Annotated in this window: 158 protein-coding genes and 2 tRNA genes (2 of these 160 only partly in view); 139 read left to right on the top strand and 21 right to left on the bottom strand. The window is 28.7% G+C overall.

Features of this window, described 5'->3' with window-relative positions; genetic code table 4:
• The 9 genes from NMG68_RS02925 to NMG68_RS02885 form a co-directional block, all read left to right on the top strand.
• Positions 1-15 carry the final stretch of a DUF3713 domain-containing protein gene (locus NMG68_RS02925; protein WP_255034472.1) on the top strand. It extends 3,630 nt beyond the left edge of the window, so only the last 15 of its 3,645 coding nucleotides appear in the window; the start codon falls outside the window, past its left edge; the stop codon is at positions 13-15.
• A gap of 18 nt (positions 16-33) precedes the next feature.
• The gene (locus NMG68_RS02920; RefSeq protein ID WP_255034471.1) at positions 34-831 is read left to right on the top strand and encodes a DUF1600 domain-containing protein; all 798 of its coding nucleotides are present in this window, start codon (positions 34-36) and stop codon (positions 829-831) included.
• A gap of 130 nt (positions 832-961) precedes the next feature.
• A complete protein-coding gene (locus NMG68_RS02915; RefSeq protein WP_255034470.1) occupies positions 962-1,753 on the top strand; it encodes a DUF1600 domain-containing protein in 792 nt (263 codons plus the stop codon).
• A gap of 42 nt (positions 1,754-1,795) precedes the next feature.
• Positions 1,796-2,608: a DUF1600 domain-containing protein gene (locus tag NMG68_RS02910; protein ID WP_255034469.1), complete on the top strand. Its 813-nt coding sequence runs from the start codon at positions 1,796-1,798 to the stop codon at positions 2,606-2,608.
• Between the two features lie 23 nt (positions 2,609-2,631).
• Positions 2,632-4,431: a translation elongation factor 4 gene (gene lepA / locus NMG68_RS02905; RefSeq protein ID WP_255034468.1), complete on the top strand. Its 1,800-nt coding sequence runs from the start codon at positions 2,632-2,634 to the stop codon at positions 4,429-4,431.
• Entirely contained in the window at positions 4,424-5,866 is a 1,443-nt protein-coding gene (locus NMG68_RS02900) for an MFS transporter (RefSeq protein ID WP_255034467.1), read from the top strand. Before lepA ends, NMG68_RS02900 begins: the two co-directional genes overlap by 8 nt.
• An 87-nt stretch (positions 5,867-5,953) precedes the next feature.
• Complete coding sequence (locus NMG68_RS02895) at positions 5,954-13,423, top strand: EAGR box-containing protein (RefSeq protein WP_255034466.1); 7,470 nt, start codon at positions 5,954-5,956, stop codon at positions 13,421-13,423.
• Between the two features lie 31 nt (positions 13,424-13,454).
• On the top strand, positions 13,455-14,453 hold the full coding sequence (locus NMG68_RS02890; protein WP_255034465.1) for an MSC_0882 family membrane protein: 999 nt from the start codon (positions 13,455-13,457) through the stop codon (positions 14,451-14,453).
• 55 nt (positions 14,454-14,508) lie between these two features.
• Positions 14,509-15,375, top strand: coding sequence for a Cof-type HAD-IIB family hydrolase (locus tag NMG68_RS02885; protein ID WP_255034464.1), 867 nt, complete (start codon positions 14,509-14,511; stop codon positions 15,373-15,375).
• Between the two features lie 58 nt (positions 15,376-15,433).
• Here NMG68_RS02885 and NMG68_RS02880 read toward each other — a convergent pair whose 3' ends face one another.
• Together NMG68_RS02880 and trpS are read right to left on the bottom strand one after the other, a co-directional pair.
• Positions 15,434-16,288 carry a Cof-type HAD-IIB family hydrolase gene (locus NMG68_RS02880; RefSeq protein ID WP_255034463.1) on the bottom strand — a complete coding sequence of 285 codons (855 nt, stop codon included), beginning with the start codon at positions 16,286-16,288 and terminating at the stop codon, positions 15,434-15,436.
• Positions 16,288-17,334, bottom strand: a complete 1,047-nt coding sequence (gene trpS / locus NMG68_RS02875) for a tryptophan--tRNA ligase (RefSeq protein ID WP_255034462.1) — start codon at positions 17,332-17,334, stop codon at positions 16,288-16,290. The genes NMG68_RS02880 and trpS overlap by 1 nt, the downstream gene beginning before the upstream one ends.
• An 84-nt stretch (positions 17,335-17,418) precedes the next feature.
• On the opposite strand from trpS, the gene NMG68_RS02870 reads away from it, so the two are divergent.
• From NMG68_RS02870 to NMG68_RS02850, 5 genes are all read left to right on the top strand, one after another.
• Entirely contained in the window at positions 17,419-17,898 is a 480-nt protein-coding gene (locus NMG68_RS02870) for a Spx/MgsR family RNA polymerase-binding regulatory protein (protein WP_255034461.1), read from the top strand.
• Positions 17,891-18,679, top strand: coding sequence for an NAD(+) kinase (locus NMG68_RS02865; RefSeq protein ID WP_255034460.1), 789 nt, complete (start codon positions 17,891-17,893; stop codon positions 18,677-18,679). The genes NMG68_RS02870 and NMG68_RS02865 overlap by 8 nt, the downstream gene beginning before the upstream one ends.
• 109 nt (positions 18,680-18,788) lie before the next feature.
• A complete protein-coding gene (locus NMG68_RS02860; RefSeq protein WP_255034459.1) occupies positions 18,789-19,157 on the top strand; it encodes a PTS sugar transporter subunit IIA in 369 nt (122 codons plus the stop codon).
• Positions 19,158-19,272: 115 nt separating this feature from the next.
• Positions 19,273-21,018: an APC family permease gene (locus NMG68_RS02855; RefSeq protein WP_255034458.1), complete on the top strand. Its 1,746-nt coding sequence runs from the start codon at positions 19,273-19,275 to the stop codon at positions 21,016-21,018.
• Positions 21,019-21,210: 192 nt separating this feature from the next.
• The gene (locus NMG68_RS02850; RefSeq protein WP_255034457.1) at positions 21,211-22,941 is read left to right on the top strand and encodes a hypothetical protein; all 1,731 of its coding nucleotides are present in this window, start codon (positions 21,211-21,213) and stop codon (positions 22,939-22,941) included.
• A gap of 1,017 nt (positions 22,942-23,958) precedes the next feature.
• Here NMG68_RS02850 and NMG68_RS02845 read toward each other — a convergent pair.
• Both NMG68_RS02845 and NMG68_RS02840 read right to left on the bottom strand, forming a co-directional pair.
• Positions 23,959-24,597, bottom strand: coding sequence for an MscL family protein (locus NMG68_RS02845; protein WP_255034456.1), 639 nt, complete (start codon positions 24,595-24,597; stop codon positions 23,959-23,961).
• Entirely contained in the window at positions 24,597-25,796 is a 1,200-nt protein-coding gene (locus tag NMG68_RS02840) for a potassium channel family protein (protein WP_255034455.1), read from the bottom strand. The genes NMG68_RS02845 and NMG68_RS02840 overlap by 1 nt, the downstream gene beginning before the upstream one ends.
• Before the next feature lie 250 nt (positions 25,797-26,046).
• Here NMG68_RS02840 and NMG68_RS02835 point away from each other — a divergent pair, with 250 nt between their 5' ends.
• Positions 26,047-27,759 (top strand): hypothetical protein, encoded by a 1,713-nt coding sequence (locus NMG68_RS02835; protein WP_255034454.1) that lies wholly within the window; start codon positions 26,047-26,049, stop codon positions 27,757-27,759.
• Between the two features lie 134 nt (positions 27,760-27,893).
• Here the strand turns inward: NMG68_RS02835 and NMG68_RS02830 are convergent, their stop codons facing one another.
• On the bottom strand, positions 27,894-29,681 hold the full coding sequence (locus tag NMG68_RS02830; protein WP_255034453.1) for a hypothetical protein: 1,788 nt from the start codon (positions 29,679-29,681) through the stop codon (positions 27,894-27,896).
• A 283-nt stretch (positions 29,682-29,964) separates the two neighbouring features.
• Positions 29,965-31,125, bottom strand: a complete 1,161-nt coding sequence (locus tag NMG68_RS02825) for a lysylphosphatidylglycerol synthase transmembrane domain-containing protein (protein ID WP_255034452.1) — start codon at positions 31,123-31,125, stop codon at positions 29,965-29,967.
• Between the two features lie 180 nt (positions 31,126-31,305).
• Here NMG68_RS02825 and dnaK point away from each other — a divergent pair, with 180 nt between their 5' ends.
• The 13 genes from dnaK (at position 31,306) to NMG68_RS02760 (ending at position 47,959) form a co-directional block, all read left to right on the top strand.
• Positions 31,306-33,087: a molecular chaperone DnaK gene (gene dnaK, locus NMG68_RS02820; RefSeq protein WP_255034451.1), complete on the top strand. Its 1,782-nt coding sequence runs from the start codon at positions 31,306-31,308 to the stop codon at positions 33,085-33,087.
• A 132-nt stretch (positions 33,088-33,219) separates the two neighbouring features.
• Entirely contained in the window at positions 33,220-35,382 is a 2,163-nt protein-coding gene (locus tag NMG68_RS02815) for an MIP family Ig-specific serine endopeptidase (protein ID WP_255034450.1), read from the top strand.
• 297 nt (positions 35,383-35,679) lie between these two features.
• Positions 35,680-37,377: a hypothetical protein gene (locus tag NMG68_RS02810; RefSeq protein WP_255034449.1), complete on the top strand. Its 1,698-nt coding sequence runs from the start codon at positions 35,680-35,682 to the stop codon at positions 37,375-37,377.
• Between the two features lie 324 nt (positions 37,378-37,701).
• Positions 37,702-38,325, top strand: coding sequence for a 30S ribosomal protein S4 (gene rpsD / locus NMG68_RS02805; protein WP_255034448.1), 624 nt, complete (start codon positions 37,702-37,704; stop codon positions 38,323-38,325).
• A gap of 21 nt (positions 38,326-38,346) precedes the next feature.
• Positions 38,347-38,772, top strand: a complete 426-nt coding sequence (gene rpsL, locus NMG68_RS02800; protein ID WP_255034447.1) for a 30S ribosomal protein S12 — start codon at positions 38,347-38,349, stop codon at positions 38,770-38,772.
• 9 nt (positions 38,773-38,781) lie between these two features.
• Complete coding sequence (gene rpsG / locus NMG68_RS02795) at positions 38,782-39,249, top strand: 30S ribosomal protein S7 (RefSeq protein ID WP_255034446.1); 468 nt, start codon at positions 38,782-38,784, stop codon at positions 39,247-39,249.
• A 12-nt stretch (positions 39,250-39,261) separates the two neighbouring features.
• Positions 39,262-41,334, top strand: a complete 2,073-nt coding sequence (gene fusA, locus NMG68_RS02790) for an elongation factor G (RefSeq protein ID WP_255034445.1) — start codon at positions 39,262-39,264, stop codon at positions 41,332-41,334.
• A 104-nt stretch (positions 41,335-41,438) separates the two neighbouring features.
• Positions 41,439-42,530: a hypothetical protein gene (locus NMG68_RS02785; protein ID WP_255034444.1), complete on the top strand. Its 1,092-nt coding sequence runs from the start codon at positions 41,439-41,441 to the stop codon at positions 42,528-42,530.
• A 247-nt stretch (positions 42,531-42,777) separates the two neighbouring features.
• The gene (locus NMG68_RS02780; RefSeq protein ID WP_255034443.1) at positions 42,778-43,599 is read left to right on the top strand and encodes an aromatic motif membrane protein; all 822 of its coding nucleotides are present in this window, start codon (positions 42,778-42,780) and stop codon (positions 43,597-43,599) included.
• Complete coding sequence (locus NMG68_RS02775; protein ID WP_255034442.1) at positions 43,577-44,515, top strand: aromatic motif membrane protein; 939 nt, start codon at positions 43,577-43,579, stop codon at positions 44,513-44,515. The genes NMG68_RS02780 and NMG68_RS02775 overlap by 23 nt, the downstream gene beginning before the upstream one ends.
• A gap of 1 nt (position 44,516) precedes the next feature.
• A complete protein-coding gene (locus tag NMG68_RS02770; RefSeq protein WP_255034441.1) occupies positions 44,517-46,235 on the top strand; it encodes a hypothetical protein in 1,719 nt (572 codons plus the stop codon).
• 1 nt (position 46,236) lies between these two features.
• The gene (locus NMG68_RS02765) at positions 46,237-46,956 is read left to right on the top strand and encodes an ABC transporter ATP-binding protein (RefSeq protein ID WP_255034440.1); all 720 of its coding nucleotides are present in this window, start codon (positions 46,237-46,239) and stop codon (positions 46,954-46,956) included.
• A complete protein-coding gene (locus NMG68_RS02760; RefSeq protein WP_255034439.1) occupies positions 46,937-47,959 on the top strand; it encodes a hypothetical protein in 1,023 nt (340 codons plus the stop codon). Before NMG68_RS02765 ends, NMG68_RS02760 begins: the two co-directional genes overlap by 20 nt.
• Before the next feature lie 3 nt (positions 47,960-47,962).
• On the opposite strand, the gene NMG68_RS02755 is transcribed toward NMG68_RS02760, so the two are convergent.
• Positions 47,963-48,601, bottom strand: a complete 639-nt coding sequence (locus tag NMG68_RS02755) for a hypothetical protein (protein ID WP_255034438.1) — start codon at positions 48,599-48,601, stop codon at positions 47,963-47,965.
• A 78-nt stretch (positions 48,602-48,679) separates the two neighbouring features.
• Between NMG68_RS02755 and rpmB the strand changes: the two genes are divergently transcribed.
• Both rpmB and NMG68_RS02745 read left to right on the top strand, forming a co-directional pair.
• Positions 48,680-48,874 carry a 50S ribosomal protein L28 gene (gene rpmB / locus NMG68_RS02750; protein WP_255034437.1) on the top strand — a complete coding sequence of 65 codons (195 nt, stop codon included), beginning with the start codon at positions 48,680-48,682 and terminating at the stop codon, positions 48,872-48,874.
• A gap of 73 nt (positions 48,875-48,947) precedes the next feature.
• The gene (locus NMG68_RS02745; RefSeq protein ID WP_255034436.1) at positions 48,948-49,361 is read left to right on the top strand and encodes an OsmC family protein; all 414 of its coding nucleotides are present in this window, start codon (positions 48,948-48,950) and stop codon (positions 49,359-49,361) included.
• A gap of 70 nt (positions 49,362-49,431) precedes the next feature.
• Here NMG68_RS02745 and NMG68_RS02740 read toward each other — a convergent pair whose 3' ends face one another.
• Positions 49,432-50,751, bottom strand: coding sequence for a hypothetical protein (locus NMG68_RS02740; protein WP_255034435.1), 1,320 nt, complete (start codon positions 50,749-50,751; stop codon positions 49,432-49,434).
• A gap of 65 nt (positions 50,752-50,816) precedes the next feature.
• Here NMG68_RS02740 and rsmI point away from each other — a divergent pair, with 65 nt between their 5' ends.
• Both rsmI and NMG68_RS02730 read left to right on the top strand, forming a co-directional pair.
• Positions 50,817-51,641 (top strand): 16S rRNA (cytidine(1402)-2'-O)-methyltransferase, encoded by an 825-nt coding sequence (gene rsmI, locus NMG68_RS02735; protein WP_255034434.1) that lies wholly within the window; start codon positions 50,817-50,819, stop codon positions 51,639-51,641.
• Positions 51,616-52,860: an AAA family ATPase gene (locus NMG68_RS02730; protein WP_255034433.1), complete on the top strand. Its 1,245-nt coding sequence runs from the start codon at positions 51,616-51,618 to the stop codon at positions 52,858-52,860. The genes rsmI and NMG68_RS02730 overlap by 26 nt, the downstream gene beginning before the upstream one ends.
• A 31-nt stretch (positions 52,861-52,891) precedes the next feature.
• Here the strand turns inward: NMG68_RS02730 and NMG68_RS02725 are convergent, their stop codons facing one another.
• The gene (locus tag NMG68_RS02725; protein WP_255034432.1) at positions 52,892-53,581 is read right to left on the bottom strand and encodes a hypothetical protein; all 690 of its coding nucleotides are present in this window, start codon (positions 53,579-53,581) and stop codon (positions 52,892-52,894) included.
• Positions 53,582-53,610: 29 nt separating this feature from the next.
• Positions 53,611-54,477: an MG_279/MG_280 family protein gene (locus NMG68_RS02720; protein ID WP_255034431.1), complete on the bottom strand. Its 867-nt coding sequence runs from the start codon at positions 54,475-54,477 to the stop codon at positions 53,611-53,613.
• A gap of 42 nt (positions 54,478-54,519) precedes the next feature.
• On the opposite strand from NMG68_RS02720, the gene NMG68_RS02715 reads away from it, so the two are divergent.
• From NMG68_RS02715 to NMG68_RS02665, 11 genes are all read left to right on the top strand, one after another.
• Positions 54,520-56,472, top strand: coding sequence for an alpha/beta hydrolase family protein (locus NMG68_RS02715; RefSeq protein ID WP_255034430.1), 1,953 nt, complete (start codon positions 54,520-54,522; stop codon positions 56,470-56,472).
• Positions 56,473-56,576: 104 nt separating this feature from the next.
• Entirely contained in the window at positions 56,577-57,170 is a 594-nt protein-coding gene (locus NMG68_RS02710; protein WP_255034429.1) for an FMN-dependent NADH-azoreductase, read from the top strand.
• A 105-nt stretch (positions 57,171-57,275) separates the two neighbouring features.
• On the top strand, positions 57,276-58,247 hold the full coding sequence (rpsB, locus tag NMG68_RS02705; RefSeq protein WP_255034428.1) for a 30S ribosomal protein S2: 972 nt from the start codon (positions 57,276-57,278) through the stop codon (positions 58,245-58,247).
• 133 nt (positions 58,248-58,380) lie between these two features.
• Positions 58,381-60,771, top strand: coding sequence for an MG321/MPN456 family lipoprotein (locus tag NMG68_RS02700; RefSeq protein WP_255034426.1), 2,391 nt, complete (start codon positions 58,381-58,383; stop codon positions 60,769-60,771).
• A 363-nt stretch (positions 60,772-61,134) separates the two neighbouring features.
• Positions 61,135-66,645, top strand: coding sequence for a PDxFFG protein (locus tag NMG68_RS02695; RefSeq protein WP_255034425.1), 5,511 nt, complete (start codon positions 61,135-61,137; stop codon positions 66,643-66,645).
• A gap of 26 nt (positions 66,646-66,671) precedes the next feature.
• A complete protein-coding gene (locus tag NMG68_RS02690; RefSeq protein WP_255034424.1) occupies positions 66,672-69,773 on the top strand; it encodes an ABC transporter substrate-binding protein in 3,102 nt (1,033 codons plus the stop codon).
• A gap of 6 nt (positions 69,774-69,779) precedes the next feature.
• The gene (locus NMG68_RS02685; RefSeq protein WP_319023165.1) at positions 69,780-70,832 is read left to right on the top strand and encodes an ABC transporter permease; all 1,053 of its coding nucleotides are present in this window, start codon (positions 69,780-69,782) and stop codon (positions 70,830-70,832) included.
• Positions 70,833-70,862: 30 nt separating this feature from the next.
• The gene (locus tag NMG68_RS02680) at positions 70,863-71,939 is read left to right on the top strand and encodes an ABC transporter permease (protein ID WP_255034422.1); all 1,077 of its coding nucleotides are present in this window, start codon (positions 70,863-70,865) and stop codon (positions 71,937-71,939) included.
• 12 nt (positions 71,940-71,951) lie between these two features.
• Positions 71,952-73,148, top strand: a complete 1,197-nt coding sequence (locus tag NMG68_RS02675) for an ABC transporter ATP-binding protein (RefSeq protein WP_255034421.1) — start codon at positions 71,952-71,954, stop codon at positions 73,146-73,148.
• Between the two features lie 5 nt (positions 73,149-73,153).
• A complete protein-coding gene (locus tag NMG68_RS02670; protein ID WP_255034420.1) occupies positions 73,154-74,515 on the top strand; it encodes an ABC transporter ATP-binding protein in 1,362 nt (453 codons plus the stop codon).
• Between the two features lie 373 nt (positions 74,516-74,888).
• On the top strand, positions 74,889-75,413 hold the full coding sequence (locus NMG68_RS02665) for a restriction endonuclease subunit S domain-containing protein (RefSeq protein ID WP_255034419.1): 525 nt from the start codon (positions 74,889-74,891) through the stop codon (positions 75,411-75,413).
• Here NMG68_RS02665 and NMG68_RS02660 read toward each other — a convergent pair.
• Entirely contained in the window at positions 75,384-75,929 is a 546-nt protein-coding gene (locus NMG68_RS02660) for a restriction endonuclease subunit S (protein ID WP_255035043.1), read from the bottom strand. The two genes, NMG68_RS02665 and NMG68_RS02660, sit on opposite strands and share 30 nt — an antisense overlap.
• A gap of 237 nt (positions 75,930-76,166) precedes the next feature.
• Positions 76,167-76,634, bottom strand: a complete 468-nt coding sequence (locus NMG68_RS02655; RefSeq protein WP_255034418.1) for a restriction endonuclease subunit S — start codon at positions 76,632-76,634, stop codon at positions 76,167-76,169.
• Between the two features lie 597 nt (positions 76,635-77,231).
• Between NMG68_RS02655 and NMG68_RS02650 the strand changes: the two genes are divergently transcribed.
• From NMG68_RS02650 to NMG68_RS02600, 11 genes are all read left to right on the top strand, one after another.
• Positions 77,232-80,189: an MG321/MPN456 family lipoprotein gene (locus NMG68_RS02650; protein WP_255034416.1), complete on the top strand. Its 2,958-nt coding sequence runs from the start codon at positions 77,232-77,234 to the stop codon at positions 80,187-80,189.
• 139 nt (positions 80,190-80,328) lie between these two features.
• The gene (locus tag NMG68_RS02645; protein WP_255034415.1) at positions 80,329-81,537 is read left to right on the top strand and encodes an ABC transporter permease; all 1,209 of its coding nucleotides are present in this window, start codon (positions 80,329-80,331) and stop codon (positions 81,535-81,537) included.
• A 9-nt stretch (positions 81,538-81,546) separates the two neighbouring features.
• Positions 81,547-82,686, top strand: a complete 1,140-nt coding sequence (locus tag NMG68_RS02640) for an ABC transporter permease (RefSeq protein ID WP_255034414.1) — start codon at positions 81,547-81,549, stop codon at positions 82,684-82,686.
• On the top strand, positions 82,686-84,017 hold the full coding sequence (locus tag NMG68_RS02635; RefSeq protein WP_255034413.1) for an ABC transporter ATP-binding protein: 1,332 nt from the start codon (positions 82,686-82,688) through the stop codon (positions 84,015-84,017). Before NMG68_RS02640 ends, NMG68_RS02635 begins: the two co-directional genes overlap by 1 nt.
• 1 nt (position 84,018) lies before the next feature.
• A complete protein-coding gene (locus NMG68_RS02630; protein WP_255034412.1) occupies positions 84,019-86,517 on the top strand; it encodes an ATP-binding cassette domain-containing protein in 2,499 nt (832 codons plus the stop codon).
• Positions 86,496-87,050 (top strand): DUF3899 domain-containing protein, encoded by a 555-nt coding sequence (locus NMG68_RS02625; RefSeq protein WP_255034411.1) that lies wholly within the window; start codon positions 86,496-86,498, stop codon positions 87,048-87,050. Before NMG68_RS02630 ends, NMG68_RS02625 begins: the two co-directional genes overlap by 22 nt.
• A gap of 31 nt (positions 87,051-87,081) precedes the next feature.
• A tRNA-Ser gene (locus NMG68_RS02620) sits at positions 87,082-87,169 on the top strand.
• A gap of 282 nt (positions 87,170-87,451) precedes the next feature.
• Positions 87,452-88,018 carry an elongation factor P gene (efp, locus tag NMG68_RS02615; RefSeq protein WP_255034410.1) on the top strand — a complete coding sequence of 189 codons (567 nt, stop codon included), beginning with the start codon at positions 87,452-87,454 and terminating at the stop codon, positions 88,016-88,018.
• Positions 87,999-88,319 carry a hypothetical protein gene (locus tag NMG68_RS02610; RefSeq protein ID WP_255034409.1) on the top strand — a complete coding sequence of 107 codons (321 nt, stop codon included), beginning with the start codon at positions 87,999-88,001 and terminating at the stop codon, positions 88,317-88,319. The genes efp and NMG68_RS02610 overlap by 20 nt, the downstream gene beginning before the upstream one ends.
• Positions 88,319-88,711, top strand: a complete 393-nt coding sequence (locus tag NMG68_RS02605) for a transcription antitermination factor NusB (protein WP_255034408.1) — start codon at positions 88,319-88,321, stop codon at positions 88,709-88,711. Before NMG68_RS02610 ends, NMG68_RS02605 begins: the two co-directional genes overlap by 1 nt.
• A 1-nt stretch (position 88,712) precedes the next feature.
• Positions 88,713-89,381 (top strand): DUF5453 family protein, encoded by a 669-nt coding sequence (locus tag NMG68_RS02600; protein ID WP_255034407.1) that lies wholly within the window; start codon positions 88,713-88,715, stop codon positions 89,379-89,381.
• Here NMG68_RS02600 and NMG68_RS02595 read toward each other — a convergent pair.
• On the bottom strand, positions 89,378-89,788 hold the full coding sequence (locus NMG68_RS02595; RefSeq protein ID WP_255034406.1) for an HIT family protein: 411 nt from the start codon (positions 89,786-89,788) through the stop codon (positions 89,378-89,380). The genes NMG68_RS02600 and NMG68_RS02595 overlap by 4 nt on opposite strands.
• A gap of 59 nt (positions 89,789-89,847) precedes the next feature.
• Between NMG68_RS02595 and NMG68_RS02590 the strand changes: the two genes are divergently transcribed.
• The 4 genes from NMG68_RS02590 (at position 89,848) to NMG68_RS02575 (ending at position 101,408) form a co-directional block, all read left to right on the top strand.
• Complete coding sequence (locus tag NMG68_RS02590; protein ID WP_255034405.1) at positions 89,848-91,311, top strand: hypothetical protein; 1,464 nt, start codon at positions 89,848-89,850, stop codon at positions 91,309-91,311.
• 167 nt (positions 91,312-91,478) lie between these two features.
• Positions 91,479-92,867, top strand: coding sequence for a phosphopyruvate hydratase (eno, locus tag NMG68_RS02585; protein ID WP_255034403.1), 1,389 nt, complete (start codon positions 91,479-91,481; stop codon positions 92,865-92,867).
• Positions 92,868-92,946: 79 nt separating this feature from the next.
• Positions 92,947-94,311: a DEAD/DEAH box helicase gene (locus tag NMG68_RS02580; RefSeq protein ID WP_255034402.1), complete on the top strand. Its 1,365-nt coding sequence runs from the start codon at positions 92,947-92,949 to the stop codon at positions 94,309-94,311.
• Positions 94,312-94,442: 131 nt separating this feature from the next.
• Positions 94,443-101,408, top strand: a complete 6,966-nt coding sequence (locus NMG68_RS02575; RefSeq protein WP_255034401.1) for an EAGR box-containing protein — start codon at positions 94,443-94,445, stop codon at positions 101,406-101,408.
• Positions 101,409-101,546: 138 nt separating this feature from the next.
• Here NMG68_RS02575 and NMG68_RS02570 read toward each other — a convergent pair.
• A tRNA-Arg gene (locus tag NMG68_RS02570) sits at positions 101,547-101,623 on the bottom strand.
• A 28-nt stretch (positions 101,624-101,651) separates the two neighbouring features.
• Positions 101,652-102,173: a hypothetical protein gene (locus NMG68_RS02565; RefSeq protein ID WP_255034399.1), complete on the bottom strand. Its 522-nt coding sequence runs from the start codon at positions 102,171-102,173 to the stop codon at positions 101,652-101,654.
• Positions 102,174-102,202: 29 nt separating this feature from the next.
• Between NMG68_RS02565 and NMG68_RS02560 the strand changes: the two genes are divergently transcribed.
• The 10 genes from NMG68_RS02560 (at position 102,203) to NMG68_RS02515 (ending at position 114,418) form a co-directional block, all read left to right on the top strand.
• Entirely contained in the window at positions 102,203-103,054 is an 852-nt protein-coding gene (locus NMG68_RS02560) for an MPN551 family DNA-binding protein (RefSeq protein ID WP_255034398.1), read from the top strand.
• 9 nt (positions 103,055-103,063) lie between these two features.
• A complete protein-coding gene (thiI, locus tag NMG68_RS02555; protein WP_255034397.1) occupies positions 103,064-104,254 on the top strand; it encodes a tRNA uracil 4-sulfurtransferase ThiI in 1,191 nt (396 codons plus the stop codon).
• Positions 104,239-105,219: a DHH family phosphoesterase gene (locus NMG68_RS02550; RefSeq protein WP_255034395.1), complete on the top strand. Its 981-nt coding sequence runs from the start codon at positions 104,239-104,241 to the stop codon at positions 105,217-105,219. Before thiI ends, NMG68_RS02550 begins: the two co-directional genes overlap by 16 nt.
• Positions 105,203-106,027, top strand: coding sequence for a TrmH family RNA methyltransferase (locus NMG68_RS02545; RefSeq protein WP_255034394.1), 825 nt, complete (start codon positions 105,203-105,205; stop codon positions 106,025-106,027). Before NMG68_RS02550 ends, NMG68_RS02545 begins: the two co-directional genes overlap by 17 nt.
• Positions 106,006-106,992 (top strand): RluA family pseudouridine synthase, encoded by a 987-nt coding sequence (locus NMG68_RS02540; protein WP_255034393.1) that lies wholly within the window; start codon positions 106,006-106,008, stop codon positions 106,990-106,992. The genes NMG68_RS02545 and NMG68_RS02540 overlap by 22 nt, the downstream gene beginning before the upstream one ends.
• A 37-nt stretch (positions 106,993-107,029) precedes the next feature.
• Positions 107,030-107,302 (top strand): hypothetical protein, encoded by a 273-nt coding sequence (locus NMG68_RS02535; RefSeq protein WP_255034392.1) that lies wholly within the window; start codon positions 107,030-107,032, stop codon positions 107,300-107,302.
• 10 nt (positions 107,303-107,312) lie between these two features.
• Positions 107,313-109,037, top strand: a complete 1,725-nt coding sequence (locus NMG68_RS02530; protein ID WP_255034391.1) for a DAK2 domain-containing protein — start codon at positions 107,313-107,315, stop codon at positions 109,035-109,037.
• Entirely contained in the window at positions 109,037-110,023 is a 987-nt protein-coding gene (gene plsX, locus NMG68_RS02525) for a phosphate acyltransferase PlsX (protein WP_255034390.1), read from the top strand. The genes NMG68_RS02530 and plsX overlap by 1 nt, the downstream gene beginning before the upstream one ends.
• 45 nt (positions 110,024-110,068) lie before the next feature.
• Positions 110,069-112,150: a ribonuclease III gene (gene rnc / locus NMG68_RS02520; RefSeq protein ID WP_255034389.1), complete on the top strand. Its 2,082-nt coding sequence runs from the start codon at positions 110,069-110,071 to the stop codon at positions 112,148-112,150.
• A 114-nt stretch (positions 112,151-112,264) separates the two neighbouring features.
• Positions 112,265-114,418: an ATP-dependent Clp protease ATP-binding subunit gene (locus tag NMG68_RS02515; RefSeq protein ID WP_255034388.1), complete on the top strand. Its 2,154-nt coding sequence runs from the start codon at positions 112,265-112,267 to the stop codon at positions 114,416-114,418.
• Between the two features lie 40 nt (positions 114,419-114,458).
• Here NMG68_RS02515 and NMG68_RS02510 read toward each other — a convergent pair whose 3' ends face one another.
• On the bottom strand, positions 114,459-115,097 hold the full coding sequence (locus NMG68_RS02510) for a deoxynucleoside kinase (protein WP_255034386.1): 639 nt from the start codon (positions 115,095-115,097) through the stop codon (positions 114,459-114,461).
• 2 nt (positions 115,098-115,099) lie between these two features.
• Complete coding sequence (locus NMG68_RS02505) at positions 115,100-115,756, bottom strand: deoxynucleoside kinase (RefSeq protein WP_319023164.1); 657 nt, start codon at positions 115,754-115,756, stop codon at positions 115,100-115,102.
• Between the two features lie 152 nt (positions 115,757-115,908).
• Between NMG68_RS02505 and NMG68_RS02500 the strand changes: the two genes are divergently transcribed.
• The 32 genes from NMG68_RS02500 (at position 115,909) to NMG68_RS02345 (ending at position 155,690) form a co-directional block, all read left to right on the top strand.
• Positions 115,909-117,219 (top strand): CNNM domain-containing protein, encoded by a 1,311-nt coding sequence (locus tag NMG68_RS02500; RefSeq protein WP_255034385.1) that lies wholly within the window; start codon positions 115,909-115,911, stop codon positions 117,217-117,219.
• Positions 117,220-117,224: 5 nt separating this feature from the next.
• On the top strand, positions 117,225-118,991 hold the full coding sequence (locus NMG68_RS02495; RefSeq protein ID WP_255034384.1) for a TrkH family potassium uptake protein: 1,767 nt from the start codon (positions 117,225-117,227) through the stop codon (positions 118,989-118,991).
• Between the two features lie 98 nt (positions 118,992-119,089).
• Positions 119,090-120,256, top strand: a complete 1,167-nt coding sequence (locus tag NMG68_RS02490; protein ID WP_255034383.1) for an acetate kinase — start codon at positions 119,090-119,092, stop codon at positions 120,254-120,256.
• A 161-nt stretch (positions 120,257-120,417) separates the two neighbouring features.
• Positions 120,418-121,833 carry an FAD-dependent oxidoreductase gene (locus NMG68_RS02485; RefSeq protein ID WP_255034382.1) on the top strand — a complete coding sequence of 472 codons (1,416 nt, stop codon included), beginning with the start codon at positions 120,418-120,420 and terminating at the stop codon, positions 121,831-121,833.
• 59 nt (positions 121,834-121,892) lie between these two features.
• Complete coding sequence (gene pdhA, locus NMG68_RS02480; protein ID WP_255034381.1) at positions 121,893-122,972, top strand: pyruvate dehydrogenase (acetyl-transferring) E1 component subunit alpha; 1,080 nt, start codon at positions 121,893-121,895, stop codon at positions 122,970-122,972.
• Between the two features lie 24 nt (positions 122,973-122,996).
• Positions 122,997-123,974 carry an alpha-ketoacid dehydrogenase subunit beta gene (locus tag NMG68_RS02475; RefSeq protein ID WP_255034380.1) on the top strand — a complete coding sequence of 326 codons (978 nt, stop codon included), beginning with the start codon at positions 122,997-122,999 and terminating at the stop codon, positions 123,972-123,974.
• A gap of 138 nt (positions 123,975-124,112) precedes the next feature.
• Entirely contained in the window at positions 124,113-125,492 is a 1,380-nt protein-coding gene (locus tag NMG68_RS02470; RefSeq protein ID WP_255034379.1) for a dihydrolipoamide acetyltransferase family protein, read from the top strand.
• A gap of 35 nt (positions 125,493-125,527) precedes the next feature.
• Positions 125,528-126,913 (top strand): dihydrolipoyl dehydrogenase, encoded by a 1,386-nt coding sequence (gene lpdA / locus NMG68_RS02465; RefSeq protein ID WP_255034378.1) that lies wholly within the window; start codon positions 125,528-125,530, stop codon positions 126,911-126,913.
• 57 nt (positions 126,914-126,970) lie between these two features.
• Positions 126,971-127,969: a lipoate--protein ligase gene (locus NMG68_RS02460; RefSeq protein ID WP_255034377.1), complete on the top strand. Its 999-nt coding sequence runs from the start codon at positions 126,971-126,973 to the stop codon at positions 127,967-127,969.
• A gap of 37 nt (positions 127,970-128,006) precedes the next feature.
• Positions 128,007-129,008 (top strand): ATP-dependent 6-phosphofructokinase, encoded by a 1,002-nt coding sequence (locus NMG68_RS02455; protein WP_255034376.1) that lies wholly within the window; start codon positions 128,007-128,009, stop codon positions 129,006-129,008.
• 2 nt (positions 129,009-129,010) lie between these two features.
• Positions 129,011-130,537: a pyruvate kinase gene (gene pyk, locus NMG68_RS02450; RefSeq protein WP_255034375.1), complete on the top strand. Its 1,527-nt coding sequence runs from the start codon at positions 129,011-129,013 to the stop codon at positions 130,535-130,537.
• Between the two features lie 41 nt (positions 130,538-130,578).
• Positions 130,579-130,872 (top strand): co-chaperone GroES, encoded by a 294-nt coding sequence (locus NMG68_RS02445; protein WP_255034374.1) that lies wholly within the window; start codon positions 130,579-130,581, stop codon positions 130,870-130,872.
• The gene (groL, locus tag NMG68_RS02440; RefSeq protein ID WP_255034373.1) at positions 130,872-132,488 is read left to right on the top strand and encodes a chaperonin GroEL; all 1,617 of its coding nucleotides are present in this window, start codon (positions 130,872-130,874) and stop codon (positions 132,486-132,488) included. The genes NMG68_RS02445 and groL overlap by 1 nt, the downstream gene beginning before the upstream one ends.
• A 349-nt stretch (positions 132,489-132,837) precedes the next feature.
• Positions 132,838-133,302 (top strand): peptide-methionine (R)-S-oxide reductase MsrB, encoded by a 465-nt coding sequence (gene msrB, locus NMG68_RS02435; protein WP_255034372.1) that lies wholly within the window; start codon positions 132,838-132,840, stop codon positions 133,300-133,302.
• A 561-nt stretch (positions 133,303-133,863) separates the two neighbouring features.
• The gene (gene recA, locus NMG68_RS02430; RefSeq protein ID WP_255034371.1) at positions 133,864-134,910 is read left to right on the top strand and encodes a recombinase RecA; all 1,047 of its coding nucleotides are present in this window, start codon (positions 133,864-133,866) and stop codon (positions 134,908-134,910) included.
• A 19-nt stretch (positions 134,911-134,929) separates the two neighbouring features.
• Positions 134,930-136,708 (top strand): HDIG domain-containing metalloprotein, encoded by a 1,779-nt coding sequence (locus NMG68_RS02425; RefSeq protein WP_255034370.1) that lies wholly within the window; start codon positions 134,930-134,932, stop codon positions 136,706-136,708.
• 80 nt (positions 136,709-136,788) lie between these two features.
• On the top strand, positions 136,789-138,249 hold the full coding sequence (locus NMG68_RS02420; RefSeq protein ID WP_255034369.1) for a hypothetical protein: 1,461 nt from the start codon (positions 136,789-136,791) through the stop codon (positions 138,247-138,249).
• Between the two features lie 217 nt (positions 138,250-138,466).
• Positions 138,467-139,975, top strand: coding sequence for an ATP-binding cassette domain-containing protein (locus NMG68_RS02415; protein WP_255034368.1), 1,509 nt, complete (start codon positions 138,467-138,469; stop codon positions 139,973-139,975).
• Positions 139,962-140,885 carry an ABC transporter permease gene (locus NMG68_RS02410; RefSeq protein WP_255034366.1) on the top strand — a complete coding sequence of 308 codons (924 nt, stop codon included), beginning with the start codon at positions 139,962-139,964 and terminating at the stop codon, positions 140,883-140,885. The genes NMG68_RS02415 and NMG68_RS02410 overlap by 14 nt, the downstream gene beginning before the upstream one ends.
• The gene (locus NMG68_RS02405; protein ID WP_255034365.1) at positions 140,872-141,717 is read left to right on the top strand and encodes an ABC transporter permease; all 846 of its coding nucleotides are present in this window, start codon (positions 140,872-140,874) and stop codon (positions 141,715-141,717) included. The genes NMG68_RS02410 and NMG68_RS02405 overlap by 14 nt, the downstream gene beginning before the upstream one ends.
• Before the next feature lie 14 nt (positions 141,718-141,731).
• Positions 141,732-143,315, top strand: a complete 1,584-nt coding sequence (locus tag NMG68_RS02400; protein WP_255034364.1) for a type 2 periplasmic-binding domain-containing protein — start codon at positions 141,732-141,734, stop codon at positions 143,313-143,315.
• 25 nt (positions 143,316-143,340) lie between these two features.
• Positions 143,341-144,306 carry a tRNA (adenosine(37)-N6)-threonylcarbamoyltransferase complex transferase subunit TsaD gene (gene tsaD, locus NMG68_RS02395; protein ID WP_255034363.1) on the top strand — a complete coding sequence of 322 codons (966 nt, stop codon included), beginning with the start codon at positions 143,341-143,343 and terminating at the stop codon, positions 144,304-144,306.
• Between the two features lie 80 nt (positions 144,307-144,386).
• Positions 144,387-145,577 (top strand): methionine adenosyltransferase, encoded by a 1,191-nt coding sequence (gene metK / locus NMG68_RS02390; protein WP_319023167.1) that lies wholly within the window; start codon positions 144,387-144,389, stop codon positions 145,575-145,577.
• Between the two features lie 284 nt (positions 145,578-145,861).
• On the top strand, positions 145,862-146,878 hold the full coding sequence (locus tag NMG68_RS02385) for a DNA adenine methylase (RefSeq protein ID WP_255034362.1): 1,017 nt from the start codon (positions 145,862-145,864) through the stop codon (positions 146,876-146,878).
• A 34-nt stretch (positions 146,879-146,912) separates the two neighbouring features.
• Positions 146,913-147,650: a hypothetical protein gene (locus tag NMG68_RS02380; RefSeq protein ID WP_255034361.1), complete on the top strand. Its 738-nt coding sequence runs from the start codon at positions 146,913-146,915 to the stop codon at positions 147,648-147,650.
• A gap of 571 nt (positions 147,651-148,221) precedes the next feature.
• Positions 148,222-149,166, top strand: a complete 945-nt coding sequence (gene trxB, locus NMG68_RS02375; protein ID WP_255034360.1) for a thioredoxin-disulfide reductase — start codon at positions 148,222-148,224, stop codon at positions 149,164-149,166.
• A gap of 20 nt (positions 149,167-149,186) precedes the next feature.
• Positions 149,187-150,074 carry a DNA-binding protein WhiA gene (gene whiA, locus NMG68_RS02370; RefSeq protein ID WP_255034359.1) on the top strand — a complete coding sequence of 296 codons (888 nt, stop codon included), beginning with the start codon at positions 149,187-149,189 and terminating at the stop codon, positions 150,072-150,074.
• Between the two features lie 43 nt (positions 150,075-150,117).
• Positions 150,118-150,351, top strand: a complete 234-nt coding sequence (gene secG / locus NMG68_RS02365; RefSeq protein WP_255034358.1) for a preprotein translocase subunit SecG — start codon at positions 150,118-150,120, stop codon at positions 150,349-150,351.
• 37 nt (positions 150,352-150,388) lie between these two features.
• Complete coding sequence (gene rnr / locus NMG68_RS02360) at positions 150,389-152,548, top strand: ribonuclease R (protein ID WP_255034356.1); 2,160 nt, start codon at positions 150,389-150,391, stop codon at positions 152,546-152,548.
• A gap of 26 nt (positions 152,549-152,574) precedes the next feature.
• A complete protein-coding gene (gene cdaM, locus NMG68_RS02355) occupies positions 152,575-153,210 on the top strand; it encodes a diadenylate cyclase CdaM (protein WP_255034355.1) in 636 nt (211 codons plus the stop codon).
• Positions 153,211-153,664: 454 nt separating this feature from the next.
• The gene (locus NMG68_RS02350) at positions 153,665-154,759 is read left to right on the top strand and encodes a zinc-binding dehydrogenase (protein ID WP_255034354.1); all 1,095 of its coding nucleotides are present in this window, start codon (positions 153,665-153,667) and stop codon (positions 154,757-154,759) included.
• A gap of 241 nt (positions 154,760-155,000) precedes the next feature.
• Complete coding sequence (locus NMG68_RS02345) at positions 155,001-155,690, top strand: hypothetical protein (protein ID WP_255034353.1); 690 nt, start codon at positions 155,001-155,003, stop codon at positions 155,688-155,690.
• Here NMG68_RS02345 and NMG68_RS02340 read toward each other — a convergent pair whose 3' ends face one another.
• From NMG68_RS02340 to NMG68_RS03930, 3 genes are all read right to left on the bottom strand, one after another.
• Complete coding sequence (locus NMG68_RS02340; RefSeq protein ID WP_255034351.1) at positions 155,691-156,719, bottom strand: Eco57I restriction-modification methylase domain-containing protein; 1,029 nt, start codon at positions 156,717-156,719, stop codon at positions 155,691-155,693.
• A gap of 378 nt (positions 156,720-157,097) precedes the next feature.
• Complete coding sequence (locus NMG68_RS02335; RefSeq protein WP_255034350.1) at positions 157,098-158,528, bottom strand: hypothetical protein; 1,431 nt, start codon at positions 158,526-158,528, stop codon at positions 157,098-157,100.
• A 427-nt stretch (positions 158,529-158,955) separates the two neighbouring features.
• Positions 158,956-159,090: an IS3 family transposase gene (locus NMG68_RS03930; RefSeq protein WP_392391124.1), complete on the bottom strand. Its 135-nt coding sequence runs from the start codon at positions 159,088-159,090 to the stop codon at positions 158,956-158,958.
• A 1,459-nt stretch (positions 159,091-160,549) separates the two neighbouring features.
• Between NMG68_RS03930 and NMG68_RS02330 the strand changes: the two genes are divergently transcribed.
• The 39 genes from NMG68_RS02330 (at position 160,550) to NMG68_RS02140 (ending at position 229,695) form a co-directional block, all read left to right on the top strand.
• Entirely contained in the window at positions 160,550-164,782 is a 4,233-nt protein-coding gene (locus NMG68_RS02330; protein ID WP_255034349.1) for an AAA domain-containing protein, read from the top strand.
• Positions 164,769-166,874, top strand: a complete 2,106-nt coding sequence (locus tag NMG68_RS02325; protein WP_255034348.1) for a hypothetical protein — start codon at positions 164,769-164,771, stop codon at positions 166,872-166,874. Before NMG68_RS02330 ends, NMG68_RS02325 begins: the two co-directional genes overlap by 14 nt.
• Positions 166,875-166,884: 10 nt before the next feature.
• Positions 166,885-167,886 carry a hypothetical protein gene (locus NMG68_RS02320; RefSeq protein WP_255034347.1) on the top strand — a complete coding sequence of 334 codons (1,002 nt, stop codon included), beginning with the start codon at positions 166,885-166,887 and terminating at the stop codon, positions 167,884-167,886.
• A 3-nt stretch (positions 167,887-167,889) separates the two neighbouring features.
• The gene (locus NMG68_RS02315) at positions 167,890-169,785 is read left to right on the top strand and encodes an AAA family ATPase (protein WP_255034346.1); all 1,896 of its coding nucleotides are present in this window, start codon (positions 167,890-167,892) and stop codon (positions 169,783-169,785) included.
• A gap of 314 nt (positions 169,786-170,099) precedes the next feature.
• Positions 170,100-172,301 carry an IdeS/Mac family cysteine endopeptidase gene (locus NMG68_RS02310; RefSeq protein ID WP_255034345.1) on the top strand — a complete coding sequence of 734 codons (2,202 nt, stop codon included), beginning with the start codon at positions 170,100-170,102 and terminating at the stop codon, positions 172,299-172,301.
• A gap of 578 nt (positions 172,302-172,879) precedes the next feature.
• Positions 172,880-174,610, top strand: a complete 1,731-nt coding sequence (locus NMG68_RS02305; protein ID WP_255034344.1) for a lipoprotein 17-related variable surface protein — start codon at positions 172,880-172,882, stop codon at positions 174,608-174,610.
• A gap of 464 nt (positions 174,611-175,074) precedes the next feature.
• On the top strand, positions 175,075-176,925 hold the full coding sequence (locus tag NMG68_RS02300) for a hypothetical protein (protein WP_255034343.1): 1,851 nt from the start codon (positions 175,075-175,077) through the stop codon (positions 176,923-176,925).
• A gap of 200 nt (positions 176,926-177,125) precedes the next feature.
• Positions 177,126-177,830, top strand: coding sequence for a hypothetical protein (locus NMG68_RS02295; protein ID WP_255034342.1), 705 nt, complete (start codon positions 177,126-177,128; stop codon positions 177,828-177,830).
• A 255-nt stretch (positions 177,831-178,085) separates the two neighbouring features.
• Positions 178,086-178,892, top strand: a complete 807-nt coding sequence (locus NMG68_RS02290; RefSeq protein ID WP_255034341.1) for a hypothetical protein — start codon at positions 178,086-178,088, stop codon at positions 178,890-178,892.
• A gap of 383 nt (positions 178,893-179,275) precedes the next feature.
• Positions 179,276-181,078 carry a hypothetical protein gene (locus tag NMG68_RS02285; RefSeq protein ID WP_255034340.1) on the top strand — a complete coding sequence of 601 codons (1,803 nt, stop codon included), beginning with the start codon at positions 179,276-179,278 and terminating at the stop codon, positions 181,076-181,078.
• A gap of 221 nt (positions 181,079-181,299) precedes the next feature.
• Positions 181,300-183,069 (top strand): hypothetical protein, encoded by a 1,770-nt coding sequence (locus tag NMG68_RS02280; RefSeq protein WP_255034339.1) that lies wholly within the window; start codon positions 181,300-181,302, stop codon positions 183,067-183,069.
• 247 nt (positions 183,070-183,316) lie between these two features.
• The gene (locus NMG68_RS02275; RefSeq protein WP_255034338.1) at positions 183,317-185,203 is read left to right on the top strand and encodes a hypothetical protein; all 1,887 of its coding nucleotides are present in this window, start codon (positions 183,317-183,319) and stop codon (positions 185,201-185,203) included.
• Positions 185,204-185,728: 525 nt separating this feature from the next.
• Positions 185,729-187,618 carry a lipoprotein 17-related variable surface protein gene (locus tag NMG68_RS02270; protein ID WP_255034337.1) on the top strand — a complete coding sequence of 630 codons (1,890 nt, stop codon included), beginning with the start codon at positions 185,729-185,731 and terminating at the stop codon, positions 187,616-187,618.
• Between the two features lie 589 nt (positions 187,619-188,207).
• Positions 188,208-189,905 (top strand): hypothetical protein, encoded by a 1,698-nt coding sequence (locus NMG68_RS02265; RefSeq protein WP_255034336.1) that lies wholly within the window; start codon positions 188,208-188,210, stop codon positions 189,903-189,905.
• A gap of 268 nt (positions 189,906-190,173) precedes the next feature.
• Positions 190,174-192,114 carry a hypothetical protein gene (locus NMG68_RS02260; protein ID WP_255034335.1) on the top strand — a complete coding sequence of 647 codons (1,941 nt, stop codon included), beginning with the start codon at positions 190,174-190,176 and terminating at the stop codon, positions 192,112-192,114.
• A 564-nt stretch (positions 192,115-192,678) separates the two neighbouring features.
• Positions 192,679-194,595 (top strand): hypothetical protein, encoded by a 1,917-nt coding sequence (locus NMG68_RS02255; protein WP_255034334.1) that lies wholly within the window; start codon positions 192,679-192,681, stop codon positions 194,593-194,595.
• 1,416 nt (positions 194,596-196,011) lie between these two features.
• Positions 196,012-196,329 (top strand): hypothetical protein, encoded by a 318-nt coding sequence (locus tag NMG68_RS02250; RefSeq protein WP_255034333.1) that lies wholly within the window; start codon positions 196,012-196,014, stop codon positions 196,327-196,329.
• 367 nt (positions 196,330-196,696) lie between these two features.
• Positions 196,697-198,571 (top strand): hypothetical protein, encoded by a 1,875-nt coding sequence (locus tag NMG68_RS02245; protein ID WP_255034332.1) that lies wholly within the window; start codon positions 196,697-196,699, stop codon positions 198,569-198,571.
• A 282-nt stretch (positions 198,572-198,853) separates the two neighbouring features.
• Positions 198,854-200,770 (top strand): hypothetical protein, encoded by a 1,917-nt coding sequence (locus NMG68_RS02240; protein ID WP_255034331.1) that lies wholly within the window; start codon positions 198,854-198,856, stop codon positions 200,768-200,770.
• Positions 200,771-201,147: 377 nt separating this feature from the next.
• The gene (locus NMG68_RS02235) at positions 201,148-203,001 is read left to right on the top strand and encodes a lipoprotein 17-related variable surface protein (protein WP_255034330.1); all 1,854 of its coding nucleotides are present in this window, start codon (positions 201,148-201,150) and stop codon (positions 202,999-203,001) included.
• A gap of 275 nt (positions 203,002-203,276) precedes the next feature.
• Complete coding sequence (locus NMG68_RS02230; protein WP_255034329.1) at positions 203,277-205,190, top strand: hypothetical protein; 1,914 nt, start codon at positions 203,277-203,279, stop codon at positions 205,188-205,190.
• A gap of 212 nt (positions 205,191-205,402) precedes the next feature.
• Positions 205,403-207,271, top strand: a complete 1,869-nt coding sequence (locus tag NMG68_RS02225; protein ID WP_255034328.1) for a hypothetical protein — start codon at positions 205,403-205,405, stop codon at positions 207,269-207,271.
• A gap of 787 nt (positions 207,272-208,058) precedes the next feature.
• Positions 208,059-209,945 (top strand): hypothetical protein, encoded by a 1,887-nt coding sequence (locus NMG68_RS02220; RefSeq protein WP_255034327.1) that lies wholly within the window; start codon positions 208,059-208,061, stop codon positions 209,943-209,945.
• A 170-nt stretch (positions 209,946-210,115) separates the two neighbouring features.
• A complete protein-coding gene (locus tag NMG68_RS02215; protein ID WP_255034326.1) occupies positions 210,116-210,238 on the top strand; it encodes a hypothetical protein in 123 nt (40 codons plus the stop codon).
• A gap of 40 nt (positions 210,239-210,278) precedes the next feature.
• On the top strand, positions 210,279-211,073 hold the full coding sequence (locus NMG68_RS02210) for a hypothetical protein (RefSeq protein WP_255034325.1): 795 nt from the start codon (positions 210,279-210,281) through the stop codon (positions 211,071-211,073).
• 62 nt (positions 211,074-211,135) lie between these two features.
• Entirely contained in the window at positions 211,136-212,164 is a 1,029-nt protein-coding gene (locus NMG68_RS02205; RefSeq protein WP_255034324.1) for a hypothetical protein, read from the top strand.
• A 170-nt stretch (positions 212,165-212,334) separates the two neighbouring features.
• Complete coding sequence (locus tag NMG68_RS02200) at positions 212,335-212,460, top strand: hypothetical protein (RefSeq protein WP_255034323.1); 126 nt, start codon at positions 212,335-212,337, stop codon at positions 212,458-212,460.
• 39 nt (positions 212,461-212,499) lie between these two features.
• A complete protein-coding gene (locus NMG68_RS02195) occupies positions 212,500-214,368 on the top strand; it encodes a hypothetical protein (RefSeq protein ID WP_255034322.1) in 1,869 nt (622 codons plus the stop codon).
• A 168-nt stretch (positions 214,369-214,536) separates the two neighbouring features.
• Positions 214,537-214,659 (top strand): hypothetical protein, encoded by a 123-nt coding sequence (locus tag NMG68_RS02190; protein ID WP_255034321.1) that lies wholly within the window; start codon positions 214,537-214,539, stop codon positions 214,657-214,659.
• A 40-nt stretch (positions 214,660-214,699) separates the two neighbouring features.
• Entirely contained in the window at positions 214,700-216,568 is a 1,869-nt protein-coding gene (locus NMG68_RS02185) for a hypothetical protein (protein WP_255034320.1), read from the top strand.
• A gap of 143 nt (positions 216,569-216,711) precedes the next feature.
• Positions 216,712-216,834, top strand: coding sequence for a hypothetical protein (locus tag NMG68_RS02180; protein WP_255034319.1), 123 nt, complete (start codon positions 216,712-216,714; stop codon positions 216,832-216,834).
• 40 nt (positions 216,835-216,874) lie between these two features.
• Complete coding sequence (locus NMG68_RS02175; RefSeq protein ID WP_255034318.1) at positions 216,875-218,749, top strand: hypothetical protein; 1,875 nt, start codon at positions 216,875-216,877, stop codon at positions 218,747-218,749.
• Between the two features lie 336 nt (positions 218,750-219,085).
• Positions 219,086-220,960 (top strand): hypothetical protein, encoded by a 1,875-nt coding sequence (locus tag NMG68_RS02170; RefSeq protein ID WP_255034317.1) that lies wholly within the window; start codon positions 219,086-219,088, stop codon positions 220,958-220,960.
• A gap of 149 nt (positions 220,961-221,109) precedes the next feature.
• Positions 221,110-221,241, top strand: a complete 132-nt coding sequence (locus NMG68_RS02165; RefSeq protein ID WP_255034316.1) for a hypothetical protein — start codon at positions 221,110-221,112, stop codon at positions 221,239-221,241.
• 40 nt (positions 221,242-221,281) lie between these two features.
• Positions 221,282-223,171 (top strand): hypothetical protein, encoded by a 1,890-nt coding sequence (locus tag NMG68_RS02160; RefSeq protein ID WP_255034315.1) that lies wholly within the window; start codon positions 221,282-221,284, stop codon positions 223,169-223,171.
• Between the two features lie 313 nt (positions 223,172-223,484).
• Positions 223,485-225,374, top strand: coding sequence for a Vmc-like lipoprotein signal peptide domain-containing protein (locus NMG68_RS02155; RefSeq protein ID WP_255034314.1), 1,890 nt, complete (start codon positions 223,485-223,487; stop codon positions 225,372-225,374).
• Between the two features lie 315 nt (positions 225,375-225,689).
• Positions 225,690-227,528, top strand: a complete 1,839-nt coding sequence (locus NMG68_RS02150; protein ID WP_255034313.1) for a Vmc-like lipoprotein signal peptide domain-containing protein — start codon at positions 225,690-225,692, stop codon at positions 227,526-227,528.
• 127 nt (positions 227,529-227,655) lie between these two features.
• Positions 227,656-227,784: a hypothetical protein gene (locus NMG68_RS02145; RefSeq protein WP_255034312.1), complete on the top strand. Its 129-nt coding sequence runs from the start codon at positions 227,656-227,658 to the stop codon at positions 227,782-227,784.
• 48 nt (positions 227,785-227,832) lie between these two features.
• A complete protein-coding gene (locus NMG68_RS02140; RefSeq protein WP_255034311.1) occupies positions 227,833-229,695 on the top strand; it encodes a Vmc-like lipoprotein signal peptide domain-containing protein in 1,863 nt (620 codons plus the stop codon).
• Positions 229,696-230,475: 780 nt separating this feature from the next.
• Here the strand turns inward: NMG68_RS02140 and NMG68_RS02135 are convergent.
• On the bottom strand, positions 230,476-230,686 hold the end of the coding sequence (locus NMG68_RS02135) for a 1-deoxy-D-xylulose-5-phosphate synthase (protein ID WP_255034310.1). 1,535 nt of this gene lie beyond the right edge of the window; the window shows 211 of its 1,746 coding nt (coding positions 1,536-1,746); the start codon falls outside the window, past its right edge — the gene reads right to left on this strand; its stop codon occupies positions 230,476-230,478.

Here is a 230,686-nt window from a genome sequence, read left to right as displayed (position 1 = left end):
AAGAAGATAAATTAAGAAAAGTAATTAAATAAAATGACTAATTTAGATAATAAGCGTTTTTGTATTAAAAATTGATACAAAAACAAATTAAATAAATCGCAAAAAATGTTCTTTTTTGTGTTTTTATTGAATATTGTTGGCTTAGGATTTGTTATCTATTCTTTTATAGATAGTTTAATGCACAACAATATAGGTCCTGCTGAAAAAAGAGCTTTTAGAAACGGATTTACGGAAGTTGATAAATTTACGAATCAAAGTAATCTTTTATTATTAGTATTTGCATTTGTCTATGTGTTCTATCCAAAGAACAGCTTACTTAAAAATGAGAAGTTCTTAATTGCTTGTATGACATATATCCTATTTACTTTTGTGGGATATAACTTGATCTTGAATTTAACGGCTAAAGATAAAGGTTATGCAGCTTTATTAAATGAAAATAGAATAGCTGCTTTTGCTGCAAGTATTACCTTACACTTCATCAACCCTGTTGTATTTATTGTTTGTGGTTTCTTAAGATTTGTATTTAACCCTGTTGAAAAAATTAAATCTTTCAAAGCGTTTGTTATCCCTGGAATGATCTATCCGATTATTTACTTAATCTATGTGATAACTATTCCGTATGTTTATAATTCACATGCTAATGGTGAGTATTATTCAGTATACGGTGGGCCAACAAACGTTATTAAAAATCCTAAATTAGCTTGACCTATCTGTATTGGAATGATTTTTGTTTATTTCCCGATTACATTCTTTCTTATTTGATTCGGGGCAAGAAAAATCAACACAAAATACTACGTACCACCTAAGAGTACTACACCACTAGAAAACTAAACGAAATAAAGAAAAGAACGCTTATTCAAAGTTATTTTGAATTTAATCGTTCATTTTTCTTTTTTAAAAGCATTTTATAAACTTTTAAAAAGAATAAAGAGCCGCTGTTTTACCTGAAAATAAAATCTGTATGAGTTCATTGAATCCTAGAAAATTTAGTGTTAAAAATTGATATAAAAATCAATTAAATAAATCGCAAAAGATCTTTCTTTTTGTGTTTTTTACAAATATCATCGGATTTTTATTAGTACTTCATGGAATCTTTGCAGCTCTTTATAATGGTAAGGATGCATTCGTTGTAATTGGTAAATTTACGAATCAAAGTAATGTTTTGTTACTAATCTTCTCAACCATTTACATCTTTTTTCCGAAACATAGTTTTCTTAAAAATGATAAGTTTTTAATTGCTTGTATTACTTATATTTTCTTTACCTTCTTTATTTATAATACGATTAGTGCTGTTAATGCGATCGGAGCGGTTGTCTCACCAAATTCAGATCTAGCAGCTAGCCAGAAAAAGATTGGTTATGCTTTAAGCAAAAAAGGCTTTAGATTATTTGTTGATTTATACAAACACTTATTTAATCCGGTCATATTTATTATTTGCGGTTTTATTAAGTACATATACGACCCAAATATAAGGTTACAGAAATACCATCAGTATTTGATTCCGATTAGTATATATCCGATTATTTATTCAATATATACATCAACAATTCCTTTTGTTTATAAAACTAAGGATGGAACAACTTATACAGTGTATGATATAGCGACTAATACAAAAGATTATCCGCAGGTTGCTTATCCAGTAGTAGCATTCTTAATCTTGATCTGATTACCATTAACTTGTTATTTGGTATGACTAGGAGTAAATAAGATATCCAATAAATACAAACAAAATTATGTTGATAAACAAAACTAAATAAGAAAAATGATAAGAATATAAAAACTTAACAAATTAATTATGAATACATTAGATACGGAAACTAAAAGCTTTGATTATTGATTCAAATATAAACTAGATCGAACGCAAAAAATCTTCTTTTTTGTGTTCTTACTTAATTTAATTACTTTTGGGTTTATTGTTCAAAGGCTAATTGATTCATTGCAAACGAATGAAATAAGTAAGAACATGATGGTGGTTGAGAACTTTAAAAATGGTTATACCGTGATTGATAAATTTACCAACCAAAGTAATACATTATTATTAATTTTCTCGTTTTTTTATGTGTTTTTTCCAAAGCACAGCTTCTTAAAAAATGATAAGTTTTTAATTGCTTGCATTGTTTATATCTTATTCACCTTTGTTGGATATAATTTAATATTAAACGCTCTGCACGATGGATATGAAGGGATCAAAATTCCGATCAATTTTGCTAGAGGTATTTTTGTTCATCTGATCAATCCGATCGTATTTGTTGTTTGTGGTTTTGTTAAATTTGTTTATGCGCCATCGAATGGAATTAAGAAGTTTTGATCTTACTTAATCCCTGGGATGATATATCCATTAATTTATGGTATTTATATTGCGACGATTCCGCATGTTTATAACACTAAAGACAACAACACATATTCTGTATATGGTTCAGCTACAGATGTTATTAACAATCCTAAAATAGCTTGGACAGTGATCATATCAATGTTGTTTGTTTATTTTCCGACAACATACTTCATTGTTTGATGATCACATCTTAAGATTTCTAAAAAATACATTAATTTCCCGGCTAAATTAAGAAAGCGTTCTATTAAATACATTAAATTTAAAATTAGCGCATAATAAAACTAAGTCAGACTAAATATATGGATAAAAAAAACATACGTAACTTTAGCATTATTGCTCATATTGATCACGGTAAATCAACACTTTGTGACCGTTTAATTGAAATAACTGGAACAGTATCTAAAAGAGAGATGAAGGATCAACTTTTAGATAGCATGGAATTAGAAAGAGAACGTGGTATTACGATTAAACTTAATGCTGCGCAGCTTAAGTTTAATAAAAATAATGAAGATTACACTTTTCATCTGATTGACACACCAGGTCATATTGATTTTACGTATGAAGTATCTAGAAGTCTAGCGGCATGTGAAGGAGCTTTATTAGTAGTTGATGCTACTCAAGGAGTTCAGGCGCAAACATTATCTAATGTTTATTTAGCGTTAGAAAATAATTTAGAAATTATTCCTGTAATCAATAAAGTAGATTTACCATCAGCTGATGTCGAAAAAGTAAAAAATGATATTGAAACTACAATCGGGATTGATTGTTCAGACGCTCCGTTGATATCTGCTAAGACAGGATTGAATGTTGAAGATGTTATCGATGCGATTATCAAGAAAATACCGCCTCCTAAAAAAGCTGAAAACAACGATCCATTAAAAGCATTAATTTTTGATAGTTACTATGATCCGCACAAAGGTGTAGTTTGTTTTATTCGATTGTTTGACGGTCAATTAAAAGTTGGTGATGAAATCTTATTCATGGCTAATGGCGCCAAATATATTGTTACTGAAGTAGGGATTAAAAATCCTAATATGCAAAAAAAGGATTATTTAGAAGCGGGTGAAGTGGGTTATGTAGCTGCTTCAATTAAAACCATTCGCGATATTCATGTAGGGGATACGATTACCACTGTTGATAATCCTTGCGATAAACCTTTGCCAGGTTATCGTAAGATAATGCCGATGGTTTATGCTGGGTTATATCCAGTTGATACGGCTGATTACCAAAACTTAAAAGTAGCTATGGAAAAAATTGTTTTAACTGATGCTGCTTTAGAGTATGAATATGAAACATCTAACGCATTAGGTTTTGGTATTCGCTGTGGTTTTTTAGGTTTATTACATATGGATGTAATTCGCGAAAGAATTGTGCGTGAATATAACATTCCTTTAATTCTTTTAGCTCCATCAGTTATGTATGAATGTAATTTAACAAATGGCGAAACCATTAAGGTTGATAATCCTGCTAAGATGCCTGAAAGAAATAAAATCAAGGCAATGTTAGAACCTTTTGTTAAATTAACGATTTCAACACCAGATGAGTTCATTGGTTCAATAATGGAATTATGTCAAAACTTTAGAGGTGAATACCAAGAAATGAAAGAAGTAGATAGTACAAGAAAAATCTTGATCTACGAAATTCCGTTAGCTGAAATTATTTATTCGTTCTTTGATAAATTGAAATCAGTTACCAAAGGTTATGCATCATTAGACTATGAATTAATCGGTTATCGTGAATCAAATCTAGTTAAAGTTGATATTTTACTAAACTCACAAAAAGTGGATGCATTATCATTCATTAGTCATACCCAATTTGTTTATCAGAAATCGAAAAAAATCGTGGAAAAACTCAAAGATTTGATACCAAGACACTTATTCGAAATTCCAATTCAAGCAGCAGTTGGTTCAAAGATTATTTCACGTGAAACAATTAAAGCTATGCGTAAAAACGTATTAGCTAAGTGTTATGGTGGTGACGTTTCTCGTAAGAAGAAATTACTAGAACAACAAAAAGAAGGTAAAAAACGCCTTAAAGCGATTGGATCTGTTCAAATTCCTCAAGAAACATTCTCTAAATTATTGCAAGATGATGAATAATCAGTTAGATTGATTGTTAACAACAATCATTAATCAAGCAAGCATAATGGTATCAGATAAATACAAAACATCATTAATAATTAACTTATCGTTGTTTTTGATTTGTCTGATTGTAAGTGCTATCTTTTTTTGAAAAATAAAATTTGAAAATAAGGGTTATAAAAAACTCTTTATTTTTTACACGATATTTTGAATTCCGATTTTTCTAGTTAGAAGCTATCGTGGTAGTTTACATAATGACTTAATGCTTGATCGTGGTTTATTATATTTACCGCTAAGTTTATATGGTTTTGTGGGTATTTTTACTAGACCATTGTTTGACTATTTAGGAATAAAATTTAAATCACGAAAAAAGGTCATTTTTACCGCTCTTTTGTTACAATTAGTCACTTTTATTCCGATAATTATTAAGCCTAGTTTTGCAACTAATTTAATACAAGTAATTGGTGTTGGAATAGGCGCTTCATGTATTGGTTCATTCTCATTATGATTTAATGAACAACATGCTAAAGAAAAACCTTTTTTAGCGATATCAATTTTATCAATACCGCCATTATTAGCTGATTTTATAGCTTCACCGATCCAATCATTAATAAGAACTCTAGCAATTACACAAAACAAAACTGCTGATGTCGAGATTACAAAATATCTTTGATTAATTGGATTAATTGCGATTATAATAAATCTTGTTTTTTGATGATTTTTACGGGAAAATCCGCAATTTGTAGGTTTAAAAAAAGATGATCCAAAAAATATAATTGATAAATCATTTAACAAAATATATAGCTTTGTTGTAGCTATAATATTCGCTGCTATTGTGATATTTACCAAATTTGCTATATCGGATGGAATAGCTCAAATAACACTGCAGCAATTAGTAGGTAATAGCAATAGCGCTCCTTATGAAGGTTATTTATCAAATATATTCAGTGGTGCTCAACTACTTGGTGGAGTATTAATGGGTGTTATTGGAGTTAAGTATTTTGATAAGTGATTAGTAGCCATGTTTGGTTCTTTATTCTTCATTCTATACAATGTAGGGTTAATTTTATTAATCAATACTGATGCGCTAGAAACAACTAATAAAGGATATGTTTATTTAGCTATTCAATCAATTTCAGGATTTGGTTATGGAATCTTGTACAACCTATTAATAGCCCATGCTTTATCTTACGGGTTTAAAACGAATAAAATAACCCCCTTAGGCATAAATCAAACAACAAATTCAATAGCAATTACCTTTGCTAATTTTTTCACGAGTTTTATCAAAGATAAAATTTCTATAAATTTTATTAAAGCTAATACAGCTATTTCATATATACTTATAGGGATTATTTTAGTAGGTCTAACTCTTTATTTCTTTAGTAGTTGGATCGAGAATGGTAAAAAGATCAAACCAATCTTTACTAAAAAACCATTTAAATACTATATTTAAATTGAAGAAATTCACGAAACGGAATTTTTTAGTAGATTATAATAATATAAAATGTTTTGCTTATTTCAAAACTATTAGGAATTAATTGTGGCCAAAAAGACTAAAAAGAAAAATGATCTTTTCGAGGATCAAGAAGTTAATGACGAAATAAACGACGAAGATTCAGAGGCGATATTTGGTAACCTTTATGATGGTGCTGATGACGTTGTACCAGCAGCGTTAGCATACGAAAGTGGTCAATTACCAGAAGACGGTTCGATTCAAGTAGCATTTGATGCAGATAATAATGCTTACTACATTTCATACGATGCTGAAAATGAAATATTTATCGAACCTTATGAGCAGTATGAATTAGATGCTTCATCTTTATATGATGCAGAAGGTAATCCTTTTGATTTCTTTGCTAATTATTATGTAGAGCAAGAAGAAGGTTCTGAAGAAGAAAGTTCTGGTGAATACTGAGAACAATTTATTGGTGTCGAAGGATATGGTTATTATGATGAAAATAACGAATGAGTTTGATCAGGTTATTTCGATGATAACAATGAGTTCATACCAGAACAAGCTGAAGAAGCTGTAGAAGAAGAGCCAGAAGTACAAGCAGAACAAGAAGAATCAGTTGAAGAGCCACAAGCTGATGAAGTAGCAGAAGAAGAAGTTGTTGAAGAAGAACAACAATCAGAAGAACTGCAAGCTGCACCAGAAGAAGAATACCAAGAAGAAGCGGTTGAAGAAGAAGCTGCGCAAGAAGAAACTGTTGAAGCTGCGCAAGAAGAGTATCAAGAAGAAGCTGCTGAAGAAGCAGTTGAAGTGGCTGAGGAAGAATACCAAGAAGAAGCAGTTGAAGAACAAGCTGAAGAACAAGCTGGATCTGCTGAAGTTAATTGAGAAGATTACATTGGCGTTGAAGGTTATGGTTGATACGATGAAAATAATGAATGAGTTTGAGCTGGTTACTTTGATGATAACGGCGAATTCGTTCCTTATGAATACGAAGAAGAACAACCAGCTGAAGAAGCAGTTGAAGCTGCGCCAGAAGAAGAATACCAAGAAGAAGCTGTTGAAGAACAAGCTGAAGAAGATTCTGGTGAATACTGAGAACAATTCATTGGCGTTGAAGGTTATGGTTGATACGATGAAAACAACGAATGAGTATGAGCTGGTTACTTTGATGAAAATAATCAATTCATACCAAATGAATACTCTGAAGATGTAGCTGAAGAAGTACAAGCTGCACCAGAAGAATACGCAGAAGAAGCTCAAGAACAAGCTGATCAAGAAGTAGCTCAAGAAGAATACCAAGAAGAAGCAGTTGAAGAAGCTGTTGAACAACCTGCTGAAGAAGAAGCGGTTCAAGCTGAAGCTGAAGAACAAGTTGAAGAAGCGGTTGAAGAAGCAGTTGAAGAACAACCTGAAGAAGTTGAAGCGCAAGCTGATCAGGAAGCTGCTGATGAAGTAGTTGAAGAAGAAGCTAGTGAAGAATACGAAGAAGAACAAGTTGAAGCTGTTCAAGCTGATTCTGACGCATTCGAAAAGGCTCTAGCAGAAGCTGATCAATCATACGATGAAAACGCGCTAGTTCCAGTTGAAGAACACTTCGATGACCAAGCTGCTGGCGATGATGTTGTTGAAGAAGAGCCAGCTCTAGTTGAAAAAGCACTTAACTGAGAAGATTATGTTGGTGTTGAAGGATATGGATTCTACGATGAGAATAATGAATGAGTATGAACTGGTTACTTCGATGAAAATAACGTGTTCATCCCTCAAGAAGGATTCTTAGATCTATTACCTCCTCCAGGTGAAGAACAAGAACACTCTGAAGAAGATATCCAAGAATTAGAAGCTCTAATTGAAAGTGAAGAATTAGCTCAACAATTAGCTGAACAAGAACAAGATAGTTCTCGAGAAGTAGTTGAAGAACAAACTGAAGAAGCTGTTACTACAACTGAAGAACAAGCTGGTAGTGATGAAATCGTTAAAGTTGACGAACCAACTCAACCAGAAGAAGAATCAACCCAATCAGAAGTTCTTGCTACAACTGAAGAACAACCTGCTCAAGAAGTTGTTACTACAGCTGAAGAACAAGCTGGTAGTGATGAAATCGTTAAAGTTGACGAACCAACTCAACCAGAAGAAGAATTAACCCAATCAGAAGTTCCTGCTACAACTGAAGAAAAACAACCAGCAGTTGCAGATGATCAAATTGCTATCGTTGATCAACAATCTGAACAAGTTGTTCAAACTAACATCGAACAATTCATTGGTAACATTGACTTTGGTTATTATGATGAAGCTTCAGAATGAATCTGAACTGGTCAATTTGATAGCAATGGAAACTTCTATGACTTCGATGGTAATCTAGTTTATAAATCTGAAAAACCAGCTGCTGAACAAGCAGAAGTTGTTGCTGATAAACAACCATCTGAAGCAGTTTTAACCGATGAAATCAAACAAGTTTCAACTGAAGAAGTTGTTCAAACAGAACAACAAACTCAACCAGTTGAATCTCAAGAAGTTCAACCAGTTTCAACCGATGAAATCAAACCAGTTGTAGTTGAAGAAGTTCAACAACAAGTTGTTACTAATGTAGCTGTTGAAGAAGTTAAACCTCAAACTCCTGCATTTGAATTCAAACCATCTGATTTATCAGATCAAATTCCTCAAACTTCATTAGTTGTTAGTGAAGCTGACATTTTATCTGAAAACATCGTTCAAGAAGTTAATTCAGATCTATTAGACTTTAACAAAGTTGAAATCGCTGGATTATTAAATTCAGCTCAAGTACCAGTTCAAGTTGAACAACCTAAGATTCAACCAGTTTTTGAACAAGAAAAACTTGCTTTACCAGCATTTAATACACCAATCCAAATCAGCACAGCTGAACCATTAATTCAAAACGAATTAATTGATGTTAAAGTTCAAGTTGAACAACCTGCTGTTGATTATTCTAAGCGAAGTGAATCTACTGCCTTAGCAATTATCAACCCAGTAGTTGTTGAAGATCAAGCTGCTAGCGATCTAATTAGTGTTGATGCGAACAACTTTGTTCCAGAAGCTACTCAAGCTATCTTTAATCAACCTAAACCAATTCAACCAATCCAATTTGACGAAATCAAGTTATTACAACCAACTGTAATTGCTGATGTTAAATTTGACACACCACAAGCTCAAACTGCTTTAGCATTAGTTCAACCAGCACCAGCATTACTTGGATATGACAAGATTACACACATCAGTGATGATCTTAAAGTTAATGTTGATATCTCATCATTAGAATCTACTGATGAACAAATCAGAATCAATTTATCTCAAGAAGCTCTATCTGGATCTTCTAAATTTGATTTGTTTGCTAAAAAACCAGAAGTACAAAATGAATTTGTTCAACGAGTTGAACAAAAACTTGATCTACAAGTAATTGAACAACCAGTTGTGCTAGAACAACCTAAATTATCATTAGATAAACAAACTTATGCAGATGAATCAAGCGCTATTAACATTAATGTTGATGAATCTGTTTCAGTTAAAGAAAAAGCAATTCAAATCAACCCAGTAGTTAATGAAACTTCTGATTTTGATATTAACAATATCTTAAAACCAAAACAAGAAGAAAAACCTGCTGAAGTTATTACTGTTGAATTACCTAAAAATCAACCAGAAATTATTCCAAGTCTTTATGTAAGTGTAGTACATGAAGAAGCTAAACCAGTTGAACAAATTATTGACGATAGTTTAATTACGGCTGATGAAATTATTGTTCAACCAGAAGCAGTTGTTGAAGTATTTGAAACTACAGAATTAGATTCTGATAAGATTGAATTCGAAGTTGTTGAAGAACAACAAGAATTAGTTGAAGAATTAAATATTTCACCTGAACAAATTCAACAAGCAATTATTGAATCTGAAACTAAAGCAATCAATAAAGATGATGAAATTACTTTAGTTGATGATGAACCATTCTTTAACAAATTCATCGGTGATGAAAACTACGGATACTACACTGATAAAGGTGTATGAATCTGAAATGGTTACTTTGACGAAGAAGGTAACTTCGTATCTGATAAACAAGACAAGATTTCTAAAGTTGATGAATTAATTGAAGAAATGAATCAACAAGCTGAACTTGAAAAAGCGCAAGCTGAAGCTGAACCATTCTTTAACAAATTCATTGGTGATGAAAATTACGGATACTACACTGACAAAGGTGTATGAATTTGAAATGGTTACTTCGATGATGAAGGCGACTTTGTATCTGATAAACAAGACAAGATTTCAAAAGTTGATGAACTAATCGAAGAAATGAATCAACAAGCTGAACTTGAAAAAGCTCAAGTTGAAAAAGAAACTGAAACATTCTTTAACAAATTCATCGGTGATGAAAACTACGGATACTACACTGATAAAGGTGTATGAATTTGAAATGGCTATTTCGATGACGAAGGTAACTTCGTATCTGATAAACAAGACAAGATTTCAAAAGTTGATGAATTAATCGAAGAAATGAATCAACAAGCTGAACTTGAAAAAGCTCAAGCTGAAAAAGAAACTGAAACATTCTTTAACAAATTCATCGGTGATGAAAATTACGGATACTACACTGACAAAGGTGTATGAATTTGAAATGGCTATTTCGATGACGAAGGCAACTTCGTATCTGATAAACAAGACAAGATTTCGAAAGTTGATGAATTAATCGAAGAAATGAATCAACAAGCTGAACTTGAAAAAGCTCAAGCTGAAAAAGAAGCTAAAACTGAATTAAAATTAATTGAATCTAACGATCAAAAAGAAGAATCTGAAGAAGTTAAAGCAAAAGAAACTTTTGTTATTGAAAACTTTATTCAAGAACCAATTCAACTATTAAACCCTGCTAAAGAAGCTGAAAATCTATTAACTGTTTATCAAACTGAAAAAATTGATATCAATAGTCTTCGTGAAGAATTTAATAAGATCAAAGCTAGAGAAGAAAAAGAAGAATTTGATAACTTTAGCTACATCAATGATTTAGATGTAATTAATTTAGATAAAGCTTCAACTTCTAAGAAGAGTAATGTTTATGTATTCTCTGGATTCGAGAAAAAAGAAGAACAATTTGATAAGAAGAACTTAAGTTATTTAGAAGAATTAAAAATAAATGAAGTTGTTCCATTGTTAGAAGAAACTAGAGTAAGTAATTTGAGTGAATTCTTAAAACAAGATCCACAAGTTTTACTTCTAGAAGCTCACGAAGCTAAACCAGTTAATCTAAATACAAGTTTAGCGATCATTCCAGCTAAAGATGAAATTAAACTTATAACTGAAGTTCAAGTAGAATCTATCGAAAAAGAAGTTGAAGTTATTGAACAAGTTAACGCACTTCAGCCTATTGAACAGGTACAAGAACAACACGAACGTTCATCTCTAGAATCTTATGTACCTAAATTTGATGATCAAAAATCATTTGAAAGTGTTGGTTTTGCATTACCTGCATCTAAACAACCTGAAGAAAATGAAGTTCAAGAAGTTGAACTGATCGATGTAATTACTCCTATTGAACAAGATGAATTATCATCTGAAAAACGTTCTGCTTTAGATAGTTACAAACCTACATTTGAAGACTCTAAATCATTTGAAAGTGTTGGTTTTGAACTTCCTGTGGTTAAAGAAGTTGCTCAAGTTCAAGAGCAAAATAACTATGAAGAATTCGAAGAAGTTGATTCAATCGATGTAATTGCTCCGATTGAAGATGATCAAATCGAAAAAGTTCAAGAAACCGAAAGATCATTATTGAATAATTACAAACCAAGCTTTGATTCTGAAAAAGCGCTTGATAATTACGGATTTAATTTTGCTAAACAAGACTTTAGTAATGTTCAATCTGAACAAAAAGTTGAAGAATTAGCACTTAATGATGATTTAGTAACTGCTTTAGATCCAATTGAACAAGATGATATTAATATATCAACTAGAGAAGAACTTAAAGTTCAATTACAACCAAATATAGATCCAATTGATGTTATCTTAGATGAAGTTAGTGCTTTAGCTGAAGAAGACGATCAACCAATTACTAAGATTCACTCATTCAGTTCTTCTGATAACAAAAAAGTTGAAGATATCATTATTAAAACAGAAGATAATGATAACTACATTCAATTAGATGAACAAGATGAGCTTGATCAATTAATTAATCATGCAGATGATTCATTTACAAATGTCGTTGTTGAATTAGAAGAAGAATCTCAACCAATTGTTGTGAGTGACAGCCAACAAACTCAACAACAAGAAAATATAACTAATCAAATCGCTGTACCTAACGAAGAATATAAGAAGGATATTGCAGAATTGAAACAATTCTTAGAAAAACGTTCTGAAGAGTTATTCAAACAATACTTTGCTAAATTTGAAGAATTATCAAAACGTCAAATTGAATCGTTTAACAATATTAAAGATGAATTACGTTCTGAAATGGACGAAATTCGTGACGAAGTTAAAGCTAACCAATTAGCTGTAACTTCTGAAATTAGTGAAGAAATTTATCCTTCAGCTCCTAAAATTACAAGAAAACAACAACTTGCATCTGATTTCATTAATCAAACAAACGAATTTGAATTTGATAATTCGTTATCATTAATTAATGAAAACAACTATGATCTATACGAATTACTAGATCGAATCATTAATTACGAAGACGTTCAATTAACAACTAGCAATGTATTCAAATCAGAGGAATACCAAGCTAAGATTAAACAAAGTGTTAATGAAGTTAAGATGATTCTTAAAAACTCTGAAAGAGAAGCGACTAAGAATTACAACTATATCTTATCTACACTGAAAAATGAAATCAGTTTATTGCAAAAAGATCTACCATTAATCATTGCTCAAATTAATAAGATTCAAAATGATTTAAGATCTGGCGCTGTTAATAAAAATGATTATCGTTTTGCTCAAGAACAAATCCAACAATTACGAACAGAACACGCTAACAAATCTAGAGCTATCAGCTTCTACAATAAGAAGATTAGCGATCTTAAGTCAATTTATGCTCAACAAATCAGAAAAATTAAATCTGATTACAAGAGAATTAACGATTTAATTAACAATAAACAAGAAAGAAAACCGTTTATTCAACCACAACCTCAACCAAGAATGGCTTTTGATAATTCTAGATTTGCTCCTAGACAAGATGTCAAACGAAACTATGAACAGTTGTACAAAACTCAATTACAACAAAATCCATTCAGTTATGGAAATAACTACGGTAGTTTCAAACGCTTTGATTCATTAATTGATAATAATAATTATGAATACTTCATCGATCACCAACCAAGAGAATTCTTTAATGATTTAGAAAGTATTGATAATGATATCTTCAGTTCTAACGATTTAATTTATTCAAACCGCAATACATATTTAGATGAGAATTTCAAAATTAATGATTTTGAAATAACAAGCGGATTCGATGATATCGATGCTATCTATGGTATGGATAGATTAAGATTACCTGCTCTTGAAAGTGGTAATTCTATGAATGATCTAGACTTTACTAATATGTTTGATATTGATTTTGATACTGATTATTAATAAAATAATAGTTAGGTAATGAGGTAACTAAATGGACAATAATGAAACAAAAACACTGGATTTAGGTGTTCCTTCAAACCATAATAAATATGGTGATGGTTTAGCTGTACCTCAAGCAATTCAATTAGATCGACAGGCTAATAATTTTTATAATAATCATTACAATTCAGCTTCACTAGAATTATCTAATTATCAAGATCAAGCAGAATTATCTTTAGAAAGACCACAAGATAGAAAAATACCAAAGTTTTATAAAAAAGAAATATTTTTCAATTCAATTGAATTAATCTTCGGGATTTTGGTATTACTGTTTTTTGGATCAGGGCTAACGCTATTGTGTTTATACATTTACTTTAATAGTAAATCTTGACATATCTTGTGGTCGCTTATTCCGTTTGCAATTCTTGCGATATTTATTGGTTATCGAACAATAAGTAATTATGCTAATATTAAATCCGGATTAAAACACGAACATATTTTTAATAAAAACCAAATTGCTGTTAATATTAAAAGAGCTTATAAAAGCTTAAGAATCTTGCCGATTAATGTTAATTGATTGTCAGCTGGTATTTATATAACTGTGATAATAGCTATTGTAGTCACTTTAGTAACTGCTTTTGCTGTTAATTTAATTACGATCGCTAACAATACAGATAGTTTTACTCAAGAACAGATAAAAGAGGCTAAAGCGTTTGGTTATTTATATGTTTTAAAACCTCAAGCTAACTTGGATAGTTGACCACTTTATTCAATTATTGTTAATGGTTCAATTGGTATTACTACTTTAGTGTTACAAATTTACTTAATAATTAATAGTTCAGTTAGAGCTAGATCGATTGAAAATTATTATGGCAAAATGCCAATCGAAGAACAAGATATTCAAAAAGCGATTGAATCTGCTAATAAACGTAATTTTAAAATATTTTTGGTATATCTAATAGTATTAGGTTTAATAATGCTTTTAGCAAAAAAAATTATTTCAGGTTCATTGGGTATTTTAAATAAAAAGAAAGTTGTCTCAATTGGATAAATTTTGTTATCTAAATATTTAGATTAACTAAATAAACAATCAAAACGAATATATAATGTCTTATTTAGAAAATAATCAACTTAAATTAATTGGAATTGATCTTGATGGTACTTTATTATCTGTAAAAAAGAAGGTTACCAAAAAAGTAATTAATGCTTTACTTAAATTAAGAGAAAAAATTCCTGATATTGTTATAGCTATAATTACTGGTCGTTCTTCGCTAAGTGCTAAAAGAGTTGTTAAAGAATTAGAAGATGCTGGTGTAAAAATTGATTATCTTTGTTCTTCTAATGGTTCAATGCTTTATAAAATAAATGCTAATAACCAATATCAGAAACTTGATGAGAACAATATTGATCCGATTAAAGCTAAGATTATTTTTGATTACTGTTTAAAGAATAAAATTTTATTTCAAGGTTATTTAGCTAATAGTAAAAATGATAAAAATGTTGTAGTGTCAAACACTTTTTTTGGTAGATCATTTTCACTACTTAATAAAAAACACAGCTTTGTATCAAATGATTTTGTTGAATCTGAATATCATAAGATTAATTTAATAAGTTTTTCTAAAAGAAAACTAAAAAGATTTAACGAACACATTGCTGAAAATTATCCAGAAGATTTAGAGATTGCTAACATATATTCAACATTTATTGAAATAACAGCTAAAAATATCAATAAAGCATATGCGTTAAAAAGCTTATGTAAGTTAGAAAATATCGATTTAAACCAAACAGCGGTTATCGGTGATTCATTAAACGATTATTCGATGTTTAAGATAGCTAGCTATAAATTCGCAATGAAAAGAGCGAATAAAAAACTAAAACAAATTTCTACATATATAGCAAGTTCAAGGCGTAATAATCAATTTAATGAAATCATTGAAAAAACAATTGCTATTGTTGATGAAAAGAAAAAATAAAATCACGCGAATTAATTCAGCGTGATTTTATTTTGATTAATTTTAACTTTTGATTAAATTATCGTTTAATGATTTTGTGATATAGTTCATAAGCTACACCGTTGTTATCATTATTAAATTTCGTAATGTATCTAGCTAATAATTTAGCACTTGAAATCCCGTTCTTCATTGCATAACCAAATCTAGCTTTTTGCAACATTTCAATATCATTCTCACCATCACCAAAAGTGAAAATGAATTCTTTAGGAATCCCGTAATAACTACTAAGATAATCTAAAGCATTACCTTTGTTAGCATAAACAGTATTAACTTCTATAATATCACCAGAAATTGGTAAAGATCATCTTCTAACAACGAAAGTGCTAAAACATTCCTTTAATTGGAATATAACTTCATCAATGTTATTAGGGTTTTTAATTTGTAACAAAATAGTATTTGGATCTTGTCTTAAGTTAGCTAACTTATCCTTACCAAAAGAACAACTATCCATACCATCAATATGGAAACATTTCAAGAATTCTTCATATTCTTTAGGACTATTAGGTTTATTCATAATATAAGTCCCTTCATTATTTTCCACGATAATGTTATCAACTAATTTAACAATCGAGGTTTTATTTAATAAGTTGGTTACTAAAGATTTAGAAAAACTTAAATTAATTTCCTTAAAATAACGATCATTTGGATGTCAAATATACGAACCATTAAGATTAGCCATAACCGTATTCAAACCTAATTCATTGTAAATATCGATTGACGCTCTTGATGGTCTCCCTGTAGCAACACAGAAATAATGACCAAGCTTTTTTAAAGTTTTAACTGCTATAATTGTTTCTCTTGACAACTTCCCCTGACTATTTAAAAGAGTTCCATCTAAATCTGATATAACTAAAAATTTCTTATTATTAATCATTACACCACCATTCCTAGTTTTTTATAAACATTTAATAAAGTTGCTTGGGCGATTGGCAATAAATTTTCCTTACCTTTCATTAATACTTTTTTTACATCTTCATCCGAAATATTTTTAATATTAGTTTGAATAGTTCCTAATATGTTTCAGATGATTTCAAATAATTCTTCTTTAAAATCCTTATATGATTTATTGTGGTAGCGATTTATGACATCCTCTACTAACACTTCGCTTGATTTGTTAAATAACTTAGTGCGCAATTCATTATTTAAATGATCATTAATTGATGCATAATAGATACCAACTAAGTTTGAGATCTCTGGTTGAGTTTTATAATCAAAACCAACAGTATTTAAATTATCGGTTTTAGCTGATTTGATTTTATTAAAAACATCTTCTTTAGAATCATCTAAATTAATAATCCCTTTTTTAGATAAAGCTGATTTAGACATTTTTTTGCTAGGATTAGCTAGATCCATAATTCTAGCTCCTACTTTAGCGATAATTGGTTCTGGTACCTTAAACAATTCACCATACTTATTATTCATTCTTATCGCTATATTTCTAGTAAGCTCGATATGTTGCTTTTGATCATCACCAACACAAACATAATCTGCGTTGTATAACAAAATATCGGCCGCCATTAAAGTTGGATAAGTTAATAACCCTGTGGGAATCTTAATTGTTTGATTATTTTGAACAAATTTTTGTTTTTTATCTTTATATTGGGTCATTCTTTCTAATTCACCCATTGTGGTGTGACACAACAAAACATGGCCTAGTGCTGGATGTTCGTTAATATCTGATTGTAAAAATATATTATTTTTACTTACATCAAGACCGCTAGCTAAATATATTTTTACTAGATCAATTATGTTTTGTCTTCCTTGAAAACGATCAAAATCAACGGTAATTGTGTGCAAATTTGCAACAAACAAATTTAATTGGTATTGATTTTGTAAACTTAGATTTTTCGAAATTGAACCCAAGTAGTTTCCTAAATGTAATGAACCTGTTGATTGAATTCCTGAGATTATCTTATTCATTATTGTGACTATAATATTAAGATATATTATAAAAATATAATATATAAATATATTAAAAGATCGAGTAAGATAATTCTTTATACTATGTCAGATATTACAAACAACCAACAAGATAATATAGTGTTATTTATTACAGCTTCATGTATTGGCTGCACTAGAGTCAGAAGATTCTTTAAAGAAAACAATATTAACCATAAGGAAATAAATTTTTATAAGAATCCGATTGATGAAAAGTATTTTAAAGACATCTTATCATTAACTGAAAAAGGTGTGTTTGATATTATTTCGACACGATCTAAATACTTACAAAACAATAAGGTGAATATTGATGAATTAACAATAAGTCAACTTATTGATTTAGTTCATGAACATCCATCTATTCTTAAGCGTCCGATAATACTTCAATATGACAAGTCAGGTATTCCTAAGCGATTAATGATTGGGTATAACTCAACCGATATCAAGGTATTCTTAAGAGATGTTGCTGATGTTAAGGCTTATTATTTAGATGAATACTGATTTGATGAACAAAGTTCATTAAATACAAAAAAAGAAGATGAATAAAAAATATTGCCTAATTTCTTCGTTAGCTGATAAAGCAACAAGTCTAGAACCTTTAATTAAAAAAGTATTAGATAAGAAATTAATAGAAACAAAAGATCCTGAACAAGCAGATTACTTATTTATTAATGGTGGTGATGGTACTTTTATAAAACATGCCATAAAACACGATAGGCAAGGATTAAAGATCATCGGAATCAATGGTGGGACTTTAGGATTTTATACAACTTTTAATGAAAATAATTTTGAAAGCATTATTGATTGTATTGATGATTTAGAATACACCAATCTAGATTTTATTAGGTTAAGGATTGATAATGAATACTATAATGCCTTAAATGAGTTTAATATCAATTCAACCACTGCTTATGGTTATGATATTTACATAAACAATGAATTCTATCAGAAATTCAGAGGGACAGGATTACTAATTTCGACAAGAACTGGTTCTACTGGAATTAATAAGTCTGCTAATGGTGCCATCTTATTTCCTGGTATTAATGCACTACAAATCGTAGAAATGAATCCGTTACTACATTCTAGCTTTATGACAATTCAATCACCTATTATTTTGCCAATTAATGTCAAGATAAGAATTGAAATTAAAGAAAACTACTGTGATGGTGATGCTTGCCCAAGGATTATTGCTGATGGTACAGTGATTAAAAAAGGTTTAAGCTCTACATTAATAGAGTTTGATGTTATCAAATCTAAAGCTGAATTTATTTTTGCTAATGATCTCAAGAGTTTTATTCAAAGATTACAAAAAACATTTATAAGCTAGCAAATAACAATTTTTTTAAAAACCTAATTAAAAATTTTATAATCACAAAACGATTAAAAGATTAATTAATTGTTTAATTAATTACTAATTGCTTATATTAAAAAAAATAATGAACAGACATACTTGAATTTTTTTAAACATTATTACATTAGGAATTTTAAAGCTTGTAGCTACTAAGAGGGCTAAGAAGATTTCAAGTAAGGTTAATCATGAGTTAATAAAGTCAGACAAGTTACCTTTTAGTTTAAATGACTTTATTGAAATTCTAGGAAAGATTGAAAACATCAAGAGTTCAGAATCTACATTAAATATGATAAAGATTAATGTAGAAGATAAAAGCAAGGTTGATCAGGATAAGTTAAAGAACAAGTTAAAGTTCAAAGGAATTATGTGAGCTAACACTAATCTGTCATTAGTATGTGGTGATTATGCTAGCAGTTTATCTGAGCAAATTAATGCTAAGATAAAGTTGAATTAAAGTTCTTAACTAATCCTTAAATAAGAATAAAAGATTCTTATATAAAAATATACCTGGCTTAATTTAAAATAATTAAGCCATTTTTTACAAAAACAATTAAATTTAAAAACAGACAATGAATAATTTAAATACAAACGAACAAAATAATGGATTAAAAAATGCTCCGCAATCAAAAAAAATCGGATTTTTTTCAGGAATTGGGATTGCGATTGGATCATCAATTGGTGCAGGTATCTTTTTTAAAGCTCAAGCAGTTTTGCAAAATTCACAATTTTCTTTAGTGTTTGCAATATTTTGTTGGCTATTTGCTGCTTTTTCTGTGATTTCGATGGCATTAGCGTTAATCGAAATTTCAAGTGGTAGAAATGATAATTTATCAATCATTGGATGATGTCAAACATTTACCAATCGATATGTTTATAAAAGTTGTAAAAACTTTATGGTGTATATTTATGTACCTTTAACATATTTTTTTATGCCACTTTATTTTATTTCATCTATTCAAGATGGAATTAAAGCTCTTAATGATAGTTATAATGGACTAGGAACTCAAAATGACTGAGCTATTATGATGTTAGCATCTCTTGGTGTATCTAGTTATTTCATTATTGTTACTGGGCTTAGCTCAAGAGCTGGCAATGTTCAAAACATTATTATTTCATTGGTTAAATTCTTACCTCTAGCTTTTGCAATTATTCTTGGTTTTGTAATTTTTACTAAAAATAACTATCTACCTATAAACGATAAAATTTCAGCAGGTTTTCAAAAAAACGACACAACTGATTTAGCTGCTAAATATAGTTTTAACAATTTATCTCCTGGGTTTGGAATGTTTATTGCTGTAGGTGGTATTTATTTTGCGTATGATGGTTTTTATTATGCTGCTGGTATTCAATCTGAAATGAAAAAACCAGAAAAAACACCATTAGCATTATTAATAGGATTAGCTTTTGTTACTTTAGTTTATTTATTAATGGCTGTTGCTATGTCATTAGGTTCAGAAGATGGTTCACCATTTGGATTTGAATCATTCTTTAAAAAGAATAATTTAGTTCCATTATATGTTGCGTTTCAAGTAACTATTGGAGTTGGTATTTTAGGGATTATCAACGGATTGAGTTTATGAGCTAATCGTTTTATAGAAGATTTAATTAAACAAGGCGAATTACCGTTTAGTATGAAATTAATTAACAAAATTTCATCTAAAAACGCATTAGTAGGACTAAAATATAATTTAGTTATAGCAGTTCCGGTTATTATTATCGCTAGTTTGATTGGAGGATTAGGTTATATTGATAGCGGTTATTCTGATTCTGATTATGGAACAGGAGTTGGAAAAATTTATAGCTTTGCTGATTTAATGGGGAATTGAACATCAGTAATAGCTTTTGGGTATATCGTTATTACATTGTTTGGCGGTTTATCTAATCGCAAAACTAATAGGGTAAAAGTTATTAAATCTAAATTATTTATTCCTTCTTCAATCTGTGCTATTGTTACGATGTTAGTAACTGTAGGATTAACATTCTTCCAACCTTTTGCTGATTTATTCTTACTATATAACATTCCATTAACTGATGAATATAAATCAGTATATATATCAAGAATAATGACTGTAGTTGTGCTATTTATTTATTTAGCAATTATGTTTATTCCAGTTATTATTGAAGATCGAAAACTAATTAAAAAATACGGTTCAATTCAAAAAGGTGAGATTGCAAAACTAAGAATAAAAGCTAAAGTTAAAAATACCACTTTTAAAGAAGAATTATTAGATTATATTGAAACTTCAAAAATCATTAAATTAAATGACGAATTAAAAGAAGCGTTAATGGAAGTTGGTGAAAATAACTTTATTTAAAGGTTTGCAAAACTAAATAACAATTAAATTAAGAAATTAAAACATTAAGATAATGTTATTGTTTTTTCTATTTAATTATTATTAAGATATAACAAGTTAATATGAATTTATTTGATATATAAGTTTATTGATAATCTTTATTAGGATCTAATTCTAATGTTTTTTGTCATAAAAACTATGTTTATTTAAACAATGATAAAAACTAAATATCTATTAAAAATATTCGGTTTATTAACTGTTTATTCTTTCTTGGGATTAATTGCTGTTAGCTGTAGAAGTGTAAAAAGAATTGAGTATTTAGATTCTTCAAACGGATCATATAACCCTTCTAAAATGGATTTTAATGAATCTAACAATCCGTTGATTATTGGAATTAAAAAAGAATTAGACTTAGTATTAAACAATAAGCGAGCTATACTTGATTCTTATGCTGATTATTCTAAAATTCGATCAGAATTAGAAAAAGCATATACTGCAGCCGAAGTAGCTAGTAGCTCTAATAACGTATCAGTTAAGGAATTAGATGATGCTAGAAAAATTTTAGAATTTGCATTAACTAAAGCTGAACAAGATAAAGATAATTTTGACAAACAACACCAAAACTTAGTTTTTGTTTATAAAAATCTTAAGGATAACCTAAGTAATAGAATTAGAATTTTATCTTCATTAAACGAAGATAAATATTTTGGTATAAAAGACGTTCTGGAAAAATATTATTTACAAGCTCAAAAAATTATAAATGATTCAGTTGATGCAGATGATTTAACCGAAGATAAAATTAATGATATTAATTTAAAAATAACAAATATTACATCGGACTTAGACTCTAAAAAAACTAATATTGACGAATATTCTGAATTTAAAAAATTTGTTATTCAAAACCAAAATTTTAAAGGTTCATTTATAAAAAATGCTACAAACAATGAAGAAATAGTTACATATATCACTAGTATTGCTAATAATAATTGAAAATACGCTAAAAGAAAAATACAAAATGTTAACAATAATGATTTATCAAAAATCACAGATGTTAGCTGAATTTATGATTTAAGAGCTCAAAATTCTAGTAATGCTTCTTATGATTTAATTTTTGATTATTATGGTGGTAGTAATGCAACATTATGATTTCCTTATAAAACTTATTCATCAAATCAAAATATAAACAATTTAGGGTTGCAATATAAATTAAATGATAATCAAATAACTGATATATCTTCATTAATATCTAATGCAACAATTAATGAAATTAAAGTTGCTGAAATCAACCTAACAGGATTAAATTTTGGTAATAACAAAATCTCATTTAGCGTTCCTCAAAGTAAAGAAAACCCGATGATTGGTAATTTCTTTATAACTTTATCAAATGATGAAGAGTATAGAAATAAAGTTTATGACGCAATATTTGGAACAGAAAAAAATTCTTTAAATGAAAATGAGGTTGTTGTTAATTTCGTAAAAGGGTATGGTATTGCTAAAAAAGTGAATATGTATCAAACACTTTTTACCAAACGTACATCGCCAATTAATGATATGGGCGATTCAACAGATCAATATGTTCTTGGATATTTAGGAAATGTGACAGGAGCTGGTGATAATAACAATGTTAAATTTTATACTTTTTATGTAAACATACCTAAAACAGGTAGATATAATATAAGCGGAATTATTAATACCGGAGATAGGAGAGGAATTTATTTTTGAAAAGACAGATTCGAAAACAATCAAAATCATGCTAAGTTTATCAACTTAACTTCTTTTAATAATTGAGATAAATTAAAAACATTCGATAGTAACGATGGTGATGGTTCTACGTCGACAAGTTTGCAATTAACCAAAGGATTAAATAAAATTATAGTTTCAGGTGATTCTAGAAACAGAGATGCACCTAATTTAGGAAATATCAAATTTACATTGAAAGATTAGTGAATATTTTTATAAAAAACCTTAATAAACTTCTTTTTTATAAAAGAATATGATTGGTTTTTATATGGATAAGTTAAGTTAATAATTTTTTTTATAACTACTATTTGTTATCATTTGAATTTATTATTTTATTTAAAACAGTAAGTTTTACTAACTTACTATAGATTTTTATATAAATTAATTTTTAAGTATTATTAGGTTAATGGATATTAGCGTTGCAATTAGTTATGTTAAGAATTTAGACAATAAAGAAGAAATAAAAGTATACGTTGACGCTTTTAATGTTAATTCATTTTGTTTAGTTGATAAAATGGTAAAGGAATTAAAGAATAATAAGTGTTATTCGGGCTACCTTCATCTATCAAAGCGCAGTATTTATTTTTATATTTTTTTGTATAAACAATAAATTGTCTTAACCAAAATAAACTGTTGCTACCAGTTATAATAATACTTTTAATAACCATATATATATATATATATATATATATATATATATGATAGACAATAACAATTAATTGTCTTAATTTAGATATATTGTAAGAAGAATATATTTATATTAGATTTTTTCTAATTTTGATAAGCTTATGAATAAATTCGATTCAAGAGAGAGAGGTTTGTAAAATTAATACTTTTACACCTCTATAGATATCTTTTAACGATTTTAATTAATAAATAAAAGTCTATATAAGCTTTTTAACAAAATGTTTGAAAATAAATACATAAATAAAATAATTCTTAATGATTTTTCTTGACAACAAACTTGATTTAATTATTAGACTTTAAAGAATCTAAAACCAAAATAAAGTAACTAATTATTTAATATTTCTTAAAATAACTTACGATAAATCTAATGATTCTAACAATTTCTATAATTTAATATTTTAGAATCATTCATCTTTTAGTTCCTCAATTAGATCAAACACGGATTTCAACCACAACAAAAAAATAAACTCTTATAGTGAAACTAAGAGTTTATTTTTTACAAAATTGACTCAAATATAAATTAGCTATAATCAATTATTGAATCATATCGGCGTTATCAGATCAATTACTAGAATCTACAGATGCTTCTGCGTTTTTTCTTAGTAGCTTTTGTAGATTTTGGCTTTCTTCTTGATTCTGTAATTCAAACGGAATTTGAATTACAGACTTACCAAATTTAGTCGATAAAACTTCTACTTTCATATCATGCGCTTTAGCAAATACTTCAATTTGTTGTTGTATCAAAGCGTTGTTAAATTCAAGTAATTGGATGATTCTTTCTTCATTTGTTGGTTCGCTTGATTTTTTATCTTCTACTAATCCTTTAGCAATCTCTTTGCGTTTCTTGAAATCTTTAACGATTTCATTAATATAGTAGACAATAAACAAAACAGATACAAGAATTATGTTGATGATTACAAAACTGATGATAGCAGCAAAAAACTTGCCAATATAAATTCCATCAACCTGTCATTTTTGCAGGTCACTAACATTATATAGTTTAGCTATAGCTGCAATAATCACATCATTAGCTAGTGAAGCTATTACAGCATTAAAGCTAGTTCCTAGCAATAGACCTATTGCTAGCATAAAAATGTTTCCTCGCTTAACTACTTTAGTGGCATTCGCTATAGCAGACTTGGCTCTCGAGATGTGTTTTTCTTTCTGAATCATTATAACTTCATTTCAATAAATTTACACTCATCTAAAGATTTCTTATTCTTAGACGAATTATTTTCAAAATTAATAGGGATCAATTCGCATTCATCTAAAGTTTTCTCCTTAAGATTAACTTTAGATGAATCGTCTATATTTTTATCATATTTATCTTTATTTTTCTTTTTTTCTTTTTGGTTTTGTTCGGAACGTTTTTCCATTTCTGATAAAAAAGAACCAGCAATAATCCCTGAAGGAATTGCTACTATAGCAATTGCTAATAAAGAAATAAAACTAACAATAACTCTGGATATTGGAGCGTGTGGTGAGAAATCGCCATAACCTACAGTTGTAAGGGTGATTGTTGTGAAGTAAAAAGCTTCAGGGAAGCTTTGGATGTATCCGTTGGCTAATGAATTAAAATTAGCTAGATCAGTATCATCTAAGTATTTGATAGCAGCAACTACTTGTTCTTCGGTTACTTTGTTAATAGCTTCTTCATATTGACCTGATCCTTCAGTAAATGTAGATAATTTGTTAAATATATTAAATTCAGGATGGCTAGAATACTTATTACTTATATTAGCTAGAAAAATAGCATGGTTCCGCAATAAGTATACTGTCTCTTGAGATCAGATAATTATCGCAAAGAGAATAATTAAAACAATAATAATAAAGAACACTGATGTAAGTAGTTTTCTTTGATGAACAAAAACTCCAGTGATCGCTCCGAATGGTTTAAATAAACTTAGAACCATAAACAGACGAATTACTCTTACTAATCCAAGGGATTGAAAAGTAGCAAAGAGTAATTCGTTATTAGCATCAAAGTTATTAATAAAAAATTTAATTGCTTGACCAGACGATAGGAGACATAAAATAATAACAATACTATTAAAAGTAAAGATATATTTAAGTAATGACTTTAAATAAGAAATCTTAGTTTGTTTGATAACAAATTTATATGTAATAGCATGCGATATTCAATCCACTATAAAAACAAAAAAAGTAATAATCAAAGATACCTTAGCAAAAGTCGCAAAAGCATCTTTACTATTTGCTTGAGGGCTAATTACTAATGTTACGAAAGTAACTAAACAAGCAAATACGATGATTAATGCGTAAATACCTCTTAAAACCTTAATTCTCTTCGAATATTTTATTAGGTTATCATCGATTTCTGATTGCGATCAAAAAACGATTGACAATATTTTCATTAATTTATAGTGATTGATTTTAAAATTATTAATTTTCAAATCCATAAAATATATTATAAAAATATCAATTTTTATTAAAGTTGTAGTTTTAGCTTAATAATTTTAATTATTAATACTAGCATTTAGATATTTTTGATAAGATTAATATATTAATAGATGATATTAATTTTTTGTAATTAGTATATCTGAGTATTAATCGTATTAATCAAATAAGTATTAATTAAATCAAAGATTGCATATAAAAGAAAATATGAAAACCAAGAAGTTAATAAAAATAATAAGCGGTTTTTTATTTACCGTTCAAACAAGCTTATTGATCTCTTCTTGCAATAGTTCGATAAATATTACCAATCCACCGTCTAATAAAGATAGACAAGAAAACGGGGTTAATTTAAATCCAATTATTCCTTCTAATCCTGATGGTAACATTGACTCAGACAGTTCTACACCTAATCAACGATTAAGAGATTATGTTAATAGAATTGATCAATCTTTTTTTAATGTAGTTGATGCTAATTCGAAAAAAGAATTAGATAGAGTGAACACTAAACCAGATGCAGTAGTTCCTGATAATTTTTCATTATCTTTAACTAATGAGTTAGCTCAAGGATGAGATGTTAGAGTCAATATTGTAGATCGCAATAATGTTAATGGGACTATTGACATAAAAGTATCATTTTCTAAACAAGGTGAGAATGATATTAATTCTAACGATATTCAATTTTCAGGTTTTAAATCATTAGGAACAGCGATAGCTTCTAAATTACTTAAAAGAGTTAAATTAAAGGATGGATCTAATCAAGAGGTTACAGTTGTAGATGTTGGTAATACAAACTTCAATACATTAAGAGTACTTAATGAACCGGTAATTTTAAATAAATCTAATAATACGAATGTAACAATTATTGGTAATGTATCTTCTAGTGATGGTTACATACCATTATCATCTACTAAACTCGTTCAAAGTGGAAACACTGTATATACAAATGGTTTTTATGGCTCGTTCTTAAATGCTAACGCTTCAGCTTTAAATGAAATAAAACAAGAATTTAAAATTGATGATATTTACATTGATGGTCAAGCTAATTTAGAGAAACTTTATCGAGTTGGTAATCAAGATCATGGAGCAATTTATTATTATTTAACATCAAGACCGGATAAACCTTTAACAATCAAATCGATATCTCAACCAGATTTAGCAATTAAAGTTCCAGCAATAATATCTCAAAATATAATCCCAGATGATATAGATATTTCTATATCATCAGTGAATTTGGAAGGTGTTCATTTTGATAAAAACAAGCAATTATATAATCAAGCTTATATTGATGCGATTAATGGCGTAAATAATGATGCTGCTATATCTACATATTCATATGATCCTGTTAGAGATAGAATTAAAGTTCAATTAGAAAACAATAAGGATTATTTGATTAAGGCTATTAAAATTCCTTATATTCCGCCTAATAATAACGATAAGATATTCTTTAAGGTAAGATATATATTTGATGGCACAAAAATGAATACAGATATTTTTACAGCGAAGATTAGAGCAGAGAAAATTTTATCTAGAAAGAATATATATAGAAAAGTATTAACGAGTGATGAACTTACTGGAGCTAGAGCTAACTTATCAAGTTACTATGAATCGAGACGTGAAACAGTTAATAATACTTCTAGTTGATTCTGAGGGTGAGATATAGATATAAACGGTTCAGCTAATTCGGATAACGGTAGAGGAGTTAATGCTTTAGTTAATAATCCAAAAACTCCTGCTAGTCAATATCCTAACGAAATGAAAAATCTTGAATTAGATGAATCAGAACCAATTAACTCTAATTATAAAGAAACTACCAACTATTTATTATTAGGAAGAATATCATATAAACTGGCTAATGGTTATTATGGATATTATTGACCTAATAAATTAACAATTCTTCATATTCAAAGTCCTGATAGTTAGAATCACTTAATAATAGATTAAATTTTCATAAAAAAAAGCATAAAAAAAGATTGAATTTTGATAAACAAATTCAATCTTTTTATTTGTTAAAAATATTAATTGTTATTGGTTATTTTGAAAAATTTAACTAAAAATTATTTGTTTAAATCCAATTTAATATCGACCAAATCGTAATTAAAATTAATATTGTTATCGCTTGATAAATATAGACTTAAAGTTACTTTAAAATCTGCTTTGATTTTGTTTTCTTCGGTTCTAATATTAGATATTTTCTTAACATCTAGAATCATTCTTTCAACTACAATTAATATATCATTAATTCCATTTCCAGTTGTTAAAGCGCTATATCTGTTTGAATATCTTTGATCGGCAGTACCTAATTTACGATTATTAAATCAAATTTCGAAATAGTTGCTAGAATGAAAATCGTTTTCTCTGTTTTCTTCGTAATTACCACTTAAAAAAACAATGTTAGTAAGAATATTTTTTAACCTAAATTCATTTGGAACATCTATTTCAAAATTAGGATTATTAGAATTTTGTTCCTTTAAAGATTTAATTGTTTTAGCTATGTTTCGTTTTTCATTAAGTCCTGCAGTAGTAATTACAAAACTATTTTTTAGAGATTCCAAATCATTGCCTATCAACATTCTGAATCCATCTACAGTAAATTCTTGAGTTGCGGATACATAAACATCTGAATATTGGTTACTTTCAGATCTTAATTCAACGCTAAAAGTTAAAGTCCCCTTTTTATCATCAGCTACAACTCTTTTGGGAGTTATTTGTATAGGTAAATTGAATTTTTCTCCGGCTTTATTATTATTTTCAGGTAAATCAATGATATTTCTAGGTTCAAAAGTTCCGTTATTAAATTTAGCTAAATAATATGATGGATAAATAGAAGTATTATCCGTTTGCTTTTTAGTTATTGTTGTTAACAAATAATTAAGCTGATTCTGTATGTTGAATTCATTTAAAGAAAAATTATTAGAAAAACCTCTATTACTTCTGTATAAAGTTACTTGTTTTTCAGTTTTTTGATTTTTGTTTAAGACAAATGCTTTAGCTGTTATTTCTAAATCTAAGTAATATCTCCTATTTTCGTTGATTAACTTAAATTTATTTATAGTGTATCTTGAACTATCTTTAAATAAATCTTGAAGTAAAAAACTTGAGTTATTAACATCGTTTGAAATATAAAACGGATCAATAGCATCTAGTAATTGATTCATTTCATATTTAGAAACTATCTCAGGAGTTACTTTATTTTTGTAATAATAATTATTTTTCAATTGAAAAATACTAGTAACTCTACATTGAGCTAACGCTTTAAAGCCTGTAATCGCTAATTGAAAGTTGTCATTATTTTTTGTAACATTCGCTTGAAAATTACCTAAAGTATCATCATAAGAAATATTTTCAAATTTGATATTTGTATTTTTAGATAATTCATCCATTATTTGACTAGGCAAAAACGAATTATTTATATTATTGAAATCATCTATATTATGCAAATTTGTCGAAAATTTCAAACCATTATGATGAATATTTTTAAATACTTTTGGTTGGTTATTGTCGGATGATTGTGAATCATTTACTTCAGACGATTCTTCGTTATTTGAACTAGAATTTTCGTTATTTTTATCTAAATTTTCTGAACTATTTTGGTTAGTATTATCACCTTCATTAACTGAATCATTATTATTGCTATCCTGTTCTGTTTTATTTGTTTTATCTGTAGAAGGGCTAATAGAGTCATTATTTTCTTTTTTATCGTCAGACAATTTAATTTCTTCTTTTTTCTCTTCTTCTACTGCTTCTTGACTAGTTTTACAAGATGAAAGGGATAAACTGCTTGATATTGGTAAAAGTAAATTTATAAGTGATAATAAGGTTTTTTTATAAGTTTTTTTCTTCATAAACAAAAATATTATATATTTTTGATTGTTTTTAAACAAATTAAAAATAAGTTCTTATTGATAACCCTAAAAACCTATATAAATGTTATCTGCTTATTTCTGTTATAAAACATAGCAAATAATATTAGAAATACGATTAATAAATCGAATATTAAATAAGTTTAAAATTATCACTATAAGCAGTTTTATTTTGTTTTTATCAAGCACACTCTTTAATTTGATATTTACAAAAAAATACGGTAAATTTAATATATTTATAAAAATATATACAAATTTATTACGGTTAAGAACCAATTATTTTTGCTTGTTTTTCTTTAGCTAATGTTTTGAAATAAACGCTTATTTCAAATATAGCTGGAATAATGCCAATCATAGTTGGTAAATAAAACAATCCAAATCTTCACAAGAAAATGGTGTCATTAATATCAGATTGAACCAATTCGCTATTAAAGTATTCAATTAGATTAGGGTTTAATAACGATTTATTAACTAATGAAGTGAAATAAAGTTCTAGTGTAAATTGAATGGTACCCTCGCCTCCAGGGATAGGTATAAAGTTATTAGCTGTTACTGATACATTACTAAAATTAAATACATCAATAAATTTATATGCACTAGCTAATTTAGAATCTAATATCGATAAAGAAAAATACACTGAACTATATTGAAAAATGACTAAACTACCAGTAAATAGTATTTGAAAAATAACAATTCAATAACGCTTAAATTCTTTAATAAAAGCATGTTTTTGTTTAATGTATTGAATGCGTTTATCTTCATTTAATTCTTTGAGTTTTAAAAACTTTCTAATTTTGTTTACTAATTTATAAACGAACAAGTGAAATTTAACACTAAAGACAGCAGTTGCAAAAGTTGAAAAAATACAAAAATCAACAATCATTCCGCAGAATGAAAATCAGTAAGCTATCAAACCTTTATCTGATTGAACTAATAAATTATATTTAGTTGATATATAAATAAAACTTGGTCAAGTAACAATAATCTGAACAAATGATCAATAAATGGCTGTAGTACCAACAATTGTTATTGCATCAGATAACTTAACTTTATTTTTAACCAATCAATACACTTTGTATGGTTCAGCGCCGCTAGCAAAAGGAGTAACATTATTTATTAATGTACTTACCAATGCGTATACTAACCATTCATATCATTTAGCTTTAATACTATAGTTTCTAGCAATTACATACACTGTTAAAAATTGTCACAAAAATCCATAGCACATGCAACTGAATATTAAGATAATAAACAAGTTTTGTCTTTGATTCACCGGATTTTGTAATATACTAAAAACCTTTGAAAAATTTGTGTTCTTTAGAAAGATAACAGTTAATATTGCGATTAATAAAACAATACAGCTAACTGCTGTAATACCAATCCTTTTTATATTTACCTTATTTTTGTTAATATTTTCGTTCAACATTAATTGATCTTCTATGTATTACATATTATATATATTGATATATAAGAAATGCAATAAGATCGCAATAACTAAAATAAATTAGCAATCTTATTGTAAAAGTGCTAATTTTTTATTATAATCTTATACATATAACTAAAACCAAATAATTGGAATCAACTAATCGAAAGGATTAAATTAAGAATGTCTGATAATAACAACGGATTAATTATTGGTATTGACTTAGGAACAACCAACTCTTGTGTATGTGTAATGGAAGGTACACAAAAGACTGTAATTGAAAACCCTGAAGGTAAAAGAACTACTCCATCTGTAGTTTCTTACAAGAATGGTGAAATTATTGTTGGTGATGCTGCTAAACGTCAAATGCTAACAAACCCTAACACTATCGTTTCTATTAAACGTTTAATGGGTACTAGCAAAAAAGTTAAAATCAACGATAAAGGTGTAGAAAAAGAATTATCTCCAGAAGAAGTTTCTGCTAGCATCTTAAGTTATCTTAAAGATTTTGCTGAAAAGAAAACTGGGCAAAAAATTACAAGAGCTGTAATTACTGTTCCAGCTTATTTCAACGACGCAGAACGTCAAGCAACTAAAACAGCTGGTAAGATCGCTGGTTTAAACGTAGAAAGAATTATTAACGAACCTACAGCTGCTGCTTTAGCTTACGGTATTGATAAAGGTGATCGTGAAATGAAGGTTCTTGTGTATGACCTTGGGGGTGGTACATTCGACGTTTCATTACTTGATATTGCTGATGGTACTTTCGAAGTTATGGCTACTGCTGGTGATAACAGACTTGGTGGTGATGACTGAGATAACAAGATTATTGAATGAATCATTGAACAAATCAAGAAAGATCACCCATCATTAGACCTTAAGTCTGATAAGATGGCTATGCAAAGATTAAAAGAAGCTGCTGAAAGAGCTAAAATTGAATTATCAGCTCAATTAGAAGCAATCATCTCATTACCATTTATCGCAGTTACTCCTGAAGGTCCAGTTAACGCTGAATTAACTTTATCTAGATCTAAGTTCGAAGAATTCACTAAAGATTTAGTTGAAAGAACTAGAAACCCAATCGCTGACGTATTAAAAGAAGCTAAAGTTGAGCCTAGCCAAATTGATGAAATTCTTTTAGTTGGTGGTTCTACAAGAATGCCAGCTGTTCAAAAACTAGTTGAATCTATGATTCCTGGTAAATCTCCTAACCGTACAATTAACCCAGACGAAGTAGTTGCTCTAGGTGCTGCTGTACAAGGTGGGGTTTTACGTGGGGATGTTAAAGATATCTTATTATTAGACGTAACTCCTTTAACATTAGCTATTGAAACTTTAGGTGGTGTTGCTACTCCAATTATTAAGAGAAACACAACTATTCCAGTTTCAAAATCACAAATTTTCTCAACAGCTCAAGATAACCAAGAATCAGTTGACGTTTCAATCTACCAAGGTGAACGTCCAATGGCTAGAGAAAATAAATCATTAGGTACATTCTCTCTAGGAGGTATTCAACCAGCTCCTAAAGGTAAGCCGCAAATTGAAATTACTTTCAACATCGATGCTAACGGTATCTTAAACGTTAAAGCTAAAGACTTAACAACTGGTAAAGAAAACAGTATTACAATCTCTAACTCAAGTGAATTAGATGAAAACGAAATCCAAAGAATGATTCGTGATGCTGAAGCAAACAAAGAACGTGACGCTATTGTTAAACAAAGAATTGAAATGCGTTACGAAGGTGAAGGTATCGTGAATACAATCAATGAAATTCTTGGATCTAAAGAAGCTGAAGCTCTACCTGCTGAAGAAAAAGCAAGTCTTACTAAGATTGTTGACGGTATTAACAGTGCTCTTAAAACTGAAAAATGAGACGAACTTAAGACACAAATCGACGGATTCAAAAAATGACGTGATGATATGTCTAAGAAATATGGTGGCGGAGAAGGTGGAGAAAGCAAATAGTATTTGCTAACCAAACCAACTAAAACATGTAGGCAACTAAACCTACATGTTTTTTTTATTACGTTGTCAATGCAGCTATATTTCTTAACAATAATTTATAATATATAAATTAACAAAAGATTAGGAAAAATTATGCTAAGGAAAACTGGCTGATTTAAGTTATTATGTGGATTAAGTGCGGTCAGTGTTGTTGCATCATCATGTTTTGATCCAAATAAACTCTTTTTTTCAGATAAAAATAAAGTTGATGTTAATAGTATAACTAATGATGATCTAAAAATTGAATATAAAAAAGAACATTCAAAAATTTTTGCGAGTCAAATCGATCTTGATAATTATCAAGAGTATTTCGTTGTCAAATTGATTAAAAAAAATGATAACAAAGATCTTACTGATTATATAAATATTGATCTTGGCGATTTCAATGCTGATGATGAAAATGGTGTTTTATCTTTTATTGTTAGCGTATCGGTTAAAAATGGTGATCCTAAGATTAAACGATCATACAGTTTGGAAATAGATGGATTCTTGAAGAATCCAAGAAATAATAATAATAATAATAATTCATCTAATAGCGAAACAACTAATTCACCGGTAATTATTCAACCAAATCAACCTAAATTAGATAAACCAATTCAACCAGAAATTATTCCTCCAACAGAATCTAAACCAGAAATGAATAATGATCTTGGTAATGATTTATCTAGCGGTAACAATTCTGGTGATAATTTAGATAATAGCGAACCGGATTCATCTGAAACTAGTAGTCCATCTAATCGCGCGGAAGTCAAAGTATTTAGTGATAATGAAATTTATCATAAGATTTATAAACGATCTTTTTCGTTGCAATTTTATACTCGTTACAATTTTAATGATCCTAAAGATCAAATGAATAAAACGCTTTATTACGTAACTAATGGTACGGGTTGATTGTTAGATTATCAAAAGAGTGTTTTAAATCCTAATCTTTACCGATTATATGTAGCAACAAACCTACATGTAGCTCAAACATTATGAAGAGCTAATGATTTTGATAATCCAATAAACGATTTAGAAAAAATTCCAGAAACAGTTGGTTTTTCAATTGGTAAATCTGATGATGTTAGTTTTTATCCTAAACCAACACCATCATTTAATAAGCCGGCTAAATACGTAACTTTATTAGAAGATCTTCCTTTTTATAATAAAGTACCCGATAATCAAAATACTTATCGAGTAAGTTCTAATAGATTATTAACAATTCCTAGAACGATATTTGCTGCTGTTGATTTTGTTCGCGATGAACAAACTAAAAGGGATTTTTCATCGTTATGAAATAGCCAATTCAAGGGACAATTTATCAATGGAGGTCTTGGTGGGCAAAATCTTTTAGAAAGTGCTTATTCTGATAATAAACAAGACAGAGAGAGGTTGGCAGATCAATTTATTCAAAAAGGTATTGGTTTATACAAAGACTTTGCTGTTATTAGTTTTGAAGTAAATATTGCTCAAGATATTGATTCACTTAATCCAAGAGCGCTGATAGGAAGTAAATTGCTTCGTAAATATGTTTTAGATGCTGTCGATGAGCTTAACGAATCAGTAAAAGTTGCTAAAACCCCAGGTCAATACAACTTAACTAATCCAAACCTACCTTATGTTGATATAGATTATCCTTCAGTTAAAACTTCAACTGACACCGCAATTAGTCTTGATGACATACATAAAGCTTATATTGCTGGTTATCCAGGGATCGATGAATTAAATGATCAAAATAAAACAGTTAACCGATTCAAATGGGTGCAAAACAATTTAAGCAAAAATCCAGATAGTTTGTTGTCTGGAAATATCAATAAAAATCTTTTAGGTAGATTACAAACCTTTAATGGAAAGATTCAATCTTATCACAATAAGTATTACCATCAATACGGAATTACCCAAGAAGTAGAACGATCATCATTGCAAGCAGGTTCTAGTGGTAGTGTTGTTTATTCTAAGTATGGATTACCTTATGGGATTTTCTGAGGTGGGTATAATAGTGGAAGTAAAGATGGATTTGTTGCACAACAAGAACGAGGAGTTTTTGATTATTTAGCTCAATCTAAAAAAACTGAATTTAAATTCAATATTCGATTTGATGATTCAGATCAACCAATGAAATATAAGATTAATATTGAAGCGTACAATCTTATTGATGGGACAGATAAAACTAAATATCCTAACCAGACTAATTCTTATCGTGAAGCATTGAGAAAATATCTTGCCACTAAATCTCACGAAAAAACTAAAGGCACATTCTTATTCCCTCAACCATAAAATAAGTCTAACCAATCATAACCATATATAATAAGTAGATATTCTTATATATCTACTTTTTTAATTGTTTTTTATTTTCTATTCTATTATCGATATAATTTATATATGTTCATTTTGAATTATCTTGTCTTTCTAGCAGATAGAATGACAATATAGCTAATAATGAATAAATAAGAATAATAAAAGAAATTAACTGTTAAATATAGACTAAAGCATATTTTGCAAATTTTTGAAAAAATAGTGCAAAATATTAATCTGTATAAAACCTATTTATTTAAGAAAGGCTTTGTAAATAATATGAAACGATCTAAAAAATTAATTATTAGTTTAGGTGCTGTGTTGCCAATGGTTGGAACTCTTGCGCTAAGCTCTTGTGGTAAGATGGCTCAAGCAAGCAAACAATATGAATTCAAAGCTGATGCTGATTTTAGAAAAGCAGCTTTTGGAAATATTGGGACAATTAACCAAGTTAAAAATGTTGTAGAAAATTCGTTACAGATACCTGCGGATGCTCCTGCTGGCACTATGATGAGTGGTACTGCTATGGGTACAAATAATGGTGCTGGTGGTAATACTACAAGCTCTAGATCTAGTCTTGTTTTAGTTGAAGGTGATACTTCTGGTAGCGGAGGAACAGGTGGTACTGATTCATCAACAGCTCCAGCTCCTGCTACTCCTGCAGCTCAACCTGAAGCTAAACCAGCTGAACAAATGTTCATGGGTGCTTGAAAGCAATTTAGAGCAATCATCGATAAAATGACTGATGGCGAAGCTAAAAATAAAGCAAATGAAGCTATCAAAACATTTAAAGCTGATTTCAAAACTAAATTTGGTGAATTATTAAAATTTGGCGGTGATAACATGACTGCTCTAACAAATGGAAGTGCTACATTAGAACAATTGAACGCAGCTAGAGATAGTTTTGTAGCTAAATGAAAAGAAGTATTTACTGTATACAACACTTTTGGAAAAGCTCTTAACCAATCAGTTATTTTTGACACAACTAAAACTTTAAGAGAATTAGCTCAAGCTGGTGATGGACTAAAAACTTTCTACAAACTTAATAATGTAGACGTTTACAATTTCTCTAAACCTGTAGCTGGCGATTCATACAATGACTTAGCTAGATTCTTCGAAGCTTTAAACGGTTTCTTAGGAACTCAATTCAGCAACAACTCAACTCCTGAAAACGTTTTCAAACTATTCGGTAACATCATGGCTCTACTTATGGACCGTGAATTAAGAATTATTGATGGTGCTATTAACGCTGTTCAATTAACTACTCCAGCTAATAACAAAGCAGGTGTTGAAGCTAAATTATTAGCTAACTTAAACAAAGGTTCAACAATTTTAGCTAGATTCAATAAAGCTACTGAAGTTGTTAAATCTGTTAAAGATCAAACTGACATGTGAGCTGCTAACGCTATCATTAAAAAAGAAGGTAACGCTCAATCTAAGTTACAAATGGCTGTAGCTAAAGCTAATGAAGAATCTAAAAAAGTTTTATCTAAATTAAGCGATGCTATCTATGGTAACGAAGCTAACATGCCTGGATTTACTAAAAAAGGTTTATTAAACTCTGTTGATGCTTTAAGCAAACAATTAAAAGCTGCTGAATCTTACGTTTCAAGCAACTACACTAGTTTAGACAACTTTGTAAGCTTCTACAAGATGACTAACTCAACTTGAATGGATGCCGTTGGTATCTTCTTAAACACTAGACCGATTGCAGGTTTAACTAATGACGCAATCGAAAAATTAGCTCCAGCAGCAGCAGATACTGATGCTATGCTATTCACTGAAATCAAAACTCAATTAAAAGCATTGATCGCAGCTACTCCTAGCTTAACTAAAGTTGGTGACGGTCAAGACGTTAAGTCAGCATTCTACCTAAACCAAATGGTAAGAACAATTACATCTGATAACCAAGCTAGATTAGCTTCTATCGGTGAAGGCGTTGACGGTTTCAAAAACTACGCTAACATGTCTCTTTAATCGAGATCATAATTAATTAAAACCATAAATTAAACCACTAAAAAGGTTTAATTTATTATCTTATCTTAACAAGATGCATTAGTTCTAATTTTTTCAGCTAAGAAATTAAGCATTTTGTTATATAATATATAAAGCACGTTCAGCAAACTAATATTAAACTAAAACAAAGGATGCGTAATAGTTTTATATAAAAAGCTATTGGGTTCGTTACTAGGTAGGCTGATATTACCGAAAGCGTTTAACATCTTTTTATTATTTAAGAATTAGTTTTATATCTAATGTTTGTTTGCGTGTATAAATTCACATAAACAAGGATTTTCATAAATGTCACGATATACAGGCAGTATTTATCGTAAATCTAGAAGATTGAATTTCTCAATTCTTGAATCTGGAAAAGAATTTACGAATAACAAGTCAAAAAAAGGTGTTAAAGTTCCTGGACAACATGGATCTTTAATTCGTCCTAAATTATCAAACTACGGTGAACAATTACAAGAAAAGCAAAAAATGCAATTCATGTATGGTTTAAACGACCGTCAGTTTAGAAGATTATTCGCTGTATCTAAAAAGATGAGCGGGATCTTAACAATGAACCTATTTAGAACTCTAGAATCTAGACTTGATAGTTTAGTGTTCCGTATGGGTTTTGCACCAACTAGAAGAGGTGCTAGACAATTAGTTAACCATGGTCACGTATTAGTGAATGGTAAAACTTTTGATATTCCTAGTGCGATTATTCCATTAGGATCAGTAATCGAATTAAAACAAAGAGCTCACAACTTACCATTAGTTAAATTGGCTTTAGAATCTAAAGCTACAGCTCCGTTTGTTGAAGTAAATAAAAAAACATTATCAGGAACTTATGTAAGATATCCAGAACGTAATGAACTACCTGCTGATATCAATGAATCATACGTTGTTGAGTACTACAAACGTTTAGTTAAATAAGGTAGGAGATAAATACATAATATGGCAACAATTGCACAACTTATTAGAAAACCAAGAAAAAATAAAGTTAGAAAATCTAAATCTCCAGCGTTACAAGTTAATTTAAACACCCTAGAAAAAAAGATTACTGACAAATCATCTCCATTTAAAAGAGGTGTATGTACTCGTGTAGGGACAATGACTCCCAAAAAACCTAACTCAGCGTTACGTAAATATGCTAAGGTTAAATTAACAAACGGAATGGAAGTATTAGCTTATATTCCAGGTGAAGGTCATAACTTACAAGAACACTCTGTTGTGTTAATCAGAGGTGGTCGTGTAAAAGACTTACCAGGGGTAAGATATCACATTGTTCGTGGTACATTAGACACTACTGGTGTAGATAAAAGAAGACAACAACGTTCTGCATATGGTGCAAAACGTCCGAAAGCAGATAAGAAAAAATAGGTCTAAGATATGCGTAAAAATCAAGCTGAAAAAAGAAAAGTACTACCAGACCCAGTTTATAACTCAGTACTGGTTACAAGAGCGATCAACACCATTATGCTAGATGGTAAAAAAGGGATAGCTCAAAAGATTCTATATGGTTCATTTGATGTGATAGCTGAAAAAACTCAAAAAGACCCATTAGAAATATTTAATAAAGCAGTAGAAAACATCATGCCAAGACTAGAACTTAAAGTTCGTCGTATTGCTGGTGCTAACTATCAAGTACCTACTGATGTAAGTCCTGAAAGAAAAGTTACTTTAGCACTTAGATGATTAGTAACTTTCTCAAGAAAACGTCACGAAAAAACAATGTTAGAAAAAATTGCTAACGAAATTATTGATGCTTCAAACAATGTAGGTGCATCAGTTAAAAAACGTGAAGATACTCACAAAATGGCAGAAGCTAACAAAGCGTTTGCTCATATGAGAATGTAATTATAAACAATTATGGCTAGACAATATCCTTTAGAAAAATTCAGAAACTTCGGTATCATGGCTCATATTGATGCCGGTAAAACAACAACTTCTGAAAGAATTTTATTCCATTCAGGTAAGACTCACAAAATCGGTGAAACTCACGATGGTGCGTCAGTTATGGACTGAATGGCTCAAGAAAAAGAACGTGGTATTACGATTACATCAGCAGCTACTTCAGTTACTTGAAAAGATTGCCAATTAAACTTAATTGATACCCCTGGACACGTTGACTTTACTGTTGAAGTTGAACGTTCATTAAGAGTATTAGATGGTGCTGTAGCAGTATTAGATGCTCAAATGGGTGTAGAACCTCAAACTGAAACTGTTTGACGTCAAGCAAGTAGATACGAAGTGCCTAGAATTGTTTTTGTAAACAAAATGGATAAAACTGGTGCTAACTTCGAAAAATCAGTTGCTTCAATCCACTCTCGTTTAGGTGTTAAAGCGGTTCCAATTCAATTACCAATAGGTTCTGAAAGTGATTTCAACGGAATCATCGATTTAGTTGAAATGAAAGCATACTTCTTTGATGGTGGTGAAAACGAAAACTACGAAATCAAAGATATTCCTGCTGAATTCAAAGAACAAGCTGATAAAGCTTATGCTCACATGTTAGATGAAGTTGTAACATTTGATGAAGCAGTAATGGAAAAATACTTAAACGGAGAACAAGTTACAAAAGAAGAAATCAAATCTTGTATCCGTAAAGGGGTTATTTCATCTTCTTTATTCCCAGTTCTTTGTGGTACAGCATTTAAGAATAAAGGTGTTAAACCTTTATTAGATGCAGTAGTTGATTACTTACCTTCACCAGTTGATGTACCAGCTGCTAAAGGTTACAAAGGCGATGAAGAAGTTCGTATCTCAACAAGTGATGATGCTCCATTTGTTGGATTAGCTTTTAAAGTTGCTACTGACCCTTATGTTGGTAGATTAACATTCCTTAGAGTGTATTCTGGGGTGTTAACTTCAGGTTCTTATGTTTACAACACAACTAAAGATAAAAAAGAACGTGTTTCAAGAATTGTTAAGATGCACGCTCAACAACGTAATGAAATCGATGAAATCAGAGCTGGTGATATCTGTGCAATCGTAGGTCTTAAAGATACAACGACTGGAGATACAATTACATCAGAAGGACAAGAAGTTACATTAGAATCAATGTCTTTTGCTGAACCAGTAATCTCATTAGCTGTTGAACCTAAAACTAAAGCTGACCAAGAAAAAATGGGTCTATCATTATCTAAATTAGCTGAAGAAGATCCAACATTCAGAACATTTACTGATGAAGAAACAGGTCAAACAATTATTGCTGGTATGGGTGAATTACACCTTGACATCTTAGTTGACCGTTTAAGAAGAGAATTCAAAGTTGATGTTAATGTAGGTGCGCCTCAAGTAAGCTACCGTGAAACATTAAAAGCGAAAGCTGATGTTGAAGGTAAATACATTAAACAATCAGGTGGTAGAGGTCAATATGGTCACGTAGTGATTACATTTGAACCTAACCATGAAAAAGGATTTGAATTCGAAGATAAGATCGTTGGTGGTAAGATTCCTAAAGAATACATTAAGTCAGTTAAAGCAGGTTTGGAAGCTGCTATGAACAACGGACCTTTAGCTGGTTACCCAATGATCGATATTAAAGCGAGTTTATTTGATGGTTCATACCACGATGTTGACTCAAACGAAATGGCTTATAAGATTGCTGCATCAATGGCGCTTAAAGAAGCTGGTAAACGATGTCAACCCGCTTTATTAGAACCGATTATGGGAATTGAAGTAACTGTTCCTGAACAATACTTCGGTGACACTATGGGTGATATCTCTTCTAGAAGAGGGATGATTGAAGGGACTGAATCACGCGATAATATTCAAGTAATTAAAGCAAAAGTTCCTTTAAGTGAAATGTTTGGTTACGCAACAGATCTAAGATCATTCACTCAAGGTCGTGGAAACTACATTATGCAGTTCTCTCACTACGCAGAAGCTCCTAAATCAGTAGTTGAAAAAGTAATTGAAGCTAAATCTAAAAAAGCTTAGTATAACTACTAATACAAAAATAATTAAGATAAGTAAGATTTTTATTTAAAAAAGAATTTTAATTATTTAAAATAAGGATAACAGCTTTTGCTGAACAAACTATAATGGGTCAAGATTTAAATACATTAAAAAAACGTAGATTGATAGCTATTATTTTAATGGCTATCGGAGGTATTGCCTTAATATTGGGTATCGCATTCCTTGCGATATTAGCTATTCCTTCAAATGAAATTAATGTTAAGGTGATGGAAAATGGAATGGAATCTATTCAAATGATTAATGTTAGTACATTCCAATTCTTATTAAATTCTTATGAAGGATATGAATTAAGTATTGAAGGAATTTTACAAATTGTTGGTGCTGGTATAGGGTTAGTAGCAGCTATCGCTTTACTAGCCGCTGGTGGTATCTTCTTTATGAAAACAAGACGCCAAATGATTGAAGCGATCATGGCTATGCAAGCTTCTGAAGAAGAATACGAAGAACAAGCTCAAGAACAAGAAGAAGTTGCTGAAAATCAAACTGAAGAAGTTAAACCTGAACCTTTAAGCACAGAAGCATTAAACGCTCAACCTACTCAAGCAGTTCCTACTGGTAATATTCCTACAGAACAACTTAATACTCAGGCAGTTGCTGCGCAATTTGGTAACGCTCCAACAATGCAAGTTGGTAACCAACCAAACAACATGAATCCAAATCCTAATGGAATGCCTAATCAACAAATGGGTCCTGGGTTTGGTCAAATGCCTGGTGGTCCAAGACCAATGCCTAATCAACATGGTCAATTTAACCAACAACAAATGCCAGGTCAAAACCCAACTATGCAAATAGGCGGACCTAGATGAATGCCTGGTCAAGCTCCTATGCCTGGTGCACAAGGTCAAAGACCAATGCTTGGTCAAAACCCAGCAATGGGTCCAAGACCAATGCCAAATCAACCAGGTCAACAACCTAATCCTAACGCACAAGGTCCAAGACCAATGCCTAACCAACAACCAGGTCAAAATCCAACTATGCAAATAGGTGGACCTAGACCAATGCCTAACCAACAACCTGGTCAAAACCCAGCAATGGGTCCAAGACCGATGCCAAATCAACCAGGTCAACAACCTATGCAAAATGGCCCAAGACCTATGCCAGGTCAAAACCCAGCAATGGGTCCAAGACCAATGCCTAACCAAGGTCCTAAAAAATAATAATTGCCAAATGATCTACGAAAATAAACCGCATAATAGCGGTTTATTTTTTTATATACAAAACATTACGATCAAATAAATCTAATACAAATATAATAATATTTCATCAAAAATCAAATATTTGTATTGATTTAAATTTAAAAATAAAGCAGTTACAAAATGGGTAAAAATTATTTAAAAAAATTATAAAAAAGCTAAGATTTGTTATTTACAAATAATATAAATTAATTTATAATTTTTATAAATTATGTTTAAAAAAATAGTATTGGCTTCTTCTGCTTTGATCGTTCCATTAAGCTCTTGTTCTAATATAGCTAATGGTTCTAACTATCTATTAAAACAAGCGACATCAGAAGAAAAAGAGCAAGAAAAAACAAATCAATTACTAAACGAGTTTTTATTAAAAATGTATAAAACTCAGGATGTAGTTAATAAATATATTGAAGCACAAAAAAAATCAGAAGAATCAATAATAAAATCATTAGATGTTTATCTAAGATTGTATAACGGATTTAATATAGCGACTGATTCAGATTATGCTTACGGTAGGTCTATTGAAGATGTTGGATTTATCAGAGGAGTATCACTAGATATTCAAGATGCAACTGTTCAAATCTTCAGATTTATTAAAAGTGATTTTTATACTTTCTTAACGAACTACAATAAATTTAAATTTGTTGGTTATTTAGATGGTAATGATAAATTCAATAAAGATATTGAAGGATATTTTTATGAAATGAGTTTTTTAAAAACTTATCACAAGGAAAAAGGTATTGATGTTTTTTATGTTCCTAAAACTAATCAAATTATTGATTACAAAGAAATAAACAATTATCACTTCTTTAAATTTGCTGATTATTCGATAGCATCGATAAAAAATGTGGGTGATAAGTACTACATTATGCCACTAATCCATATGGTTAAGAATGATAAAAATGAAAATGTCGATGTAGATATTCAAGAATTCTATGAATATATGAATATGGAAGAACCTACTACTGAAAAGATTCAAAAATGAAATGAAAAATATGGAGTAGCAATTAGTTATGCGCTTAGGATGACTCTCTAAATTATTATCAATAGGTGTGCTAGCATCAACATTATCTACATCTTGTGTTAATTTAAATCGCGAAAATTCTGATATTTTAAAAACCCAATCAACAGCTAAAGATAATCAATTAGTTTTATCAAAAGATGAATATATTAAACAAACAGCGATACAAGAAATATTAAATCAAGTTTACCAAGAAGATGTAGATTCTAAAAATACTTATATTCAAGAACAGTTAGATACAAAATCTAATGAAATATTCGAAGAATTTCAAAACACTTTAGCTTACTATAATTTAAGCGTTGTTAGAATCTACTCTAATCCATTTGCTGATACGCCCGAAGATTTTATTACTGGAAGAAGAAAATTCATTAAATTAATTAATGATAATTGATTATTCTTTTTATACAACTATCATAAATTGCAATTTCTAGGATCTTCACCGGCATTAATTAATAGTAGTGATGAATTTAATAGAAAATACTCAGCTAAATTAAAATGAATTCTTCAAGCAGATAGTAATAAAATTAAAGATTACGCAACTAATGAAATTCCTGCTTTAGAAACTGAATATGGATCTTTTTCAAAAGTTCCACCACCTGAAAAAGATGATAAAGGAATCTATAAATATCAAAATTGACCTTATTATAGAGTCTTATTTTATCTAAGAATGAATAACGATACAATCGTTTCTTTATCAGTTAATCATTTAAAAGATTTTAAAGGTGTATATCTAAATTCAAGAATCACAACACCAGAATTTATCCAAACTAAAAAAATAAAAGATTTTAGTATAGCTGAATACGCTAAAAACTTTTACAAAGTAGATAGCAACCTTGATGCTATTTCAACTAAATATAAATCATCTTCAAGTTTCTATGAAGCGCAAAACGGAGATGCAGTGCCTTATAATCTAAATTTTATTGTTAAATAATATGCAAAATCAATACAAAACTTTTTATCGTTTCTTAAATCTATTTATATGATCTAAGAAATCGATGTACATAATTCCAATTATCGGTTTTATTGTTATCTTAATATCAGGATTAGTATTAAGTCTTGTTAATAATGCTGAACTGTTTAAAACAGTTTTAATAGCACCTATTTTATCAACATTATTATTTAATGTTTTCTATAGTACAAACAGCGCGATTACCATTTTTAAATCAATGGAATCAGAAGGTGTAGAGTTATTATTATCTTCAAAACCAATATCTAGAAAAGTTAATATTTTATCAAAAATAGGATACTTATTTATTATCGGTTTCATTAGCTCAATTATTAGTTTTGTTGCTTTTAATATTGGTTTATTAGGATCACGAAATACTTCATTTTTACCGCAATTTTTTTATAATTCTTTAATTGTTAGTTCATTTTTTGTAAGCTTTTTTTGTTTTATAACTTTTGGTTTTATAACCGCTTTAATTTCAATTAAATTAAATCGTAGAATAGCTTACTTCTTAATGCCGAGTTTATTTTTACCTTTATTTTTATTAGGTAATATGAGTGGTTATTTTTCAGATACAGCAATTAACTCTTTTTCAACAAATATGTTTAACAGTCAAAAGTTAATTCCGTTCTATAACTTTTCGACTAAAAATACTAATGATGAAATCTTTATTGTTCCAAAAAACGAAAGAAAAGGATTCATTGGAGCTGAAAAAGATGCTATTAAATTAAATTACTTAGACGCTAAAGATAATTCAATCATCTTTCGATTTATGAGTTGATTAAATGTTCCTTTACAATTTGGTTTAGCTTTTTCTGAAAATGGTGGAGATTTCTTAAACACTCGTTCAATTTATAAATCTTCATTATTAAACGACACTGTTTATTATTCTCAAAACGATAACTTAAGATATAGCTATGAATTAGAAGAAAATAAAGATTTATCAACTGGAGTTGAAGGTGGTTACTTAGTACCTAACTTACCATTAACAACTGATAATGAAATTATTTATGCTTGAGAAAATGCTAATGCTGAAACACTACTTCCGCAAGATACATTTGGATTCTCAACTATCGATAATTATGCCGGAAGAATTAAATGAGATGTCATTGAAGAAGGTTTAAAAAACAAAAACAATATTAATTTCTTTCAAGAAGTTATTACAAAAAATAATGATGGTAATTTTGAGAAATTATTAAGTGATATTCATGCAAATTTACCGGAATTATTAAAAAAATATAATGATCCATTAAATGTTAAATTTAATAAATTAAACGATCTTGAAAAACAAATTTATTTATACACTTTATTTGCATACCAACTATTCTTCTTAGAAAATGGCGCTAATAATTCACCATTGCTTGAAGATGCTAAAAAATATTTAGGTGAACAAATAAAAGTAACACTAATTAACGGTGATAAATACTTCATTGGTGGTTATTCAGATTTTAGACCAATATTAAGAACGATTAATAATCCTGACGCTGATCCAAATAATGACTCAACAACCGTTATTCAAGTTGCAAGAATGCAATTAGATCCAGTTAAGGATAAAAATCTATTTATTAAGGTTAAAGATTTTTATTCAGTTAAAAGAATAAAAGATGCGGTGCCTGCATACGGACTATACTTATTTTGAGTAGCGTTAAATCTGATTTTAATAACAAGTGTATATTTTACATACAGAAGAAGAGAGTTTAAATAATATGAATCCAATTATTGAAGTAAAGAACTTTACTAAAAAATATAAAGGTGATTTTTTAGCGGTTAATAATATATCATTCCAAGTTCAGCCAGGTCAATTTCATTGCTTCATCGGTTCAAATGGTTCTGGTAAAACAACTACTATAAAATCGATTATTAATGCTAATGTTGAATTTGATGGATCTATCTTAATTAATGGTCATCTTAATAACTCTATTTACGCTAAAAAATTAATTGGTTATATTCCAGAAACATCAATTTTTCCGACGAATTTTAATGTTGATAAGTTCTTATATGGTTTTGCATTATTGTCTGGATACTCAAAAGAAGAAGCTAAACAACGCAAAAATAAGGTTGCTAAAGATTTAAATATCGAACATTTATTAAACAAAAATCCAAACAATTTATCAAGTGGTCAAAAGAAAAAAATAATGTTAGCTCAATGTTTGATTGATGAATCACAAGTAATCATCATGGATGAGCCGACAACAAACTTAGATCCATTAGCTAGAAAAGAATTGTTGGAAATATTATCTGATTTAGTTAAAAATAAAAAAACGATCTTTATAAGTACCCATAATTTATCTGAAATGTCAAAATACGCTGATTCTGTTACAATAATTGAAAAAGGTCATTTGATCTATTCTGGTGAAACTGACAAACAAGACTTAGAAGAATTTTATATAAGCAAGCTAAAAGAATATGAAAAACAAAACAATTAAGAGAATAAGTAATGTATTAGCAGGTTTTTCGTTAGTTAGTGTGTTTTTATCTAGCTGCGGTAATCTTTCTATTCCGAAAGAACGAAAAGATTTATTATTGAATGGCATGCCTAACTTAAAAAGTGAAAGCAATCCAATTGATTTATTCTTACCAAAGATTTTTACTGATAAGGACGACATTTTTATCAGTGACTGAAAAAAACGACAAGAACCCTCTAAGGAATGATTAGAAGAATTTAAAAATAACTTAAAATTTTTCCATGCTAATCGAGAAATAATTTTGTCTAAAATGCGGGAAAAATGATATTATTTCTTATCTAATTTAAAAACATTAACTTGAGGTTATACCAAAGTAGATACAGAAATATTTGATAAAGCTAGTCGCTGTAAAGGTGTAAAATTATCAGATGATTTCTATGAAAGAAAAAAAGAATTTGTAGACAGTGAAAGTGATCTTAAAAACGATCTTAATTTTGCTAACGAAAAATACATAGAAGATGCAAGAATTCCTCTTGAAGTTACTGATTCATTCTTAACTTACTATTTCTTATTAGACGATCAGCATTTCATGCTTTTAAGTTATGATTTTTCTCCAAGTAACGGCACAGGAGCTGATGGCAGACCTGATATTAATTGAAATGTTTATCGTTTTGCTAACAAGGATAGAAAACCTAACTTTAAAGAATTTGAATGAATCAAACACGCAATTCTAGCCCATTCTGGTGACTGCACTTATGAAAAAGAAGGGTTTTCTAAATTTGATAGATTATCACGTTTAGATGGCGTTTTATTGAAATACGAACTTAAAAGTATAGATTTAGGGAATGGTATTTCAGGTACAGATGAAACTATCAAAGAAGATAAATCTCAACCTAAAGATCCTAATGATTTGGATATGATTGATTTATCTAATCCGGATGGAACTGAAAGTTTGAATAAAAACAACGAAGATTCAGATAGTTCTAGAGAAACATTAGAAAGAGAATTATCAAGTATTAGCTAAAAATTAATCAATAGCTTGTTTAGAAGAATATAAGAAGATTTCAACATCCTTTGTGTTGAAATCTTTTATTTGTATATTATTTACAACAAAAGGAGTTTTAATGATTTGGTACATACCATTATCTTCATAATCTGAATAATTAATGTGTGATGCGCTAAATCCAAATAGTTCTTTGTTGTTGTCTATTAATGCTTTTGCATTGGACAAGAATTTATTATCATTTGCAAGTAATAATAATATCTGATCAAAGCCTCTTATATCATTTTGAACTTCATCGTTTAAAATCAATGTTTCGTATTTTAATAACAAGTTCTTAAACCTTTGAATAATCGATTTTAATGAACCCTTATTTTCGTCATTATCTAGATTTTCAAAAGTGTTCATTGTTTCGATATAGTCTTGTTGGTATTTCTTATTAATATTTTCAGAGTTATCTGAATAAATAAGATAACTATTTGATTGCTCATCAATAATAATTTTTGTAGCTCTCATTAAAGCTCAACTAATAAATAGTTTCTCAACTTTTTGTTTTAATAAAAAAGGGATAATATTCTTGTTTAAATTGAATTTATCAAAGATTAAAGCTTTGATCTTATTAATGATCTTATGATCAATTTGATTAATAGACAATATTTTAAGCATAACAAGATTTTAAAATATTTTAAAAGTTATTGTTAATATGTTAAAATATACAGGTATAGTAAATAATTAAAACAAAATATGGCTCGTAGAGATGATCTAACCGGGCTTGGTCCTTTAGCGGGAAATAATCGTTCTCACGCCCTAAACATTACCAAGCGTCGTTGAAACTTAAACTTGCAAAAAGTTAAAGTAAAAACTGATCGTGGTGTGCTATCTGTTAAGGTTTCAGCTAGAACGATCAGAACATTAAGAAAACTAGATCTTTTAGCATAGTTTTTAAAAATAAAATCTATATAACAGTGTCTCTTAACACTGTTATTTTTTTATTATGTAATACTTGTTTATTATGGCAACAAAAAATTACGAAATAAAAGCAAAATTAAACTCAGATAAAACAGTTACAGGAATGACTTCTAAACACGAAATCTTAATGGATGCTACAACAACCAAAGGGATGACTCCATTAGAAGCGCTTCTTAACGGTTTATGTGGATGTGAAATTAGTGTAATCAATTATTACGGTCCTAAATTATTTGGTTTAGAACTTCAAGAATTAGAAATGGAAGTTAAAGCTTGAAGAGATCCTGAACCGGCTGATGAATACTACGGTCTTAGAAAGTTATCAATTCACTGAATTGTTAAATCAAATAAAACTCTAGAAGAATTCAAAGAAATTATTAAATATGCACATAAAACATGTCCTGTATTTAATACTTTATCTGGTAGAATTGTTTTCGAAGATACTATTACCATTAAATAAAAAAATTACCTTATTAACACAATGATTCTAATTTTTAGATTCCTTGGTAAATAGGGTAATTTTTTTATACTTATAAACTTATTTTATTCTTTCTTTTATTTTGAATATATGTATCAATTTTATTTAATGCTTTTAATAAATATTTAGCTGGTAAATAATACATAAATGGAATAACTATTACATTAAAGATAATTAAAAAACTAAACAATATATTATTCGTGTCCTGATTCGTTGCGAATCTTAATAATGTTAATGGATATCAAGCAGGTTCAACATCGATACCAAAAATTATATGTAATATTAAATAACCATATATAAACCTTGAAGTTCATCCAGCTAACTGAAATCATAAAGGGTAACAAAAACCAATATGTTTGCTAAATTTATTAAATGAATTAATAAATTTATTTTTAGTTGTTTTACTTTCTAGATTAAATCCTACACAGCTATTAATTCATAATCATGACAATAAAAATATTAAAGGCGAAGCATATCCGCTAGCTAAAGCGAAATTGTATTTATTTATTCGATTGGTTTTAAAATCTAAAATAGTTTGAGCAACTATAGCAATAGCAGTTAAAATAGATAACATCAAAACCGAGAATTTAAACTTTCAAATTCTCATATATTTCCTCATATACAATCCAAAATAAAATAAAGAGATCGTATTAATAAATGAACTATATCTATGTATTTTAGATAACCAAGGATTATCCATTCCTATAGTTGGAAATTCATTGGCTATCAGGCTAGAAATGTGCGTAAAAAAACAGTAAGAGATAAGGGTTACAATCAATAATGTATTAGCAGCAAAACCACTCTTATTCAAAAAATTAATGATTAAAAAACCGAATAAATTAAATCAAAATAAAGATACAATAAAAGAGGTTCCGATAATGTTATAGTTTTGAGTCGGAAATAATGTATACAAGAAAATGTAACCATATCATTTATAAGGATCAGTACCCCATCCTATAACTTGATCTTTTTCAATTTCTTTAAGAGCAGTTATTCCTAGTTCTAATAACTTATCATTCTTATTTTGTAAAATTACTAAAGTTATTACAAATATCAAAATAATTATAAAAGCAGCAATATAAAAATAAAAATAAAAAAGTTTATTTTTATAAATATATTGCTTAAAAGTTAAATGCTTATCTGTATATATATTAAATCCTAACGCGATAGCTGATACGCAATATCCTAATCCTATAAAAGGAAATCATATTAGGTTCAAAAAAATTTTAAAACCAACTGATAGTTGGCCGCCAATCACTAAAAATCCAATTGAAGCTAAGGAGCTAACAACTCCAATAAATATTATTGCTCTTAAGCCGTTAATATTGAATTTGTAATTAGATAGCGAATTATTGTCAATATATTTTTTCATTAATGCTTTGTTTTAAGCAACATATTGATTTTATCAATTTAATTTTAAATAATTAAAATTAAGATATGGCATTGTATTTAATCGGATTACCGATAGGGAATCTTAATGAAATTAATAATAGAGCAATATCGGTTTTAAATGATTTGCAAATTATTTTTTCTGAGCACACGGATAATTTAAAAAAAATACTTAATCTGTTAAATATTAATTTCGCTGATAAAAAAATAATCAGCTATCACAAGTTTAATGAGACATCTAGATTTGATGAAGTTAGTGAATATCTAAAAAATAATGATGTAGGTATTGTAAGCGACGCTGGTTTTCCTTGCATTAACGACCCTGGTCAAAAATTAGTTAATTATCTAAGAAATAATAATTATAACGATATCATATGTATTAATGGATCTAATGCCGCTTTATGCGCATTAGCTGCTAGCGGGTTTGATAGTTCAAGATTTTATTATGGCGGATTTTTCGGTTATAAAAAACAGGAAATTATTAACGAACTTAATGAAAGGTTAAAATATCAATCTACTTTAATTTATTATGAAGCAGTTCATCGAATCAAAAGTACATTAGAAATAATAGAAGAAAGCTTTCCTGATTTAGAAGTTTGTGTAGCTAGAGAATTAACTAAAAAATTTGAGACATTCTATTTCGGAAAAATTAGCGAAATTATCGGTAAAATTGAATATAAAGGTGAATTTGTTTTATTAATCAACAAACCATCTATTAATAAAAATCATTGCGAAATAAATGAATCAATTATTGAAGAATTAAACCTTTTAATTAAATATAATATGCGCCCTAAAGATGCTTGTAAATATTTAGCTGATAAATATAATTTAAAGAGTTCTAATTTATATGCTTTTTGTATCAAACAAAAATAAAGAACCGTTTTATTCTCCTAAATCAATAGATGATTTAATAGGGCAAAAACATTTATTTCATGAATACGGATTATTAAAGAGAATGGTTGAACTTAAGAAACCATACTCTTTATTAGTAACTGGTGAACCAGGAATAGGTAAAACTACACTTTGTAATCTATTAATAGAAGAGATGAATTTACCAAGTTATAAATTCAATTCTGCTAGTGATAGCTTAACAGAATTGAAAGAATTCATCGATAAATCTAGACAATTTGATAAATGTGTCATCATTATCGATGAGATTCATCGATTACATAGAGATAAACAAGATATATTAATTAAAGGATTGGATGCTAAGTTGTTTAATTTATTCGGTATAACAACCGAAAATCCATATTTCAGTATCAATCCGGCTATTCGTTCCAGAGTTCATACAATTAGATTAACTAATCCGACTAGCACAGAACTTTTTGAAGGTTATAAAAAGATTATTAAAAATAAAAATATAACCAATATAAACGATGATATTCTTTATAAGATATCGCATATTGTAAGTGGTGATTTAAGAAAAGGGATTAACATCATAGAATTATTGAATACATATTATAAAAATATCGAAATTACCGATGATATTTTAAAAAATGTGATTGATAATAATCTTTCATTATCTTCTTATGGAGATAAATTTCATGATTTAAAATCTGCTTTACAAAAATCAATAAGAGGATCTGATCCTGATGCCGCTGTCTATTATCTTGCGCAATTAATAGCAACTAAAGATTTAACAACAATATCAAGAAGATTAATTGCATGTGCTTACGAAGATATTGGACTAGCTAATCCAGAATTATGCTCTAGAGTTTATATAGCAACTCAAGCGGCTAAAGAAGTAGGTTTTCCAGAGGCTAATCAAATACTAAGTAGTATCGTTATTGAAATGGCTCTATCAGAAAAATCTAGTAGTGCTTACGAATCAATATCTAATGCGTTAATAGATGTATTTGGTGGTGAAGCTCATGACGTTCCTTGGCATATTAAAAAGAATGCATTTGATACTTCTAACCCTTTATATAATTTTCAAAAATACAAAAACCCTCACAATTATAAAAATCACTGAGTAGATCAGGATTATTTACCTAGAGAAGTTCGAAACAAAAAATACTATGATCAACAAGATCATAATTACAACGAAAAACTAATGAATGATTATTGATTAAAATGAAGAAAAGAAAAATAGCCTATAAAGGCTATTTTTAATCATATTCTAATTAAAAAGCGTTTTTAAGAGTGAATACACCAATATTTTGTGTTCATATTGTGTGAGGTGTTCCGCTTATAAAGTTAAAACCATAACTGATATTTAAATAGAACGCGACATTTTTATTAACTTCATCTACTTCAACGCCTCTTATACCTCATCTTAAATCATTGGTATCGTTTTCACTAAGACCTACTCTATAGTTATAAACATCTTTATTAAGACCTAAAGAATCTTTAAAAAGAAATAAGTCTTTATCATTTATTTTTACATTGTTTATAAAATTTTTTAGATCATTTTCTGTTAGCTGAATAACAACAAAACCACCATCATCAAAAAATGCACTATTAGTTAATTTATTTTTGTTACCTTTAAAAGCTTCTAGGTAATTAAAAGGTGATGGTACAATTTGACCAGATCGAGGGGGTAAAGCATTTTTTATATTATTTACATCAGTAAATTTGCTTTGCAGAGTTAATTCTAATTTTTTGAGATTAATCTTTCCGTATGAACCTGTCGCTTCGAATTTATATGTTTCCTTTTTCGTTTCTGATTTAGACTCAGAAGAATCGCTAGGATTCTTATTATCTTTCTTTTTACCAATAACAGATGAATTACTTGGTTTATTGCAAGAACCTAAAATTAGTGGAGTCATTAACAACAATATAGATGATGCGATTTTTATTTTTTTTAAATTCATATTTTGTTTTTGAGTTGTTGATAGTTATTCTATTCTTCATCTATACCTAATTCAGATTTAAGTTCAGGGTATATTCTGCAAGCTTCTGAAAAGAAGTCAGATAGTTGATCTACAGCTCTAGATCGTTTAACTACATAACCTTTAATAGATTTATAGAACATAGATCTTAGTATTAAACTTAAGATACTTAGAGCTAATAAGCCGCCGCTAACACCCATTAAACTAAGAGAAACAAGATTTAAATAATGCGTAAATTTTTCGGCGGTAGCCTCTTTATTCAGAATTACTAATTTATCAACGATGTTAGTTATTGGAGTAATGGTTTTAGATACTTCTTCTGCTAATTCAGAAATATCGATAACTTTAGCCAATCGTTTAGCTTCATCAAAACCTGATTCTACATTGCTTAATATTTTATTTGATTCAGGAATTACTGTATCAGATAAATTTCTCGCTATTCTTTGAAATTCATTCAATTTCATCATAGTTTCGTCATAATCAGATCTACTATTAGTTAATGTAAAAACATTTTCGTATTTCTTAAGTTTATTTCTGATTTCATCGATAGATGTATCGACATTAGCTATATTATGTTTAGTCTCATCAATTATTCCTTTAAAGTTATTTAAACCACCGCCAACTGTATCAACAGTATTGTTAATTTTCATAGGAATAGTTAAAATATCCTGATTGGTAACAATTTCATTTACTCTATTTAAAACATCCTTTGCTTGACTTAATAAACCATTATTACGATCTTGAAATCCTTCGTAAAATTGTGATATCTGTTCCTTAAATATATATCCTGCAGTACCCACTCCTCCAAGTACTAGAATAAAAATTAAACCAATGCTATAAATAATTCTTTTTATTGTCTTATTAAAAAAATTCAACATAATTATTAAGTAATTAAACTAATAAATTATTTCATCAGCAACATGAATGTAAAAATAAATGATCTATCTAAATACCAATTTATTAACAATGAAATATATTTGGATAAGTTAAGTATAATATTTTATCAAATTAATAAATTTAATTTAAGTAAGGATAAATACGATAAAAAAGTATGAGTTATTAATTTAACCGATAAAAAACCTAAAAGATGCAAAATTCTTGATAACTATACAATAGTCAATAAACTTAATGATGAAGAATTATTGCTTCAAAAGAAAGATAAGTTTTTTGTATACGATTACAAGAAAAACAAGATTATTAATTTCTTGAAATTAGAGAATACGGAAATTAATAAGATTAAAGTTCTTGATAAAGATACTTATCTAATGCTAATTAGAACTAATGTTAATGATAAATATGAAGTCATAAGAAGAATTCCATTTTACTCTGATGGTTCTAGTGATTTTTGTCATAACCAAGAAATCAAATTAGTTAAATATAACTTAAAAGATAAAACGATAGTGGAATTATCAGATAAAAATGAAATGGTAACAGATTTTTATCTAAATGATTCAAATCTTTATTATTCTTATCAAGAATACAATAAGGATCAAATAAATAGTCGATACAGTGGTCTAAAATGGTTTAATCTATTAAATAATGCAAAAAAATATCTAATTAGAATTGAAGATAAAAAGACTATTTATGATTTTTATTTAACCGATAAAAACCGTTTAATTGTTAGCATTAATGATTATTCTAGAATAGGGATGAATCAAAATGGGGATTGGTATAACTTAGATAATAAAGGCGAATTGACTAGAATTGAAAGTAAATACGATATTTCTTTTTGAGATTCTGTAAATGTTGATCATACTTATGGTATTAAAAAACTTAGTCATGTCGATAAAGATGTTTATAAAATATCGACATATAAAGATAAACAAGAAATATTTAAAATAAGTAATAAAGAAATATCAAAAATATCGAATTTATCCGGTAATATCTTAAGTTTTTTGAAAATTAATGATGAAAAATTTTTATTAAATTACATCACATGAAACGAAATTAATGAGTTGTATTTTTATAACCCAAAGACTAATGAATTAAATCGATTAACTAATCATAACCAAGAAATAAATAATAGTTACAAAAAACTTAGACCTATTGAGACATTTGAATTTGAAAACGATTCTTATAAACATATAGGTTATGTGATTTACCCTGAAAAATTTGATACAAATAAAAAATATCCGGTAGTTTTACAAATTCACGGAGGTCCGAAAACTGCATATTCAACATCATTCCAACATGAAATGAGAATGCTTTCATCTTGTAATGCATTTGTAATTTTTATGAATCCTAGAGGATCTGATGGTTACGGTGAAAAGTTTAGTGATATTAGATCGAAATATGGAACTGTTGATTATGAAGATTTAATTAAATTTACCGAAGAATTTAAAGAAAAATATTCTAAAAATGTTGATAAAAACAATGTAGCTGTTATGGGTGGTAGTTATGGTGGTTTTATGACTAATTGAATGATTTCGCATACAAATAAATTTAAAGTCGCAATCACTCAAAGAAGTATATATGACTGGCAAACAATGTTCTATAATTCTGACATTGCGTTAGACTTTCCAAATGACCAAATATGTAAGGGTCAATATAACGAAGAACTAGTTAAAAAACAAAGTCCTTCAACATTTATAAAAAATGTAAAAACTCCAACATTAATTATTCATTCACTTAATGACTATCGTTGCCCTATTGATCAAGCATACGGTCTTTATACAAACTTATTAGCTAATAATGTTGATACGAAATTATTACTATTTAAAAATAACTCTCATGGTCTATCAAGAAATGGAACGCCGTATTGCAGAATCGGTAGATTGTATGCTATCCAAGAATGACTACATAAACATTTAGATAATTTTGAATTAGATGAATCAAAGGAATTAAACAAGCACAGTAATAAACATATAAATTAATTAGTAGATTGCGATAAAGCAAACTGAGCAACTATTATTATAATAGTCGTATAATTTAGATATTCTTACATACATATTATTTAGAGATATTAATTAAACAAATTATGAGTAAAATACTATTTATTAATTCTTCGCCGATCGCCAATGATGCGAGTTTTTCTTATCAAATAGCTAAAGCTTTTGAAACCGAATATGCTAAATTAAATCCTTCTGATTCAATTGAATGATTAGATCTTAATGAAGAAGAAAAAGCTAGCGATACATTAACTTCTAAAAATTTTAGCGAATACTTTAAAAACGAAAATGTAGATCCTTTAATTGAACAAATTAAAAATGTTGATAAATTAGTAATAGTTGCTCCTATGACGAATTTTAACTATCCAGCAACTTTAAAAAATTGAATTGATAAAGTTTTTGTTGCTAATAAAACATTTAGTTACAAATATTCAAAAAAAGGCGGATCAGTTGGTTTAATGGATCATTTAAAAGTAATGATCATCAATACTCAAGGAGCTCCTGAAGGTTGATACGCTTTTGGTGATGTATCAGCTATGCTTAAAGGAGCTTTCGAATTTATTGGAGCAAAAGTTGATTTCATTAAAGTTTGTGGCACTAAAGTTGACTATATAAATAAGGAACCAAAAACAATTTTGGATCCTAATTTAGAACTAATTAAAGAAAAAGCGAGAAATTTTTAGTATAAGCTTTATTTTTAGTTTAAAATATATTAGGTCTATTTAATAAAATATATAAAGTAGATATAATAATTAATATTAATTAAGAAAGGTGAACATTTTTTTTAAATGTTTTTATTTGAAGATATAAATGTTGAATCAGCACAAGCTGTAAAAGCAGAAGAATCACCTGCACAATCAACAGTTCAAAATAAAGAAGAACAAGTGCCTGCAAATTCAACAGAAAAAGTTCTAGTAACTCACACAAAACTTTTAGATGTTGGTGCTTTTAACGGGGTAGCTAAACGTAAATGAAACCCTAAAATGAAGCCTTACATTATTCCTAGAAATATGTCACAATTCAGTGCACAATTCGATTTAATTAACTCTGATATTTTAAATCAAAGATTGCACGATGCTTTTAACTACTTAACAGAAGCAGCTAAAGCTAAAAAGAACATTTTATTCGTAGGAACTAAATCTAAAGGCGTTCAAGAATTAATTCAATCAATAGCTGAAAGAACTAATACTTACTACATTAATCAAAGATGATTAGGTGGTACTTTAACTAACTTTAAAACTATTGGTAATTCAATTAATCAACTTAAGAAATTGATTCATACTCGTGATAATGATTTGACTAAATATACTAAAAAAGAACAAATCATGATCATGAAAAAATTAGCTAAACTTGAAAAGTTCTTTGGCGGTATAAAAGACATGCAAGGACTTCCTCACGTTATAGTTATTGATGACCCAGTTAAAGAAAAAAATGCAGTTACTGAAGCTAGAAAATTAAAGATTCCAGTTATTGCTTTATGTAACACTAACTCTGATCCTAATATCATCACTTTACCAATTCCAGCTAATAACTACAACATTCGTTCGGTTACATTATTACTTAACTTATTAGGTGATGCTGTTGCTATTGCTAATGGTAATGCTCCTAAGTTTGCTTACAAACCGGATGAAGAAATTGACATTCCACAATTAGTTAAAAAAGAAACTAGAACAGTAGTTAACCGTGATCGTACTGGTTTTAACAAAAAACAAGTTAAAACAGAAGAAGCTAAACCAACAGAAGAAAAAACTGCTGAATAGTTTTGCTTTATAGTTTATATCTAATATAACTTCAAGCGTTAAGCTTGAAGTTTTTTATTACAAATTTTAGAAAAGCGTTATTTAACAAAAACTGCTGTTTGTTAGTTAGAATTAATAGAAGATATTAAGAATAATGAAAAATAACAAATTATTAAAAAAAACGAGAAGGTTTTTAACTATTAGCGGTTTATTATGCGCAACTATTGTTTCTTCTTGTGCTAGAAACTCGCAAGTTGATAGTCCTTATATTGATAAAAATAAAAGTTTTGTTATTAAAGATGCTTCAGGTTTAAGAGATATCCAAGTTAATTACGATACTTGACTTAAAGCATTAGATTCATATGGAGCAACTAGCACCAAACCTTTTATTGCTAACTATAAATCATTAGATGTGGGTTTTAGTTTATCGCAATCAGATTATTGAAATAATCTTAAAAATGCTATTGAAAACCTATCTAATAATAAAATTAAGTTTAATTTTAATAATCCACAATCAGCTAGAATTTCAATTCCCGACTGAAACCCGAATGGTAATTCTACTCTAGGCTCATTACGTTGATCTACAACATACCAACATATAGCTCCTTATTTAGAAGTCTATTTCTGAACGCAATATTTTAACAATTCAATTAAACCTTTATATGATTTTTTAGTATTGATTACTAAAAAAACTGATGAATATATCAATAAAAAGGGAGAATATTTCGTTGTTGTAGCTAACAACTTGAAGGAATACTTATTATCTAATAAAGTATTTAAAAATTTTACTGATAGTTTTGAACAGTCAAAACAAGATAACAATGCATTATTTAGTTTTGATAATAATAATTTTTCATTGATTCTTACAGATTGACAATTTGGATCGACTGATGAAGTTCCTTCAGAAGAGCGCTCAAAATTTTTAATTGACTTTTTAGATTCTAGATTATTGTTTTTACCTACGCATTCATTAGGTCGAGAAGAGTTTAATCGCATCTTAATTAAACCAGGTTGAGGTTATATTGATTCAATTCAATATAGAGATATAGTAGCACCAGATGATAACTCGATATTAAGAACAGCAATTAAATTTAATCCGTTTATTAATGACGGAAGATGAGCTCCACTTAATGAACAACTATTTACTGTTAGTGAATTTGGATTTGATACTACTTTATCTGGGCTTACTACAATTCAATACGAAGATGTAGCTACTAAAGCTACTGATGCTAAACAAATAGTAACACTTGAGCTTGCTAAAAAAATTAAGTTATATGATAAAGAAAACAACTTATTAAGTGTTATCTTGCGTAAAGATCAAGATAAAAACGCTTTATCAGAAGAAGAAAAAGCAGTCCTTTATGATTCTTATAATATTGATATCAGTGAACCAAAACTAAATGCGGCGGTATTCAAAGCTACTAGATATGAATTCGATATTGATACAAACTTCAAATGAAAAAACTACAAAGGTGAAGATCAATGGTCACTATCAGCTAAAGATTGGGAAAGAGGGATGGAAATTTACCATCTATCTAATAAGTTAGGTATCAATCCTAATGGTAACTACCTAAATCAAGCTAATGTTGATTTAACTAAAACAATTTCACATCCTGATGTTGAAGTGAATTCAAACGATTATGATATCGGTGATTTTACTCAAACTCAAGATGATAAATTAAATATTTATCTAACTAAACCTTACTTTAATTTATTAATCTTTATTTCTAATAACGGAGCATTCAGACCACGTCCTCATTTAGCTGATAGTGTTAAAAACTTAAGACTATCAACTCAGAAAGATAAGGATAACTCAACTCTAGGTAAGATTGTGTTAAATAGCGACAACCAAGTAGACACTAATCGATCTGATATAGCCAATATCTTTGGTGGGTATAGTAATAAGAATAATAATGCCAACCAAGCATTATTAAATAACGCTTATTATATAGGTCCTTATTATTTAAATAGTATTTCAGATAACGATATTGTTTTCAAGAAAAATGAAAACTACTTCAACATTTTACAAAATACTTTAACTAATAAAAAAGTTCCTAAGACTATTGTTCAACAATACGGCGCTACTGATCTTGTTGCGTTAGTTCAAAGCTTTAATCGAGCTGATGGTTTAAGTTTTTTAGATATCAATTCCCTAAGATCTAACACGATACATACAGTAGATACTTTTAAATATTTAAAAAATCTTAAAGTAAGCAAGGTTAAAAGAATTAACCATACAGTTTGATCGAACAAACCGTATGTAAACAATGCAGTGCAGTCTAATATTGGTGAGGTGGCTGCCAGATTTTTAGATGATTTTGACAGCGATAATGCAAGAATCTTCAGAGCTGGGTTAATTGCTTTTATTAAATGAAGAGATTTAGCTAAACTAATTCAACAAGGAGCCAATTTTTACTATTCTGTAGCTCCTTATGGAATCTTTAATTATAAAGGTACAGAATGGTATGAATTAATTTCTAAAAATGAACGTATGGGTGGTTTAGTATTACCATTATCTGAATATGGTTATAATTACAAGCCTTAAATATAAAAATCTTATAGTTAGTGTTTTTATGTTATAATAGATTTAGTAATTATGTTAAAAAACTATCAATTTCACAGTTTAGTGATTATCAATGATAATAATAGAAACAAGAAGAATATCAATAAGATGTCTTCTAAGTTTATTATTATGAACAAGATTGATAACACGAATAAAGACTCGCTGGGTAATTGATAAATAAACAATAATAAAGTTTAACGCGGTTGCTTGGTATAAGAAGAAGAGAACACACAGAAGCGACCTATACAGATTAAAGATATATAAAAATAGTGATTGCTTCAGGAAGTGGGCAATCACTATTTTTTTAACGCAGTTACAGAAAAAAGAAAAGGAAATACAAGATCAATGATAAAAAAATGATCATTAAAATCAAAATCATTACTCTTTAAAGTAGGTTTGGCACTTGGAGTAATCGCTGTTGGATCTGGTAGTATCGTTGGTGCTATGATTGGATTCGCAGAGAATTCGAATGAAAAAAACGGGACATTATCTCCGGTTAATAAATCATTATTTGATAATGATTATTCTAAGATCTACGATCAAAATGGAGTATTAAACCCAGAACTTAGAATTATTAATGGAACTAAATCTAGGGTTACGGCTAAGATATCAGAAGATGCTACCAAATTCTGATTCTTAGATAATACGAATAAAAAGTATGGCTTTGATGATTTCTTTAATGAGTATTTCAGACGTTATGGTGAACCGTTTGTTTTAGAAATTAAATATGGTTCATTTAGTTTCTTTGACGAATATGTACTAGCAGTAAGACCAAAGCAATTCTTAGAATTCTGTAACTGATTTATTACCAATGTTGCTTGAGGTCCTGATCTTTTAACGCTTGATTCATTTAGATTAGTTCCAGGTGTAGAACAAAATGGTAATGCTATTACCTTAGGGTCTCACTCAACATTACATAAAGAAGTAAGTGAAATTAAATTCTTTCCAGATGCTTTCTTTGGTTCTTTACCAATTTATTCTTCTTTATCAGGTGTTGGTAACTCAGATGATGCTTTAACTTATAGTGTTTTTGCTAGTGAAGCTAGCAAAAAGAATTTAGATCACTTTTTAAATAATATTCCGTTTGAAAGTGCTTTAAAAAATGATCTACAAACTGGATTTGGTGAAATCTATCGTCCTAGTAAGTTAAAAGATGAATCGGTTAAAGTTTATTTAGGAACTCCTACAGAAACAAAAGATCCTAGAACAATGATGGTTACATCAACCACTTACGAACAACCAGTTATTGTAAGTGCTAGTTTTAGCGAAACTGATCTAGGATCATTAAAAGAAAAATACCCATCATTAGCTAGTGTTACTTATCAAGACTTTGGTACTTATAAAATTAAAGCGATCAAAGAAGTTAAAGCTCCAAGAGGTGCTAATCAACCTTCAATTAGCTTAACTTTAAGTCAAACGAATGATCAAAATCAAGAAACAACCAAAGAAATCAAACTTGATCTAAATGATTTAACTGATAATAAATTTATTTCATATAAATCATTGTTAGCTACATATAAAGATAAGATTAATAGTTTCCTAAATTTCTATGACATTGATGCTTATAAAGATAAAGAATTTTATCTTTATAAAGATAATAAAAATATTAATCACTTCTATAAACTTTTTGTAGAAGCGATTAATGAAAATAATGAACTTAAAGAACTAATCTATCCAGTTCAACAAAAGCGCGTTAAGAAATATAAACTATTAAGTTTTGAAAAAACTACTAACGAACAAGCTAAAGAATACACTCTAAAAGCTAATTTACAAGATTTATCAACAACTCCAGCTACTAACACGTCATTAGAATTTGTCGCAAACAAAAGCAATGATTATTCACCAGCAGGATTTGATGATTTCTTAGATGCAATTGGTTATAAAGGTGGTATTAACCCAATTTCGTTATTCTATTCACCAACTGACAGTCAAGCTAAAGATGAAGAAGGTAATCCATTAACTGGATTAGATTCTAGAAGCTATCAAGTGTATGCTGAAGTATATAATGGTTTAATCAAAAAAGTTGTTAAAAAATATCCTTATCTATTAAGACAACTAGATGGACCGCACATTGAACAATCAATTGATAATTCAGGTGTTTATCAATACAAAGTAGTTGAAGGTAAGTTCAGAGGATTCACACCAAATGATCGTATCGGGATTCCGACAGTTTTATCTGCTTTAGTACCTGGATTTGATGGGTTACCAATTGACTTCTTGAAATACGTAGCGACCCACGAATATGGTCACCACTACACACTAGATCAAGGGAATGCTTATATTGATAAAAACAACCCAGTAGTCGTTGGTGGTTTATCAACTAGAGGTGGAGCTAATGACGCTTCATTCTATTCTTATGAAGCTTTAATCAATTATTTAGAAGCTAGAACTAATTTAGAAATCGTTCGTGTTAATGCGAATGGTGAAGTTACTGATACTGGTAAATTCATTAGATTCAGATTCGGAATTTTGGATGAAAATAATAAAGTAATTCGTTTTGAAACTGAAAAGATTGAAGATATCTGAGGAACTGATAAAGCTAATGATAAGATTGGTAACGTATTAAAAAATAAAAAACGTAGATTCTTACAAGACTTTGCAGGGATAGTAGAAGCAGCGAAATTACGAGGTGTTGCTTTAAGTGATCTATTCTTTGCTAACGCTTTTGACTCTGACTCGGGGACACTTAACCCATCAATTTCAGGCATTGCTAAAGCTTTCATGAAAAAACAAGAAGAAATGCAAACTCCTGAATATAAATGGGTTGAAGTAACAGCAAAATCTATTATTAGTCAATTAACTGATGGTGCTGGCAATCCGTTATTAAATAAATCAGTTTTTGTTTCGCCTGAAGACAAACTTACATTTAAAATTTACGAAACACAATCTGGTAAAAATAATGTAATTACCAAAATCAACATGTTCAACAAAGATGGAACACCAGTTATTCAAGTTCCGCTTAATGTTGAATTATCTGATGATGAATTAGCTTATGTTAATAAACAAGTAAAAATTATAACTGATTCTATAACCGCTACTATTAACAAGAGATTATCAGACAATGGTTGAGATGGTCAAGGTACGGTTTTAGGTGGAGAAATTTCATCTTCAATTACTACAGTATTTGATTCTCAAGGTGTAGAATCTTTAGTTGAAAAAATTAAAACTCGTAACGGTGCAAATGAATTAGATCCTACTAAAAACGGATTCGATGATACTCGTCAAAGTTATAGTTATTTTGCCTTGCTTCCTGGTTTAACTAATGAATTTCAATCAATTGTTCTAGGATATTTAAACATAGAAGATATTGCTGATGCTATTAAAAATGGAACTTGAAAAGGTGGCTCTGATGCATATGTAAAATCTGATGCTAATAAAATACTTGCCTTATTAAAACAAGATGCGCCTTCTAATTCAGAATTTTCTAAATTAAATAAATATGTTTTCCCTTTTGTTAGCGGCAATAGATTCTTAGGTGAAATAGCGAATGTTGATGATGGTATTTCTAAACAAATAAAAAGTGTTGCTAGAGAAAATGATTTAAAAGTAACATCTGGGCTATTTAATAAAAACTTTATATATTCATTTTTAGAAGCTGCTGGTCTTTTACGTACAACTATTAAAGGTAAAGTTGGTTTCGACACTTTCATTTCTTATGTTGAAACAAAGAAAGACAGTTCGTCAAAAAATGTTTTAGAAAAAGTTGTTGATTTAAACGGTAAAATTTCAAACGCTGGAAAGAAACAAGGAACTTCTGGCGGAGCAGCAGCTGCGCCTACAGCAGAAGAGAGAGCTGCGGCTATAGAAGAAATTCGAAAAAACCACTTCTTAACATTCAATCCATATTCTGTTTCAATCAGTGATCTAGATAAGAAACTTATCAATTCAGTAAAAACTGATAAGAAAGCTGAAATTTATCAAATAGATGCATCAGCTGCTAAAAAAACATCAATTAAATTTAATGATTTAAGTGAATTATTAGATTTCGGTTCTTTAGACTATTCTAAAGCGACTTATGATTCTACAACCAAACAATATAACTGAAATGTTGATTATGCTAAATCTAAATTTGAATTAGCTGAAATTGAAAAATTAGTTAGCACTGATACATCTGAAGAAAGCAAACCGTTAAGAGATGCGATAACTGCAGCAGGTTCTAATTCTACTGCAAAAGATCAAGCATTAGCAAACTATGCTATTTACTTATTCAGACACTCTAACTTATTCATCACTGTTAAAGACTTCTCGCCTGCTACAGATTTAGTTAAAAACCAAGCTGTATTTTCTAAATTGTATGGAATTACAATGTTGGATAGAAACTTCAACAAATACTATGTTGATGAATTAACTCCAGATTTAGATGCTGCTGTATTCTTCGATGCAGACAGATTGCAAAAATACTTTGCAAAATTCATTACTGATAACAAATTAACAGAAGTACAAGACAGACTAAGCTTACACGACTTATTACTGTTATCTGGTAACATTCTATGATACGCTAACAGAGGTAAAGTTGATTTCTTATTCTCTGACTTCTTATTCGGTGACTTCTCACCAGGGTTATCTTCAAGTGATGTAATCAACTACAACGACACAAGAATTGAACCGTTACTAAATGATAAATTTACGGACTATGTGTATTCAATTGCTGAAACATTAACTAGAGACTATGTTCAAACAACATATGTACCTAATTCAGAAGACTTTGTTAATACGCCAAGTTATCTAAAAGGTTTATCTGAAGCTATTAGTGGTCTAGATTATATTGTTGATGGTACGAAGATTGCTAAACTTAATGAAGCTAAATACGAGATTACAGATCTTGCTAGTTCATTAGAAAAATTCTTTGTAGGACCTAGATATACTAAATACTATGAAGAACTTATTATTAAACAAGTTGAACCTCTTAAAAAGATAAAAGAAGCTGTTGAAGCAGCTAAACAAGCTGAAGCTAACTTTAATAAAGTTCTAGCTGATAATAGTAACAACATGATGAACGAAGCTGTTGTTGCCGCTAAAGCTGAACAAACTAAAGCGGGTGAAGCTCTTAAAAAAGCACAAAACGACTTTAAAGATCTTAAAGCTGAATTAAGAAAGAAAATCTTTGGTGAATTTACTAAAAAAGTATTCAAAGATCGTGAATCAAGATCATCTAACTACTTTGGTAGATTCATATCTAAGAATAATGGATATTTCAAAGATCACTTTGAAAAAGAAACAATTGGTTCAACATTATATGATGATAATCGAGATCCAATTATTGATTCAAATATTAGAACCAAAGACTTCAAAGGTAATAAAGTAACTAATAGACCAGAAGCATTCTTCTTATCACAACTATATAACTATGGTGTATCTAAGAGATCGGTATCAGGTTTATTTAGAAACAAATACCTTGACGCGTTAGCTTTATATGGTTATGTTTCAAATGATCTAGCTAAGAAAATTTCTTATTTAAGATTTACTGATGAAAGAACTAACCAAGCTGTATATCTAAAAGTTAATACAAAGAAAACTAATAACATCTTCTGGTTGCAAAAACAAGGTGATGCATCAACTAAGAAAACAATAGAAGACTATGGTTATACATCATGACTAACAGATTACGCTGTTATGGGTAAATATCGTGATGCATTATTAAAACCTGGTCATTCTTACCAAATTGATTTTGTTGATAGTGATTACCAATTTGTTGAACCATTAGATTTAGGGAATGTTCAATACATTTCAGAAAATGCTAAAGCAGTAGAACAATCTCCTATTAAGATTGAAAACATGAATACAACTGATGATCAAAACAACAAAAAAATTAAAACAGTTATAAGTGTTGATTACCAATTTAACGTTAATAACTAATTATTTTTAAAGGATAATAAATAAGAATGAAGTTTAATTTAAAGAAAACGATCAAGTTAGCATTCCTTGGGGTTATACCTTTATCTTTTGTAATCAGCTCTTGTGGGAATACACAAAAACAAGACAAACCTGTTTTAAAAAATTCGCCAGAAATCAATAAAACTGATTATGATCTAGGATTGGTAACAGATCCAATCAATACACTAAACTATATTAAGTACAATTCATTAGATAAAATTGTTCCATCTTTAGTGGATTCTTATATTAAAAACGGACCAAGTAATACGCTAAAAAGAGTTTTAACTTCTAAACGTAACTATAAATTTGGTTTAATTAATATTCCACAAGACCGAACAACATCAAACTTTGATAAGTACCTAGAAACAAATAAGGAAGATCTGTTAAATGATGATGGAACTGGTGGAATTGGTTCATCATTCTATTCAATTGATGATTGAAACATTGTTGGGGGTCTAGCTGATGACTCTGGTGCTGGTAGTGACCTTAAAAACCGTGCTACTTTATACGGATTTAGAAATCCAAGAAATACCAACAACTTTATGGCGATAACTGGTTATACCAACGTTAAGAAAAACCGTTGGTCTAACGGAGATTTTGGTACTGCTCAAGATATTAGGGACTATTTAGAATACATTCTAGATTTAAATACTGGTTCCCAAAAACTTGATACGATTAGAAGATATGGTTTTAGGGGTGCTGATAAATTTATTGATGCGCAAAGAGATTACTTATCTAAATTTAATAAGACGTATAAAAACCCATTTGGTCGTAGAAAATACATCTTTAATAAAGATCTAAACCAATGAATTCAAGATCCAGAACAAACTGATTTATATCAATCTCAAACATTTGATAGTAATAATCAACCTATTGATACTAAAGAAGTAGAAGCGATTAAAACTGCTGCTAAAAACTTTGGATTCTACACAGGGCAATTATTCTTAGATTATGAAAATGATTTTATTGCTAAGAATTTAGAAAAAAACCCAGAATTTAGTCTTGATAAAGAAATTCAAGACTTCAAGATTACTACACCTGATAATAAAGAAGTAACAATTAAATTAATTAAAAACCCTTATTGTAACCCTTATCAGGTGTTTGATAAGAACTCACCAAACCTATTAGGAACAATTCAAACATTATCTAAAAACGAAAACTCATTTACTTTAATATTTGATGAAAACCAAACGCCTAATGTGAGTTATTTAGTATTTACAATTCTAGAAAGTTTATACCCAATCAATCGAAGATATGTTGAAACAGTAGGTGGTGGGATTGATAAATATGGTTCAGAACCAGATAAGTTCTTAACCAATGGACCATTTATTATTCCTAAGAATGATGGCATCTTATTAGGACCTAATGGTTATATTAATCTTGAAAAGAATAATGATTATTTTGATGCAGAGAATACGATATCAAACAAAATTAAGATTTATTTCTCACAAAACCGAAATACAAATGCATTATTCTTTGAAGATGGTTATATAGCTCAAACATATATACCGGCTAATAAAATCAACTCTTACTGAGCTGATCCTAAGATTAAGAATTTCTTGAATAAAAACCAAGGGTTTGGAACAATTGCTTATGGATTAAATCTAGATCTTGAATCTAATGCTGATAGTTATATTCAAGATCAGGACTTAAGAAACGCAATTTATTACGCAATTAACCGTGATGAGGTTTTACGATTTGTTGGTTGAGACTTCAGTTTCCCTGTAAATACTTGAACAGCATACGGACAACACAAAGCATTTGATGGTAAGAATCTAGAATTATTCTTTGAAGGACAAAAAGCGAAAGCTAAAAACGGTAAAGAATTCGATTTACAAAACTACGACTTTGTTGTACATTTATCTAAAGGGTTTAATTTTGAAAAGAGTAACCGTCACGATCTAACACACGATTTAGAAACTGCCAAATTTTATTTAGATCGTTTTAAAGCTAAACACCCTAATTTAAAACAAGTTAATCTAACATTCCTAGATAATAGTGGAGATGAACAAGTAAGAGGCGGAACTTATTTAAAACAAGCTTTAAATAGCGCTTTCAACGGTTATGTTAATATTGAAGAAAAATCATTACCAGAAAACATCTTTGCAAGTTATATCGAAAAAGGTCAATACGATATTATTTATCAAAACTATGACCGTTTTAGTGGTGGTCAACCACAAGACAGTGTGCTAACCTTTTTCAAACAAGATGGAATTGATAGCTTTACACAAAAAAATATTGGCTTTAAAGAAAACCCTGTTGGTTCATACACTTATACAGATTACTTAGCAGGATTAATTCTTGATGCATTACAAAAAACTGATCCTAATGTTTCTAGATTATCATTATTAACTCCAGATATTAATCTAATCAAAAATATTATTAATAATGATCCAAGTATTCTTACAGAATACAATCAAGCAATAACTACACCAAGCGCTTTTGAACTAAATAAATTTACGAATCAAAACCTAGCTAAGATTATCACTAAACTATCTGAAGCTAAACCAGAATATAAAGATAATCGTTATTCTGAAAAATATGTTAGCGCTTTAGTTAATTACATTATTATTGATCAATGACCAGTTGAACGCGATCAAGTGAATCAAAGGCGTAATCAAAACATTAAAAAATCAAGATTACATTATGCATTCAATTTAATGTTACCTTCATTTAAAACAGTTGATGAGATTGCAAAATTAACAGATGATACAAGAGTAAGATTAGAAATCAATACTCTTAAATCAAACGATGAAGCGATTAAAGCTAAAACGCCAAACTTCTGGAAGAAATTCATTGAACTATCATTACCAAAATTCAATGAAAGTACATTAGATTATTCTTCAAGATTATCATCATTCTTCTCAGGTAACTTTAGTGATCAAGAAATTGAAGAAAACTGAAACCTAGATTTTGTATATCAATTCATCGGATCGCTTGAAAAAGTGATTCGTGACTCAGGATTAATCATTCCGTTAATGGAAGTAGATACAAACTGGGAAGTAACTAAAGTTGGTGGTGTTGATAGTTTATACAAATTCTCATTACAATATGCTTATGATTACACTAAACCACCAAGAGAAGGGCTACCAAGAACAAGGGAGGCATAGAAGAAATTGGAAAAAATAGTTTTAGAAGATAACAGAACTTATGAAATTAATGATAATGCTGTTATCTTTAGAAAAAAACGGATTGAAGAACTTACTTTAATACAAAGACTATTAGCAATTGACTCACCAATTTTGAAAACTTCATGGAAGTTTTTCAAAATTATCTTAGAGTTCTTTGTTATTGGTTTAATCGTAATTTCAATTACGTTTTTCTTAATTAACTCCGTTCCAGGGGGTAACCCTTTAACTCAAGGGTTAGATGAAGCATCAAGAATAGCTATTGAACAACGTTATGGACTTGATCTGCCGTTATTTCAAAGATACCTAAATTATCTTAAAGGTTTATTTGTTGGTGATTTTGGAATATCATTAGCATTATTCCCAGAACAAACAATCAATAGTTTTATTTGGGATCGTTTTTATAAATCATTCTTAGTTGGGATTTTTTCAGTAGCACTTACTGTTGGTATTGGAATCCCGCTTGGAATCTGGGTTGGTAAGAACCCTGGTGGATTAGTTGATAATATCTCAACGATCTTTGTAAGTATCTTTTCATCAATACCTTCAATTATCTTTGCTTTAATTTTGGTATTCGTTGGAAGAGCTGCTAACCTACCTTATGTTTTTGATCAAAACGATATTGCTACTTATGTATTACCAGGATTAGCATTATCACTAGGAAGTATTATCGTATATATTAAATATATTCGTACCGAACTTAACCGCGAATTAAATTCAGTACATGCTAAGTTTGCTTATCTTAAAGGGGTGTCTAAAAACCGTTTTGTTTGAAAGCACGCTTTAAAACCTTCATTATTCCCGATAGCTACTTTCTTTCCAGCAGTTATCTTTGGTTCATTTATTGGTAGTATTTTCATCGAACAAATCTTCTTAATCCCAGGTTCAGGTGATACTTTATTACAAGCAATTCAAACAAAAGATTACAATGTAATCTTATTCTTAATTGTTATGTTTGCTTTACTAACAGTACTATCGTATGCGTTTAGGGATATCTTATACGAACTAATTGATCCAAGAATTAGAAGAAGAAGTAGTTAATAAATAAATTTATATAAGAACTAAATAGATATGAGTAAATATAAAGAAGATTACCAGAAACTACCTGAAAATAGTTCTGGATCTAAGATAAAAAACTATTTTAGTAGAGTAGCTAATGATATAAGAGATCGTGCTGAATTAAGTGATAATGAACATATCAATCCTAAAACAGCTCCTAATCAGATAACTCAACCATATAACTATCAAGCATGAAAGATTGTTGGTAAGATCATGGATCACCAAACCGATCTTCACATGCACGCTCAAGCTAAACCGTTTAAAGAGTTTGTTAATCGCTATTCACGTTCTTTCGCTGGAGTGTTTGGAATGGTTGCTTTGATCTTGGTGATTATCTTATCAATGCTTATCCCTTTCTTTACCCAAGATCCTAATAAAACTAATATTTCAGATCGTAATCTGTTGTTTAATTCAACAGATTCTAATGGGGTTTATCATTTCTTAGGAACGGATGATCTTGGTAGGGATTATTGAGCTAGATTGTGATGAGGATTAAGATATTCGATTGCGTTAGCATTTGTGGTTACAGTAATTGAAGTCATCATCGGTTTAACAATCGGGATTATGATGGGTCAGTTTGAATTCTTTGATAAAATCATGACTTTTATTATCAAAGTAATTTCAATTGTTCCAACAATTATTATCTTAATCTTATTAACAATTATTATTGCTCCTAGTTTTTGAGTTATTGTATTCTCTTTATCATTAACTTCATGAACAGGGATGGCTAACCAGATCAGAGCACAAGTTAAAAGAGCTAAACACTCAGAATGAGTGATGGCTTCAAGAATTCTAGGAACGCCTACTTGGAAGATCTTAAAAAATTACGTTCCCGTAATTTTACCAATCTTAATTACCCAATTAGTATTTACGATTCCTGGTGTTGTTTTATCTGAAACATCATTAGCATTCATTGGTTTAGCAATTAAAGATATTCCGACATTAGGTAATATTATTTCAGATGGACAAAAACTCTTCCCAACATATGCTAGATATGTATTCATTCCATCTGCTTTCTTGATTTTAATTACCACTAGTGTTCAATTAATTGGTGCTTCAGTGCAAGATTCACTAAGAAGACAAAGATAGGTTACTAATAATATGAGTAGTAAAAAAACTAATAAAAAAAGCCTAGGTTATCGAATTAAAGATTATTTTACTAATCTTTTTGGTTTTATCACTAACCGTAAATTTGTTTTTAATTGGGAAGAATTTACTAAGAATACTAGAACTAAGAAATTCGATAACGGTGAAGAATTAAAAGTAGTAGCCGAAATTAAAGATATCCAATTATCTTTCTTAAACCCTTCAAGACCAGGTGAGAAGAATATCGTTTTACGTGGTCCTTCAATTGAAATTTATGAAGGAAAAATCCACGCAATAATCGGAGAATCTGGTAGTGGTAAATCAGTTATTACATCATTACTTTATGGATTAACTGGAGATAATGCTGTGATTGATAGCGGGGAAGTTAAACTGTTTAATAACAATGTTGAAAACTTTTCTTTCCGCGATTGAGAAAAATCACATTACCGTGGTCGAGTGGTATCGGCTGTTTTCCAAAACCCGATGTCAACTCTTAACCCGACTATGAAAGTTGGTGCACAGATTATGGAAGGGATGTTGGTTAATAAAGTTGTTAAAAACAAAAAAGAAGCTTACGAACGCGCTGTTGAGTTTTTAAAACTAACTAAGATCTCCGACCCTGAAGCAGTTATGAAACTATACCCACATGAAATGAGTGGGGGGATGATTCAACGGGTTGTAATCGCAGCTATTGTTTCACTTGAACCTAAAATCCTGGTAATGGATGAACCGACAACAGCACTAGACCCAACTGTTCAAGCATTAGTATTAGATATCATCAAAGATCTACAAGAAAAACTAAATCTATCAATTGTTTTCATTACCCACGATTTAGGAGTGGTTGCTTCTATTAGTGATTACATTTCAATCATGTATGCTGGACAGATTATTGAAGAAGGTACTGCTAGAGAGATCTTAAAACACCCACAACACCCATATACTTGAGGTTTAATCTTAAGTATGCCAGATGTTAATAATGGCGATCGTTTAGCAACAATTAGGGGATCTGTTCCATCTAATCTAAATAATATTGTAGGTGATGCTTTTGCTGTAAGAAATGACTACGCACTAGGTATTGACTTTACTGAAGAACCGAAATTTTATTATTTATCACAAACCCACAGAGTTAAATCAGCGCTTCTAGATGAAAGAGCTGAAAAATACACCCCACCTAAACACATCTTAGAACTGTGAAACGAATTTAAGGCTTAATGATTATGAGTACAATACAATCTAAAGAAAATAAAAAACCTTATATTGAAGTAAAGAAAAAATTCTTTTTCTTTAAGAAGCGTTACGCTCGTTATAACATTAAAGGTGTAGAAGAGATGCTAAAAGTTCCTTCTGGTAAGGAAATTTTAGCATCCCTTAGAAATGTTGATATTACCTATGGTGTAGGTTCTAAAGCATTTAGAGCAGTAGTAGATATGAATCTTAATATTTATAAAGGTGAAGTATTAGGATTAGTTGGTGAATCAGGTAGTGGTAAATCAACAATAGGAAGAGCAATCATAGGTTTAGTTCCACACAGCTTTGGGCAGATTAAGATTCTTGATAAAGTTTTACCTCAAAAGATGCAAAAGGGTTTTAAGTTTGGTAAATCATTAAGAGAATATAAAGAAATTGAGAACTTTATGGTTAATAAAGTTCAGATGATCTTCCAAGACCCGGCTAACTCACTTAACCCACACGTTAATGTTGAAAGCATTGTATCTGAAGGATTAACCAACTTAAAGAATGCTAAAGAGATCTATCTATACAATGTTGATCAAGATGTAATTAGACATATCTATGAGACTTGATTAGATAAGAACACACCAGCAGTTTATCAAGCATTCTATAATGGTTATGAAGTTGAGTTAGAAAACTTAATTAATCAAAACGAACATGTTGCTTTTGAAGCGATCTATACTGGTTTTTATAACAAACTTAAAGAATTCAGTCAGTTTAAAATTCCAATGGATTACTTGCTTCAACAAAAAGAAGAAAGAATTCAATTAAGTAAGTTATCTGAACTAGAATGCAAACGCATTCTAGTGAGAAATATTCTAGCTTCAGTAGGTTTAGATGAATCTGTATTAAAGCGATACCCATTAGAATTCTCTGGTGGTCAGCAACAAAGAATTGGGATCTCTCGTGCTGTAGTTGTTAGACCTAGATTATTGATTGCTGACGAACCAATCTCAGCATTAGACGTATCAATCCAAGCACAAGTTGTTAATATCTTTAATGACTTAAAGAATAAATTTAACTTAACAATTTTATTCATTGCGCATGACTTAAGAATGGTTGAGTATATCTCTGATAGAATCGCAGTTATGAATAAAGGAAGATTACTTGAAATAGGTTTAACTAAAGAGATTATGAAAAACTCTTTACACCCTTATACTAAATCATTACTTGATGCAGTACCATCAATTAATGGAACTAAAGGAAGTTTGATTGGTTATAAATACGATCCAAGTATTCATTCATATGATAAAAACAATCAACCTGAATGACAAAAGATTAATGACAACCACTTTGTTCTAGCTACTAAAAAAGAGTTAGAAGAATGAAAACAAGGTAAATATAAATAGATAGAATCTATTATTCTGTTTTTCATTAATTATTTTTAAGAATAAGTTTGTATCAATTTATTAAATATAACGATCTTGATAAATATTTATCAAGATCGTTATTATTTTGTTTAGTAACAAATATAAACTTCAAAAGTTAATATAAGAAATTAAGTAAGTATTGTTAATTATTATGAATTTAAGATACATTTAACATAAAAGTGATTGTTAAAATTTATTAAAATATCTCGTCATTTTGGCAATTTATTGTTAATTGATAAGAAATATAAGAGTTGTTATTGTTTCTTATATAAGAACTTAATTCGGTTTCTTAATATAGAATTAAAGCAACAAAAAAGCATAAATTAAAATTATAAAATCAGCATAAAAGTTTATGAAATTAAAAGATATAGCAGAAATAGTTACCGAAAAAATAGATTATGAATCAATAAATTTAGAGAATTATGTTTCTGTTGATAATTTATTGCAAAATAAAAACGGAAAATGTAATGCTGCTCATATGCCTGCATATGGTAAATATATTAAATATAGAGTTGGCGATATATTACTAGGAAACATTAGACCTTATTTAAAAAAAATCTGGTTATCCGATACTACTGGAGCAGCAAAGCAAGATGTTATAGTTTTAAGACCGAAGAATAACATTTCTTCATGGTTTATCTACTCTTTATTATCTGATGACAATTTTTTTGAATATGTTTCTAAAGGTTCTATAGGTACGATAATGCCAATGGGTGATAAGAAACATATTTTAAATTATGAATTCTTGGTCGATATAAATAACGAAAAAATATCTAATTTAATCAAATTGATAACTACAAAAATTTTCTTAAATAGAAAGATAAACGATAATTTATTTATTGATTTCTTAATCAATCGTTGCTTGACCGTTCATTAATAGTGGTAATAGAAAATCTTTAATTTCAGATAGTTTCTCGTTTTCTTCTTTATTTTTTAAAACAATTGATCTAATATTATGCAAAATAATTTCATAAGAATTTAATGTTTCTTTATCAGGGATCATCACCATCAAAGAACTTAAATTGTTTAGACTTAACGAAGCTCTAGTTGAAGCCATACATGAATTATGTAAATAATTATAGATTGGTTTAGATTCGAAATAAGATCTAATATATTCTTTTAATGCTGGATCTTTTACATTTATTCTTGCTAACGCAACATTAAATGCTCCTTCAATTCCATATCTAACTCTTCCTGCATCACCATATTTATCCATAAGAATGTCAAATTTATCTACTATAGTTAGATTATCTTTTATAGGGATGTAAGTTTTGTGTCCATCGCTATTATAATCTCTGTTTTGTATAAATCTGACATAGCCTTCCTTCATAGAATAAATAAAATCTTTTTTAGGGGGTTGGTAACTACTTTCCCATTTTATTAAATCTGTTAATTTTTCTACTTTTCAACCTTCAGGAATATTTCTTTTAATAAATTTATTTCAAATTAATTTACCACCTGATAGTTTATAAGGTTTATTTTTCTTATTACAGAAATTTAAATTATCAAATCAATGTTTATATAAAAGCTCGATTTGCTTTTTTAAATTATCGTTTATAACAAATTATCGTTTATCTTATTATTGATATCTATTTTTTTTGATCTATATAATCTAGAATTTTCGTTATTTTTATTTGATCTTTTTTATCAACAGGAATTTTTGAATAGTTATATTAGCGATTTCAGCTCCTGAAATTTCTTTAAATGTAGTTCCTGAAGCGGACAAAATAATCTTGTTCTTATTAAAGAATAAACAATAATATAAGAAAATGTTAGATATATTATTATTTGGAATTAAATTTTTAAAACCTTGATTAGTTGATAGATTATTTTTAGTAATAGCAATATAACCTATTGGTGCTCTTGAAGAAAATAATATAGAACCTTTTGGTATTATTTTTGCTGAACAACTCTTTAATCCCTTTTCTGTTATATTCCTTTGTCCCCTTTGAATATATTTTGATTTATTTATCGATAAATCTTTGGGAGTAATTCAAGGAATTGTTCCATCTTTATAATAATCCTTATTTTGAGTAGATGGCGTACCTCCGCCCACAATCTTACATATATCACCTAATCGTTTTTTAACCCATTTCATTATTATTCCTACCTAATACGTTTTCAGCGAAAAATTGGAACATTATCTTATTTAATCATTATATATTTAAGCATAATATTTATTGCTGCATAGTCTAATGAATTTTGAATTAGTTTATCTATAGTTTTTATCTGTTTAAGAGTACATTACTTTTTGATAAAAAATCACTAGATTTTAAAAACTAAAAATATAGTTGAGCAAAGTAATTTGACTGATATTTTTTTCACTTTATTAATTAAATTATTGTGTTATAATGTTTTTGATATTATGTTAAAAACTTACCAATCACTAAACAAAAGTTTTAGAACTATTAATAGCATATTTATAAAGAAGATGTTTGACTCTTCTAATATTTACACTATTAATAATGATAAAACGAATAAAGATGTGGGTGAGTAATTTTAAATAAATTCCAAATAAATATTTATAACAGATTGCTTATCCACCAAGAATAACGGAATAATTAAGCAATCATAAATTAATATATTAATAAATACATATAAGAATAGTGATTGCTTTTAAAAAAAGTAATTGCTATTTTTGGTATCAATAACATATAATCAACTATTTAACTATAAAAATATAAAGGACTAAAAAATGAGAAACAACAAAAACAAAAGAAGTTTCCTAAAAATTGCATCAGCTCTCTCATTTGCTGTTATAACTACAAGTACATTGGCTTCTTGTGGTTCTGGTTATTCAAACGTTTCGAACAATAGCTTTGCTAAAGGTTATATATTCGATGATAACAATAATATAAAAATTAAGGCTGCTGATGGTTTAAGAGATATCCCTTTAAACAAAGAAACCTTTGTAAATGCTTTAAAAGAATTAGGGGCTACTAAAGAAAAACCTTGAACAATTATCGATAAAAACTTATCTATAACTAAGGCTTCAGATGACTATCAAACATTCTTTAATAACAAAGCTGCAGCTTTATCAAATTTATCGGATGGTTTAATTAGATATAACAACGTTTTAAGATCTGCTATTAATCCTTCTGTACAAGAACACTATGCTCAAGGTAACTCAACTTCAGGTAGTTTCTTCTGAGGTAGAGACTATGCTGCAGTTGGTACATTTATCGAATCTTGATTCACAGATGGACGTAATGCTAAAAACAGTCAATGAATCATTGAAAGATTAATTAAAATTGCTGAGAATCCAGAAGCATATAAAGCTCAATATGGAGAAAAATTCATTACTGTTTCTGCTTCATTAGCTAGAGCTATTATTGAAAGTGGATTAACTTCATTACAAGCTCCTAAGGCTAGCGTACCTGCTGGTATGGCTACTGCTGGTATGACTCCTGCTGCTATGACTCCTGCTACTATGGGTGCTGGAGCATCAAGTTCAATTAGAATAGTTGAAGGTGATGGAAGTACTGGTGGAACTGGCGGCAACGGCGGAACTGGTTCTGGAGGTGATGCGACTAGTGGAGGAACTGGTGCTGCTGATGCTTCTTCTGGTTCAATGTCTTCTGGTTCTTCTTCTACAGAAACTACTGAAAGCATGCAACCAACTACTGAAACATCAACTAGTTCAGATGATATGAAATACCTTGAATTATTCAAAGGTAAAAAGTTTGATACTGTTGTTTCGACTGATCCTACTAAACTACAAGAATACAAAGATGGTATAGCTAAATACATCGGTGAATGAACTTCAGGTGATTCTGAGCATTCACTATATATAATTTCATTCCTTGATGACCAATTCTCCTTCATCCCTTCATCATCACAAGATAATACTTCAATTAGTTATTCTCTAATTAAGAATCCTCAATGAATGATTCGTTCTAACTGAAAATCTTCTGAAACATTATACAGAGATTCAAGTGGTCCTGAAGGAGAACCATATGTATTAGAAACAACATCTAAACCTACTGATGGTAATGAACTTCCTCTTCAATCATCATTCTCATCTGGTGGTGGAAGTGGTGTTAACTATCCTGGAACTTATGTTCACTTGATTTCAGCTGAAACTACAGGTGCGATTAATTATGATAAAGCTACTAAAACTAGATCATATAACTTTGACGCTACATACAAATTAGAAGGTGCTAAAGGGTTAAAATTATATGATAAAGATGATAAATTATTAGCTGTTGTTTTAAGACCTGTTACAGGTGATAATGCTTCTAATTGACTAACAGAAACAGAAACAAAAGCAAAACAAGAAAATTCTACAGCTTATGTTTCAAAAACGGGTATAGTTGATCCTGATAAAGATAAAAACTTAGTAGATGCTTATAAAAAGGCAGTTAGATATGACTGACTAATTGATAAAAATATTAAATGAACCGACAAAACAGGAATGCCGGTTGCTAGATTATCTGCTAGAGACTTTGAAAGAGGGCTAGAAGCTTTCTGATTAGCAAGACAAACTAATTACACTAACAACGGTTACTTAATTGATCAATTAGGTATTGATCTTCAAAAAACGCTTAATGGAACCACTACTATGAATCCTGTTGGTGATTCAAATGGTAAAGTTACAGTAACTGCTGGTACTACAAAAATTACAGATCCTGCTTACGATATAGGTAAATTCACTAACGATGATGATACTTATAGAGTTTATATAAAAAATCCTTATTCATTTGGTATTCAATTCTTCTCTAACTCATTCAATAGCCCATTACCTCACTGAGATTCTAGAGTAAGAAAAATTAGATTAAATACACAAACTACTGATAGTTCTAATACAACTATTACCTCTGAATTTAAAACAGGGTCTAGATGATCTGATTCTGTTGATGGACAAATTGCTGTTAAATCAATAACTGAAAACGGTAAAACATCTATAAACATTGATAAACAAGGAACTAAATTCGATCAATTATTTGGTTATATCAATGAAACAGGTACAGCTGATAACTTAGATTATTCTCTATATTCTGGTTCTTATTACTTAGACGGATACTCAGCTAACCAATATACATTCGCATACAACAATAATTACAAAAATGCGTTTTCTGACGGATATTACCAAAATACTAAACCAGTTCAAAAAATCCTATACAACTATGGAGGTAGAACTGTTGATGTTATCTATAGCGCTTACAGAAATGATAACTCAACTCCAACAATATTGCTTCTTCCTAGAAGTAAAGTAAATGACGCTTTTGGTAAACCACAATATAGCGAATTCTTATGAGCAACTCGTGCAGCTGATCCAGTTGGTCAATCTTCATTCCTTACATGATCAGCTAACCCAAGTTCTGATAATCCTACTTACCAAGATGCTGTTACTAAAAAAATATTCAAAGAATGAAACAGTGATAACTCAAGAATCGTTCGTGCTGGTATTATTAACTTAATTAACTGACAAAAACTAATTAACATCGTTGATCAAAACACAACATTCCAAGTGACTTCTATTCCATATAGAACATTTGTTGATAGCAAAACATTCAAAGATGTTCAATTAAACGATGGATTCATCGCTGCTAGAGATAATAAATTCCCTGAAGCATTTAAAGTAAATGGCTACAGTGGTGTTTTAAGAAGACCATACACAGACTTCAAGCCGGCTGGTAAAAAAACTAGCTAATATGGTTTATATAAAAACAAACTAAAACAGTTTGTTATAATTTGTTATGGAATTTTTAATTAAAAATTAACTAAAAATAATAAGAGAATACAACTAAGTGACCCTTGGTTGTATTAATCTTATTTAATAAAGATAAATAATGCTAGCTTATATTTTAAAAAGAATAGGTTTTGCTGCATTAGCGGTTTTCATCCTTTTAACTATAACCTATTTACTAACAGGTTTATTACCATACAGACCGATAATACCAGGTCAAAATGAGTCAGAAGAAGCGTTTAACCAACGCTTAGCTGCTTTAGGTTTTAACGAACCAATTATCGTAAGATACGGAAAGTATCTTTACGGATTATTCGTAGAACATACATTAGGACCTTACTATTCAAACGGTGCTGTTAATATTGGTAAATTATTTTTCGAAAAAGTTCCTAATACCTTATTGATATCTTCTATTTCATTTGTAATATCAATTATCTTAGGTATTAGCTTTGGGGTTTTATCAGCAGTTTATCGTGGTAAGATAATCGATACGGTGTTAAACATAGTTTCAGTTATCTTTATATCAGTACCAAGCTTTGTGATTGCTGTGTTGTTACTAATTATATTTAGAAATTCAGATCTACCACTTCGCTTTGTAGCTCCTGGATCAAATGATTACACAGTCGGAAAATTCTGAGCATCATTAGTATTACCAATCCTTTCATTAACATTAGGTGGGTTTTCTAGTATGACTTACTATATGAGAAATGAAATGGTTGAAGTTTTACAACAAGACTATATAAAAACTGCTAAATCAAAAGGACTTACTAATTGTGCGATTATTTTCAAACACGCACTAAGAAATGCATCAATCCCAATTTTATCGATTATAGTTCCGTCATTACTAGGATTAATTTCATCTTCATTTGTTATCGAAACATTCTATAGTGTTCCAGGTACTGCTTCAATTCTAGTTGACGCAATCCAAAAAAATGAAGTGAATATGCTAGCATTCCAAGTTTTATTCTTCTCTTCATTATCATTCTTATTGCAAATCGTATTAGATGTTATCTACACATTAGTAGATCCAAGAATAAGGCTAGCAGAAGGTAATTCGTTTATCTTTGTTAAATGAATTGCTAACAGTATTGCTAGAAATAAAAATAAAAAACTATGAGCTATGGTTAATGAATCAAATGCTTATGTTTTGTCAGAAGATAAGGATAGTTCTTTAATAGAATCTATTAAAGAAAATAATGACTTATCTAAAACTAAAGTTTTTGTAGATAACAAGAAGTTTAATTTACCAAATAATGTTGAATACATTATTTTAAATAAGAAGATCTACATATTAGAGAAAGCGCTAGGTTAATAAGAAAAGATGACAATACAAGAATTAGGCGCAAAATATCAATTTGATAAAGAATTGTTCGAACGAGTTGATGTTAATGAACAGTTAAATAAACAAAGTCAAGTAATTGGTAAACCAAGCAACTATATAGTTGATATTATTAAGAGATTTTTTAAAAACCCAGCAGCAGCTGTATTTACGGTGTTTTTAATTATCTTGATTTTATTATCAATAATTGCTCCGATAGCTTCACCTTATGATCCGATCAATCCGATTGGAATTGATGATGTTTTTTTCAATCTACCACCAAGAATCTTTGGTTTAAATCCTACTAAGATCGCTAGAATACCAAGTGTATTCTTATATATGTATGATGGTGTAATTGTTGATCAAAAAGATGTTGGTAATGGTATAGTTCAAATTACTTATCATCCTTATGATCTAGAACAATTAAGAAATATTTATCCGATCTTTGGTACTACTCAAGGTGGTGTTGATGTTTGAACTAACTTATGAAAAGCAATTCAAACATCATTAGGTTCTGCTTTAATAGTTTCTGTATTTGCGACAATCATTGGAGTAATCTATGGTTCTATTTCTGGTAGTTTTGCTGGTAAATGAGTAGATACAGTTATGATGCGAATTGTTGAAATCATTAGCGGGTTACCAACAATAATCTTGATTATTATTCTTGCGCAAATCTTTGTTGGTTCTGATGGTAATGTTGGAGGTAATTTAAGTCTAGCTTCATTAAATGCTGCTTTAATCTCTCTATACTGAACTGGTCCAGCTAGAATTACAAGAATTTACATCGTTAAAACAAAAGACGCGGAATATATTCAAGCAGCTAGAACATTAGGTGCTAGTCAATGAAGAATCATCTTTGTTCATATGATTCCTAATATCTCAGGTAGGTTATCTGTAATGTTCGTAAACTTTATTCCGGTAGCTATCTTTGTAGACTCAGGTTTAGTATTCCTAGGATTAAAATCATCTCAAGATTTATCATTAGGAACAATCTTATCTTCGACTTACCAAAACATCTCGTCTGATTTATTACATATATCATTACCACCGATCATTATCTTCTCGTTATTTACGATTTCATTACAAATCATTGCTAACGCAATTAATGACGCAGTAGACCCAAGAATTATAGGTAGAAAATAATGCAATTAAAAAAACGTTATTTAATAACCAACGAAGATAAGAAACTAAAAGAAAACTTCATGCTTGATATAAGAAATTTAAATGTTTCTTTTAAAACCAAAGATGGTATGCTTCAAGCTGTAAGAGGTGTTAATATCTCAGCAAGAAAAGGTCAGATCATAGGTATTATTGGTGAATCTGGTAGCGGTAAATCTGTATGTGTTAAATCCTTAATTGGTTTTAATGATAATTCCAAAACTGTTGCTGATAACCTTAATCTTGATGATATTGATATCAGTAAGATTAAAAACCGAGATTGATCTAGTTTACGTGGGGAGTATGTTACTTATATTCCTCAGGATCCTTTGTTATCACTTAATCCAACTAAAAAGATTGGTGCGCAAATTAAAGAAGCATTAGTAATTGCTGAAAAAAGAAAATACCGTCAAGAAGTTTTAGAGATTAAAGAAAAGTATTTAGAAGAAAAACAAAAACTAGATCAAGAGCTAGATAAACAACCTTCTAGTAACGAACTATTAAAAAAACTTGATGGATTAAAAACTGATTATAATAATAAGCTTGATAAAGCTAAAGCTGCTTATAAAAATGAAAAGAGCGCTAAAGCTATTAAAGCTAAGATTTATCAAATCCTTGAATTCATTGGTATTAATGATATTAAAAACAAAGTTAATGCCTATCCTCATGAATTCTCAGGGGGAATGAGACAAAGAATTGTTATCGGAATCGCAATTGCTTCAAGACCTAAATTAATTATTGCAGATGAACCAACTACAGCTTTAGATGTAACAATCCAAGCTAAGGTTCTAGACTTGATTAAAAAGATTAATCAAGTTTATAAAGTTACTGTTATCTTTATCTCTCATAACATTGCTTTAGTGGCTAACTTCTGTGAGTATATTTATGTGATGTATGCTGGAAAGATTGTTGAGCAAGGTAATATTGACGATATCTTCTTAGATCCTAGACATCCATATACTTGAGCGTTAATTTCTTCAATTCCAGATGAAGGAATTGAAGGTAAATTAAAATCAATTCCAGGTTCAGCGCCAAACTTGATTTCTCCACCTAAAGGTGATGCGTTTGCTGCTAGAAATGAATATGCAACAAAACTTGATTTCAACCAACAACCTCCGTTAGTTGAAATCACTAAAACACATAAAGCAGCTACTTGATTACTTCACCCAGACGCGCCTAAGGTTCAATTACCAGATTTAGTTAAGCAAAAGATTGAAATCTATAAACAATCTTTAGCTAAACTAGAAAAACAACCAATAGAAGAAAAAACTCCAGAAGTAATATTCAACGTATTCGATACCAGGGAGAAACAATAAAATGAATCCTAAAAAAGATAATAACGAACAACAAACTTTATTAGATGTAGCTGATTTATCAGTTGTTTTCAACTCTAGAGGTTCGCATTTTACTGCTGTTAATAACGTTTCATTTAAAGTTAATAAAGGTGACTTTTTTGGAATCATTGGTGAATCTGGTAGTGGTAAATCAACAATTGGTAAAACTTTAGTTAGACTTAATAAAGCTAGCGGAGGTTCAATTAATCTTGATGGTCGATTAATTGGTAATAAAAAGATTTCAAGATCTGATAAATCTTGATTACATCAAAATGCTCAGATGATCTTTCAAGATCCAATGAGTTCGCTAAACCCAATCAAGACAGTTTTAAAGTTAGTTTCTGAGCCGATTATGATCAATAAAATGATTCATAAAAAAGCTAAAGAACTTTATAAAAAACTAACTTATATCCGTCCGTATTTTCATTATTCATTCAAGAATAAAGAGTTTTCATTAACTTATGAATATGAATCGAATTATTTTAAAAAACTAGCGCAAAACTATCATGATGGTTTTAAAGCTTTAAGTGAATTAAAGTTATCTAATAATGACTTTAATACCGGATATAAAGAAATTGTTTTCTTAATGGACGATATTTCTGAAAAAGTTCAGAGCAATATCGAGTTATCAAAAAAATACTTAACAGATTATAAGAATATTTTATATAACTTCATTAAGGATTATGATAATAAACAATACGAACAAGTAGATCTTGAATTTGATCAAGCTAAACAAGAACAAGCACAAAAAGAAAAAGTTCTGAAATACTCGCAAAAGGTATTAGATTTAAAAAAACAGAAAGAAAATAAAAAACAAGAACTTAAAGATCTTATTAATAACTTTAACGAAGTTTATTTATTTAGAAACTTTTCTGAACTTTTAAGTTGATTAACTACAGTTGAATCTGAAGTTAAGAACTTTAAACATAAGATGAGATTTGCTAATGATCCGCTTGATTATGTTTATGCTGGAATTAATTATTTCTGAAAAAAATCTGAATTAAGAATTATTAATTCAATTAAGAATGATCGTTACTTTGAAAAAGAACAATTGGATTTATTAATTGAAAAGATTAATGAATACTTTAGAAATATTTTTGAACCACTTGTAAATATCGTTATTAATTACTCAATTGAATTAAAAAAAGATATTTTAAAAACTAATATTTTTTACAAACAAGCTGATTGTTATTTTGATCTTGCTAAACAACTTCACAAAGTTATCAACAAGAAATTAGATTTATCAAGACTAGAAGAATTTAATGTTTATCTTGATGTTGTTGCGAGTAACAATAAGTTTATTGTTGAAAACAAATACATAAACAATAGTTTTGATGAATGAAAAACAACAATTAGTAATAATTTTAAAGCGATAATTACTGAAATTAACAATCACAAAGATGAATCACAAAAGATTGCTAATGAAAAAAATGTTGATGTTTATCATTTAAAAAAAGAAATCAATCAACTAGATCAAGAGATTAAGAAGAGTTATTCTGCTTATCAAAAAAATAATAAAGAAAACGAAGTTAATGAAGTTGAGTTAGCGATTAGAAATACTTTTGATAAGAAAACTAAACGTGATGTAATAATCGAAAATTACAAAAACAAATTACCAGAAGTATTATCTAAGCGCGAATACTTATCAGAAGAAGTTAAAAAACTTCGTGAAGACTACAGAAAAACTAAATTTAGATTTTCAAAATTAGTTAATGAAAAAATCCACGATTTAGCTAACCAAAACAAATGAAAAGCAAAAGATGTAAGTCTTTTAATGGGTGCGATAAAACTACGTTTAAAATCAATGGATACAGTTGATTTTGAATATAAGATTGTTCATAAAGATAAGAATATTTATCGCAATCTATTTTTAAAATTACCTAAATGATTAAATTGAATTTATTTATTCCCTTTAAGATCAATTTTAATCCGTGATAAAGTGTTTGACGCGCTTAGTCAGGTTGGTTTAAAGCCAGAACACGCATACAGATACCCACACGAATTTTCAGGTGGTCAGCGTCAAAGAATTGTGATTGCTAGAGCATTAATTACCGATCCAAAGATTGTAATCGCAGACGAACCGATTTCAGCGCTTGATGTATCAATCCAAGCTCAGATCGTTAATATTATGAAAGAGATGGTTGAAAAACATGGCGTTACCTTTTTATTCATTGCTCACGATCTATCGATGGTTAATTATGCATGTAACAATGTTATCATCATGCACAGAGGTAGAATTCTTGAGCGCGGTAGTGTTGATAAAATCTTTAAAAACCCAATCCATCCATATACTAAATCATTAATGAAAGCTTCTCCTAAGTTATCAAACATTCACCTAGATCTAGCTTCATTTGATGAAGGATTTAATTACAATAAAGATTACTCAGTTATTAACAAACCATCATACTTCAAAGTATCTGATAATCACGAAGTTTTCTGCACGAAAGAACAATTTGATTTATGGGTAAATCAAAACCGCTAAAGACAGGTTATAGCAACTATTCAAATAGTTACATTAATAAATTAAATAAAAACGATTTAACCGATCAAAAGATAAACAATACAATTAACCAAAACAACCTAAAATACTCTAAGGGTTGATTTGGTTTTTGTTTTTGTTTAATTGTCGTTATTGTAGTTTTATTTGTTTTATTATTTGTTAATCGGGGTTTTGGAGTTTCTAAAAAAACCCAAATCCTTGACGCAGTGACAATTTCAAGCGGAATCGGTTTTTTATTCCATGCAATCGGTTTTATCAATCGACAAAATATCTTTATGATGTTAAAGTTTAAATTTAAAAAACTGGGAATTTTTTTAAGTTTAAAAAAACAACGTGAAAAGAAAGATTTCTTATATGATCATGATAATGCTAGTAACTATATCAAGACGTATGAAGATTATTTAACTTACGCAAAAGAAAAGAATAAGGCTTCATTTAAAGTTTTTTACATAACTTTTCTGATATATGGAATTTTATTTTTAATTTCTATTATTCTTTCTTTCAGTTTATCTTAGAAAATGTTATAATTTCAAAGATAAAACGTTTGGGAGCATACTCAAGTGGTTAAGAGGACACCCTGCTAAGGTGTTAGATCAGCAATGGTGCGTGGGTTCGAATCCCACTGCTTCCGCCATTAAATAACTAAATCTATTAAAAAAGTAGCCCAACACTCATTAAGGGCTACTTTTCTATTTAAATTAATCTTTTAGTTATTTAATTGAATTAATTATTTAGTGCAAGGACAACCTTCGCAAGCACATTTGTCTTCACAAATGCATTTTTTAGTTGTTATGCAATCACATTTACATTCATTTTTAATTAGCATAATAATTTATTTTCCTTTCTCACTAAATTTTATATATCAAATAAAATAAATTTGTTCTGATTTCAATATATTAAAATTTCATAAACAATTATGGCATCAATTATTCACGCAAAAGACTTAAGAAGTGGTCACACAATTTTTTTAAATGACCAAATATATTTAGTTATTGAAAACTCATTTAACAAAACCGCAATGCGCGAAGGGATTGTTAAATGTAAAGTTAAAAACTTACGTACTGGAGCTATTACTACTGAAGTAATGACTGGTATGAAACTTGAACAAGCAACAATTGAAAAACAAAAGATGTCTTTTGTTTATCAAGATCAAAACAGCTTTGTTTTCATGAACAATGAAACATACGAACAAGTAGAAGTACCTAGTAAGTTACTAGAATACGAAAAGAACTTTATTAGCGAAGGCACTGAAGTATCAATTATGCGTTATGAAGACGAAATCCTTGGGGTTAATTTACCTGACCAAGTAGTAGTAGAAATCGAATACGCAGAGGATGCAGTTCAAGGTAATAGTGTTAATAACGCTTTGAAAAAAGCAACATTAATAACTGGTTATGTAATTGAAGTTCCTCAATTCATTAAATCTAAAGAAAAAGTAATCGTATCAACAATTGACGGAAAATATGTCTCAAGAGCTAACTAATACAAGAAGTCTTGTATATAACAAATTTGGTAGTATCAAGATAACTGATAAAGCCTTTTTAAAATATATTAAGAACAAAATTGATTCTTATCTTGAAAATAACAAATTGATTGAATTATTAAAAGTTGATTTGTATCACTTTTATGATGATACTAATGCTCAGATTAATATTTATGTTAAGTATCTTAAGAAGAAATACGATAACGACTTCATTAAGAATTTATCTAACCAAATTATTAATGCGATTAATGTTGAATTAGGCTTAGTATTAACTTCAATAAACTTTATTCAAAAATTCTAATGGCTAATCAAACCAATAAAAGATCACAATATCGGATTAGATATGATCGTTTAACTTTTATTTATCAAGCTTTATTATTAGACCTTAATCTAGAACAAATCTACGATAAAATTAACCAATTAGAAGATCAAGATGATCAAACGTTTTTAAATAACTGAACAGGTTATATTAATCAGATCCCATCATTGGTATCAACTCATTTAAAACAAACCTGAAGTTGAAATCGTCTTGATTATATGATCAAAGCTTTGTTTAATTTGATTATTACTGAAGCTAAAACGGTTAAAACTCAAAAAGCAATATTGATATCTCAAGCAACTAAGTTGATGCAAGAATATGGTGATCTTAGTAGTATCAATTTAATAACAGCAGTTCTTAACAAGATTTTATAAGATGAAACTACGTAAATGAAGAAATCATTACATTACTTTTTTGGCTAATATTTTTATTTTTTTGGGTTTTATTGTTAATGTTTTGATTATCAAGATCATCGATCCGATAAACAATCAAACAACATCAATCAAACCTGAATTAATGATCATTATTGCTTTAATTGGCGGTTTGATTGGAGTTAGTTTTATTGCTTTAGACATTAAATACTTTAGCAAAGACTTCCCTTATAAAAAATTCCATTACGATAAGAAATACACCAAGCTTTATATCGCAGGTATTTCAATTACACTAGCTAATTTGATGATTGGAATGTTATTAGTTGTCTTGGGCGTTTTTTATTCTAATAAAGCTGATAAACTTAATGCTAATGAGATTATTGAGAACTTTAATATAACCAAAGGGTTAATTTATGGTTCAATTGCTGTTGTAGGTTTTATCTCAATAATCGCTTTTACAATTATTCGCTTATCAAGATTTTATATTGAACTAGATCTTGAAAAAAGAAAAAATAACACTGACAATACAATCAAACCTGTTAATAGTGATGATAAACCTGTAATCATTGGTATTGATGATGGTAATGATAAAAATAAAATAGAAGATGATTCATCATCTTCTATTAAAAAAACAGATAGTACCAAACCATCAGCTGGTTTAAGTGAGCTTTAGTTTTTAATCTTTTCCATTACTTCTTTAAGATCTAAGATATTTACTTTATTAGTCTTAAAGCCAAATCCTTCTTTAGCGGCATACTTAGGTATAATATGAAGGTGATAATGAAATACTTCTTGACCAGCTATTGATCCTTCATTAGATACATAATTAAATCCATAAACATCTAAACTAGATTTTTTTAGGATCTTAATTACTTCTTGAGCTAGATCAGTTACTGCGTGCATATCTTCATTAGGTGTGCTTGAAAAATCCTTGTGATGAGCTTTGGGAATAACTAATGTATGACCATTAGACACAGGAAAAGCATCTAGAAAAGCGATTGCTAATTCATTTTCGCAAACAATATTAGCTTCAATTTCTTTGTTGATAATTTTGCAAAAAATACAATTTGATTGAGTCATTTTTAATTTTCTTTAATCTATTACTAAACAAATATTAATATAATAATAATATTAATTATATGGTTAATGATAATAATAAAGCAACATTCGAAACATTAACTAACTACATAGCTTATGTTAAAAAGGGTGATTTAAAGGTACATTGATCTTTAAATAAAAAACAATTATCCTTATCGCTAAGTAGTTTTGTTTTTCTTACTTTTACAGCATTTTTTGTATTAGTTTTAGCTTGTAATGTTTTTTATATTGTTTGATCAGCATTTAATAATACTGATATAAACAATAGTGTTGATACATCTATGATGTTAGATAAAGTTAATAATGGCTGGAGTGTCAACTTAGCTTTTTTTGTATTATCATTAACGACATTAATTTGTGAAATTGGCTTTGTTCTTAGGTGTAATTACTTATTAAATTTTAAAAAGGTCATCACGCCGATTAAATTAATTAAACGAAGTTTTAATTTTATTAATGCAATCGTTTTAATTTGTTTATCCTTGTCATTATTATTTATCGTTTCAGGTTTTGGGGTGTATGCTAATTTCAATAAACTATACAATCGCACAGTACCGACCGGAAAGTTTTTTGATGAAATTAACCAAGGAGCAATTATCAGTCAAAAAACTTTATTAAGTGCAATTCTTGGAATCTTCTTTACATTATCACCGACTTTATTATTAGCTAGCTTATTAATATACAGTGTGTTTGTTGTTCAATACCATGTATTTACTTCTTTTTATAAGATCACAAGAGCAATCAGACCGTTGGTTAAAGAATTAGTTTTACAAGAAAAACTAAAAGCTAAAGAAGATAAAAATAAGTTGACGATTCTTAATGAACAAGAAGAAGAACTTAATGAAAAAGTTGTTGAAGTTATTAAGCAAAAAGTAACTAAACCTAATGTTAAAGAGAATATTAATATTGACCAAAACAATGTTAATGATTCGATAAATAACAACCAAACAACTCAACAAACACCGCAACCTGCAACTAATCCTAATCTAGATTCTTTATTCAAAAAAATGTATGCTAACAACAGCATTAATCCTAATCCAGATACCAAATCAACTCAAGCTTATACACAAACATACCCTAATCAAAATAATATTAATCAAACTCATAATGTTAATGTTAATAATACCCAAAGTTTTAATGTTAATCCAACACCAGCACAACAAACAATAAATTCTCAAGAAGTTAATAACAACATTAACCCAACATCAAGCTTGAAAGATATTATTAAAAAAATCAATACACCAACTAAATCATTTGATGGACAAAATCAAGCTAATAATCAAACGCAATCAGTTAATTCTTCTCAACAAACAAACACTAATAATATAAACCCTGGTGATCTTTATAAGAATATCTTTAAATTCAAAACGCCGTTTGCAACACCAAACCCAAACAATAACAACCAACAAAACAACGATGATGATTTACCAGTAGGAATAGGCGTTGATAACCAACAAGAAAAAGATTCAAAACTATTAAAAGAGTTATTGAAGAATGTAAAAAAATAAAGAGCAAAATAATTCGCTCTTTATTTTTATTATTAATGTCAATTTTAAAAATAGAAGATTACAAAAACTAAAATTTTTTTTGGTTCTTTTTAATTTATTTGTTTTTGCTTTTATATTTTTATAAAATAAATATATAAAAGAATATAAAAAAAGAAGAAAATAATAAAATGGCAAAAAACAACAGTACTAGCAAAAACAAAAAATTAGAAATTAAGAGTGTTTTTGCTTACCAAGTATTTGACTCAAGAGGATTCCCGACAGTTGCTTGTGAAGTAATCCTTAACGATGGGTCTAAAGGATTAGCAATGGTTCCATCTGGAGCTTCAACAGGGGAAAAAGAAGCTTTAGAATTAAGAGATGGTGGAACTAAATACCACGGAAAAGGTGTTAGTAAAGCTGTTAACAACATTAATAAAAAAATTGCTCCAGCTATTATTGGATGTGATGCTTCATTACAAAAAGAAATCGATGAAGAAATGATTCGAATCGATGGTACTAGTACTAAATCAAAATTAGGTGCTAATGCTATCTTAGCAGTTTCAATGGCGATTTGTAGAGCTGCTGCTGAATCATTAAAATTACCTTTATACAAATACATTGCTAAAAAAGTTGCTAAAATCAAATCAGCTGAATTCATCTTACCAGTTCCAATGTTAAACGTTATTAACGGTGGAGCACATGCTGATAACACAATTGACTTCCAAGAATTTATGATTATGCCAGTAGGTGCTAAAACTATGGCTAAAGCATTACAAATTGCTAGTGAAGTTTTCCATTCATTACAAAAAATTCTTAAGTCTAAGAAATTGAATACTAACAAAGGTGACGAAGGTGGTTTTGCGCCTAACTTAAAATCAGCTGAAGAAGCTTTAGATTTAATGAGTCAAGCAGTTACTGAAGCGGGCTATACTTTAGGTAAAGATGTGGCTTTTGCTCTTGACTGTGCTGCTAGTGAATTCTACAACAGCGAAAAGAAAGCTTACGTTTTCAAAAAAGCTGTTAAAGCTGGCATCTTAACTGAAGAAAAAGGTACTAAAACTACTGAACAATTAGTTGATTACTTAGAAGAATTAACTAACAAATATCCTATTATTTCAATCGAAGATGGTTTAGATGAAAACGACTGAGATGGTATGAAATTACTTACTGAAAGAATTGGTAAGAAAGTTCAAATCGTTGGAGATGACACTTATTGTACAAATCCTGAATTAGCTGCTAAAGGTGTTTCATTATCAGCTACTAACTCAGTTTTAATTAAATTAAACCAAATCGGTACTTTAACTGAAACTATCTCAACTATTAACATTGCTAAAAAAGCTAACTGAACAGCTGTTGTATCGCACAGATCTGGTGAAACTGAAGACTCATTTATTTCAGATTTAGCTGTTGCTTTAAGCACAGGCCAAATTAAAACTGGATCTATGTCTCGTTCAGAAAGAATTGCTAAATACAACAGATTATTAGCGATCGAAATCGAATTAGACAAAGAATGTAAATACTTAGGTAATAAAACTTTCTACAACCTAACTCCAGTAAAAAATACTGCTAAGAAATAATTCTTATCAATAGATTAGATTACCAAAATAAGAAGTTTTAGTCCGAACTTCTTATTTTTTATTTTTTAAAATATAAGCTATGAACAAGATATATAATTGAAAAGATTTTATTCAAAAAACCTTAGAACAACTAAAGATTAATGAACCTACCAAAATTCAAAAAGAAGCAATACCACCAATAATTGACAATAAAAATATTATTGGTGTTGCTCCAACAGGAACTGGTAAAACATTAGCATTTTTATTACCGATCTTACAAAATTTAGATCCAGAACTAAATCTAATTCAAGCAGTTATCATTGTTCCTACAAGAGAACTTGGTAACCAAATTAAAAATGTATTAGATAAATTCATCAAAAACAACAACACAATCAAGGTTCGTTCTTTTGTTGGGGGGGCTGAATTTGATAAACAAATTATTAATATTAAAAACAACCCGCCACACATTTTAATCTCAACACCTAAACGGTTTAATGAAGCATTAAACCATAAGGTGAATTGAAATCTAACATCAACTAAATATCTTGTTTATGATGAAATTGATATGTTGATTGATCAAGGGTTTATTAATGATCTGATCAACACTCAGGAATATTTAAGTAATGCTAATAACAAGTTAGTGATTACAGCGTTTAGCGCCACTTTACACGAAGACTTAATCAATAAGATTAAACGTTTTATCAAGAATGCTACGCCTATTAATGTTTCGGGTTCGATCTGAGTTCATGAAAATATTAAACACTATTTAATTAAAAACAAGAGTCTAGATAAATTAGATTCTTTACATGCGATTATTAAGAATATTGATCCTTATCTATGTTTAATATTCGTTAATAAGATCAGTGACATAGACGAGATAAAAAACTGGTTTGAAGTTCAAAAAATTCCTTACGCAGTTTTACATGGAAAACTTGATTCAAGACAAAGAAAACAACAGTTCAACTTAATTAAGAATCAAGTTGTAAAATATGGAATCGTATCTGATCTGTCTTCTCGCGGAATGGACTTTCAGGGAGTTTCACACGTAATTTCATGAAACTTACCTAAAGATGACATCTGATACATTCACAGATCAGGAAGAACTTCAAGATCTATCTATCAAGGTGAATCATATGTTTTACACGATCCTAATGATGAACCGATCATTAAACGTCTAGAGCAAAAGAAGATTATTTTTATCCCTTTAAAAATTAATCGTGATTTAAGCTTAACAAGATACGAATTGATAAAGACTGCTAATAAGAAAACATTAGACGATAAAACTGCTCAAGAAATCAAGAAGATCTTAAATAAAGCGCCTAAAAAAGTACAACCTGGTTATAAGAAAAAAGTTAAGCAACAAATCAACAAAGTGAAAGCGAAAGCTAAACGTGAAGCGATTGAAAAGAAGGTTAAAGAACGACTAATTGCAGGTTATAAAAGAAAAAATACTAAAAAAAATTAACTTATTAGCGAAAAATACAATAAGAAATAAGCAAAAATAAATTTTTTTTATCTTAGAATATATATAAATTATGTGTTCAGCGAATTTGGTCTGAATACAATATTTATTAATTAATAACACATAATATAAATATGGCAGAAAAGAAAAAAGCAGATCAAACATCTGTTAATGCTAAAAGTGATATTCAGAATAATGAACCTGCTTCTATATCTTTAGATGGTGGAAGTAATAAAAAGAAAGTTTCTAAAAAGGGTTTAGAATCTTTAAGTTATTCTGATTATTATAAAAAATACTTAGAGTCTAAAAAAGAAGACTTCGAATTATTAGCTAAAAAAGCTTCAACTGATACGATCAAAGACAATAAAGAAATTAAAGAAGAGATCAAGGCTGAAGCGTTTTATGCTGATTCTGCTTTAGATTACACTAAAGAATTAAAAAACGAAAACTACAGTGATCATTTCAAAAAGATGGAAAATATAGACCAAAACAAGGTTGTGTTTTCAAATGAAATGAAGTATGACAGTAAAAAAGAACAAGAAGGTGAGTTTGTTGTAAGAAATCAATACCACCCAAGTTTTAATGATGTTATACCATCATCTAATAGTTATGATGATCTACCTAGTTTTAATGACCTGAATGCAGGCCCATCATACAGTAATCAGAATAAACAAATAGATAGACAAAATAATAACTTTAATGGTTTTGAACGACCAAACGCTTTTGATCGTCAAAATCAATTTGATCGTTTAAATCAACCGATTCCTTCAAGAATGTACATTCCAAGAGGATACATTCGCCCAATCAATCCGTTTTCTCGTTCACAATTTAACCCTTATTTTAATCCTTATCCGGTTCCGCCATATTATTACCAACCACATCCTGGTTTTTCGCCATACAACCAAAACCCTTATAACCAATTCAACAATCAACAAAACCCTTTTTCAACTAACCCATCTAAAAATTCAAACAAACAAGAACAAGGTAGTTACACACAACAATTAATGGATTTTGATCCGTTTGCTAGTACTGCTGAATTAGCTGTTGTTAATAATGATTACAATCCTTTAACTAACCAACTACCAGCTCACTCAAGCAATAATCAAAACGAATTAGTAGTTGCTAATAAAAAGCAACCAGAATTAAGTCATATCATTAGTTCTTTCAATAAGAGAATGAAAGAACAACTTCGTATTGTTGCTAAACAAAACGAAATGATAGAAAGATTACAAACTAAAGTAATCGAATTAACTGAAGAAAAAGTAACTGCTCTAATTGAACAGTCTAAGATTTCAACAGAAGATTTTGCGCCAACAACACAACATAATTTTGAAGCTGTTGTAACTGATACAATCGAACAAGAAGAACCAGTTGAAAAAACTGTTGAAGTAATTGGTGAAATTTTACCCGAAGTTAGTCAACCAGCTCCAATTAAAGTTGAACAACCAGTTGAACAACCGCAATCTGATATCGTTGTAGATTTATCTGAAATCGAAGTAGATGATCCAGTTGTAACCAACATTTGAGCTGTTGAACCAGATGATTTAATTGATACTGAAAAACTAGATGAAGAGCTAGCAGCTTTTGAAGAGTTTGATTCTGCAAGTGTTGAAGATGAATTAGATCTAAGTTTATTAGAAGATGAAATTATTGATTCAATCCAACCACAAATCAAATACGAAGCAACAGCTATCAATGAACCGGTTCAAAGTGAATATGTTAAACACGAAGAATTAGTTCAAGACAACGGTCTATTAGACTTAGATCTTTCAGATGATGATCAAACGCCTGAAAGTGAAGAAATCTACACTCCTAATGAATTATTAGATTTAGGAAAAGAATTAGATAAAGAACAATCTGACGGAATTAAGAATAGTATCGTTCCGACTAATGTAATTGATGAAATGTTTGGTGATCAACAAAAGAGCGATCCATCACGCAGATTCTGAGAAGGTTATGTTGGAAATTCAGATTATGGTTTCTACAACAACAAAACTTGAAACTGAAAAGGAAAATTCTCTAAATTACAAAAATGAATTCCTTTCACTCATGATGATGAAGTTCCGTTCTATGGAACTAAACACGTAATTTTATCTGCGATCAAGTCATCTGAACGTAAGAAATTCTGAAAAGAATTAATTGGTGACCCAGTTTATGGTCACTTTGAAGGTTCTTCAAAAGTTTGAATCTGACACGGTGTATTTGATCAAGAATTAAACTGAATTCCAGATCCAACACACGAATTTAAAACTGAAGAAGAAGTTTTAAGTCAAAAACAAAAACAAAGCTTCCCTAAGAAAAAAGAACCTGCTAAAAAACCTAGCGCTCCTAAAGTTCTTAAAACAACTGAAATTACTCCAGAATCAGATCTTCACAAGATCTTATTAGATGATCCAAGATACAAAAAGCACATCGGTAATGAAGAGTACGGATACTATGATAACGATGGTGTTTGAATCTGAACTGGTAGCTTTGATGATGAAGGTAACTTCAAACCTGACAAGGTTGAATTAGATATCTTATCTGATGCTACACAATCTGAATCTAACTTCTCGAGTTTATTTGAGTCTTGAAAGAAAAACAACCAAAATAATTTAGAATACGAAATTGAATCTAGAAAATTCAAAACTTCTAAAACTAATGTTGTTTATGTTGACGAACAAGAACAACCAGAAGACGATCTAGAAATCTTATTAGATCAAGATCAAGAAGAAAGTTTTGATAATGAAGATTTAGTTATTCTTGAAGATGAACTTGAAACTAAACCAACTAAGAATGAATTAATTAGATCTTCAATTTATAACAAACCAAAAGATGAAGATTTAGGTATCTTAACTTGAGATCGTTCAAAAATTCATAATGACAGAATCATTGATGCTTCAGTATTAGAAGAAAGTTCTTCATTAAAAGCTCCATTCTGATTAGAATTTGTTGGTGATGACAACTACGGTCACTACAACACTAAAGGTGATTGAGTATTTGATGGTTACTTTGATGATGAATACGAATTCGTTTCAACTAGAAGAAATCAACAAGTTGAACAAACAGAAATTAATTCAGTTTCAAAAACTTCAATCCTAGAAGAACACGGTGATCTTGATGAATACTTCAAACCTGCTAATAAAGAAGAATTCTTAACTTATACTCCTAAACCTAGAAAAATAGAAGAAACTAAGAAAGATGAACCATTCTTCAATAAGTTTATAGGGGATTCAAGATACGGATTCTATAACGATAACAATGTTTGAATTTGAAATGGTTACTTCACTGATGAAGGTGAATTCATTTCAGATTCTGCACCTAAAGTAAATAAGATTTTAGAAGAAGTTGCTAAATTAGCGTTTGAAAAAGAACAAGAAGAAAAACAACAATTATTAAGAGAAGAAGCGCAAAAAGAATACGCTGCTAGAGAAGAAGCTTTATTAAAAAACCTTGAAGCTAAGCAACAACAATTAAAAGAACAATTAGCTCAAGAATATGAAGCTAAAGAACAAGCGCTTAGAGAACTAGAAGCTAGACAACAGTTACTAAAAGAACAAACTGAAAAAGAATATGCTGCTAGAGAAGAAGCTTTATTAAAAGATCTAGAAGCTAGACAACAATTATTAAAAGAGCAAACAGCTAAAGAGTACGCTGCTAGAGAAGAAGAAGCGCTTAAAGAATTATTAGCTAAACAAGCTCAATTAAAAGAACAACTAGATCAAGAATACGAAGCAAAACAAAAAGCGCTTAAAGAACTTGAAGCTAAGCAACAAGCATTAAAAGAACAAGCGATCAAAGATCAAGAAGCTAGAGAAGAAGCTTTAAGATTAAGAGAACAAGCTCTAAATGAAAGAGTTCTTAAAGTTAAAGAACAAGCATTAAGAGTTAAAGAAGAATCATTAAGACAACAAGAAGCTAGAGAACTAGCTGCTAGAGAACTAGCTGCTAGAGAAAAAGAATTAGCTGAAAAAATTAAAAAAGCTAATGAACTTAAAGATTCTACTAAGTTCATTAAACCGAATAAAGATAACTACAAATCAATTCATCAATTTGTAGGTACTTTATCAGATATCTCAGCAGTTAAAAAAGAAGTTCAACCAGTTCAAGAAGTTCAACAAGTAGTAGAAGATCAAGTAATCCAAGAAGTTACTCCGATCGTAGTTGATCTTAATAAAGTAGAATTACCAACTTCTCAATTTGATTCACAAAGTGTTTTAGTTCAACCACAAGAACAAGAAGTTAAACAAGATATCTTTGCTAAGAAAGAATTAGATTTAACTAATGTTCAATTCAGATTAGCAGATGAATCAAGTACTCAAGAAGTTCTAAATATTGATGTTTCTAAAGTTGAATTACCAGAAGTTCAATATAAATTACAACCAACAAAAGTTGAAGTTGTTCAACCTGCTATTCAACCTACTATCTTTAATGAAGAATTAGCTTCTGAAGTAATTAATGTTCAAGTTAGCGAAATTCAACAACCAACATTTACAAACGCTCAACCAGTAGTTCAATCATACGAATGACAAACTACTCAGGAATCAAATGTTCAACAACCAACAATAGCTACTCAAGAAAGTCTTGAAGCTGAAGAAGTTAAAGTATCTCCAATTGTTGCAGATCAATTATTATCAGTTGGTATTAGTTCATTTACTCCAAAAATTCAACCAGAACCAATTCAAGAAGCTGTAACTATTACTCCAGTAGTTACTCAACCTGTTGATGATTACATAGCTCAACCTGTAATCGAAGAAAAAACAGTTGAACAAATTACTGAAGAAGTAATCGTTCAAGAACAACCAGTAGTTGAAGAATCTGTTCAAGAACAAGCTGTAGCTGAAACTGTGGCTGAAGAAGTTGTAGTTGAACAACCAATTCAAAAAGAAGTTCAAACTCAACCTGAAACTGTAGTTGAAGAAATTCAACCTGAAGAACCTGCAGTAGAAGAAGTTGTAGAAGAAGTTACTGATCAAACGCAACCAGAAGTTTCAACAACTGATGAATATGTTTTACCAGTAGAACAGGCTGAAGTTGAAGAATCTGTAGCTGAAGAAATTCCATCTGAAGAAACTGATGCGCAAGAAGAATCTGCTCAATTCTGAGAAAAATTCGTAGGCGATGAAAACTATGGTCACTACAACGAAGAACAAGAATGAGTATGAGCTGGATACTTTGATGAAAACCAACAATTCATTAAAGAAGAAGCGCAAGCTGAAGAAGTAATTTCTGAAGAAGCTGCGGTTGAAGAAACTCCAGCTGAAGAAACTGTTGAAGATGAAGTTGTAGCTGAAGAATCTTCCGCTCAAGAAGAAACTCAAGCTGAAGAAACTGTAGAAGAACAAACTGAGGTTGAAGAAGGTGAGTTCTGAGAAAAATTCGTAGGTGATGAAAACTATGGTCACTACAACGAAGAACAAGAATGAGTATGAGCTGGATACTTTGATGAAAACCAACAATTCATTAAAGAAGAAACAGAACAATCTGAAACAGAAGTAACAGAAGAATCTACATCTGAAGAAAATCCTGTTAAAGAAGAAGTTGCAGTTGAAGAAACTACCACTGAAGAAGAAACTCCAGCTGAAGAAGCTAGTGAAGAAGCAGAATACTGAGAACAATTCGTTGGTAATGAAGAATATGGTCATTACGATGAAAACGAAGAATGAGTATGAGATGGATCCTTCGATGAAGACAATAACTTCTTTAGAAATGAGGAAGAATCAGTAGAAGAAACTCCTGCTGAAGAATCAACTGATCAAGAAGTTGTAGCTGAAGAATCTGAAACTGAAGAATCAGTTAAAGAAGAAGCTGTAGCAGAAGAACAAACTCCATCTGATGAAGAAGTTGTTGAAGAAGATTCTGCTGTTGAAGAAATTAGCGAAGAAGAACAACCTGAACCTGAAATTATCGATTTCAGTAGTAATACAGAAAGTTCAGAAGAAACTGTTAGCGAAGAATCTGAAGAACAAGCTATAGCTGAAGAATTAGAAGAAGCTGTAGAAGAAGCTGCTGAAGAAGCTAGTGAAGAAGCAGAATACTGAGAACAATTCGTTGGTAATGAAGAATATGGTCATTACGATGAAAACGAAGAATGAGTATGAGATGGATACTTCGATGAAGACAATAACTTCTTTAGAAATGAGGAAGAATCAGTAGAAGAAACTCCTGCTGAAGAATCAACTGATCAAGAAGTTGTAGCTGAAGAATCAGTTAAAGAAGAAGCTGTAGCAGAAGAACAAACTTCATCTGATGAAGAAGTTGTTGAAGAAGATTCTGCTGTTGAAGAAATTAGCGAAGAAGAACAACCTGAACCTGAAATTATCGATTTCAGTAGTAATACAGAAAGTTCAGAAGAAACTGTTAGCGAAGAATCTGAAGAACAAACTATAGCTGAAGAATTAGAAGAAGCTGTAGAAGAAGCTGCTGAAGAAGCTGCTGCTCAAGAAGAAACTCCAGTTGAAGAAGAAGCTAGTGAAGAAGCAGAATACTGAGAACAATTCGTTGGTAATGAAGAATATGGTCATTACGATGAAAACGAAGAATGAGTATGAGATGGATACTTCGATGACGACAATAACTTCATTAAAGAAGAAACTGTTGAAGAATCAGTAGAAGAAGTTGTTGAAGATGTAGTAGAAGAAGAACCTGCTGAAGAAGAAGTTTCAGAAGAAGCAGAAGCTGATGAAGCTAGCGATGAAGAAACTGAAGTTGCTGAACAAGAAGAAATCGAAGAAGTTGAAGTAGAAGGTGAAAACTATATCTACGCAGATGAAAACGGTGAAATCAACTTTGATGATTACATTGGTAACGAAAACTTTGGTTACTATCTAGAAGATGGTGAATGAGAATGATACGAAGGTGACTTTGATGAAAATGGTAACTGATTCGTATATGTTCAAGGCGAAGCTGAAGAAGTTAATGTTGAAGAAGATATCCCTGCATTAAAAGGTGTAGATACTGATTCAGTTGATGCTGACGACTGATTATCTCAATTCGATGAAGATGCGGCATCTGCGATTTTTGATGATGAAAATGCTGATGAAGATGACTATGATGACTTCGACTTTGGTGATAAGAAGAAAAAAGATAAGAAGAAAAAAGATAAAAAATCTAAAAAATAATCAGCTCTTAAAATAAAAAATGCACAGGTAAATTTAAAACCTGTGCTTTTTTATTGTTTTGATTACTACAAAATAAAAACCAGGTAATGTTATTATTACCTGGCAAGTTAGTTAGTTAGTTTATTAGTATTATGTTAATGGCGCGCCCAATAGGACTTGAACCCATAACCGTCTGATCCGAAGTCAGATGTTCTATCCGATTGAACTATGGGCGCATAGTTAACCTTTAATATTATAAAAGAATTAAACTTTTTTAGCTCAATAATTATTAATTAACAGATTTGATTCATCTTTTAAAATGTTTATTTCTTTTAATTCAATTGCATTTAATTGATACATCCCGATTGTTTTTAATAACTTAGCTAATTTAGCTTTAGATTTATCAACAACAATATACAGCCATTTAAGATTGGTGGATTTACATACCTTTATTAAGAAGCTAATAACACTTTCAATAATCTCTACATCTTCATTTTTTAATAAGTATTCGATTCGTCCATTAGTCTTATCGATACTAATTTTTATCAAACCACAAATGACATTATCTAGATAGATAACAAACAAGAAAGCGTTCTTATCAGTCCATTGTTTCTTGGCTGATAAAATGTATTTTTCTAGCTGAATCAGACTCATTTCATCTTTAATCAGACCTAGTTGGTGATAATCTTTTAGACTATTTAAAAAATCATAAAGTTGATTAATTTGATCAATTTCAACTTTTTTTATTTCTAAAAGAGGATTAATTACATATCTTTTAATAAACATTGTTTTATATAATTTTAATAAATAAAGATATGCCTTTTAAAAAAGAACTAATAACAGAAGATAATTTTAAGATAGATGATGGGCAAATTATCTTATCTGAGCAATTCAAAAAAACTTATAGTAGTCGATTTAAAAAAATCACAGGCAGTCGATTTCCAACAATATTAGGGGTCAATGCGTTTAGCACGCCGTTTATGGAGTGATTAAAGATGGTTAATCTTTACTACGAAACCATGGATCCTATATTATCTAATGCAGGTGTGATTATTGAACCTAAGATACGTGATTATGTAGTTGATAAATTTAATATTAACTACAAGTCATACGAACCTAAAGAAGTTGGATTTGATCTATTTAAAGATAATGATATTTTTGGTGGAATTCCTGATGGAGAGCCGGTTGATGAAAACGGTAAGATTATTTATGATGAAAACCATCCAATGTTAGAAATTAAAACAACATCAATTGATAAGCTTAGTTATAAAAAAGTTGATGGCGCTTTAAGAATGATGGTTGATGAAACTGGATTACCAATAGTTAAAGAAAAACGTCAAAAATATCTTGAGTGATATGATGAAAATAATAATATTAAAGTTAAAAAAGAATATATTTTGCAATTATCATTATATCTATATCTAAGAAATGCTTCTTTCGGTCGTTTCGCAATTATTTTTTTACGACCCGAAGATTACAAAACACCAGAAGCAATTAATATTGATAAACGCTTAATTGAGATTGTTGATATGAATGTCAATAGAGCTAGCATTGAACCGTACATTAAACAAGCTAAGCAGTGATATGAAAATCATATTCTTACGGGAATTAGCCCAAAAATGACATCAACTGATATCGAATTTTTAAAATCGCATAAAATTATATAGTTGTACTATATGGTCAAAAATAATTACAAAATAATGATTAAGTTTGGTGAGTTATGATTAAAAAATAACAACCGAATCGATTTCATTAATCAATTAAAAGATAACATCGTTCAAGCAATCAGTAAGTTTGAATTAAAAATTACATCTCAATACGACCACTTGTTAATAAGTGGATTTGATCAGAATAACCAAAAAGAAATAATTGATATTCTGACAAAAATCCCTGGAATTAATTATGTATGCTTGGTTGAATATTTAGAAAGAGAAATTGACGAACTTAAAACAAAAATTTTAAGTATGGTTCAAGATGGTGATCAATTAGCTTTTGAAATCAAGCGTAAAGATAAATCTTATGAACTAGATAGTTTGAGTCTTAAAAAGGCTCTGGCTGGTCATTGTTTAAGAAATCGTAAGATTGAGATTAACTTGAATAACCCTACAAATTTAATTTATATTGATGTAATTAAAGATAACTTTGTTTTGTATCTTAATCGTTATAAAGCTGTTGGCGGGTTACCTGTTAAGTCATCAGGTCGAGTTTTAGTTTTATTATCTGGCGGTATTGATTCTCCGGTTGCTAGTGATCTTTTATACAAAAGGGGCATGCATGTTGATTATTTAACATTTATCACTCCTCCGCATACTTCTAAAAAAGCTTTGGATAAAACGGTATTATTAGCTCAAACCGTTTCGAATTATAATCAAGTTAAAGAAGCTAAAATCTTTATCCATAATTTTTCGAATGTCCTAAAAGAACTTTCGCATACAAAATACGAAAATTACCGTATTACTTTAATGCGAAGATGTTTTTATAAGATTGCCAACAAGTTAATTAAGCGGTATGGTTATGATTGTATTGCTACAGGAGAATCTCTTGGCCAAGTAGCTTCACAAACAATAAACAGCATGAAAACAATTTCTGACGCTACTAAAGATTTATTGGTTTTACGCCCTTTATTGTGTTATGATAAAAACCAAATAATTGAACACGCCAAGAAGATTAATACATACAACATATCAATTCTTCCGTTTGATGATGCATGTTCAATTTATGCGCCAAAAAAACCAATAACCAATCCGAAGATTGATGTTATTGAAAAAATCGAAGCTTCATTAGATTTTTTAGATGTTGTTATTGATAATTCAATAACTAACGACATCACCCAATTTGATTTAAATAAACAATGAGACAACAACTAGAAGTGCATGATCAGATCTGGGCAAAAGTTAAAGAGTTTGATTATTTAACTTTTTTTGTTCATGAACGACCAGATTTTGATGCATTAGGTTCAGCATTTGCGTTCAAAGAATTAGTTAATAATATTTATCCCGAAAAACAGGTTTATGTAATGGGAACTTATAAACTAGATCCAGAACTTGGAGCTAGTTTGTTTCCTTTTGAAAAACAACCTGTTGATATCGATTTTTTAGAAAAATCATTAGGGATTATTTTTGATACAGCAAATGCCGAAAGAATTCTTACTGGACAACATAAATTAGTTAAAGAGATTATTAGAATTGATCACCACCCTAAAACAGAAACGATTGGTTCAATTGAATGAGTCGATCCAACCTTTTCATCAACTGCTGAGATGATTGGTTGATTTATTAAGTGAATGGGCTTTAGATTAACTTCAATAATTGCTAAGTATATTTACGCAGGCATTATTACTGATACTGGAAGATTTTTATATTTAGCGACCACACCTAGTACATTTATGATGACAGCAGAAGTACTAGCCACAGGCTTCAATCGCAATGAAGTGCATGATGCAGTATATTTAAAACCAATCCTAGAACATAAATACTATTCTTATGTAGTTAATCGCGCTAAGATTACAAGTAATGGTTTAGCATATATTGCGATTAAAAAAGGTGCTCACAAACGTTTTGGAATTAAGTCGCCAATGACAATGGTGCATGCCTTAAATAATATTGATGGCGTTAAGATATGAACAGCTATTTATTTTGATGACCAATCCCAAAAATGAAAGGGTTCAATTAGATCACACAACATTCCTATCAACCATTTTGCTGCAATGTTTAATGGTGGTGGCCATAAGTTTGCTAGTGGTTTTAGTCTTGATAATAAACAAGATTTTTACAAATTAATAAAGGTTTTAGATGAGTATCTAAAAACATTTGATAATGATCAACTTTCATAAAATAAATTCTAAAGCTAATCCAATCTATAAAGATTTAAAAGTGGCTTACAAAAATGGTTTTAACAAACATATTAGTGATTATTTTTGTGTTGGTGGGATTAAAAATAATTTAATTGCTTTGAATAATAACTGAATCCCGCATACCATTTTTGTAAGTAAATCATTTGATCGCAAGATTGTCAATGATATAAAAAACAGATTAAAAAATAATTCAATCAGATGAATTGAGTTATCAGATGAATTAAATCAAGAATTAAAAACACTTAACACACAAGCTGGTGACTGTTATTTTTATTATTTAATCAAACAATTAAATCACCAAAGTTTTGAACTAAGCAAGAAATATAATTACCTTTTTCTAGATAATATTCAAGATCCTAATAATTTAGGAACAATCTTACGAAATGCTGCTGCTTTTAACCTTAATAAGATATTTATTAATCATTCTGTAAATCTTTATAATCCTAAATTAATCAGAGCTTCAGCTGGAGCTGTTTTTAGTAACCAAATTAGTGTTATTGATGATCTTGATAATTTTATTAATGTCGTTGATAAAAAAGGTTTAAAATTTGTGGCAACTGCTAATAAAGCTAATGCTATTGAGGTCGATCAATTTGATAGTGCTAGTGGAAATATTATTATATTTGGCAACGAGGGAAATGGGATTAATAAAAGATTATTAGATTTAGCTAATACTACGATTAAGATCGCAATTAATGATCAACACACAGAATCTTTAAATGTAGCAACATCAACAGGGATAATCTTATACGAACTAAATAAGATATGAAAAAGACAATCAAAATAAAGACAATCGATGATTGTATTAGGATCGATAAGTTCTTATTCAAAGTTCTTAAAGATTACACAAGAACTAATATCTATAAGATGATTAGAAAAAAAGATATAACGGTCAATAATAAAAGAATTGATTTTGATTATATCTTAAGAGTTAATGATCTGATTACTTATTATGATTTTCAAAAAACTGATTCTAAAAAAGGGTTACCAGTCTTTTTTAAAGCTAAACCTGAATTAGATCTAATATATGAAGATGAGAATATCATCATATTTGAAAAACCGCTAGGCATACCTTCTCAACAAACTAATGAAAAAGATAGTTTTGATAATATGCAAAACCGCGTTTTGCATTATTTAGCTAAAACTAATCAATATGATTATCTCAATAACCATTCCTATGTTGCTAGTATTGCTAACCGTCTAGATCAATACACTTCAGGAATTATGCTTGCAGCTAAAAATCTGAAAGCGCAACAAGCTCTTAATGAAATCATTAAGAGTCGAGACCTTAAGAAGTATTATCATTGTTTAGTTCATGGGCAAATCAAACCTAAAAAAGCTACTTGCACTGCTTATTTATACAAAGATCCTGATAAAGCCTTGGTAAAAATTCAAGATAACAAGACTGATCATAATAAGACAATTATTACCAAATACAGTACTTTGTATTATTTTAAAAAGCTAGATTATACCTTGCTAGATGTTGAACTAATTACGGGTAGAACCCATCAGATTAGAGCGCATATGTCATACTTAAATCACCCAGTGGTAGGTGATTATAAGTATTCTAAGCCAGAGTATAAAGATAATCAAAACAACTATAAGCACCAATTACTTCATAGTTATAAGATCGTATTTGATTTAGCTAAATATGATGATGACTTCATTCTTAAATATTTAGATCAGAATGAGTATTACACAAAATCCGATGCTTGGTTTTTATTGGAATTGCAAGATAAAGGTTTATGATAATCATTAAATAAAATTAATTTTGGTAAAATGTTAGATAATGGAAATAGCTAAAACTAAATATAATGACCCATTAATCAAGGGTTTATTAAAAGAAGTTATTAAATTAGTACCTGGAATTGCTGGTGAACTTAGCGATGAAGATATTACCATTGATAACGATACAATCACAATATTAGTTGTTTGCAAAGGGGACATCAGACCTTCGCAAGTCTGTTTAATGGCTCAAAGTACCATTTATTATGAACTTTCTCGTTGGGATGAACATCATCCATATTTTATAAATCTAATTATTAAAGAAATCAAAGGATAGATATTTATTTATGGCATCTGATTCATTAACCACAAGACAGTTGCAAGCAATGTTTATTGAGGGTTATAATATTGTTTCAACACGTTATGAATACATTAATAATTTAAATGTTTTCCCAGTTCCTGATGGTGACACAGGAACTAATATGAAAATTACTATGAAGGGTGGTGTTGATACGATCGCTGATGGTAATTTTGTGACCATGCAAAAGCTTGGTAAGGTCTTTGCTACAGGTTTATTTATGAATGCTTGCGGTAATTCTGGGGTGATTTTTAGTCAAATCATCAAAGGGTTTACTAAATTATTGCCAGAAGCAGATGAGATTGATATTAAGCAATTAATTAATTGTTTTAAAGAAGCTAAAGAAGTTGCTTATAGCGTTATTCAATCTCCTGTTGAAGGGACGATTTTAACTGTTATTAGATTAACATCTGAACAGTTAATTAAAAACGAAGAAAAGATTAAATCAGTTGAACAACTTTTTGAGTTAGTTGTTGAGTATGCTAAAGACGCACTAGAACAAACTCCTAAGATGTTACCAGCATTAAAAACTGCTAATGTAGTGGATTCTGGTGGATTTGGTTTAGTATCTTTTTTAGAAGGGATGCTGGCTGAATTAACTCAAGACTTTTCTAAAGTTAATAACGATAAGCAGTTTGTTAATAAGAAGGCATTATCAACTAAAGCTGAACAAGAATTAGTTGAAGAAGGTCATGGTTACTGTACTGAGTTTTTATTAAAACTAGGATTAAAATCCGAAGATAAACAAACTAAGAAGAAGTTTGATGAAAAGAAATTCAAAAAAGATATTGAAAAAGATGTTGAATCTTTAGTTTTAATTAATAACAAAGACGAAGAGATCATCAAACTTCACGCTCATACACTAACTCCAGATGTTGTTTTACGTCACGCTCAAGTATATGGTGAGTTCTTAAAAATTAAAATTGAGAACATGAACCGTCAGGTAATTGAACGTAAACAAGATGATGGTGCTGATAATGATCACAAAACCGCGAATATTGAAGCCTTAATGAATATCGATCTATCTAAAGCTAAAAACTTTAGAACTGAAACTGCAATCATCGCAACAGTTCCTTCAAGAGTTTTAGGTAAGATGATCGTTCAAAACTACGATGTTGATCAGTTTATTGATACTTCAGCAACTGGCAATCCAACCATTCGCGATTTCATTGAATATATCTACCGTGTTAAGTCTAAGAATGTAATTATTGTTGTAGATGATACTAATTTATTATTAGCAGCTAGAGAAGCAATTTCACAAATTAAAAAATATATTAACTGTGAGTTAATTGCTTGTCAAAATTTCATTGAATCACTAAGCGCGATTAGTGGTTATATGCGTTCTGATACTTTAAAAAATAATGTTAAGCTACTAAATAAGATGATCAAATCAACAGGATCTGCTTGTATTTCAACATCGGCTAAAAACATTAAATATCCACACCTTAAAGTATCTAAAGATGATTACATCGGTATCATTAAGAAAAAGATCGTTGTAAGTGATCGTGATATTTATAAATGTTTATTAGATACTGTCAGTCATTTAGTTCAAGAAGTTAAAAAACCTGAATTAATTCTGATTATCCATGGTAAGAATACATCAAGTAACGAAGTTAGAACCGTGGTTAAATTGATATCTGAAAAATTTGGGATTTATTGTGAATCAATTAATGGTTCGCAAAAACTGTATCAATATTACATAGGAGTTCAATAATGTTCCGTATCGCAGTTGATTGTATGGGTTTTGAAAACCCGATTAGTGAAGCAATCAAGGCAGTGTTAAAATACGCAAAAAAACATAAAAATCTTTTTTTTGTTTTGGTTGGCGATAAAAATTATATTGAGCCTCTTGTTAAAGGTAAGAAATATTTAAATTATCGTATCGTTCATACTACTAATGCTATTAGTATGGATGATTCGGTTTTTGCTGCTTACAAAAAAAAAGATAGTTCAATGTTTTTAACAATTGAACTATTAAAAAACAAAGAAGTTGATACGATTATCTCAGCAGGTTCATCATCTGCTTATGTCGCTTTAACTTATAATATGATTCAAAAGATCAATCAAAAAGTTAAAGTTGGTTTTATGTCGTATGTTCCGACAACTGATAAAAAAGGTTTTTATTTTTTGGATGTAGGTGCGAACAAAGAATTTAACGGCGAAGAATTATATTATTTAGCTAAGATGGCTAATACTTTTATTGTTAATGTTTTAAAATACCAACCAGAAGTTGGTGTTTTGAACATTGGTACAGAAAAACTTAAAGGTTTTGAATACCATCAAAAAGCTTATGATTTGTTGCAAAACGATCAAACAATCAATTTTAAAGGTTTTATAGAACCACGTGGTTTGATTGATCGTGAATGTGATTTATTAGTAAGTGATGGTTATTCTGGTAACCTTGTTTTAAAATCTTTAGAAGGAGCATTAAAATCTGTTGGCAAAATTTTAAAGAAAAATTATAAAATTAACCCACTGGGAGCATTATTCTCAGCAAATGTTATTTATCAAATAACTAAAACATTTGACTATAAAAACAATGCTGGCGCAATTGTTTTAGGGCTTAAACAATTAGTTTTAAAAACGCACGGATCAGCAGATGCTAAACAATTTTATTCAACAATTCGTTTAGCTCACGAAAGTTTACTAAATAATTTAATTGAAAAAATAACTGAAGATTGTTCTGCTTTTTTGAATTAAATTAACTAGTAAATTGCCCATTAATTTAAGATATAAGACATATTTATGGACAATAAACAAAGAAATACTACAAAAAACAATCGAAATTCAAAGAAAATAAACAATTCTAATAAGAAAACAGTAGTTCAAAAAGAAGATAAACCAGTAGCTAGAAATTATGGTTCTAGATCATTATCTAGTGGATATTTACATCAACTTGGTGTAACGCGTAAAAAACACACAGAAAAACCAATTGCAATTAACGATCCTGATTATGAATTAAAAATGAGGGAACAAAAAGCTCGCGAAGCTAAGAAAATTAGACCAGGTTCTATCGATAATTCTAAGAAAAATAAAAATCATAATAAGAATTCAAAACAAAATAAGACTAATCAAAAGAAAAACCGCAATAATTTTTCTGCTAGCAAGAAAAACTCTAAGACTAATATTAAACACTTCAACAACAAAAATATAGAAGAAAAACCAAGTTTAAACACAAGTAATATTGAATTACCTTCTAACCCTAGTTTAAACATGAGTTTAATTCTTAAGAAAAGTTACGAAGTTAATAAAAATCAATTCGGTTTAACTAGTTCTAATCCTAAAGCACAGAATTCTAATATTGTTGATGATGAAATCAAACTTAGCAATAATTCAGAACAATTAAATCCGACAAAAACAATAATCAAACAAATAAAATTAAACGATTCTAATGATGTTGAAAAAACTAACCAACCTAATTCGTTTAACTCTAATAAAAACAGACAAACTAAAAACCGTAACAGAAAAAATATCAAACCAATTAAAATTAGAAGTAACGAAGTTGTTACGATTATTGAAACTAAAAACAACAGAGAAATTTTAGATAAATTAGCTGAAGATAAAACTGTTGAATTACAATTAGCGATCGATGATCCAATTAATCAAGAAAATAATTGAAAAAATTTAAAACCATCAACAAAAAGACATAAATTCAAGAAAAACTTCCGTTCTAATTTATCAAAAAAACAAGATCAAAATTTTGATAAAAACCCAGTTGATTCTAATTCTGGAAAACTTGACATAAACAATCTTTTTGACTTTTCTAACAAACAAGAATTATTATCAGAAAACACTGATCAAAAACAGCTTGTATTAGAAGAAAATAACACTAATCAAGAAATAGAAAAAAACTATAAGAAAAAACCATTCTTTAATAAAAGAAAAAGATCTTTTCAAAACTCAAATCGTAAAATTTATAACAAGCGAGATCGTAACTTTATTAATGGCGCTAGTTCGGATATAGTTAATAAAGTTGATGATAATTTTTTTGGTAATCAACAAAGTATAACCGAACAAGAAATCGATAAAATAACTAATTACATTAAAGATAATTATCCGATTATTTATGACAATTTAAAACAGGATGATTTCACTGATTTTAATAAAGGTATTGATGATCAAGATACTTTATTTTATGTAAAAGAAGAGCCTAAAGATATCGAATTATTACTTAAGAAATGCGGTATTATTACTAATGATAAAGATATTTACGAACAAGCATTAACGCATAATTCATATTCTAATGAAATGAAGTTGAACTATAACTATCAAAGATTAGAATTCTTAGGTGATGCAATTATTAATAAAGTAGTAGCTGAATATTTATATAACCTTTCAGAATCAAACGAAGGTGAAATGACTAAGGATAGAATAAAAATCATCCAATCAAAAACATTAATTAAAGCTGCTACACAACTTGAACTTATTGATTATATTAAAGTAGGTTACGGATTAAAAACAACTCCTTTATCACCTAAAATATTAGAAGATATTTTTGAATCATTTATTGGTGCTGCTTTCTTAGATCAAGGTGAATATTTTGTTAAAAGAATTCTAAACGATACAATTATTGGTTATTATTCAAAAGGTGAATTAGTTGAAACTATTGATTACAAATCAATCTTTCAAGAAATTATTCATTCTACTGGTTTAAATATGAAGATTCATTACGAAAAAAGATTTGATCCAGAAAGCAATCTTTATTATGTAAATCTTTATGCTGGCGGGATTATGTACGGGCAAGGAGTTGATATTAATACTCACCGAGCCGAAATACGAGCAGCAAAAGACGCTATAAGCAAGTTCCACGGCAAACTTAAGGTATAAAAATAAGACTAAAAGTCTTATTAAAAGTTTCTATCAACAAAAATTAGCACTCTTTACCAACGAGTGCTAATTTTTGTTATAATTAACTCATAGCAAGATCACGAGGTAAAAAATATGTTCGCAAGCTTTACACCAGATGAAGAAAAAAATGTTTTAAAGAAGTTTTCTAGAAACCTTAATGATGAAATTGCGAGAAACGCAATTGATCCTACAATAGGTAGAGAAGAAGAAATCAGAAGACTAATAGAAATATTAAGTAGAAAAAATAAAAACAATCCAGTTTTAATCGGGGAACCAGGTGTCGGTAAAACAGCTATTGTAGAAGGGTTTGCTAGAAAGATAGTTAATGGAGATGTTCCAGAAAATCTAAAAGATGTCGAAGTTATTGAATTATCCCTATCATCTTTAATAGCAGGAACTAAATACCAAGGATCATTTGAAGAACGATTAACTAAAATTTTAAAAGAAGTAAAAGATTCGGACGGAAAAATTGTTTTATTTATCGATGAAATTCACCAATTAGTAGGAATGGGTAAAAATTCATCTAACTCAGCAATGGATGCTGCAAATATTTTGAAACCTATGATGGCTAGAGGTGAAATCAAGGTTATTGGAGCAACAACAATTGATGAATATCGAAAATATATTGAAAACGACGGCGCTCTTGAACGTAGAATGCAAAAGATTTTAGTTAATGAACCTTCTAAACAAGAAGCATTAACAATTATGAGAGGCCTTAAAGAAAGATGAGAAGCCTTTCATAAAGTAAGAATTTATGACGATGCATTAGTTGCTGCTGTTGAAATGTCTTCTAGATACATTTCTGATCGTTACTTACCAGATAAAGCTATCGACTTAATTGATGAAGCTGCAGCTAAAATAAAGACATTAATTCATTCATTGCCACCAGAATTAGATAGCATTAAACAAAAAATTATTTATTCAAGCACAGAACTTGCTGCTTTAGAACAAGAAAAAAAAGAGAATGTTAACAATGCTAAGTTAGGAAGAATAGAACAATTAAAAAATGAAATTAAAGTACTAACGGACAAAAAGAATGAATTAACTGAGAAATGAAATAAACAAAAAACAATTTATGAACGTATTAATAAATTAAAAGAAGAATTAGCTAACATTAATGCTGAAGTTGAAAAATATCAAATTTCAGGAGACTTTACTCAAGCTTCAAGATTACTATATTTAGAGATTCCAAAAAGACAAGCAGAAATTGAAGCTAAGAGCAAAGAATTGGCTAATTTTACCGAGAATTTGATAAAAACTTCTATTTCAAGAGTTGAAATTGCAGAAGTAATTTCTCAAGCTACAAAAATACCATTAACTAAATTAGTTGCATCTGAACAACAAAAATTATTAAACCTTAAAAATGACCTATCTAAATATGTAAAAGGACAAGATCATGCAATTCAAACTGTATCAGATGCGGTGCTTAGAGGTAGAGCACAAATAAACGATCCTAATCGTCCGATTGGTTCATTCTTATTCCTAGGACCTACAGGTGTTGGTAAAACTGAAGTAGCTAAAAAACTTGCTTATTGTTTATTCGATAATGAAAAAGCAATGATAAGAATTGATATGTCAGAATTTATGGAACGACATTCTGTAGATAAGCTAATTGGTTCACCTCCTGGATATGTTGGATATGATCAACCAGGTGTGTTATCTGATGCTATAAGAACTAAGCCATATGCTGTTGTTTTATTTGATGAAATAGAAAAAGCGCATCCAGATGTTCTTAATATATTGCTGCAAATATTAGATGATGGTCAATTAACTGATAATCACAATAGATTAGTTAATTTCAAAAACACAATAATAATTATGACTTCTAATATCGGTGCTGAACATATATTAGCTAATAATCCAAGTAAGACTATTGAAGATTTAAAGAAAGTGATGCGTCCTGAATTGCTTAATAGAATTGATGAATTAGTCACTTTCAGAGCTTTAAATGACAAAGACTTATTTGCTATATCTGAAAAATTATTAAATGAATTAACAATAAGAATTAAGGAACAACAAATAACTGTTACATTCGATAAAAAAGTAATTGAAAGAGTTGCTAAAAACGGAGCTAACACTACTCTTGGAGCTAGACCGTTAAAACGTTATATTCAAAAAGAAGTAGAGAATTTTTTGGCTAAAAAAATACTTGAAAATAAACTTGAGAAAAACAACTCATATATCTGTAGTGTAGATAGTCAAACTAATGAATTAACTATCTCCAATTACAAAAAAACTGTTTCTTAAAAATATTAAAAATACGCGGTAAAAATAATAAAAAACGAGATTAATTCTCGTTTTTATTTTGTTTATATCGCTTAATTATATTTATTGCTTCATTAAAAACTTCTTCTTCATTTTTATTGTTTGTATCTAAATAAACGACATTAAAATTAAATTTCTTTTGTTGGTTTATAAATTCTTGTTTGTATATCTGATGAAGATGTTTTCAATAATCTAAATTATTCTCAAAAGTAGTTGTTTCAACTAATCGATTTCTTTTAAAAATTCTTTTCTTAAATTCTTCGAAATTGAAGTCTAAATAAATAACCAAATCAGGAAGTTTATCTTCTGATATTAAAACATCAAATAGCGCTTCATATGCTCTTAGATATTTTTTAGGTTTTAATGTGAGTTTGTTTTTAGCAAAAATAAAGTGTTCTTGATTAAATCGGTCAGCAAAGATGTAATCATGTTTTTCATTCAATGCTTGTTTAAGGTTTCTTGAATAGTTTTGTACTATGTAAGATTGAAAAGCGAAATCAATTGAACCATTTTTGTTATATAGTCATTCTAAGAATTGACTAAATACTTTATCGTTTTCTTCATACTCAAGTAAAATTTTTGAATTACTAAAGTAAGAAAACAAACGTTTAGAAAGACTAGATTTTCCACTAGCAACCATTCCACTTATTGCGATCAACATAATTATTTCTTATGATTATCTATAATTTCTACAGCTTTATGAAAAACTTCTTCTTCAGTCATATTATTTGTATTAATAAAATATGTTTTAACTTTATACTTTTCACATAAAAATTCGAAGTTTTTACGGTAAATTTTATGTAATTCTTTTCAATAATCTAAATTTTTATCAAAGTTTTCCACTTCAACTTCTCGATTTCTTAAAAATAATCTTTTTTTGAAATTATCAAAATCTACATCCAAAAAAATAGCCAAATCAGGAATTTCATTTTCATCAATCATGCTATCAAACATTGCTTGATATGCCTTAAGGAATTTTTCTCCTTTTTTAGATAAAATCAATGTAGCAAAAATATTATGCTCTACGCAAAAACGATCAATAATAATATGATCTGTTTTAGGATTCTTATTCGCCTTCTTATATTCTTCTCATATCTCTTCCATTTTTGTAGAATGGTTTTCGCATATATAAGCCTGAAAACTTATTTCGGTATTAGGTTGTTTTTCATATAACCATTCCAAGAACTTATTAAAAACAATATCATTTTCTTTAAATTCTTTTAAAAACATAGAAGTTTTATAGTGATCATGAATTCTTTTAGATAGAACACTTTTTCCGCTAGCAACCATGCCGCTTATTCCAATTAACAAATCAAGCACCCCTTTTTTTATTTTAAGTTAGTTAATATTATAAAAATTATTAATTTTTATTAATGACACAAATTCTAACTATTAAAACAGTTTAAAATTCTATAGCTAGAATCTAATGAATAAATATAATATAATTATCTATAATTTAATAATTAAATTATATGACATCTGATAGTCCATCCGTCACGGATACTAGTGCCGTAGGCATATATGTGCTTTATGGAGTGCTAATATTTATTTTTTTATTGATTTCTGTTGTGTTTTCGGCCTCTGAAACAGCATTTACAAGTTTGACTGGCTTTAAATGGAACGGATATATAAAAGAACATAATATTCAAGGAAAATTAAAAACAAGAATTGTTAATAAGTTAATTAAGAATTTTACCTTAACACTCTCAACAATTTTGATTTGTAATAATTTAGCGAATATTATCATTTCTACGCTTTCTACATTATTATTCAATAAGATCATTAGTAACCAAGCTGTTGGTTCGTCTATTGCTGTCTTTGTTACTACTTTAGTAACTTTATTTATTGGTGAAATAGTTCCGAAATCGATTGCTAAATTTAGACCAATAAAAACAGTCTTATTATTTAGTTTTTTAATGATCTTCTTTTATTATTTAGTTTTTCCGATAACTTATATAATATCTAAGATTTTTAGAAAATATTCGAATACTCAAACGAGCGAAAAAGAAGTTTCTTTCTTTATTGATGAAATTAAGAAAGAAGGTGTTTTAGAAGATGATGAGGCTTTGTTGGTAAAAAACGCGATAAACTTTGACGAAATATCAATTAATCAAGTTTTTGTTGATTGAAAAGAAGTTACATATGCTAACCAGCACAGCTCAATTTCATTAATAAAAAAACACTTCTTAACTGATAATGTTTCAAGAATACCTATTGTTAATGATGAAAATAAAACAATAGGTGTATTGCATTTAAAAGATTATCTAAGTATTGTAGAAAACAAAGATGAAGATAATTGACTTGAATACCTAACTGATCCGCTATATGTTTTAGTTGATTACAAACTTGATAAAGTTTTACGTTTAATGAAACGTAATAGAGTTCAAATAGCTATTGTTGTTAATAATTTTAATGATTACGAATCAATCGGAATCATTACTATGGAAGATCTTCTAGAACAACTTGTTGGTCAGATTTATGATGAACAAGACGAGGTTGGTAATATTCAAGAAATTAATGCTTACACTTGAATGGTTGATTCATCGATCAATGCACAAGCTTTCTTACATAAATACATTAACCCTAGTATTAATGTTAAGAAGAATATAAAATTATTGGATTATATCAATAACAATAAAGAGCATAACGCAAGGTTTGAAAATGATATATACTACGATGATTTTATGACTGTAAAATACTTAAAATATGATGAAGATACAAAAGTTAAACTGATAGAGATCGTAAGAAATGAAACCCAACCAACTGAAGCTAATATAAATTAATCAAAATGTTAAAAAAACGCGGCAAAAACAATAATCTTTTGCTTAATAGAAAACAAAAAATTTATAAGCTATTAAAGATTATTTTTATCGGTGAAACGATCAGTCAAAAGATCGCTCATTTCTATATTTACTTTATTTTAATTGGATCTATTTTGTTGTATATTCCAATATCTTTAAAATATAGTGATACCTATGAAAAAGTAACTAGTTTAACTTATCAAGGATTAAATGCAGAAGCATTAATTGAAAAAGAAAAGTATTCTTTTATTGACGCGTTTTTTATAGCCACTTCTGCTTTTAGTGATACTGGTTTATCTACTTTAGTTGTTAGAGAGACTTTTACTATTTTTGGACAAGTAATCCTAGCGATACTTATTGAAGTGGGTGGTGTAGGTTTCGTTGTCTTTTGATATCTAATTTGAAAAGTATTTGCAAAAATTTTTAAAGATCATTCAACATTAGAAAAAACATTATTATTGCAATCAGAAAGAGGTGGTGAAAAAATATCGACTACTTCAAAAACGATTATCGTTTCAGTAATAGCAGTAATGATTTTTCAAATTCTATATTCGATCTTCTATGCATTGTATTTTTATTTCGTTCCAGCATATGAACAACAGAATATTTTAAACTTGCAAATTACTAATGTTGATAGCACTTTAATTAACTTTAAAGCGTCACAAATAACAGTAGATAATAATTTTCAAAAATTCTTTACTTATCACAACCCAGGTGCTGCTATTTGAGCAGGAATATTTCATTCAGTTTCTTCGATAAATAACGCAGGTTTTGATATTTTTGGACCATTCTCTTTATCAAGTTTTAAGAACGATTATCATATCCTTTTATTATTCATTACAGCTACACAATTCTTTATAGGAGGGATAGGTTATCCAACAATCTTTGATATTTATGAAAAAATTAGATATAAAAGACTATATAAAAATACCATTAAGTATAAGTTTAGTATCTTTACTAAACTATCATTGATAACTTCAGCAATATTATTAACGTTACCAATTATAATAGTAGCTCCAGTTGAATTATTAGCTAAAAATGGGTCATTTAGAGTTACTTCACAATTCTTTGAGGAATCATTAAAAGGTAATCTAACATTTGAATCTTCACTTAATATAAATACTGAAAACGATTTATACCATACGATATATGGTAAAAATCCTCAATTAAATTATCTTTTAAACCTGTGATTTATGATTTTTTCAACTAGGTCTGCAGGTTTTGCTACGATTAGCATGTATAACTTAACTGATGCAAGTAAGTTGCTTTTAAGTATCTTGATGTTTATTGGTGCTGCACCTTCATCTACTGCTGGGGGTATTAGAACCACAACATTTGCTTTAGTTATTGTAGCTATTTTCCAGAAATTTAAGGGATATAAACAAGTGAGATTATTCAAACGATCAATACCATCTGAAACAGTTAATAATGCTTATTTGATAACTATTTTAAGTACGGCATTTATTACGATTGCTATCCTTGGTACACACATTACATTTATCTTAGTAAAACCTGATGTTCGTTTTAGTATTATGGATGTTTTATTCGAATATTCTTCAGGATATGGAACGGTAGGATTATCAGTTGGTATCACTTCATATTTAACATCAATCACATTAGTTCCATTGGTATTATTAATCGCACTAATGATTATTGGACAATTGGGCGTAACAACATCAATTCTTGCTTGAGTTAAGAGTAATGTCACCAAGTCGAACTACTCTTATGTTGATGAAGATGTAAAAATTGGTTAAAAAAATTATTGTATATCAATAATTAATTGAAAGATTAATTTTAGAAAAATCTATAATTTATCATTATTTAAATCATTTTCAAAAGGACGAATATAACAATGAATAAAATCTTAGTAATTAACGCTGGGTCAAGTTCAATAAAATTTCAACTTTACGATGCTTCTGAAAAAGTGTTAGCTAAAGGTCTATGTGAAAGAATCTTTATTGATGGCGCATACAAATATGAATTCAGCGACGGAACTAAAGAAGAAAGCACGGCTGCTTTCCCTAATCATAAAGAGGCTTTAAGTCACTTATTAGAATCATTAAAAAAACACAAAGTAATTAATGATCTAAATGAAATAGTGGGTGTTGGTCATCGTGTTGTACAAGGCGCTTATTGAAAAGATTCAACATTAGTAACACCAGAAGTTTTAGAACAAATCTATGACTTAGCTAAACTAGCTCCGCTTCACAACAAACCAGAAGCTGATGTTATTGATGTAGTACAAAAACTAATACCATCTGCTAAAAATGTAGCAGTATTTGATACTACATTCCACACAACAATGCCAGAAGTTTCTTGAGCATACGCTATACCAGGTGAATGAAAAGATAAACACTTAGTAAGAAGATATGGTTACCATGGAACTAGTTATCGTTACATTACTAAACGATTCGAAGAAATTCTTAATAAGAAATCAGTAAACCTAATTGTATGTCATCTTGGTAATGGTGCTTCAGTTGCTGCTATTAAAGGATCACAATCGATTAATACAACAATGGGATTCACTCCGCTTGAAGGTTTAGTAATGGGTACTAGAAGTGGTGATATCGATCCTTCAGTTATTCAATATATTGCTAAACAAACAAACCGAACACTAGATGAAATTACTAATGATTTAAATAAAAAATCAGGTTTATTAGGTTTATCTGGTTATGCTGATATGAGAGATGTTGAAGCTAACTTACCTAAAACTCAAGTAGCAATCGATTTATATACGCAAAGAGTAGCTGATTATATTGTTAAATACGCTAACCAAATAAATGAACCAATTGATGGTATTGTATTCACTGCTGGTGTTGGTGAAAACTCTGCTACTATCGTTCAAAAAGTAATGTCTAGAGTTAACTTGCTAAAAGTTTCGTTAGATTCAAATGCTTTTGAAAACAAATACTCAGATTACAGAAAAATCTCAGATTCTAATAGCCAAGTAGATGTATACCAAGTTAGAACGAACGAAGAAATCATGATTATGCGCGATGTTGTTCGTCTATCTAAATAAAAATATTCTATTTGTCAAGTATAACTGTAATAAAATATCAGTTTTGAACTTTTCAAAATAGCTACCTGTCTACCGAAAAAATAATAAAAAAAATAATAAAAAATTATATTAATAGTATCTATACTAAAAAATATAGAAATTTCATAAGGATAAATATATAAATGAAAGTTATTGTAGTAGGAATTAACCATGCTGGTACTTCTGCGATTCGCACAATGCTGGCTGAAAATCCAAAATTAGAAGTAGTTGCTTATGACCGTAACGATAACATCTCTTTCTTAGGATGTGGTATTGCTTTAGCGGTTAGTGGAGTTGTTAAAGATACAACTGATTTATTCTATTCTAATCCAGAACAACTTCAATCAATGGGAGCTAAAGTTCACATGAAACACGAAGTTGTATCAATTGATCATGCTAAAAAAACTGTTGTTATTCGCGATTTAGTTAAAGATACAACTTTTGAAGATAGCTATGATAAATTGATTCTAGCAACTGGTTCTTGACCAATTACTACAGCTGATGCAGGTCTTCATTTCACCGAAAAATTCTGTGGTGGAATTGAAGGTTTAGTAACTTGTAAAACTTACCAACACGCTTTAGAAATCATCGATCAATTTAAAAAACCTGATGTTAATAACATCGTTGTAATTGGTGCTGGTTATATTGGTGTTGAATTAGTAGAAGCTGCTCACCAAAGAGGTAAGAAAACTTTATTAGTTGATATGTTGCCAAGACCTGCAGCGAATTACTTTGATAAAGAATTCGGTGAAGATTTAGCAACTTCAATGAAAAAAGAAGGTGTTGATGTTAGATGTGGCACAAAAGTAATGGGCTACTTAGTTGACACTGAAGGTGGTAAAAAGGTAATTAGAGGTATTACTTTAGAAAAAGATGGTGTTGAAACTAAAGTTGAAGCTGATTTGGTTATTCAATGTATCGGTTTTTTACCAAACACATCATTACTACCAGATGCTCACAAAGTTAAAAACGGCGCTTTAATCATCGATCAATATTGTCAAACTTCTATTAAAGATGTTTATGCAATTGGTGGTGCTGCAGCTATCATGAACGCAGCAACTGGTGAATACCAAAACATCGACTTAGCAACTAACGCTGTTAAAACTGGGGTTGTAGCGGCTTCTCATATTAATGGAATGGACAACATTAAGTTAGAAAACGTTGTTGGTACTAACGCTATTCACGTATTTAATCACCACTTAGCATCAACTGGTATCTCTGAAGAAGTTGCTAAAATTCGTGGTATCGAAGTTGCTACTTCATACTTTGAAGATGCTGACCGTCCAGAATGAATGAACACTTATGACAAAGTTAAGATTAAATTAGTATTTGATCCTAAAACTTTAAGATTACTAGGTGCTCAAGTAGGTTCAACTAAGAACAACCACTCTGAAGTTATTTACTTCTTAGCTTTAGCAATCCAAAGAAAATTAACTCTTGTTGATATCGCTTTTGCTGACGTATTCTTCCTACCTCACTACAACAAACCATTCAACTTTATTATTAGCGCGATTCTTCAAGCTTTAGGATTAAATTATTTCAAGCAAAGTATTAAATAATCTAAAAAAGAAAATAATAATAAAGTAAAATTAAACTATAAGGACAAAACAATAAAGATATGGCAATCATTGTTAAAAATAAAATTCCTGAACTATTACATAGAGTAATCGACAACGAAGGTCGTGTGATCGATCCTAGCTATGTTCAAAAGTTATCAGATGAAAGAATTATCGAAGCTTACTACTACATGAACTTATCAAGAGAACTTGATAAGAAAATGTTAATCTGACAACGTTCAGGTAAGATGCTTACATTAGCTCCTAACCTAGGTGAAGAAGCTTTACAAATCGCTACTTCTCTAGCTATGACTAAAAAAGACTGATTAGTACCAGCGTTTAGATCAGGTGGATTAATGCTTCACAGAGGTGTTAGACCTTACCAATTAATGCTTTACTGAAACGGTAATGAAAAAGGTAACATCTTTGATGAAGGTGTGAGAGTAATTCCAGTTAATATTACAATCGGTGCTCAATATTCTCAAGCTGCTGGTATTGGTTACGCTTTAAAATACAACAAAGAAAGAGCTGCTGCTGTTACTTTCATCGGTGATGGTGGTACTGCTGAAGGTGAATTCTACGAAGCAATGAACATGGCTTCAATTCACAAATGACAAACAGTTTTCTGTGTTAACAACAACCAATACGCTATCTCTACAAGAACTCACTTAGAAAGTGCTGCTAGTGATATTTCAACTAAAGCAATCGCTGTTAATATGCCAAGAGTAAGAGTAGATGGTAACGACTTATTAGCATCTTATGACGCTATGTTAGAAGCTGTTGAATACGCTAGAAGCGGTATGGGTCCAATTCTTGTTGAATTTGTTACTTACCGCCAAGGACCTCACACAACTTCAGATGACCCTTCAGTATACAGAACTAAAGAAGAAGAAGAAGAAGCTAAAAAATCAGATCCAATCGCAAGAATCAAGAAGTTCTTAATAGCTAAAGGTCTATGAGACGAAAGTAAAGAACAAACTATGTTCCAACAAATTGAAGCTAAGATTGAAGAAGAATACAACATTATGCTTCAACACATCAAAACTACAGTTGATGACGTTTTTGATCACACTTTTGCTACATTGCCAGAAGATCTTCTAGAACAAAAAGCAATTGCTAAAAAATACTTTGAAAACAAATAATTCTTGCACAGGAGAACTTAAATAATGAGTGATAAAATTATCGTAAACAATATTGAAGCCTTAAATAACGCTTTAGATATTGCCTTAACAAAAGATAAAAGCGTAGTTCTATACGGTGAAGACGCTGGTTTTGAAGGTGGTGTATTTAGAGCTACTAAAGGATTACAACAAAAACATGGTGCTGAAAGAGTATGAGACTCTCCAATTGCTGAAAACGCAATCATGGGTAGTGCTATCGGTGCTTCATACGCTGGATTAAAACCAGTAGTTGAAATTCAATTCTCTGGATTCAGTTATCTAATTATGCAACAACTATTCTGTCACGCTGCAAGAATTAGACACAGAACTAGAGGTAAAATGAATGCTCCTTTAGTAGTAAGAATGCCTATGGGTGGTGGTATTAAAGCTTTAGAACACCACTCTGAATCATTAGAAGCAATTTACGCTCACATTCCTGGTGTTAAAGTTGTTATGCCTTGTAACCCTTATGACACTAAAGGTTTAATGTTAGCTGCTATTAACGATCCAGACCCAGTTGTATTCTTTGAACCTAAGAAAATTTACCGTTCATTCAAACAAGAAATTCCAGCTGGTGAATACATTGTTGAAATTGGTAAAGCTAATGTTTTAACTCAAGGTAACCAATTAACTATCGTTACTTACGGTGCTAATGTTATTGATACTTTAGAAATCGTTAAACAATACCCTGCTGGTCTTATCGAATTAATTGACTTAAGAACAATTTCTCCATTAGACTGAAACACTGTTTTAGGTTCAGTTCAAAAAACTGGTAGATTACTAGTTGTTCATGAAGCTGTTAAATCATTCAGCTTAAGCTCTGAAATTATTACTAAAGTAACTGAAAAATTATTCCACAGCTTAAAGAAAGCTCCAGCTCGTGTAACTGGTTTTGACATTACTGTTCCTTTAGCAAAAGGTGAAGCTATCCAATTCGACCTTAAACAAAGAACAATTGATGCTATTAACGAATTACTAGCTTAGTTTTTTAAATAATATCTATCGTTTTTATTAATTATTTAGTTAATAAAAGCGATATTTATTAACGTAAATAACTTTTTAAAATTTAATTAATTTATAATTACCAATATTTTCATAATTTATAGAAAGATAAAATAAAACATGTTTGAATACAAATTTACAGACGTTGGTGAAGGACTTCACGAAGGTGTTGTGGCTCAAATCTACGTTAAAGTAGGTGACACAATTAAAGAAGGTGATCCTATGTTCTCAGTTGAAACTGATAAAGTTACAACTGACTTACCAGCTCCTCAAGGTGGAGTTGTTACTTCAATTCTTGCTTCTGTTGGACAAACTGTTCACGTTGGTGAAGTAATGTTAATTCTTAATGGTGATGGTTCAGCTCCAGCTGCTGCTCCTGCTGCTAGTCACGCTGCTCCAGCTCCAGCTGCTCCAGCATTTGGATTCCCTTCAGCTGCTCCAGCTCCTGCTGCTGCTCCTGCTTTCTCATTCCCAAGCACTCCAGCTGCTGCTCCTGCTCCTGCTGCTGATTCTGGTGAATCAGGCGGTGGTGGCGCTTCTGTAGTAGGTGAAGTTAAAGTATCTAATACTTTATTCGGATTATTTGGTGATCAAGGTGGTTCAAGTTCATCAACTCCTGCTTTCTCAACTCCTACTCCTGCCCCTGCTACTCCAAGTTTTGCAGCTACTCCTTTAGCTCAAGCTGTTGCTAGTGATTTAAATGTAAATTTAGCTAATGTAACTCCTGCTAACGGTGCTAAGGTATTTTCTAGTGATGTATTTGCTTCTGCTGGTTCATCTGCTCCTGCAAGTGCTAACGCTAATGAAACTTATCAAGAAATTACATCAGTTAGAAAAGCTATTGCTAAGGCAATGACTACTGCTAATGATGAAATTCCTACAACTGTTTTAACTTTCAACTTTGATGTAACTAAATTAGTTGCTTACAGAAAACAAGTTAAAGATGCAGTTTTAGCTAACCACCAAGTTAAGTTATCATTCTTACCATTCTTACTAAAAGCAATTACTAAAACTATCGCTAGTTACCCTATCTTTAATTCTCAATACGACAAAACTAACAACAGATTAGTTTTAAAGAAAAATGTTAACTTAGGTATTGCTGTTGATACTGCTGATGGTTTAATGGTTCCAAACATTAAAGCCGCTCAAGATAAATCAATTATTGAGATCGCTAAAGAAGTAACTACGTTAGCTGAGAAAGCTCGTTCTAAGAAATTAGGTTTAGCTGATTTATCTGAAGGGACTATTAGTGTAACTAACTTTGGTTCTATCGGCGCTTTATTCGGTACTCCAATCATTAAATTCCCTGAAGTTGCAATCATTGCTACTGGTACAGTTGAAGAAAGATTATCAAGAACTCCTGATAACCAAATTCTAGTTAAGCAAATTATGCCTATTACAATCGCAGCTGACCACAGATGAATTGATGGGGCTGACATCGGTCGTTTCGCTAAAACATTAAGAGAAATTATCGAAAACCTTGATGGTTTATTAATCTAATAAAATAAGAGATCTTTCTAATAAATTTAAATAGTATGTATAACTATGATGTCATTGTCATCGGGGCTGGTCCTGGTGGATATGTAGCAGGTGAACACGCTGCTAAAAACGGTCTTAAGACCCTTGTAATTGAACGAGGAACTTATGGTGGTGTTTGTTTAAATGTTGGTTGTATTCCAACTAAAGCTTTATTACAAACTGCTAAAGTTAAACACTACATTAGCAAATCTTCTGAATATGGTCTAGATTTAGCTAATCCGAATCCAACTATCAATTGACAAAATGTTTTAAATAGAAAAAACGCAGTAGTTAATAAGTTAGTAAATGGTGTTAAAACTATCTTAAAAACAGCTAAAGCTGAAACTATCGTTGGTGAAGCTGTGATTATTGATGGTCATACTGTTAGCGTAAATAATCAGTACATTACAGCTAAAAACATTATTGTTGCTACTGGTTCTTCTCCAAGAAAATTATCTCTTCCTGGATTTGATCAAGGTCGTGCTGAAGGTGTGATTATCGATTCTACAAGAGCATTAGAATTACCTCAAGTGCCACAATCACTAGTTGTAATAGGTGGTGGTGTAATTGGTATCGAATTTGCAAGCTTATACGCTTCATTAGGAACCAATGTAACTATTCTTCAAGCTGTTGATCGTTTATGCGAAACTCTTGATAAGGATGCTAGTGATTTCATGGCTAAAAAGATGAAGTCATTAGGTGTTAATGTTGTTTATAATGCTAAGATTTTAGGTTACCAAACAGGTTCAATTATTTACGAAGATAAGGGAACTGCTTACCAACTACCAGCTCAATATATCTTAGAATCAGTTGGTCGCGTTGTTAATGATCAAGTGTTCGGTTCATTTAATGTTGCTAGAGATGAACGTGGCCGAATTAAGTTAAATGATAAATTACAAACTTCTTGTGATTCAATCTATGTTATCGGTGACGCTGCTGGTCAAGTGTTATTAGCCCACTACGCTTATCACCACGCAACTTACGCTGTTGATATCATCTTAGGTAGAAAACCTAAATCAGTTGAACCTTTAATGACTCCTGGTTGTATCTATACTTACCCAGAAGTTTCGACTATTGGTTATACTGAACAACAACTTAAAGAAAAGGGTATTGAGTACGTTGTTGCTAAAATGCCTATGGCGATTAATGGTAAAGCGATTGCTGATGGTTCTACTGATGGATTTATCAAATTCATGTTTGGTAAGAAATACGGTGAAGTTTTAGGATGTGTATTAATCGCATCTACAGCAAGTGATATGATTTCTGAAATTGCTCTTGCTATGGAAAATGAACTTACTGTGTTTGAATTAGAACAAGCAATTCACCCACATCCAACAATTGCTGAAGTTATTTCAGAATGCGCTAAACAAGCTATTTATACACACTTCAACAATAAGCACTAAAAAATTAATTAATAATATAAGACCCTTTTAAGGGTCTTTTTTATCACACAAGCACTTATGGCATATTTTTACTTATCAGAATCTAACGATTGCTACATTAACGCAGCTACAGAAGAATACCTTCTAAAACACTTAAAACTAGAATTACCAATTATTTATATCTGGCAAAACGCTAATACGGTATTTATTGGTAAAAACCAAAACACAGCAGCGCAAATTAACATTAATGAAACTAGTAAAGATAATGTTAATTTAATCCGACGTTTTTCAGGCGGTGGAACTGTGTTCCAAGATATGGGTAATGTTTGTTATTCATATATTGATTATTTAGATGAAAAGCGTTCCAATGCCTACGAGTTTTTTGCTAGACCAATTATCGAATTTTTAAATAGCTTAAATATTAACGCAACATTTAAAGGTCGCAATGATCTTGAAATTGAAGGCATGAAATTCTCAGGAACTGCACAATACCTTTATCAAGATAAGATCTTACATCACGGAACGCTTTTATACGACACAGATATGACTAAGTTAGCTAAATATCTGCAAGTTGATAAATCAAAAATTCAAGCTAAAGGTATTGATTCGGTAGCAAAAAGAGTTACTAACATCATTGATCATTTAGATAAAAAGCAACCAGTTGAATGATTTGTTCAAGAATTAACAAAATTCTATTTCAAGAAATATTCAAATTTAACTGAAATCAAACTTGATGATCAAGCTAAAGAATGAATTAAAGATAGAGCGCAAAACCATTTTAAATCTTGGGATTGAATTTATGGTTCATCTAATGAATATAAATTTAATAATAAGAAAAGATTCACTGGTGGTGAATTAGAATTAAGTCTAAATACTGACCAAGGAAAAATTACTGATATTAAATTTAATGGTGACTTCTTAAGTGTAGCTCAAATTGAAGAAATTCAAAAAGCTTTAGTAGGAGTTAAATTTGATTACCAAAGTGTTAGTGATGTTTTAGATCAATTTGATTTAAAGTTATATTTAGGAACGATAACCAAAGAAGAATTAATGAGCTTATTGTTTGATAATAAATAATTTATTATAATAATCATTAGGATAAAAAGGTATTAATATGTCGATTAAAACGCAACGTATTGCGATTTTAACTTCAGGTGGCGATGCCCCTGGAATGAATGCTGCGATCTATGGATTAGTTCAGCAAGCAATTTTAAATAATATCCAACCATACTTAGTATATGAAGGATACAAAGGTTTGGTTGAAGATAATATAGTTTTAGCTAATCAACAAGAAGTTATTGATCATTTCTTTGATTCTGGAACATTTATCTATTCAGCTAGATTAGTTGAATTTAAAGATTTAGAAATCAGAAAAAAAGCTTTAAATAATCTAAAAGCAAAAAAGATCGATACATTAGTAGTAATCGGTGGTGATGGTTCTTATCAAGGAGCTAAGTTGTTATCTGAAATGGGTGTTAATGTAATAGCAATGCCTGGAACGATCGATAACGATGTAAGTTCATCAGATTACACAATTGGGTTTTACTCAGCGCTTGAGCATATTACAAGAACAATTCAAGAAATTATTTCAACAAGTACTTCACACAACCGTGTTTCAATATCTGAAGTAATGGGTCGTAGATGTGGTGATTTATCTGTTTATGCAGCACTTGCTACTAAAGCAGATCTAGTGATCACTCCTGAAAACATCAAAACAACTCAAGAAATAGTTGATTTAGTAGCTAAAAGAATGCTAGAAGATAAAAAACGTACAATGACAATTATTGTATGTGAACATATCTATGGTGAAGATAACCGTGATAGCTTAAAAGAAATCGCTAAACAAATTAATGATCAGTTAAATATTAAAACTAATGTTAACTATCTAACATACGGGCAACGTGGTCAGATTCCAACTCCAATGGAACGAATTTTAGCAATGCGTTTTGCGATTAAAGCATTTGAACATATTAACCAACAAGAATATAATCTGGTATTAGGATTGAGTGGCGATGAAATTAAAGCTTACAATTTTGACCAAGCTTTAAAAAAGAAAAATCCTTCAAGAATTAAGTTAATTGATCAAAGCAATAAAATTAATGGTGGTTTTAATTAAAAATGAATAAAAAACATAACAAATTCGATTTAAATTTTCTAAAAAGAACTAAGATTGTAGCGACTTGCGGTCCTTCAATTACTTATAAATTATTTAGTTTAAGTGATCTAGAAGATCCAACTAAACAAGATATCGTACAAAAAGCTAAGGATAACTTAAGACAATTATTTCTTAATGGTGTTAGTACGGTTCGTTTGAATTTTTCTCACGGTAATCATGAAGAACAAGCTGTAAGAATCATTCTAGCTAGAAGCGTAGCTAATGAATTAAACTTACCGATCTCAATTATGTTAGATACTAATGGACCAGAAATTCGTTTAAATCAAATTGCTGATACTAACAACATTATTAAAAAAGATCAGATTGTAAAAATCTTTACTGATCGCGAAATTATTGGTAATGCTAATGAATTCTCAGTATCAGATTCATCTAAAAAATACAATATGGCTAAGGACTTATCATTAGGTTCTATTGTTTTAGTTGATGATGGTAAATTAACTTTACAAGTAATTGAGATTGCTGATGATTATTCATACGTTAGAGCAATAGCTAAAAACGAACACAAAATCGTTACTAAAAAACGTATTAACTTACCAAATGCTAAATATTCAATTCCGTTCTTATCACAAAAAGATTACAATGATATTATCTTTGGTCTTAAGAATAAAGTTGATTATATTGCTGCTTCATTTGTTAATACAGCAGATGATGTTAAAGAAATTCGTGCGATTTTAAAACAATACAATATGGAACACGTACAAGTGATTTCTAAAGTTGAAACTCGTCATGCAATTGAAAATTTAGATGAAATTATCCAAGCCAGTGATGGTGTTATGGTTGCTAGAGGTGATTTAGGTCTAGAAATCCCTTATTACGAAGTACCTTACTGAGAAAAGTATATTATTAAAGCATGTAGATTAGCTAACAAGCGTGTAATCGTGGCTACTCAAATGTTAGATTCGCTTGAGAAAAACATTCAACCAACACGCGCTGAAGTTACTGATGTTTTCTTTGCGGTTGAACGTGGTTGTGACTCTACAATGTTATCTGGTGAAACTGCTAATGGGATGTATCCGATTGTAGCAGTTGAAACAATGAAGAAAATCAACAAACAATCTGAATTATTGTTTGATTACAAACGCGCAATAACACATTACTTCCCAATGACTGAAGTAGCTAAAACAACTTTTGGTGAAAAAATCACTGAAATTGCTAAAAAAATCTGTCCTAACCGTGAAATTGAAAATGATGAATTCTCAACTCACTTCCTAGTTCATTTCACAAACAACAGAGATGAAATTTTTGCACTTGCTAACGCAAAACTAGCAGCTAGTGTAATTGTGATCACTGATGATAAAACAATTTACACTGGTCATGGTATTGATTATGGTGTTTTCACATATAAAGTTGACGATTTAGATGAAGCTTTAGAAAACTACCAATTAACAGCTAAAAAAGCAATCTTACACTACTCAGAATTATTTGAAATCAAACCAGACAACAAAAACAACTTTGTTTTGATGAAATAATTTACCACAAAAAATAAATCAAATTTGTTTTAATAAAAATTATGAATATTAAACCATTACACGATAACGTTTTAGTAGAAGTTTTAGTAGAAGAAAAAACTTCTAAATCAGGAATTATCACTTCAATCCAAAATCAAGATAAAGCAACATCAACTCAAGGTAAAGTTGTTGCTTTAGGTGATGGAGTAATTTATGCTAAACAACAAAAGATTGATTATCAAATTAAGATAAATGATCTTGTTTATTTTAAAGAATATTCTGGTACAGAAATTCATTTAGATGATAAAACTTACAAAATGTTAAGTTACGAAGAAATTATTGGAGTAATTAAATAATGGCAAAAGATTTAAGTTTTCAACAACAAGCTAGAACAAAATTATTAAATGGAATTAATAAACTAGCTAAAGCAGTTAAGATTACAGCAGGTCCTAAAGGCCGCAACGCTTTAATTGAAAAAAAATACGGCGCACCATTAATAACTAATGATGGTGTAACGATTGCTAAAGAAATTGAACTAAAAGATCCAGTAGAAAACATGGGTGCTAAACTAATTGCTGAAGCAGCAATTTCTACTAATGATATCGCTGGTGATGGAACTACTACAGCAACGATATTAACCCATGAAATTGTTAATAAAGCAATCGAAGCGATTAATAATGGAACTAACCCTGTTAATTTAAGAAAAGGGATTGAAAACGCATCTAAATTAGTATGTGAATACTTATCTAGTATTTCAAAACCAATTAAATCGATCGATGAAATTACTCAAGTAGGTGCGATATCATCTGGGTCTAAATTCATTGGTGAATTAATTGCTAAAGCTATGGATATCGTAGGTCCAAGCGGTGTGATTTCAATTGATGATGCTAAATCATTTGATACTACTTTAGATACTACTGACGGATTAGAATTCAAAGGTGGTTATTCATCGCCTTATATGGTAACTGATTCTGAAAAGATGTTAAGTGAATTAGCTAACCCAAAAATCTTAGTATCACTTAATAAAATTAATACTGTTAAAGAAATCTTACCATTACTAGAAGCTAGTGTAGAATCAAGCTCACCTTTATTAATTATTGCTAGTGATATTGCTGAAGATGTTGTAAATGCTTTAGCAATTAATAAACTACGAGGAACTTTAAATGTTGTAAGTGTTAAATGTTCAGAATTCGGTGAAGCGCAAAAAACAACTCTAGAAGATTTAGCTGTAAGTGTTAATACCGTTTTAATTGATAGTACTGCTGGAATTGATTTTAAAGATATCGAATTAAATAAATTAGGTTCAGCTGAAAAAGTTGTTATCTCAAAAGATAAAACAACAATTATCAATGGTGCTTGTCAAAAAGAAGTTTTAGCTAAATACTTAAATAGCTTAGAAGCAAAACTTGCTAATACAACATCTAAATATGACAAAGAAAGAATTAGCAAAAGAATTGCTAATTTATCAAACGGAGTGGCTGTAATCCACGTTGGTGGTGCTACTGAAATCGCACAAAAAGAACTTAAATTAAGAATCGAAGATGCGTTAAACTCAACTAAAGCAGCAGTTGAAGAAGGTATTGTTGCTGGTGGTGGAATTGCTTTAATGAACGCAATTGAAGTTCTTAAACAAGTTAAAGAATCCAATCCTGAAATCTTATTAGGTTACGAAATTGTCAGATCATCATTAACAGCACCTTGTCGCCAAATTATTGAAAACGCAGGTCAAAACAGTTCTAAGATTATTAATAATATCTTAAATAGTAAACAACCTGGTTATGGTTACAATGCTGAATCTAATGAATTTGTTGATATGATCAACAACGGTATTATTGATCCTACTAAAGTAACTAAAACTGCGCTTGAAAAAGCTTGTTCTGTAGCTGCTTTATTAATTACTACTGAAGTAGCTATTAGTGATGAAATTAATGAAGACGAAAAACCAACTTCATTAGCTCACTTTAATAACTAATTAACAGTTTATTAAAAATTACCTATCCATCATATTGTTTAAACTATCAAAAAAAACAAATAAATTATTAAACAAATTAAATCTTTTTAGATTACTTTTAATCAAAGTTAAATAATTTAAATTGTTTGTTTTAAATCCTTAACAAAAGCTTGTCATCCTAATCAATTCAAATTATCAAGTTAGTAATTTTACTAACTTGATAAAACCTTTTATCACTTTATTCTTGGTCTATTTTTTCTTGATTAAATCCTAATCAAAACTTTTAAAAACTAATTTAATCCTTAACTATTTAATTTTTAAGGATTAAATTTTTTTTATTTGATAATCGTTTTATCTTTAAAAATCTGATATGAAAAAATATACTAAAAAACCGATAGAAGTTCTTAAAAAAGAACTTACAGATATTCAATTTGAAGTTACACAAAACGCAGCAACTGAAAGACCGTTTACAAATGAATATGATAAGCATTTTAAAAAAGGAATATATGTAGATATTACAAGTGGAGAACCATTATTTTTATCAACTCACAAATTTGATTCAGGTTGTGGTTGACCTGCTTTTTCTAGACCAATCCAAAAAGAATTAATAAACGAATTAAAAGATTTATCTCATAATATGATTCGAACAGAAGTGCGAGCTAAAAATTCTGATAGCCATCTTGGTCATGTTTTTAATGACGGACCTAAGGAATTAGGTGGATTAAGATATTGTATTAACTCAGCTTCATTAAAATTTATTGCTTATGAAGATTTAGAAAAATCTGGTTATGGCGAATTTATAACAATTCTTGATGAAGAAGAAAAGAAGCAATAATTATATTCACAAAACTTAACCAACCAATAATAAAAAAATGTAATGATATCTATGTAACTTTATTGTTCATAGATATTTTTTATTTAATTAAATCAATTAATTAAAGTAATAAAGATTAATTTTAATTGTATCTACATCCAAACAAAAAAACATGATGATATTACAAAAGAGATTTATGTGTAGTTTAAAAATTTAATTAAATACTTATACAAATCTTTTAGATATTAAAAACTTAAATAAAAATTTGAAAAATATAAAAACAACCGGTAATTTTGCTAAAAATAGTTAAATAAAAAATTTTCTTAAACTATAGGTAATTACCATAATTACATAAAAATTAGACTTGCCTGGATTACTAATTTTTATACAAAAGCAATGACAATAGTGTTATTATAAAAACCTCCTTCTTATTAAGATTTCTTAAATTTAATAAAATAGATATAAATTAGTTTTAAATATCAAGTTTAATAAAATGATTAATTCATTCATTAAATCCTTTATTGCAAAGAATAAGCAAAATTAAATTAATTATTTTTCTTCCTTATCTCTTATTTTTTACATATGTTTAATAAAAAGAATTACGAAAAAATTATGAATGAATTAAAAAATACAAATAAAAAGAATATTGATAAAGTTACAAGTGACCAAATTTTAAAGTTATTACAACAAAAGTTCGGTAAAACTAATATATATGCTAACGATAATGATAATATAGAAGATCTAGAATGTATTTCTAGCGGAAGTATAAAATTAGACCATGCATTAGGTACTGGTGGTTTTACTAAAGGTAGGATAGTTGAGATTTATGGAAATGAATCTTGCGGAAAAACAACTTTAGCATTATCAACAATTAAGCAAGCAATAAATAATGATATGCGTGTAGCATTTATTGATGCAGAGCATTCGTTAGATTTAAGATATGCTAAACGGTTAGGAATTGATTTAACTAAATTAATCATTGCTAGACCTGAATATGGAGAACAAGGTTTTGAAATAATTAAATCCTTAATAAAGACTGAATTAATTGATCTAATTGTGGTGGATTCTGTAGCTGCGCTAGTTCCTAAAGTTGAAATTGAAGGTAAGATGGAAGAACAAACAATGGGAACACATGCAAGAATGATGTCCAGAGGTTTATCGCGTATTCAACCATTGTTGGCTAAACATAATGTAGCAGTTATTTTTATTAATCAATTACGTGAAAAAGTTGGGATAATGTTTGGTAATCCTGAAATTACAACAGGTGGAAAAGCATTAAAATTCTATTCATCGACAAGATTAGAGTTAAGAAGATCTGAAATATTAAAAGATACAAACAATAATCCAATCGGCATTAAATCGAAAGCTACAGTAACAAAAAATAAACTTTCATCACCAATGTCTACTACTTATATCGATTTTTTCTTTAATTCGGGTATTAGTGAGATAAATGAAATTATTGATTTAGCTATTGATAACGAAATTATTAAACAATCTGGTAGCTGATTTTCATATAAAGAAGATAAACTTGCTCAAGGAAGAACTAATTTAATTGCTAAAATTCAAGAAACAAAAGAACTATACGAACTAATTAAAAAAGAAGTTTTAGATAAATTAAAAGATAGTTAATAATATAAAATTATTTTATATGACTAACATCTCTTTAGACTTAATGTATTTAATTGTGGCTTTATTAACCGCATTAGCACTTCTATTATTTATCTTTATTTTGTTGAAATTTTTTGAATTTAGATTCTTGAAAGAAACTGAAAATCATCAACGTGAACTTGAAAACGAAATAATTAAAATTAATAAACAAGATGAACTAAAAGAAAAACTAAACGAACATTATTTATTTCAAGATGATCGAAAAATGATATCTAAAAAAGAATTTAAAGAAATAAAAAATTTCTTTATTTCAGTTCTGAGCGAAAAAATTCTTATTGAAGAAAGAAACAATCAACTAAACGAAGAGATAAAAGATAAGAGAAGAGAAAATAGCCTTCTTAAAAAAAGAATTGATTCTAAGAAAATCGAAGAGAAGATTGCTATGTTAAAAGAGATGAAAATCAATGAAGAAGAAGCGAGAAAATTTATTCTAGATGAATACCGTATCTATGTTCGAAATGATCTAGAACAAATGATCAAAGAAGAAGAAAAAAGAGCTAATGTCAGAAAAAATGAAATTGCGAATGAAATCAACAAAATACTTATCAATGCAATGAATTCGACTGAATTATTAGCTAAGACAGTTAGAGTTACTACTAAAAGAACAATTAATTACCAATATAACAGCGGCGATTCTGAAAAAGATCAAAAAGTTACGAATGATTTCTATTCTAAGTTAATTGGTAAAGATGGTAAAACTAAAGCTTACATTGAAACTTTATATGGTATCAAGTTAGATATTGACTCTGCAAATAAGAAAATTTCTCTTTCTTGCTTTAATGCAATTAAATTAACTATAGCTGAAAGAGCTATTAACAAAATTATTAGTATTATAGGTGATGATAAAATCCATTATTTAACTGATGATTTAATTAAAAAATGTTATTACGAAACACTAAATGAATTTACTGCAGAAACTAAAAAAATCGGTGAAGAAGTGTTGCAAGAATTAGATTTATACGATTCAAAATTATTACCAAATAAAGATATATGTGAATATATTGGTAGATTAAAATTCAGAGGTTCTAATACGCAAATGGTATTAGAACATTCTATCGAAACTGCTCAATTAGCAGCAAATATTGCGAGTCAATTAGGCTTAAATGTTGAAAAAGCTAAATTATGTGGATTGCTTCATGATATTGGTAAATCTATTAATCATGAAGAAAACTGGAAGAAATTAAAATACTCAACTGGTAACCACGTTGCTGCAGGTGTAGCTATCGCTAAATATTTTGATTTAGATATTGATATTATCGATGCGATTAATTGTCACCATGGCAATCCAAAATTATATGAAAAATCTAAAAACTTCTATGCTAAGATAACTCAAATTGCTGATAAAATATCAGCATCAAGACCAGGTGCTAGATATAAGGATGGTGATGATGACGAAAAACGAGCTGACTTTATGACTGATCTATTAAATAAACATAAACATGATCAAGGTATAGCCAACTATAAAATATTAAAAAACGGTTTTGATATCCAAATAATGATTCAACCTAATATTAGTGATCAAGACTTTAAACAACTTATATTAGATATTAAAAAAGATATTCAAAATCACCACGAATTATCTAAATATTCAATCAAACTTACTTGTATAAGAAACCTTACTGTTGTTGAAAATACTAAATCGTTTGCGTCAATTTCCTTACAAAAATCTAATGATTACGCAAAACGATTTAAAGATGCTGATGAAGATGATGATTTAGAATATGACGAAGAATTAAAAACTACTCAATTCATTGATTAATAAATCTTTAATTCATAGCATAATAAAAATACAACTAGAATAATATTATTTCTTAAAATAATATAATTTTATTATCGGTTATGGATAATAAGAATAATAAATCACGCCGCACGATTAGTGATGCATTAATAAATACAACAGAAGACTTCTTATTAAACGAAGAAGATGATTTAGAAGAAGATGATAATTTGTCATCAAAAAAAGATCAAAATGATAAGCAATTATTATCAATTGATCAATATGAAAAAGAACTAGTTGAATCAACCGATCGTGTTTTAATAACTGAAGAATTAACTGATAATGATTTAGTTAATGTTCCATCTGAAGTTATAAAAGCGGATAAAACATCCTCTAAAAGTGCTATGGATTATTTAAATATTGACCATGTCACTGATCTTTTTAGTGCTAACACGGGAACATTTAATACGATAAGTGTTCATGATGCTTCATTTATTCAAAGAGAAGGTGAAGATGTAATTCGTTCTGTTGATAAGAATAATTTAAATCCTCAGTCAAGAATAAATGGATGAACTAGTCAGAACCAAATTAATCCAATTAACAAACGAGTTCTTAATAATTTAAATCAACATAGCCAATTTTCAAATAAAATTGATGTTAAATCTAATAACAATCAATTCAATTCTCAACAAAATCAAAATAATGAATCTACTTTAAATCGCTCAATAATAACAAAACCTGCTTTCCCTAGATCAGAATCGTTATTTAGTGAATCTAAATTCAATAAAGACGATGATATCATTATTAGTAAAGAACAAAAAAATATTAGTTCTATAGATTCATTAGTCAATAAAGAAAAAAATATCTTTGAATCCTCTTCTATTATCGAGAGTATCGATCATAGCGATTTCAAGTATGGTATACCTAACTATCGTGATGATAAATTTGAAAGAACTTCTTCTATTGATTTAGATTTACAAAAAGATGAAGAAATATCTTCTAACAAAAATCAGATAGCAATAAAACAATCTGAAGATTTAATGAATAAAACTACCAAATTAGTCATTAATTTAGAAGATGACGAAGATATTATTCCTAAAAAAATGACTATAGATATGCAAAATATAGAGTCAGATATAAATGAAATAGCTCAAGGTAATAAAAGCAATCTTTATCAATATATAAGAAAGAATAATCATCAAAACATATCCACTGATATGTTATTTCCTGAAGACGATGAAACAACAAATAGTTACAATGAATTAACTGAAACTAATAAATCTGTTGAAAAAAATAATGAATCAAGACAGATGACACAATCATCAGATGATCGAAAAAGTTTATTTAAAAAACTAGACAAGGAAATACAAGAAGATAAGAAAAATAAATATATTGAATCCAATAATAGATCGTCTAATACGAACTATAAAGAAGTTAATAAACAATCTGTTTATAATAGTTACGACAAAAAACATAAGTCCTCTAAAGCGCGTGTTAGAGTTTTATGAACAATAGTAGGTGCTTTTATTATTTTAATTATATCGATAGTTATCGCATTAATTGCTACTAATAAGTTTGCGTAAAAATTTAAAAAAATAGAAAAAATAAGTTTAATTAAATCTTCGTGAAATCCTTTATTTTAAAGTGTTTTGCGAAGATTTTTAGTTTTGAATTTTTGAGACAAAAAATATTTATCGAAAAAAAAGATTTTTTTTGTAAATTTTTAATAAAAAAACTTTATAATTTTACTTGTAATTTTTATAAAAACTAATTTAAATATATTGAAAGGATTGACCGGAATTGGAAGAAAAAGTTTTTATTCAGCTAAGAAACGTTAATAAGACTTTTGAAGATGGTTTTGTAGCAGTTAGAAATTTAAATTTAGATATTAATAAATCTGAATTCGTAACTTTATTAGGACCATCTGGATGTGGTAAAACTACAACGTTAAAATTACTTGCTGGGTTCGAACAACCAACCTATGGACAAATTAAAATTGACGGCATTGATATTAAAGATATGCCTGTTCACAAACGTCCATTTGCAACTGTTTTTCAAGATTATGCATTATTCCCAAACATGACAGTTTATAACAATGTTTGTTATGGGCTTAAGATCATGCGTGTACCTAGAGAAGACAGTGATCCTAAATTAGCTATCCAAGCAGAAAATATTAAGCAAGAAGCTCAAAAAAAAGCTGCAGCTAAAATTAATGATCTTAACAAGAAAAAGAATGATTTAACTAATAAGTTAAATAAAGTTCGCAAAGAATATGAAAAAAACTTCTGAATGTTTGAAAACGATGAAATGCGTTTTGCTCAATATCAAGAAGAACTGATTAAATTAGAGTCTAAATTATCAGAAGCAATCGAACAAACTGAAGTTATTAAACTTAATACTGAAATAGAAACTCTAAAGGTCAATTACAAGAAAAAAATACCAATAGATATCAAATACGATAAGGTATTAAAAGAATTAGAAAACGTTGATGGATGAATTTCATATTGAGAAACTTATCCAATCATGAAAAAAGAAACTTTTGAAAACAAAGTTTTGACTAGAAGATTAACAAAAGAAGAAATTGATCAAAGAGCTACTAAAATGATCAATTTAGTTGGTCTAGCTGGTAAAGAAGATAAGTATCCGTCTGAATTATCTGGCGGGATGCAACAAAGAGTTGCTCTAGCTCGTGCTTTAGTTATTGAACCTGAAACGTTATTGCTAGATGAACCATTAAGTGCTCTAGATGCTAAAGTAAGAAAACAATTACAAAATGAATTAAAACGTATTCATAAAGAATTGAATATTACTTTTATTTTAGTTACTCACGATCAAGAAGAAGCTTTATTACTATCTGACAAAATCGTTGTAATGTCACAAGGTGATATTGAACAAGTTGGTAAGCCTAATATTATATATGACTCTCCAATCAACGAATGAACAGCAAGATTTATCGGTGCTGCTAACATCTTTGATGGAACATATTTAGGTGATTACAAAATTAAATTAAATTCAGGCGACATCATTGATACTGATGAAGAATACGATTTCAAAAAAGATGATAAAGTTCGTGTTTTAATTCGTCCTGAAGATTTTGATGTTGTTGAGAAAGATAAAGGATTCTTCAATGTTGAAGTTACTAAAACATCATATAAAGGTGTTTTATGAGAAATTGAATGTTTAATGCCTGATAAAACTAAGATCACTGTTGATAACATTGATGAAGTTAAAGTAGGTGCCATCGTTGGATTAAAATTTGACGAAATGGATGTTCATATGATGAGGAAAGAAGAAGATGTTCAGCGCTAAGAGTTGAAATGCTTTGGTGCAAACCTTTAAAGGTCCTAAAAGAACTTGATTAATCTTACCTTATGCTTTATTATTACTAGTTCTTTTTATTATTCCATTAATCATCGTATTGGTTAATGCTTTCACACCTTTTAGTGTTGAAATAGAAGATGGTAGTAGCATTAATGTAACTGTTGCTGACAATTTCTCAATAATCGATAGTTTTACAATAACTAAGATCTTCAAATCATTCGGATTAGCAGTTGCTTGCACAATTATCTGTTTATTAATTGCTTTCCCTTTTGCTTATCTTTTATCGATTTCTAAAAACAAATTATTTAAATATAGTGTTGTAGCTTTAGTTACAGCTCCCATTTGAAATAGTTTTCTTATTAAAGTAATCGGTCTTAAATCTTTATTAGATTTAATGTTTGGCGAAGCTAATAGTACATTTGGTGATGGTTGAACATTACTAGGTTTAGTTTATATCTTCATGCCATTTATGATTTTGCCAATTTACACAGTTTTAATTTCAATGCCTAAAAACTACATGTTGGCATCACAAGACTTAGGGTATAACTACTTCATGAGTTTTTTTAAAGTTGTTATTCCTTATTGTAAAAACGCAATTATCTCTGGTGTTACTTTAGTATTATTACCTTCATTTACAACAGCAGGGATCTCACAATTTGTTAATAACTCTAATGATGGACAACAGATTGGTGCGTATTTATTATCGCTTGGATCAAACGGATTAGAATCTAAAGTAGCAATCTCTCAAGCTAGTGCTTTAAGTTTAACTTTAGCATTAATTATTCTTGCTTTCTATATGGTAGTTTTTGTAGCACCTAAACTATTTAATTACATGAAAAAACGAGCTGTATTAAGAAACAAAATTAAAACGGTGGTTGATCAAAATGAACAAGTTTAAGACAATCTTAAGACAAAGTTATATCTTTGTTATCTTATTGTTTATCTATTTACCTTTATTTATTATTGTTATCTTATCTTTTAATGGTGTTACTGAAAGAGGTAACGTTAATTTAACTTTTGGTGAATTTGATAAAGAAAAGATTTTTGCAACATATAAATCATTGGCTGAAGGTGATTTTTTAACGCCATTAACAACATCGTTAATAGTTGCTTTAGTATCAACTCCGATCTCTGTTTTTATTGCGACTATTACTGCTTTTGGGATTTGAAGAAATAAAAAAGTTTATCAAAAACTAACGATGTCAGTATCAAATACTTCGATCGTTGTTCCTGATATCATCTCAGGTTTAAGTTTAATTATTTTCTTTATTGCTGTGTGAGTATCATTGTCTCAACCGCTAGGTTTATTTACAATTATTGTTTCACATATCTCAATCAGCACTCCGTTTGCTTTAGTATCAATATACCCAAGAATGTTAAAGATGAATCCTAACCTAATTCTTGCTTCACAAGATTTAGGATATAACAAAGTTCAAACATTCTTTAAGATTACTTTATCTTATCTAGCACCTTCATTAGTGGTTGGTGGATTAATTGCTTTTGCAACATCATTTGATGATTTCATTATCACTTCTTATGTAAGAGGGTCAGCTAGAACAATAGCTACTGAATTATATTCAATTGCTAAAGGTGTTAAAGGTTGAGCGATTGCTTTTGGTTCAATCTTAGTGTTCATTGGTATCTTAGCTACAGTATTCTCAGTAATCAAAAAAGCAATTGCTGAAAAAATCAACTACAAAGAAAAAGTTGTTCGTTCAATTAATAACTAAGTATTTTAAGAAAAATGAAGAAAAAACCGCTAAAAACAATATTTTCAGCTCTAACTTTATCAGCTTTTTTAGTAACTAGTTGTGGTGAAGGTGGAGCTAATTCTAACCTATTAAATAAGCAGTTTGTTTATGGTAATTTTGAATCATATATGTCACCTAATTTGCAAAAGCAACTTTTAAGTGAATACAACAATTTGCAATTTAATAGTGTTCCATCAAATGAAAATTTAATTACTAACTTTAAAAACAAAACATTTACCATTGGTACTGCATCTACTTATGCTGTAATTGATCTAATTAGACAAGGTAGTTTAATTAAATTAGATTGAACAAAGTTCAATTTAAGCTATTTAAATGACGAAGATCAATTAGTTAAGATCAACAATGCTAATGATGCGTTAGATTTATTTACTGATCAAGTTAAAGAAATCTTAACTAGTTATTCAATTAAAGGTGAAAAAATCAATCTATTAGATTATTCAGTTCCTTATTTTTTCCAATCATTTGTGTTTGCTTACCGTGGCCCTAAGATTGCTTCTTTAGTAGATCATGAAAGTAGTTGATACGACATTATTAGTACTATCACTAATGAAAAGCATCGTGCAAGATTTAATAATAATAAATTAGGGATTGTTGAAGACGAACGTTCATTATATTCAGTTGCTAATTTAATTAAAACAGCTCAAGATAATCAAGAAATTACGGTAAATCCTAAATCAAACCAATTAAGCCAAGCAGAGTTTTATAATGTTTATAAAGCAATCGCAGATGCAGGTTTGAACTATCATAATTTAAGTGATTTAAATAAATCTACTGCTTTACTAAACTCTGACTCATCAGTAATTTATAACAACTTAGCATCAAGAAGAGTTAATGCTGCGATCATGTTTAATGGTGATGCGATATATTCTGCTCAAGGTGGTGAATATCACAGCGATAAAAACGATCCTAAAAAACCTACAAGCGAAGATTTCCACATAATTACCCCAAAATACACGCCATTAGCATTAGATCTTATTGTTATCAATAAATCTAATATCGATCAATATCCAAGCTTTTTAGATCAAAGTTATAAGATTATCAGAAAAGTAGCTCTAGAAGGTCTTGATCAGGATTTAGATAATTTTCAAGCAGAATTAAAAGATGAAGCTGATTCAGACAATCAAGAAGCTATGAATGATAATTCAACAATGATGACTGAAGCAAATGAATCTACTGAATCAATGAATAATAACAATATGGGTGGAACTGAAAGTTCAACTAATCCAATGGAATCTGAAGGTTCAGAAAACAAAGAAGAAGAATCTGATGAAAGTGATGATGATGTTGTATATAAATACGGACCACTAGAAAACTTTAACTACGTTCAATACACATCACCACTTAAAAAGATATCTGATCCTGAAAAAGGTTTGGTAGCTAAAGAAGGTTGATTAGATGTTGACGGACAAGATGAATTATCTGAGAATATCAACTCAGCTTATTTTATTGAAAATGTAGCTGATGTTAATCGATTTATTGAATCGCCAATCAATGACATTCAAAAAGCTAGCTTAATAAATGCTTATGCTAGATTTAAAAGTGATTGATGAAAATAATTTAATAAATTACGATTAAAACATCATGCAATATAAAATCATCTTAGGAATTGAATCAAGTTGTGACGATTTATCGATATCAATTTCAATTGATCGTAAGATCGTAGTAACCAAAACAAAATCTTCTTCAAGTGTTCATGCTAATTATGGTGGTGTCGTTCCTGAAATAGCTGCTAGATATCATGAAGAAGTATTGCACCAAACTCTAAAAGAAGCGCTTTTAGAAGCAAATATCTCAATTAATAAGATTGATCTAATAACATACACCCAACAACCTGGTTTGTTGGGTTGTTTGCATGTTGCTAAGGTTTTTGCTGATACTTTAGGTTTTTTACTTAATATCGAAGTAAAAGGAATCAACCACTTATACGGCCATATCTTTTCGCCAACAATTAATGATGGTGATAGTCAATACCCAATTGATGATCTAACATACCCAGCACTTGGGTTAGTTGTTAGTGGTGGGCATACTTCAATCTACCAAGTAGAATCACCTACTAAAATCACTTTATTAGATGAGACTAAAGATGATGCGATTGGTGAAGTGTATGATAAAGTTGGTAGAGCGCTTGATTTAAAATACCCAGCAGGACCTAAGATTGATCAAATGTTTGATCAATCTAAAACTAATACAATTCAGTTTTTAAAAACTAATAAACTATCATCATTTAGTTATTCTGGATTCAAATCAGCAGTCTTAAGATACATCCAACAAAACAAAGATCAACCTGAATTTGATATTACCAAAGTAGTATCATCATTCCAAGGGTTTATTATTGATGATTTTATTAATAGAGTTAAACACCAGATTAATAAAAGTCCAATAAGATTCCAAACAATCTTATTGGGAGGTGGAGTTAGTGCTAATAGTTATCTAAGAGAACAATTATCGCTATTAAAAATTAAGACTTTAATCCCTAAAAAGATCTATACTGGCGATAATGCAGCTATGATAGTAAACTATACCCACCACTTACTAGATCAACAATAGAATTATTGATCTAGATATAAATTTTATTGTCTATAATTATATAGTTTATCAACTTAATATAATTCTTATATTAAGTTAAAATAACTATTGATAACAAAGAGATAAATGAGGTAGTAATACTGAATATAATTAAATTAGAACACAATAGAAGAGGTGTATATACTGCTGAAAGTGTTGGTAGCGGTCACCCAGATAAGATCTGTGACCAGATTGCTGATGGTATCTTGGATGAATGTTTAAAACAAGATGAAAACAGCCGTGTAGCTTGCGAAGTTGTTGCAGCTAACCGATTAATTGTGATTGCTGGCGAGATTACGACCAAGGCAAAAGTAGATCATGTAAAGATTGCTTGAGATGTTGTAACTAAATTAGGATATGATCGTTCAAGTTTTACGATCATATCTAATATCAACCAACAATCTCCTGATATTGCTCAATCTGTTGATCAAAAGAATAATATGATAGGCGCTGGTGATCAAGGGATAACTGTTGGTTATGCTTGTAATGAAACTAATAACCAAATGCCATTAGCAGTAGTAATGGCACATGATCTAGTTAAATTAGCAAGAGAATTAATTGACAACCAAACCTTTAATCATGCTAAATATGATATGAAGGCACAAGTAAGCTTGAATTATCTAGAAGATAATCAAGTTGAATTAAAAACTATCTTGATGTCAATTCAACACGAAGAGAATATTGATCTTAGTGTGTTTAAACTTTTTGTTAAAAAGTTTATTATGGATGAGATTGCTACTAAATATGGTTTTAGTAAGGATTATGAAGCATTAATTAATCCTTCTGGATTATTTACAAGTGGTGGTCCGATTGCTGATACTGGACTAACTGGTCGTAAGTTACTTGTTGATAGTTTTGGGATTTATGCTCATCACGGTGGTGGTGCTTATGGTGGTAAGGATTACACTAAAGTTGACCGATCAGGTGCTTATTATGCTAGATGAATTGCTAAACATATCATCAAAGCTAAATTAGCAACTCAATGTGAAGTGATTATCTCTTGAGCGATTGGTGTTCCTAAACCATTAGATATTTCAATCAACTGTTTTGATACCAATACTGTTGATATGAAAACAATCTACAAGATCATTAAAAAGATCTTTAATCACAACCTAGCTGAGATAATTAACATCTTAAAACTAAGAACTACCAAATACAGTGGTTTAGCAACTTATGGTCATTTTGGTAAATCTGAAAAGCAATATGCTTTTGAGAATACAATTTACCTAGATGAAATCCTGAAGATGTTATAAAATTCAGATGATTAATTAAGCTATAATAAAACAATAAAAATAACCCAATTAACAGTTGGATTATTTTTTTATTTTATGGCAAATTTACCGATAAATTTGCATATTTTTGTTGTTTTTAATGTTTAATATTTTAATCAAAAATGACAATTAAAAGTAGTTAATTTATTGCGATAAAAATACCTAATTTTTTAATTTAAATTAATAGATTTTTAAATTTAAAAATTTAAGATAATACTAATAACAACAACCAATATTTCATAGATTAAAATAGTTAATATAAAGTTATGAATTACATCGGATCTAAACACTCATTGCTCGATTTCTTACATCAAACAATAAGCAGAGTTATCAATAAAGAATCAATGGATAAATTAGTTTTTGCTGATTTATTTGCTGGTACTGGAGTTGTCGGGAGTTTCTTTAGATCTAAAGGGTGTAAAGTTATAGCGAATGATATTCAGTACTATAGTTATGTATTGAATAAACATTATCTACAAACCACTAAAAAAGATAAATTAGATTTAATTGATTATCTTAATAATTTGAAACCAGTAAACGGTTTTGTTTATAACAATTATTGTTTAGGATCTGGATCTGAAAGATTATATTTTACTGACGAAAATGGAAGAAAATGTGATGCTATTCGTAATGAAATAGAAAAACAATTAAAATCAAAAAAGATCGGTAAAAATGAATATTTTACGTATTTAGCAGCTCTTATAAAAGGAATAGATAAAGTAGCTAACACTGCTGCAGTATATGGTGCATTTTTAAAGAAAATTAAAAAAAGCGCAGCTAAAGAATTAAAACTTGAATTATTAGATTTTAATGATGGAATAATTGGTGAAGTTTATAACAAGGATGCTAATGAATTAATACCTACAATCAAAGGTGACATTTTGTATCTAGATCCACCTTATAATGAAAGGCAATATTGCGCTAATTATCACGTATTAGAAACAATAGCGCTAAATGATCAACCTAAATTAAGAGGTGTAACAGGATTAAGAGATTATAATAATCAGAAAAGTGATTATTGTACAAAGAAAAAAGTAATTGATAAATTTACTGACTTATTAGAAAAAGCTAATTTTAAATATATCTTCTTGAGCTACAACAATGAAGGATTAATGACCTTAGATGAAATTAAGGAAGTTATGTCAAAATTTGGTGAGTATAGTTTATATAAAAAAGAATATAGAAGGTTTAAGGCAGATAAGGATCAAAATAGAAACATCAAAACTGATAAAACAATTGAATATCTACATTGTTTAGTTAAAAGTGATTTATTAAAAAACTAATTTTTACCGTCTTTTTTTTATAAAAAATGAAAGTATGACAAGAAACCAACACTTAAATGAATACAAAACTGAAATAATTGGTGTATCAGCAGAAATAGCTATTGCTGAAGTATTTAATTTAGAAATAGATGAGAATTATAGTAAAAGAGCTAATAGAGAAGTTGTTGATATGATTAAACCAATAGTCAAGGGAACATTTGACTATTACAAAATACCTTATCCTATAAAACTTATCTCATTAAATCAAAATCCAATTGATTTTATTCTTGAAGAAGGGAAAACCTTATCTGTTAAAACTAATCAAAAAAGTAAAGGTAATATAGCGCCTCAAATTATTGGACAGCCAACATCAAAAACTTATTTCAAACACTTCTCAAACGAATTAAAAGTTCGTATGCCTGAATTCTATAAACAAAGGATGGAATTATTTAAAAAGATAACTTTAGACAATCCCCTTTTGGTTATTTCTAAATATTGAGAAAATTTGTTTAAATGCGATTACCTAATGTATTTTTATGATTTCTTAGACAAAGATAATAAATTAAAACAAAAACCCGAAGCAATAGTTTTTGATAAAACTGCTCCACAAAAATGAGTGAAAGATAAATTTAGCTTTACTAAAGATATCAATACTTGAAATGAAAGTAACACGATTAAATATGATGGAATATCCTTTGGAGAATTTCAAGTTCATAATAATAGAGACTGTTTCAAGTTTAGATTTAAACTAAGCGGAATTCTAAAACTATTATCAATAAATAACGATAAATAAAATAGCCATATCTTTTATTTAGATTCAAATGTGTTAACCTTCTAAAACCTTATGTTTTGGTTGGCACATTTTTTATATTTTCTTAATATCTTTTTTGTACTTCTATTGCGAATCGTTAATTTTCCAAAAAACCTAAATTAATAAATTAAATAATTTTTATTAAAAATATTAGTTTTTACCGTTGTTTTTGCGTATTTTCAATTTTTAAAAATCTTTATTTAATAAGTTTTACTTAACAAAGTATAGTTTATATATTAATTCCTGTTAAGTTTTCATTAACGAGTTATCAATAACTTTTTATAAGCATTTTTTTGTATAACAACACATCAATGTTCATTAGATTTTTTAACAAAATGCTTGTTTTATTAAGTAATAAAAAGCTAATCAAAAATATATAAAATATTAAAATTTATCTAGAATCTAATCATTATTTAATGTTTTTCTTAGTCTTATAAAATATAAGACTCAAGATAACTACAACATATAGAACAACTAATAAAAGAATTAACATTTATTAGTTAATCAATATGTTGGTTATGATTAATCAATGGATAAAAATAAAGAATAAACAATGTCATATCGAGTAGATGGAAAAAACGATCTTTTTGATTTAGTAATTATCGGAAGTGGTCCAGCTGGAATAACTGCTGGAATTTATGCTAAAAGAGCAAACATTAATGTTTGTGTAGTTGAAGGTTCAGCACCTGGTGGAAAAATTCTAAAAACTGGTTTTATCGATAATTACCCAGGTTATGAATCGATCAAAGGACCAGATTTAGCGGTAAATATGTTTACTCATCTAAGTAACTTATCTGTCCCTTTCTTTTATTCAAGAGTAAGTGGTGTTGATAAACAAGAAGATTATTTTTTTACTTATTTAGATAACGGAACTACATTAATTTCTAAAGCAGTTATTGTAGCTACTGGTACAACTGAGAAAAAACTTGGATTAGAAAACGAAGCTAAATTCGAATCTAAAGGTATCTCATACTGTGCGATTTGTGATGGTCCGTTATACAAAAACCGTGATGTAGCTGTTATCGGTGGTGGTAATGGAGCTATTGAAGAAGCTTTATACTTATCTGGAATCTGTAACAAAGTTTATTTAATTCACCGTAGAGATGAATTCAGAGCAGATATGTATGCAGTTAATAAATTAAAAGAAAAAGCTAATGTTAGTTTCTTATTATCATCTGTAGCTGATGGTTATATTGGCGACCAAGTTCTTAAAGGTTTGAAAGTTAAGGACTTAAAAACTAATGAAGTTAAAGAAATCGCAATTGATTGTTTATTCCCTTATATCGGAGCAATTCCAAACGCTGGTTTCTTGAAATCATTTAACGTTCTAAATGAAGAAGGTTATGTAATTGTTGATCAAAATCAAAAAACAGCTGTTGATGGTTTATATGCTGCAGGAGATTGTGTTAATAAAAAGATTAGACAAATATCAACAGCAGTTTCAGACGGAACAATAGCAGCACTAGCTGTTAATGATTTCTTAAAATTACATAAATAATAAATATATATAAAAAGAAGATGAGAACTTTTAGTCAAGAACTAAAAACCGAAATCTGCAACCAAGAACTAGACACTAAATCTGCTAAATATTTTTTAAACGGAATAGTTTTTAATAAATTGGTTAGTATCGATAATTCTTATCTAAGCTATACTACACAATACCCTAAAACAATCAGGTTTTTAAAAAAGATCTTAGTTTTACTTGACCAAGAACTAAAAGACGAAATTACTTATACAAAAAAAGTTAATCAGCTAAAGAAAACTGAATACGAACTAAATTTTAAACTAGATCAAGAGATTTTAAGTCTTGATAGTTCATCAGATTATGAAGATTATATGTATGCTTTTTTTGGTGGGTTGTTTTTAAGCGTTGGTAACGTATCATCGCCAGATTCTAAAGATCATCATTTAGAATTAGTTTTTAACGAAGAATACAATGCTATTTTAATTAACAATCTGTTAATTCAAAATGGCCATGAACACTTCAAACTAACCACAAGAAAAAACAAGTTTGTTTTATATCTAAAAAAAGTTCAAGAGATCATTAATTTTATTGCTTATATCAAAGCGTTTGATTGCGTTTTTAAATACGAAGATGAAAGTATTAAAAGAAAGATCTATTCCAAAGTAAAATCATCTAATAATCTTGATATTGTTAATTTAACCAAAACAATTGATCTGAATAACAAGTTAAAACCGATGATTGAAACAATCATTTATGATGAAAGTTTTAATGAACAAACTGAACTATTTAAAAGATATTGTTTTACAAAACTGCAAAACCCTTCTGCTTCATTATTAGAACTCAGTTCAATATTAACCAAAGAAGGGTTTCCAATCACCAGAACAGGATTAGCTCATTATAATAAGAAAATAAAAATCCTATATGAGCAATTAAAAAAATAAATTATTATAATTACTTATTAAAATAAAGTAAAAAAACTACCATATGAGTCCAATTGAAATAACATTTTTTGTTTTAGCAATCATTTCATTATTAGTAGGGTTAGGTTTATCTAACTCTGGTACAACTGGAGGGTTAGCATCTTTATCTGGTCAAGATTTAGAAATCTTTAAAAAGACCAAAGATAGAGGGATCATTAAGATTTTACAAATCTTAATGTTTATTTTAATGTTACTGTTTTTAATTATTGGGTTAATTTACCACTTCGTAATTAAATAGTTGAATATAAATAATATATTAGTCTGTAATTCGTGTTATGAACAATAAGCAAAAGATCATTCAAGATATCCTGGAAATAGTTAAATTAGAAAATCGTAAGCCAATACCACCCGGGATTATTGTTAAGAAACTTAATAATAAATATACTAAAACAGCAATCTATAAAGAGATTGATGAAATGCTAGCTAAGGGAGAATTGAAAAAACTAGCTAGTAACAAAGTTGTTTTAGGTTATCAAAACTCAGACCCTGATCTATCAAACAAGATGGTTGGTAGACTTTCAATTGGTACTAGCGGTAATGGTTTCATCAAAATTGAAGGTGATGAATTATCTAAATACTATGTTCATAACATTAATTTAAACAATGCACTTAACAATGATGTAGTTGAGTTTGCTCCTTTAACTATTCAAAACGAATGATCTAAACACGAACTAATTGATGCTTGTGTTTTAAAAGTTATAGAAAGAACTAGAACTCAATACGTAGGAACATATGAAGACACTGGAGATGAATATGTTGTTTATCCAGATGATCCTAGAATAACTTATAAAGTTATTCTAGACAAACACTATATTGATCTAAAAGAACATGACCGAATTCTGTTTGAGATTATCTCAGTTGATCAAGGTGTAATTAAAGCTTGTTTAGTTAAAAAGATCGGTTCTAAAGAAGATATCGGGATTGATATTGATGCAATCGCATATAACCATTTAATCGAATTCGGATTTAATCAAGATGTAATCAATGAAGCTAAAGAATTAAAATTCGAATTAACTGATCATCAAAAAGCGTTACGTAAAGATCTAAGAGATCTAGCTTTTGTTACGATCGATCCAGCTAGTGCTCTAGATTTAGATGATGCTGTGTATATCAAGAAGATTGATGATGATAACTACAATCTAAAAGTGGCTATTGCTGATGTTTGTCATTACATTAAATTTGATGGCGCTATGGATCGTAGTGCTAGAAACAAAGCAACATCTGTATATTTAGCTAATAAAGTAATTCCGATGTTGCCAGAAGAATTATCGAATGACCTTTGTTCTTTAAATCAAGGTGTTGATAAGTTTGCGATCGTTGGTGATATGAATATTGATGGTACTGGTAAGATTACTTCATATGATTATTATCCAGCCATCATCAATGTTCATAAACGTTTTAGTTATGATTTAGTTAATGATTACTTCCAAGCTAAGAATGATCTTAATGATGTTGATAGTCAAATAGTTAAGATGTTAGATGAAGCTAGGGTATTAGCTAGAATCTTAAGAAAAATGAAGGTTAAAAGAGGATTCTTGCAATTCGAAGTTGATGAGATATCAATTGAATTAGATGAACGCTTTGAACCAATCAATATTACTAAAAAACCACACGGTGAAGCTCAAGAGATGATTGAAGACTTCATGGTGGCAGCTAATGAAGCAGTATGTTTATTTGCTAATAAACACAAACTAGATTTTATTTATCGGGTTCATCCAAAACCGCCAGTTCATAAGTTAAATAACTTTGCTAACCACGCAAGGGTATTGAATTTTGAAATCTTTGGTGATCTTAATGATATTAAATCAACTGATATTCAAGAATGATTAATTAAAAACAAAGAACACAAAGCAATTAAACTAGTTAATAAGCTTTTACTACGTTCGATGAATAAAGCTTATTATGCGCCTGATAACTTGCGTCATTTCTCATTGGCTTCTAAAAACTACACCCACTTCACATCACCAATTAGAAGATATGCTGATAACATCGTTCATAGAGTTTTATGAATGTTTGTATTTGATAAGGAATCATACACTGACCAACAAAGATCAGAATTAACTAAGAACTTGTATGATTGATGTGAATTAATTAATAAGAAAGAATTATCAGCCCTTGATTGTGAGCGTGATGTTAATGCGTTCTTATCAGTTAAATATATGACTAAATTCTTAGGTGAATGATTTAACAACGTTACGGTTAGTACGATTACTAATTTTGGAATGTTCGTAGAACTACCTAATGGAATCGAAGGTTTAGTAAGACTAAACCACATCAATGGTGATTATTATAGATATGATCCTAATACAGATACATTAATTGGTAAAAACAAACACAATCGTTATCAAATTGGTCAAAAAGTTGATGTTAAGTTATTATCAACTGATAACCGTTCAAGACGCATTGATTTCGAAATTCAAGAAGATAAGCATTAATAAATTCTATATATAATTCCTGATAAATGAAAGACCAATCAATCCTACTGATCTTAATCTTAGTTGCTTTCTTAGTAATCATGATTGTAAGTATTATTCAATTTACAATCTTTATCTTTTCTAAGAAAGCAGAAAAAGAATCACTTTTTAATTTCTTTAAAAAGATCTTTAAGAAAAAACATGACCAAAGATCAATTAATGATTTCTATGATAATTTAAGTAGTTCCTTACTTAAATTATCAGCAGACAAGATCGGAGGAATTATCGCAATAGAACGTGAAGATAACTTAGATTATTATATTAATGTAGGTTATAAGATTGTTGGTGATTTTTCACCAGAGTTTATTATCTCAGTGTTCTATAACAAAAGCTCTCCTTTACATGATGGTGGAATTATTATCAGGGATATGAAACTAACATCAATATCAAGTTATTTCCCAATGACCAGACAGTTATTAGATGTATCATACGGTGCTAGACACCGTGCTGGTGTAGGTTTAAGTGAAAAAACTGATGCCATCGTGTTTATTGTTAGTGAAACTAATGGTAAGATCTCAGTTGCTCAAAAAGGAAGAATTAAACGCTTATCCAACAACCCTGAACGGTTATTTGATGAAATTGTTAAATTGTTAGATGATAAAAAACAAAAAGATCAATTCTAAACGAATTGATCTTTTTTATTATTTAAAAAGAATAAAAATCTTTTTAAGATTAATTGGTAATTATAAAGATTATCTATTTATCAAATTAATGATCTATAGTGTTTGCTTAGATACTTTAATCAATTTTTATCTGTTTAATTCTATATTGTTAGTTAATAGTTAGATAAAATATTTATTCTTTTAATCGTTATAAAACTAGTGCTTAAAATAAAAGATTATAAATAAGCTTTCTTGATTCAAGTATCTTAATAAGCCTTATTTAATAAGGGTTTAACAAACTCATAAAGAAGTTATTTATAAATTTAATAAATTAATAAATATAACAAAAGAATAAAATATGTGGTAAATAAAACATTAATTTTTAAAAAAACTTGATTTTTTTATTTTCTATAGTTTTATAATTAAATCGCAAGAAGATTGCAAAATCAAATAAGAAAAATTGCTAGGAGTTGATATGAAATCAATAGATAACTTACCTAAAAAAATGAAAGCATTAGTTTTCGTTGAAAAAGGGAAAATTGAAATTGTAGAAAAAGATCTACCAAAAGTAGGGCCAAACGATGCTTTAATTAAAGTAACTACAACAACTATCTGTGGTACTGACATCCACATTTGAAAAGGTGAATACCCAGTAGTTAAAGGTTTAACACTTGGTCACGAAGCTATCGGGACATTAGCTGCTTACGGTGACGAAGTTAAAGGTTACGAACTTAACGAACGTGTTTTAGCTGGTGCAATTACTCCAAGTGGTCACTCAGCTGCTTGTCAAGGTGGTCAATCATCTCAAGATGGTGATAGTGAAAAATACGGTTACAAACTAACTGCTGGATGAAAATTCGGTAACATAGCTGATGGTTGTCAAGCTGAATACATCTTAGTAAAAGATGCTATGTACAACCTTGCTAAAGTTCCATCTAGTTTAACTGATGAACAAGTTTTAATGTGTCCAGACATTATGTCAACTGGTTTCTCTGGTGCTGAAAACGCAAGAATTAAAATCGGTGACTTCGTTGGTGTAATTGCTCAAGGTCCAATTGGTCTGTGTGCTACAAACGGTGCTAGATTATTAGGTGCTTCAAAAATTATCGCTATCGATGGTAATGACAGCCGTTTAGAAATGGCTAAGAAAATGGGTGCTACTCACACTATTAACTTCACTAAAGAAGATGTTCTTAAACGTGTTTCTGAAATCACTGACGGTAGAATGTTAGACTCAGCTATTGAATGTTTAGGAAAACAAGCTACATTCAACCAAGCTGTTAACTTAATTAGACCAGGTGGAACAGTTTCTTCATTAGGTGTATATAGCGAAGATATTTCAATTCCTATCAAAGCAATCGGTGCTGGTTTAAACGATGGTGTTATCGCATTCTCTCTATGCCCTGGTGGTAAAGAAAGAATGAGAAGATTAATGGAAATTATTGAAACTAACCGTGTTGATTTAACTAAATTAGTTACTCACACTATGCCATTTGATAAGATCGTAGAAGCTTACGACTTATTCGCTAACCAAAGAGATGGCGTACTAAAAGTTGCTCTTAAATTTTAATAGTATTTAATATTATATAGTTTCTCTATCCTTGTTAACATTAGACAAATAAAGCGTGCTTACAATAAAGCATGCTTTATTTTTTTGTTTATATATTTTTTATTGGTTATTAGAAAACAAAATATATTTTAATTGACTCATTTTTTTTAATAATAAGGGTTGATTTATTGATGATAGTTACTTAATTATTTTTAAATGAAAATATAATTGAAAATATAATAAAGATAAAGAATGTTTAGGTATGAAAATTAATTTTTTGACAAAAGATTATGATCATGTAGTCGATAACTTAGTTAATAAATTAAAAGAGTGAAATTTTAATTTATCTAAAACTCAAGAAGATGGAAGAGTTAATTCTATTATTAATGAAAAAGAGATAATAGATGTTATTTTAAATCGCTATAGTGAGATTGAGATTTTTAACAAGTTAAATCTAATAATTGAAAAGCAACCTAAAGAAAGATTCTGATACGACATTCTAATTAAAAACAACGACAAATCATTTTATTGCCCTATAAATATTAAAGTAACTGATCTTAATAAAAAATCAGCAGATAACATAAGTTCAAAAGAAGGTTTATATTTTGCATTAACTGGTGAAGAATCTACAACCTTACATAATCAATATAAAAGTTTTTTCGAATCTTTAAATAAGGAAATGAAACAAACTGAATCAGATTATTTCTTTATCATTTTTAATAAAAATGATAAAGAAGATATCTTTTATAATTCATTAAGAAGATTAAATTCTTTAACTCCAAATGGAAATAATTTACCGTTTCAATGTAAATGAATCGAAAATAAAACAATAATCAACAGATCATTTGAACAAGCTAAAAATTTCTTGTTATCAAATTTTTTTGAGAGTATAAAAAGAAGATCGCAAATTCTAAGTGAATTTGAAAGTGTTTTTGGTTCTAGTATTGAATAGTTATTTTTCAAAAATAGCTGTTAAAATACTTTGACTAAAATGAAATCTTCCATCTCTTTTAATACCCATCAATTCCCAATTCATATTATTTAATTGATTAACTATTTTTAATGTTTCATCTTTATTAACATTAACAAATAATGATAAAACAGAAGCATCATAATTAATAAATTCTGACTCTTTTTGATAATCTAAGATATAGAATGGTCTCTTATTTCTTGTTTTGCAATTAACAAAAATTTGATAAGTAAATTCTTTAGGAGGTTTAGGAACTGCTCTAATTCATTTCTTAGGTTCATATAAGATCTTCTTAAGTTCTTTTGTTCTTTCAGTTGTTGAAACTACAAAACCAAGATCACCTTCTTTTAGTTTTGAGTTAAATCCAGATGCTCCACCTACTTTAACAACGATTGATGATTTTATCTTTGGTTTCTTACCAAAGATAATTTTTCCGTTTGCTAAGAAATAATCTAATTTATCTTTGTGATCTTTGGATTTGATTATTTTAACTATAGCAGTTGGTACTGATGCATTATCCCAAACATTCTCAGGTATCAATTCAAAGTAAGTTATTGAATAATTCTTATAAATAATCTCATTAAGTTTATTAGAACTAGAAGTAGTAAAAATTGCTGCTGGCACTATCCAGATTAATTCGCCATTTTCTTTCAAATCGCTTAATGCTTTTTCTAGAAAATAAAGATATAAATTAGGTTTATGAATTAATATAGAATTGCTCGGTTTTACCGTAATATTTTTAAAATCTACATAAGGTGGATTACCGATTATTATGTCAGGTTTATAAGTCGTTTCAAAGTATGATTTAATAACAGCATTTTTATGTGCAACACTCTTATCAATTTCAACGCCTATAACATTCTTATATTTCTTTATAAGTTCATAATAAAAATTACCAGAACCTGAACTCGGTTCTAAAACTAGTTCAGGTTCAGATATAGTTATTAAATTAATCATTTTATCAACAATTGTTTTGGGTGTAAAAACCTGACCTAGTAATTCCTTATTCATAAATATTATTAGGTAGATATTATAAAATTTTGAACAATAATTTATTCTTATTTAAAAAAGTAATTAACTAATATTTTTTGTGTATTAAATTAGTAATAATTGCTTTATATAATATTTATTTTTTTAATATTTACCGTATATTTTTCATAAAAATACAATTCTTATTATTGAATTATTTGTTTATTAATTGCATTAATCGACAAGAATAATTGTTAAGTATTTAAATGATTAGTTAATAAGAAACTAATCAAAATAAACTATTATTAAATAATACAAGAAACCAAAAAATAATTACTACTAACATAAAAAACACAACCCTATTTAGAATGGGTTGTGTTTTACATATTTTGTTTTTTTATATTTGAAGGTTAAAAGATATTATTTCTTAAAGAACATATCATTTATATAAACTTTATAATTAGTTCTTAGAGGTACAGTTTCGTTCATTCCTCTCTCCTCAGCAATTACTACACCATAGTAATATTTAGCGTTCTTATCTAAAGCTGCTAATAAATGACCTCATTCCTTAACTTTTTCTTCACTAGTTAAACCGTATTGCTTATAAGCTTTTCTTTCGCCTAGAGTCGATTTGAATAATACAGTTGATAAGAAATCGCTTGTAATACCAACATTGTCATCACTTACTAAAGGAGTGCTGAATGAACTATAGTAGATATCACCATAATTTCAATTGTGAGCTTTAACAACTTCGTCAGTTCCTTTGTTATAGCTATGAACTGTAGATACATTAGCGTTATTAGATTCTATACGAGTGAATCCTAAAATACCTTGAAGAATTAATTTAGCTTTTTCATTAGCATTTAAAGTTGATGATGCGTCTTGTAAAGCGGGTAAATGTAATTTAGTTCTTAAAAGGTTTCATTTAGCTATTTGTTTAGCTGTATAGTTATCATTAAATGTAATTAATGGTTGTAATGTGGTTACATCAACATCTTCAATAGCAACCATAGCAGCTTTATCTTCACTTAATAATCCGCGACCTGCATCGATTTCAGTTTTAAACTTATTCTTGTATTTAGTTATTAATCCCTTTACTTCTTCGGTATCAATAACTGTATCGTATGAAGGATTATCTTCAGTTTGTTCAAAGAATTCTCCGGCAGTGATATCATCGTACATTTTAGAACTTAATTCAAATAATTTGAAGTTTTGTTCTGTATTTGATCAGTTAAATGTAGCTGGTGCCTGAGTGCTATCGAATTCTGATTTAGATGATTCTATTCTGTTTGCAAAAGCTATTCTTTTTCTTAATTCGTTTTCGTATAAGTTTTTAGTTTCTGTGAATTTGTTATAAAACTTACCTGTACCATCTTCAGCGTTATATTTCTTTAGCTTTTCGTTAGCATCACTTTCTTTTTTAGTATTTTCTAATTCTGTAGTTAATCAAGCTATATTATCATCAATAGTTTTCTTAACAGAATTATCAACTATTTCTGCTTTAAAACCTTCCATTTTCTTTATAAATGATTTGGTTTTTCTTTCTTCTGTAAATTTCTCAACTACATCTGTTACTTTGTCTTCTACGACATTTATAACTTTATCAAAGTCAATCATAACTTTTGCTAGTATCGGTTTTATTGTAGCTAAAAAAGCGTTATATTCAGTATCAGAATTAGATTTCTTTTTCGCGTATTGTTCGTCTGATAATTTTTTTAATTTATTTAATTGACTGTTTGCTGCTGCTATGGCAGATTTCTTAGCTGCTTTAACCAATATTTTATTAACACCCTTTTTTTCAGCTATTGCATTTACTTTTTGAATTAATTGCTGAATTTTTTCAATAGCCATTTGTCTAGGCGTTTTTTCGGTTTGGGTATCTTCTTTTTTAGAAACATCTAATGATGTGTCAATTTGAACAGCATCTTCTTGAACCGGCTTGATTTTGTCCGCGCTAGAGTTAATTATTAACTTGTCGTTTATTTCAACAGGTTTATTTTCATTAGTACCTGATTTATTACCATCAGAATCCTTCGGGGGGGGTTATCATTCCATCATTTTCTTTTTTACATGATGATAATGATAACGTCGGTCCTGCTAATGTTAACATTAGCAAGCCGTTAACTAATATTTTTTTAATACTTAATTTCATTTTCTATCTTTATTATTGAATAATATTATAAATTTTTATATTTATAAAGGCGCCTCAAAAACACAGGCCTAATGCGACGTCTCAAGTGCTGCTATTTTTTTGTTTAGTAATTAAATTGTTTATATACTAAACAGGATTTTTAAATCTGAGTCTGTGTTTTATTTTATCTTCATTGCAATATTTAATATATTTATCTATAGCTCCTTTTATTTTTGAATAACTGTTGTAGGTTCTACCGTAATAAATTTCTTGCTTGAGAATAGCAAAAAATTCTCTATAACAGCATTATCTAAACAATTACCTTTTTTAAACAACCCTTCAAAATCCTGGTTTTTTCAATTTCTCAGAATGTCTCTTCATCTGATATGAACAACTTTAATCTGAATGAAAGGTTCTGTGATAAGGGTAATCTGAAGTAAACTTAATCGCCTTGTTTAATGCATTCATTATGTTCTCTGAAGAAGGTTGTTTACTAATTGAATAACTAATAATTTCACCATTACACATATCGATAAATGGATTTAAATATAGTTTTTGAATGATTTTATTACTCTTTAAATTTATTTCATAATACTTGAATTGTGTTGTGTCTATTGCTATTTTTTGATGAAGAATGCCTGTTGAAAAACGTCTATTAATTCTGTTAGGCGCAATTTTTTCAACATTACCTTTATATGAATAATATTTACAACTTTTTCTACTAAAAGTTGTTACTTCTAGTCCAAGTTTTTGAACTATTCGCTAAATCTTCTTTTTGTTTATTGATTAGCCGTTGTTTCTTAATTCTGCGCATTTCCTTTTATAACTATAGCCCTTATGATTAGCGCGTATTTTTAGATATTTTGCTCTATTCTTCCTTTTCTATTAGGTTTATTTTCACTATTTTTTCAATAAAAATAAGCAGATTTTGTTAGGTTAGAAATCGAAAGAAGGTATTTTAATTTGTATCTTTTTTGGAGATCAACAATGCTAAGTACCTTTTCTCGTTTTCTTTTTGCATAGCATCTTTTCTCAATCTCCTTAAGACTTTTGAATAGTCTATTTCCAATCTAGTTTATAAAGTTTTTTCTTATAAAATTCAATTACTTCTTTGTCAGACAGATCTGAAAATCTTTCTCATTTAATTCATCGAATTGATTTTCTTTTCTTGTTTTCAGATTTTTTTAAAAGTGCATTTTTTAACGCGCTTACCTTCAAGTAATCCTTGTAGTTCTTACCTAGTAAAACGATTAACTCATTGATAAATGGTTGATAAACTAGGAATTCTATACTTTAGGGATAACTCTTGGTAGGTGGTATTTACTATTAAATATAAGTTTTTCTATATGTAGTTCTTTATCGAATGAACGGGTAATGTATTTGTTTGCTTCTTAGGTAATCAACACTTAATCTTTTGTAGATATTTATCCAGATATTTATTAACAATATCGATTTTAAGTTAAATCTATTTGTTGTTTGGTATTATTTCAAACTTTGTTTTAAACATGTCTCCACTACTTTTTTCTTGAACCTGTAGCTGAATTTGGATATAAAAAATATCTCCGAAAAGTTTGTTATTCGAGGAGTACCTTAAAAATGAATTTTTTTTAAAATAAAAAAGTTGTATAATCTTATAAAGTGATAACTAACCCCCTTCCTCTCCTAACCAAAGAGGATATATCAATTTAATGATTTAAAAAATCATATTTTGATAATTTTTTATATTAACAAGAAACATACTATGAATAAATTTAATAGACTAAACTCTAGTCAAAGTTTTTCTTATCAATATAACTCTGTAAATAACCCATCTTTTAATAAAAAATCAAGATTTTATTCTGAAAGCTATAGCAACAATAACTACAGGGATAATAATAACAATAATCACAACAATTATGGTAACGACAATGGAAACTTTTCGGATATAACACTCGAAATTCCTTGTTTAAATGGAGAATTTTTATCATCTTCTGATTTTGTAACTAACAAGGATGATGAATTTAACATAACTAGATTGTGTAATATTAGTTTAGATGAATTAAATAAAAGAGAATACAACCTTAAAAACATCGCTCAATTTCAATTAAAGAAATATTTCAACAGATTTAATAAGTCTCAATTAAATGAAAAACTTAAAGAACTACAAAAAATATTTGAATCAGCTGAAAAATATTACCTTATAAAGCCTAGTGCTTCAGTTTTTTACATTACTGCATTCGGTGGTGAGATTGGTTCAAAAAATGAAAAATATAACACCATAATATTTGGCTTCGAAAAAAATCGACAAAATAGTGGTAACTATAATAAAGGAAATAATGTAAGTAGAGCATGACTTAAAACTATTACATTTAATTGCTTTACCGATACTAATCTAAAAACAAATAAATACTGCAAACAATTATCAAGAGTTAAATTAGTTAATAAAGAAAAGACTAGTTCTGACTTTGAGGAAACTTTAAAAACTGGAATATTTACAAATGAAAATAAAATTATCCCATTCTCGCTAATTTTTGATATTATTCAATTTTTAACTAATGATTTAAAAAATAATAAAAATAATGTTGATAAAAATGAAGATGATATTGTCATCATAAATAAATCGTTAAACAAAATTAGAATTTCTAGTTTTGATGATTTGAAATTCGGAAATAAACACGATAATAATATCTTAGTGTTAAGTAAAATCAAATTAGACAACGAACAAAATAAAAATAGTTTTATTATTCCAAAAGATATCGACAATAACGATTTAGAGAATTCTATTAAATGCAGAATTAACTTTATTAAATCAGAAACAACCTTTAATAATGTTAAGTTAGATTTAGAAAAAATTATTGATGCTACCAACCATAAAATATCAGAAATTGATTCTAATATTAAAGACGAAGAGGAAAGACTTTATGGTTCTCATTCATTTAGTAATTCAATTACTGAATTATCAAATAAAATAGATAAATTAAAAGAAATAATCAAAGATAAAAAATCGCTTATTGAAACTTGAGAAAAAACAATAAAATCTTGCGACAAAAATAATAAGCAATGAAATGATGAATTAATTTCATTATCTAAAAATAAGGATAGAACTAAATTAACAGATCCTAAAAATATTTCTGAAATTGAAAATAAAATTAAACAATCTATTACACAAAAAAATACATGTCAAAATAATGTAGTCAAGGCTAAAGAAGAGATAAAAAATAATGAAGCTAAGCTAACTTTATTTGTTAAGGATAGAATTGAAAAACGCGAAGAAGAAAATCAATGCCAAAAGAAAGTTGAGGATCTTAAAAAAGAGATTGAAAAAAACAAAGAAACGAACGAAAAAATTAAGAATTATTTAAATAAAGAACTAAAAAATTTAGAAGAAAAATATAAGTATATTTACCATATAAAATCTATTCAAAGCAACAATAAGATAGGTAAAAGATTGGATTCTAGTAGTGACGATGACGAAGAATTCGATATTTTTGACATTCGTTCAGATTTAGAAATTTCAACAAATAATTTAAACACTGCATTTAGAAAACCAATCATAGATGATCTATTCGCTGAAATGATAATGGTTAAAAGATTTAGATCAGGATGCTATGCAGTTAAAAATGGATTTTCAAATAATCCTTTCATTTCTTATTCTTTATTTACAAGCAATATTCAAAGTAGAACACACGATCACATTGATAGAGAATTAGAAGAATCGATCATTAATAAATTCAGATTAAATGAAAATCAAAAAAATGCTTTTAGAGAATCTATTAGTTCGAATTCACTTTACTTCTTACAAGGACCTCCTGGCACAGGTAAAACACAATGTATTTCATCTATAGTTTCTTACCTAGCGTTAAATAGAAAAAATACAATAATTACTTCATCTACACATGAAGCTATTAGTAACTGTTTAGATAGAATTCACCAAGTATATAATACAAACCCTAATATCCTTATTTATAAAAAATCTAACTCAAATAAAATAGATGATAATCAATATACCGAAGAACATTTATACATTCATTTCCTAAATAAAATTAAGGCATTTGTTAATCATGATGATGAAAAAGATGTAATTGCTGAAATCAAGCAAAAACACAAAAAATTAATCAATTATTTCAAAGACGTAAAAGAAGATGATTACGATAATATATGTCGCTTAGCTCCTTTTGATGGTGTAGATTTACTAGTAAAAAATTATTGAGGAAAAGACGGATTAGATTTCTACTCTGTTAATAACTACAATTGAAAAACTAAACAATACGATCTAAAAGAATATATAGATAAAGAAATAAAAAATTTCATTAACGAAAGTCTAGATGAAAGATCATGAAACAAAAAATGGGAGAGATATTGTTCTAAATATATTTCTGATCCTGATCAAGCATTTGATCTAATTGATAAAATAAAAGATATTTATGATGAAGAAGAAATTAACAAATCATTAAAAATGATAGCTGAAAGATATGGAGTATCGTTCTTTAGAATTTATGATTTTGTCACTTGAATATCACAAAATTTTTCAAATAAAAATGACAACAACGAATTCGAAGATAAACTAAATACTTATTTCAGTGAAAATGATCACAATAAACAATTCGAAAAAAGAGAAGAAATAAAACCTAGCTATAGTAGTGAAGAAACTAAATTTAAAAATTATGTTTTCGATAATAATTTAATTAATGTTATCGGGATGACAACTACTGCTGATTTAGATATAATAATCGGTAATAAAAGAAAAAATACCTTATGAGAATACCCTATTGATACAACAATCATTGATGAGGTATCTAAATCTAATACACCAGAAATCATTTTCAAATTAAATGCATCTAATCGTTTAATTTTATGTGGAGACTATAAACAGTTACCACCTAATCAACAAATTAGTAATATTCTCATTGATAAAGCATTCGATGAAAAAACAATGAGAGAAGTTTTAAACGATGCGAGCAATCAACAATATCATGATGATTCATATGATGATGCGAATGATTCTGATGCGAAATTTATAGAACGTACAGAACGTGTAAAAGAAATTTGAATGCGTATATCTGAATATGCAGATAAATTCAAAATTAATTTATCACGAATGAATCCTTCTGAAATAATCAACCTTGTTTTAAACACACCATTGTATAAGCTTAGTATTCTGAAATTCCAAAAAGAATCTAGGGTAAATAACACTAATTACACATTCTTAACAGAACAACATAGATGTGTTGAACCAATCAGAGATCTTGTTAATAACTTCTATAAAGGTGATGAAACACTTGTAAACTGTATTGATGACCAACGAAAATACAGATTATTAAATGAACAAAAAAATGTTTATTTAATTGATACATCTCAAAAATCAGAAAAATTCCTAGCAGATAATAATATTAGTGATTATTCTGATTACTATAGTTTCGACCAGAAAAAAGTGGTTGGTACTAAGTTAAGTAAAATTGAAAAACATTTAAACCAATCTCCAGGGTTATTTAATCAATATAACGCTGAAATCATTTGTATTTTAATTAAGAAATTAATTGAAGAAAACAAAGATAAAGACCTTAAAGATAAAATAGGTGTAATTTGTTTAACTAGAAACCAAACAAAGATTGTAAGAGAATTATTAAGCAAAGATGATCTAATTAAAAAATACAAGATCAAAGTTGATACAATCGACAACTTCCAAGGAAGAGAAAAAGAAATCGTCCTAGTGGATTTTATTCGTGCAAAACACTGTAAAGATAAAGAAACAAACACAGTTACAGTTAAGGATAAAAAGAGAAATTTAGATTTCTTATCTAGCGAAGAAAGAATTAACGTTGCTGCTTCAAGAGCTAAATATACTTTAGTGCTAGTAGGTGCTTTTGAGTACTATCAAGATGATGCTGAAAGCTTTAAAGAAAAACGTTTAATACTTGATTACCACATTCATTGTCAAAGTAATCGTCAAAATATATCAAATAAAGTAGGGAATATAATTTATGAATCAAACTAAAAACAAAGAAATTAAAATAATCATTCCATATATTAAGAATAGTTATGAATACGATGAAGCTTCACCAATTAAATTAAAACCATTAGAATTTTTAATTCTAAATTTAATTTATGGATTAGAGAAGAAAAATTATTCAGAATTATTCTGAGAAAAGTTTAAAGAAAAATACAACATCAATGATCAATTTATTGGATTGGTATTAGATATCTTTAACGAATTGTTAAGGGATAAAGTAATTTCTTTATGAGATGAAATGTTCTCTAAAAAAGATGATAATTCATCTAAAACTGAAGCAAGAAAGATCACTCAAAAAGAATTTGAAAAAATCATAATAGCTGACATTCAAATCAACAAATGAATAAAAGATAAATTTAATAACAATGAGTTCTACAGATTTATTGATAGAAAAAATTTCAAAAATAGACAACTTATACAATCTCGTTTTGTTGGAGATGTTAATTTAACAACTAACGGTAATTCAAATCAAAAAAGCATGGATGATACGATATTAGATAACGAATCAAGAGATGAACTTATCGAAAAGTGTAGGTTGATTGATGAAGATATAGAAAAAGAAAAAGTCAATAAAGAAAATAAATCGGTTGTTGATTTTAAATGCTTCAAATCTGATCTTGTTGATTATAGCTACAATTTAAAAGCGCCTAAGATAGTAAAAGAAGTTGAAAACAATTTAATAAAACTAGCATTTAATGACCATCATGATGATAAAGTTATTAAATGATTGCAACAAGATAAAAGCGAAAGTTATTTAATTAATTTCTTCAAATCATTATTTAAAGGTATGTTCATCGAATTGAATAATGATTTACAAGCAAATAATTCATCAAATAAAAAATCTAATTTAACCGAAGAAACAACTGATTTCTTCAATCAAATAGAAGAATTAAATAAAAAAATATCAAGCAATAAATCAATTGAATTGTTTAATACTAAATATATTGCGTTTGATAACAAAATATACAAAATTATTAACGATGAAATTAATGTTTCTTTCTTGATCGGAAACAAAAATAATGACCAAAAAACTTACAACATTAAATTAAAAAACGTTCAAGAATTAAATGATGATGAAATTACCCAAGAGATCTTTAAACATTTAAATAAAGATGATATTTTAGGTAAGAATAGTATTTTTAGTAACCATCAAAAAAAGTTGTATTCATATCACTATTTATCATCAACAAATGAAAAGAATTTATTAAACAAAGATGACATAACTTTATTTAACGAAATTAGTTTAAATGATAAAGATTTAACTAAAAAACTGATTGAAAAAATTATTTCAAATAATTTTTTCTCTGTTCAGTTTCTAAGAATTGAACATTTTAGATTAATAGATGAACTTTCAAAACTTGAACGCAATTTAAGTAAAAAAGTTTATGAAAATATTGACTGAGTATCAGTAGAATATGATATTAATTTAAATTCAGATAATAGAAAAAAAGAAGATAATAAAAAAACATTCATAAATCTAATTGAAATTTTCAAAAATGAAATCTATCAGGATAATAATCCAAATTCAGGAATAAAGTATCTTGAAATTTATAAAAATTACAATGATTTTAAAAAGGATATTCTTAAACAAAAAGAAGAACTAGAAAAAATTAATAATGATAACGAAAATGCTGATAACCATTACTCAAGTAGAAATGGGGTTATTAAAGAAATCGATAAATTACTAGGACTTAAAAAGAAAAACATATTACTAAATACTGATCCAGGCATAAAAAAATTAGAAGAAATGATTAATCAAGAAAAAACGAAAAACTTAGAGCTAGGTTCTCAATACTTACGTGATCTAGCTAATCAAACTAGAGATATTTGAGAAAGTAATTGAAGAAAATTACGTATGAATGGCGAACCTAAGTTTCATCAAGATAATATAAAGAAGATTTTAAAAATGCTTAACGTTGAGGAAAAGCAAGAAAAAATAGATTGAATATCTGAAATTCATAAGATTATGAACAGATATCGTCATGACTGGGATCGTAAATCTGACGATTTAGAAAATATCGAAAAAATAAAAGAATTTAAAGAATATTCTGAAAGATTATTCAGTAATAAGAAATAATAATTTTACTATGTCACATTCTGCTGTTTTACATATTCAAAATGAAGATGAACGTCAAGAATTATTAAATTCTTGTACTCGTCTTAATGATTTACTTTTAGATCTTAAGAAAAATACAACAAAACAACAATTGTTAGACGAAATTGAACATCGTCTAGAAGAAAACAATAAATTACTTGATTCTATTAATGCGAATAGATTTGTTGTTAATTGAGATAATCCAGAATATGATATCCAAAAATTGACATCTAGCATAGATAAGAAAATTGCTTTACTATTTTCTTTTTCTGATCAATTAGAAAACCAACTAGCTAAAATAAAAAGTAGCGATATTAATTCTATTAATCTAATAGAATTATCAGAAAAATACGGTGATTTAGTTTTTGAAGCAATTGATTCACTAAATAATGATAATCAAGCGATTAATGAAAGTTCTGTTTGTGAAAAAATAGATGAATTAATAAATCGTGAAGCATCATTAGAATCTAGACAAAAATTCAAAATAGATTGTCTTAAATTATTAAGTAATGCATTTCCTAATGATGAAAAATTAAGAAAAATTTTGTATGAACTAACAATTCAAGTATCTACTAATTTGGAGTTAATAGACTTTAAAGCTTATATCTGAAGTAAAAAGAATGCATTAGATAGAATCAAAGGTTTAGCTAATAAAATCTATGCTGCCCTTAAAAATTTAAATGAAGGTTATCAACAAATTGCTCAGCCCATCTTCTTGATATCAGAAGAAGGTGAATTAAAGGTTCAATATGAATTCAAGAATAAACTAAAAGAGTCATTTGTTATGACTATTAGCGAATCACTTAATGTGATGTATAAGATTGGTGATTACGAGCGTCATTGTTGTGAAAAAACATCTAACTTTATCGTTGATTACCTAAATAAAAATAACGCTAAGGTATTAAGTAAAAATCTTATCAGAGAATTCCATAATGTTAAACCTAAATATAAAGCAATGGAAAAACAAAAAACTAAACACAAAGAAAAACAATAATCTATGTCATTTAAAAACAATATTTTTGATCAGTTAAAAATTAAATTAACTACAAAAAACATCGTAATTTTAAAAGGTAATACTAAAGATATTATTCTTAATGAGAATTTAGGAATTAAGTTTGAAAAAAATGATGGTGTTAGATGTGCATCATTTGTTAATTATCTTACTTATTTATTACATGATTTAGATTACAAACAAATCTATTATTATTCACCGTTTTTAGGTAATAAAAAAGTTATAAATGGTGAGATCGCAACTGAATTAGATGATGAAGCATCTGAACCTTCTGTTAGTGATTTTTCTGTAGAAGACGCACAAACAGATGAACCAAATTTTGAAGACTTCATAAAAAGATGTAAGAATAACATTAGAGATAATCTTCAAACAAGACTTAACAAACTTAAAGAAGAATCACAAGCTTATATAATTGATTTTTCAGAATTTATCTTTGATAGCAAATCTAGACTTAATAGCGATGAAATCGCTATGATTATTGAGATGTTTACTATCTTTTTAAATGATTCAACTAGACATTATTTATTAAGAAAGAACAAATTGATTATTGTTATGAATAATCAAGAGATCTTTAACTCAATAAACTTTTTAAACAATCCAGAAGTTGTTAGTTTAAATATCCAAAAACCAAACTTTCAAGAACGTTATAATTTTCTTGAACACTTAGGATTAACTGTTACTTTACCTAATAAATCAATTGATCTAAAAGATCAAGAAGTCTTAAACCAAGCAGCTACTTTAACTGATGGGAATTCCTTCAGAGAAATCTTACAAATCATCAAACTACTATATTTAGATGAATATAAAGATGTTGATTTTAAGAACTTTAAGTCGCTATATCGTCTATCTCATTTTGATAAAAAAGACTCAGAATGAGAAAAACTAGATTATTCTAAGATTAAAAATCTAGATAGTCTATTTAAAGAAAGAGTAGTCGGTCAAGATGATGCTATTAACGCTATTAAAACATCATTAGTGCGATCTCTAGTAGGGCTACAAGGTGCTGCTAATTCTAGTGAAAACCAATCTAAGCCTAGAGGTGTTTTATTCTTTGCTGGTCCTACAGGGGTTGGTAAAACTGAAATGGCTAAAGCATTAAACGAATTTGTTTTTGGTGACGAAAAAAATATTGTTCGTTTTGATATGTCAGAATATAACCATGAAGAATCAGATCAAAAACTAATTGGTGCGCCTCCTGGGTATGTTGGTTATGAAGCTGGTGGGCAATTAACTAATGCGATCCTTAAAAAACCTTTTAGTATCTTATTATTTGATGAGATCGAGAAAGCACACAACAAGATCTTTGATAAGTTCTTGCAGATTCTAGAAGACGGAAGATTAACTTCATCTAAGGGAGAAACAGTTGATTTTTCAGAAACATTTATTATCTTTACTTCAAATATTGGAGCTAAGGACTTTAAAACTGAATTTAGTTTAGAAGAAACTAAGAAACACTTTAAAAAAGCAGTTATTAACTACTTTGTTAATGAATTAAAACGCCCAGAGATCCTGAACAGAATTGGTATTAAAAACATCATCCCATTCTTACCATTAGATGAATCATCTGAACAAAATATTATTAATATCAAATTAAATAATGTTTTGAATACGATTGAAAACAAATGGAATCTAACTGTTTCAATTGACGATAAAACTCGTGATGATATTAAATCTAGAGTAATAAAAATTAGGGATAAGATGTTAGGCGGTAGAGATCTAATAACTAAATTAGAAACCGTATTTGTTGATGATGTTTCTAATTATCTATTTGATAATTATGAAAAACTATTCCCTAGAAGAGAAGAAAAAAGAATCTTGATAATAGCTCGTAAAGCTGAAGATAATGATTCTGATTCGATTTATCAATACGAAATTAAATAGCTTATTAAATACAAAAATCCTTAAGCAAACCTTTCGCTTAAGGATTTTTCTATATCCTTGTATTATTAATTTTTCTCAGTTATTAGAAAACAATATTAATTAAGATAAAACACTATACCCAATATTGTCACCCAACCATAACATTAAAATGGAAATCCTTAAAATTTAATTTCTAATTATTAGATAAAGATTGAATAGATTAAGATTGAATTTATAAATTAATACATGAATATTTATATTTCCTTGTATTAATTTTTTTATTAACACTAAATAATCACCCCTAGATTAATAAATAAAACTTAAGATTATTAACAATGAATATTAAGAAATCTAAACTATTATTTAGCCTATTTGGAACTTTAATAACTCCAGCAGCCTTACTTACTTCTTGTAAGAACTATTCTAACGATGTAAACTATCAACTAGAAAAACAAACTCTAAGTTTGATTTTAGATGATCAAGAAGTTGAATTAAGCAAATACGATCAACCTAAATACAATGTAATTGTTGTTGAATTGCGTGAAGCTTTTAATCAAGCTAAACAGATCTATAATAATGATCAATCTACAATTAGTGATCTTAGAAGAGCGATTGGTATCCTTGAAAAAGCTATTACCAAAGCATTGACTGATAAACGAAGTATTGATAGTAATAACTCCGATCATCAAAATGGTACTAGTGAAAATGGATCTAGTTCAGGTGATAATAATTCATCTAATGAAGTTTCTAATAATGCCAACTTAGATAGCAACAACAGCAATAATAATAGCTCTTTAGGTTCAACAACTTTAGATAATAGCAATCAAGATACAAACACTAATTCATTTAATAATAACAACAATAATAATCAAGATAACGCATTAAGCAGTGAAGATAATCTAAAACTATTTAACGATCTAACAAAAGATTTAATGAATATTGATAAAACTCAGGATGATCAAGTTTTAGATTCTAGTTATGATATTAATGCTGCTTTAAAAAAATGAAACTCATTGCCTAGTGAAGTTAAATCAAGTTTAGCATCAATTAAAGCTAAACTTGATCAATTAAAAGCTAGATTAAATGAGTTAGAAAAAAACTTACCAGATTTTGATAATAAATATCGTGATGTATTAACTAAACCTAGTTATACGAATGAAGATGAAATCAAAGTGATAACAGCATTAGCTGAATATGAAACTTTTAGCGCTGAGAAAAAACAAGAGTTTTTATCTAAGAAACAAAAATTAGATAAGATTAAGGATGATATTTATAAACAAAGAATAAATCAAGGTGTTTTCTATCGTGACTCTCAAAGTGCTCAATGATTTAAGCAAGATAACTATAATGTTTTAAATCTAACTCTAGATACAGTTCAAGCTTCTGATTATAGAGCGATTAGTGAAGCTAAGAAAACAATAGACAAACTTCTTCCATCTATTAAAGAAATATTAGCTAAAGAACATACTTTAATTAATAATTTATGAACTAAAGTTCAACAATTAAGAGATGCTCAACCTACTAGTGTTTATGGTGGATCATCAACCAATTCTCAACCAAGAGAAGAAGAAAGTATAACATACATCCCAAGAGCAGAAAACAGTGAATACCGCGACCCTAAACAATTTAATTTTGCTAACAAAACAATGTTTGTTTATGGGGTGGATGCTCCTGGATTTAAAAACGATCCTGAGAAAAAATGAATTGTTAGAAATGATGTAGCCAGATTACCTTATGATAAGACATATGGTTGATATGATGTTAATAAAATTGCTTTAGTTGAAGATCAATATCGTGATTTCAACTTATGTTGAGCTGCTTCTGCTTCTAATCTATTGCACTGATGAATTAACAATAATAAGCAATATATTGATGCTTATTTCAAACTTAATTCTACTTCAGAATGATCTAAAAATGTTCCAACTTATTATCCAGAACGTCAATCTATTCAGAATGATAATAAAGAAGGTAGAAGCCAGATCTTCCAAAGATTTAGTGATGCTTGAAGCGACCGTGGTGGATTTATCAATGACGGAATTAACTGATTTGTATCAGGTTGAAAACCTAGATCATCTGGTCTTTTAGTAGATATTGATGAAAATAAAGGAGGATACTTCAAAGATGTATTTACTCCTAAGCCTAATAGAGAAACTAGAGGTCGATCAAACGATGTAACAGAAGACTATAACGGTTTAAGCTTTAATCGCTTTAACGATGTCTTAAAAGATGCTTTCTTAAATAAGAAAGCAGTAGGATTCTCATACCCAGGTCACGCGATGTCTATTTGAGGAGCAGAATTTGATGCTAATGGGAATGTAGATTATATTTACTTCTGTAATAATAACTATGGTGACCAAGAAGAAGATCTAAACGGTGGTTCATTAATTAGAGCTAAGGTTGTACCAATTAGCACTTATGCTGTTGGTTATTACACTGACTCATTCTATGCTAATAAACCTAAATCAATTAAATCATTTACTGTATTACCTTTATATCAAGATACTTGAAAACAATATTTAGCTAAACACAAATCATAATATAAAATCCCAACTATAAAGAATCTTCTTAGTTGGGATTTTTCTTATTAGTTAATTGTTTATTTTTATCATAATAATTTTAGATAAATCATTAAATAGGTATTGATATATTTTTAATTAATGAATTTAATTGTTTAGATATATCTTGCTTTAGTTGGGTGATTTAATTAATTAGATAAAACTTAGTAAGTAGTAATATTTTCTATTCAATACTTGATAAAAAATACAACCTATTATTCAATGTTTTTAATACTTTTATAAGAACGATCAAAAAACGTGATTAAAAAAATTTAATTTTTTTATCAAAATCTGATTTTATTAAATATAATTTAGAATGTTTCAAATAAGATAAATTTAAGAGTTATTACTAAATAAGCTTATAAAATTATTAATAACTCTTAATCGGTATATGTTGAATTATTTGATTAGTTCAATTAAATAATTCAACCATTGATTTGTTAATTGTTTGATTTATATATTAGTTACAAGAAAGATTCGTAGATAGAAATCTACAAATCTTTCTTGATAAATTTTTAGTCTAAGTGAAGATAAAAAACTTTTTAAAATTTCTAAGTTTAATGGGTGTAGGTTCATTTGTTGGACTAGCTATAGCTAGTTGTTCTAAAACAGAACCTTCTAAATCTCTAGATGGGCAAAGTGGTAGTGATTCAGATAAAACCACTACAAATAAAAACGCTAAAACAGAAGTCGAAATGTTGGCTAATTCCCTAACGCCTGATAGTTTTGTAATAGTTGATAATTCTAAAAATGAAATAGATAAAGCTAATATTAAAGCTAACGAAGTTAAAAAAGAAAATATCAAACTGAAAAAAGAAATAGAAACTAATCCTATCCTAGAAGGATGAGAAGTAGTTTTAGAACTAGTCTCTAATCCTCAAGATTCAAATCAAAATAACGATAGTATTCAGATCAAAATCAAATTCAACAAAGATAATGATTCTGTTACTTCTAATCCTATTACTATTGATGGTTTTAAATCATTAGCTAATTCAGTTAGATCTGCATTGTTATCTACTGAAGAGATAACAAACCAAGATGGATCTAAACAATCTATAAAGTTATTAAACTTAGGTGATAGTGGATGGAAAACCTTAGAAGAATTACTAGGTTCTAATTCTTCAATGGTTGATAGTTCATCTAATATGATGGCCAATCAACGAAATTCATCTATTAGTTTAGCAGAATCTAATGATAATAGTGATGAATATATCAATGATGCTAAACCACTAGTAATTGATAGTAATTCTTTATTAGTTAAAGAATTATTTAAAAACAAGGTAGCTAGTTCAAATATTACTTCTAATCTTATGCTTTCATTAGAAGGAAAAGTTAAATTTGAAAGTATTAGAAAAGCTAATGATTCAGCAGAACTTATCCTAACTTCTTCTAGTGGAGAAAAACTTAAGATAACAGGTTCTTCAGTTGAAGATAATCAACAAAACACTAGAATAGATATCGAATTCGATAAAATTGTTTTAGCTAATGTAAAACCTTCAGATGTTGTAGTTCAGGTTTTATTTGGGGATATGGAAAATATTAATAGAAAGAATAGTTCTATTAATATTTTTGCAGGATATAAAATATCAAAACTGATTAAAACAAAAGAAGAAGATGTATCTGAAGTTGGAACAGAAACAAACGGCACTTCAATAAAAGTTCCAAGTAAATATACTCAACTAGATGGCGGAGATCTTGGTTTAAAAATTAAAGATAAAATGTGAATATTTCATCCTTTAGGTTTAAATTATGATGGAAGTTCTAAAATTGAAAAATATAGAGTCGTTGTTAATCTTTATTTTGGTAGCGCATTAACTGTAACAAACGCATATGATTACAATGTTTATGTAAAGAAAATAAATAATCAAGACAATCAAGCTTCAACACATAATAGTGGAAGCCAAATGCAAAAAGCGATGTCATCATTTGTTGATCCTTCAATATTCACTGATATCCGTCCAGAAGGGAATAACATCAATGAATTTTTAAAGATGACTGGTGATAGAAATATGAATGAAAAATTAAAATCTTGATATAGCTTATTGGATAGTTTAAATTTAAGTTCTCAATGAGATAATGAAAAGAATAAAGTAGGAATGGGTAATGCAATAGCAAAAATAACCAACAGCGATAATCAACAAAAATATGAACTGGATTCTATGAAAACAAATAATTACCTATTCATGGTTGGCATTAAAACAGGTTCTAATGATTACAATTTCTTACCTAGAATAACATTTGTAACTTTTGCGTATGAAAATAAAGCAAATACTTCTAATTCTAGACAATAAAAATCTTGTACTATAAATAAATAGATTTAATTAAAAATGCATTAATTAGTAAATGAAAATTTAATAACAATATAATTTATTGGTTTTAATAAATCTAATAACAAAAATTAAGTCTATAAAAATAATTATTCAAACATCATTTAGTAATAAGTATAGAATTGTTTTCACAATCTTTAAAAATCAAAATTTAATATTATAAAAAGCAAGAAGCTAACTTTCTTGCTTTTTATTTATTAACTAAAATAAATATCAATTTTTTTTATCAAAACCCTTTGTTTCTAGAAGAAGAAGAAGAAGAAGAAGAAGAAGAAGAAGAAGTTCCTATACAATCTTGTTATATTTAAATAATTTTTATTAATAATGTTCATAATTTCTAAATTATTAAAAGTTATGCTCATAGGTTTTAGTAAGCCTATATTTTTTTGCTATGTGAGCATATTTAATTAATAGATTGAAATATAACAATGAATAAAAAGAGTATATTAAAAGTAGTTAGTTTATTAAGTGTTGGATCTATAGTTATGTTATCAGCTACTAGCTGTAACGGAATTAAATTATCAGAACAACTAAAAAGTTCTAATTTAGACAAGCAGCCTCAACCTGATCCAACTCTAGATAAAAATCCGACCAATGAACATATGGTTGATGATGGAGTATCTGCTTTAGTAACTAAAGCAAGAACAGAATTAGATAATCTAATTAAAACTAAAGCTGATAAGCTTGATGCTTATTCAGACTATTCTGTTATTAAAAATGAATTAACATCAGCATATAATGCTGCTGAATTAACTAAAAATTCTAATAGCGCCACAGAGCAACAACTTAATGAAGCAAAAGCATCATTACAATCATCTATTAACAAGGCTGAAGCTGATAAAACTGAGTTTGATAATGGTCATACAGATATAGTTAGAGCTTATAACGAACTTAAAACAACATTAAATAATAAATCTGCAATATTATCATCACTTAATGATGATAAATATGTCGGTATAAGAAGTTATTTTAAAACTTATTATGATACAGCAGAACAAATCATAACAAATACACTCCAATATGATGGATTAACTAAGAATACTATTGATCAAGCTAAAAATAAAATAGTGGAATTGACAGATAATTTAGATAGCAAGAAATCTAATATTGATCAGTATTCAACTTTTAAGATGTTTAGAGTTAATAATACCAACTTTAAAGGTAGTTTAAAATATAGCGCAACTCCAGCAGATAGTCAAAAGCTTGTAACTTTTTCATCTGATTTCGATAACGATAATAATTCATATCAATGAAGATATGCTAATAGATTAATTGATAGCGAAACTAAAGAACGTAGTATTCAAATAACAAATGTTAGTTGAATCTATAGTTTAGATACTCAGGATGGAATGAACATGACTACTGCTAGTTATGATTTAGATTTTGAATATTACGGTGGTAATACTGCTACTTTATATTTTCCTTATAAAGCAGCTAAAGCTGATCAAGTTAGCGGTTCTAATCTATCTCTTAAATATAAGTTAAATGAAAATAATCCTGTAAATGTTGATTTAACGGGTGTTGCTGTAAATGATATAAAAGTTGCTACTATCAATTTAACTGGATTAAAATTTGGTATGAACAAAATATCATTTACAACAGAAGCTAATAAGAAAGCCCCTATGATTGGTAATTTCTATATTTCAACAACGAATGATACTGTTGACGCTGTCTATAATGATATTTTTGGTAATGAAGTTAGTGCTGATAATCCTGATAAAATAACAGTTAATTTCCTTAAGGGATACGGATTAGCTAATAAGGGTTATGGGGTTGTTGTTCGAAATACACCAAACAATACTTTTATCAAAAAGATGAATTTTAAATTAGATTCAGACACGCTTGGAAATAATGTGCCAACTAAAGAATACTATATAATAGGTTATTTGGGCGGGACTGATGGCAGTTCTGGAGTAGTTAATGGTTCTAATGTTAAATACTATACTTTTTATCTAAATGCTCCTAAAGATGGTATGTACGAAATTGGTGGTGTCTTTAATTCAGGGGGTAGCAGAGGATTATCTTTTTGAAAAGGATCATATAATGCTTCAGGTAACGGTAATAAAGCTAAATTTCAAAATTTAAATTCAGGTGATTGGAATAGTAAATTAAAATCATTCAATAAAAACCAAAAAGCTACTAATGAATCAGCGAGTTTACAACTTACTAAAGGATTAAATAAAATCATTGTTTCCGGTTCGGATTCAAATTCTCCTGCCCCTAATTTAGGAAATGTATCATTTACGTTAGTTAATAATTCAGAATCAAATAGTAGATAATTTAATAATTAAATACAATCAAAACCCTTTGTTTCTAGAAGAAGAAGAAGAAGAAGAAGAAGAAGAAGAAGAAGCTTCTATTTGTTTTAAGTTCATTATTCGTGCTGAAGTGCGATAATGAACTTAAATTTTTATAAGTTACAAATATTAGGTTTTAAACCTAATCTTTTGTTATTTAATTAGCTAGATAAGAAGATTAAATGAAAAATAAGAAAAGTATATTAAAAATAATTACTTTATTAGGTGTTGGATCTATAGTTGCTTTGTCGGCTGCTAGTTGTAACGGTATCAAGTTATCTGAAAAATCTAATCATGATTCGGAGACAAATACTAATCCTAAAAATGAATCAAATAATAAAATAACACCTAGCGATAATGTTTCAATATTAATAAATAAAGCTAGAACAGAATTAAGTAATATTATTAAAACAAAAGAAAATACGATTAATTTATACAACGATTATTCTCTTATTAAAAAAGAATTAACATCCGCTTATGAATCAGCTGAAGCAATTAAAAACTCTGAAGAATCAACTGAAAAAGAATTAAATGATGCTAAGGATTCGTTAAAAGCTTCTATTAACAAAGCTCAAACTGATAAAAAAACATTTGATTTAGATAATGTTGATTTATTAAATTCGTATATTCAACTTAAAACTTTAGTAGCTAATAAGAACAATATTGTATCTTCAAATATTGAATACAAATATAATGGTTTTAAATCGATTATAAAATCACATTATGTTGTTGCGGAAATTATTATTAATAAAGGTCTTCAAGCAAATGGATTAACAAAACAAAACATCGATAATGCTAAGAATAATATTGACCATATTTTGGAAAATATAGATTACAAAAATCGAATGTTGATGAATATTATAATGCTAAGAAATTCCCTATCTTAGATACTAATTTTAAGGGAGTGTTTGCGAAAACAGATACAAATGCTAATGCTGAAAATAAGTATATTATTGGTTATAATGGAGCTATAACCAAATAATACTTGAAAGTACGCCAAGAGAAAAATACAAGGTATTAATGATGCTAATTCAGTTTCTAGAATAACTGATATTGCATGAATCTATAATTTAAAACCTCAAGATGGAAATAGCTCAAGTTATGATTTTTCATTTGCATATTATGAGGGAGAAACGGCTACCTTGTGATTCCCGTATAAGTCTTATTTATCAACGCAAAATACTAATAATTTAGGTCTTCAATATAAATTAAATAATGGACCAAATCAAAATATAGAAAATATAACTAATGCAGTTGTTGACGATATTAAAGTGTGTGAAGTTTCCTTATCAGGATTAAATTTTGGATCTAATACAATTTCATTTAGTGTTCCTGATGGAAAAGAAAACCCTATGATTGGGAACATGTATATTACTATATCAAATTCGGAAGAAGAAAAAAATAAGGTTTATGATTCTATATTTGCTAGTGAAAAAGGTTTAACAAATCCTAATGCAATTAGTGTTAATTTTGTAAAAGGGTATGGCCTTTCTACTATTCCTGAGGGTACATATCAAACCAATTTTACAAAACGTTCAGCAGCAATAGATGATGTTGGAGAAATTAAAGATGAATACCTTCTTGGTTATTTAGGTAATGTCACAACTCACAACGGACCACATGACGAAAAATATTACACTTTTTATATAAATGTTCCTGTCTCAGGAAGATATGAAATAAGCGGAATATTCAATTCAGGAGAATCTAGGGGTTTAACATTTTGAAAAAATGGACTTCGTAATAATAATGAACAAGCCAAATTTGTTAATTTAAGAGCTGCAGATTGAAATAAATTAAAAAGCTTTGATAAAGATAATAAAGCTATGAATGGTTCATCTAGTCTTCAATTAGATAAAGGTTTAAATAAATTAATTGTAACAGGTCAAGAACAAAATTCTGTTGCTCCTAATTTAGGAAATGTTACTTTTAAATTGCAATCATATAATTAATTTTTAAATTTTTAAAAATTAATTAATGAAAATTTAGTAATAAGAATGAAAATTTAGTAATAAGTAAATTTTTAAGATATTCGTAATAAATAAATATACAGTTTATAAGATAATTTAAATTATATTCAATTTGTCTTTAGAATAAAAAGTAAGATAGCGCTTAATACGTTTTAATATTTCATTTACGATAATGAATTTTTATAAAAATGCTAAATAAAATATTAAATATCGTTAAAACCCTTTGTTTCTAGAAGAAGAAGAAGAAGAAGAAGAAGAAGCTTCTATCTGTTTTAGATTAATTTTAAGGTGGATTCCTGAAAATTAATCTAATTTTTTATTTTAAAAGTAATATTTATTGAATTTAAAGGTTATTGTCAGAACTTATGAAACAAAAAAAGTATCTAAAGATATTTAATTTATTAGGGATAACAGTATCAATTTGTTTAATGAATACTAGTTGTGCGGGTATAAAGATATCAGAAAGTGCTACTTCTCCAAAAACTGAAACTAATCCACTGCAACCTGAGTCTACACGCCCAAATTCTAATAACCCTAATGTTAATGGTAACTCTGATCTAGCTTTAAATAATTCAAAAAACGAATTGATCAATCTTTTAAAAACAGAAGATTCTAATATTTCTTTATATAAAGATTATTCAAAGATAAAAAATAAATTACAAAATGCGTATAATAGCGCTAAAAATGTGAATAATGATTCAAATGCTAAGAATGATGTATTTATTCAAACTATAAACGAATTACAGTTAGCAATAAATAGTGCTGCTAAAGAAAAAACGGCATTTGACAATTCTAAACATGAATTAGTTGATGCTTATAATGCATTAAAAAATACTTTGAGTAATAAAGAAAATGATTTGAGAAGTATAGGTGATGATTCTAACTATCAGGAGATCAAAAATCAATATGAATCTTTATATTCTGAAGCTGAATTAATAATTACCAACACACTTCAAGATGAGAATTTAACAAAAGAAAAAATTCAAATTGCTAAAAATAACATAATTGATTTAATTTCTGATATTAACGATAAAAAAGCTATTTCAAACGAATATTTAAATTTTAAAAAGTTTTCTCTTTCTTCTGAGAATTTTATAGGTGATTTTTTAAAAACTCAAAATCAAGCATCTAATTGAAGAATCGTATCATTTAGTTCTAATTTAAGCGACCCAAATATAAAGTTTGCTACTAGAAAAATCGATAAATTGCCAGCAACTGACAATTTATCAAATATAACTGATGTTGCTTGAATATACGATTTGAGAAGTCAAAACAACAAGAGTTCTAGTTATAACCTTAAATTTAAATATTATAGCGGTTCTAGTGCCGTTTTATATTTTCCATATAAAACCTATACATCATCACAAAACTCTAATAACCTAGGATTACAATATAAACTTAATAATGGCGACTTAATTGATATTAGTTCTAATATAAGTGATGCTCAAATAGGTGATATAAAGATTGCTAAAATTAATTTAAATGGTTTAATATTCGGTGAAAACATAATTTCATTTAGTGCCCCTTTAAATAAGCAAAATCCAATGATTGGCAATATGTATATTGCAAAATCAGAAACAGAAGAATCGATAAATAAAATTAACGACAATTTGTTTGGTAATGAAAAAGTTGAAGGTAATCCTAATACAATAACAGTAAATTTTGTTAAAGGTTATGGAATGGCTAATAAAATTGCTACAAATTTAACTAAATTTAACGGTAAATTTAACGATAATGAAGCCGCGCAAACTCAATACCTAATAGGTTATCTTGGATCAAAAGAAGGTAGTGGAAATGATTCTCAAACAGATCGTTATTATATTTTTTATGTAAATGCTTCTGTTGAAGGAACATACAAAATAAGCGGATTTTATAATTCAGGCGAAAATAGAGGTTTATCATTTTGAAAAGACAATTACGGAACTAATGATAGCGGAAAAAAAGCTAAATTTCATAATCTAAATTCTGGCGCTGGTAATTGAACTGACAAATTAAAAATGTTTAACGAACAACAAAAAACGAACGACAGCTCTGCTAGCTTAAATTTAACGAAAGGTTTAAATAAAATTATAGTTTCAGGATTAGCTTCTAATAGTGCAGCACCTAATCTTGGAAACATTACATTCACACTAGATACAACAACTCAACCAGCAGCATCATCTAATTAAATATTTCACCTAAAAAATGAATTACACAATTAATTCAATTAAATCTTATTGTTTCTGATAAAAAAATAAGAAGTAAAATCAAACTTTATTAGTAGTTCTAAGTACATTAGAATTACTTAGTTTTTAAGTTAGTTTAATTTATTAAATTTAGTGTTTTTATAAATTTATATAAATTCAAATAAAATCATTATTTGTTGGTTTTATTTATAAAACATTTTCATATGAAATGAAAAAGTTTTTTAAAAACTGTTAACTTCTTAGGTGTTAGTTCATTAATTGGTGTTTTTGCAACTAGTTGCACCGGTATAAAAATAGCTGATATTAAACAATCAGATCCTAAGAGTGATTTGACGCAAGAATTACCAATCAACAAAAATAATTCTGATTCTTTAATAAACAAAGCTAGAAAAGAATTAACTGATTTAATAAATACTAAACAATCAAAGGTTAATTTATATAAAGATTACGCAAAAATAAAAGAAAAATTAGAATCAGCATATAACTCTTCTGAAGTTGTTAGTAATGATTATAAAAGTTCATTAGAACAATTAGAAAAATCCAAAGTAGATTTAGAATCTGCTTTGGATTTTGCTGCAAGCGATAAACAAATATTTGATAATGCTCATCAAGAATTGGTTAGAGAATTTAATTCTTTAAAAGTGACTTTAAATAATAAAGAAGAAAGAGTGAATTCTCTAAACCAAGTTAAATATAACAGTATTAAAACGCATTTAAATTCATTATATGAAGTAGCAGAAAATATTGTTCAAAGCGGTTTGCAACCTAGCGAAGAATTACAAGTTAATTCAGCAATAACTGCAAATACTAATATTAAGGAAGCAATATCTCTAATTGACAGTCAAAAGATTAATGTTGATTTATATTCAACTTTTAATGATATAGCAATTAGTGCTGATAACTTTCACGGTAATTTCAAGAAAAAAAGGAGTCAACCTACCGATTTTAGTTTAATAGGTTTTGGAACTAATTTAGGTGACTTTTCTTATAAATTTTTAAAACGTAAAATTAACGGCACAAGCAATTCGGATCAACTAACAAAAGTATCTTGAATCTATAGTTTAGAAAAAGATAATGTTGAACAAACTCAAGCTAGTTATGATATTAATTTTACTTACTTTGGTGGAGCTACAGCTATACTATATTTACCAGTAAAATATTTCTTATCTAGTCAGACAAGAGAAAATACAGGATTACAATATCAAGTTAATCAAAAACAGATTATTGATTTAAATGACCAATTGCAAGATTTGTCAATCGAAGATATAAAAATTTTAAAAATTAACTTAACTGATCTTAATTGAGGTAATAATAACATTAAATTAATAATGCCTTCAGAAAAAACAAGTATTCCAGCTATTGGTAACGCGTACATATCATTAGATAGTTCGAGTGAAAATCTAGTTTATAATTCCATTTTTGGTAATGAAATAGATCCGCATAATCAAAATAAGATAACAGTTAATTTTATTAAGGGGTATGGAATAGCAAATAGATCTAGAACTGAAATAAAGAAAATAAGCGCAGCTATAGATGGTACAGGACAAGTCACAGATAATTATGTTTTAGGTTATCTAGGAGGTAAAATAGATAATAGTCAAAATTTAGATAAAAATAACATTTTGTATTATTCGTTTTATGTAAATGCTCCTATAGAAGGTATGTATGAAATTAGTGGGATTTATAACACTCAAGATTCACGAAAATTAGTATTTTGAACTAAGCAATATAATAATCAAGAAGCTGATGGTAAAGCACAATTTAAAGAACTGCAAACTGAGAATTGAGATTCAAGTTTAAAGAGATTTGATTCATCTAAAAAAGATGAAAATAGTAATTCATTTTTAAAATTAAAACAAGGACTAAATAAAATAATTGTTTCGGGAGATGTGAATGGTACAAACGCAAATCCTGCTCCTAATTTAGGAAATGTTACATTCACTTTATCAACACTAATGAATAGTTCTAAATAATTTTTAATTATAATTAAATGATTAAGTTTTAATTTTTACAAAACCCTTTATTTCTAGAAGAAGAAGAAGAAGAAGAAGAAGAAGAAGAAGAAGAAGAAGCTTCTATATGTTTCAAGGTCATTTTTCGGTTTTTTAATCGAAAATGATCCTGATTTATTTATTAATTATTCAGGTTTATATAGATTTTTAGCAAAATCTATTATTTGAATTAATTAACAAAAAAGATTTTGCTAATTACAAACTTTAAGTGAAAAGAAAAAATATCTTAAAGTTTATTAGTCTATTAGGTGTTGGTTCTTTTGTTTCGCTAGCTGCAGCTAGTTGTAAACAACCAGTTGCTGAAAAACCTACCAAACCCACCGAACCAAAAAATCCGAATAACGGTGGTAATACAACTCCTGAAAAGTCTGGAACAGATAATCCTGTTACTTCACCCGCAGGAGGTAGTGATACTACTAATCCTACAACTCCTGCAAACTCAAAAGCTGAAGTTGAAAAATTTGTAAAAACTTTAACTCCTGAAAGTTTTAAATTAGTTAAAGATGACGGAAATGATCAACCTTTAAATGAAATTGAGGCTAGTAAAGTTAAAGTTGAAAACTTTAAATTAAAAAACACTAGTCCAGCTATTGAAGGATGACAATTGGAAGTTAAGTTAGTTAGTAATATTAGTTCTAGTCAGGATCAAGATAATATTCAAATTAAAGTTGAATTTACTAAAGGTAGTGATCTTGTAGTTAGTGATCCTATAACTTTAAGTGGTTTCAAAACTTTATCTAGAACTATAGCTTCACTACTATTAAAAGATGAAACTGTTAGTGGCTCTGATGGAACAAGTACAGTTGCTAAAGTTTTAGATTTAGGTGATGCTAATTGAGATACATTAGAAGACTTAATTGTTACTAGGGAAACTACATCTGCTGAAGTAACACCGCCAGAAAGTTCAAGTGAATCAGCACCTTCTGAAGCTAGTGCTAAAACATCAATTAAATTAGTTGATTCAGGTTCAGGTAATGCGCAACCTTCTGAAGAAACTTCTAATGAAGAAAATTCTATATCAACAGAAAGTGACAATAGTTCAGCTATAGGTGATAATTCTAAGTTATCTACTATGTTATTAAAAAATAAAGTAGATGCTATTGATAAAATTAAAAATCCTCAGTTATCAATTAAGGGTAATTTAATTTTTGAATCAGTTACTAAGGAAAATGATTCCCCTAAAATCGTATTCTCTGCTAAAAAAGGTGAAAAACTTAAAATTGTCGGTACTGCATCTGAAAAAGAAGTTGATACACCTAAAATGATTGATATTCAGTTTGATAAAATAGTTTTAAAAAAATTAACTCCATCTGATATCAAATTCGAAGTTTTTAAAGATAGTTTTAAGTCACAAAACAATTTTGAAGATTATAAAAAAGGTGATCAAGTTTCTGATTCAGGGAAAGATATACCTAATTTTGGTTCAGACAATGGAGATAAAATAGCTGTTCCTAGCAAATATACTAAATTTGACGAAAATAAGCTTAGTCTAAAGATTAAAGAGAAAGATTGAGAGTTTACTCCGATTTCTGTAGTATTCAATGGTTCTGATAAGATTGAAAACTATAAAACTTTAGTTCAAATATCTTTCGGTAAATTATGAACTACTACAAATGTTTATGAATACAATGTTTATCTAAAAAGAATGCTTTCAGAAGATTATGAAGGCAATTCGAATGAAAGTGCTAGTAGAGCTTCATTAGCTTATATTAAAACTGAAGTGTTTGCTCGTGTGAATCAGTGAAGAAATAATATAAATAAATTTTTGGATGTTGAACCTAATATCACTAATAATCTTTCTTCATGATATAGCTTATCAGCACCAGGTGATATGAATAAAAAATGAGATAACAATAAGAATCAAGTAGGAGAAGGTAACATCATAAATAAAAGTATAGATAGTACTTCTAGTAGTAACCAAAGTTGAAGATCTGATTTTTATGCTAATAAAAATAATAACTTTATGTTTATAGCAGGAATTAAATTAAGTGATAAAGATAAATATGTATTCTTACCTAAAATAACATTTGTTACATTCAAATATCAAGCTCCATCACCAACCACTTCAACAATGGCTGCTGCTTCACAGTCTTAATCTAATCCTAGAATATATTCAAGAAGATAATTAAGATTATCAAATTATATAAAACAAGAAGTAATTGCATTATGCCAATACTTCTTGTTTTTAATTATTAGTTATATTTGTATGTAATGAGCATTTATTTTATGCTAACTAATCCTTTTTAGTTATTAAAATTTAAAACAATAAATTAAGTATAACTCAAGAAGTATAGAAATAAATCGAGCAATCAAATAATCTATAGAATGCAATAAATTATTAAATGGAATCTAAAATTTACTTAGTTGATTATTAGATAAAATAGTTATTTTTTAAAAAGAAAGTTTTTGGATTTATTCAAAACCCTTTATTTCTAGAAGAAGAAGAAGAAGAAGAAGAAGAAGAAGAAGAAGTTCCTATTTGTTTCAGGGTCATTTCTCGATTTTTTAACCGAAAATGATCCTGATTTATTTATTAATTATTCAGATTTATATAGATTTTTAGCAAAATCTATTATTTGAATTAATTAACAAAAAAGATTTTGCTAATTACAAACTTTAAGTGAAAAGAAAAAATATCTTAAAGTTTATTAGTCTATTAGGTGTTGGTTCTTTTGTTGCTTTATCTGCAGCTAGCTGTAAACAACCGGTTACTGAAAAACCTACTAAACCAACTGAACCGAAAAATCCGAATAACGGAGGTGGCACAACTACGACTCCTCCTACAACAGGTGGCGGTGGAGCTACCACTTCAAATCCTAGTGGCGGATCTGATGGATCTAACAATATGACTCCATCTGAACCAACAAATAGTAAAAAAGCAGTTGAGGCTTATGTAAAAACATTAATGCCAGATAGTTTTAAACTGGTAAATTCTAGTAATGCTGAAATAACTAAAGATAGCATAAAAGCTAGTGAAGTAACTAAGGAAAATATTAAATTAAAAGAAAATAATCCCGCAACTGAAGGATGAACATTGGGTGTTGAGTTAGTTAGTAATAGTGATAGTACAAATCCAGAAAATGACTCTGTTAAATTTAAGATTAAATTTACTAAAGAAAGTGATGAAGTAACTAGTAATGAAATTACTATATCTGGATTTAAGACATTACAAACTGCTGTAGCCAAAGCGTTGTTAAAAGAGATGACTGTTAAAGATTCTAATGGTCAAGATGTTAAGAAAAACCTTTTAGATTTAGGTAGCGCAGAATTTAAAACTCTTGTAGATTTAAATAAACAAGGAATTGTAAGAACATCTGCAGGTGGAACAGGTGAAGCTTCAGCTCAACCAGCAGCTCGTGCTAGTATTGTTGAAATGACTGGAACTCCAGAAGTACAACCTCAACCAGAAGTTAATCAAGATCAAACATCAGGATTAAATGATAAATTTAAAACATTAATTCATGGTGAATCTTCTGAATACAAGACAAAATTGGATAAAATCAAAGAAGCATATTCTGATTTCAACCCAGATAATCTTTATTTATCAGGTCAAGCAAAATTGGTAAATTTATGAAAAGCCAATGACTGACATGGTAATTACTACCTAATATCTAAAGATGGTAATGATAATAAGTTATCAATTAAATATAAAGGCAAGAGTTGATCTATTGATTTAACTGACGGTTTATTTATTCAAGACTTGTTACCTGATTCTGTTAAAATACTAGTTTCTAAAACCCCTACTAATACTTATGCATCTGATGAAGAATTTAATAACCAAGAAAATTCAACGCCTTACAAACAATTAGTATCAAGCGAGTCAAATAGTAAGTATTCGTTAGATGGTGATGTGTTAAAAGTGAAACCAGATAAGATTGTAAATGAAAATCCAAAAGTTGCTTCTGTTATCGTTAATCCAATTAAAATACCTTATGTAGATCCTTCAAAAGCTAACGAAATTCTTTTCAAAGCTAAATATATTTTTGATGGTACTGGTATGTTTAATGGAGATGTTTTTGGAACTAAATTATTATTTAAAAAAATTCATAATTGAGATTATGGCAATAATGATACAAATCCAGTAGGTTCTAATAAAATAGCTTCAATTTGATTTGGAACAAATTACATACCAGGAACTAAAACCGCTAATGTTGATATTGACTCTGTAAAACGAAAAGATTCTAATTTCAATACATGACAAAATTGAGATGATTATTTTTGAAAAGGTCAAAATAATGATATGGGTTTTGTAGATTCAATAAGTGGTGAAGATAATTCTATATCTGGAGCGGGAGTATCGCAATTAATTCAAAAAGAAGGGAAAAAATCAATAATTGCTAATGGTAAAACACTAAAAGATCTTCAATATAATATAATCGCCAATAGAGCAACAAATTATATTATTTTTCCAAGAATAGCTTACAAATCAGGGATGGATGAAAATGCTTATAGTTACTTATGAGATAGTTCTATAACATTGCTACATATCCAAGCTCCAGCACAACCATAATTATCTAATCTTTATAAGATCAGATAATGATGATGTATTCATCTCTAAATTAGTAGTAATTTTAAATATGATTAATGATAATGTTATTTCATGTTTAACACTTATTACTATTGAAGAAAAATATTTATAAAATTTCTATTAAAAAACAAGGAGAAAATCCTTGTTTTTTATATTAAGAATTAATTTAATCGTTTTTTATTAAGATATAGAATAAAGTAATACAAATAAGGAAATGCATAATAATTTTTAATATTTGCAATTTCTAAATATATCATTATTATTTTTGTTATCTTATTTAAGATAAAAGATACACTTTCTTTGTAAAATACGATTTTTAAAAGATATTTAATGAAATTAAATTTAATAGTATTTATTTATGTGAAAATATTAATTCGGATTATAATTCTTATTCTTAATTTGCAAAAAGTAATGTCTAATTATTTAGAAGATAATTTACAATAAATTATCGACAACATTTTTACTATTTATCATTATTTTATTGCAAATAATATAGATATAAACTTCAATTATGTATGAGTTTATAAAAAACCTAAATTTTTCTTATAAACTTGATTAATTAAAAATGAGAGTGAAAAAATTTTTAAACTTTATTAGCTTATTAGGTGCTAGTTCTTTTGCTATTTTATCAGTTGCAAGTTGTAAGCAACTAGTGGAAAAACAATCTGTTGAATTGCTTGATCCTCAAAATCCCGACAAACAAAACAATAAAACTACTCCTTCTGATAAGATAAACAACAAGGAAGCTGTTGAAGCTTATGCAAGAATGTTGGTTCCAGATAGTTTTAAACTAGTTGATGATACAAACAATGATTTAAATAAAGGTTCTATAAAATCTAATGAACTTAAATCAAATAATATTAAGCTAAAAAACGAATCTGATCCTGTAATTTCTGACTGAACTTTTAGTGTTGAGATAATCGATAAAAATGATAGCTCAAATGTTGATAATGGCATTATTAAATTTAAAGCTAAGTTTTCTAGGAATGATGATCATATTATTAGTGATGAAATTACGATCTCTGGATTTAAAACTCTAAAATCTTCTATCACATCTATATTATTAAAAACAATATCGGTTAAAGATTCTAAAAATAACATTCTAAACAAAACTGTTTTAGATTTAGGAAGTGCTGAATTTAAAAAATTATCAGAGTTAAATAAACAAATAACCATAACAACATCTAGTTTAGAACGATCATTAAGAACAACTGATGATGTTAATGAACCGAATGTATCAAAAACATCAGAATTAGCTATAAAATTTAAAAGTTTAATAACAAATAATGAGTCAGAAATAAAAAATGAGTTAAATAGCTTAAAAACTAATTTTAGTGAGTTTGATCCAGAAAAATTATATTTATCAGGTGAAGCTAAGCTAGTGTCAATTATTGATTCTGAACAAAACCAATCACAGGCTAGCTATTATTTAACATCTAAAGATGAAAATAATAAATTATCAATAAAATACGAAGATAATCCGAATTGGTCAATAATATTAGATGACGGAATAGTTCTTAAAGATTTATTACCAGATGATATAAAAATAAGTGCCTATATTAAAGATGGTGATAGAATGGAAAATTCTTCATCTAACATTGATGAATACAAAGAAAAAATAAAATCTGAAGGTTCTGAAAGTACAAGATATTCTTTAGATAGTAATAATAATTTAAAATTTAAAGTCAGCGTAAATGCAAACAATTCTTCTATAGATAAAATAGTAAATGTTGATCCGATTAAATTACCTTATATAGGCGAAGGTAAGGTTGATAAGATATTTTTTAAATCAAAATACATTTTTGATGGTAAAGAAATATTTGATGATAAATATTTTGGTACCAAATTAATTTTCAAGAAAATTCATAATATTGATTTTGGATCTAAAAAAGCATTAGATTCATCTGTTGTAAATAATTCAGGAAATGGCTTAGGGAGCATTCCAGGAAGAATGGGTGACAGTGTTACTGATTGAAAATCAGTACTATCTTCAAATGATGCTAATTATTTCTTTTCAAAGAATGATAATTCTAATGAATTTAATGACTTAATTTATGGAGCCAATAATAGTAGTAACGGTGATGGGGTTGTTCAATTGATAGAAAATAATATTATGTCTGGAAATATTAATGTTACTAAAATTAACAATAATAATCCTACGACATTTATAATCTTTTCAAGAGTGGCTTATAAAAAGTCAGCTACTACATTCGGTTATTACTGACCAAATTCTGTTACTATCTTGTATTTTGCTAATAGAACAAATTAATAATCATAAATTCTTAAAACAATAAATAGGTATATATTAAAGTTCATATTTTATTAATTATTGAATTTAACCAAAACCCTTTATTTCTAGAAGAAGAAGAAGAAGAAGAAGAAGAAGAAGAAGAAGAAGCTTCTATATGTTTCAGGGTCATTTCTCGGTTTTTTAACCGAAAATGTCCTTGATTTATTTATTAATTATTCAGGTTTATATAGATTTTTAGCAAAATCTATCGTTTAGTTAAGAGGATTTTGTTAAACAGAACTTTAAGGTGAAAAGAAAAAATATCTTAAAGTTTATTAGTCTATTAGGTGTTGGTTCTTTTGTTGTGTTATCTGCAGCGAGTTGTAAAACAGAAAAGGTAGTAAAACCTACTAATCCAACAGATCCAAAAAATCCGAATAATGGCGGTAATAAAACACCAGAAAACCCGGGAACTGAAAATCCTGTAACCCCTCCAACAAATGGTGGTGGTAACGGAGGAACAACTACTCCTACTACTCCTGCAAATTCAAAAGCAGAAGTTGAAAAATTCGTGAAAACTTTAAGTCCTGAAAGTTTTAAATTAGTTAAAGATGACGGAAATGAACAACCTTTAAATGAAATTGAAGCTAGTAAAGTTAAAGTTGAAAACTTTAAATTAAAAAACACTAGTCCAGCTATTGAAGGATGACAATTGGGAGTTAAGTTAGTTAGTAATAATATTAGTTCTAGTGAGGATAAAGATAATATTCAAATCAAAGCTGAATTCACTAAAGGTAGTGATGTAGTAGAAAGTCAAGCTATAACATTAAGTGGTTTCAAAACTTTATCTACTACTATAGCTTCGCTATTATTAAAAGATGAAACTGTTAGTGGCTCTGATGGAACAAGTACAGTTGCTAAAGTTTTAGATTTAGGTGATGCTAATTGAGATACGTTAGAGGATTTAATAGTTGCTGTAGATAATCAATCTGCAACTAGCGGAAGTTCGGAAGCGACACATCCAGAAACTACAACTGAATCAGAACCTTCTGAAGTTGGCACAAGTTCTTCAATTAAATTAGTGGATTCACCTTCAACTAGTGATCAAGCTTCTGGAGAAAGTTCAACTAAAGAAAATTCTGCAATTACAGAATCAGATAATAGTTCAAGTATTGGTGATAATTCTAAGTTATCTACTATGCTATTAAAGACTAAAGTAGATGCTATTGATGAAATTAAAAATCCTGAATTATCAATTAAAGGTAATTTAATTTTTGAATCAGTATCTAAAGATGGTGAATCTCCTAAATTAGTGTTTAAAGCGCAAGAAGGTAAAAAACTTAAAATTGTTGGTACTGCATCTGAAAATGATTCTGAAGTAATTAAGAATATTAGTTTTGATTTTGATAAAATAGTGTTAAGAAAAGTTATTCCATCAAATATTAAAGTAGATGTGTTTAACGATAACACAATATCTCAAAATAATTTCAAAGATTATAGCGATGCTAGTTTAGTAGCTAATTCCGGTGAAGTGGTCGGTACCGTAGGTACTGTTGATAATAATGCTAATACTAGAACTATAACTGTTGCAAGTAAATACACAAAGAATGATGAAGATAAACTAGGTTTACAAATTCAACAAAAAAATTGAGAATTTATTCCGACATCTATTTATTATAATGGTCAAGATAAAATAGAAAATTATAAGGCTTTAGTTAAAGTATCTTTCGGTAAAACATGGACTACTACAAATGTTTATGACTACAATGTTTATTTAAAGAAAATGTTTTCTGATGATTATGAAGGTAATGGAACGGAAAGTGCTAACAAAGCAAAATTATCTTATATTAAGCCTGAAGTATTTAGTCGTATAAATATGTGGAGAAACAACGTTAATAAATTTTTAGATCCTAATCCAGGTTTTGCTGACAATCTAACTTCATGATACAGTTTATCTAGTGATAATAATGCCAGTAAGTGGGTTAATGATAATAATCAAACAGGTAAAGGTAATATTATATCTAAAAATATAGATGTAACTAAAAACAATGAATCAGAAAAAGGTTGAAGATCAAATTTAGTTAGCAATCAAAATAACAACTTTATGTTTATAGCAGGAATTAAATTAAGTGATGATAACAAATATGTATTTTTCCCTAAAATAACATTCGTTACATTTAAATATCAAGCAGCTCCTGCAGCAACATCAACCTCTGAAACAACATCTTCTTCGGGAAGAAGCGCTTAATCTATTTATTTAATAAATAACTCATTGTTAATCCTAAAAGGATATTTAAGAAACAATAACGATTATAAAATTATAGATAAACAAGAAGTAATAGCATTAAGCTAAATACTTCTTGTTTTTTAATTATTATCTTATTGGTATACTATAAGCATTATTTTATGCTAAGCAATCTTCTTTGAAGAATATACATAACAATAAACTGGATATAATAAAAATAAAATAATCAATGTAATAATATATAGAAAGTAATAAACCTTTAAATAAAACCTATAATTTATTTAGTGTATATTAAACCTATAATTTATTTAGTGTATATTATTAGATAAATAAGTTATTCCTTTCTAAGATATAGTTTTTTAGATTTAGCCAAAACCCTTTATTTCTAGAAGAAGAAGAAGAAGAAGAAGAAGAAGAAGAAGAAGAAGCTCCTATATGTTTCAGGGTCATTTTACGGTTTTTTAATCGAAAATGATCCTGATTTATTTATTAATTATTCAGGTTTATATAGATTTTTAGCAAAATCTATCGTTTAGTTAAGAGGATTTTGTTAAACAGAACTTTAAGGTGAAAAGAAAAAATATCTTAAAGTTTATTAGTCTATTAGGTGTTGGTTCTTTTGTTGCTTTATCAGCAGCGAGTTGTAAAACAGAAAAGGTAGTAAAACCTACTAATCCAACAGATCCAAAAAATCCGAATAATGGTGGTAATAAAACACCAGAAAACCCAGGAACTGAAAATCCTGTAACCCCTCCAACAAATGGTGGTGGTAACGGAGGAACAACTACTCCTACTACTCCTGCAAATTCAAAAGCAGAAGTTGAAAAATTCGTGAAAACTTTAAGTCCTGAAAGTTTTAAATTAGTTAATGCTGATGGAAATGAACAACCTTTTAACAAAGTTAAAACTAGTGAAATCGATTTAACTAAAATAATGTTAAAAAACACTAGTCCAGCTATTGAAGGATGACAATTGGGAGTTAAGTTAGTTAGTAATAATATTAGTTCTAGTGAGGATAAAGATAATATTCAAATCAAAGCTGAATTCACTAAAGGTAGTGATCTTGTAGCTAGTGATCCTATAACTTTAAGTGGTTTCAAAACTTTATCTACTACTATAGCTTCGCTATTATTAAAAGATGAAACTGTTAGTGGTCCTGAAACAACTAACAAAGTTGCTAAAGTTTTAGATTTAGGTGATGCTAATTGAGATACGTTAGAGGATTTACTATCACCTAAAGCTGAAACTGTTCCAGAAACTGAGGCTGGTGAAAATCAAGGTTCAGAATCTCAATCACAACCCGCAGCAGCTATGTCTTCATTAAAATTAGTATCTACTGATGAAATGGATACTGGTAGTACTGCTTCTGAAACTCAAACTGATAATGCTTCAACAATAGAAGCTAAATCTGAGTTATCTACAAAACTTCTGAAGAAAAAAGTTGAAAGTATTAGTGAATACAAACCATCTTTATCGATAGAAGGTAGTTTAATTTTTGAATCGGTTACTAAAGATAATGAATCACCTAAATTAGTGTTTAAAACACAAGAAGGTAAAAAACTTAAAATTGTTGGTACAGCTTCAGATAAAGGTAGCGATGTAGTTAAAAATATTAGCATTGATTTCGATAAAATTATCTTAAAAAATGTAGCTCCATCTGATATCAAAGTTCAAGTATTTAATGGCGATGTTAGATCTCAAAATAATTTTGAGGATTATAGCAATGCTGGTCAAGTTTCAGAAACAGGTAAAGATTTAGGTATTGTTGGTACTGATTCGGATATTAAAATAACTGTACCTGGTAAATACACAAAATTAAAAGATGACAAATTAGTTTTAAAAATTAAAGAAAAAGTTTGAGAATTCACACCAACCTCTATAGTGTATGATGGAACTAAAAATATAGAATATTATAAAGTATTAGTTAATATAGCATTTGGAAAATCATGAACTACAACAAATGCATATACTTATAAACTATATTTGAAGAAATTAATTAAAGATGATTATGAGGGTGATGAACAAACTAGCATTCAAGCATCTAGATTAGATTACATCAAATCAGAAGTTTTTTCTAGAGTAAATCCTTTTAGAAATAAAATAAATGAATTTTTAACAGCGGACGAAAATCAATTTGGAGATACATTAAAATCTTGATATAGTTTATCTAATTCTACTGAAGTTGATACAGTTTGAGTTAATGATAAAAATCAAGAAAATGATGGTAACTCATTAGATAAGGCTAAACGTGGTCCTAATAATGCAGATAACAGCTGAAAATCAACATTTGAACATAATCAAAATAACAATGTAATGATAATGGCTGCTATTAAACTTGATGGTGAAAAATTTACCTATTTACCTAAAATAACATTTGTTACATTTAAATATCAACAAGCTCCTGCAGCATCGCCAGCTCCTGCAACTCCTGCTGCATCTGGAACTTCTGGAGCAACAGCAGCATCTTCTAGAGCTGTTTCTTAATCTATTTATTAATAATTAAGTAATTATTATTTTTAAAAAGATATTTAAGAAACAATAAGAATTATTAAAATTATAGATAAACAAGAAGTAATGGCGTAATGCTAAATACTTCTTGTTTTTTGTTCCACCATTACAATTAATTTGTATTGGATTTATTGCAAAAATCCTATGAATTAAATAAACAATATAGCAAATTTATTAACTGCATAATAATTTATTTATATCTACTTGACTTATAAACTGTGATTAATAAAAGAAGAAATATATTAATATTTGGATCGTTTTTATCTTTAAGATCATTCCTAAGTATAGTTGGTTTTAGTTGTAGTTTAATACAACAAACTATAAATTTAAATTAAATATAGAAACTGATATATCTGCTAATGATGATTTGCAAATATCACCAGCTGTTCTAAACTCAAAAAGAGTAATTGAAAAAAATACGCTTCTAGTTTATCAGCTGATAACTTTATATTTGTAGATGGTTATGATTATTCTATTGATATTAATAAGATTAAATCTAACGAAGTAGATATTTCAAACATTAAATTAAAAAAAGACAACTTTGTAATTTGTGAATGATCAACTACTATTGAAATAACTGATAATAGCAAATCTAAAAATAATGAATGTGGTAATCTTCAATTAAGAGTTGTCTTTACTAAAGGGGATGAAAAAGTCTATAGTAAACCTGCAACCATCAACGAGTTTAAAAGATATACTAACACAATTAAGTCTGTTTTATTATCAGAACAATCAATTAATGATCATGATAATAAAACCACTATTAAAATTTTAGATTTAGGTGATCCTGAGTGAAAGAATTTAGAAGAATTATCAACCTAGATTATTTAATTCATACTATCAACTAAACTATTAAAAGGAAAACTAAAACAATCTGGTTTAATAGATAAATTAAAACTTCATTTAGAAGAAGATCTTAAGTTTGATTCCATCACTAAAGACAGCGATTGATCGCTACTAGTTAATTTAACTTCTAATAATAAACAAAAACTTAAATTAGTAGGTATTATGAAGATTGATAGTTCTTATCAAATTAGATCTATCAATCTTGAATTCCAAAGATTAGATTAAAAAATCTTAAACCAACAGATCTTAAGATTCAAGTATTCTTAGATAAGAATCATAAATCTGTTAATAGTGTTCAAGATTATAAAGAGATATCAGATAAAACACCTACTGATGTCAAGGTTGGTTCTTGATACGAACAAGGAAGAATTAAAGTTCTGCAAAATATACTAGTTATCAAGATAAAAAAACTAGGGTTAGTTATCAATAGATTCTGATGGAAGTTTAATCTGTCTTTCATCAGATACGACGGAACTAAAAATCTAGATGAATACAAAGTTGTAGTTCAAGTAGCTTTTAATAAATCATGAACTATAACTAATGCTTATGATTTACAATGTTTATCTAAAAAGAATTAGATCAGAAGATAACGATGAAAATATAGAATCTAGTAGAATTAAGTCTAGAGATAACAACATTGAATCTGAAGTAGTCTCAAGAGTAAATGTGTATAGAAACAATATTGATAGATTCTATACTAATGACTTAGCTGTTATTAGTAATGAACTAAAATCTTGATATATTTTATCTAATAGTAATTTTCTAAATAAAATTAGAAACAATGATGACAATTTAGAAACTATAGGTAATGTTATACATAGAGTTAAGAACAATTCAGAATCATTGTCTTTTATTCTAGTTTAACATTTGCTGCTTTTAAGTATGAAGTTGATGTTAATGAAGATAGACCAATCAATGGAAATGATCATAATCAAGATGATGATTTAATAGATAGCGAAGAATCTCAAGAATAATTTAAAGTTATTTAGTTTATTATATTTTTAATATAATAAGTTTTTATTCTTTAGGAAATATTTTTTAAATTTAGTTAAAACACTTTATTTCTAGAAGAAGAAGAAGAAGAAGGTCTTATTTGTTTCAGGGTCGTTTCTCGGTTTTTTAGCCGAAAATATCCCTGATTTATTTATTAATTATTCAGGTTTATATAGATTTTTAGCAAAATCTATTGTTTGAATTAATTAAAAAAGATTTTGCTAATTAAAAACTTTAAGTGAAAAGAAAAAATATCTTAAAGTTTATTAGTCTATTAGGTGTTGGTTCTTTTGTTGCTTTATCAGCAACAAGTTGTAAAACAGAAAAGGTTGTAAATCCAAAACCTATGAAACCAAATCCTGCGCCAGAAACAGGTGGAGGTAGTTCATCTGGAGGTTCTTCAGAAAATTCATCAGGTACAACTGATGCAAATACACCTTCAACTGGGCCAGGTAGTAATAACAACACCGGAATGAATAGCAACAACAATGTTGTTGCTAAAGAACAAGCTACATCATTCTTAAATTCATTAACTAGTGATAAATTAGAAGTTTATAAAGATAATAATGTAGTTAATGATAGAAAAGGTATAAATGTTGAATCATTTGAGGTAAATAAAGATTCAATTAAATTAAAAGACAATACTTTATTACCTAAAGGATGAACTTATGGTGTCAATCTAGTTAGTAATGGTAAGAATAAACAAGATGGAACTATTAAAATTAATGTTACTCTTACTAAAGATGGTGAAAAACTTACTAGTAAAGATATTACTTTAAACGGATTTCAAACATTAGCTACTGCAGTAGCATCTGTTTTATTTAAACAACAATCTGTTAAAGGTGAAGATGGAATGATGGTTAATAAAGATGTTTTGGATTTAGGTGATGCTGAATTTAAAACTCTTAGTAAACTAAATTCAAATGTTGTTATTGTAACAGAAAATCAACCTGCTGAAGCAGCTGCTCCTAGTACTCCTGGAACAATGGGAAGAACTAGTCTAAGAGAAGAAGCTAGTGCTGCTCTAGAAGCTTCTAATCCTCCAGCTTCTACAACTAATCAAGAACAAACAACTGTATTAGGAGCTGAATTCAAAACTTTAATAACAAAGGATGACTCGCCATTTAAGATGGGGTTTGATAATGTTAAACAGTTATACCCAGAATTTGATGTTAATAAACTTTATCTTACAGGCCAAGCTAAGTTAGTTTCTTTATTTAAAAAAGATAGTGATTGGAAAGGTAATTATTATTTAGTTTCTAAAGAAGAAGGAGATAAAAAGTTAACCTTAAAATTAAAAGATAATGCTGATTGATCTTTAGAAATTCCTGGTTTTGTTATTCAAAATTTATTACCGGATGATGTTAGAATAAGCGCTTCTATTAAAGAAGGAGAAGAAATAAAAAAATCAACTTCTAATATTGCTAAATATAAAGAAAAAATATCTTCTACGAATTCTCAAAACGAAAGATATTCTTTAGATGATAAAGATGATTTAAGAATAAAAATAACAATTGAAGGAAAAGATAAATTTGTTGATGTTGATCCTATAAAACTTCCTTATATAGCACCAATGAATACTGATAAGATTTTATTTAAATCTGAATACATATTTGATAATGTAGCAATATCTGATACAGATTTTTTTGGAACTAAATTAATTTTTAAGAAGATTCATAATACCGTAAATGGCGCTAAAGAAGTATTAGATTCTGAAGTATTAAATGGAGATGGTAATCGTGTTGGTGCTATTACTGGAAGAATGGATGGAGATAATATTGCTGATTGAAAAACTGTTGTATATCAAACTGATAGAGAGTATTTCTTCTCAAAAAATGACTCTTCTAATGAATTTATTGACTCTATACATGGAGAGGCTAATTCAAAAGAAGGGCAAGGTGTTGTTCAATTAACAGAAAATGAAACTACATCTAATGGAGTTAATGTTACAAAAATTAATACCAATAAAGCTACAACATTTATAGTTTTTTCAAGAGTAGCTTATAAAAAGTCAGCTGACACATTCGGTTATTATTGACCCAACTCTGTTACTATCTTGTATTTTGCTGCGCCTAACGCTGCAACTACTACTGCTCCAGATGCTGGTGTTTAAAAAATTAATATATTTAATAGAATAGTAAGAAGTGAATCTTCTTACTTTTTTATTTATGTATGAATGTAGATTTCGTTAAAACCCTTTATTTCTAGAAGAAGAAGAAGAAGAAGAAGAAGAAGAAGAAGAAGAAGCTTCTATATGTTTCAGGGTCATTTATCGGTTTTTTAACCGAAAATGTCTCTGATTTATTTATTAATTATTCAGGTTTATATATATATTTTTAGCAAAATCTATTGTTTGAATGAAAAATAAAAGATTTTGCTAATTTAAAAACTTTAAGTGAAAAGAAAAAATATCTTAAAGTTTATTAGTCTATTAGGTGTTGGTTCTTTTGTTGCTTTATCAGCAACAAGTTGTAAAACAGAAAAGGTTGTAAAACCTGCTAAACCAACCGATCCGAATAATGGAGGGAACACAACTACGACTCCTGCTAGTACAGGTGGCGGAACTTCTACTACAAATCCTGGTGGCGGATCAGATGGATCTAACAATATGTCTCCATCTGAACCAACAAATAGTAAAAAAGCTGTTGAGGCTTATGTTTCTAGATTAACGGCTGATAGTTTTAAATTAGTTGATTCTATGAACAAAGAACTTGTTAAAGAAGAAACTAAAGTTGATCAAATTCAACCTACAAATATTAAATTAAAAGATGAATCTGATCCTGCTATACAAGGATGAACATTGGGTGTTGAGTTAGTTAGTAATAGTGATAGTTCAAATCCAGGAAATGGTACTCTTAAATTTAAGGTTAAGTTCTCTAAAGAAAGTGTTGAAGTAACTAGTAATGAAATTACTATAAGCGGATTTAAAACATTGCAAACGGCTGTAGCTAAAGTATTACTAAAAGAAATGACTATTAAAGATTCTAATGGTCAAGATGTTAAGAAAAATCTTTTAGATTTAGGTAGTGCTGGATTCAAAACTCTTGTAGATTTAAATAAACAAGGAGTTGTAGGGACATCTACAGGTGCAACAGGCGAAGCTTCAGCTCAACCAACAACTCGTGCCAGTTTAGTTGAAATGTCTGGAACCCCGCAAGCACAACCTCAACCAGAAGTTACTCAAGATCAAACATCTGGATTAAATAATGAATTCAAAACTTTAATTCATGGTGATTCATCTGAATACAAAACAAAATTAGATAAAATAAAAGAATCATACCCTGATTTTAACCCAGATAATCTATATTTATCAGGTAAAGCAAAGTTAGTGAATTTATGAAAAGCTAATGAAGGTTGACATGGTAATTATTACCTAACTTCTAAAGATGATATTGATAATAAATTATCAATTAGATATAAAGGTAAGGATTGATCTATTGATTTAACTGATGGATTATTTATTCAAGACCTGTTACCTGATTCTGTTAATGTATTCGTTTCTAAAATTGATAATCAAACAGTTACTATCGAAGAACAAAATAATTTAGAGGCATACAAGAATCAAATTAACGCAGAGAAAAGTTATAATGGTGCAGAAAAAACTAATAACAACAAATACTCATTTGATGAGAGTAAAGGTATTTTAACTGTTAATCCAGATAAAATTTATAACAATGATATGCAAATGCCGGTTGTTGTTAACCCAATTAAAATTCCATATACTATCCCTAATAATACTGAAAAGATTCTCTTTAAAGTTAAATATTCATTCGATGGAATAGGATTTTATAATGGTGATATATTTGGCACAAAGCTACTATTTAAAAAAATACACAAATGAGATTTTGATAATGATAACAATGCTGCTATAAAATCTCAAAAAGTTGCTTCTATATGATTAGGAACAAATTATATTCCGAGAAAAACTACAGCAGAAATAGACATACAAGCAGTTAAGAGTAAAAATAGCGATTTTAATACATGACCAAATTGAGATGAATACTTTTCAAAAGGGAATCAAAATGACAAAGGTTTTGAAAATGCTATTCAAGGAAGCGAAAACTCTATCAACGGTAATGGTGTTAGTCAATTAATAATGAAATCAGGTGATAAAACTTATGCACCAGGTGGCGGTGTAAATGCACAAACTGATTCTAAATATAATTTAAATAATAATAAAGCTACTAATTTTATAGTTTTTTCTAGAGTATCATACATAAAGAATAATCAGAATGATGATCAAAAATGAGGTTATTTATGATCTAATTCAATTACATTACTTCATGTTGATGCCCCTGTTACTGCTTCATAAGTTAGATAATTAATGGTTTTAATTTATTAATTATTTAAATAAATTTAAAAGTAACAATACTTTTCCAGTAGTTTATATCTGTTATCTTTATTATGAATCATCTTATATAGATAACATTTAAATAAAAAAATATTAATATGTAGCAATTTCTGTTGCTACATATTTTTATTTTAAAGAATATAATACTTGAATTTTATCAAAAGCCTTTATTTATAGAAGAAGAAGAAGAAGAAGAAGAAGTTCTTATACGTTTCAGAGTCATTACTGGGTTTTTTAGTTGATAATGGACTCGATTTATTAATTGTTCAAATTTATATAAGGATTATTAGTAAAAATCTAATTTTAAATTAGATTATTGTTAAATCATAACTTTAAAAGTGAAAAAGAAAAACATTTTAAAGTTTATTAGTTTATTAGGTATTGGTTCTTTTGTTGCTTTATCTGCGGCTAGTTGTAAACAACCGGTTGCTGAAAAACCAACTAAACCAACGGACCCAAAAAATCCAGTTAATGGAGGTGGCGGTTCTACTACCGACCCAAGTTCAGGTAGTGGTGATAATTCTAATATGAATTCAAACTCTGGTTCCGATGGTTCAACTGGAACAGGTGACTCAAGTAGTTCTACAGATAATTCAGGTAGTTCTAATGGCATGACCGCAACTAATAAGGCAGCGGTTGAAACTTATTTAAACTCATTGATGCCTAATGATTTCATGGTTGTAGATTCGTCTGGTACTGAAATAGTTAAAGATAACACAAAAGCTACTGATGTTAAATCTTCAAACATTAAATTAAAAGAAAATAATACTGTAACTGAAGGATGAACATTGGGCGTTGAGTTAGTTAGTGATAGTGCAAATATAGATAACGGTACCGTTAAATTTAAGGTTAAGTTTACAAAAGAAGGTGTTGAAGTAACTAGCAATGAAATTGCTATTACTGGATTTAAAACATTAAAAACATCTATAGCTAATGCTCTATTAAAAAGCATGACTGTTAAAGATGAATCAGGTCAAGATGTTTCTAAAAAAGCTCTAAATTTAGGTAGTGTTGGTTTTAAAAAACTATCTGAACTTAATAATCAAACTGTTGTTAGAACAAGCTCTAACAACCAACCAACAATATCAACAAGAGATGCAGGCAGTATGGATGGTGCTGCTGAACACCAAGAACAAGTATCTGGTTTAGGAGCTAAGTTTAAAGAGTTAATTACGACAAATGAATCTGCATTGAAAACTAGTCTAGATTCTATCAAAACAGATTATCCTGAATTTGTTCCTGAAAAACTATCTTTATCAGGGAAAGCTAAGTTAGTTAATTTATGAAAAGGTAATGATAATGATTGGCATGGTAATTATTACTTAACATCAAAGGATGATAGTAATAACAAACTGTCTATTAAATATGCTGATGCTGATTGAACTATTGATTTAATGGATGGATTATTTGTTCAAGATTTATTGCCAGATGATGTTAGAATAAGTGCTTCTATTAAAAAAGATGATGGTAGTTATACAAAATCTGAATCTAATATAGAAGCATATAAAAATAAAATAGAAAGCGAAAAGAATGATAGTTCTGCTGGAAAAAGATATGAATTATCTGCTGATGGTAAAGATTTAAAAATAAAAATAACAGTTGATAATAAAGATAAATATATTGATATTAATCCTATAAAACTTCCTTATATAGGACCAGGAAAAACTAACAATATATTTTTCAAAGCAGAATACATTTTTGATGAAGTAGCAATATCTGATACTGATTTCTTTGGAACTAAGTTAATCTTTAAGAAAATTCATGATGCTACAAACGGCGCTAAGATAGCATTAGATTCTAATGTGTTAAATAACCCAGGCAATGCGGTTGGAATTATCCCTGGAAGAATAGATGATGAAACCACAGATTGAAAAACAGTTATACCTTCTAGTGATGTTAATTATTTCTTCTCTAAGAACGATATGTCATTAGGGTTTGATGATTCTATTCATGGTGATCATAATTCTAGCAATGGGCTAGGTGTTGTTCAATTAATAGAAAATGATGTTAAGTCAGGAAATGTTTTTGCAACAAAAATTAATGATAATAATGCAACATCGTTTATAGTATTTTTAAGAGTGGCTTATAAAAAATCGGCTGATACATTCGGATATTATTGACCTAACTCTGCTACTATCTTGTATTTTGCCGCTCATACTAACACAACAACCGGAAATGGTGTTTCTGCATAAGATAGAACATAAAAATATTATTTAATTAATAACAGAATAGCAAGAAGTGAATCTTCTTACTATTCTGTTTTATATATATAGGTTTAATTTTATTCAAAACCCTTTATTTCTAGAAGAAGAAGAAGAAGAAGAAGCTCTTATTCGTTTTAAGGTGGTTTTTTGGTTTTTTAAAGCAAAATACTATCGGTTTATTATATTGTTCAAATTTATATAGATAAAATTAGTAAATTCGACATTAAATAATGTTAACTTTACTAATCAAAAAACAACTTTAAATGAAAAGAAAAAATATTTTAAAGTTTGTTAGTCTATTAGGTATTGGTTCTTTTGTTGCCTTATCAGCAGCGAGTTGTAAAACAGAAAAGGTAGTAAAACCTACTAATCCAACAGATCCAAAAAATCCGAATAATGGAGGTAATAAAACACCAGAAAACCCAGGAACTGAAAATCCTGTAACTCCTCCAACAAGTGGTGGTAATGGAGGTGCAACAACTCCTACAAATTCTAAAGCAGAAGTTGAAACATTCGCTAAGCAACTAACTTTAGAAAAGATCAAGCTTTTAGATTCTAATAAAGCTGAAATAAATAGTTCTACTATAACAGCAGATCAATTTATTAACAAAATTAACTCTAAACAAGTAAGTATTGAATTAAAAGAATCATCTCCTTCTATAAAAGGATGAACATTGGGTGTTAAGTTAGTTAGTAATAGTGAAACTTCATCTACTGAAGAAAATAGCATTAAAATTCAAGTTACCTTTACCAAAGGTGATGACACCGTTAGTAGTAATGATATATCTATTAATGGTTTTAAATCTTTAAGCACATATATTAGTGAGAAACTATTATCTAGCGAAATGGTAACAGAAGGTGATCAATCTAAAACAATAAAAGTTTTAGATTTAGGTAATGCTAACTGAAAGACATTAGAAGAATTAGTGGCTCCTGAAATGAAAGATTCTGGTGGCGACATGCCTGTTACAGATGAAGCAACTGAACCTGCTAATTCTGGTAATGCTATGGAATCTGCTGGAGTTGCTCATGATGATGGTTCTGTTGAAACTAGAACTTCGCTTAGAACTGATCGAATAACTGAAGGAACTGAAAGTGATCCCCAAACCCCTTCTGGAGCTGAATCTACTGATGAACAACCTAAAGTTACTGATAATAATTTATCAGTAAATTATAATTCTTCATTATCTACTCAATTATTAAAAAGTATTTTATCAACAAAAGAGGTTAGTGAAAATGTATATTTAGAAGGCGAGTTTTCTTTTGAATCTGTTAAAAAAGAAAATAACTTACCTCAAATAACATTAGCTTCATCAACTGTGCAAGGTAAAGAATTAAAACTTGTTGTTAATAAAAAAGTCGAAGGTTCAGAAGAAGGGTCTAAAACAGAAGTTAAATTCGATAAAATCAAATTAACAAATGTAAAACCTTCTGATATTAAGGTTGAACTTTCTACAGTAATTGGTGATAGTAAGAAAACATCTTCTTCTAATATAGCTGGATACAACTCTATATCTGTAGAAAAAACTGCTGTAAACAATGATAAAGTTGGTCCATCAACTCCAACTAATGAAAGAATACAAGTACCATCAAAATACACTAAATTAGAAAACGATAAATTAGGCTTAACTATTCAAGATAAAAATTGAGAATTTACTCCTACTTCTATTGATTATAACGGCGTAGATATTGATAGTTACAAAGCTTTTGTTAAGGTTTCATTCGGTAAGTCATGAACTATAACTAATGCATATGATTATAATGTATATCTAAAATTATTAGTTGGCGATGATTTTGAAGGTAATAATGCAGAAGCTAAACAAACAGAAGCCACTAAAGATCATATTAAAACAATAGTGTTTAGTTTTATTGGTTCTTACAGAAATAATATTAACGAATATTTAAATAAAGAAAATATCGATTTTAATTCAAAACTTAAATCTTGATATAGTTTGTCTGATTCAAGTGAAATTAATGAAACTAATATTTGAAATAATGATAAAAACAAAGATGGAATAGGTAATGTCATTGGAAAAGTGAAAACCGAATCTTGAAGAACTAATATAATTAAAAGTAAAACAAACAATTTAATGTTTATAGTTGGTATAAAACTAGGTGATTCTAATAAATATACTTATATGCCTAAAATTACATTTGTAACTCTTAAAAAAGTTTAATAATTAAACTATACAAAAAAAGCTTTCCTGCAATAGGAAGCTTTTTTTTGTTATCTTAAAGTTGAATTCTAAAATTCTTCAAAACCCTTTATTTCTAGAAGAAGAAGAAGAAGAAGAAGAAGAAGAAGCTTCTATCAGTTTTGAGGTCATTTCATCCATTTTGGACGGATAATCACTTCGATTTATTATTTTATTAATTGTTCAAAACAAAAATGAAACAAAAAACTAAGAAATTATTACAACTTTCTTTTTCATTAGGTTTTTTAGCGACTACAGCTTTAGTTGCTACATCTTGTAAACAACCTGCGACTGTTGCACCAAAACCGACAAACCCAATGCAACCAGGAAATGGATCAGGTTCAGGTGAAACTATGCAACCTGGTAATGGAGCAGGAACTGGAACAGGTACAACAACACCTGATAATACTGAAGCTAAAAATCAATTAAAAGTATTGATTGATAGTAAAGATACGAAATTAGCTATGTATGATGATTATTCAATGATCAAATCCAAATTAGCTAATGCTTATGTGACAGCAAAAATAGTCAATGATAAAACGGATGCTACTAAAGATGAATTAACTAACGCTAAAACAACTTTAGAAAGTGCTATAGCTACAGCTGCTAGTAGTAAGGATAAATTTGATAAAGATAATGCTCCTTTAGTTGCTCTATTTAAAACTTTAAAAGATAAAGTAGCAAATAAAGATTCTATTTTATCTACATTAACAGAAGATAATTACATTAAAACTTATATAACAGGTTTATATACAGAAGCGACTAATATAATAACTGCTGGATTACAACCTGCAACAGCGCTTGTGGCTAATAATCTAGAAACTTTAAGTAATAATATCGAGACATCAACATCGAATCTTGATATGAAGAAAAATACATTAGATGAATATTCTAATTACAAAAAGATTTTAGTAGATAGCGGAACATTTAAAGGTGATACGCTTTATAATAAAACATCTCCAGATAATCAAAGTATAGTTGCTTTTTCATCTGATTTTGATAATTCAAATACCAATTATCAATGAAAAACAGCTAGAAGATTGATTCATAAAGAAGATAAAGCTAAGAGTTTAGAAGTTACAAGCGTTGGATGAATTTATAATTTAAATTCAATGATGGGTGATGATAAAAAAGCAGCTAGCTACGATTTAGATTTTAACTATTATAGTGGAAGTTCAGCTAAATTATATTTCCCTTATAAAGCAGCTAAAACAGAGCAAGCTAGTGATGTTCAAAACAAATTATCTTTAAAATATAAACTAAATAATAAAGAAGCTGTAGCAGTTAATTTAGATATGGCTAAAGTAGACGGAATAGCTGTAGCGAAAATTGATTTAACAGATTTAAATTTTGGTAAAAATACAATTTCATTCACTACCGAAGAAGGTAAATCTGCTCCAATGATTGGTAATTTCTATATTACGAATGCTGATAAAGACCCTAATGTTGTTTATAATGATATTTTTGGAAATGAATATGCAACTGATAACCTTAATAAAATAACTGTTAATTTAGTTAAAGGTTATGGTTTAGCCAATAAAGGTATAGGAGTGATGGATAATGGTAATGATGCAAGTACTGATTTTTCTAAATTAACTGGGAAATTAAATGGTCAGGGAGAAAATAACGATTACTATTTATTGGGTTATTTAGGACTTAGTAATCCAGTTAATTCTGAGCATTCTGGAAACGAAAAATATTATACATTTTATGTAAATGCTCCGAAAGCAGGGGTATATGATATTAGTGGAATATATAACTCTGGTTCGAATGTAGGGTTAACATTCTGAGTTGATACATTTAATAACAACATGAGTAATTCATTTGCTAAGTTTAAAGATTTAAAATTTGGTGAATGAAGTGAAAAAAAATTTAAATCGTTTAATTCAACTAACAAATTTAATAATATGACTGCTACAAGTTTAAATCTTAATGCTGGTTTAAACAAAATTATAGTTTCAGGCTTAACAGGTAATCAACAAGCTCCTAATCTAGTGAATGTAACGTTTACTCTGCATGAACAAAATCCGCCTGCAAATACTGAAATGGCTAATCATCAGTAAATAAAATTAAGTAAAAATATTGCTAAGTTAATTATTTTAAAAAGTTATTAGAAAACAAGTTAGTTTTATATAAAGAACAGTCATTAGTTAAATAAAATAAAAATCATAAATGTGTAGCAAAATGCTACACATTTTTTTATTTGAACTAATTAAAAAATGATAAGAAATCTATAAAAAAACATAATTATAATAGATAATCTTTTGAAAATACCAACAATATTTACTGATAATATTCGAATACATTGAACAAAATAAAGATACAAAGATATCAAAAAAATCTAGATTGATTTTAGATAAAATGAAAATAATAAAATGTAAAAAAATAGATTATATTGATAATAAACGAAAAAAGTTTAAAAAAGTTTTGACAAAAATGGATAAAAGGTTAATATTTTTATATAAAAACATTGAGTAATTTATTATTTTTTAAGTGAAAAAATTGATAAATTTTTGGATAAAAATATGTTTGTATCCAAAAAAACTGATAATCACTAGTAAAAATGTTTATAGATGTTTGATAAATTTTAACAAATTAATATTGACATAAAAATAGATATAACTCAGATAACAAAATCGAAGTTGAAAACTAATTTTAATTTATGTTTAATTTAGTAATAGTTTAATTTTACTAAATATCAAACAATCGAATTTAGCTAAAACCCTTTGTTTCTAGAAGAAGAAGAAGAAGAAGAAGAAGAAGAAGCTTCTACCAGTTTTAAGGTCATTTTGTTGGTTTTGGACGGATAATGTGCTCGATTTATTATTTTATTAATTGTTCAAAACAAAAATGAAACAAAAAACTAAGAAATTATTACAACTTTCTTTTTCATTAGGGTTTTTAGCAACTACCGCATTAGTTGTTACATCTTGTAAACAACCTGCGACTGTTGCGCCAAAACCAACAAACCCAATGCAACCTGGAAATGGATCAGGTTCAGGTGAAACTATGCAACCTGGAAATAATTCAGGATCTGGAACAGGTACAACAACACCTGATAATACTGAAGTTAAAAATCAATTAGACACAGTTATTGGTACAAAAGACACAAATCTTGCCTTATATTCAGATTATTCAATGATTAAATCTGAATTAACTAAAGCTTATGAAGCTGCTAAGTCAGTTAGTGACAAAACAAATGCTAGTAAAGAAGAATTAACTAGCGCAAAAACAACCTTAGAAACTGCTATTAACAAAGCTAAAACTGATAAAACTACTTTTGATAAAGAACATAAGGAATTAGTTGATGCTTATAATGAATTAAAAACTAATTTAAAAACTATAGATTTAAATGCGAGTTTAACGTCTATTGGTGATAATCCTATATATTCTGCTATTAAAACTGATTTAAACAAGAAATATACAGCAGCTAAAACAATTATTGATTCCGGCGTTCAAACACAAGATTTAAGCAAACAAACAATTGATTCAACCAAAGACGGGCTGAGTGGTTTAGTTGAGGGCATAAAAACTAAAAAAGATATCGTAGATTCATATGCTAGCTTCAAATTATTCAAAGTTTCTGACGGTAAATTTGAAGGTGATTTCAAATATAAAAAAGAACAATCTGGAAATCAGAAATTAGTCAGTTTCTCAGCTGATTTCGACAACAACAACTCATCATATCAATGAAAAACAGCTCACAGATTGATAGAAGGTGAAAATAAACAAAAAAGTATTGAATTAACAAACGTTCAATGGATCTATAGTTTAGATACTGAGACTTCTTCTGATTCGCAAATGAAAACTCAAGCTAGTTATAGTATTGAATTTGATTATTATGGCGAATCTGCTACATTGTACTTTCCTTACAAAGCTAGAAAAAACAGTGAATTAGAAGGTAATGTAGCTACTAAACTTTCGTTGAAATATAAATTAAATGACAATGATCAAGTGAATGATATAGATGTTTCTAAAGCTAAAGTAAATTCAATTGAAGTAGCTAAAGTTAATTTAACTAATTTAAATTTTGGTAAAAATAAAATAACATTTATTACAGAAGCTAATAAAGATGCGCCGATGATCGGGAATATGTATATAGCTACTACAGATACTACATATGATGCTGTTTATAATGATATTTTCGGTAACGAAACTTCCAAAGAAGAACCTAACAAAATTACTGTAAATTTCCTTAAGGGATATGGATTAGCTAATAAAGGTTATGGTGTTACAAACAGTACATTTATTAAAAAGATGAATTCTAAATTAGATTCAGATGGAAATGAAAATCAAGTAGAGGTAAAAGAATACTTTGTATTGGGTTATTTGGGTGATAGAGCTAGTGGAAACGAACAAACAGATGGATCTAATGTCAAATACTATACTTTTTATGTAAATGCTCCGAGAGATGGTTCGTATGAAATTAGCGGTATATACAATTCAGGAGAAAACAGAAACTTAATTTTTTGAAAAGATAACTATAACGCCTCTGAATCTGGTAAAAAGGCTAAATTTGTTAATTTAAATTCTGGTCAAGGCGACTGATCTAATAAAGTAAAATCATTTAATGAAAATCAAAAAGAAAACAATGGATCAGCTAGCTTGCAATTGTCTAGAGGTTTGAATAAAATCATTGTTTCTGGAGGCGCTTGAAACAGTGCTGCTCCCAATTTAGGAAATGTAGCATTTACATTTAAAGAAACTGCAGCGTCTGAAATTCCTCAAAACGCATAATTACTTATCTTATTAACTTTTCTATAAAGTTAAGTTAAAAACAGTTATTTGCCAAGTAGTTATAAAAAGTTATTAGAAATCAAGTTAGTTTTATATAAAGAACAGTTATTAGTTAAATAAAATAAAGATCATAAATGTGCAGCAATTAATCTTGCTACACTTTTTATTTTATGTATGTTATATTACTTGAATTTAACCAAAACCCTTTATTTCTAGAAGAAGAAGAAGAAGAAGAAGAAGAAGAAGAAGCTTCTATCAGTTTTGAGGTCATTTTGCCGGTTTTGGACGGATAATGTGCTCGATTTATTATTTTATTAATTGTTCAAAACAAAAATGAAACAAAAAACTAAGAAATTATTACAACTTTCTTTTTCATTAGGGTTTTTAGCAACTACCGCATTAGTTGTTACATCTTGTAAACAACCTGCGACTGTTGCGCCAAAACCAACAAACCCAATGCAACCTGGAAATGGATCAGGTTCAGGTGAAACTATGCAACCTGGAAATAATTCAGGATCTGGAACAGGTACAACAACACCTGATAATACTGAAGTTAAAAATCAATTAGACACAGTTATTGGTACAAAAGACACAAATCTTGCCTTATATTCAGATTATTCAATGATTAAATCTGAATTAACTAAAGCTTATGAAGCTGCTAAGTCAGTTAGTGACAAAACAAATGCTAGTAAAGAAGAATTAACTAGCGCAAAAACAACCTTAGAAACTGCTATTAACAAAGCTAAAACTGATAAAACTACTTTTGATAAAGAACATAAGGAATTAGTTGATGCTTATAATGAATTAAAAACTAATTTAAAAACTATAGATTTAAATGCGAGTTTAACGTCTATTGGTGATAATCCTATATATTCTGCTATTAAAACTGATTTAAACAAGAAATATACAGCAGCTAAAACAATTATTGATTCCGGCGTTCAAACACAAGATTTAAGCAAACAAACAATTGATTCAACCAAAGACGGGCTGAGTGGTTTAGTTGAGGGCATAAAAACTAAAAAAGATATCGTAGATTCATATGCTAGCTTCAAATTATTCAAAGTTTCTGACGGTAAATTTGAAGGTGATTTCAAATATAAAAAGAACAATCTGGAAATCAGAAATTAGTCAGTTTCTCAGCTGATTTCGACAACAACAACTCATCATATCAATGAAAAACAGCTCACAGATTGATAGAAGGTGAAAATAAACAAAAAAGTATTGAATTAACAAACGTTCAATGGATCTATAGTTTAGATACTGAGACTTCTTCTGATTCGCAAATGAAAACTCAAGCTAGTTATAGTATTGAATTTGATTATTATGGCGAATCTGCTACATTGTACTTTCCTTACAAAGCTAGAAAAAACAGTGAATTAGAAGGTAATGTAGCTACTAAACTTTCGTTGAAATATAAATTAAATGACAATGATCAAGTGAATGATATAGATGTTTCTAAAGCTAAAGTAAATTCAATTGAAGTAGCTAAAGTTAATTTAACTAATTTAAATTTTGGTAAAAATAAAATAACATTTATTACAGAAGCTAATAAAGATGCGCCGATGATCGGGAATATGTATATAGCTACTACAGATACTACATATGATGCTGTTTATAATGATATTTTCGGTAACGAAACTTCCAAAGAAGAACCTAACAAAATTACTGTAAATTTCCTTAAGGGATATGGATTAGCTAATAAAGGTTATGGTGTTACAAACAGTACATTTATTAAAAAGATGAATTCTAAATTAGATTCAGATGGAAATGAAAATCAAGTAGAGGTAAAAGAATACTTTGTATTGGGTTATTTGGGTGATAGAGCTAGTGGAAACGAACAAACAGATGGATCTAATGTCAAATACTATACTTTTTATGTAAATGCTCCGAGAGATGGTTCGTATGAAATTAGCGGTATATACAATTCAGGAGAAAACAGAAACTTAATTTTTTGAAAAGATAACTATAACGCCTCTGAATCTGGTAAAAAGGCTAAATTTGTTAATTTAAATTCTGGTCAAGGCGACTGATCTAATAAAGTAAAATCATTTAATGAAAATCAAAAAGAAAACAATGGATCAGCTAGCTTGCAATTGTCTAGAGGTTTGAATAAAATCATTGTTTCTGGAGGCGCTTGAAACAGTGCTGCTCCCAATTTAGGAAATGTAGCATTTACATTTAAAGAAACTGCAGCGTCTGAAATTCCTCAAAACGCATAATTACTTATCTTATTAACTTTTCTATAAAGTTAAGTTAAAAACAGTTATTTGCCAAGTAGTTATAAAAAGTTATTAGAAATCAAGTTAGTTTTATATAAAGAACAGTTATTAGTTAAATAAAATAAAGATCATAAATGTGCAGCAATTAATCTTGCTACACTTTTTATTTTATGTATGTTATATTACTTGAATTTAACCAAAACCCTTTATTTCTAGAAGAAGAAGAAGAAGAAGAAGAAGAAGAAGAAGAAGCTTCTATCAGTTTTGAGGTCATTTTGCCGGTTTTGGACGGATAATTCGTTCGATTTATTATTTTATTAATTGTTCAAATAAAAATGAAACAAAAAACTAAGAAATTATTACAACTTTCTTTTTCATTAGGTTTTTTAGCAACTACAGCTTTAGTTGCTACATCTTGTAAACAACCTGCGACTGTTGCGCCAAAACCGGCAAACCCAATGCAAGCAGGAAATGGATCAGGATCTGGAATAACAACTCCTGGATCAGGTGAAACTACACAACCAGGAAATGGATCAGGATCTGGAACAGGTGCAACAACACCTGACAATACTGAAGCTAAAACTCAACTAGAATCAGTTATTATTAGTGAGATGCAAAAATTAGCTATGTATGATGATTATTCTACGATCAAATCTACATTAGCTCAAGCGTATAATAATGCTAAGGCAATCGTTAATAAGTCAGGTGTAACTAACGATGAATTAACTAGCGCTAAATCTGCATTAGAAGCGGCAATCAATAAAGCAAATAATGATAAAACTAAATTCGATTCTGATAACATTGAATTAGTTAACGCTTATAAAGCGCTAAAAGAAAAAGTTGCATCTGAGCAAACTAGTTTAGCTCTTATAACTGAATCTAAATATAATCCTATTAAAGAATATATTGCTAATTTATTCACTCAAGCCAAAACTATTATTTCTGATACACTGCAAGCAAATAATAAGCCAGATGCAGCTAATATAACTAATTTAAAAAATAATATTTATTCTGTAATATCTAAATTAGCAGAAGAAAAACAAAAATTAGATGAATATTTGAATTTCAAATTATTTAAAATTTCTGACGAAATGTTTTCAGGAGACTTTAAATATACTAAAAAGTCTGCAAACGCTCAAAAAATAGTAGGTTTTTCTTCTGATTTTAATAATGATGTAGATAGCGGAGCTGGAGCTACTCAATGAAGAAGTGCATACAGAATTATTGATAAAGATGAAACTAACAGTGAACAAGTAACTAATGTTCGTTGAATTTACAGTTTAGAAACTCAAACCGGCGAAAATAAAATGCCCGCCAGTTTTGATATCTCGTTTGAATATTATGGTGGAAAAACGGCTACTTTATATTTACCTTATAAATTAGTTAAAGCTAATCAAAGTAATGATAATATTTCGCTTAAATACAAATTAAATGATAATGAAGAACTAAAAAATGTAGATGTTTCAAAAGCTAAAGTTGATTCTATAGAGGTTGCTAAAGTTCAATTAACAGGTTTAAATTTTGGTAACAATAAAATTTCGTTTATGACCGAATCTGGTAAATCAGCACCGATGATCGGTAACATTTATATAGCCGCAAATGACACTACAGCTGATGCTGTATATAATAATATCTTTGGTAACCAAATTGATTCAATGAATCCTAATAAGATAACTGTTGATTTCGCTAAGGGATATGGTCTTGCTAATAAGGGTTTTAGAGTGATAAGTGGTTCAAGCAATGTGAGTACTAACATTACAAAATTTACCGGAAAACTAGAACCTAGCGAAGTATCTAGTACATATTATTTAATAGGTTATTTAGGTAGATATGCCCCTAATTCACCAAACAATGATGCTAATGTCAGATCTTATACATTCTATGTTAATGTTCCTGTGACTGGTTCATATAATATTAGCGGTTATTATAATTCAGGTGAAGACGGTAGAGGATTATCGTTCTGAAAAGAAAGTTTTGGAGCTACAGGCGAAGGTAATGAAGCTAAATTTGATATTCCAAGAACAGCTAACTGAACAGATACCTTAAAATCATTTAATGAAAATCAAAAGACATCAGGATCATGAGGTAGTTTAAATTTAACAAAAGGTTTAAATAAAATAATAGTATCAGGTAAAAATAAAAATAAAGAAGCTCCTAATTTAGGGAATGTAACATTTACATTAAAAGAAAATACAACTAAATAACCGACATTAGTTATTTGAATTTATACATAAATTTAAATCAACTTACCAAGTTAGTTACTTTAAAAAGTTATTAGAAATCAAGTTAGTTTTATATAAAGAACAGTTATTAGTTAAATAAAATAAAGATCATAAATGTGTAGCACTTAATGTTGCTACACTTTTTATTTTATGTATATCTCACCATTTGAATTTAATCAAAACCCTTTATTTCTAGAAGAAGAAGAAGAAGAAGAAGAAGAAGAAGAAGCTTCTATCAGTTTTGAGGTCATTTTGCCGGTTTTGGACGGATAATGTGCTCGATTTATTATTTTATTAATTGTTCAAAACAAAAATGAAACAAAAAACTAAGAAATTATTACAACTTTCTTTTTCATTAGGGTTTTTAGCAACTACAGCTTTAGTTGCTACATCTTGTAAACAGCCTGCGACTGTTGCGCCAAAACCAACAAACCCAATGCAACCAGGAAATGGATCAGGATCAGGCGAAACTATGCAACCTGAAAACGGATCAGGATCTTCTGGTACAGGTACAACAACACCTGATAACACTGAAGCTAAAAATCAATTAGACACAGTTATTGGTACAAAAGAGACAAATATTGCTTTATATTCAGATTATTCAATTATTAAATCTGAATTAAGTAAAGCTTATGAAACAGCCAAGTCAGTTAGTGATAAAACAAATGCTAGTAAAGAAGAATTAACAGCAGCTAAAACAACTTTAGAAACTGCTATTAACAAAGCTAAAACTGATAAAACTGCTTTCGATTCTGAAAACGCTAACTTAGTTAATGCTTATGTAGCATTAAAAAACAAGTTATCTTCTAAAGAAGCTGATTTAGCGATGATAAGTGAAACTAAATACCTACCTATAAAAACTCACCTTGCTAATTTATATGACCAAGCTTCAACTATTATTAGTAATACATTGCAAGCTGATCCGAAACCTAATGAAGATAATTTATCTCAATTAAAAACTAATATTGACAATGTTGTTAGTAAATTGAATGAAGAAAAAACTAATCTTGATCAATACTCTAGCTTTAAAATGTTTAAAATTTCAGAAGGTACTTTTTCTGGTGATTTTAAATATGCTAACCAATCAGCAGAAACTCAAAAATTAGTAGGATTTTCTTCAGACTTGGACAATGATCAAACTTCTACTAAATGACGGTACGCTAATAGAATAATCGATAGATTAAGTAAAGAAGATAGTTCTAAAATAACAAATGTAGGATGAATCTATAGTTTAAGTACTGCTGATGGCGAACAAAAAACCACAGCTAGTTATGATATTACATTTACATATTATGGTGGCGACACAGCAATTTTATATTTCCCTTATAAAGTTGCGAAAGCTGATCAAACATCTAATATGTTGTCACTAAAATATAAACTTAATAACACTGAAGAATGAAAAACTATAGATGTAACTAAAGCGAAAGTAGATTCTATCGAAGTGGCATCAGTTAATTTATCGGGATTAAATTTCGGCGAAAATAAAATATCTTTTTCTACAGATAAAGATAAAATCGCTCCAATGATTGGGAATATGTATATTTCGATAAATGATTCATCGAAAGATGATGTTTATAATAACATTTTTGGTAATAAAAAAGAAGACCTAGAAAATCCTAATAAAATAACTGTAAACTTTGCGGAAGCTTATGGGTTAGCTAATAAAGCGATTAATGTGAATGAACCTACGATAATTAAGAAAATGAGCGCAAAATTAGATAATAGCAATGAATTGAAAGACTATTATGTAATAGGATACCTTGGCAAAGCTACCCCTGGATCTAATCAAAGTCAAAAACAAAATGTAAGATATTATACTTTTTACGTTAATGCGCCTCAAAATGGAATGTATGAAATTAGTGGTATATACAATTCTCATGCTACCGGAAATAATCAAAGAGGATTAACATTCTGATTAGGGGGATATGATTCTGATAATAGCGTAGGTAACGTAGCTAAATTTAATGCGCCAGATACAGGTAATTGAGATAATACTTTGAAAACATTCAAAAAGGAACAAATGGTAACAGGATCTAATTCTTTTTTACAATTATCTAAAGGTTTAAATAAAATAGTTGTTTCGGGTAAAGAACAAAATAAAGAAGGCCCGAATTTAGGTAATGTTACTTTCACTTTAAAAAATAATATGCCTAATACTGAAATTCCAAATCCGCAACACTAATTAAATATTATGAAAATAGCTAAGTTAGTTAAATTTAAAAGTTATTAGAAAACCAAGTTAGTTTTACATAAAGAACAGTTATTAGTTAAATAAAATAAGAATCATAAATGTGTAGCACTTAATGTTGCTACACATTTTATTTTATGTATATCTCACCATTTGAATTTAATCAAAACCCTTTATTTCTAGAAGAAGAAGAAGAAGAAGAAGAAGAAGAAGAAGCTTCTATCTGTTTTGAGGTCATTTTGCCGGTTTTGGACGGATAATGTGCTCGATTTATTATTTTATTAATTGTTCAAAACAAAAATGAAACAAAAAACTAAGAAATTATTACAACTTTCTTTTTCATTAGGGTTTTTAGCAACTACAGCTTTAGTTGCTACATCTTGTAAACAGCCTGCGACTGTTGCGCCAAAACCAACAAACCCAATGCAACCAGGAAATGGATCAGGTTCAGAAACAACAACTCCTGGATCAGGTGAAACTATGCAACCTGGAAATAATTCAGGATCTGGAACAGGTACAACAACACCTGATAATACTGAAGCTAAAAATCAATTGAAAGCGTTAATTGATAAAGAAAATAGCAATGTAGATTTATATACTGATTATTCTATGATTAAATCCGCATTAGTTGCTGCTTATACAGAAGCTAAAACAGTTAGTCAAAAAGTGAATGCTACTAAAGATGAATTAACTACTGCTAAAACGGCTTTAGAAACCGCTATTAACAAAGCTTCTATCGATAAATCTGAATTTGATAAATTAAACTCAGATTTAGTTACAGCATATACAACTCTTAAAGATAAAGTTAAGTCTAAGGATGCTACTCTAGAACTTCTAAATAATGATGAATATGCTCCGTTGAAAGCTTATATTACCAACTTATATGATAAGGCTTCACCTGTTTTTACAGCTACATTACAATCAAATCCTAAGCCTGATAAAGCTAATATAGAAAAAATAACTTCTGATATTGAAAATGCTATAAAAAATATCGAAATCGAAAAAACTAATGTAGCCGAATACTCTAAATTTAAGTTATTCAAGATCGAAGAAGCTAATTTTAAAGGGAGTAATTTATATTCTACTTCATCACCTTCTACTCAAAGTTTAGTAGCTTATTCTCAAGATTTTAATAACGGTGAAAGCGGAAAACAATGAAAATATGCTAAAAGAATAGTGAAAGAAGATGTTGATAATTCAGATCAATTAACAGATGTTAGATGAATTTATAACTTAAATTCTCAAACAACTGCTGATAATACAACTCCTGCTAGTTATGAAGTTAGTTTTACATATTATGGCGGATCTAACGCTACATTATATTTTCCATATAAACTAATTAAAGAAGAAGATAAGTCTAAACTTTCATTAAAGTATAAATTAAATGATAACACAATTAATGATGTAGATGTATCTCAAGCTAAAGTTGATGAAATAAGTGTGGCTAAAATAGACTTAACTGATCTCAACTTTGGCGAAAATAAAATAGCGTTTTCAACTGAAATGGGTAAAGCCGCTCCCATGATAGGTAATATCTATATAGCATCTACTAATGCAACTTATGATGTTGTATATAATAATATTTTTGGTAACGAAGTTGATAACAATAATTCTGATAAGATTACAGTTAATTTTGTTAAAGGTTATGGATTAGCTAATAAAGCATTTAATGCTGATGAAGGTACTATTATAAAGAAATTTAATGGTAGAATCGTAGATAGTCAAGATCAAAATAAAGATTATTATCTAATTGGATATTTAGGTAAAGCATTACCTCATACAACACCTCAAGATGCTCAAATAAACATAAGATATTATACTTTCTATGTAAACGCTCCAAAAGATGGGATGTATGAAATAAGTGGTTTATATAATTCTCATGAATCAGGATCTAATGAAAGAGGTTTAACTTTCTGAGTTGGAGGATACAATGTCGCTAATGATGCTGGTAAGATAGCAAAATTTAAATCGCCAGATACTGGTGATTGAACTCAATCATTAAAAGAATTTGATAAAAATCAAGTAATTAGTGGTTCTAATTCATACTTACAATTAACTAAGGGTTTAAATAAAATCGTAGTTTCTGGTAAAGAACAAAATAGAGAAGGACCTAATCTAGGTAACGTTACATTCACTTTAAAAGAACAAACTAGCACAGGAAGCACTTCTAGATAAGTTCTCTAGTAATTATAAAAGTGAAGTTTAATAACTATAGTAGTCAAGTTAGTTAATTTAAAAAGTTATTAGAAACCAAGTTAGTTTTTAGATAAAGAACAGTTATTAGTTAAATAAAATAAAAATCATAAATGTGTAGCAATTAATGTTGCTGCACTTTTTATTTTGTAAAAATACAAACACTTGAATTTCATCAAAACCCTTTATTTCTAGAAGAAGAAGAAGAAGAAGAAGAAGAAGAAGAAGAAGAAGCTTCTATCTGTTTTTAAGTCATTCCACAGATTTTAGGCGGATAATTCGCTTGATTTATTATTTTATTAATTGTTCAAAACAAAAATGAAACAAAAAACTAAGAAATTATTACAACTTTCTTTTTCATTAGGTTTTTTAGCAACTACAGCTTTAGTTGCTACATCTTGTAATCAACCTAAGACTGTTACACCGAAACCAACAAACCCAATGCAACCAGGAAATGGATCGGGATCTGGAACAGGTGAAACTATGCAACCAGGAAATGGATCAGGAACTGGAACAGGAACAACGACAACACCTGATAATAGCGAAGCAAAAAATCAATTAAAAGTATTGATTAATAAGGAAAATGATACTGTAGGTTTATACAACGATTATTCTATTATTAAATCTTCATTAGTTGCTGCTTATAATAACGCTAAAGAAGTTAGTAAAAAATCAACAACAACTAAAGATGAATTAACTTCAGCTAAAACAACATTGCAAGCAGCGATAGATAAGGCTGCTGCTGATAAAACAATTTTTGATAAAGAAAATTCAGAATTAGTTGAAGCATACAAAGAATTAAAAATAAAATTAACAAATAAAGATTCTACATTATCTATGATAGATAATGATTCATATATAAAAACTTATATTTCTAATCTTTATACAGAAGCCTCAAATATTGTAACTTCTGGTTTACAACCAACTAAAGCTCTTGTAGTTCAAGATTTAAAAATATTAAACGAAAATATTCAATCATCAACTACAAATTTAGAGCAAAAGAAAGAAGTGGTTAATCAATATTCAAATTTTAAAAAATTTGTAATATCAGAAACTAATTTTAAAGGCGACACTCTTTATGACAAAGTTTCACCTGACACCCAAAGTATAGTAGCTTTCTCTTCAAATTTTGATAACTCTCCAGATGATTATAAATGAAGAACTGCAAGAAGACTAATAGATAAAGAAGAAAAAACTAAAAGTTTAGAAGAAACTAATGTTAGTTGAATTTATAACTTAAATACAAAAACTGAAGAAGGTAAAATACAAGCCTCTTATGATATTGAGTTTGAATATTATAGTGGCAATTCTGCTAAATTGTATTTTCCTTACAAAGCTATAACAACAGAACAAGGCTCAAATCCATCTACAAAACTTTCACTAAATTACAAACTTAATAACGATGAAGTTAAATCTATTGATTTAACAAAAGCAAAAGTAGATGCGATTGAAATTGCTGAAATAGAATTAACTAATTTAAATTTTGGGTTAAACAAAATTTCATTCACTACAGAAGCTGAGAAAGCTGCTCCTATGATCGGTAATATTTATATTACTAAATCTGATAAAAATCCTAATGATGTTTATGACGATATTTTTGGTAATGAACGTACTAATGATAACCCTAATCAAATTACAGTTAACTTTGTTAAAGGTTATGGTTTAGCTAATAAAGGTATAGGAGTTATAAGAAACGGTCAAAAAGAAAGTACTGATATTTTCAAACTAACAGGAAAATTAGATGGTGTAGGTACTGATAAGGATTATTATCTTTTAGGATATTTAGGAAATAGCGTTTCTCCATCAGATTTAACATCTAGCAACCAAAAATATTACACATTTTATGTAAACGCTAATGAAGCAGGGACATATGAAATTAGCGGTGTATTTTGATCTGGTGAAAAAAGAGGGTTGTCTTTTTGAGTAGATGAATATAATAATCAATTAAATGATAAACATACAAAATTTAAGGATTTAATGCTTGGAAATTGGATGGAGAAAAAAATAAAGATTTTTAATGTCGATAACAAAGATGATGGTGGAACAGGATCATTAGTTTTGAAACAGGGATTAAATAAAATTATAGTTTCAGGTAAAGACTCTAATAAAGAAGCTCCAAACCTAGGAAATGTAACATTTACACTTAAAGAATCTACTGAACCCACTGCATCGACAGCTGCTGTTAGTCATTAATAGTATATTGATAGAATTAAGCGTGTGCCAAGTTAGTCGCTAAAAAGTTATTAGAAAACCAAGTTAGTTTTATATAAAGAACAGTTATTAGTTAAATAAAATAAAAATCATAAATGTGTAGCAATTAATGTTGCTGCACTTTTTATTTTATGTGTATAACACCACTTGAATTCTTTCAAAACCCTTTGTTTCTAGAAGAAGAAGAAGAAGAAGAAGAAGAAGAAGAAGAAGAAGAAGCTTCTATCAGTTTTATGGTCATTTTGCTGGTCTTGGATGGATAATGTGCTCGATTTATTATTTTATTAATTGTTCAAAACAAAAATGAAACAAAAAACTAAGAAATTATTACAACTTTCTTTTTCATTAGGTTTTTTAGCAACTACAGCATTGATTGCTACATCTTGTAATCAACCTAAGACTGTTACACCAAAACCAACAAACCCAATGCAACCAGGAAATGGATCGGGATCTGGATCAGGTGAAACTATGCAACCAGGGTCTGGATCAGGAACTGGAACAGGAACAACAACACCTGATAATAGTGAAGCTAAAAATCAATTAAAAGCGTTAATTGATAAAGAAAACGATAATTTAGGTTTATATGAAGATTATTCTATGATTAAATCTACATTAGCTGAAGCTTACGATGCTGCTAAAGAAATTAATAACAAAGCTAATGCAACACCTCAAGAATTAACAGATGCTAAATCTAAATTAGATGCCGCTATAAATAAAGCTAAAACTGATAAAACTACATTTGATTCTGAAAATGTTGATTTAGTTAATGCTTATTCTGCATTAAAAAATAAGTTATCTTCTAAAGATTCAGATTTGGAAATGATATCTGAAGATAAATATTTACCGATAAAAACTCACCTTACTAATTTATATGATCAAGCATCAAATTTTATTAAGAATACTTTACAAGCTAATCCAAAACCAACTGATAGTGTGTTAAATAATTTAAAAACTAATATTGAAAGTGTTGTTAGTAGATTAAGTGATGAAAAAAATAATTTAGACCAATATTCTAATTTCAAATTATTTAAGATAGAAGATAGTAATTTTAAGGGTGATTTAAAATATTCAAGAAAACCTGAAAACGCTCAGAATTTAGTAGGATTTTCTTCTAGTTTCGATAATGATGTTGATAGTTATCAATGGAAATATGCAACAAGATATATCAATAACATAGATAATGAGAATAAAAATTCTGAAGTAACCAATGTTGGTTGAATTTACAACTTAGATTCAAATCCTGAAACAGGTAAAAAACCTGCTAGTTACGAAGTAACTTTTGAATATTATGGAGGACCAACAGCAACTTTATATTTTCCTTATAAAGCAGCTAAAGAAGGTCAAAATAAAGATACTCTATCACTTAAATATAAATTAAATGACAAAGCTGAAATGAATTTTGATTTATCTAATGTAAAAGTTGATGGTATTGAAGTTGCTAAAATAGAATTAACCGATCTTAAATTTGGTGAAAATAAAATTTCGTTTTCAACTGCAAACGATAAAAAAGCTCCGATGATAGGAAATATTTATATTTCTTCAACAAGTGATACAACTAATGCTGTTTATGATGATATTTTTGGTAATATAAAGAATTCTAATAAACCTAATGAAATTACAGTAGACTTTGCTAAGGGTTATGGTTTAGCTAATAAAGGTTTCGGTCTAACTGGAAGTAAGCATAATACATTTATTAAAAAGCTGACAGGAAAATTGGGATCAGCTAGTGAAAATAAGGATTATTATTTATTAGGTTATTTAGGGAATAATGCCGGCGGAATGCAATCAGATGCTTCAAATAATGAATTGTATTATTCATTTTATGTAAATGCTCCGAAAGAAGGGGAATATGATATAAGTGGAATTTATAATTTAGGAACAAATAATAGAGGTTTAAGATTTTGAACAAAAACTTTTGGTAATACAGAATCAGGAAGTTCAGCCAGTTTTAATACCCCTAAACATGGTGAATGAAGTGAAAACTTATTAGCTATCTTCGATAAAAATAATAAAGCTGCCGACAATAAGGTGAGCTTGAATCTTAAAAAAGGTCTTAACAAAATTATAGTATCAGGATCTAGTTGAAATAGCGAGGCTCCAAATCTAGGTAATGTAACATTTACATTTAAAAATACTCCATCTCCTTCTACGTCATCTACAACTCCAACTACAGATGTGAGAAGTGAATGGTAAAATATAATTAATCAATTAATAGTCAAGTTAATTATTTTAAATAAGTTATTAGAAAACCAAGTTAGTTTTATATAAAGAACAGTTATTAGTTAAATAAAATAAAAATCATAAATGTGTAGCGATTAATGTTGCTGCACTTTTTATTTTATATACATTCTGTACTTTAATTTTGACAAAACCCTTTGTTTCTAGAAGAAGAAGAAGAAGAAGAAGAAGAAGAAGAAGAAGTTCCTATCAGTTTTATGATTATTTTGTTGGTTTTTGACTGATAATTCGTTCGATTTATTATTTTATTAATTGTTCAAAACAAAAAATGAAACAAAAAACTAAGAAATTATTACAACTTTCTTTTTCGTTAGGTTTTTTAGCAACTACAGCTTTGGTTGCAACATCTTGTAATCAACCTAAAACTGTTACACCTAAACCGACAAACCCAATGCAACCAGAAAATGGATCAGGAACCGGAACAACACCTGGAACAGGTGAAACTATGCAACCTGGAAACGGGTCAGGTTCCGGAACAGGTACAACAACACCTGATAATACTGAAGCTAAAAATCAATTAAAGGCATTGATTGATAAGGAAAATGATAATGTAGGTTTATATGCAGATTATTCTGCGATTAAATCGAAATTAGTTGAAGCCTATACTCTTGCTAAAGAAATTAATAATAAAACAAATGCAACAGTTCAAGAATTGACAGACGCTAAAACAACTCTAGAAACTGCTGTTAATAAAGCTGAAACTGATAAAATGGCATTTAATGCCGCTAATTCTGAATTAGTTACTGCATATGGAACATTAAAAACGACAGTTAGTGAAAAAGATTCTAAATTAAGTTCTTTATCAGGCATGAAGTATGAAGGTTTAAAAACTTATTTAGGTAATTTATACAAAACAGCTGAAGATATTATAGAAAATAGTCTTCAAGCAAATGGATTAACTAAGGAACAAGTTAATGACGCGAATATGGCAATCATTTCTTCAATAACTAATTTAGATATGAAGAAGCAAAATGTAGATGAATACTCTGCATTTAAGTTATTTGCTATAGAAAACGGTAATTTTAAGGGAAACTTGAAATATAGTTCTACATCTCCTGAAAATCAAAGCATTATAGGTTTTGCCTCTGATTTTAATAATGATCAAACTAACGAACAAACTTATTCTAAATGGAAATATGCTAAAAGAGTTATTAAAAATACTACATCACAAGATAGTTCTGAAAAAACTAATGTAACTTGAATTTATAATTTAAACACTCAAACATCAGGTGATGCTGAAAGAACGCCTGCAACATATGAATTTAATTTTGAATATTACGGAAGTAATACTGCTTATCTATTCTTTCCTTACAAAGCTATTAAAAACGATCAAAAAGGCGATAATCTTTCATTAAAATATAAGTTAAATAATGAAGAACAATTTGTGACAATTGATGTTTCTGCTGCTAAGGTAGATGATATAAGTATTGCTAAAGTTAATTTGAGTAATCTTAACTTTGGTATGAATAAAATTACATTTACAACCGAAGAAAATAAAATTGCTCCTATGATAGGTAATATGTATATTACGGCATCAGAGGAATCGTCTAATTTAGTATATAACGATATTTTTGGTAACGAGATAACAACTGATAATCCTGACGAAATTACAGTAAATTTCGCTAAGGGATATGGATTAGCTAATAAGGGTATAGGTGTACCTAATCACCAAAGTACAATAATAACTAAATTGACAGGAAAAATTGTTAATACAGATAATGAAAATAAAAATTATTACCTATTAGGTTATTTAGGTAATAGCGTTTCTGGTGGAAATGATAGTAATGGTTCAATTTATGAAAAATATTATATTTTTTATGTAAATGCACCTAAAGAAGGTGTTTATAATATTAGTGGTATTTATAATTCTGGAGAAGATAATAGAGGTTTAACTTTTTGAAAAGATCAATATGGCGCTTCAGGAAACGGTAATATTGCTAAATTCTCTACGCCAATGACTGGGGATTGATCTAATACATTAAAATCATTTAATAAAGAACAAAAAGTTGATAGCACTTCAGGAAGTTTGCATTTAATTAAAGGATTAAACAAAATTATAGTTTCTGGTAGAACTTGAAATAAAGAAGCTCCTAATTTAGGTAATATTACATTTACTCTTGAAGAATCGGCGACGCCTCCTATGATGGCAGGCAACTAATTTTATTGGGATTTAGATAATAAAAAGCTGAGTTAATTATTTTAAATAAGTTATTAGAAAACCAAGTTAGTTTTATATAAAGAACAGTTATTAGTTAAATAAAATAAAAATCATAAATGTGTAGCAATTAATGTTGCTACACTTTTTATTTTGTAAAAATACAAACACTTGAATTTCGTCAAAACCCTTTATTTCTAGAAGAAGAAGAAGAAGAAGAAGAAGAAGAAGAAGATCCTATCAGTTTTAGGGTCATTTTGTCGATTTTGGACGGATAATGTGCTCGATTTATTATTTTATTAATTGTTCAAAACAAAAATGAAACAAAAAACTAAGAAATTATTACAACTTTCTTTTTCATTAGGTTTTTTAGCAACTACAGCTTTAGTTGCTACATCTTGTAATCAACCTAAGACTGTTACACCGAAACCAACAAACCCAATGCAACCAGGAAATGGATCGGGATCTGGAACAGGTGAAACTATGCAACCAGGAAATGGATCAGGAACTGGAACAGGAACAACGACAACACCTGATAATAGCGAAGCAAAAAATCAATTAAAAGTATTGATTAATAAGGAAAATGATACTGTAGGTTTATATGCAGATTATTCAGCGATTAAATCATCATTAGTAACTGCTTATAATGCTGCTAAAGAAATTAATAACAAAGCTAATGCAACACCTCAAGAATTAACTAATGCTAAGACAGCTTTAGAGAGCGCTGTTAATAAAGCTAAAACTGATAAGATGGAATTTGATGCAAATCACATGGCGTTATTAACAGCATATAACCACTTAAAAACAACTATTAGTCAAAAAGAAAATAATTTAAATTCCTTAACAGAACAAAAATATGAAGGAATCAAAACATATTTAAATAACTTATATGGAGCAGCCGAAACTATAATTTCAAACACACTTCAAGCTGATAATTTAACAGAAGAACAAGTAACTAAAACTAACACAGATATAACAACTTTTATAGAAAATATTGGTTATAAGAAAGAAGATGCTGATCAATACTTAACATTTAAAAAATTTGGAATTAAGGAAGAAAATTTTAAAGGAGATTTTAATCAGAATACATCTCAAAATCCCGCATGAAGTATTGTGGGTATCGGATCAGATATCGATCAACCTATTGCGAAATATGCGAAAAGAGTAGTACAAAATTTAGGCGGTACAAAAAGTCCTTCAGATGTTTCTTGAATATATAGTTTATTACCTGACACAACTGAAGGTAAAACACCTGGAAGTTATGATTTCGAATTTGAATATTACGGTGGTGCTAATGCAACGTTATATTTCCCATATAAGCTAGTAAAAAATAGTGATAATAGTAACCTATCACTTAATTATAAGTTAAACGATTCGGATTTAAAATCCATAACGTTAAATGATCCTAAAATAGATGAAATAAAAGTCGCTAAAATCACTTTGGAGAACTTAAAACTAGGCAATAATAAAATTTCATTTACAACAATGACAGGTAAAGTATCTCCTATGATAGGGAATATGTATATATCATCAGTTGATACAACTTCAGATAAAGTTTATAACGATATCTTTGGAATAGAAGTAGATAATGATAATAGTGATAAAGTTACGGTAAATTTCGCTAAAGGATACGGCTTAGCTAATAAACCTTGAGGTGGTGATAATAAGAAATCTACAATAATAAAAAGATTGCATGGAAAATTAGATAATAAAGATCCTGAAAAAGATTTCTATTTAGTAGGTTATTTAGGAAATAGATACGAAGGAACTTCTAATGAAGCAACTAATATAAGATATTACACATTTTATGTTAATGTTCAAAAAGAAGGTAACTATGAAATTAGTGGTATATATAATTCAGGAGTTGATAGAGGTTTATCATTCTATGTAGGACGTTATAAAGCTACTGAACAAGGATTACATGCTAAATTTATGAGATTAAATTCAGGTGCAGGTAATTGAGATAACAAAGTTGCGACATTTAAAAAAGATACTACCAATACACAAGAAACATATCTTAAATTATCAGTAGGTTTAAATAAAATTATAGTTGCCGCAGCGCAGGATGCTATGGATGCTCCTAACCTTGGTGATGTTACATTCACACTACAACAACCTGTTGCTGATGTTTCAGGTGATCAATCTGACAGAAAATAATATTCAGTAATTTGTATAAATAAACGTCAAGTTAGTTATTTTAAAAAGTTATCAGAAAGCCAAGTTAGCTTTGTATAAAGAACAGTTATTAGTTAAATAAAATAATAATTTAAATGTGTAGCAATTAATGTTGCTACGCTTTTTGTTTTGTAATTTGATGACGCTTAAATTTCGTCAAAACCCTTTATTTCTAGAAGAAGAAGAAGAAGAAGAAGAAGAAGCTCTTATCAGTTTTGAGTCATTTTGCCAATTTTAGGCGGATAATTCGTTCGATTTATTATTTTATTAATTGTTCAAAACAAAAATGAAACAAAAAACTAAGAAATTATTACAACTTTCTTTTTCATTAGGTTTTTTAGCGACTACAGCTTTAGTTGCTGCATCTTGTAATCAACCTAAGACTGTTACACCGAAACCAACAAACCCAATGCAACCAGGAAATGGATCAGAAACAACACCTGGAACAGGTGAAACTATGCAACCAGGAAACGGATCAGGTTCTGGAACTGGTACAACAACACCTGATAATACTGAAGCTAAAAATCAATTAAAGGCATTGATTGATGGTAAAGATGTCGAATTAGCTATGTATAATGATTACTCAATGATTAAATCTAGATTAGATCAAGTATACGAAACTGCTAAAGTAATTAATAGTAAAACTAATGCAACATCTCAAGAATTAATTGATGCTAAAACAAACTTAGATGCTGCAATTAATAAAGCTAAAACTGATAAGATGGCTTTTGATACAACTAACCAAGAATTAGTTACCGCGTATGTAGCGTTAAAAAATAAATTGAAAACAAAGGATGCTAATTTACAACTTGTAAGTGATGAAAAATATAGCTCTTTAAAGAATTATATTAGTAATTTATACAATCAAGCATCAACAATAATAACAGGTACATTACAAGCGAATCCTAAACCTGAAAAAACTAATATCATGAAAATAACTTCTGATATTGATAACGCTTTAACAAATATTCAAGATAAAAAAAATAACATAGAATCCTATGCAAACTTTAAATTATTTAAGATAAGTAACGAAAATTTTAAAGGAAACACATTATATTCAAATTCATCACCTGACAATCAAAACTTAGTGGGATTTTTACAAGATTTTGATAATACAGCGGAAGGAAAGCATTGAAAATACGCTAAGAGAATAATTGCAGATGATGTTCAAAATTCAGATAACTTAACAGATGTTAGATGAATTTATAATTTAAATTCTGAAACAGGTACAGATAAAACTACTGCTAGTTACGAAGTGAGTTTTATATATTATGGTTCTAAAGCTACATTATACTTTCCTTATAAATTAGCGAAAACCGAAGATATTAGTGCAAAAATTTCTCTAAAATACAAACTAAATGATAAAGATGTAACTGATGTAGATCTAACAGAAGCTAAAGTTGATCAAATAAGTGTGGCTAAAATAGATTTAACAGATCTAAAGTTTGGGGAAAATAAAATTGTTTTTTCAACTGATGTGAATAAAACTGCCCCTATGATAGGTAATATTTATTTATCTGCAACAGATAAAACTTCTGATATGGTTTATAACGATATTTTCGGTAATGTGATAGACAGTAATAATCCTGATAAAATCACAGTTAATTTTGTAAAAGGTTATGGATTATCTAAATTCCCTGTAAAAGATAGTCAATATAAAACTATTATCAAAAAATTTACTGGAAAGTTGGCTACTGAAATGCAAAATAAAACTTCTTATTTAATAGGTTATTTAGGAAGTAAAGTTAGTTTAGCTGATACAGATAATGAAAAATATTATATTTTTTATTTAAATGCTCCAAAAGAAGGACAATATGAAATAAGTGGGATTTATAATTCAGGGGAAGATAGAGGTTTAACATTCTGAAAAGATTCTTATAATCGATCTATAAATGAAGATGGTAAGATTGCTATGTTTAATACTCCAAATTCTGGTAATTGAAACGACACCTTAAAAGTGTTTTCTAAAGAACAAGCCACAGCTCAAAATCATTCAAATTCATATTTACAATTATCTAAAGGATTAAATAAAATTATAGTTTCAGGTAAAACTGCAAGTCAATCTGCTCCGAATTTAGGTAATGTCACATTTACTTTGAAGAATGATACTACTAGTAATGAGATGAATTCTCCTGAAAATCACCGATAGATAAAACCGTCAAGTTAATTATTTTAAAAAGTTATTAGAAAATTAGTTTTATATAAAGAACAGTTATTAGTTAAATAGAATAAAAATCATAATTGCGTAGCACTAGGCTACGCAATTATATTTCATATCAATAAAAACATTAATAAAGTAACAATGAAATAATAATAAAGTGATAATAATTTGATAAAAATATCAATATTTATCGGTAATTTTTAAATAAATATATGGAAAAACAAAGATATAAATTATGAAAAAATTCTGAATAATTTTTAATAAAAAAAATAATTATCAATTTGATAACAAATCAATAATTAAAAAAATAAAAAACTAAAAATATACGAATATATTTTGATAAAAAAACTAATAATAATTTGATAAAAAATGTAAAAAATTTATGGAAAACTATTAAATAAATGTAAAAGAAATCAAAGATAAAAATTATAAAAATATTCTGAATATTTTTTAATAAGAATCAGTTAAAAATTTGGGAACAAATCTGATAACTGAATGAATATAAAACTAAAAATATACGAGTATATTTTGATAAAAAGCTGATAATAGTTTGATTCATATAAGAAAAATAATCAAGAATTTTAAACTAATTTTACTGTCAAAATATCGACAATAAATCAAAAATTAAATGAAGACATTTTAATAAAAATCTGATATTCCTAGAATAAGTTCAAAACTTCTTACAACATACTTATAAACAAACAATAAGGATTGCTTATAAAGCAATCCTTATTCTATACCTTATAAATAAAACCTTAAATTAACTATTTACCAATTAATATCTTGTATTATCTTGTCTATCACTTGTCGATGTCCCATATTATGTTTAACTAATAGATCATCATTATTACCATGTTGTGGAATATCTTTAAAGTTAAAGATATGTAACCTTTTATTTTGATAGTTATTATTAACTATCAAACGATAAAACTCATTAGCTAACCCAACATTATGATAAATATCTTCATAAAGATAGATA

Origin of the sequence: Mycoplasma bradburyae, from assembly GCF_024338845.1 — a bacterium.
In the GTDB taxonomy this organism is placed as follows: domain Bacteria; phylum Bacillota_I; class Bacilli_A; order Mycoplasmatales; family Mycoplasmoidaceae; genus Mycoplasmoides; species Mycoplasmoides bradburyae.
This window is presented reverse-complemented; position numbering and strand designations above follow the sequence as displayed.